The sequence below is a fragment of the Futiania mangrovi genome, from assembly GCF_024158125.1.
GTDB classification, from domain to species: Bacteria; Pseudomonadota; Alphaproteobacteria; order Futianiales; family Futianiaceae; genus Futiania; species Futiania mangrovi.
The window spans coordinates 222097-446506 of record NZ_JAMZFT010000002.1 but is presented as its reverse complement, the minus strand read 5'-3'; the positions used below and the strand labels follow the sequence as shown (position 1 = coordinate 446506).

Genomic DNA, 224410 nt, shown 5'->3' with positions numbered 1-224410 from the left:
CGCTGCGCCGCGTGGCGCGATCTGAACTGTTATAATAGATCATCTTTGGACGGCGCGCATGACTCGCGCGCACGGCTGTCAGGGCGAGGGAGACGACGGGGCATGACGGCACGCAAGCTGCTTCTGGTCGACGACGAAGCGAATTTGCGCGAACAACTGGCCGAGCAGCTCGACCTGCACGACGAGTTCTCCACCGCCCAGGCCGGCAGCGGGCACGACGCGCTGGCCTGGGTGAAGGCGAACCACGTCGACCTGATCCTGCTCGACGTAGGCCTTCCGGACATGGATGGCCGCGAGGTCTGCAAGCTGATGCGCAAGGCGGGCGTCCGCGCGCCCATCGTCATGCTGACCGGCGCCGATTCCGATGCGGACACGATCCTCGGCCTCGAATCCGGGGCGAACGACTATGTGACCAAGCCGTTTCGCTTCGCTGTCCTCCTCGCCCGCATCCGGGCGCAGTTGCGCCAGCACGAAACCTCCGAGGACGCTGTCTTCCCGATCGGGCCCTACACCTTCAAGCCGGCGCAGAAGCTGCTGGTGACCGAGGACGGCAAGCAGAAGATCCGCCTGACCGACAAGGAGACCTCCATCCTGCGCTATCTCTACCGCGCGGGCCGGCCGGTCAGCCGCGAGGTGCTGCTGGCGGAGGTGTGGGGCTACAACGCCGCGGTCACGACGCACACGCTGGAGACCCACGTCTACCGCCTGCGCCAGAAGATCGAGACGGACCCGTCGAACGCGCGCCTCCTCATCACGGAAGAAGGCGGCTACCGGCTCAGTCCCTGATCGCCCTGGCAGCCGCCACGGCGCGGCAGGGTCTGGCGCGGCGGCGAAAGCCTGCGCTATGCTTTCGCGCATGTCGTACGGGCTCTTCAGGGATCGCCTTCCGCGTGTGCGCGCCAAGCGTGTGCTGATGATCCTGTGCGCCCGCATCGGCTACAATCCCTGACGCCTGTCTCCGCCGCCTTGCCCGCGGGCCATGCGTGCCCGCCCCCACCCCGGCCAGGAGACACCGATGACCGTCATGCCACCCAACGACACCGTTCTGACACCGCAGGAAACCGCACGTCTGCGCGCACTCGACGCGCGCCACCACATGCATCCGTTCAGCGATCAGGCCGCGCTGGCCGCACAGGGCGCGCGGATCTTCACCCGCGCCAAGGGGTGCTACCTTTGGGATTCCGAGGGGCGGCGCTACCTCGACGGTATGGCCGGGCTGTGGTGCGTACAGGTCGGGTATGGCCGGGAGGAACTGGTCGAGGCCGCGGCCAGGACCATGCGCGACCTCAGCTACTACAACACCTTCTTCCAGTGCAGCCATCCTTACGCGACGGAACTTGCGGCCCGGATCGCCGAGAAGACGCCCAAAGGGCTCGACTATGTCATGTTCGCCGGATCGGGGTCGGAGGCGAACGACACCGCGCTGAAGATGGCCCGGTTCTACTGGACAGCGCGGGGCGAGCCGAACCGGCAATGGGTCGTCGCGCGGGTGCGGGCCTACCACGGCGTGACGCTTGCCGCTGCCAGCGTCTCCGGTCTTGAGCCCATGTACGCGCAGTTCGGCAACCCGGTAATACCGACGCTGCGGATGATGGCGCCCTACTGGTATGGCCCCGGAATCGAGGGCGGCATGTCGCCGGATGAGTTCGGACTGACGGCCGCCCGCCAGATCGAGAAGGCGATAGAGGCCGCGGGTCCGGGCAAGATCGGGACCATGATCGCCGAGCCGATCCAGGGCGCGGGCGGCCTGCTGATCCCGCCGGACACCTATTGGCCCGAGGTTCAGCGCCTCTGCGCCGAGCACGACATCCTGCTGATCGCGGACGAGGTCGTCTCCGGCTTCGGGCGCACCGGGCACTGGTTCGGGTCGCAATTGTTCGACATTCAGCCCGACATCATGACCATGGCCAAGGGGCTGACCTCGGGTTACGTGCCCATGTCGGCCACGGTCATGGGCCCGAAGGTCGCCGATGCGGTGCGCAACGCAGGCACGGAGGTCGCGCACGGCTATACCTATTCGGGGCACCCGGTGACGGCGGCGGTGGCGCTCGCCAATCTCGAGGTGATCGAACGGGAGGGCCTTGTCGAACGGGTGCGCGACGACATCGGCCCTTATTTCCAGGAACAGTTGCGCACGCTGTCCGGCCTGCCGCACGTCGGCGAGATCCGGGGTGTCGGCCTGCTCGGCGCCATCGAACTCGTGCGGGAGACGGAGCCGCGGCGCTTCTTCGATCCGCTGGGCCGCATGGGGCTGGCGGTGCGCAACCATGCGACAGCCAACGGGCTGATCATGCGCGCGGTCGGCGATACGCTGATCCTGTCGCCGCCGTTCGTCATCAGCCATGCCGAGGTGGACGAGCTGATCGCGCTGGCCCGCAAGGCCATCCTGGCGGGTGCCGACGATTACGCGGGCGGGCGAATCCAGGGACTGCCGCGGTAGGGCCAGCCCTCCCTGAGTAGTCATACGGGCTTTGTCCGCGCCGGACATGGGCGCAGGCTGGCGTGCATATCCGGCGACCGGCGCACCGGACCGCTTCCAGGTCTCGCGAATCCGTCCCTTCCCCCTGCCGGACGGAACTGCCCGACAGGCTGCGAAGGCCCCGGAAGCCAGCAGCGGCCGATGTCCCCCTGACGCCGTTCGCGGGCCGGATCACCCTCAACGCCCGGATCAAGTCTCCGGGCGTTTTTTTGACTTGGCGAAGGCCGCCGGCGCGTGGCAGGAGAAGCCTCATGCCGCTGACACTCGCCACGTGGAACATCAATTCCGTCCGGCTTCGGCTGCCGCAGATCGCGCGCCTGCTCCAGGAACGGCCGATCGACGTGCTGTGCCTTCAGGAAACCAAGGTGTCCGACGAGAAGTTTCCGCGCGCAGAGCTCGCGGCACTCGGCCTCCGGCACCAGGTCATCCACGGTGCGAAGGGGCACCACGGCGTCGCGATCTGCTCCCGGATCCCGCTCGAGGATGCGGGCCGCCGGCTGTTCCACGATCACGACGGGCCGCGCCACGTCGCGGCGCGGATCGACGGCATTACCCTGCACAATTATTACGTCCCCGCTGGCGGCGACGTGCCGGATCCGGCGGTAAACGACAAGTTCGCGCACAAGCTGGGATACCTCGACGGCATGACGGGCTGGTACGACCCGGCGTCGGGGGAGGCCCACGGCGACATGATCCTTGTGGGCGATCTCAACGTCGCCCCGGGCGAGCATGACGTCTGGTCGCACAAGGCGCTGCTCGACGTGGTCAGCCATACGCCCGTGGAGACCGGAAAGCTGGAAACACTGCGGACGACACTCGACTGGATCGACGTTGCGCGGCACTACCGGCCCGACCCGGAGAAGCTTTACACCTGGTGGTCGTACCGGGCGCGCGACTGGGCCGAGAGCGACCGCGGCCGCCGCCTCGACCACATCTGGACGACGCAGTCCCTCGGACCGGCGCTCAGGGGCTTCGAGATCCTTCGCCAGGTACGGGGATGGGAGCGGCCGTCAGACCATGTCCCGGTGCTGACGACCCTCTCCCTCTGACTGCCCGAAGCCTCAGTTCGTCTTCATCGGCATCTTCGCCGCACCGTGGCCCTGACCATGGCCGCCGTGGGCCGGCATGTTGTGCATCGAGTGGCCGGCACCATCCTGGCCCATCTCGACCTGCACCTCGACCGCGACGTCGCCGGCCTTCTCGAAGGTCAGCGTCATCGGGAAACTGTCGCCCACGGCATAGGGCGCCGGGATGTCGAACAGCATCAGGTGATCGCCACCCGGCTGCAGCATAGCCATGCCGCCCGCAGGAACGTCGATCCCCTCGATCCGCACCATGCGCATCACGTCGCCGTCCTTGATGTGCGTGTGAATCTCGACGGTTCCGGCAACCGGCGTGCTGGCCGCGATCAGGCGGTCTGCCGTCTCGCCGGTATTCTTGACGGTCAGGAACACCACGCCGGGGCGGTTCGGAATGGCCGGACGGGCCCAGGGATGGTCGATCATCAGCGTTCCGGCGGTGTAGTCGTGGGCAATGGCGGGCACCGCCATGCTTACCGGAACCGCGGCAAGCGCCCCGAAGATTGCAGCCGTCGCAATCAGATTGTGTGCAAGACGACGCATACGTTAATACTCCTCAACGGTACAAGAGCAGACGGCACGATCAGTTTGCCGTCAGCCGGTTCAACTCTCCACGCACGCGGGTAAGCTCGGAGGTCGTGCGCTCGAGCCGCTGGGCAAGTTCGCGCATGACCTCGACCGCGACACCCGGATATTCGCGCACCATCCTAAAGAAAAGATCCTTCTTGATCTGCAGTGCCACAAGCTCCGTATGCGCGCGGATTGTCGCAGTCCGGGGCACGTCGATCAGGATCGCTATCTCGCCGATGAAGCCGTGATCGCGGACGGTGGCCACCTGGATCGGCCCGTCGGGCCCGTCGACGAGGATGTCTGCCTCGCCCGAGATGATGACATAGGCAGCATCCCCCGGATCGCCCTGCCGGCAAACGGTCTGACCCGCCTCGAAATGTATGCGCTCGCTGGCAAATGCCAGCAGCTTGAGCTTGGCGGGCTCGAAATTCTGGAAGAGCGGGATCTTCTTGAGGATTTCAACCTCTTCATTGAGACTCATCGGCTGCCTCCTCACTCACTGGGTCACTCTCCTCCTGGCTCCCGCGGCCCCCAAGCAGCGTTGCAAGAGGCCCTTCCGCGGCAAGCGCGTCCACCGGCCCGCAGGCGGCCAGGTCGCATCCATCGAACACGAGCGCGAGGTCGAACAGCCGCACGCGATCGACACGCCCGAGCACGACGATGGTACCCCTGCCCTTTCGGGACTCGAGAACATTCCGCAGGATCTCCCGCTCGACACGCGCGTCGACCACCGCCAGCGCATCGTCCACGATCAGAAGATCGGGCTGGCGGAGCAGGGCGCGGGCCAGCGCGAGCCGCTGGCGCTGGTGGGCGGGCAGGCGGCGGCCGCCGTAGCCTGCCTCCGTCTCCAGCCCCGCCTCCACGATGATCCGGCGGACACCTTCCCGCTCCAGTATCTCGGAAACGAGTGCATCGATGCGCGGCCGCGCCTCGCTCTGCCCGTGCGTGACGCGCCCGAACAGGATGTTGTCCATCAGGCTCGCAGCCTGGGTATAGCGGTCGGGGTCGTAGACCTCGATCGCGCCGCGCAGGTCCTCGGGCAACTCGGCGTGCACTGCGTGGCGCGCCCTGACGATGCGGCCGCGCAGGTCGTCGTCGAGCAGGCCGAGGCGGTGGCGCGGCTCGATATAATCGAAAGACAGGAACAGCAGGCGCAGGCGCGATTCCTCGGGCAGGCTCGCCATGCCGTCGCGGCGCACGCGCACCAGGATCTGCTCGAATACCGGGAGATCCTCGGCGGCGATGAAGCTGAACTGCTCGAAGAAGGGATCGCCCGGCGGCAGGCCGGCAAAGATCTCGACCATGGTTTCGGCGATCCGCTCGCCCACGCGGACCAGATCGTCCTCCAGGCCTTGCGCGCGCAGGGCGGACAGGAGATAGCGGTTGCCGGGCAGCGCCGCCGCTTCCGGCACGTCGATGTCCTCGCCGCGTGCAAAGGCGGCGTCGCGTGTCACGCCGAACAGAAGGTTCTCCGCAATCGTGGCGTTGCGCGTGTAGCGCGCCGGATCGAATGGCTCGACCAGCCCGCGCAGCCGCTCGTCCGCATCGATGGCGGCCCGCACCTCGGCCCGCACGCGCAGGATCGCCTCGGCGGCATCCTCCTGCAGCCGGCCCTCCAGTCGCCCGCGAAGCCCGAGCTGGTACACCTCCGCCTCGATCTGGACGGTCTGCAGAACCTCGACGATCCGGTCGGTCAGCGCATCCATGCTGTCGACGCCGGCCTCGGCAAGGTCGATCCAGTCGCCCTCGACCGGCAGGGGCGCATTGCCGGCCCGGCGCGCCTCGGCCTTCTCCGCCTTCCATTCGTGACTCGGAGGCTCGGCGCCGAGGAACCGGTGACGCAGCGCGTAGAGCAGATTGTCGCGGAGCGTCCCCGGAAACAGGAAGGCGTCCTGCGCGACATACGCGACGCGGCGGCCGAGCACGGCTTCGGGCAGGCGGGCAAGCGGCTCGCCCGCGATCTCGATGTGGCCGGACAGCAGCGGCTGAAGCCGGACGACGGCCTGTGCGAACGCGCGGGGACCGGAGCCCGTCCCCACGACGGCCACGGCCGCATCGAGCGGCAGATCGACGGAGATGCCGTCGAGCACCTTGTCCATCGAATCGTCCGCCGCGGTCACGCGGGTCAGGGTGACATGACCTTCGAGCGGCGTGTCGCGCTGGCGCGACGGATCCTGAAGCTCTGCGTCGGCGATGGCGGCGTCGAACTGCTCGACCACCTGCTCGTACTTGACCTGGCTGTCGAGGCGCTGCTGGTCCCAGTCGATCAGCTCCTTGATCGGCGGCGGCAAGTCCTTGTAGGCGACGAGAACCGCGACGAGCTGGCCGACGTCGAGCTGACCGCGGATCGCGAAATAGCCGCCGATCGCGTAGAACAGGAAGGGCGTGACCTGCGCCAGGAAGTTGTTGAGGAACTTCACGAAGAACTTGCGCTGGTAGATCTCGTAGCGGATCCAGAAGATGCGCCCCAGCCGGTGCGTGATCTCCGCCCGCTCCCAGGCGGACGTATCGTTCGTGTGCACCTCGACGACACCGTCGACGATCTCCGCGATGCGGCCTGCGAGGTGGCGCGTCTCAAGCTGCCGCTGGCGGCCCAGCATGCGGATAGGGGCCCGCAGACGCGGAATGATGAAGGCCTGGATGCCGACGATGGCAGCCGCGACCAGGCCCAGCCAGAAGCTCTGAAGAAGGATGAAGGTCATTCCGGTCAGCGCCATGCCGCCCTGGAAGATGGGCTGGGCGAACGCCTCGCCGATGAAGCCGCCGAGCGGCTCCACCTCGTCCTTGATCATGGTGGCGAGCTCGGCCTGCTTCACCTTCCGGAAATGCGGGGTCGGAAAGCGCAGGATACGGTCGAACAGGTCGAAGCGCAGTCGGCGCAGCATCCGCTCGCCCATCCGGCCCTTGTGCGTGTTGATGCGGTACTTGAACCAGCCGTTGACGCAGACCATCAGCAGGAACATGCCGCTCAGCGCAAAGAGGTAGGGCATGCGCTCCAGCGGAACGCCCTCGAACAGCTGGATCGTCCCGCCCAGCGCCTCGGGCAGCGGCAATGACAGCGACAGGAAGGGTTGCGTCGGATCGTTCGGACCGAAACCCTGGCCCTGGATCGCTTCGTTGACGATGTTTCGGGGGAGGTCGAGGGAAATGAAATAAAAGGGCAGCGAAACGAGGACGAGGACGAGGACGGCGAGCTGGTCGAGCCGCGAATGGCGCCAGATATATCTGAAAAGGTTGGCGTCCATTGCCGTGCGCTGCCCTCGCCCCGGTCGCTCGGCCGAGAAAACCATGCTTCGCACACGCGGACCAGAGCGAACCTATGGAATCCGCAATGCCAAGCGTGCCATAGTACGATCAAAGAGAGCCAAGGCAATCCTTGGGGGAGAGATATGCCCTCGGCCGAAACCGGGTCGCGTGTACTGATCTACAGCCATGACACGTTCGGCCTCGGTCATCTGCGCCGGTGCCGTGCGATTGCGCACGACCTCGTCTCGCGGCACAAGAATCTCTCCGTCCTGATCCTGTCCGGTTCCCCCATCATCGGCAGCTTCGATTTCCGCGCGCGCGTCGACTTCGTGCGGATCCCCGGCGTCATCAAGCTCAGGAACGGCGAATACACCTCGCTGTCGCTGCATCTCGACATCGACGAGACGGTGGCACTGCGCCAGTCGATCATCGAGCACACGGCGGACGTGTTCGACCCAGACGTCTTCATCGTCGACAAGGAACCGCTCGGCCTGCGCGGCGAGGTCGAGCCGACGCTCAAGCTTCTGAAGGCGCGGGGCACCCATATCGTTCTCGGCGTGCGCGATGTGCTGGACGAGCCTGCGGTACTCGCACCGGAATGGGAGCGCAAGAAGTCGCTTCCCGCGCTCGAAGCCTTCTACGACGAGATCTGGGTCTATGGCCTGCCACAGATCCACGAGCCGCTGAAGGGCCTGAACCTTTCGCCGGCAATGCGCCAGCGGATCGTCTACACGGGCTACCTTCCGCGCCCCCTGCCCGAGCACATCTCGACCACGGCGCGCCCGGCGATCACCAACGAGCCCTTTCTGCTCGTCACCACGGGCGGCGGCGGCGACGGCGAGGGGCTGATCGACTGGGTCCTGTCTGCCTATGAATCGGGCGCGGCGATTCCGCATCCCGCGCTGCTGGTGCTGGGCCCCTTCATGGCGGCCGACCGGCAGGAGGAGTTCTTCGCCCGCGCCGAGGCGCTGGACAATGTCGAGGCGATCACCTTCGACAGCCGGATCGAACACCTGCTGGCCGATGCGGTGGGGATCGTGGCCATGGGCGGCTACAACACGTTCTGCGAGATCCTCACCCTCGACAAGCGTGCGCTCATCGTGCCGCGCACGACGCCACGGCTCGAACAGTTCATCCGCGCCGACCGGGCCCGGCAACTGGGTCTCGTCGACATGCTTGTCGATCCGCTGGAGGGCCGGATGGAGACACCGGGCGGACCGAAGCGCGACCCGGCGCGAATGGCGGAGGCCCTGGCCCGGCTGCCGCATCAGCCGCGGCCGTCGGAAACCGTCGTGCCCGGATTGCTCGATGGTTTCGAGAGCGTGAACCGCCTGATCGAACCCTGGCTCGACTGCCGGCGTCCGAAACCTGCACGCCTGCGCTCGGTCGCCGGCCATGGCGAGTAGGGCCGCGGTCAAACCTGAAGCCGCACCGGACGGGGCCGCGAGCGGGAACGCCGCGCCGATGCCCGCGCCCCGGCTCGACGGCTGCGGTGCCGTCGCCGTTGTGCTCAAGGGCTACCCGCGCCTGTCGGAGACCTTCATCGCGCAGGAAATCCTTGCGTTGCAGCGTCTCGGCCTGGACCAGCGGATCGTGTCGCTGCGCCATCCGACCGATCCCGCCATCCACCCTGTGCACGAGGCGATCCAGGCCCCGGTCCTTTACCTGCCCGAATACCTGCACGAGGAGCCGTTGCGCGTGCTGAGGGGCGTCGCCGCCGCGGGCTATCTGCCCGGATGGCGCAAGGCGCTCAGCGTATGGCGCCGCGATCTTGCACGCGACCGCACCCGCAACCGCATCCGGCGCTTCGGGCAGGCCTGCGTGCTCGCAGCGGAGCTTCCCGGCGACGTGCGGCACCTGCACGTCCATTTCCTGCATACGCCCGCCTCCGTCGCGCGCTATGCGGCCATGATGCGCGGTATGACCTGGTCCTACTCGGCCCATGCAAAGGACATCTGGACGACGCCCGACTGGGAGATCGCGGAGAAGCTTGCGGATGCCTCCTGGGGCACGACCTGCACGGCCTACGGGGCGGAGCGGCTACGCGCACTCGCACCCGGGCCGGATGCGGTCGACCTCGTCTATCACGGCCTGGACCTCACCCGGTTCGGCGTGCACCCGGACCGGCAGCCGGCAGCGCCGCCAACAATCGTCTGCGTCGGCCGCGCCGTCGCCAAGAAGGGCCTCGACACGGTACTGGATGCGCTGGCGCGCCTGCCCGAAGGGCTCGACTGGCGCTTCGTCCACATCGGCGGGGGGCCACTGCTGAAGCCGCTGAAGGCGCAGGTCCAGCGCCTCGGCATCGCGGAGCGCTGCACCTGGCGCGGAGCGCAGCCGCAGGCGCAAGTGCTGGCGAGCCTGCGGGAGGCCACCGTCTTCGTGCTTGCGAGCCGGATCGCGCCGGACGGCGACCGCGACGGCCTGCCCAATGTTCTGATGGAGGCCCAAAGCCAGGCGGTGCCCGTCGTCGCAACGGCGGTTGCGGCCATACCGGAACTGGTCCGCGACGGAGAGACGGGGCTTCTGGTCCCGCCGGACGACCCGGAGGCGCTTTCGGCGGCGCTTGCCCGCCTGCTGGGCGACCCGGCGTTTGCCCGGCGCCTCGGCGCGGCAGGCGAGGCGCGGGTGCGCACGGACTTCTCGATGCAGGGGGGGATCGACCGGCTGGCGAGGCGGTTCGCGGAAACGCTGCCCGCGCGGGCCGCGGCGGGACACTGATGCACGTCGCCTTCCATGCCCCGATGAAGTCCCCGGACCATCCGGTTCCCTCGGGCGACCGGACCATGGCGCGGCTGCTGCTCGCCGCCCTCGCACGCGCCGGCCATACCGCGACGGTGCCGAGCCATCTGCGCACCTGGCTGCGGCACGGCAACCCGCGCGATCAGGCCGCCATGGCCGCAGCAGGTGCGGCGGAGGCGGCGCGCGTGCTGGCCGACATCAGGGCCGGGCGCACGCCGCGGCCCGCGGTATGGCTGACCTACCACCTGTACTACCGCGCGCCGGACCTGGCCGGCCCCGCCATCGCCCGGGCGCTGGACATCCCCTACATCGTCGCGGAGGCGAGCCACGCGCCCAAGCGCCTCCGCGACCATTGGACCCCCTCCGAAACCGCCGTCATTGCCGCCCTGCGGCAGGCGGCGGCGGTGCTGGCGATGACCCCGCTCGACAGCGCGTGCCTCGGCCGCGTCGTGCCGGAGGACCGGCTGCACGTCTTTCCGGCCTTCGTCGACCCCGCGCCTTTCCTGGGGGACCGCCCCGCACGGCCGGAGGGAGAACCCGCCCGGCTTCTGGCCGTGGGCATGATGCGGGAGGGCGCGAAGCTCGCAAGCTACCGGCGGCTGGCCGGGGCGCTGCGGCTGCTCGGTGCGGAGGACTGGCACCTCACCATCGCCGGCGACGGACCGGCCCGCGCGCAGGTCGAGGCGCTGTTCGACGACCTCGGGGCCCGCGTGCGGTTCGCGCGCGCCGTGGAACCGGAAGCGCTACCGCGGTACTACCTGGAAGCGGACCTGCTGGCCTGGCCGGGTGTGGGCGAGGCCTATGGCATGGTCTACCTGGAAGCGCAGGCGGCGGGCGCCGTGCCGGTCGCACTGGCCGGACCCGGTCCTTCGGCGGTCATCGCCGACGGCCATACCGGCAGGCTGACAGAGGACACGGACGCCGGCTACGCCGCAGGCCTCGCCGGGTTGATCCGAAACCCCGGTCTGCGCCGGAAGCTTGCAGAAGCCGGACGGGCGGAGATCCTGGAGACCCGCAGCATCGCGCGCGCGGCGGAACGTCTCGACACATGCATCGCGGCCTGCCTCGCCGCGGCACGCGCCGAAGGGAGAGCTGCATGAGCGGCAGGGACGCCTGGATCGCGCTGATGCGACACTACCCGACCGCATGGAACGACCGCAACCTGATCCAGGGACGGCAGAACGTACCGCTGACGCCCGCGTCGACCGCCGCGCTGCGGTCTCTGCAACTGCCGGCACGCATCGCAGCCGCCGAGAGATGCCTTGCGAGCCCGCTGGCCCGCGCCGTCGAGACGGCAAGCCTGCTCTGGCCCGGCCATATCGAGACCGATCCCCGCCTGATCGAGACCGACTGGGGCGCGTGGGAGGGCAAGCGCCTTGCCGACCTGCGTGCTGCCGATCCCGAAGGGATGAAGGCTGCGGAGGCACGCGGCCTCGACCTCTCGCCGCCCGGCGGAGAACGCCCGCGCGCCGTGATGGGACGTCTCTCCGGACTTCTGGCTGAGCTGGGCGCAGCCCGCGCGACAGCCTTCGTCGTCACCCACAAGGGAGTCCTCCGCGCGGCGCTGGCCCTTGCGAGCGGCTGGGACATGACGCAAAAAGCCCCTGTCCGCCTGGAACGCGGGACGGTGCATCTCTTCCGCCTGGAAGCAGATGGCGCGATCTCCCTCGTCGAGGCCAATATCCCGCTGGAACCGAGGCAGCCTGCATGACCGGACGCGTACTCATCTATGTGCAGCACCTGCTCGGCACCGGGCATTACGTCCGCGCCGCGGCGCTGGCCGAAGCGATGACCGACATCGGCCTGTCGGTGACCTTCGTCGCCGGCGGCCTGCCGGTCGTCGGCCACGGCGTACGCTGCGCCCGCTTCGTCCAGCTTCCCCCGGCGCGCGCCACGGGCGCGGACTTCAAGGGGCTTGCCGACGAGGAAGGCCGCGACATCGACGACGCGTGGAAGCAGAGGCGCACCGCTGCGCTGCTCGACACGCTGGAAGAAACGCGGCCCGACATTGTCATCACCGAGCTTTTCCCTTTCGGCCGGCACAAGATGCGGTTCGAACTGGAACCCTTCGTGGAGCGGATCCACGCGATGCGGCCCCGGCCGCTGCTGGTTTCCTCGGTCCGCGACATCCTCATTCCCTCGCCCAAGCCGTTGCGGATCGAGCAGAGCATCGAGACAGCGCGCACCTTCTTCGACGCCGTGCTGGTGCATGGCGTCGAGAGCATCAGTCCGCTCGAGGCAAGCTACCCGGCCGCGGCCGAGGTGCGCGATCTGCTCACCTACACGGGCTATGTCGCACGCGAGGGCATGCCCGAGACGCAGGACGGCGCGGACGAGATCGTCGTGGCCGCTGGCGGGGGCGCCATGGGCCAGGCGCTGTTCGAGGCCGCACTCGGCGCCCACGCACTCGGCGCGGGCAGCAACCGCGTCTGGCGCTTCCTGACCGGAACGAACGCAGAGCCCGCCTGGCAGGCCGGCTTTGCAGCGCGCGCCGCACGCCAACCGGGAACCATCGTCGAGACCGCGCGGGCCGACTATCGCGGTCTGCTCGCGAATGCCGCGCTGTCGGTGAGCCAGGCAGGCTACAACACGATGATGGACCTGCTGGCGACGGGCGTGCGTGCGGTCATCGTGCCCTTCGCCGGCGGCAAGGAAAGCGAGCAGGCGGCGCGGGCCGAGATCTTCGAGCAGGCGGGCCTCGTGACCGTCGTGCACGAGAAGGGGATCGAGGCGGCTGACCTTGCGCGCGCCATCGACGGCGCGCTGGCCGGGCCACCGCCGCCGAAGGTCGACGCCCGCCTCGACGGCGCGGAGGTGACGGCGCGATGGGTGCGCGACCGCATCGGCTCGGCGCGGGACAGCTGAGGGCAGGCCCGACATGACCGACCCCCGGCTTGCCAGAGCCCTGCAGGATGCAGCCCGGTCGGGCGGCGTGGCGCTCTGGTGGCGGGACGACGATGCGGCACGGGGTAGCGGCGCGCTCGACCGCCTGCTCGCCCTCGCCCGGAGGTACGGCCTGCCGGTCGTGCTGGCGGTCATACCGGACCGCGTGGACGATTCTCTCGCGGAGGCCCTTGCCGAGGCGCAGGGCGTGGCGGTCGCGGTACACGGCATTGCGCACGCGAACCGGGCGGCGGCAGGGCAGAAGAAGCAGGAACTCGTGGCCGCCGACGACAGCGCGGCGCAACCGCTCCTCGCCGCGCTGAAGAACGCACGGCACGTTCTGGCCCGACGGTTTCCAGGCAGGGCGCTCCCGCTCCTCGTCCCGCCCTGGAACCGGATCGACGCACCCGTTGTGCAGGGTCTGCGGTGGGCGGGCTTCGCAGCCCTGTCGACCTTCGGCACGCGGGCCGAGGCGGCCGGCACAGGGCTGTATCAGCTCAATCCGGAGGTCGACCTGATGGATTGGCGCCGCCGGGAGGGCCGGCCCTACCCCGACGTGGCGGCCGCGCTGGCCGATGCGATCGACGCCCGCGTCACGGGCCGCCTGCCGGGACCGGTCGGTCTGCTGACACATCACCTGCAGCACGACGAGACCGCCTGGGCGACGCTGGAGGCGGTGCTGGCCGATACGGCGGCTGCCGCGGGCGTATCCTGGCCCGCCCCGGATGCCCTGTTCGCAAGGCTGGCAGCATGACCGAAGGCCGCGTCCTGCAGTTCTCGGTCTGGCGCGACCTGGCCATCGGGGCACTGGGTCTCGCAGCCATGGCCGCGCTGATCGCCGGGACGCAGCCGGCGCCGATCGTCGCCGCGATTCTCTTGCTGGTCGCCGCCTTGTTCGCCGTTCTGCTCGTGCGCGCGCTGCTGCGCTCCGGCCGGCGCATCCGCCTCGAGGGAGACATGCTGACGCTCGAGGACAGAACCGGCCGGCGGGTGCTCGACCTCGACATGCTGCAAACCGTGCGGCTCGACTACTACCCTGGAATGTTCGACCGCACCCGCGGCCTGTTCGTGCTCCGGATCGGCGACGCCCGCACACGGATCACGCTCGACAGCGAGCACGAGGGCTTCGCGGCCATCGCCTCTGCCGCCTGCCAGATGGCGCGCCGGACGGGGATAGAGATGTCGGAGCGCACGCGAGCCAATCTTCAGGCTTTGGAATCCGGCGCGGATCGGTCACCATGATCGTCAAAGCGGGACCGAACCCGCGGGGGGAGCCTCCAGCCATGAATGTCCTCGAGATCGAGGATCTGCAGGTCAGCTTCGATACGCCAGGCGGCGAGGTCCGCGCCGTCGACGGCGTGTCGTTCCGTATCCCCGCGGGCAGGACCGTGGCTCTCGTCGGCGAGTCCGGATCGGGCAAGACGGTCATCAGCCAGGCCGTCCTGGGCCTGATCCCGAAGCCCGGCCGGATCTCGGGCGGCCGAATCACCTTCCATGACCCGGCCACGGGAACCGCCGTGCGGCTCGATACGCTGCACCCGCGCGGAGCGGAGATGCGCGCCATACGCGGCGGGCGCATCTCCATCATCTTCCAGGAGCCGATGACGGCGCTCTCGCCGCTGCACACCATCGGCGACCAGATCGGCGAGGCGATCCGCCTGCACGTCGCGGACAGCAGCGAGGACGTGAGGGCGCGCGTCGTCGACCTGCTGACGCTGGTCGGCTTCCCCGATGCCGAGCACGCGCCGGACAGCTACACCTTCGAACTCTCCGGCGGCTTGCGGCAGCGCGCGGTCATCGCCATGGCGCTCGCCTGCAATCCGGCCCTGGTGATCGCGGACGAGCCGACCACGGCGCTCGACGTGACGATCCAGGCGCAGATCCTGCAACTGCTGCGCACGCTGCAGGAGCGGCTGGGCATGGCGATCCTGCTCATCACCCACGACCTCGGCGTGGTGGCGAACATGGCGGACGAGGTCGTCGTGGTCTATCGGGGGCGGGTCGTCGAGCACGGCACCGCCGACGACGTCTTCCGCAATGCAGGCCACCCCTACACCCGCGCGCTGCACGCAGCGGTGCCGCGCTTCGACATGGAGCCGGGCGAGCGGCTGGTGCCGATACGACCGATCGCCCCCCACCCGGAAGGTTTCCTGGCCGGGGGAGAGCAGCCTTCGCCCGACAGCGCGCACGATCCTGTGCTGGTGCGCATCGACGGCGTGACGAAGCATTTCACGAAACGCCGCGGCCGGGGCCTGTTCGCGGGCGGGCAGCAGAAGCCCTTTACCGCCGTGGACGAGATTTCGCTGGAGGTGCGCCGTGGGGAGTGCCTGGGCCTTGTCGGCGAATCCGGGTGCGGCAAGACCACGCTGTCGAAGATGGTGATGCGCGCGATCACGCCCGACGCCGGGCGGATCACCATCGCGCTGGACGGCCGCCACGAGGACGTGCATGCGCTCGACGGCCCGGGGCTCGCGGAGTTCCGCAAGAGGGTCCAGCTGATCTTCCAGGACCCGTTCTCCTCCCTCAACCCGCGCATGACGGTGCAGGAGATCCTGACCGAGCCCTATGCGATCCACGGGCTGCTGACCCCGGCGGAGCGGATCGCGCGGGCCGCGGAACTGATGCGGATCGTGGGCCTTCGGCCGGAGCACCTGCGGCGGTATCCGCATTCCTTTTCCGGCGGGCAGCGCCAGCGGATCGGTATCGCCCGCGCGCTCGCGCTCAAGCCCGAACTGATCCTGTGCGACGAGCCGGTTTCCGCGCTCGACGTCTCGGTGCAGGCGCAGGTCCTGAACCTGCTGAAGGATCTGAAGGACCAGCTGGGCCTGACCTATCTGTTCGTCAGCCACAACCTCGCGGTCGTCGACTACATGGCCGACCGCATCGCGGTGATGTGCGCAGGCCGGATCGTGGAGATCGCCCCCGCCGCAACGCTCGTCCAGGATCACCGCCATCCCTACACGCAGGCGCTGTTTGCCGCCGTGCCGGAGCCCGACCTCGACCGGCCGCTCGATCTGGGGGAGCTGATGGCGGGCAAATCTTCCGACCCGGCCGCCTGGCCCGAGCCCTACCGCCTCGCACCGGGCGGACCGCCGGCGGTTCTGGTCGAGGTGGCACCCGGCCACAAGGTGCTCCAGTCAGCCATGATGCAGGAGACGGCAGCATGAGGCGCGGTCTGACCGGTATGGCCGTGGCCCTTCTGCTGGCGCTGGCCCCGATGGCCGCACCGGCGGGCGCGCAGACGGATACCCGGACCGGCGCGAACGGCGTGCCGGAACTGGTCGAGACACCGACGCTCAGCCGCTCGCACCCGCAGACGATCCTGCCACGGGTCGCAGAACGGGTGCCGGCCGAACCGATGGTGACGGACATGGCTGCGATGGGCCGCGTGCCCGGCCGCCACGGGGGTGACCTGACGACGCTGATCGGGCGGACGAAGGACGTGCGCCTTGCCGTCGTCTGGGGCTATGCCCGACTGGTCGGCTGGACCGAAGACCTCGACCTCGAACCGGACATCCTGAAGGATGTCGAGGTCAGCCCGGACGGCAGGGCCGTCACCCTGGTCCTGCGCAAGGGACACCGCTGGTCGGACGGCCAACCCTTCACCGCCGACGACTTCCGGTATTACTGGGAAGACGTCGCGAACAATGCCGAGCTGATGCCCTCGGGCCCGCCGGCCTTCTTTCTCGTCGAGGGAAAGCTGCCCCGTTTCGAGGTCCTGTCGGAAACCGCCGTGCGCTTCACCTGGGAAGCGCCGAACCCGGCGTTCCTGCCGGAGCTGGCGAAGGCGCGGCCGCCCTTCATCTATCGCCCCGCGCACTATCTGAAGCGGTTCCACGCGCGCTACGGCGATCCGGCGGAACTTGAACGGATGATCGCGGAGGCGCGGGTGCGGAACTGGGCCGCGCTGCACAATCGCGCCGACGAGATGTACGACTTCTCCAATATCGCGATGCCGACCCTGCAGCCGTGGGTGAACACGACAGAATCGCCTGCCCAGCGCTATGTCCTTGTCCGAAATCCGTTTTTCCACCGCATCGACGCGCAGGGCCAGCAATTGCCCTACATCGACCGGCTGATCCTGATGGTTGCGGACGGGCGCCTGATCGCGGCGAAGACCGCTGCGGGCGAAAGCGACCTGCAAGCGCGCGGAATCGGTTTCTCCAACATCACGACGCTCAAGCGCGGGGAGCGCGGCGGGAACTACCGGACCTACCTGTGGCCGATCTCCAAGGGCTCTGCCATGGCGCTCTATCCCAACATGACCGTGACCGATCCGGTCTGGCGCGCGCTCCTGCGCGACCGCAGGTTCCGCCATGCGCTGTCACTGGGCATCGACCGGGAGATGCTGAACCGGGTGATGTACTTCGGCCTCGGCACGCCCGCGAACAACACGGCGCTGCCGCGCAGCCCGCTGTCGCAGGAGTCCTACCGGTCGGACTGGTGCCGGTACGACCCGGCGGAGGCCGGCCGCCTGCTGGACGAGATCGGCCTGACCGAACGCCGCGGCGACGGCATCCGCCTGCTGCCCGACGGGCGGCCGTTGCAGATCATCGTCGAGACCGCGGGCGAAAGCCAGGAGCAGGTCGACATGCTGGCCCTGATCGAGGAGACGTGGCGGGAGATCGGCGTCGGCCTGTTCGTGAAGGCCTCGCAACGCGACGTCATGCGCAACCGGGCGTTTGCCGGACAGCTCGTCATGTCCGTCTGGGACGGCTTCGACAACGGCATCCCGACGCCGGAGATGGCGCCGGACGAACTCGCCCCGGTCAGCCAGGCCATGCTTGCCTGGCCGGAGTGGGGCCAGTACCACGAAACGCGCGGCAAGAGCGGCGAGGAACCGGACACGGCATGGGCACGGCGCCTTCTGGAGCTGTACGACAGCTGGCGGACGGCCACGACGCGGCAGGAACAGGCGGAGGCCTGGGATGCCATGCTGGCGATCCATGCCGAGGAGACGCTGACCATCGGCACGGTGCAAGGGATCCCGCAGCCGGTCGCCGTGTCGAACGTCCTGCGCAACGTGCCCGAGACGGCATTCTACGGCTGGGATCCGGGCGCGCACTTCGGCCTGTTCCGCATGGACACCTTCTGGCGCACGGACGCGCCGGGCCGAGGGGAGGCGCCGGTCACGCAATGACGAGACCTATGGGCAGATCCCGGACGGCCGCGCAGCACCGGAGGGGTGGCTGATGGGGACTTATGTCATCCGCCGCCTGCTGACCATGATCCCGACGCTGATCGTGGTTTCCCTTCTGATGTTCCTGGTGATCGAACTGCCGCCAGGCGACTATCTGACGAACCAGATTGCGGAACTTCAGGCCCAGGGCGAGAGCGCATCGGTCGCCAAGCTAGAGTTCCTGCGCAACGAGTTCGCGCTCGACCGCCCTTTTCTCGAGCGGTACCTGATCTGGATCGGCGCCCTGCCGGGGCCAAACGGCTTCAGCGGTATCCTGCAGGGGAATTTCGGCTGGTCGTTCGAGTATGACCGGCCGGTGACCGAGGTCGTGGGGCAGACCGTCCTGCTGACGATCGTGCTCAACCTCGCGACCGTGCTGTTCGTCTATGTGGTGTCCTTCCCGATCGGGATCTATTCGGCGACACGGCAATATTCCTGGGGCGACTACGGGATCACGCTCGTCGGCTACCTCGGCCTCGCGACGCCGAACTTCCTGCTGGGGCTGATCCTGCTCTATTACGCGAACGTGTGGTTCGGTCTCTCCGTCGGCGGCCTGATGGCACCGGAATACATCGGCGAGCCATGGAGCCTCGCCAAGCTCGGCTCGGTGCTCGCGCACCTGATCGTGCCCACCATCGTGATCGGGACAGCGGGCACGGCCGCGATGATCCGCAGGCTGAGGGCCAATTTGCTCGACGAGTTGCGCAAGCCCTATGTCACCACGGCGCGCGCAAAGGGCCTCGGCGAGCGTACGCTGCTCGTGAAGTATCCGCTGCGCATGGCACTCAATCCCTTCATCGCGGACATCGGCAATCTGCTGCCGCAACTTGTCTCCGGTTCGGTCATCGTGTCGGTCGTGCTGAACCTGCCCACGGTAGGGCCGATCCTGCTCGGCGCACTGCAGTCGCAGGACCAGTATCTCGCCGGCTTCATCCTGCTGTTCGTGGCGGTCCTGACGCTCGTCGGCATGCTGATCTCCGACCTGCTGCTCGCGATGCTCGATCCGCGCATCCGGCTCGAGGGAGGGCGCAAGCGATGAACGGGGACAAGCTCGAGCACTACGTCGACCAGGCGCCCTTCCAACCCGGGCAGGACGACGTCCTGACGCCGGAGCAGGAGCGGTATTTCCGCGCCTCGCAATGGAAGCTGATGTGGTGGCGGTTCAAGCGGCACAAGGTCGCGCTGTGGTCCGGCGTGCTGCTGCTGCTGATCTACCTCACCGTACCGTTCGCAGAGGTGATCGCGCCCTACACGGCCAACGCGCGCGACAACGCACACCTCTATGCCCCGCCTCAGGGCGTGCATCTGTTTCACGAGGGCCGGTTCGTCGGGCCCTTCACCTATCCCATGATCGCCGAGCCGGACCTGGCGAACTTCCGCTGGGAGTACCGGATCGACCGGACCGCGCCGCAGCCCTTGCGCTTCTTCTGCGCCGGTGAGCCCTACCTGTTCTGGGGGCTGGTCGAGGCACGTTTCCGGCTCGTCTGCGCGCCGGAGGGAGGCACGCTTTTCCTTTTCGGCACCGACCGGCTGGGCCGGGACCTGTTCTCGGGGATCGTCTACGGGGCGCGGATCTCGCTGACCGTCGGCCTGATCGGCGTCGCGATCAGCCTGACGCTCGGCATCGTGCTGGGCGGTATGGCCGGGTATTTCGGCGGGCTGGTCGATGCCGCCATTCAGCGGGTGATCGAGATCCTGCGCTCACTGCCGGAACTGCCGATGTGGATGGCGCTGTCGGCAGCGCTGCCGGTGACGTGGAGCCCGGTGCTGATCTACATAGGTATTACCGTGATCCTGGGCCTGCTCGACTGGCCGGGGCTGGCGCGCGCTGTCCGCTCCAAGCTGCTGTCCCTGCGCGAGGAGGACTACGCAACCGCCGCCGTGCTGATGGGCGCCAGGCCCCGCCGCGTCATCGCGCGCCACCTGCTGCCGGGCTTCACGAGCCACCTGATTGCGTCGGCCACGCTTTCCATCCCGACCATGATCCTGGGCGAAACGGCGCTCTCCTTCCTGAACCTGGGTCTCAAGCGGCCCGCCGTTTCGTGGGGAGTGCTGCTGAACGAGGCGCAGAACCTGACCGTCGTCACGGTCTATCCCTGGCTGATGGCGCCGATGATCCCGGTCATCATCGTTGTGCTGGCCTTCAATTTCCTCGGCGACGGCCTGCGCGACGCGGCCGATCCCTATGCGTGAGGCCGTGCAACGCATCCGGTAGGGCCAGGCAGACCCGCCAAGTTCAGGCCAGGACCGCCAGGTCGGCTGGCCGGTCGAGGCCGTCGACACGCGTGCCCGTCACGCTCCGGAGAGGCTGTCCCGCCCATCCCTGCGCACGGGCCAACGCGACCGTCTCCGCATCGGTGAGCACGCGCGACCCGAGCACCTTGTTGTGCTTTTCGAGCTTGGCGGCGAGGTTCACCGCCGCACCGATCACCGTGTACTCCAACCGCTCGTCATGCCCGACAGCCCCGAAAACGACGGGGCCCGAGGCCACGCCCACACCGATCTCGAGCACCTGCTCGCCGGCCTCGCGCCGCTCCTGCGCCCAGAAGGCTGCGGCGTCCGCGACGGCCAGCGCAGCGGCGACGGCGTCGGCGGCCGCCGTTTCGCTGACCCGCGCCGCACCGAATGTCGCGAGGATGCCGTCACCCATGAACTTGTCCACGGTGCCATCGTGGCCGCGGATCAGCGGCACCATGCGGGCCTCGTATTCGGCGAGCACGCTCATGGTGCGCGCAGGCGGCCACTCGGCGGCAAGCGCCGAGAACCCCCGGATGTCGACGAGCAGGATCGCCGCTTCGCGCATCTCGCCCTCGCCCGCGGCGATACGGTCTTCCGCCCCGGTGATGCGGCTTACCACCTCCGGCGCGAAGAAGCGCGACAGGTCGCGGGCCGCATGGCCCTGCGCCGCCGCACGCACCAGCAGGCGGTTGGCCCGGACGATGGCGAGCGCCAGAACGCCGGTCACCATCAGGATCGCGAGGATCTTGTCGAACTCCGCGCCCAGCAGGACACGGTAGGACGTCATGTACTCCACGAAATCGCGCGTGATCGGGTCGCCGATCGACATTCCCGAGACGGCATACCAGACGAGCCACGCCCACCCCGCGGCGGCCACCAGCCCGGCGAGCAGCACATAGCCCGCCTCGAACCGCAAGCCGCGCAACGCGAGGATGCCGAACAGGTAAAGGATGGTCGGCGCCTTCAGGTAGAACCCCGGCGGCTGGCCATACTGGATGTGGAAGCTCCAGATCAGGCCGATGAGCAGGCCGACCTCCGCGATGACGCTGAACGCCAGCAGAACGCGGGGCAAGGCATGCAGGTAGGCGAGCAGGAGGCGAATCGCGGCGAGCGCGCCCAGGCACGCGATCACGACCGGGACAGGCTCGAACGGCGCCTTCTCGTCGAAGGCCTTGGGCGCGATGCCGTAGAGCGCGCCGAGGATGGCGACCAGGAGCAGAAGCACCCAGCCGATCAGGATCTCGCTGTCGTTTTGCTGGCGGGCAACATCGGCGCGCACGCGCGCGGGCAGCTCACCCTCGGGCGGCGCCCCGATCAGGAAGTCCCTGAACTTCCGCATCCCCTGCCCTCGCTCATGGCGGTGCGGGCTCTGGCGCCCGCTTGCCGCGTCACATCTTCCGCAGCCAGAGACCGGCAGGCTGCGCCCCCGGTACCGTGGGCAGGCGGCCGATCACGCTTGCGGACACCTCGTCCCTCATGCGGGTCACGGCGTAATGGCTCGCCCAGAGAATCTCCCATCCGCCGCCGGCGAGCAGGGCGGCAACCGCGTTCTGCTCATTGTATCCGCGCCAGGCCCAGCCCGCAGGATAACCGTCGGGCAGGAAAATGTCGTGGATGTGAACGGTCACACCGGCCGGTAGGGCCGGAAGAACCCGCGCGAACAGCCGGTCCACGTCCGTGCCGGGCATCAGGATATGGCTCGAATCGATGCTGAGAATGTCGCCGGGCCGAAGTGCGGCGAACGGCGCGTCGTCCACCTGCTGCACCGTCGTGCGCAGCAGGGTCAGCGGCAGGGCGGCGATGTCGGCGCGCGGGGCCGGGTCGATCGCGGTTATCCGGGTGGCAAGCGCCCCGTCGGCCACCGCCGCCATGGCAAAGCGGGTGGAATGGCCCGACCCCACCTCGACAAGGCGCAGGGGGGCGAGCGTCGCTACCATGTGATAGAGGACCGCGGCATCGGGGGTCGGGAACCAGTCCTGCGTCCAGCGCGGTGCGGGCGGGGGTGCGGAACCGATGCGGGCGAAGGCGTCCGCGTGAGCTTCGAGCGCGTTCAAGCAGTCGGCGAATCGGGGCCGCGCGGCGTCGAGCAGACCTCCGATCTCCGGATAGGCGTCGTGGCCCGGAACGTCCACGCCGGAGGCATACCGGTAGGGAATGAAGAACCCGCGCGGCCGCCCGGCGAGCGTGGCAAGCCCGAAGGCGAGGCGGCGAAGGCGGCGGGAGAGGGACATGTGCAGCCTCGTGCAGGCGGTGGGCATGAGGCATAAGAGAGGAACCGGCGCGCTGCCGCAACACTTGCCCATCCGGGCGCGCAGGGATTCGCACGCCGCCTCCCCGTGATCTGGACAGCTGACTGGCCGCGTATACCCGGGCGGTCAGACGTTGAGCAGCAGGTGCTCCCGCTCCCAGGCCGAAATCACCTGCTGGTAGGCGTGGTGCTCCTCCAGCTTGACCTCCAGGTAGACCTGGACGAAGTCGGGCCCGAGAATTTCCCGCAGTTCGGTCGCGGACTTCAGCTTCTGTAGCGCGTCGAGGATGTGGCGGGGAAGCGCGTACCGCTGGGAGAGATAGGCACTCTTCGTCATCTCGGGCGTCGGCTTCAGCCGCTTGCGCATGCCGAGGTAGCCGCAGGCAAGCGTCGCCGCGATGGCGAGATAGGGATTGGCGTCGGCACCGGGCACCCGGTTCTCGACGCGCCGGTTCGCGGGCCGGGAATCGGGCACGCGCAGGCCGACGGTTCGGTTCTCCCGCCCCCAATGAGTGTTGACGGGCGCCGAGAGGTCGCGAATCAGGCGGCGGTAGGAGTTCACGTTCGGGGCGATCAGCGGCATCGCACCGGGCAGGAACTTCTGAAGGCCCGCGATGTAGTTCTTGAAGAGCGCGGTGTCCTTGCCCGTTGGCGTGGCGAAGAGGTTTCGCCCCGTCTCCACATCGAGGATCGACTGGTGGATGTGCATGGCACTACCGGGTTCACCCTGGTAGGGCTTGGCCATGAAGGTCGCGTACACGTCGTGCCGCAGGGCCGCCTGGCGCACGGTCCGCTTGAACAGGAATGTCTGGTCCGCGAGGCTCAGCGGGTCGCCGTGGTTGAAGTTGATCTCGCACTGCGCCGCCCCCGCCTCGTGGATCAGCGTGTCGATGTCGATCGCCTGCTCCTCGCAATAGTCGTAGACGTCCTCGAACAGCGGATCGAACTCGTTGACCGCGTCGATGCCATAGGGCTGGCGGGCGTTCTCCTGCCGCCCGGACTTTCCGATCGGCGGAACCAGCGGGTAGTCGGGATCGACGTTCTTCTGGCAGAGGTAGAACTCGACCTCCGGCGCGACGACGGGCTTCCAGCCCCGCTGGTCGTAGAGGGCGAGGATGCGCTTCAGCACCTGGCGCGGCGCCACCGTCACGGGGCTGCCGTCCTTGTAGACGGCATCGCAGATGATCTGCGCGGTCGGCTCGTCATACCAGGGCACGAGGCGGACGGTGTCGGGGTCCGGCAGGAGAATCACATCCGGCTCGGTCTCCGACAGCACCTCGGAATCGATCATGTCGCCGGTCACCGTCTGCAGGAAGATCGATTCCGGAAGACGCAACGAACGCTCGTCGAAGGTATCGAGAAACTTCTTCGTCGGCAGGATCTTGCCGCGCGCGAGGCCGTTCATGTCGGCGACGATGCACTCGACCTCGCTGACCTGCCGTTCGGCAAGCCATGCGGCAAGGCGGTCGCGGGTATCCTGCGGACTGCGGGCCGCGTCTTTCATGTTCCGGTCAGCCGGGCACCCGTGCGCGGAGAATCATGCACGCGACCCGATCCTGCTCCCTGTTGAGCGCCTGGACAGATCGCTAGCACGCCGGCACGGGCCTCACAAGCGGGGACAGGCAGCGCCCCGGAACCCGCGTCAGCGCGGCCCCTGGGGCAGCGGATCGTTGGCCACGAAGAGCCTGGGATCGAGGCTCATTCCCGTGCGCACGTCCTTCAGCGCGACCGTGGTTCGCTGACCCTGCGTGTCGGTGATGATCCATTGCCGGAGCGCGAGCGGCTCCTCGTTGAAGACGATGACGATCCGGCCCTGGTCCGGGTTGTCGCGGTCGCGGGCCGTGACGCGGATCGTGCCGTCGGCGCGGGTCACGTCCTCGATCAGCGCGCTTTCCTTGAGGTCGACCTCGTCGTCGAGGAGGAGCGAAAGCGGCGTTGCCGAAAGCGGGTAGCGGTCCTGGGTGTCAAGCTCCATGTCCTCGAGCACGACCCAGGTTCCATCGGCAATCACGCGAATCGGCGTCGGCGGCCGGTATTCGAACCGCATCCGGCCCGGCCGCCACATGTAGACGGTCCCGTCGACGATCGTGCCGTCCGGATTGATCTGCACGAAGGCAGCCTGAAGGCGGGGATTGGCATTGAGCCAGCCGCTGATGCGGTCGAGCGCACGCACGTCTCCCGCATCGAGATCGGCAGAATGGGCCGGCGGCCCCGCCAGCAGCAGGGCAAGCATGGCAGCGGCGGCGGCGAGTGTGGCGGCAAGGCTGTGTCGAATACTCATGGCGCTGATCCCTAGACCCTGAATACGGCGGCATCGGGACAATGCCGCGCCCCCGCAAAACGTTCCGGCGAGGCGCGTTCCGTCGCCTGCGCGAGGCCACCGGCCCGCTCCCGTGCCCTGAGCCGGAGCGGACCTAATCCTCGTTCGGGTCGCGGACGAGGATCTCCCTGCGCCCCACATGGTTGGGCCGGCCGATGATGCCCTGCTCCTCCATCTCCTCCACGATCCGGGCGGCGCGGTTGTAGCCGATCTGGAGACGGCGCTGCAGATAGCTGGTCGAGGCCTTGCGCTCGGCCGCCACGATGGCGACGGCCTGGTCGAACAGCGGATCGTTGCCGCTGCTGCCCCCGTCGCCGTCGTCGAAGCCGCCCGCAGCACCGCCGCCGCCCATGTCTTCCTCGTCCTCGGTCACGGCGTCGAGATAGTCGGGCGAGCCCTGCGCCTTCAGCCAGGCCACCACCTCCTCGACCTCCGTGTCGGAGACAAAGGGCCCGTGGACGCGGCGGATCCGGCCCCCGCCCTCCATGTAGAGCATGTCGCCCTGGCCCAGAAGCTGTTCGGCCCCCTGCTCGCCGAGGATGGTGCGGCTGTCGATCTTCGATGTCACCTGGAAGGAAATGCGGGTCGGGAAGTTCGCCTTGATCGTGCCGGTGATGACGTCGACCGACGGGCGCTGCGTGGCCATGACGAGGTGGATGCCGGCCGCGCGCGCCATCTGGGCCAGCCGCTGGATCGATCCCTCGACATCCTTGCCCGCGACCATCATCAGGTCCGCCATCTCGTCCACGATGACGACGATGAAGGGCATCTTCTCGGGCGCGATCTCTTCCTCCTCGTAGGTCGGGCGGCCCGTGTCGGGATCGAAGCCGGTCTGGATCTCGCGGGTCAGCGTCTCGCCGCGCGCCTCCAGCTCCCCCATGCGCTGGTTGTAGCCGGCGATGTTGCGGACGCCGAGCTTCGACATCTTGCGGTAGCGGTCCTCCATCTCGCGGACGACCCACTTCAGCGCCACGACCGCCTTCTTGGGATCGGTCACCACCGGTGCCAGAAGATGGGGGATGCCGTCGTAGACCGACAGTTCCAGCATCTTCGGGTCGATCATGATCAGCTTCACCTGATCGGGCGGCAGCCGGTAGAGGAGCGACAGCACCATGGTGTTGATCGCGACCGACTTGCCCGAGCCCGTGGTGCCCGCGACGAGAAGATGCGGCATGCGGGCAAGGTCCGCGATGACCGACTCGCCGCCGATGGTCTTGCCGAGTGCCAGCGCAAGCTTGAAGGGTGCCTGTTCGTACTCCCGCGAGGCCAGAAGCTCCCGCAGGTAGACGGTCTGGCGGCGGCGGTTGGGAAGCTCCACGCCGATGGCGTTGCGCCCGGGAATGACCGCGACGCGGGCGGAGATGGCGCTCATCGAGCGGGCGATGTCGTCAGCGAGATTGATCACGCGGGAGGATTTCAACCCCGGCGCGGGCTCCAGCTCGTACAGGGTGACGACGGGCCCGGGCTTGGCACCGATGATGTCGCCCTTCACGCCGAAGTCGTCCAGCACGCCCTCGAGAAGACGCGAATTCTCCTGCAGGGCGGCGGGAGACAGGGCGGGATCCATCTCCACCGCCCCCGGCGCCGCCAGAAAATTGAGCGAGGGCAGCGCATAGGGCGAGCCGCCATCGAGCGCGAGCAGCCGCTGCTCTCCGCCGCCGACGGCCTTGCGCGCCTTGCGGGCGGGCTTTTCCTTCTCGCGGCCAGCATCGCGGCCGATATCGCGACCCGCTTCGCGGGGGGACCTGCCTTCCGTCCGCGCGAGAGGCGCAGCGGCATAGGCATCGTCGCCGTCCGCGCCGAAAGCGTCAGCTCCATGCGCCGGGCCGAGCACCGGCTCGCGCGGGCGGCGCGGGCGCGGGGCATCGTCGTCCTCCCGGCTGCGGCGCGGGAGGAACCGGCGCGCGGCACGTGCGGCCTCGCCCAGACGTGCGGAAGCGTCCGCGGCCAAATCTCCCGCGCCCCGAAGCGAGCGCCAGCCACCGCGTCCCACAGTCCAAAGGCGGCGGGCGATCGCGACCGGTTGCAGGCCGAGCGTCAGCAGAAGGACCGCAGCCGCAGCCAGGGCCACCCCCGCCCGGATCAGCGCCAGCGGCAGCGCCGCCACCCATCCGGACAGGCCCGTATCGAGCGCGTGGGCAATCAGCGCCCCGAGATGGCCGCCGAGCCCGGTGCGGATCGGCCATGCATCCGGTGCCGGCAGGAAGGCGAAGGCGGCTGCAAGCCCAAGCACACCCAGCGGCCAGGCGGCAACGCGCACTGCCTCGTACCTGGCGCGGACGTGGGTCAGGAGCCGGACGCCCCACACCACGAGGCTCAGGGCGACGGCCAGTGCCCCGAGACCGAGCGTCTGAAGGAGCAGGTCGGCCACATAGGCACCCGACGTCCCGGCAAGGTTCGAGACGGGGCCGGGTGCGGCGTGTGTCGGAGAGGGGTCGGCGGGGTCGTAGCTCGCAAGCGCCAGGGCGATGAAAACCGCGAGCAGGATCATCAGGAGGCCAGCCCCCTCCCCTGCCCGGCGGCGCAGGAAGGCGCGCAGTCCTTCGTCCGTGCGCGCGCCGCGCCGCCCGCTGTCGCTCATGCGCCGTGTCCGAGCCATGCTCCGTCCAAGCTCTCTTCAACCGATTCGGTGGGTGCGATGGTACCCGCGCGTGCGGCGAGGTTCCAAAACATATAACCCCGCGGCGGCGCGCGGGGATAAGTCCGGCCAAAGAAAAGGCCCGGGCAGCGTACTGCCCGGGCCAGGTGCGCGGGGCCCGCCCGCCTCCGGAACGCGATGGAGACGGACGGGACCGGCCGGGAACGATCAGGCGATCTGGGAGCCCTTGCCGAACTCCGGATAGGCCTCCATGCCCAGCTCGGCACGGTCGAGACCCATGCGCTCGGCCTCGTCGGAGGCGCGGATGCCCATGGTGGCCTTCAGGATCGCCCAGAGCACGAAGCTCACGACCAGGACAAAGACACCGATGGCGACGATGCCCGTGATCTGCGCGCCGAAGCTCGCGTCCGAGTTCGTCAGCGGAACCGCCAGCGTGCCCCAGATGCCGCAGATCAGGTGGACCGGGATAGCGCCGACCACGTCGTCGATCTTCAGCTTGTCGAGCATCGGAACCGTCACGACCACCAGGACGCCGCCGATGCCGCCGATGATCATCGACATGAACAGCGAGGGCGTGAGCGGTTCGGCCGTGATCGAGACGAGGCCCGCCAGCGCACCGTTCAGCACCATGGTGAGGTCGATCTTGCCGAACATGATCTGCGTCATGATCAGCGCCGCAACCGCACCCGCCGCGGCGGCGATGTTGGTGTTGGCGAAGATGCGGCTCACGTCCGACGCGTCGGCGAGCGAACCCATGGCGAGCTGCGAACCGCCGTTGAAGCCGAACCAGCCCAGCCAAAGGATGAACGTGCCGAGCGTGGCGAGCGGCAGCGAGGAGCCCGGCATCGGGTTGACGCGGCCTTCCTTGTCGTACTTGCCGTGACGCGCGCCGAGCAGGATCGCACCGGCCAGCGCGGCCCAGCCGCCGACCGAGTGCACGATGGTCGAGCCGGCGAAATCGGCGAAGCCCGCCTCGTCGAGCCAGCCCGCGCCCCACTTCCAGGAGCCCTGGATCGGGTAGATCAGGCCGGTCAGAACGATCGTGAAGATCAGGAACGGCCACAGCTTGATGCGCTCGGCCAGCGTGCCCGACACGATCGACGCAGTCGTCGCGCAGAACATCAGCTGGAAGAAGAAATCAGAACCGACGGAGGCGTAGGTGATGTCCTCCATGGTTGCGTCGGGAGCCGGCTGCGGCAGCGAGGTCAGCCCGAAGGCACCCAGCCAGCCCGCGATGCTCCAGCCATCGCCCGGATACATCAGGTTGTAGCCGATGAGGAAGTACATGAGACCGGCAATGGAGAAGAGCGCGATGTTCTTCGTGCACTGCATGGCCACGTTCTTGGAGCGGACGAGACCCGCCTCCAGCATGGCGAAGCCGGCGGCCATCCACATGACCAGGAAGCCGCCGATGAGGAACAGCAGCGTGTTGAAGATGTAGGCGGTCTCCTGCGAGACGCCCGCGTCCTGGGCGTAGGCCGCCGCGGGCGCAAGGACGCCGAGCGCGGTCAGACCGGCAAGTCGGGTGAACTTTTTCATGGGGTGAACTCCTGAAAACGTCAGAGCGCTTCGGCGTCGGTTTCGCCGGTGCGGATGCGCATGACCTGCTCGACCGGCAGGACGAAGATCTTTCCGTCGCCGATCTGCCCGGTCTTGGCGGTCTGGGCGATCGTCTCGATCACGCGGTCGACCATGTCGGAACCGCAGACGACCTCGATCTTCAGCTTGGGCAGGAAGCTGACCGCGTATTCCGCACCCCGGTAGATCTCGGTATGACCCTTCTGCCGGCCATACCCCTTCACTTCGGTCACCGTCAGACCCTGGATCCCGAGGGCGGTCAGCGCCTCGTGGATCTCGGAGAGCTTGAACGGCTTGATGATAGCCATCACGAGTTTCATCGGATTCCCTCTCGAGCCTCCTGGACGAAGCCGCCCTCATGGACGGCCTGGCAGGGCATCTGCCCCCGGTGATGCCCGCAGATTGCTGCGGATACCCGTCACCCGTCCTCAGAGAGTCAAGAAGCGTGCCACTTTTCAGAAACCTTCCACTCGATTGAATTATATAGAGTTTTTCGAGTCTCGATTCCGCGCTGGCCCGATGGAACACTCAATTTGCATAAAAAAGAGGCGGCACTCGATGGCCGCCCCGCTATCGCCTAAATTTTATGCAGACCGTATCATGCACCCAAGGCGCGCTCCACCCCTGCACCCAGACGCAGCAGCCGCGCCTCGGCGTGCGGCGCCCCGAGCAGCATCAGGCCCACCGGCACGCCCGCCTCGTCGGTGCCGCACGGCACGGTCAGGCCGGAGAGGCCCAGGTAGTTCCCATAGCGCGTATTGGACAGCGCCTTGAGATTGCGCTCGACATAAAAGGCCTCGTCCTTCAGCAGGCGCGCCACCGGCGGGGCGGAGATCGGCACCGTCGGCATGACCGCAGCGTCGAACCCTGCCGTCCGCGCAACATAGGTCGCCTGCAGGCGGCGCCCCTCCAGCACGAGCCTGGCGAGGTCGATGGGCGAGGCCTTCGCGCCCAACCGGAACCGCTCGACGATCTGGGAGAACACCCGCTCGGGCGCGGATTCCACCAGATCTCCCCAGACGGCATACCCCTCCGCACTCGGCAGGTAGGGCCCGCGCGCGATGATCCGGTCGGCCTCGGCAAACTCCGGGACGTCGGCCTCCACCAGCGTCGCCCCGGCTTTCGCAAGCCGGTCCAGCGCCTCGCGCACAACCCGGTCGATGCCCAGTTCGCAATCGTCCCAGACGAGGGTACGGGGGACGAGCAGGCGCACGCCTTTCATGGAGGCGCCCGTCAGGTCGGGGGCCGGCCTGCGGGCGAGCGTCGCCCAGGCGACCGCCGCGTCGGCCACGTCGCGGGCAAGCGGGCCCGCAGTGTCCAGCGACGGTGCAAGCGGCAGGACCCCCTCCATCGGCAGCGTGTTCCAGGTGGTCTTGAGGCCGGTCACGCCACACCACGCGGCCGGCACGCGCACCGAGCCACCGGTGTCCGATCCCATGGCGACCGCCGCGAGTCCCGCCGCCACCGAGACGGCGGCACCGGACGACGAGCCCCCCGGCGCCAGCGGCTCGGAGCCCGAGTACGGGTTCGCGGGCGTACCGAAGGTCGGGTTGAGGCCGAGGCCGGAAAAGGCGAATTCCGACTGGTTGGTCTTGCCGGGCATGACCCAGCCGGCGCGGACACCGCGGGCGACGAGCGGGCAGTCGTGCTCCGGCACCCGGTCGCGCAACAGCGCGGACCCGTGCGACGTGGGGATGCCCGCGGTGTCGTAGAGGTCCTTCCAGGACACCGGTACGCCGTCGAGCGGCGAGGCGGTCATGCCCCGACGGGCACGGTCGTGGGCGGCGGCGGCCTCGCGCATCGCGCGCTCCTCGGTCCGCACGAGATAGACGGCGCGGTCGCCATCGACGGCCGCGATATGGTCGAGCAGCGCCGCGGTCAGTTCGCGGGCATCGACCCGGCCTGCGGCGATCGCTGCGCCCAGTTCGCGCGCCGACCTCTCCCTCACCACCCCCTCCATGCGTCGCTCCGTCGCTTGTTCCCGTGTTCGTCTCACGCTATGCCAGCAAAGACAGTCAAGGCAATCCAACGGGCACACCATGCCGCGCAAGCCTGCTTCCACCGAAACGGACGTGCTGATCGCAGGCGGCGGTATGGCCGGTCTTTCCCTTGCTCTGGCGCTGGCGCAAGGGGGCCTCAGCAGCACGGTTGTCGACGCACTGGCGCCCGAGACGGTGACGGACGCGGGCTTCGACGGGCGGGTCTCGGCGCTGGCCTATGCCGTCTGCCGGATGTACCGGGCGCTCGGCGTGTGGCCGCACATGGCGCACCATGCCCAGCCGATCAACGACATCGTGGTGACGGACGGGACGGTGCGGGGCGGGGCTTCCCCCCTCTTCCTCCACTTCGACCATCGCGAGATCGGGGAGGAGCCGCTCGGCCACCTGGTCGAGAACCGGCATATCCGGCTTGCCCTTTTCGCCGCGGCGCGGGATGTGTCCGCGATCACCCTGATCGCGCCCGGCCGGGTGACCGGCTACAGCGCGACGCCCGACGGCGTGACGGGCACGCTGGCGGACGGCCGCCAGGTGCATGCCCGCCTGCTTGCGGTGTGCGAGGGGCGGCAGTCGGCCTTGCGCGCCATGGCGGGGATCCGCACCATCGGCTGGTCCTACCGCCAGACCGGCATCGTCACGACCGTTGCGCATGAGAAGCCGCATCACGGCGTCGCGCAGGAGTTCTTCCTGCCGTCGGGTCCCTTTGCCATCCTGCCGATGACCGGCAACCGGGCCTCGCTCGTCTGGACGGAGCGGACGGAGCTTGCAGACGCGCTGCTCGCGCTCGATGCGGAGGACTTCGCGGCGGAACTGCGGGCACGCTTCGGCGACTATCTTGGGGCGGTAGAACCGGTCGGACCGCGTTGGTCCTACCCGCTGTCGCTGCAGATCGCGACCGACATGATCGCGGAGCGGGTGGCCCTCGTCGGGGACGCGGCGCACGGCATCCACCCGATTGCCGGCCAGGGCCTCAACCTCGGTCTGCGCGACGTCGCGGCGCTGGCGGAGGTGATGGCGCAGGCGCGGGGCCTCGGCCTCGATCCGGGCGCCTTCGACACGCTGGAGCGGTATGCCCAGTGGCGGCGCTTCGACACGGTCAGCCTGGCGGCCGTGACGGATGTGCTCAACCGGCTCTTTTCCAACGACATCGGGCCGGTGCGCCTGGTGCGCGACGTGGGCCTGTGGGCGGCCGGCCAGGCCGCGCCCTTGCGCCGTTTCTTCATGCGTCATGCGGGCGGCGACGTGGGCGACCTGCCGAAACTGTTGCGCGGCGACAGCCTCGCGGCCTGACAGACCGCCGGGCCAAGGCCCTACCGGTAGGCCTCGCGCGCGCCGAACAGGGCGGTTCCGACGCGGACATGGGTCGCGCCCAGGCGAACCGCTACCTCGTAGTCCCCGCTCATCCCCATGCTGAGCACCTTCAGCCCATGATCGCGCGCGAGATTGGCAAGCAGGCCGAAATGCAGTGCGGGTTCCTCCTCGACGGGCGGAATGCACATCAGGCCGTCCACGGCGAGGCCCGCTTCCTCACGCACCGTCTTAAGGAACGCACCGAGATCGCCGGGCGCAATCCCGGCCTTCTGCGGCTCCTCGCCCGTGTTCACCTGCACGAACAAGCGCGGCTGCCGGATCCCGGCCCTCGTTATCGCGTCGGCCAGCGCGAAGGCGAGCTTCGGCCGGTCCAGCGTCTCGATCACGTCGAAGAGTGCAAGCGCGTCCTTGACCTTGTTCGTCTGAAGCGGTCCGATCAGGTGCAGTTCGATGTCCGGATGCGCGGCCTTGAGGTCCGGCCACTTCGCGGCGGCTTCCTGCACGCGGTTCTCGCCGAAGGTGCGCTGGCCCGCGGCGATCAGGGGAGCGATGCGGTCTGGCCCGTGGGTCTTGGAGACGGCGACGAGCGTCACCTCCGCAGGATCGCGCCCGGCCTCCCGCGCGGCGGCGGCGATGCGGCCGCGAATGTCGGCGAGGCGGGCTTCGGGCGTGTCGGCAGAGGGCGTGTCGGCAGAGGGCGTGTCGGGCGTTGTCATGTGCAGGGCTACCGGTATGACGGGTGACAGGGCAGGCACGCTAGCAAGCAGGTCCCGCCCCGGTAAAGGCGGTGCAGCGGCGGCGAGCGTCCGTGCGCTCATGACCGACCCGGTCCGCCTGCCCGATGCGCGGCCCTACCTCCCGGCCCTCCCGCCCGGTACGCTGGTGATCGAACGCTCCTACGGTATGCCCGGCCGCGAGCGCCGGGTGCGCGCACTCGTCGCCGAGGCGCACGGCCACGGCCTCCGGGTGCTGGTGGCGGGCGATCCGGCGCTTGCACGGGCCTGCGGGGCGGACGGTGTCCATCTTCCGGAGGGTATGGCCCGATCGCTCCCCCGTCATGCCCTTCGCGGGCTGAGGCTCGTCACGATGGCCGCCCACGGGCCTCGGGCAATGGCAGCGGCCCGCAGGATCGGCGCCGATGCCGTACTGCTCTCGCCGGTCTTTCCGACGCAGAGCCATCTGGGCGCGCCTGCACTCGGCCCCTTGCGTCTCGGCGCGCTCGCCCGCGTATATCCCTGCCCGGTTCTGGCACTCGGCGGTGTCACGCCGCGGAACTGGCGGCGTCTCGCGCATATGCCGGGCGTGATCGGCTGGGCGGGGATCGGTTTTGCCGCCCGCCCGGCCTCCGTCAGGCCGCACCCTGCTTCGGAATGACCTTCGGGACATAGCCGAAGCGCGCCATCTGCTCCCCGTGGTCCGCGACGATCCGCTCGATCTGCGCGGGCGTGAGCAGCTTTCGCCACTGGTCGCGGGTGCCTTCCCGGAAGAAGGCCTTGGCGGTTGCGCTTCGCTCCTTGAAGCCCTTGGCTTTCTCCTGCTCCTTCAGCACGCGGAAGGAGGAGTAGCGGATCGCCTTCTGCAGCCGCTCCTTCGGCGGGTCGAGGCCCAGGAAGCGGGCGAGCTTGCCGAACGTCTTGACCGGCTTCTCCAGCATGTCCTCGTAGCGCATGATGTGCAGGCCGGGCCGTTCCTCCCGCGCCCAGCTCGTGACATGCACCGACCAGGTGTTGAGCAGCTGGGGCACGTGCCGTTCCGTCAGGTCGGTATCGGCGAGCGGATTGTTCATCATGGCGATCGCATCGTCGACCGAGAGCCCGAAGTGATGGGTCATGGAGATCACGACATCGAGCGGATTGCGCACGATGTAGATGGCGCCCGCGGTCACTTCCATGTTGTGGATGGGGTGGCCGCCGCGCTCTCCCAGGAAATTGTGGGTCTTCACGAACACCGAATCGGGCGACACCCGCGTGAAATCGCGGTGCACCTGCGCGCGCAGCGCCACGATCTCGTCGAGTGTCATCGATTCGAGTGGTTTCGTCGCATGCCGCTCGTACCAGCTGCGCGCACTCTCGCCGAGCGTGAACTTGTCGAGTTCGTTGACGTCCACGGGCTGCGCCGGGTTCGTCAGAAGATTGTGCAGGAAGGCGCGCGTCCACGTGTTTCCGGACTTCGGATAGGACGCCAGCCAGATGATCCCGCCCATGTACCGCTCCCCTTGAACAAGGCGCTCAACCCGCATGGGCATTTGCGCCCTGTTGTCGGGTATCGGGACCGGCAGGCGCCGTCAAGTCCGCGCGCCGGCACCCGCTGCCGCCAGCAGGTCATCGGACACAAAAGGAAAGGAGCGGACCCGAAGGTCCGCTCCCCCAATGCTGTTCAAGCCGGTGTGGCTTAGAACGACAGGCCGAGAACCAGCGCACCCACGGTGGAGTCGCCGTCCACGCCAGCAGCCGTTTCCGACTTGTAGTGCTGGAGGGCGAAGCCCGCCGTCACGCCGGCGCCGAGCTTGTAGGACAGGCCCAGTTCGTAGGCATCGTACTCGTCGTCGCCCGCACCCGTGTCGTACTCGGACGTCAGGTAGGCCAGGCCGACGGCCCACGGACCCGTGCCGTACCAGAGGCTGGCCGACAGCGTCGTCTCGTCGTTGGTGGAGGTCCGCTCCAGGTCGCGGTAGGCAACGCCGGCCGTGAAGCCCGCAACGCCGACGCGCGCACCGGCCGACCAGCCGGACTCGCCCGCCGCCGTGCCGTTGTTGTCGCCCGACATGAAGCCGCCGGACAGCGCGACGTTGAAGCCGCCGAAGTCCTGCACGTAGTTCGCGCCGACCTCGAACACGTCTTCCAGGCCGTCGTCAGCCGTCAGGACCGTGTAGGAGTCAGACGTACCAGACGTGCCCGCTGCGTCCGGCGTGTAGGACACACCGAGCTGGAAGCCACCGAAGCGCGGCGTGAAGTACGTGATCTTGTTGGCGTCCGACGTCGACACGAGGTAGGTCGTCGACGAGTTGGCGCCGCGGATCGGGTGGTGACGGAAGTTCGGCGTGTCGACGCCGTGGCCCGGAACGACCGACTGCGCACCGTAGTGCATCAGGTACGGAGCCGAGTTCTCGGCGCCGATCAGCACGCGGCCCCAGCCGCCGTCGAGGTAGACGTAGTGCTCGTCGATCTGGTCGCCCGTGGTGTAGGCCTCGAGCTGCACCTGCATGCCGACCGTCAGGCCGTTGTCCAGCGTGGTCTTCGCATTGAAGTGAATTTCACCTTCCTGCTTGACCTGGGTCGTCCGGTACTCGGTACCGCCGGCCGCATCGTCGTGGTCACCGGCGACGAACACCGCCTGGTAGTAACCGCCGACCGACACGTCGAGCTTCGCAGCGGCAATGCCCGTTCCGGCCAGAGAGGCCGCGACGAGCGCCGTCGTTCCATAAAGAACCTTTTTCATCATTCCCTCGCACGTTCCGCAAGTTGACTTTTATGCCCATGGCGGGTGCGCACGACCCCCCTTATCGGCAGCGCAACCATAGCCAAATCAGTGGCCGCACGGTCAACACTGCCGCCCTGCTGTCGTTGCAGAAACCGCGCGCTGTTGCACAAGTGACACAGGGGGCGGCAAGACATCGTTAAGAGACCGGCCCCGCGCGCAGTTGTCGGGACGCTGCGGAGTCTCTATAAAAACGGCTTGTTGCGGCCATCTTTTCGGGGCATCCGGATGGCCTTCCCAGATCGACGGAGGCGATAGAGCCCGTGAGCGTGACCTTCCCATTGCAGAGGCCGGACCGTGGCAGCAAGAACCGGCCGTGCGGCACTTCCCGCATGATTCGCGGCGCCTTGCCGGTCGTCCTCCTGTCGCTCTCGCTCGCCGCGTGCGGAGAATCGGAGCGGGTGTACCCCTACAAGGATCCGCTGAAGGGCCCGGTCCCCTACAGCACGAACGACCGCGCGCGCGAGGACAAGGTGTTCGGCCGCGACGGCATCAACATCTTCGGCGGCGACGAGGAGCAGGCGCCGGCCGGCACGGGCATCGCGGTCAACGCCTATCTCTGGCGCGCCTCCCTCGACACGCTCAGCTTCATGCCGCTGGCGAGCGCCGACCCCTTCGGCGGCGTCATCATCACCGACTGGTACGCCGCGCCGGAGGCGCAGAACGAGCGGATGAAGGCCAATGTCTTCATCCTCGACCGGCGCCTGCGGGCGGACGGCCTGCGCGTCGCGCTGTTCCGCCAGGTGCGCAACGAAAGCGGCGAGTGGGTGAATGCGCCCGTCAGCGACGCCGCGACAAAGCGTCTGGAGGACACGATCTTGACGCGCGCGCGCCAGCTTCGGCTCGACGACGTGGGCTGACGGACCGGCGCCGGCGCTCCCGTTTCCGTATCCGGGCAGCGGCGTCTGCTGCCCCGTTCCCCGTATCGCTTGAAGGACCGACCTCACGTCATGACGACCCGCTACGACGCCAAGACAGCGGAACCCAGGTGGCAGCGCGCGTGGGAAGAGGCGGGCGTGTTCCGCGCTTCCGAAGACCGGTCGCGGCCGAAGTTCTATGCGCTGGAGATGTTCCCCTACCCGTCGGGCCGCATCCACATGGGGCATGTGCGCAACTACACGATGGGCGACGTGGTGGCGCGCTACAAGCGGGCGCGCGGGTTCAACGTCCTGCACCCGATGGGGTGGGACGCCTTCGGCCTGCCGGCGGAGAACGCGGCGCGGGAGCGGGGCGTGCATCCGGCCGACTGGACCTACAAGAACATCGAGACGATGCGGGAGCAGCTCAAGTCGATGGGCCTCTCGATCGATTGGGACCGGGAGTTCGCGACCTGCGACCCCTCCTATTACCGTCACCAGCAGGCGCTCTTCCTCGACATGCTGGCCGCGGGCCTCGTCGACCGCCGCGAATCGACGGTGAACTGGGATCCCGTCGACCAGACCGTGCTCGCCAACGAGCAGGTGATCGAAGGGCGCGGCTGGCGCTCGGGCGCGCTCGTGGAGAAGCGCAAGCTCGCGCAGTGGGTCTTCCGCATCACCGACAAGGTCGAGAGCCTGCTGGGTGCGCTAGACGGGCTCGACCGCTGGCCCGACAAGGTCCGCCTGATGCAGGAGAACTGGATCGGCCGGTCGTTCGGCCTGCGGATGAGCTTCGACCTGCTCGACGCGGGCGGGGCTTCCGCCGGCGCGCTGGAGGTGTACACCACCCGGCCCGACACGCTCTACGGCATGAGCTTTTGTGCCGTGTCGCCGGAGCATCCCCTCGCGCTCGCCCACGCGCAGACCGATCCGGGCCTCAAGGACTTCCTGGCGGAGTGCAACCGCATGGGCACGTCGGAAGAGGTGCTCGAGAAGGCTGAGAAGCGCGGCTGGCAACTACCGCTGCGCGCCAAGCATCCGTTCATCGAGGGCAAGACGGTGCCCGTCTATGTCGCCAACTTCATCCTCATGGAGTACGGCACGGGCGCGATCTTCGGCTGCCCGGGGCACGACCAGCGCGACTTCGACTTCGCGCTCAAGTATGGCCTCGACATCATTCCCGTGGTCGCGCCGACGGAAGCGCTGGACGGCGATCTCGACCGGTATGTCCGGGAGTATGACCGGCGGGCGGAGGTGTTCACCGGGCCCGGCCGCATGATCAACTCCGGCCCCTTCGACGGCATGACCGTGGAGGAGGCGAAGGACGCGGCCATGTCGCGGGTGGAGGAGATGGGACGCGGCCAGCGCACCACGAATTTCCGCCTGCGCGACTGGGGCGTCAGCCGGCAGCGCTACTGGGGCTGCCCGATCCCCATCGTTCACTGCGCATCCTGCGGCATCGTGCCTGTCCCGCGCGACCAGCTTCCCGTCGAGCTTCCGCGTGACGTCGCCTTCGACGTTGCGGGCAACCCGCTGGACCATCACCCGGCCTGGAAGTACGTCGATTGCCCGTCCTGCGGCAAGCCTGCGCGGCGCGAGACGGACACCTTCGATACCTTCGTCGATTCCTCGTGGTATTTCGCGCGCTTCTGCTCGCCCCACGCCGAAGCGCCCACGGATCGGGATGCGGTGGACTACTGGCTGCCCGTCGACCAGTACATCGGCGGGATCGAGCATGCGGTTCTCCACCTCCTCTATTCGCGCTTCTTCACCCGGGCGATGCGCGACACCGGCCATGTGAGCCTGGACGAGCCGTTCGCGGGTCTCTTCACGCAGGGCATGGTCTGTCACGAGACCTACCGTGCGGCGGATGGCAGCTGGCTGGAACCCGGCGAGGTCGAAGTCCGCGACGGACAGCCCGTGGCCAGGGCAACGGGTGCGCCGGTTGAGACCGGCCCCGCCATCAAGATGTCGAAGTCGAAGCGCAACACGGTCGATCCGGAGGCGATCATCGCCGCCTATGGCGCGGACACGGCCCGCTGGTTCATGCTGTCCGACACACCGCCGGAGCGCGATATCGAGTGGACCGCCGCGGGTGTCGAGGGAGCTTGGCGCTTCACCCAGCGGATCTGGCGCACGCTGGACGAGGCGCGCGACACCCTTCCGCCCGCCGGCGCCGATATCCCGGCAGATCTTCCTGCAGCCGCCGTGGACCTGCGTCGCGCGGCCCACAAGGCCATTCTCGCCGTCACGGAGGATATCGAGAGCTTCCGCTTCAACCGTGCGGTCGCGCGCATCTATGAACTCACGAACACGCTGTCTGCCTTCAAGGCGACGGACACCGCGTCCGGTGCGGCCCGGCGGGAGGCGTGCGAGATCCTGATCCGTCTCATGGCGCCGATGATGCCGCACCTGGCGGAGGAAGCCTGGCATGCCATCGGCCATGACACGCTCGCCGCGGAGATGCCCTGGCCCGAAGCAGACCCGATGCTGACACGCGACGATTCCGTCGTGATCGCGATCCAGGTGAACGGCAAGCGGCGCGGCGAGGTCTCGGTCCCGAAGGATGCAGACCGCGACACGGTCGAAAGCGCCGCCCGTCAGATCGACGCCGTCTCTCGCGTGCTGGCCGACGGGGAGATCCGGAAGGTCGTCCTGGTGCCCAATCGTATTCTCAATTTCGTGGTGGCGGCCTGAGATGGCCCTCCCACTGTCACGGCGCCAGGTTTGCCGGGCAGGCCTCGCCGTGGCGGCATCTGGCCTGCTCGGTGCGTGCGGCTTCCAGCCGCTCTACGGCGTGAGCCAGGCGACCGCGCCGGCACTCAAGGCGGTGCGCGTGGCGGAGATCGCTGGCCGCGTCGGTTTTACCCTGCGCAACGCGCTGATCCGGGAGTTGCGGATCGACGGGGCAGAGGCGCCGCGTCAGGAGCTTCGCATCGGCCTGCAGGAAAGCGCCGAGGGTCTGGCCATTCAGCGCGACGATACGATCACGCGCTACAATTACAGGCTTGTCGCCACCTATCAGCTCGTTTCTCTCGACGACGGCAAGACGCTGACCGAAGGGCGCACGGAAGGTATCGCCGCCTACAATGTGGTCGATTCGCAGTTCGCGACCCTGATCGCGCGGCGAGACGTGGAGGCGCGCGCCGCACGCGACGTTGCGACCGACATTCGCTTGCGGCTGTCCATGTTCTTCGCGACCGGCGAGGGCAGGCAGGGCTGAGACCTCCGGTCTTCCGGACGTCCGCAACCGTACGTCCAGCCACCGCTCCATGCGCAGCCCTACCTTGAGGTTCCGATGGACATACCGCCGCAGAAACGCACCGACTTCGTAAGGTCGCCGCCCGCCGCAGTGCGACTTGTCGTACTTTACGGGCAGGAATCGGGACTCGCGCGCGAACTGGCGCAGGGGCTCATCCGTGCCGTTTGCGGGACGGCCGCCGACGATTTCCAGCTTGTCAGCCTGACGCCCGAGGATCTCAAGGCCGATCCGGCCCGGCTGCTCGATGAGGCGCAGGCAATCCCGATGTTCGGGGGGCGGCGGGTGGTCCATGTGCGGGATGCCGGCGACGGGCTCGCCGGCGCCGCTGCCGGTCTCCTGGAGACGCCCGGCGCCGAGGCGCTGACGATCGTCGAGGCGATCGGACTCAACAAGACCTCGAAGCTGGTGAAACTCGCAAGTGGCTCAGGGTCCGCAGCGGCCATCGCCTGCTACCCCGATTCGGCCCGCGATCTGGCCGACGTGGTCCGCGAGATGCTCTCTGCGGCCGGGCTCGGTGCAAGTGCCGAGGCGCAGGCGCTTCTCCTGTCCAGCCTTGGGGACAACCGGGCGGACACCCGCTCGCGGCTGGAGACGCTCATCCTCTACAAGGGGGAAGACAGGACGCCGGTGTCTGCCGAGGACATTCGCGCGGTTCTGGCCGATGCGCCGGAGACGCGGATCGGCGATCTGGCGGACGCCGTGCTGGCGGGGCGGATCGAACGGGCGCTTGTCCTGCTCGACCGCTGTCTCGAGAACGCCATCGCCCCCGGCGGGATCCTGCGCTTCCTCGGGGGCCAGGTCCGCCAGGTCCGCAAGGCGCGTGCGCTCAAGGGCCCGCCCGACAAGATGGCGCTCATGCGGATGTTTCGTTTGCCGCTGGATCGTGCCGCCGCGATGGCAGAGACGGTGCGGACCTGGGACGAAACACGGCTGTCCCAGGCCGAGCGGGTGCTGTTCGCTGCCGAGCGGGCGAGCCGCATACAGGCCGCGAACGACGCCGCTATTGTCGGTCAGGCCGTGATTGCGCTCGCGCGGCTTGCCGGCCGCAGGTAGGGCCAGGCACTACTGTTCTAATTCTTTGTTTTTACGACCAATCTCGCAAGGAAGGTGGCTCGCACAAGCGGCGGCAGATCTCGTCCAGCTGATCCAGGGAATGATAGCCGAAGCGGATTTCACCCTGCTCCTCATTATCCTTGTGCAGGATCGTGACCTTGAGCCCCAGTGCGGCTGTCAGGTCGTTTTCCAGTGCGACCGTGTCCGGATTCTTTCCCGTGCGTCCCTTGGCGCCCTTGCCGCCGGATGGCCCCCTGCCGGAGGCTCGATCGGATTTCACGAGCTGCTCGGCCTCGCGGACACTGAGGCCCTTCTCCACGATCGCTGCCGCCAGGTCTTCGGCATCGGCACGCCCAACCAGCGTGCGGGCATGCCCTGCACTCAGGCGGCCTTCGCGCAGCATCGTCTGCACGCCCTCCGGCAGGCTCAGGAGACGCAGCGTGTTGGCAATATGGCTACGGCTCTTGCCCATGATGCGGGCAAGACCTTCCTGGGTGTAGCCGAACTGATCGATCAGGCGCTGGAAGCCGCCCGCCTCCTCGACCGCATTGAGGTCTGCCCGCTGGATATTCTCGATGATGGCGAGCTCGAGAACCTCTGCATCGGTAAGGTCGCGGACGACCACCGGCACCGCGTGGAGCTGCGCCATCTGTGCGGCGCGCCAGCGTCGCTCGCCGGCGACGATCTGGTAGCTCGACGGATCGTCGGGCAGGCGCCGCACGATCAGCGGCTGGATGATGCCCTTTTCGCGGATCGATGCCGCGAGGGCCTCCATTTCGTCGGCATCGAAGTCGCGGCGCGGCTGTTCCGGATTCGGCACGATGAACTCGACGGGTACCGTACGGACGTCGCTGTCGCTGCGTCCAGCCTCCTCCTGCGCAAGATCTTCGCCCAGAAGGGAGGACAAGCCCCGTCCGAGCCCCTTGCGCTTTGCCTCTTCCGTCATCGCCACTCCTGTCACCCTACCGTTTCGAGTCGCAACCCCGCGTCTCAGGCTGCCGCGAGTGCCGCCCGTTCCCGGCGTATCACCTCGGATGCCAGGCTCATGTATGCTCGGCTTCCGACACACCGGTGATCGTAGATAAGCGCAGGCTTCCCATGCGACGGCGCCTCGGAAATCCGCACGTTTCGCGGAATGATCGTTTCGTAGACCTTGTCGCCCAGGAAGCTCTTCACATCCGCCGCAACCTGGCCCGAGAGGTTGTTGCGCTGATCGAACATCGTCAGCACAACGCCCTGGATATCCAGGCTGGGATTGAGATTGGCACGAACCTTTCGCACCGTGGCGAGCAACTGGCTCAAGCCCTCGAGCGCGAAGAACTCGCATTGCAGCGGCACCAGAACGGCATCTGCCGCGGTCATGGCGTTGATCGTCAGCAGATTGAGCGATGGTGGGCAATCGATCAGCACATGATCGTAGTCGAGACGTTTGCGGGGGCCGCCCGGCCGTCCGCGAAGCGCATCGCGCAGGCGGAAGGCGCGCCGTTCGGCTTCGATCAGTTCAATTTCCGCGCCCGAAAGATCCTGTGTCGACGGGATCAGGCCGAGGTTAGGGATGATCGTGCCGACAACCGCCTCCGAAACGCCCGCCTCGCCAAGCAGGACATGATAGGAGGAGATCGCGCGGCCGTGACGCTCGACACCAAGGCCCGTCGAGGCGTTGCCTTGCGGGTCGAGGTCCACGATCAGGACACGCTCGCCAACCGCCGCCAATGCCGTCCCGAGATTGATGGCAGTCGTGGTCTTTCCGACGCCTCCCTTCTGATTGGCGACGGCAATGATGCGGCACCGGCGCGTGCCGGCGGATTCAGACAACATCTGGCCTGACACGGGCGACATCCTTCAGCTTGAGGATCACACCATCCGGGTCGGTCCTGGACGGGATCGCGTCGACCGAAAGTGTCCAACATTTAGCGGCTTCGGTCAATTCGACTTCCACATCTTGCCCTTTGGGAAAGAGATAAAGAGTTGCAGGGCCGCCATGCGGGACCGCAAGCGCCAGGAGTTTCGGCAGCGGAGCGAGTGCCCGCGCCGTGATGACGTCGGGCGGGGGCAGGTCGGCTGTCTCGATCCGCGTGGAATGAACGGTCGCAGGCAGATCGGCGCGTCTGACGACCTGACGCAGGAAGGCACATTTGCGCTGGTCGCTTTCCACAAGGTGGACATGACTGTCCGGTTTGCCCTTCAGCACAGCGGCGATCACGAGGCCGGGGAAACCACCGCCCGAACCGAGGTCGATGATTATACGGGCGCCGAGCGGCACAGCTTCGGCAACCTGCAGGGAGTCCGCGACATGCCGCGACCACACATGCGGAAGCGTCGAGGGGCTGACCAGATTGATCGCCCTCTGCCACTTCTGAAGGGCTGCGACGAGGATATCGAGCGCCTCGGCTGTTTCACGTGAAACACGATGGCCGCCCAGCACGCTTTCGCGTTCTGCAGTATCGGCTGCCTCGGGACCCCGCACCGTGCGACTCACCGGGCAAAGCTCATGCGGTTCGCGCTCGCCGGCCATTGCGCACATGCGCCAGCAGTGCTGTCAATGCTGCGGGTGTCACACCGTCGACCCGGGCCGCCTGCCCCAGGGTAACCGGTCTTGCAGCCGCCAGCTTGTGCCGAACCTCTGTCGACAGACCATGCACTCCGCCATAGTCGAGATCGGCTGGAATCTGAAGCTGTTCGTCCTTCCTGAAGGAGATGATGTCGGCCTCTTGCCGGTCCAGATAACCCTTGTAGAGCGCATCGATCTCGACCTGCTCCCGGGCATCCCTGGCGATTGCGGTCAGCTCGGGCCAGATGCCTTCCATCCGACTCCAGCTGATATCCGGATAGGCCAGAAGGTCAAAGAGGTTGCGCCGGACACCGTCCTGGTTCACTTCCAGTCCCCGGTTTCGGGCCTCGCTCGGCGTCAGCGTGAGTCCGGCTGCCAGCGATCGGGCATCTTCGAGGCGCTGCTGCTTCTGCGCGAACGAGTCTGCTCGCACGCTCCCCACAAGACCGCGCGCGATGCCGACGGGCGTCAGACGCTGGTCGGCGTTGTCCGCGCGCAGCGTCAGCCGGTACTCGGCCCGCGAGGTAAACATGCGATAGGGCTCGCTCACACCGCGCGTGACGAGGTCGTCGATCATGACACCGATATAGGCTTGCGCCCGGTCAAGAATCAGCGGTTCCGAACCCGAAACGGCCGCCGCGGCATTTGCGCCAGCAAGCAGTCCCTGCCCTGCCGCTTCCTCATAACCTGTTGTGCCATTGATCTGGCCCGCCAGGTAGAGCCCTGCGACCCGTTTGAGTTCCAGCGTTGGCAACAGCTCCCGCGGGTCAACGTAGTCGTATTCGATCGCATAGCCGTGCCGAACGATCCGAACATCCTCAAGACCAGGGATCGTCCGCAGAAACGCTTCCTGTACCCCGCGCGAAAGAGACGTCGATATGCCGTTTGGATAGACGGTGTGGTCCTCGAGCCCCTCCGGCTCAAGAAAGATCTGGTGCCCTTCCTTCTCCGCAAAACGGACGACCTTGTCTTCGATGGATGGGCAATAGCGCGGTCCGACGCCCTTGATCTGCCCGGAATAAAGCGGCGCGTCGGCCAGATTCTCGCGGATGATCCGGTGCGTTTCAGCCGTCGTCGTGGTTATCCCGCACGCGATCTGCGGTGTTTCGATCTTCTCGGTCAGGAAGGAGAACGGAACGGGCGGCTCGTCCCCGGGCTGCATCTCGAGGACATCCCAGCGAATCGTGCGTCCATCGAGCCGGGCCGGCGTGCCGGTCTTAAGCCGGCCCATCTGCAATCCCAGGGCATACAGCCGCTCGGACAACCCGATCGCGGGTGCATCCCCGACCCGGCCCGCGGGGGTACGCTCTGTGCCCAGGTGGATCAGGCCATTGAGAAACGTTCCCGTCGTGAGGACGATCGCCCCTGCCCCGTAGCGCCGGCCGTCGGCGAGGACGATTCCGGTCACCCGCGAATCCCGGACTTCGAGGTCCTCCACCGCGCCTTCGATCAGCGCCAGGCCCGGCATATCTGCCAGCGCCGCCTGCATGTGCATGCGGTAGAGGGCCCGGTCACTCTGCGCGCGCGGACCCCGGACTGCAGGTCCCTTCCGCCGGTTGAGCAGGCGAAACTGAATCCCCGCCTTGTCGGCGACCCGGCCCATAAGCCCGTCGAGCGCGTCGATTTCCCGGACGATGTGTCCCTTGCCAAGACCGCCGATCGCCGGGTTGCAGGACATCTCGCCGATGGTCGAGAGCTTGTGCGTGACGAGTGCCGTGCGCGCGCCACACCGCGCCGCGGCCGCCGCTGCCTCGCAGCCCGCGTGTCCACCGCCGATCACGATGACATCGAACGACCGCTTCATCTCGCTGTTCATTCCACTCGCTCCGAGTTACGCCACGCCGGTGTTTCACGTGAAACATCCGTCCGAACGCGCCGCCATTCGCTCGACCCGCGAACGGCCTGGCTCCTAGCATGTTTCACGTGAAACGTCATTTCCCAATGCAGAAGTCCCGGAACACCACGTCGAGCAGATCCTCAACATCGACCCGCCCGGTTATGCGCCCAAGGCTGCCAACCGCAAACCGGATCTCTTCCGCCGCCAGCTCAGGCGCGTCATCGGAGAGATCCCGGGCCAGGAACCTCTCCAGGGCGCTCACGCAATCCCCCAGCGCTCTGCGATGCCGGGCACGGGTCAGCACAGGGGCTTCCGTGAGACCGAAGCGCGCCCGCACCAAGGCCCCCAGCCGTTCCAGCAACGTGTCAACCCCGGCGCCAGTCCGGCAGGAAATTCTCACCGCCTCCTCGTGGAATGGCGTCGCTACCCCTTCCCGGTCGATCTTGTTGTAGACGACGAGGTCCGGCGAGGTTTCTTCCGCCATAGTCGCGAGGTCGGGGATCCCCGGGATGCTGGCATCCCGAACCAGAAGGCGGATATCCGCATCGGCTGCCCGGGCGCGCGTTCGCCGCACGCCCTCTGCCTCGATTCGATCTTCCGTTTCCCGCAGCCCCGCGGTGTCGACCAGCGTAACCGGATAGCCGCCGAGGTCCAGGTGCACCTCGATGACATCGCGCGTCGTGCCCGCAATCTCCGAGACGATTGCTGCCTCCCGCTGGGCGAGCAGGTTGAGCAAGCTCGATTTTCCAGCATTCGGCGCACCGAGAATGACTACGCTCACCCCGTGGCGCAGGCGCTCTCCGCGCCGCGAGTCGTCCAGATGCGCGCGTAACTCGTCCCGCAGCATCCGCACCTGACCCGCCACCAGGTCGCGGGTCTCCTGCGGCACATCCTCATCCGGAAAGTCGATCATGACCTCCAGGTGCGCCGCTACACGCACGAGGCGCTCCCGCCAACCGTCGTACAGCGTACCGAGGGCGCCATCGACCTGGCGCCGAGCCTGCCGGCGCTGGGCCTCGGTCGTCGCGTCGATCAGGTCCGCCAGACCTTCGACCTGGGTCAGGTCGAGCTTCCCGTTGTGGAAGGCACGCCGCGTGAACTCGCCCGGCTCTGCAGGCCGGCAGTCCTTCTCGCCTGACAGCACTTCGAGAAGAACAGCAACCACCGCCAGGCTTCCGTGAACCTGAAGTTCCAGCACATCTTCCCCGGTAAAGCTCCGCGGTGCGGGGAACAGCAGGACAAGACCGTCGTCGAGCGCCTCGCCCGTACCCGGATGCCGCAACACCGCACGCTCTGCGCGCCGCGCCTGGGGGCGGCGTCCGCAAAGCCGCTCGGCGACCAGGGGTGCCCGCCGACCCGAGACACGGATCACGGCAACCCCAGCCCGCCCCGCAGCGGTTGACAGGGCGAAAATCGTATCCCGATCGTTCATCAGGAGAACCTTGTCAGCCCGCCGGCGGCGGCTTGGGGCCGTCTTCAGGACTCAGCATCAGGCGTGCGACCCGGCCACCCTCGACAAGATGCGTCTGGATGATCTCGTCCAGATCCTCGGCGGTCCGATAAGTGTACCAGATGCCCTCCGGATAGATCACGAGCACGGGACCCAGTTCGCACCGATCGAGGCACCCGGATGCGTTTACCCGGACCCGCCCCACCTCGGCCTCTCCCACACGCGCCTTGAGATAGGCCCGCAGTGGCTCCGACTTCTTCTCGGCGCAACACCCGCGCGGATGTCCCTCCGCCCGCCGGTTGGTACAGACGAAAACGTGCCTGTCGAAATAGGGCTGCGGATCGCCAGCCGAACGCCCGCCCGTCATGACCCTTCCCCGCTCCTGGTGCCGCCTGTGCGGCCGGCGGCAGCCGCTCCGGCTGCGCCGAACAGAAAGCGTTGCAGCTGTTCCAGCCCCTGTTGTCCGAGCGGCATCCAGGCTTTCACGAGATCCTCTGGATCCAGCCTTGCTGCGGCCTGCTCCATGTTCTCCTGCATCCGTGCAACCATGGCGTCCTGCAAGGGCTGCAGATCGGGCAAGCCCAGCAGTTCGCGCGCTTCCTTTGGCGTCAGGTCCATTTCGACGGTGACCTTCATCGGCCGTCCTCTCCTCGGGAAAAACAGGCTGTCGCGGCGGTTTACGCCCGCCGCCCGACAGCCTACCCTGTCCATATGTGATCCCCAATAGCCCGAGTCCATCCCGCGGACACACGGAGACAGGCATGAGCGCTGCCCTGCCCCAGGCGAACCTGCTCGCCGACGAAACGAGCCCTTACCTGCTCCAGCACGCGGACAATCCGGTGCACTGGCGGGCATGGGGTCCGGAGGCGCTGGCCGAGGCGCGCCGCTACGACAAGCCCATTCTCCTGTCGGTCGGCTATGCCGCCTGCCATTGGTGCCACGTCATGGCGCACGAAAGCTTCGAGGACCCCGAAATCGCCGGCGTGATGAACGAGCTGTTCGTGAACATCAAGGTCGACCGCGAGGAGCGGCCCGACATCGACGCGATCTACCAGGCGGCGTTGCAGATGTTGGGCGAGCATGGCGGCTGGCCGCTGACCATGTTCCTGACCCCCGGCGGCGAGCCCTTCTTCGGGGGTACCTACTTCCCGCCCACAGCCCGTTACGGGCGGCCCGGATTCCCGACGATCCTGCGCGAAGTACACCGCGTCTTCCATGCGGAGCCTGAAAAGATTACCCACAATCGCAAGGCCCTTGCCCAGGCGCTCCAAGCCATGAACAAGATTGAGGGAGAGCCGCTGTCCCTCTCGCTGCCCCTGCTCGACGAGATCGCCGAACGGCTTGGCACCCATATCGACCGGGACAACGGCGGTATCGGCGGCGCGCCGAAGTTCCCGCAGGTGTCGCTCTTCGATTTCTTCTGGCGCACTGCATTGCGTACGGGAAACGCCACCTTGCGCGACGGCGTGCTCCTGACCCTCGACCAGATGGCGCTCGGCGGTATCCGCGACCACCTTGGCGGCGGCTTTGCGCGCTATACGGTCGATGCTCGTTGGCTCGTGCCGCACTTCGAGAAGATGCTCTATGACAACGCCCAGCTCCTGCGCCTCTACGCCCATGCCTGGGCCGAGACGGAGAGCCCCCTTTACCGCCGCATCTGCCGGGAGATCGTGGCCTGGACCCGGCGCGAGATGATGGCACCCGATGGCGGTTTCGCTTCGAGCCTGGATGCGGATTCCGAGGGAGAGGAAGGCCGTTTCTACGTCTGGACCGCCGAAGAGATCCGGCGCGTTCTGGGAGAGGAGGACTTTCTCCTCTTCGCCCGCGTCTTCGACGTCACGTCCGGCGGAAACTGGGAAGGAAAGACGATCCTCAACCGGCTTTCCTGCGACCAACTGCCCAGCACGGAAGAAGAAGCCCGCCTCGATGCCATGCGCGCAACCTTGCATGCCGTGCGTGAAGGGCGCATCCGGCCGGGGCGCGACGACAAGGTGCTTGCCGACTGGAACGGATTGATGATCGCCGCGCTCGCCGATGCGGGCCGGATGATGGATGAACCGGATTGGATCGCGCTTGCCGAGGAGACCTTTGCCTTCATCGTCGAGGCCATGACAAGGGACGGCCGCCTGCTTCACAGCTACCGGCAGGGACAGGCACGACATGCCGCGACCCTCGACGACCATGCGTTCATGATCGAGGCAGCCGTGACCCTCTACGAAGCAACCGCCGACAGCGCCTACCTCGACTGGGCGACCCATTGGGCGGATGTCCTCGACACCCATTATCGCGACGGCGATGGCGGCGCCTATTTCTTCACGGCTGACGACGCCGAGGCGCTGATCGTGCGCACCAAGTCCTGCTCGGATGCCTCGACACCGTCCGGAAACGGGATGCTTGCCGGAACGCTTGCCCGGCTTCACCTTCTGACGGGCGACAGCCTCTATCGCGAGCGGGCAGAGGAAATCGCCGCGACCTTCGCACCCCTCGTTCATCGCAATGTGTTTCCGCTGACCGCGCTCTTCTGCTCGTGGGAGACAATCGAACGGCCTGCCCAGGTAACCGTCATCGGCGACCCGGACGACCCGGACACAGAGAAGCTGCTCGCCGCCGCGCATCGTGCGGCACCGCCCTCGCGCGCCCTCCAGGCAATAAGCCCTGGCACAGCCCTGCCAGAGACGCATCCCGCAGCCGATAAGGTCGAAAAATCAGGTGTTTATATCTGTATCGGCCCCTCGTGCAGCCTACCCGTCTCGAAAGAGGAAGCGATCAGGCTAGACTTCGCACAACGCTGGAAAACCACGAACCCAGGGAGGGGATGACCATGAAGACCGGCACGCTCACGATCAATACACCCGACGGCAAGTTCTCGGCCTACGCCGCCTATCCGGATAACACGCCCGCACCGGCGATTGTCGTCATGCAGGAAATCTTCGGCGTGAACAAGGTGATGCGCGATATCTGCGACAGCCTCGCCCGCCAGGGCTTCGTCGCCGTCTGCCCCGACCTCTTCTGGCGCATCCAGCCGGGCATCGACATTACCGACCAGACGGAGGAGGAGTGGAAGCAGGCGTTCGGCTATTTCCAGGCCTTCGATGTCGACGCCGGCATCCGCGACGTGCAAGCGACCATCACACACGTCCGGAACATGGACGAGACGACGGGCAAGGTCGGCACGGTAGGTTACTGTCTCGGCGGAAAGCTCGCCTATCTCTCCGCGACCCGTACGGACACCGACGCGGCGGTCGGCTATTACGGCGTGGGTCTCGACGCCCTGCTGGACGAGGCGGGCAACATCGCGGTGCCGCTGATGCTGCACATTGCAACCGAGGACGGATTCGTTCCCAAGGACGCCCAGAAGAAGGTGCATGAGGCGCTCGACAAAAATACCCATGTGACGCTGCACGACTATGTCGGCAACGATCATGCGTTTGCCCGTGTCGGCGGGGCTCACTACGACGCGGAGGCCGCGAAGCTCGCCAACGGGCGGACGGCCACCTTCTTCAACAACCACCTCGGTTGAGCGGGGGTATCATGGTCAAGGCAATCCAGATCCAGCGGCCTGGCAGTCCGGAAGTCATCGAGGTTGTCGATCTCGACGTCCCGGCGCCAGGGAAGGGCGAGATCCGCGTCCGTCACACCGCGGTCGGCCTGAATTTCATCGACACCTACCATCGGTCCGGCCTCTACCCGCTTCAAATGCCCTCCGGCCTCGGCCTGGAAGCTGCCGGCGTTGTCGAGGCGGTTGGTAGCGGCGTGACCGGCCTCTCCGAGGGCGATCGTATCGCGTACGGGACAGGTCCCATCGGTTCCTACGCAGAGGCTCGCGTCATGCCAGCCGACAAGGTGGTGAAACTGCCGGGGAGCATCAGCGATGAAACCGGCGCCGCCATGATGCTGAAAGGGATGACGGCGCAGTACCTCATCCGACGCATCTACCCGGTCCAGGCGGGGGAGACGGTGCTTTTCCATGCCATCGCCGGCGGTGTCGGCCTGATCGCCTGCCAGTGGCTCAAGGCACTTGGCGCCACGGTCATCGGTACCGCCGGAAGCGAGGACAAGGCCGACCTCGCCAAAGCGCACGGTTGCGATCATGTCATCCTGTACCGCAAGGAAGACATCGCCGAACGGGTGAAGGAGATCACGGGCGGCAAGAAGGTGCCCGTCGTCTTCGACGGCGTGGGCAAGGACACATGGGTGCCTTCGCTCGATTCGCTCCAGCCGCGCGGCCTGCTCGTCAGTTACGGCAATGCCTCGGGTCCGGTCCGCGACGTGGACCTCGGCATCCTCTCGGCCAAGGGCTCGCTCTTCGTCACCAGGCCGACCCTGATGCACTACACGGCCACACCCGATGAAATGCGCGCCACCGCCCAGGATGTCATCGACGTGGTCGCATCTGGGAAGGTGAAGATCGACATCAACCAGCGCTATGCGCTGAGCGACGCGCGCCAGGCGCACGAGGATCTGGAAGCCCGCAAGACTACAGGTCAGACGATCCTCATTCCCTGATCGGGCCCTGATCAGGCCCTGAAACGCGCCAGAATGATTGAAGCCCGCGTACCGTATGCAGTACGCGGGCTCTTTCGTTTCGCGCCGGAAAAAGGCCGCGGGGGCGCTTGTCAGGTGTTCATGGAGTCGAAGAAATCGCTGTTCGACTTGGTCTGCTTGATCTTGCCGAGGAGGAATTCCATCGCATCCACGGTCCCCATCGGGTTCAGGATACGGCGCAGGACATACATCTTGGACAGCGTGTCCTTCGGCACCAGAAGTTCCTCTTTCCGCGTGCCCGAGCGCGTGATGTCGATGGCCGGGAAGATGCGCTTGTCGGCGATCTTGCGGTCGAGGATCAGCTCGGAGTTGCCGGTACCCTTGAACTCCTCGAAGATCACCTCGTCCATGCGGCTGCCGGTGTCGATCAGCGCGGTCGCGATGATGGTCAGAGATCCGCCTTCCTCGATGTTGCGGGCCGCACCGAAGAAGCGCTTCGGCCGCTGCAGGGCGTTGGCGTCGACACCGCCGGTCAGCACCTTGCCGGAGCTTGGGACAACGGTGTTGTAGGCCCGGCCGAGGCGCGTGATCGAGTCGAGAAGGATCACCACGTCGCGTCCATGCTCCACCAGGCGCTTGGCCTTCTCGATCACCATCTCGGCAACCTGGACGTGGCGTGCCGCGGGCTCGTCGAAGGTCGAGGAAACGACCTCGCCCTTCACGGTCCGCTGCATGTCGGTCACTTCCTCAGGGCGCTCGTCGATCAGGAGCACGATCAGGTAACACTCGGGATGGTTCGCCGCGAGCGAGCGGGCGATATTCTGCAGCACCACGGTTTTGCCGGTGCGCGGCGGCGCGGTGATCAGCGCGCGCTGGCCCTTGCCGATCGGCGCAACGAGATCCATGACCCGCGCGCTCATGTCCTTGATCGTGGGATCCTCGATCTCCATGCGCAGCCGCTCGTCCGGATAGAGCGGCGTCAGATTGTCGAAATGCACCTTGTGGCGCACCTTCTCGGGGTCGTCGAAATTGATCCGGTCCACACGGGTGAGTGCGAAATACCGCTCCCCGTCCTTCGGGCTGCGGATGGTCCCCTCGACCGTGTCGCCGGTGCGCAGGCCAAAGCGGCGGATCTGCGAAGGCGAGACGTAGATGTCGTCGGGACCGGCGAGATAATTCGATTCCGGGCTGCGCAGGAACCCGAAGCCATCCTGAAGAACCTCAAGCACGCCTTCGCCGGTGATCTCGCACTCCTGCTCCGCCAGCTCCTTGAGGATGGCGAACATCATGTCCTGCTTGCGCATCGAGGATGCGTTCTCGACGTTCAGCTGCTCGGCGAACGCCAGAAGATCGGTGGGCGACTTGACCTTGAGGTCCTGCAGCTTGAGTTCGCGAATGTCCATGTGGATGTCCTGGAAGGGAAGAAACCGAAGCGTACCCTGGCCTGTCGGAAGCTGATGTCCGTCCCGGCCGGCAGCGGGAATCGGGTGCAAATGCTGGAAAGGGCCCGACACGGCCGGCGTCAAACGATCATGAGGTGGCCGCTCCGGACGCTGTACGCGCACGCCTCACGGGCACTCGCGTCAACGGCGGCCTTTGGTAGGTGCCTCACACATAGTCGAATCCTCGCCCGTGTCAATCAGAACGGCTTCACCACCGCCAGCAGGACGATGGCGATCAGAAGCACCGTCGGCACCTCGTTCGCCACCCGGTAGAACCGCTCCGATCGGGTATTGCGCCCGGCCTCGAAATCCTTGCGCCACTTCGCACATGCACCGTGGAAGCCCGACAGCAGAAGGACAAGGACGACCTTGGCGTGCAGCCATCCCTCGGCCATACCGGCAACGCCGGAACCGAGCAACAGGAGCCCAAACACCCAGGTTGCCATCATCGCGGGCGTCATGATCGCCTTCAGAAGCCGCCGCTCCATGATCTTCAGCGTGTCGTCGAGTTCGCCGCCAGGCTCCGCACTCACATGATAGACGTAAAGCCGCGGCAGATAGAAAAGCGCAGCCATCCACGCGACCATCGAGACGATGTGGGCCGTCTTCAGCCACAGGTAATATTCGGCCATACCGCCTCCTCCTGCCGTTCGCGGATTTACACCTGCGTCGCCGGACAGCGTCCGTGGACTGCAGGACAGATCCGCCGGCCACCGTTCGGGCACACGGAACCCGCTGCGCGTCCCCGGACCTCCCCGACGACCCGCGCAAGACCCGCGACGAAGGAGGAGTGTGTTGCCACCGCCGGAACCCTGACGTAGGACGCCACACCTTTGTGCGCCGCCAGTTCCGCGTATTCGATGTCCAGCTCCACCAGCGTTTCCGAGTGCTCCGAGACGAACGCGATCGGCACCACCACAAGGCCGACACCATCGGCACCTGCCCGCGCGATCTCGTCCTCCGTCGAAGGCCCGATCCATTCCAGCGGCCCGACCCGGCTTTGGTAGCAAACGACCCACTCCGGCATGTCGGCCCCAACCGCCTCGGCCACGGCCGCCGAAGTCTGCTCCACCTGCCATTGATACGGATCGCCGGACGCGATCACCTTCTTCGGCAAACCATGTGCGGAGAACAGGACGCGCACCGGGCCCTCACCGCTCTTTCGGATCGCCTGCCGGAGCAGGTCTGCCTGCGCGGCAATCCAGCCCTCCTCCAGCGGATAGCAACAAACCGTGCGCGTCGGTACGTCCAGCCCCGCCACCTGCGCCGCCCTCTTCCAGTCCTTTACCGAAGACCCCGTCGTCGTCGTCGAGAACTGCGGATAAAGCGGCAACAGAACGATCTCGTCCGGCCCGTATGCCTTCACGAAACGTGCCGTCTCATCAGCCATCGGATGCCAATAACGCATGGCGATGAAAACCTTCGCCTCGCCCTCCCCGCTCTCGCCGATTGCCGCCGCGAGCGTCTCGGCCTGCTCCTCCGTCAGGGGAACGAGAGGAGACCGCCCTCCGATCTCGGCATAGATCTCGCGTGCGACAGGGGCCCGCCGCGACGAGATAAGCCGTGCCAGCAACGGCCGGACCGGCCAGGGGACCGAGATGATCGCCGGATCGTTGAACAGGTTGTACAGAAACGGCTTTACAGCCTCGGGGCTGTCCGGCCCTCCCAGGTTGAACAGCACCACCGCCAGTTTTCGAGCCATCTCGTCCTCACCCGTATCACCGGCCCTACCGGCCGCGCACAATCTCGAGCAGGGCACTCACATGTTCCGGCGGCGTCTCCGGAACGATCCCGTGACCCAGGTTGAAGACATGCGCCCGGCCGGCCATCCCGTCGAGAAGACGCCGCGTCTCGGCTGCCATCGCCTCTCCCCCCGCAACCAGGCAAAGCGGATCGAGATTGCCCTGCAGACATACACTTTCCGGCATGACCTGCCGTGCCCATGCCGGGTCGACACCGGTGTCGAGGCTGACCGCATCGACGCCCGTCGCCGCGACATAGTGCGGAATCTGCGCGCCGGCCAGCCTCGGGAAACCGATGATCGGCACACCCGGATGGCGGGCGCGGATCTCGTCAACGATGGCGCGCGTCGGGGCGATGACCCATCGCTCGAACATCGCGGGCGAGAACCCTTGCGCCCAACTGTCAAAGAGCTGCAGAACTTCAGCCCCGGCGGCAACCTGGCCTGAGAGATACTCCACGGTCGCGGCGACAAGCTTGTCGATCAGCACGCCGAAGACATCGGGCGCTGTCCATGCCATCAGCCGTGCCTGCTTCTGATCCGGACTGCCGCGCCCTTCCACCATGTAGGTCGCGACGGTCCACGGAGACCCTGCAAAACCGATAAGGGTAACCTGTCCGGGCAGTTCCCTCCGCAACCGGCGGACGGTCTCGTAGACAGGCTGCATGTGCTCTCCGACCCGCGCGGCGCTCAGCTTCCCGATCGCGGCAGCATCGCGAACAGGCTCGAGACGCGGGCCCTCCCCGGCGACGAAGCGAACCTGCTGGCCCAGCGCATCCGGGATCAGGAGAATGTCGGCAAACAGGATCGAGGCATCGAAGCCATAGCGCCGGATTGGCTGCAAGGTGACCTCGGTCGCCAGGTCCGGCGAATAGCACAGGTCCAGAAAGTCCCGCGCCTCCGCCCGTACCTTGCGGTATTCCGGCAGGTAGCGCCCAGCCTGCCGCATCAGCCATACCGGAGGCGTCGGCAACGCCTCGCCGCTGAGTGCACGCAGAAGCGGTTTCTCGGTCGAACGGCTCATCACCCTCTTGTCCATCCGGGAAGGCCGAGTTCCCTCGGCGACAGGGTGGCGACGATGCCCACCGGAACGACCCAACACAAGTCAGGAATCTAAAAAAGGGTTGAAGAAGCTTGTTGGGGCCTGAGTCCTGTGGATCATCGCGCGTCCCGCAGCTATCCACAGGTTCATGCACAGGCAGGCAGGGTCCGCTACGGCTCCGTTTCGCCGGGAGATAGCTGGAAGCTTCCGGTAGGGATTCTTCGTTGAACTGTCGCGCGCTGGCTCGCGGGGTTGAGTCGGAATCTCGGGAAAGCCGGGTGCTCCGGATGCAGGTCACGGAACCTCTCGGCCGGGTTGTGCCCATGATCAAGGTCCGTGCCAGCCATCGCGTTCACAATGGGGATGAATCCGCGCTTGCCCACACGCCCCCCCGTCGGGACCCCGTGTTCTCCCACTTATCCACGGGACTCGACGGTGCCGCTTGCCCTTCCCCGCCAATCGGGTAGAAGGATTCCATGTCCGCGCGCCGCAAAACGGTCACCTATTTCCATCTCCATCTCGTGTCGGACTCGACCGGCGAGACGATCAATGTCCTCGCCAAGGCTGCGGTTGCCCAGTTCGAGCGGGTGCAGCCCATAGAGCACTCCTATGCCCTTGTCCGGACCCCGCGGCAGCTCGAGAAGGTGTTCGCCGGGATCGCGGATGCCCCGGGTATCGTGCTCTTCACCCTGGTGAACGAGGATCTTCGCCACGCGCTCGTGCGCCGCTGTGCCGAACTTGGGATGCCTTGCCTGTCGGTCCTCGATGGCGTCCTCGCCGTCTTCGAAGCCTATTTGGGTACGAAGACCACACACCGTCCGGGTGGCCAGCACCAGCTGGACAGCGGGTACTTTGCCCGCATCGACGCCCTCAACTACACGATGGCGCACGATGACGGTCAGAACGTGCACGAGCTGGACCAGGCCGACGTGGTGCTTCTGGGTGTGAGCCGGACGTCGAAGACACCGACCTGCATCTATCTTGCAAACCGCGGTGTGAAGGCTGCAAACGTGCCGGTCGTACCGGGCATACCGCTGCCGCCGATCGTCGAGAACCTGCGTCGGCCACTGGTGGTAGGGCTGCTGGCATCACCGGAACGTCTGGTACAGATCCGGCGCAACCGTCTTCTGTCTCTGTCGGAGACTGAGGAGACCGATTACGTCAATCCCTCGATGGTGCGTGACGAAACGTCCGCCGCGCGGCGGCTCTACGAGAAGCTGGGCATACCGGTGATCGACGTTTCCCGCCGGTCGATCGAGGAAACCGCGGCGGCCATCTTCACCCTTTACCAGCAGCGCAAGGCGAACGGCGGATGACCGTATCCGATCCGCAGACGCTCGGACCGGAGCCGCCGTTGGTGCTGGCGAGTGGCAGCCCGACGCGCGCCCGCCTGCTGCGGGATGCAGGACTTTCCTTCGCAGCCGTCCGGGCCCCGGTCGACGAGGCCGAAGTCGCAGCATCGCTACTTGCCGAAGGCTTGGGCGGACGCGACCTAGCCGATGCGCTGGCCGAGATCAAGGCGGTTGCCGTGGCGCGACGTGCCCCCGGCTCCGTGGTCATCGGATGCGACCAGGTACTGGTGTGCGACGGGCAGGTTGTGCGCAAGGCCGGGACAGCCGAACAGGCTGCCGCGACCCTGCAGCTGCTCTCAGGCAAGACACATCACCTTTACAGTGCGGCAGTGGCTGTGATCGGCGGAAATCCGGCCTGGCGTCACGTGGGTCACGCACGCCTTACCGTCCGGCCGCTGTCCGACGCCTTCATCGCACGCTATCTGGAGATTGAGGGGGCATCTGCTCTCGGATCGGTTGGGTGCTACCGGATCGAGGGGCCGGGGGTTCATCTCTTTTCTCGCATCGAGGGCGATACCTTCACGATTCAGGGGCTTCCGCTTCTCGAACTTCTCGACTGGCTGCGTGCGCGCGGTGATGTGCCGTCGTGAGGGACATGGCGGGGCGTCAGGGGAGGGAGAGCATGGGTCTGACAGGTGCGGCGAGACTCGCAGGCGTCATGGGATGGCCGGTCGCACATTCCCTGTCGCCGCGGCTTCACGGCCTGTGGTTGGATCGCTACGGCATAGACGGTGCCTATGTGCCTCTTGCCGTGCATCCGGACCGCTTCGCCGAGGCATTCCGTGGCCTTGTAGCCCTTGGCTTTCGCGGAGCCAACGTGACCATTCCCCACAAGGAGCAGGCATTTGCGCTGTGTGACCGGCTGACCGGCCGCGCCCGCGCGATCGGTGCCGTAAATACCCTCGTGATCGGCGAGGACGGTCTCGTGACGGGCGATAACACCGATGCTTTCGGTTTCATCGAGAACCTGAGAACGGATGCGCAGGCCACCGGTGCGTTCGAGGGGCCGGCCCTTGTGCTGGGTGCGGGGGGTGCATCACGGGCCGTCGTTCACGGCCTGCTGGCGGAAGGGGTTCCGGAAGTTCGGCTGGCAAACCGTACGCGCGCTCGGTCGGAGACCCTCGCCGAGGTATTTGGCCAATGCGTTCGCGTCGTGGATTGGCCGGTCCCGCATGCGGCATGTGCCGATGTGCGCCTGGCCGTCAACACGACCAGCCTGGGGCTCGGCGGGGGCGATATGGCACCCCTGCTCGACGTCCTGCCGGCCCTACCCGCAGAAGCGCTCGTGACGGATATCGTCTACAAGCCGCGGATCACGCCTTTCCTCCTGGCCGCCCGCGCGCGTGGCCATCGGATCGTCGACGGGCTCGGCATGTTGCTGCATCAGGCCCGCCCGGGGTTCGAGGCATGGTTCGGAACCGCGCCCGAGGTCACGGCAGACATTCGTGCGGCGATCCTCTCGGACCTCGGGGAGACATCTGCATGAGGCTCGTCGGTCTGACCGGTTCGATCGGCATGGGAAAATCGACGACCGCTGCGCTTTTTCGCGCGGCCGGGGCAGTCCACTACGACGCTGACGCCGCGGTCCACGCGCTCTATGCGCCGGGGGGTGCCGCGGTAGGGCCGATCGGAGCTGTGTTTCCCCAGGCCATCGTCGAGAACGGTGTCGACCGTGCCCGGCTGTCGGAGGCCGTCAAGTCCGACCCGCAGGCGCTCGCCCGCCTGGAAGCCGTGGTCCACCCGCTTGTCGGACGTGCGCAGATCGACTTCCTGACCCTTGCCGAGCGGGACCGCGCCGAAATCGTGATCCTGGACGTCCCTCTGCTGTTCGAGACAGGCGGTCATACCCGTGTCGATGCAGTGGTTGTCGTGACGGCACCGAAGGCGGTACAGAGGGCCCGTGTGCTGGAGCGGCCCGGTATGACCGCAGAGATCCTGGACCGTTTGCTCGCACGCCAGACCCCGGATGCGGAGAAGCGTGCGCGCGCCGACTTCCTGATCGAGACGAGCCGCGGGATCCCCGCGGCTCAGGCGGACGTGGAAAGGGTGATGGAGGGCCTCCGGCACTACCGGGCACGGGCCTGGTCCGACCGCAGGAGAAGGTAAGAGAGATGCGCGAGATCGTTCTCGATACCGAAACCACGGGGCTCGATCCGGCCGAGGGTCACCGCGTCGTCGAGTTGGGGTGCGTGGAGCTGGAGCATCATGTGCCGACCGGCCGCACGCTGCATCTCTACTTCGATCCGCAGCGGGACATGCCGGAGGCGGCCTTTGCCGTGCACGGCCTTTCGATCGATTTCCTCTCGAAGCACAACCCGTTCGAGGCACATGTCGACGAGATCCAGGAATTCCTCGCGGACGCGCCGCTGGTGATTCACAACGCTGCCTTCGACATGCGCTTCCTGAACGCGGAATTCCGGCGCTTTGCCCGGCCCGTGCTGCCTTCTTCCCAGGCGATCGACACGCTTGCCATTGCGCGCCGGAAGTTTCCCGGTGCGCAGGTCTCGCTCGATGCACTCTGCAAGCGCTTCGGGATCGACAATTCCTCGCGCACCTATCACGGCGCGCTCCTGGACGCGCAACTGCTTGCCAACGTCTATCTGGAGCTGATCGGCGGTCGTGAGCCCGGGCTGATGCTGGGCCTTGAGGATGGGGCCGTGCTTGCCGGAAAGGACCGCAAGCGGCAGCCGCAACGCCCGGTGGCCCTGCCGCCCCGCCTGACCGCTGCGGAGGAGGAGGCCCACCGTGCCTTCATCGCGGAGATGGGCGAGAAAGCGCTCTGGCGCGGTCTTTAGGCGAAAGCACCTGCCGCGCCGACAGGCACGGCAAGACGCCCGTCAAGCCGGAAGAAGGCGTGGGATAGCTTCTCAGGCGCCCTGGGGTGCCGCGCCGCCCTGTTGCTGCTGCTGTTGGGCCGCGAGCACCTGGTTGCGGTAAAGCTGCAGAAAATCGATCGGGTCGAGAAGCAGGGCAGGATATCCGCCGTCGCGCACCGTGTCGGCGACGACACGCCGGGCAAAGGGGAAGAGCTGTCGGGCACATTCGACGAACAGAACCGGCTGGATCGCGTCCGCAGGCAGGTTCTTCAACTGGAACACACCGCCATAGGACAGTTCGCAAAGGAATGCGGTCTTGTCGTCGCGCTTGGCCTCCACACGGATCCGCAGGTCCACCTCGTAGAGATCCTCGCCCATCTTTCCGGCATGGACGTTCACCGACACCCCGATCTGCGGCTGGCCGGCGTTCGGATCCCCGGCCCGCGCCCCTTGCGGATTCTCGAAGGACAGGTCCTTCGTATACTGCGTCAGGATCCGGATCTGCGGGGCTGCCTGCTGCTGCCCGGGCTGCGGCTGGGCGCCGGCGCCGTTGGTCTCCGCCATGGGGCTACTCTCCTCGAACGACTAAGGGTCGGAACGGTGGCTAGCACGGCCTCGACCGTCCGGCAAGCGCGCGGCGGACTTCCGCTCACGTGCCGCGCCAGGGACTGTCCTCTCGTGGTGTTGCGGGTCCTGGCGGGGTACCCTCTCCGACCACCTCGTAGTCGCCCTCGATGGTGCCGCCGGAACCGGTCTTTGGACGATGGGGCGGCGCCGGTTGCGGACCGCTCACGACCACGTGCCGGGCGATCCGGTTACCTATGGCCTGGCGCACGGCAGGGACGAGCAACGCAAAGCCGATCGCGTCGGTGAAGAACCCCGGTGTCAGAAGCAGGGCCCCGGCGATGGCGAGGAGGATGCCCTCGAGCATTTCGCGCACCGGCATCTCGCCCCGGTCCATGCGTGCCTGGGCGCGGGTCAGGGTACTGAGCCCCTGCTGGCGCAGCAGGGCGACACCGATCACGGCGGTCAGCACGATGATTGCCAGCGTTGGCCACAAGCCGATCAGTCCGCCTACCTGGATGAACAGGGCGATCTCTATCAGGGGAACGGCGATGAAGGCGATAAGCGCTAGCCTTGCCATGTCGGGCGGGCCCTTTCCGTCGGGTTTTGTCGGCGGCCGTGGCGTGCCGCAGGCAGTCCGTGCCGCAATGGAGACCCCGCCGCGTCGCGCAGGCATTGCGGCAGGGTAGGGTTTCATGCACTAAGACCCTATATTGGGGATCAGGAGCGCAACCTGAAGACTGTGCGTCGGACAAGGGTACTCATGAGCGGCGGGTTCAACATTCTGGACATCATCATCCTCGCGGTCATCGCGGGGTTCATCTTTCTGCGCCTGCGCAGCGTTCTCGGCCGCCGCACGGGCGAGGAACGGCCGCCGTACGATCCCTACTCCGGCCCATCGGATCAGGGTGACGACAATGTCGTTTCGTTGCCGCAGCGGGACAAAGCCCCGCAGCCGGAGGAGAACGAGATCGACCGCTTCGTGCAGAAGGGTGGCGAGGCAGGGATGCAGATCGCGCGCCTCCAGCTTGCGGACCGCACTTTCATCCCCGGACGCTTCCTCGACGGTGCGAAAGCAGCCTACGAGATGATCGTGGAGGCCTTCGCGGCAGGCGACAAGGATACGCTGCGCATGCTGCTGACCGACGACGTGTTCGAGAGTTTCGCGGCCGTGATCGACGACCGGGCAGCGCGCGGGGTGTCGGCGACATCGTCGATCGTCGACCTGCGCGATGCGACGATCACGGGTGCCTCTGTGGAAGGCCGCATGGCCGAGGTCACGGTCCGCTTCACTGCCAACATGATTTCCTTCGTCGAGAATGCCGACGGCGAGATCGTCGAAGGCTCCCGGACGCAGATCCGCGAAGTGGTGGACGCCTGGACCTTCACCCGCGATATCCGTGCCTCGGATCCGAACTGGAGACTCTGCGCGACCGGAGAGCCGGATGCGGACTGACCCCTGATGCGGCGTGGCCGCGCCCGCATCGGATTTATTCTGGGCTGTCTCGTCGGCCTTGCGGCCGGGATCGCCTTCGTCCCCGCGCTCGACCTGATAGGACGTCTCGTGACCCCGCAGCCCGAACCGCCCGCGCCGCCGCCGGCCATGGTCCTGGCACCGGCAGGGTGGGCCGATCTGCCGGGATGGGCGGCGGACGATCACGCTGCCGCCCGGGTCGCGGTGCAGCGCACCTGCAGCCGGTTCTCCCGGCTCGCCGGTGACGCGGCGGCGGGACCCGATCCGCGCCTTGGCCGCGCGGGCGACTGGGCAGCGGCGTGCGCCGCGCTTGCTGCCGCGGACGATCCCCGTGCAGGCTTCGAGGATGCCTTTCTCCCGGTACATGTCTTTGCGGGAAGCGCTGCGGAAGGACTGTTTACCGGGTACTACGAGCCGCAGCTCACCGGATCGCGGACCCGCGGCGGGCCCTACCAGACGCCCCTGCTGACCCGTCCCGCCGACCTGGTGGATGTCGATCTGGGCGCATTTCGCGAAAGCCTCAAGGGCCAACGCATCGCCGGACGCGTCGAGGGCAACCGGCTGCGGCCCTACCCGGCGCGGGAGGCTATCGTGGATGGTGCCCTGCCGGCGGAGGATCTTGCGCTCGTCTGGGTCGACGACCCGGTCGCGGCCTTCTTCCTGCAGATCCAGGGCTCGGGCCGGGTCGCGCTGGAAGACGGATCCGTCATGCGGGTCGGTTATGCTGGTCAGAACGGGCATCCCTACACCGCCATCGGACGTGTTTTGGTCGCCGAGGGGCAGATCCCGCGGGAAGCGGTCTCCCTTCAATCGATCCGCGCCTGGCTGGCCGAACATCCCGATCGCGCCCAGGAGGTGATGAACGCGAATGCCTCCTACGTCTTTTTCCGCGAGATCGAGGAGCGCGATACCGATCTCGGCCCTCCCGGGGCTACCGGGGTTCCGCTGACCCCCGGACGCAGCCTGGCGGTGGACCGGACCCATCACGCCATGGGCGCACCCGTCTTTGTTGCAACCTTGCTGCCGCAACAGCCGGGTGCAGCGGAAGGCCCAACCGCCTGGCAGCGCCTCATGGTCGCGCAGGATACCGGCGGGGCCATCGTCGGCCCGGTGCGCGGCGACATCTTCTTCGGCTTCGGGGAGGAGGCGGAATGGCTGGCCGGTCACATGCAGTCGCAGGGACGGATGTGGCTTCTGCTTCCTCGCCCGGTGGCCGCCGGGCTCGCGACAGACGGCGAGGCCGCATCCGGATCCTGATCTGCACCTGCATGTGGCGCATGGATTCCGGCACCTGCCATGCTAGCTTCAGCACATGACCCAAAACGGAAAACAGGGGGTGCGTGGCGTGTCGGATAACGGTCCCGGAATCAGCGGTGCGCCGCGTGTGGCGCTGTTCGTGACCTGCCTGGTCGACATGATCCGGCCCAATGTAGGTTTTGCCGCGCTCAAACTGCTCGAGGAGGCCGGGTGCATCGTCGAGGTGCCGGAAGCCCAGACCTGCTGTGGCCAGCCGGCGTTCAATTCCGGCGCCCGCGCACAGGCCGCGGCCGTCGCCCGTGCCATGATCCCGCTGTTTGAGGGGTATGACTTCGTGGTCGTGCCCTCCGGGTCTTGTGGCGGCATGATCGTGAAACATTACCCGGAAGTCCTGGCCGACGACCCGCACTGGGGCCCGCGTGCGCTCGCGCTGGCGGCGAAAACCCACGAACTGGTCTCCTTCCTCACGGACGTGCGCGGTATGACCGGCGTGGCGGCCCGGTATGACGGCACGGTGACCTATCACGATTCCTGCTCGGGCCTGCGCGAACTGAAGGTGAAGGGCCAGCCGCGCGCACTGCTGGACGGTATGGCCGGCCTGACCCGGGTCGACCTGCCGGACGAGGAGACATGCTGCGGCTTCGGCGGCACCTTCTGCGTCAAGTACCCGGAGGTGTCGACAGCCATGGTCTCCAAGAAGGTCGCCAGGGTGGCGGAGACGGGGGCCGATACGCTGCTTGCGGGCGACATGGGGTGTCTCATGAACATGGCCGGCCGGCTCTCCCGCGAGGGCAAGCCTGTGAAGGTCTATCACGTGGCGGAGGTACTGGCCGGTATGGCCGGCGTTCCTCCGATCGCCGCACCGGACAAGGGGGGCCGCTCGTGACCCAGCTCGATCCGAAGTCCTTCAAGAAGAACGCCCACAACGCGCTGACCGATACCGAGTTGCAGCGCGCCATGGCGAAGGCGGAGCGCAACTTCCTCGCCAAGCGGCTCGGCGCGGTGAACAAGCTGCCGGAGTTCGAGGCCCTGCGCGACGAGGCGCGTGGCATCAAGAACCATGTGCTGGCCCATCTCGACCTATATCTGGAGGCGTTCGAGACGCGCGTGCAGGAAGCGGGCGGCCACGTCCACTGGTGCGCCACGCCCGAGGAAGCGCGGGCCGCCGTCCTCAAGATCTGCCAGGAGAAGGGCGCGAAGACCGTCACCAAGGGCAAGTCGATGATCGGCGAGGAGATCGAGATCAACGGCTTCCTGGAGCGTCACGGGATCGAGCCGGTCGAAACCGACCTCGGCGAATACATCATCCAGCTTGCGGGTGAGACGCCCTCCCACATCATCGGCCCCGCCGTCCACAAGACGAAGGAGCAGGTGGCCGACCTCTTTCTCAAGCATCACGAGAAGCTGGGATATACCCGCCGCCTGACCGAGGGAGAGGAGATGGTGGCGGAGGCGCGCGCCATCCTGCGCCAGCGCTACCTGGAGGCCGACGTCGGTATTACCGGTGCGAACTTCCTGATCGCCGAGACCGGCTCGACCGTCATCGTCACGAACGAGGGAAATGGCGACCTGACCCAATCCCTGCCGCGCACCCACATCGTGCTCGCCTCCATCGAGAAGATCGTGCCGACGCTCGAGGATGTCTCAACCATCCTGCGCGTGCTTGCGCGCTCCGCCACGGGGCAGGAGTTCTCGGTCTACACGACCTTCTCCACCGGGCCGAAGCGGCAGGGCGACGCGGACGGGCCCGACGACTTCCACGTCATCCTGCTCGACAACGGACGGACGCGGCTGCTGGGTACGGAGTTCGAGGAGGTGCTGCGCTGCATCCGCTGCGGGGCCTGCATGAACCATTGCCCGGTCTATGCAACCGTGGGCGGTCATGCCTATGGCTCGGTCTACATGGGGCCCATCGGGGCGGTGCTGACGCCCAACCTGGTAGGGCTTGCGGACGGGCGGCATCTGCCCAACGCCTCGACCTTCTGCGGACGGTGCGAGGAAGTCTGCCCCATGCGCATCCCGCTGCCGAAGCTGATGCGCAGCTGGCGGGAGAAATCGTTCGCGCAAGGCGAGAGCCCGGCGGCGGAACGCTTCGGGATTTCGCTCTGGTCCTGGGCGGCGGCACGGCCCTGGGCCTACCGGATCGGGGTCGATCTGGCGTCGCGGGTCCTGTCGGTTCTGGCGCGCGGTCGCGGGCGCTACCCGGCCCTACCGCTGGCGGAGGGCTGGACCGACGGGCGCGATCTGCCCGCCCCGCCGCCGGGGGGCACCTTCATGGCGCAATACAAGGCGAAAGGGGGCCGCCGATGAGCCGGGAGAGCATGCTTGGCGCCATCCGCCGCGCCACGGGTCGCAGCGGCAACGAGGCCGAGGCACGCCGCACCGTCGAGGCGCGGCTTGCAGCCCACGCCCGCAACCTCGTCCCGGCCCGTGGGGCGGAGGATGCAACCCGCGTCGACCGCTTCGCGGAGATGGCGGAATACCATGCGGCAAGCCTGGCCCGCGTCGCCTCCGATGGCGACATCCCCGCGGCGGTCGCTGCCTTCATCCGCCGGCACAATCTGCCCGCACGGGTGAAGATCGCACCCGATCCGGCGCTGGGCGGCCTCGACTGGTCGGGAACCGCGCTCGACACCGCGACCGGGGTCGCCGAGGCGACCGACGAGGTCGGGCTCGCCGCCGCCTTCGCCGGGGTGGCGGAAACGGGCACGCTGATGCTGCATTCAGGGCCTGAGCGGTCGACCACGCTCAATTTCCTGCCCGAGAACCATGTCGTCGTGATCCGCGCCTCGCAGATCGTCGGATCCTACGAGGACGGTTGGGCGCACTTGCGCGAGATGGGCGGGGGAAAGCCCGGTTTCATGCCACGCACGGTCAATTTCATCACCGGGCCGTCGCGCACGGCGGATATCGAACAGACGATCTTCATGGGCGCGCACGGGCCGAAGCGGCTGCACATCGTGCTGGTCGAGGATGCGTAAGGACCGGCAGCACTGGATTTTGCCGCGCGTATCGGCCATCTGGGCCGCATGACACGCCGCCGCCGCCATCTGACGCGCGATGAGATCGCCCTCTGGAGCCACGTCACGCAGGACGTGCGCCCGCGCGATCATGCGAGCCGGGCCGCTCTCGACAGCGGCAGCGATCATCCGGGCGTGACCGGGTCGCCGGAGACCGAGGGCGCACCGCCGAAAGCGGGCGCGGCGGGCGGTGAGATCGGGGGCCCTACCCGGCCCTCCCGGTCCGCCAAGGCTCGCAAGCCGCAGATCGCACAAGGTCCCGTCCATGTGCCGCCGGCCGAGCGCCGCTTGCCGAGCCCGGTGTCCGAGCGCGGTCATATCATCGGCCTCGACCGCAGGACGTCCGCGCGCCTGCGCCGGGGGGAGATCGCGCCCGACCGTCGCCTCGACCTGCATGGGCTGCGCCAGGAGGACGCCTACGCTGCCTTCGTCACCGCCGTCCGCACGGCGCACGCGCAGGGTCTCCGCTGTCTCCTCGTCATCACGGGCAAGGGGGAGCGGCACAAGGCCCCGGCCTTCGACCTGTTCGACCGTCCGGGCATCCTGCGCGAGAGCCTGCCGCTCTGGGCTGCGCGGCCGGAGCTTTCCGCGACGATCGCGGCCTGCGTCCCGGCGTCCCGCCGTCATGGCGGCGCGGGCGCGTTCTACCTTTATCTGCGGCGGAAGGGCTGAACGGCCCTACCGCGCTGTCTCACAAGATAAATCGGCTCAGGTCCGCGTTGCGGGCGATGTCGGCGACGCGGTCGTCGACGTAGGCGCGGTCGATCGTGACGGATTCGCCCGGCTTGTCCGTCGCGGTGAAGCTGATCTCGTCCAGCACGCGCTCCAGAACCGTGTGCAGGCGGCGCGCGCCGATGTTCTCGACCGTGCGGTTCGCTTCCGCGGCGATGTCGGCCAGCGCATCGATGCCGTCCTCGGTGAAGTCGAGGGTGACGCCCTCGGTCCCCAGCAGCGCCTTGTATTGCTTGACGAGGCTCGCCTCGGGCTCGGTCAGGATCCGGCGGAAGTCGTCGCGCGTCAGTGCCTCCAGCTCGACCCGGATCGGCAGGCGGCCCTGAAGCTCCGGCAGCAGGTCCGACGGTTTGGCCAAGTGGAACGCGCCCGACGCGATGAACAGGATGTGATCGGTCTTCACCGTCCCGTGCTTGGTGGGCACGCTGGTGCCCTCGATCAGGGGCAGGAGGTCGCGCTGTACCCCCTCGCGGCTGACGTCGCCGCCCTTCATCTCGCTGCGCGCGCAGATCTTGTCGATCTCGTCGAGGAAGACGATGCCGTTGTTCTCCACCGCGTGGATCGCCTCGCGCGTGATGCGGTCTGTATCGATCAGCTTGTCGGCCTCGTCCTGCACCAGCACCTTGTGGCTCTCCCGCACCGTCATCTTGCGCTTGCGGCGGCGGCCGCCGAACGCCTTGCCGAGCATCTCCGACAGGTCGATCATCCCCGCCCCGCCCGGCATGCCCGGGATGTCGAGCATGGGCGCCCCGCCCTGATCCGGCACCTCGACCTCGATCTCGCGGTCGTCGAGTTCCCCGGAGCGCAGCTTGCGGCGGAAGGTTTCGCGCGTGCCCTCCTGCGCCGACGGGCCGACGATCGCCTCGAGAACACGCTCCTCCGCCTTCAGCTGCGCCTGTGCCTCCACCGCCTTGCGCGCGGTTTCGCGCTGCTGGCTGATCGCGATCTCGACGAGGTCGCGGACGATCGATTCCACGTCGCGGCCGACATAGCCGACCTCTGTGAACTTGGTCGCCTCGACCTTCAGGAAGGGCGCTTCGGCAAGGCGGGCGAGACGGCGCGAGATCTCCGTCTTTCCGACGCCGGTCGGGCCGATCATCAGGATGTTCTTCGGTAGAACCTCGTCCTTGAGCGGGCTTTCGAGCTGCTGCCGGCGCCAGCGGTTGCGCAGGGCCTGGGCGACCGCGCGCTTCGCCGCTGTCTGGCCAACGATGTAGCGGTCGAGCTCGGAGACGATCTCGCGGGGGGAGAAGTGAGTCATACCGGTCTGCCTGTGGTTCTACCGGGGAAAACGGGCGAAGGGAAAGCGGTCCTGGCCGCCCTCATACCTCAGCGTCCAGCGTTTCGACGATCACCGCGTCGTTCGTGTAGACGCAGATTTCGCCGGCGATCTTCATGGCCTTGCGGGCGACCGCCTCTGCGTCGGCGTCCGTGTCCATCAGTGCGCGGGCCGCGGCAAGCGCGTAGGACCCGCCCGAGCCGATCCCGATGACGCCGTCGTCAGGCTCCAGCACGTCGCCCTGTCCGGTGAGGACGAGGCTGACGCGCGCGTCCGCGACCGCCATCATGGCCTCGAGCCGGCGCAGGTAGCGGTCGGTGCGCCAGTCCTTCGCAAGTTCCACGCAGGCACGGATCAGTTGGTCGGGATGCTGCTCCAGCTTCGCCTCCAGCCGCTCCAGCAGCGTGAAGGCGTCCGCCGTCGCGCCCGCGAAACCCGCGAGGATCTTGCCATTGCCGATGCGGCGCACCTTGCGCGCGCTCGATTTCATGACGGTGGGGCCGACGGACACCTGCCCGTCACCGGCCATCACCACCTTGCCGCCCTTGCGCACCGACAGGATGGTCGTGCCGTGCCAGGGAAGAGTACCGTGTTCGTTGCCCATGACGCGCTACATGAGACGGGCGGCGCGCCCGGTCAAGCCCTGGCCCGTCGCGCGCGCTTGGCCGCGGGCATCCGGTGCGTTACAAGTGCCCCGCGAAACATGCAGGAGTGGCGCAGGATGCGGATCGGACGCGCGGCACGCACGACCAAGGAAACGAGCGTCGAGGTGGAGGTGAACCTCGACGGTTCCGGCGTTTATGACGTCGAGACGGGGATCGGTTTCCTCGATCACATGCTCGAACAGCTTTCGCGCCATTCCCTCATCGATCTCAAGGTCCGGGCCAAGGGCGATCTGCACATCGACTTCCATCACACGACGGAGGATACCGGCATCGTGGTCGGTCTCGCGGTGGCGGATGCGCTCGGGGACTACCGGGGCATCCGGCGGTATGGCTCGGCGCTGATCCCGATGGACGAGACGCTGACGCGCGTCGCGCTGGACGTGTCCAAGCGGCCCTACCTCATCTGGAAGGTCGCCTTCACCCGGCCCAAGCTGGGCGACATGGATACCGAACTCTTCAAGGAGTGGTTCCAGGCCTTTGCGCAGGCAGCCGGTATTACCCTGCACGTGGAGAACCTCTACGGCGAGAACAACCACCACATCGTGGAGTCGTCCTACAAGGCGCTGGCGCGGGCGCTGCGCATGGCGGTCGAGATCGACCCGCGCGCGGCCGACGCCGTACCGTCGACCAAGGGCACCCTGGGGAACTGACGCGCGATGCGGGTCTACACCGTTCACGTCCGCGACACTCTCGAAGACGCGGTCTTCGTGCGCGACGGGTTTGCCTGGCTGGCTTTCCTGTTCCCCGCGGTATGGCTGCTCGTCCACCGGCTGTGGTGGGAGACGCTGGGTTATGTGGTGCTGGCGGGCTTGCTGTTCGCCGGTCTCGGTGCTGCCGGCGTTGCGGAGGTCGCGATGCAGGTAGCGTTCGCCGCGCTCAACCTGTTGGTGGGTTTCGAGGCCAACGAGTTGCTGCGCAGCGCGCTCGGCCGCCGCGGCTGGACCGAGATGGGGTCGGTGGTCGCGCGCAATACGGAGGAGGCGGAAGTGCGCTTCTATGCCGATCCGCCCATGCCGGTGCGCCGGACGGCGCCGGCGGAGCGTCCCTGGTCCGGGTCCGGCGAGCAGCGGCCCGTCGATTTGCGTCCCGCGGGCCCGGGCCGGCCGCGCGCCGTGCCGTCGACGCCGCTCGGCGTGTTTCCGGAGGCTTGAGGGTCCATGCAGATCGCGATTCTGGACTACGGATCCGGAAATCTCCGATCCGCCGCGAAGGCCGTGGAGCGTGCGGCGCGGGAGGCGGGGATTTCTGCGGCGGTGCATGTCACCGACGATCCGGCGCTTGTCCGGGCGGCTGACCGTGTCATCCTGCCGGGCGTGGGCGCCTTCGGCGACTGCGCGGCCGGTCTTGCCGCGGTCGAGGGTCTGCGCGATGCGCTGATCGCGCGGGTGATGGGCGACGGTGTCCCCTTCCTCGGCGTCTGCGTAGGCATGCAGCTCATGGCGACGCGGGGCCTGGAGCACGGATCGCACGACGGTCTCGACTGGATCGCGGGGGAGGTGCGGGCGCTGACGCCCGCCGACCCGGCGTTGAAAATCCCGCACATGGGCTGGAACACGCTGCGGCTGCGCAGTGCCCACCCCATTCTCGACGGGATCGCCGACGGCGACCATGCCTATTTCGTGCACTCCTACCACTTGGTGCCCGAGAGCCGCGCCTGTGTGCTGGCGGAGACGGACTATGGCGGACCCGTGACGGCCATCGTCGGGCGCGACAACCTGGTCGGTACGCAATTCCATCCCGAGAAGAGCCAGGTCACCGGCCTGCGCCTGATCGCCAATTTCCTGAGGTGGCGTCCATGATCCTCTACCCCGCGATCGACCTGAAGGACGGTGCCTGCGTCCGCCTCTTCAAGGGCGAGATGGACAAGGCGACCGTCTTCAACGACGACCCTGCGGCGCAGGCGGCCAAGTTCGAGAACGAGGGTTTTCGCTGGCTGCACCTGGTCGACCTCAATGGTGCATTCGCGGGCAGGCCGATCAATGCGGACGCAGTACGCGGCATTCTGAATGCGATCACGATCCCGGCGCAGCTCGGGGGCGGGATTCGCGACATGGCGACCATCGAGATGTGGCTCGATGCGGGCGTGCGGCGCGTCATCCTCGGCACCGTGGCCGTGCGCGACCCCGAGCTGGTGAAGACCGCGTGCAAGGCCCATCCCGGCCGCATCGTGCTCGGGATCGATGCAAAGGGTGGCAAGGTTGCGGTCGAAGGCTGGGCCGAAACGTCGGAACTGACCGTCATCGACCTTGCCCGGCGGTTCGAGGACGCGGGTGCGGCCGCGATTGTCTACACCGACGTGGACCGGGACGGCGCGCTGACAGGTGTGAATGTGGAGGCCACCCTTGCGCTGGCCGATGCCGTCTCGACACCCGTGATCGCAAGCGGCGGCGTCGCCGGCATGGACGATCTGAGGGCGCTCAAGGCCGCCAACCATCCCAACATCGACGGCGTGATCTCGGGCCGCGCAATCTATGACGGGCGCATCGACCCCGCGGCCGCGCTGGCCCTCCTGCAGGACTGACCGGTAGTTCCCATGCTGAAGACCCGCATCATCCCCTGTCTCGATGTGAAGGACGGCCGCGTCGTGAAGGGCGTGAACTTCGTAGACCTGCGCGACGCGGGCGACCCCGTTGAGCAAGCGCGCATCTATGACGCGGCGGGCGCGGACGAGTTGTGTTTCCTCGACATCACGGCCAGCCACGAGAACCGGGACACCATCTTCGACGTGGTTGCCCGCACGGCCGAGCAATGCTTCATGCCGCTGACCGTGGGTGGGGGCGTGCGCGCGGTCGAGGATATCCGCAAGCTCCTGGTCGCAGGCGCCGACAAGGTCTCGATCAACACGGCAGCGGTCAAGGACCGATCCTTCGTCGCACGCGCTGCGGAAAAGTTCGGCGCGCAATGCATCGTCGTCGCCATCGACGCCAAGGCGGTCGCTCCGGGCAAGTGGGAGATCTTCACCCACGGAGGGCGGACCCCAACCGGTATCGACGCAGTCGATTATGCGCGCGAGGTGGTTGCCCTGGGCGCGGGCGAGATCCTGCTCACCTCGATGGACCGGGACGGTACGAAGGCAGGCTTCGACATTCCGTTGACGCGGACGATCGCGGACGCGGTTACCGTTCCCGTGATCGCAAGCGGCGGGGTCGGCACGCTCGACCATCTCGTGGAGGGCGTGCTCGAGGGACATGCGAGCGCGGTGCTCGCGGCCTCCATCTTCCACTTCGGCACCTACACGATTGCCGAGGCGAAGGCCCACATGGCCGCCGCTGGGGTTCCGGTACGCCTTTTGTGACGGTTTTGCCGCTTGATTGTGACAGGCCGGCTCAGCACGCTGTGCCAGCCATGAGCAAGAGCGCGCCCCGTGAGATCGAGCTGAAACTCCGCCTGACGCCGGAAGAGATGGAGGCCGCTCTGGCAGGCTCCGCCCTCCTGGCGCTGCGTGAAGAACCGCGCCGCCGCCGCCTCCGCACGGTCTATTGGGACACGGCGGATGCAGCACTATCCCGCAACGGTATGGCGCTGCGAATCCGCGACCTGGGCGACGCCCGCGTCCAGACCCTGAAGGCCGCCAGAGACGCTGCAAGCGCGCTGCTCGACGTGCTGGAGGACGAGCAGCCCATCGCTGCCGACCGGCCGAACCTCGACCGGATCCGAGACAGGAACCTGCGCGCCGCGGCCGCCGGGGCTATCGGCCGCCGCCGCCTGCGTCCCGTGTTCGAGACCGACATCGACCGGCGTGAGTGGACGCTCTCGGGCGAAGGGGGGAGCACCCTTTTCCTCGCCGCCGACAAGGGAACGATTCGTTCCGGAGAGCGCATCTCCCCCATCTGCGAACTGGAGATCGAGATAAGGGAAGGCAGCCCCGCCGACGTGTTCGCGCTTGCACGTGACGTTCTCGGCGATCAGCCCCTGCGCCTCGAGACCCGGACGAAAGCGGAACGGGGCTTTCATCTCGCGGCGGGCAGGGACATCACGGCTCCGACGGCGCCGGAGACGGCCCGCCTCCCCGGTCTGACCGCGGGTATGACCGTGGAGGAGGGTCTGCGGGCCGCGCTGCGGTCCTGCCTGCGCCAGATCGCGGTGAACGCCCTGGCCTGCCGGGAAAACGGCGACGCGGAAGGACCCCACCAGCTTCGCGTCGGCTTGCGCAGGCTGCGGTCCGTCTTGCGGATTTTCCGGCCGGTATCGGATGGGGATGGCGCACGACACCTTGCGGCGGAGGCGGCCTGGCTCGCCGGCGAGGCAGGACCGGCACGCGACCTTCATGTCTTCGGAGCAGAGATCGTAGTGCCGGCACGGGCGCTGGACCCGGAGGCACCGGACGGTCAGACCGGGTATGACCGGCTCGAAGCCGCCCGCTCCATTGCCGCTGAGGCCGCCCATGCGCGGCTTGCCGCGGCACTGGACGATCCCCGGACACCCGCCCTGATTCTCGGCCTCGGCATCTATGCCGAGGGGGCAGGCTGGCGCGCCGAGCCCGATGCGCCCGAGGACCGGGCCGCCGCCTGCGAGGCCGATCTCGCGCACTTCGCGTCCGGCGCGCTCGACCGCCTCTGGCGCAAGGTCGACAAGCGTGCCCGGCATCTCGCCGACCTGGACGAGGCTGAGCGGCACGAGTTGCGCAAGTCCTTGAAGAAGCTGCGCTACGGGGCCGACCTGTTCGCCCCGCTGTTCCCCGCCAAGCGGGTCCGGACCTGGGTGAAGTCGCTCAAGACGCTACAGGATGTCTTCGGCTATCTGAACGACGTGGCGGTGGCGCGGGCGCTGCTCGCCGACCTCGCGCCGCCGGATTCTGCAGACGGAACGCTTTCCCGGACCCATGGGCTCGTGCTCGGCGTCCATGCGGGCCGCGCCGATGCGGCATGGTCGGAGGCGCAATCGCGCTGGCGGCGCCTCGCCCGGACGAAGCCGTTCTGGGATTGAGGACGGCACCGGCCCGTGCTAACTCGCTCAGAATGACCCGCTCATCATCCGAAGCTGCGCAGGCGCACGTTCTCGACCGTCTCTTTGCGACGATCGAGGCACGGCGTTCCGCCGATCCAGAGACCAGCCATACCGCGCGGCAGCTTGCCAGGGGCACGCTGAAGTGCGCGGAAAAGTTCGGCGAGGAAGCCGTGGAAACGGTCATCGCCGCCGCCGCCCAGGGCCGGGAGGCCCTCGTCGCGGAATCGGCAGATGCGCTCTATCATCTGCTCGTCCTTTGGGCGTCCGCCGGTGTCGCGCCGGAGGACGTCTGGACGGAACTTGCCCGGCGCGAAGGCATATCGGGCATCGCGGAAAAGGCGTCGCGGGGCAAGGCCTGAGCGGCGAGGGGAAGCCACGGGGAAACGGTATGGCCTACGACACGAACAACATTTTCGCCCGGATCGTCCGCGGCGAGATCCCCTGCAAGAAGGTTTGCGAAAGCGCGCACACGCTCGCGTTCGAGGACATCAACCCGCAGGCCCCGGTGCATGTGCTGGTCATACCGAAGGGGCCCTACCTCAACCATGAGGCGTTCGCGGCCAATGCCAGCGACGCGGAGATCGCGGATTTTCACCGCACCATCCTCGAAGCGGCGCGCAAGACTGGCGTTGCCGAGGGCGAAGGCGGAAACGGCTACCGCCTGATCACCAATTCCGGCCCGGACGCCCACCAGGAAGTCCCGCACTACCATGTGCACGTGGTAGGGGGCGCCCCAGTGGGCCGGATGCTCTCGCGCCGCCGCGAAGGCGCCTGACCGGAGCGGCCCTACCGCGTCAGCGCGCGATCAGCCCTTGTGCGCGCGCCAGGTCGGCGAGCGACGTTTCGGGCCGCGCGCCGATGTGCTGGATGACTTCGGCCGCAGCCACGCTGCCGAGCCGCCCGCAATCGGCAAGCCCCGCGCCATGGGTAAGCCCGTAGAGGAAGCCGGCCGCATAGAGGTCGCCCGCACCGGTCGTGTCCACGACCTGCCGGACGGGCGCGGCGTCGATCACGTGTACCTCGTCGCCGGACAGCACGACCGATCCCTTTTCCGAGCGGGTCAGCGCAACGATCTCGGCATGGCCGCGCACCTTCTGAAGGGCGGCGTCGAAGGTGTCGACCTGGTAGAGCGACTTGATCTCCGCCTCGTTGGCGAAGAGCACATCGACGTCCGAGGCGATGAGGTCCAGGAACTCCGCCCGGTGGCGGTCGACGCAGAAGGCATCCGAGAGGGTGAAAGCGACCCGGCGGCCTGCGGCCTTCGCCGCGGAAACCGCCTTGCGCATGGCGGCCTTGGCCTCCTGTGGATCCCAGAGATAGCCCTCCAGATAGGTGACCTGCGCCGCGGCCACGTCCTCCTCGCGGATGTCGCCGGGGCCGAGGTCGACACTGACACCGAGAAAGGTGCACATGGTGCGCTGCGCATCGGGCGTGACGAGGACAAGGCAACGCGCTGTCGCCGGCTCTCCGCCCGGTGCGGCCATGGGGGTTGCGAACTGCACGCCCAGCGCACCGATATCGTGGGCGAAGATACGGCCGAGCTGATCGTCCCGCACCTTGCCGACGAAAGACGCGGTGCCGCCGAAAGAGGCGAGGCCGGCGATGGTGTTAGCCGCCGAACCGCCCGACTTCTCCGTCCCGGGTCCCATGGCTGCATAGAGCGCATGGGCTTGCGCCGCGTCGATCAGGGTCATCGCCCCCTTGGCAAGCCCGTGCGCCGCGAGAAAGGCATCGTCCGCTCGGGCGAGCACATCGACGATGGCATTGCCGATGCCGATCACGTCGACGGGAACGGTGCGGTCGTTGGCAGGCATGCAAACCCCCTGGTGTCTTGCGGAGGTCCGGCCGCCGGAGCGGAGCCGGACGCAGGAAACGGCTTTTCGGGGCGGGAGTTAACCCCTATCTGGTGGCCATGGCCAGAGAGAACCGGCCCCCTCCTGCATCTTGCGAGGCCAGATCCCGATGCTCACCGCCTTCTCCCGCGCGTTCGCCCAGATGACCGATCCGGCGTTCCGGGGTGTCTTGTGGCGGGCGCTGGCACTGACGGCCGGATTGCTCGCCGCGCTGGGGCTTGCCGCGAAATGGGCGATCGGCCTGATCCCGGCCACGGGGTATGGCTGGCTGGACAGCATCATCGACATCCTGGCAGGTGCCGGTGCCGTGCTCGGCCTCGCGGTCCTGCTGCTGCCCGTGGCCTCGCTCTTCGCCGGGCTGTTTCTCGACGAGGTGGCCGACGCGGTGGAGCGCCGGCACTACCCGACGGGAATACCGGCACGTCCTCAAGGGATCGTCGAGGGGCTCCTCACCGGCCTAACCTTTCTCGGCGCGATGGTGCTGCTCAATCTCCTGGTATTACCGGTCTACGTGATCTTTGCACCGCTTGCGCCCGTGCTGTTCTACCTCGTGAACGGCTGGCTCGTCGGCCGGGAGTTCTTCGAGCTGGCGGCGTTGCGCCACGGCTCGCCCGCGGAAGCCAAGGCCTTGCGGCTCAGGCATCGCGGCCGCGTGCTGACCGCAGGCGTCGCACTGGCGTTCCTTTTGACAATTCCCGTTCTCAATCTGATCATTCCGCTGTTTGCGACGGCTGTCATGGTCCATGTCTACTGGTCGGTCGCCCCAGGTCAGGCGCACGCGTCCAACGCCAGGTAGGGCCGGTCTGCCTCGCCACGGTTCCGCAACGTGCTAAGTTGCTGCGCGCAGCGACGGAAACCGGCGCGCACCGGCGTTGAATGGCTGCAGGTCTTCGGGAGAGTGGAATGAGCGGGTTGAAGCCGTCTGCGACGGCGACGGGATGGCCGGCCAGTCTTGCGGCGCTGGTGCTGGGTGTGGGTCTCCTGCTTCCGTCATCCGTCCTCGCACAGGGCGGCGGGCGCATCGTGCCGGTCAATGTGGCCGATGCCGAGTTGCGTGCCGTCGATACCGTGGTCGACGTGGTGGGAAGCCTGCTCGCGAACGAAACGGTCATCGTCCGCCCCGAAATCGCCGGGCGGATTACCGCCATTTCCTTCGAAGAGGGGCAGCGCGTGGCCAAGGGCGACCTGCTGTTCACGCTCGACGACTCGATCTATGCGGCCGAACTGGAGCAGGACGAAGCCGCGCTCCTGCTCTCGCAGCGCACCTTCGACCGTGCGCGGGAGCTGCTTCAGCGCGGTGCAGGCACCGCCCGGTCGCGCGACGAGGCGGTGTCCCAGCTGGAGGTTGACCGTGCCGGGGTGGAACTGGCGCGGGCGCGTCTTGAAAAGACCCGGCTGCGCGCCCCGTTCGAGGGGATCGTGGGTCTGCGCCGCGTCAGCGTGGGCGCCTATGTGACGCCGGGACAGGACCTGGTGGACATCGCCGACATCGATCCGATCAAGGTCGAGTTCCGCGTGCCCGAGCGTTACTCGGCCCAATTGCGCGAAGGGCTGGAGGTGGAGATCATCGTCGACGCCCTGCAGGGCCGCACCTTCTCCGGATCGGTATACGCGCTCTCTCCGGTCGCCGATGTCGAGGGCCGCTCGATCGCCATGCGGGCGCGGATCCCGAACGCCGAGAGCCTTCTTCGCCCGGGGCTGTTCAGCCGTGTCCGCCTCGTGCTCGACACCCGCGAGAACGTGGTGAGCGTGCCCGAACAGGCCATCGTGACCCGCGCCGACGGGCGCTATGTGTATCGGGTCACGGCCGGGCAGACCGTCGAGTTCGTGAAGGTCCGGCTTGGGGTCCGGCAGCCTGGATGGGTCGAGATCGTCGAAGGGATCGCCCCCGGCGAAACCGTGGTGACGGCCGGGCAGCTGAAGCTTCGGCCGGGTGACAAGGTGCGCGCGGCGCGTCCCGGCGGCCAAGGTGCGCCCGATGGGACGGCACCGACGGTCATCGACGGCCAGAACCGCTCGGGCAGTGGCGGCGGCGGCCCCGTCTCCGGCGCGGGCAACGCCGGCCCTGCCGCTGCAGCGGCCACCGTGCGCCAGGGAAGCTGAGCCATGCAGATTTCCGAACTCAGCATCCGCCGCCCGGTGCTGGCCACCGTGATGAGCCTCGTGGTGGTGCTTCTTGGGCTGGTGTCCTACGAGCGTCTTTCGGTGCGCGAGTATCCGAACATCGACCCGCCCGTCGTGAACGTGCGCACGGGATATCCGGGCGCCTCGGCGGCGATCATCGAAAGCCAGGTAACCCAGGTTCTGGAAGAGTCGCTGGCGGGCATCGAGGGGATCGACTACCTGACCTCGACCAGTCGGCAGGAATCCTCGCAGATCACGGTCAGCTTCAACCTGGACCGGGATCCGGAGGCAGCCGCAGCGGATGTGCGCGACCGCGTCAGCCGGGTTCGGGGACGGCTTCCGGACGAGGTCAGCGAGCCGGTGATCCAGAAGTCGGAAGCCGATGCGCAGGCCATCATCTACATGGCGTTGTCGAGCGACCGTTCGACCCCGCTGGAGATCTCCGACTACGCCGACCGCTACATCACCGACCAGCTGCAGATCGTGCCGGGTGTCGCCGAGGTGCGCATCTTCGGCCAGCGCCGCTATGCCATGCGGCTCTGGCTCGATCCGGAGCGGCTGGCGGCCAACGGGCTGACCGTGCAGGAGGTCGAAACTGCATTGCGCCGGCAGAACGTCGAGATCCCCGCAGGGCGGATCGAGAGCCGCGAGCGGGAGTTCTCCGTCCTGTCCGAAACCGATCTTCGCACGGCGGAGGAGTTCAACGAACTCATCATCTCGGAGGCAAACGGCTATCTCGTGCGCCTGCGCGACGTCGGACGGGCGGAGCTGGGTCCCCAGGACGAGCGCCGCATCTCCAGGTTCAACGGCGCGACATCGGTCACGCTCGGCATCGTCAAGCAGGCGACGGCCAACCCGCTGGACGTCTCAAACGGCATCCGTTCACGTCTGCCCGGCATCCAGGACAGCCTGCCCGAAGGCTGGAAGCTCGACATCGGCTACGACAAGTCGGTCTTCATCTCGGAGTCGATCAAGAACGTCTACACCACCATCGCGGAGGCGGTGGTGCTGGTGGTCCTGATCATCTTCTTCTTCCTGCGATCGATGCGTGCAACGCTCATCCCGCTGGTGACGATCCCGGTGTCGCTGGTTGGTGCGTTCGCGCTGATGTATCTGTTCGGGTTCTCGATCAACACGCTGACGCTTCTGTCTCTCGTGCTGGCCATCGGTCTCGTGGTGGACGACGCGATCGTCATGCTGGAGAACATCTACCGGCACCTCGAAATGGGGAAATCCCCCTTCAAGGCGGCAATCGACGGCGCGCGCGAGATCACCTTCGCCGTCCTCGCGATGACGATCACGCTGGCGGCCGTCTACATCCCGATCGGCTTCATGGAGGGCAAGACGGGCCGCCTGTTCACCGAGTTCGCCTGGGCGCTCGCCGGTGCAGTGCTGATCTCCGGCTTCGTGGCGCTCACTCTTTCGCCGATGATGTGCTCGAAGCTGCTGAAGCAGGATCCCTCGAAGGTCCGGCACAATTGGCTCTACAACCTGATCGAGCGGTTCCTGCGCGGGCTCAACAACGGATACCGCGCGCTGCTGCGGGTTTCCCTGGCCGCACCGCTGCTCGTGATCCTGATCGGCCTCGCGGTGGCGGGCGCCGGCGGCTGGCTTTTCACGCTGCTGAAGTCCGAACTCGCGCCCTACGAGGACCAGGGGACCATCGTCGCCATCATTTCGGGTCCGGAAGGCGCGACGGTCGAGTACATGGACCGCTACGTGCAGCAGCTCGAGGACATCTACACCACGCCGCCGGAAGCCGACCGCTATGTGTCGATCATCGGCTTTCCGGTCCTGTCCCGCGGTATCGGCTTCCTGAATCTCCAGCCGTGGAGCGAGCGTGAGCGCACGGCGCAGGAGATCGCGGCCGAGCTGCGCGGCAAGATGTTCTCGGTCCCGGGCGTCAACGCCTTTCCCACGACGCCTCCACCCCTTGGCCAGAGCGCGCGGTCGAAGCCCGTCGAGATCGTGGTCCTGACCTCGCGGCCCTACGACGAACTGGCAGAGGCCGTCGACGCCATTCTCGGCGAGGCGCGCAAGCTCGGTTTCCTCGACAACCTCGACAGCGACCTGGCTCTCGATGCGCCGCAGATCAAGGTGGAACTCGATCGTTCCAAGGCCGCCGCCCTCGGTATTTCCGTGGAGACCGTCGGGCGCACCATGGAGACGATGCTGGCCGGGCGGCAGGTGACGCGGTTCAAGCGCGACGGGCGCCAGTACGATGTCATCGTGCAGATGGAGGACGTGGACCGCTCCAATCCGGACGATCTGCGGCGCCTCTACGTCCGCTCCAGCCTCGGCGAGATGGTGCCGCTGTCGAACCTCGTGCGGATCGAGGAGACCGTCGCACCGCGCGAACTCAATCACTTCAACAAGCTGCGCTCGGCAACGATCTCGGCGAACCTCGCTCCGGGCGTGAGCCTGGGCGAGGGGCTGGCCGCGCTGGAGAAGATCGCCAGCGATACGATCCCCGGCACGATGCAGGTCGACTATTCCGGCACGTCGCGCGACTTCCTTGCCTCCAGCGGCGCCATCTACCTGACCTTCGTGCTGGCGCTGATCTTCATCTACCTGGTGCTGTCGGCGCAGTTCGAGAGCTTCATCGACCCCTTCATCATCATGCTGACCGTGCCGCTCTCCATGACCGGAGGGCTGCTGGCGCTCTATCTGACGGGATCGACGCTCAACATCTACAGCCAGGTGGGTCTCGTCACGCTGATCGGCATCATCACCAAGCACGGCATCCTGATCGTGGAGTTCGCCAACCAGATCCGCGAGCAGGGCGCACGGGTGCGCGAGGCGGTGGTCGAGGCCTCGGTCCTTCGTCTGCGGCCGATCCTGATGACCACGGGCGCCATGGTCCTGGGGGCTGTGCCGCTCGCCATCTCCACGGGTGCGGGCGCCCAGTCGCGTCAGGACATCGGCCTAGTGATCGTGGGCGGCATGCTCGTCGGCACGCTGTTCACGCTCTTCGTCATCCCGGCGGTCTACACGCTCATCCGCCGGGACAGGCCGGAAACGGCAGCGCAGCAGCAGCGCGTGGCACCCGCCCCGGCCGAGTAGACCCCTGCATATGCAAAGCGGGCGGAACCTTCTGGTCCCGCCCGCTTGCGCCGGCCCGGCACGGGGGATGGGCCGGGCCTATTTGCTGATGCGCAGGCTGGCGAGGTCCGCCCCGATCTTCTTGAAGGCCGAGGACAGCGCGACGCTGCCCTGGGCGTCGAAGAAGTGAGCGGGGTCGGATGCGCACGGCTTGAAGAGGGTGTCCTTGACCGATCCGTTCATGTCGAACGCGACGACATAGAGCCGGATGCCCTCTCCGCCAACGTCCTTGCCGGCATTCTTGACGTTCTCGCACAGCTTGGCGAGACGCTTGTCCATGGCGCGCTTGATGTCGGACTCGTCCTCGGGACCGGTCAGGCGGTCCTCGTCAGCGAAGCCATAGGAATTGTAACGCTTGTCCTGGGTCCAGTTCTCGCCATCGGTGAGCAGGATGATGGCCTTCTCCCAGCGCACGCCATCGTCGTCGATGTGGCCATAGGGCAGGGCGGCGTCGAAGGGCGGTTTCGGATCCAGCATCCGCCAGCCCCACGCGAGACCTTCGGGAATATTGGTCGAGGTCGTGTAGGTGAGCGCATCGATGTCAGTCTCGAGCGCATCGCGGCTGCTGATCAGCGGCGTGACGGGGATGCCGCAGTTCAGGTTGGGCCCTTCGTCGGCGGCGACATTCTGAACCTTGGGGTCGTTCTGATAGTACTTGTTCAGATAGGCAAGGCGGTCGAGGCTGCCGGACGGCACCTTCGGTCCGTTGCCGGTCCCGAACTCGTTCTTGTCGGTCATCCAGCTCGGGTAGCCCCCGCTGCCGCCGTCGGCGTGAAACGACGGCACGAACAGCGTGTCGGGATCGTCGGGATCGGGCGCGGTAACGGTGATGTCGAGATCGCGGGTTTCGCCGTCGGCACCCTGGATCGGGCGGGACTCGACGCACCCCCGCCATTCCAGCCCGACCTGCTTGTAGAGCCAGAGGTGGTCGTTGCGAACAGCCTCATAGTCGCAGCCCTTTGCGTCCTTGTGAGAACAGGGCACGTATTTGCCGCCCTTCACCAGCCGGTCGCCGTTTTTCTTCGTTCCGAATTCGAAGGGATCGGGTGTGTATTCCGAATCGTACTCCCGTGCCGTGCGGTAGTTCACGCCGCCATTGCCATTCCGCTCGACATAGCGATGATCATCGATGTTCCAGCCATTGTAGCGGGCGCTGCCCGTCACATCGATCCAGGCCCAGTCCTCGCCGGTATAGTGGGTGAGGATGGTGGTGTCCTGCGCGGCACGATCCCATGGGTCGACGGCAAGCGGATCGACGCCTGCGTCGACGGTGAGATCGAGGCTCTGGCCGCGCCAGTCGGCACGCGTCGCCTTGATATTGACCATATCCGCGAAGGGTACGAGGGCGATCCTCAGGCGGTCGGATGTCCGGTCGCTGCCGTAGAGCGTTTGCAGCAGATCCTTTGCCGCCGCCTTCATCGCGGTCATGCGGGTGCCCTTCATCGAATAGGTCGTGTCGAGCACCATGGCGATCTCGAGACCCTGGACCTTGCGCGTGAATTCGGCCTCGGCATAAACCTCGACCTCGTTCACGTTGAACAGGCCCATGACCGCGGTGGAGACCTTGCCGCGCGCTGACAGCCGCAACACCTCGTCGGTCTTCTCGAGAATCTGAACAGTGGGGGTGCTGGAGAAGAGCCCGCTATCGGGCAGGTTCCGTTCCAGGAAGTTCTGCGCGATCGACTTCACAATCTGCTCTGGCTCGCTCAATTGCTGCGCCGCCGCAAGGCCTGCCGCGTCGAGCGCGTTCGAAAGGCCAGAGTGCCCTGTCGCAACCCGCGCATAGTCGAAGGTCGCGCCCACCGCTGCGACGATCGGAATGAAGGTCAGTCCCATCACGAGCGCGAGTGCGCCCCGCTCGGACCGTGCAAATTGGCTGATCTGCCCCCGCAGCCCCGTCCGGCGCGCGCCCCGGTCAGCCGTCTTCCTTGTCCCCGGAATGGTCATACGCTACCCCTCCACGCTACAGAACCCGGTTGGCGCAAGACACTGCGTTGACCGGCCGGACCCCGGAACAGACCTTTCGACGTCTTCTACGGAAAGGCTTCCGGTTCACGAAATTTGTTGCCAGAAAACTAAATGAAGCATAACCAAACCTGGTTAATATGCTTTATATTCGCTGTTTTCGCGGGTATTTTTGCGAGTGTGTTTAGGTAAACTGGTTAATGTTGCCGCGAATAGACTTAAAGGCAGAATTTTAGACAATTGAACGGCTTTTGCAGCGAAGCCGGGCTGCACTGGAAACGCCTGCGGGACTGAGGCAGTCTGTCGCCATGACAGACCACGCTCCCTTCTCGGAACCGGACCTGTCCGGCGCGGCCGCGATCGCGCGCGGTGTGGCACGCTATTACTGGCAAGCCGGGTGGTCGTGTCTGCGGGAGGTCTCGCTGCCCAACGGCCGGCGCGCCGACCTGGTCGCTCTCTCGCGGCGCGGAGAAATCGCCATTGTCGAGGTGAAGAGCGGTCTTGCCGACTTCCAGTCCGATGCGAAATGGGGCGACTACCTGGAATTCTGCGATGTCTTCGACTTTGCCGTCGATGCGGCCTTTCCGCTCGGCAGGCTGCCCCAGGATGTCGGGGTGCTTATCGCCGACGCCTATGGCGCCGCGCGGCATCTGACGGGGCCGCGGGTGGCGCTTTCACCCGCCCGCAGGAAAGCGATGGTCCAGCGTCTTGCGCGGACCGCCGCAGACAGGCTCATGGTGCTCGCCGATCCTGATTTCGTGCCCGAGCACGGCCTCTGAGGCCTACGGCCGGCGTCAGCGCGGGCTGCGCTTGGCAAGGATGCGTTGCAGCGTGCGCCGGTGCATGTTGAGGCGGCGTGCCGTCTCCGAGACGTTTCGGCCGCACAGTTCGTAGACGCGCTGGATGTGCTCCCAGCGCACGCGGTCGGCGGACATCGGGTTTTCCGGCGGCTCCGGCAGGTCGTCGGCGGCGGCGCGCAGGGCGGCATCTACCTCGTCGGCGTCCGCGGGCTTGGCGAGGTAGTCCACAGCGCCATGCTTCACGGCCCACACCGCGGTCGTGATGTTGCCATAGCCCGTGAGCATGACGATGCGCGCGTCGGGACGCTGTGCGCGCAGTTCGCTGACCAGGTCGAGGCCGTTGCCGTCCTCCAGCCGCATGTCCACGACCGCAAAGCGCGGCGGGCCGGCCGCGATGATGTCGCGTGCTTCGGCAATGCTCCCGGCCGTTTCGACCGCATATCCGCGCCGCTCCATGGCGCGGGCGAGGCGGTTGAGCAACGGCTGGTCGTCGTCGACCAGCAAGAGCCGCATGTCGCTGCCGGCGGCGCGCTGCCGCGTCTGCACCGGCGCAATGAGCTCCTTGGGGGATGTCGCGATCATGTCACCGTTCCGTCAGGGGCCACCAGTCGTGGCCGGATGAATGGGCAGACTTCAATTTAGACTTGCTCCAGAAAAGGGCAACCACAGCTCCCCCGCGGCCTGCTCCCCGGCGGGCATTGAAGAAGGTGACGCGGGCACCCGTCCGCTCCAGCAGGGTCTTCGCGATGAAGACGCCGAGACCCAGGCCCTCGCGGTTCTGGCCCTGGCGGCCCCGCGGGCGCGAAGTGAGATAGGGTTCGCCCAGCTTCTGCAGCACGTCGGGAGAGAAGCCCGGCCCGTCGTCGCGCACCTGAAGGGTCAGCCCGGCGCCGTCCCAACGGGCCTCGACCACGACGCGGGACCGGGCGAAGGCGACCGCGTTCTCAACGATGTTGCCGAGCGCATGGATGAGTTCGGGTCGGCAGTCGAGGACCGGCGTATCCGCGCGGTTCGGATCGACCCGTTCCCCGTCAGCGTAGAACCGCAGTTCGAGGTCGATGTCAGGTACCCGGTGTGCGGCCACGGCCTGCTCGAGCAGGACTGGCAGCGGCAGCCGCGCAAAGGGGCCTGCGCCTTCTCCCCCTCCCGGCTGACGGGCGAGCCGGGTGAGGATGTCACGGCATCGTGCGGCCTGCTCCGCGATCAGGTGCACGTCTTCGGCCAGCGGGTCGCCGGCGGGGATGTCGCGGGCCAGTTCCCTTGCCGCGATGGTGATGGTGGCGAGCGGCGTGCCCAGTTCGTGCGCCGCGGCTGCCGCGAGTCCGCCGAGTGCCGCCAGCCTCTGCTCCCGCGCCAGTGCCATCTGAAGCGTCGCCAGCGCCGCTGCCATGTGCCTCTGCTCGCGTGCAAGGCGCGCGGCATAGAGTGACGTGAAGGCCAGGCTGACGATCAGTGCGGCCCAGATGCCGCCAATGTAGACGGGCGGCAGATCGGGCGGCGGTCCGGTCCACGGCAAGGGACGGTAGACGGCTGCCAGCACGGTGATGAGCGCCCCCGCGACCAGACCCAGAAGGGCCGTCGCGCGCGGGCTGAGGATCGACGCGGAGACCGTCACGGGGGCGAGGAAGAGCAATGCGAACGGGTTGGTCAGGCCGCCGGTGAGATAGAGCAGGCAGGCGAGTTGCAGAAGGTCGAACGCAAAGGAGACCGTCGCCTCCCCGTCGGTCAGCCGTCGCGTCATCGGTGTCCACAGGCGGACGGTGAGGTTGATCCAGACCGCCGCGCCGATGACAGCGAGGCAGGCCTCCAGCGGGAGGTCGAAGCCGAGCAGGAAATGCACGCCGAGCACTGCGACGAGCTGTCCGCAGATGGCAATCCACCGCAGCAGGATCAGCGTGCGGTGGCGCACGCCCCCGTCGCCCGTGCGCAGCGCCGGCGCCGCGCCGGATGCGGTGACCGGAACCGGCTCCTCTGTCCTGGACCGCGCTGTCTCTGCGGTCATGTCTCGGCCCTCGCCTTTGCTGCGCTCATGGTCCATATGTGGCGCATGATGGGTCTCCAGTCATCCTCAGGCCCGGATGCATCCCCTGCAATCCGGGTCCGCGGCCTTGCGAAGCGGTTCGAGGCCGTCCGTGCCGTCGACGGCGTCAGCTTCGACCTGGCGCGTGGAGAGACGCTCGCCCTGCTCGGCGGCAACGGTGCCGGCAAGACGACGACCATCTCGATGCTGCTCGGCCTCATCATCCCCAGCGGCGGAACGATCGAGGTTCTGGGCCACGACATGGCGACGTCACGCCACCTCGCTCTCGCCCGCGTCAACTTCCAGAGTCCTTACGTCGATCTGCCGCGGCGCCTGACGGTACGCCAGAACCTCGCGGTTTATGCGCGGCTCTACGGCGTGCCCGACGTTGCCGGCCGCATTGCCGAGCTTGCCCGCGACCTCGACCTCGCCGGCTTTCTCGATCGGCCGGCAGGTCAGCTGTCCGCCGGGCAGAAGACGCGGGTCGGGCTGGCGAAGGCATTGATCAACACGCCCGAGATCCTGTTCCTGGACGAGCCTACGGCGTCGCTCGATCCCGACACGGCCGACTGGGTGCGGTCATACCTGGAGCGCTACCGGTCCGCGCACGGTGCCGCGATCCTGCTCGCCTCGCACAACATGCACGAGGTGGAACGGCTGGCCGACCGCGTGCTGATGATGAAGGGCGGCCGCGTTGTGGACGAAGGCCCGCCCGCTGCCCTGATCGAGCGGTATGGCCGGCGGACGATGGAGGAAGTCTTCCTGGCGATCGCGCGCGGCGAACCCATGCCGCCCTTGCCCGAAGGGGATGCCGCGGCGCAGGCCGGGGATGGCGCCCCGGGCGGTCAGGCCGGCAGGAGGGCCGCGGTATGACCGGTTCTCCCCTCCTCCCCCAGTCCGGTCCGGCAGCGAGTGCCCGGCGCATCGGTGCGATGGTGGCGCGCTATTGGTACCTGCTGCGCGGCTCGGGCCCGCGGATGCTCGAACTGGTCTATTGGCCGACCGTGATGATGCTGCTCTGGGGGTTCGTGCAGAGCTTCATGATGACGCAGTCGGGCTTCTTCGCGCAGGCGGCGGGCGTGCTGATCGCGGGCGTGATGCTGTGGGACGTGGTGTTCCGCGGACAGCTTGGCGTGTCGCTCTCGTTCTTCGAGGAACTGTGGTCGCGCAATGTCGGCCACTTGATGGTGTCGCCCCTGCGCTCCGGGGAATGGATCGCGTCCCTGCTGGTGATGAGCCTGCTGCGCACCGCGCTCGGCCTCGTTCCCGCAAGCTTTCTTGCCATCTGGTTCTTCGATTTCTCGATCTACGGCCTGGGGCCGGTGCTGGCGCTGTTCTTTGCGAACCTGATCGCGTTCGGCTGGGCGGTGGGGCTGTTCGTCTCGGGCCTCGTGCTGCGGTATGGCCAGGGCGCCGAAAGCCTGGCCTGGGCGCTGATCTTCGCGGTTGCGCCGTTCGCGGCGGTGTATTACCCGGTCGCGTCCCTTCCCGCCTGGCTGCAGCCGGTTGCAGCGATGCTGCCACCTGCCCATGTGTTCGAGGGCATGCGGGCCGTTCTGATCGACGGCGTCGTGCGCTGGGACCATTTGACCTATGCGGCGGGCCTCAATTTGCTGTATCTGGCGATCGGCGGGCTCGGCTTCATGGCGTTCTTCCGGCGTGCCCGCGAGCACGGCATGATCCTGCAACTGGGCGAGTAGGGCCGGTCATCCGGCGCCGGAAAGCGGAGTAGAGTATGCTGAGGACAGCTCTTTATGTGGTCGCGGCAGCCGTGCTGATCGTGGGAGCAGCGGTGGCGGTGCTACCGGGGCTCCGGACCCTCGTCCTTCCCGGCCAGGAGGGTGCGGGGCGCGGCGAGGCGGCGATCGGCGGACCTTTCGTTCTTACCGACCACACCGGCCAGCGCGTGACCGAGGCGACCTATGACGGCAAGCTGAAGCTGGTGTTCTTCGGCTTCACGTTCTGCCCGGACATCTGCCCGACCGAACTTATGCGGGTCGGTGCCGCACTGGATATGCTGGCGGAGGATGCCGCGGCCGAGGTGGTGGCGTTGTTCGTCAGCATCGATCCGGAGCGGGATACGCCGGAGGCGATGGCCACCTACCTGTCCTATTTCCATCCCGGCATCGTCGGCCTGACGGGCACGCCGGAAGAGGTGCAGGTGGCTGCGAAGGCCTATCGCGTCTACTACGCGAAGGCCGAGGACGCAGGTTCGGCCGGCGGCTACACGATGAACCACACGGCGCTCGTCTACCTGATGGACCGGGACGGCACATATCTGCGCCATTTCAGCCAGAACGCGACGGAAGAACAGATCGCCGAGGCGATTCGCGCTGCCCTCTAAGGGCGCAGCCCGCTTCCTTTCCGGATCGCGGAAAACGCATTGCAGCCTTGCGGAACGCCCGATCCGGCGGTTTCACAAGGCTTTTGCGGCCTTTCAGGCACGCCCCATGCAAGGCAGCATCTGAGACTTTTGTTGCAGTGCGAAGCCCGAGAGGCTTTGTTTAGCTGTTATGCGCGAGACTTGTCCGGATGTCTCATGGCGAAAAACGGGGCGTTTGGCCGGGGCGGACAATGCGAAAGGGCCAGGAACCATGCTGTACCATGCCTATGAGCTGACCCATGCGGCGGTGACCCCGCTGCGGGCGGCGTGTCATCTGGGCCAGCAGATGCTGCGTAATCCCTTCAACCCGGTCTCCTACACCTTGCCCGGAAAGGCCATCGCGGCGGCCTGCGACGTGATGGAGTCCACGACCCGGCGCTATGGCAAGCCCGAGTGGGGGCTCGACGAGACCCGCGTCGCCGGGCAGATCTGCCCGGTCGCCGAGCGCGTGGTCCTGCACAAGCCCTTCTGCGATCTGCTCCATTTCCAGCGCGAGCAAAGCATTGCCGGCCGGCGCCGCGACCCGAAGGTGCTGATCGTCGCGCCGATGTCGGGCCATTTTGCGACGCTCCTGCGCGGCACGGTCGAGGCCATGCTGCCCGAGCACGAGGTCTATGCGACCGACTGGATCGACGCGCGCACGGTCTCCCTGATGGAGGGTAGCTTCGATCTCGACGACTACATCGACTACATCGTCGAGTTCGTGCAGTTCCTCGGCCCCGATGTGCACGTGATGGGCGTTTGCCAGCCGGGCCCGGCCGTCGTTGCGGCGACGGCGCTCATGCATCAGCGCGGTGCGGAGCATGTGCCGGCCACCATCACCATCATGGGCGGCCCCATCGACCCGCGGCAGAGCCCCACGGTCCCCAACAAGCTGGCGACCGAGCGGCCGCTGTCCTGGTTCGAGAACAATGTGATCACGCGCGTGCCCTGGCCGCATCCTGGCTTCATGCGCCGGGTCTACCCTGGCTTCATGCAGCTGTCCGGCTTCATGTCGATGAACCTCGACCGGCACATCGACGCGCATCTGAAGATGTTCCATCACCTGGTCGAGAACGACGGTGACTCGGTGGAGAAGCACCGCGCCTTCTATGACGAGTATCTGGCGGTCATGGACCTGACGGCGGAATTCTATCTGCAGACCATCCGCGACGTCTTCCAGGAGTTCAAGCTGCCACGGGGACAGCTCGTACACCGGGGCGAACTGGTCCGGCCCGACGCCATCACCCGCACCGCGCTGATGACGGTCGAGGGAGAGAATGACGACATCTCCGGCATCGGCCAGACCACGGCTGCGCACGATATCTGCGTGAACATACCGGCAGACCGCCGCGTGGACTATCTGCAGCCCAAGGTCGGCCATTACGGCGTGTTCAACGGCGCGCGCTGGCGCGCGGAGATCCAGCCGCGCGTGCGCGACTTCATGCGGACGCACCGCACGGCGCTTCCCGCCTCCTGATCCCCCGCGGCCCGGCGGATGGAAGAGAAGGTCCTTGGCATTGCGTCCGGCACCGAGACGGACGTCCGCGTCCGCCGCGATCCAAGGGCGCGGCGCCTGACCCTTCGGCTTGATGCGCGGGGCGAGCCGGTGCTCACCGCGCCGCCAGGCGTGGGCGCCCGGCGCTTGCAGGCCTTTCTAGACACCCACCGCGATTGGCTCGCCGCGCAGATTGCCGCCCGACCCGCACCTGTGGCGTTCGTGCCGGGCGCCGAGATCCCGGTGCTGGGCGAGCCGCGTGTCATCCGCCATGACGGCCCGCGCGGCCGTCCCGCCGAACTGTCCGGCGGCGCGCTCCTCGTGCGCGGTCCTGCCGACGCGGTCCCGCGCCGGGTCGGCGCCTTCCTTCGGGCGCTGGCACGCGACCGGCTTGCAGCGGCGGCGAACGCCCATGCGGCCGCGCTGGAGGCGCCGCTCAACGCGATCCGCCTCTCCGATCCGAAAAGCCGCTGGGGCTCCTGCTCGTCGCGTGGCGTCCTGTCGTTCTCGTGGCGGCTGGTCTTCACGCCCTCTGCCGTGCTCGACTATGTGGCCGCCCACGAGGTCGCGCATTTGCACGAGATGAACCACGGACCGCGCTTCTGGGCGCTGGTCGAGCGGCGCGTGCCGGACTGGAAGCGGCACCGGGACTGGCTTAAGCGCGAGGGTGCCGGACTCCACCGGTATGGCCGGACCGCGGGCCGAAACGACGGGCGGTAGGGCCAGGACGGGTCAGGCGCCGCGCCGTCGGCCGGGCGCGCCTCAGGGCATGTCCTCGCGCTGGCCGGGCAACACCGGAGGAGGTACGCGCGAGCCCTCCCGAGGTGCTTGCTGGGGGCGCGCGTTGTGCGGCGGCGGGACCGCGCCGAAGCTTTCCAGCACCCTTTGAACGATCCCGGCAACGCCGCGTCCCGCTGCCTCGGCCAATGCCCCCAGGCCTTCGCCGTCATACTCGGGTACCCGCCCCGGGGGCGGCGGCGCGGCGGGGAAGCGCGAGGGCGGCAGGCCGTCGAGTGCCGCACGCATGAACCCCTGCCAGATACGTGCGGGCAGCGTCCCGCCGGTGACCTTCTTCATGGGGCTCGAATCGTCGTTGCCGAGCCAGACGCCGGCCACCAGTTCGGGCGTGAAGCCGACGAACCACGCATCCCGGAAATCGGAGCTTGTGCCGGTCTTGCCCGCCGCCTCACGCCCCGCAAGCTGTGCGGCGCGTCCGGTTCCGCGTTCGATCACGCCGCGCATCATGCCGGTCATGGCGGCAGCCTCCCACGGCCTCATCACCGGGCCGATGCCCGAACCCGCGCGCCGGTAGAGGACGCGGCCGTCGCGGGTGGCGATCTGGCGGATGGTGTGGGCGATCAGGCCCCGGCCGCCGTTGGCGAATTGCGCATAGGCCTGCGTCAGTTCGAGCAGCGAGACCTCGGACGCGCCGAGCGCCAGCGACAGGTCGTTGGTCAGTGGCGACGTGATCCCCAGGCTCTCAGCGACCCGGATGACCGCTGGCGGACCGACCTCGGCGGTGATCTGCACGGCGATCGTGTTGATTGACTGCGCCAGAGCCTCCGCCACCGTTACCGGCCCGACGAAACGGCCCGAGTAGTTCACCGGGGCATACCGGCCATACCGGACCGGCTGATCGATCATCGTGCTGTCCGGTGCCAAGCCTGCGCGCAGCCCCGCCAGATAAACGATCGGCTTGAAGGCCGAACCCGGCTGACGGCGGGCCTGGACCGCGCGGTTGTACTGGCTGTCGCGGTAGGACCGCCCGCCGACCATGGCCCGGACCGCGCCGTCGGGCGTCATGGCGACGAGTGCGCCCTGGCTCGCGGCGTTGCGCTGCCCATCGGCGGCGAGTACCCGCTCGACCGCCGCCTCGGCCTCCGCCTGCAGCCCGGGATCGAGCGTCGTCTCGACAACCAGGTCCTGACCGGTGTCGCCGACATGGTTGGTCAGTTCGTCGAGCACCCAGTCGACGAAGAAGCCCGTGCCTGCTCCCCGGCCCGGCGTACCCAGCCGGGCGGGCTGTTCCTGCGCCGCCGCCATGGTGGTGCGGTCGATGAAGCCCGCGTCGTGCATGGCGGAGAGAACGACAGCCGCCCTGGCGCGCGCGGCCTTGAGGTCGGCCGTGGGCGCAAGGCGCGACGGGGCCTTCAGGAGACCGGCAAGCATCGCCGCCTGCGGCAGTGTCGCGCGCCGCGCCGACACACCGAAATAGCGTTGTGCGGCAGCTTCGACGCCGTAGGCGCCGGCGCCGAAATAGGCCCGGTTGAGGTAGATCGTCAGGATTTCGTCCTTGGTGAAGCGCAACTCCAGCCAGACCGAGAGGATGAGTTCCTTGATCTTGCGTTCGAACGTCCGCTCCGGCGTGAGGAAGAGGTTCTTGGCAAGCTGCTGCGTGATGGTGGAGCCGCCCTGAACGACACCGTCCGAGCGCAGGTTGGTCCAGGCGGCACGCGCGATGCCGATGGGGTCGAAACCGGGATGCAGATAGAAGTTCCGGTCCTCGATCGCGAGGACGGCGTCGGTCAGGTGCCTGGGCAGTTCCGCGACCGTCACCGCGCCGCCGTAGAGTGCGCCCCGGTTCGCCACGACGGACCCGTCCACGGCGCGGACCTCGACGCTGGGGCTTTCGCGCGGGTCGAGCAGGCGGGCGCTGTCAGGCAGATCGGCCGCATGCCACGCGATGAAACCGGCGGCCGCGATCAGAAGCCACAGCCCTGCGACGACCGCCCAGTAGCCCAGACGCCACAGAAGCGACCTCCGGGCCCGTTCCCCACGCCCGGCGGGACGGCGGCGGGGACGCCGCGCGGACCGCTGGCCGGCGCTACGGTCTTCGCCCTTGCTGTCTCCCCTTCGTGCCATGACCGCCCGTGCTTCGAGTTCAGTGCCGCACTTATACTGATGATTCGGGTCCCAATGTGGCTTTCCCCTACGCAAAGCATCCGTATTGCCGGGAAGCGAGCCGACCGGTAAGCCGGGTTCATGGAAGCCGAGTTGAAAGTCCCCGTCATGAGCCGCCCGCGCACACCCCCCGAGGGGACGATTGCGACGCGCCGCATGTTGCGCGTATGCACGGCCGAGACCGCGCACCTTTTCGGCTATTGGGACCGTGTCCGCGATGGCCGGCAGATGCCGCGGCGGGCCGACATCAATCCCATGGACATCGCCGGTCATCTGCCGAGCGTCCTGTTGATCGACGTGACCGCGGGGCCGGGCGGGCTCGTCTACCGGCTGATCGGAACCAATGTGCAGGCGCTGCGGGGCGGCAATGACCCGTCGGGTCTTGCCGTCGCCGACGAAGGGTTCGGTCAGCCGCGGGAGAATGTGGTGGAGAACTACCGGTTCGTGTCAGAGACCGGCAGCTTTCTCTATGATCCCCGGCCCTACCACAGCGCACGCGGCCTCGTGTGCCTGGGCGAGACGCTGTTCCTGCCGCTCTCCGACGACGGTATGGAGGTCACGCAAATTCTTGCCTATGCGCATCGGGGGCCCTGGCGCACGCCCGCGAGGTAGGGCTGACGGGCGTCCACGGCCCTACCTCTGCCAGAACAGCGTCGACAGCAGAACGAGGACCGTGACGATCTCCAGCCGCCCGAGCAGCATGCCGAGCGAGAGCAGCCATTTGGCTGCGTCGGGTACTGTGGAGTAATTGCCGGCAGGGCCGATGATTTCGCCGACGCCCGGGCCGACGTTCGCCACCGCCGAGACCGCGCCGGACACCGCGGTGATGAAATCCAGGCCGCAAAAGGCCAGCAGCACCGCCAGCACCGCCATTGTCAGCGCGTACAGCATCGCGAACATGGCCACCGACTCGCGCACATCGCTGTCGACCGGGTGGCCGCCATATTCCACCCGGAAAACGCCATGCGGCATGATGGTCCGGCGCAGCGCCTGGGCAACCATGGCGACGGTGATCTGCAGCCGGTAGATCTTGAAGCCGCCCGTGGTGGACCCGGCGCAGCCTCCGAGAAACAGCAGCATGAAGAAGACGACCATTGCCACCGGACCCCAGGCCGTGAAATCGGTGGTGGCGTAGCCGGTCGTCGTGATGATCGAGGTCGTGTTGACCGCAACCTCGGTCAGCGCGTCGAACCAATGGATTTCGTGCGCAAGGATCCGCCACCCGGTGAGGCCGATCCAGATCGCGGCGACCATCAGCAGGAAACCGCGCACCTGCACGTCGCGCACCAGCAGCCGCGGGTCGCGGGTCACGGCCGCGATGTAGACGTTGAACGGCAGGCTGCCCAGCAGCATGAAGACCGTTGCGGTCCAGTAGATCGGCGCACTCTGGAATTGGCCGAGCGAGGCGTCATAGGTCGAGTAGCCCGCCGTGGCGACGGTCGTCATGGCGTGGTTGAGCGCGTCGAACCCGCTCATGCCCAGCACGAAATAGAGCAGGGCACATGTCAGCGACATCAAGACGTAGATCGCGCCGATGGTGGCCGCCAGCTGTGCCGGCCGCGGAAGGATCTTGTCCGATGTGCGGTCGGTGGATTCCAGCCGGAACAGCTGCATGCCGCCGATCCGCAGGAACGGCAGCATCACGATGCCCATGGCGACGATGCCGAGGCCGCCGATCCATTGCAGCATTGAGCGCCAGACGAGAATGCCGGGCGGCAGCGTCTCCAGCCCGGTCAGCACCGTGGCACCGGTCGTCGTCAGTCCGGAGATCGCCTCGAAAAAGGCATCGACGAAATGAATTCCGAGGTCCGAGAACAGGAACGGCAATGCGGCGAACACGCTGGCCGTCAGCCATGCCATCACGGTCAGCAGGAAGCCCTGCCGCAAGGTCATGCGCCGCGGCCCCCCGTGCGAGGCGAGGATCAGCGTCCCCGCAGCAAAGAGGGTGAGCAGCGCCGAGACCGCGAAGGACTGCCAGTCCGCGTGGTTCGACGCGAGATCGACCAGCGCGGGCACGATCATCGCCACGCCGAGCACGCTCAGCAGGTAACCGATCGCGAGCGTGACGATGCCGAAGGTCATTCGGGCCGTCCTTCCACACCATGGCCCGGCGCGGCCAGCATCGTTCTGCCCTCAGACGTCCAGGTTGGCGACGTTGAGGGCGTTCTCCTGGATGAACTCGCGGCGCGGTTCCACGACGTCGCCCATGAGGCGGGAGAACATCTCGTCGGCCGTGTCGATGTGGTCCACGCGGACCTGCAGAAGGGTGCGCGCGTCCGGGTCGAGCGTGGTTTCCCAGAGCTGCTCCGGGTTCATTTCGCCCAGACCCTTGTAGCGCTGGATCTGGATGCCCTTCTCGCCGGCTTCGAGCGTCGCCTCGAGCAGCGCGAGAGGCCCATAGACCGTCGCCGCCGCGGCGCTGCCGCGCACCAGGCTCGCAGGCCGCCCGAAAACGTCTGCGAGCCCTGTCCGGAGCGCGTTGAGGCGCCGCACCTCGACGGACTTCAGGAAGCCGGTGTCGAGCATGCGCACCTCCCCCACGCCACGCACGGTGCGCGCGAAGCGGTATCCCTCGCCTTCCGTGAAGGTGCCCACCCAGCCCCGTTCGGTATCGGGGGCCAGGGTGTCGAGACGCCGCGCCACTTCCTCCGCCGCCTGTTGCGCACGTTCTGGCTCGGCCACGATGGCGGGATCGATGGCGCCACCGATCGTCGCCTGCTCGATCACCGAGCGCGACCAGTGCGGCGGGATGTTGGCAAGCGTCGCTCGCAGCTGTTGCGCCAGCGAGAGGATTTCCCGCAGGTCGGCGCCCGACCGCTGCGCCCCGTCGGCGGTGGTGAGCACCGCCCCTTCGAGGCCCTGTGCGATCAGGTAGTCCTCCATCGCGCGCTCGTCCTTCAGATAGACCTCGGACTTGCCGCGCATGACCTTGTAGAGCGGAGGTTGCGCGATGTAGAGGTACCCGGCCTCGATCAGTTCCGGCATCTGCCGGTAGAAGAAGGTCAGGAGGAGCGTCCGGATGTGCGCCCCGTCCACGTCGGCGTCGGTCATGATGACGATCTTGTGGTAGCGCAGCTTGCCGAGGTCGAAATCCTGCCGTCCGACGCCCGTTCCGAGCGCGGTGATGAGCGTCCCGATCTCCTGGCTCGACAGCATGCGGTCGAAGCGCGCCCGCTCCACGTTCAGGATCTTGCCCCTGAGCGGGAGGATCGCCTGCGTGCGCCGGTCGCGGCCCATCTGGGCGGAACCGCCTGCCGAGTCGCCCTCGACGAGGAACAGCTCGCACTTGGCCGGATCGCGCTCCTGGCAGTCCTTCAGCTTGCCGGGCAGCGAGGCCACGTCGAGTGCCGACTTGCGCCGCGTGAGTTCGCGTGCGCGCCGCGCCGCCTCACGCGCCGTGGCGGCCTCGACCACCTTGGTGACGATGATCCTGGCGTCCTGCGGATGCTCCTCGAACCATTGGCCGAGCAGTTCGTTGACCAGCGACTCCACCACCGGGCGCACCTCGGAGGAAACGAGCTTGTCCTTGGTCTGGCTGGAAAATTTCGGGTCCGGGACCTTGACCGAGAGAACGCAGGTCAGCCCCTCGCGCGCGTCGTCGCCGGTGAGCGTCACCTTCTCCTTCTTGGCGATGCCGCTTTCGGTCGCATAGCCGTTCACCTGGCGGGTGAGTGCGCCGCGGAAGCCCGCGAGATGCGTGCCGCCATCGCGCTGCGGGATGTTGTTCGTGAAGCAGAGCACGGTTTCCGCATAGGCGTTCGACCAGGACAGCGCGCAGTCGACGGAAATCCCGTCACGCTCGCCCCTGATGACGATGGGCTTGGCGATGAGCGGGGACTTGGACCGGTCGAGGTAGCGCACGAACGCCTCCACCCCGCCCTCGTAGCGCATCTCGACCGTCTTGGGTTCCGCGTGCCGGTCGTCGGTCAGCCGGATGGTGATGCCGGAGTTGAGGAACGCAAGCTCCCGCAGCCGGTGTTCCAGCACCGGAAACTCGAAATCGGTCTTGGTGAAGATCTGAGACGAGGGCAGGAACGTGACCTGCGTACCGCGCTTGCCGTCGGCGGCGCCCACGACGGCGAGCGGGGCATCGGGCTCGCCCAGCGTGAAGCGCATCATGTGCTCGTTGCCGCCGCGCCAGATCCGCAGTTCCAGCATCTCCGACAGCGCGTTCACCACGGATACGCCCACGCCGTGCAGGCCGCCCGAAACCTTGTAGGAATTCTGGTCGAATTTCCCGCCCGCATGCAGCTGCGTCATGATGACCTGCGCGGCGGAGACCCCCTCTTCCTCGTGGATCTCCGTCGGGATGCCGCGGCCGTTGTCGCGCACGGTGACCGACCCCTCGGCGTTGAGCGTCACGTCGACCGTGTCGCACCAGCCCGCCAGCGCCTCGTCGATGGCGTTGTCGACCACCTCGTAGACCATGTGATGCAGGCCCGAGCCGTCGTCGGTGTCGCCAATGTACATGCCGGGACGTTTGCGTACGGCGTCGAGGCCGCGCAGCACCTTGATCGAGCCAGCGCCATAGTCCGCTTCGTTGCGGGTGTCGTCAGTCATGCTCGCGTGGTTCCCGGTTCGTTGTTCGGCGGCGTCCGGTCAGCCGGCGCACCCTTCCCCCGAGGGGAGGGACGGCGGAGGTCCGGCCCCTTTCGAGGCCGGCGAAAAGCGGCAGGAATCGCCCCGTAAGACACATGCTTCTGTTTAGCCTGCCGTGCTGCGAAACGCCAGTTTCATCGCCCCCTTTGGCGTCAGGAGCGGGCGAGCGTTCCGGCCTCGACCTGCCAGCGCTCGGCTCCCCCCGGCAGGCTCACGAACAGCTCCGGCCCGGTGCCCGTCATCCAGACCTGCAGGCCGAGCGCGTCGAGCGTGGCGAACAGTGCGGCGCGGCGCTGCTCGTCCAGGTGGGCGGCGATCTCGTCCAGCAGCAGGATGGGCGGGGATTGCCGCGCGACGAGGCGTGCATGGCCGAGGATCAGGCCGACGAGAAGCGCCTTCTGCTCCCCGGTCGAGCAGAGATGCGCCGGCTGGCCCTTGGGCCCGTGCACGACCTCGAGGTCGCTGCGGTGGGGCCCCGACAGGGTCCGTCCCGCGCCCTGGTCCTCCCGCCGCCCGGCGGCAAGGGTTTGGGCGAAGCGGTCCTCGACGTCGGCCGCGGGGCTGGCGGCGATCTCCTGCTCCAATGCTCCGGTGAGGCCAAGCGCCGCCCAGGGGAAGCCGCCTTGCGCCCCCCCCTCGCCCACCTCGGCCGCCAGCGCGTCGACCAGCGCCCGCCGAGCCGCGGCGATTGCCGTGCCCGTCTCCGCCATCTGGCGCTCGACGGCTTCGAGCCAGCGCGGATCGGGCCGCGGGGCGGCCAGCAGGCGATTGCGCTCCCGCATCGCCTTCTCGTAGGCCGCGACGCGCGTGCCGTGGCCCGGGTCGAAGGCCAGCACCATGCGGTCGAGGAAGCGGCGCCGCCCCCCCGCGCTCTCGGCGAACAGGCGGTCCATGGCGGGCGTGAGCCAGATGAGGCGGACAGTTTCGGCAAGCCGCGTCGCCGGCACGGTCTCCCCGTCGATGCGCACGGTCCGTCGCTCGGTTTCGCCGGGGGCCGTGGATTCGACGCCGGTCGCGATCCGCACCGGCCCGCCGGGCGTGGCGAGCGTCGCCGCGACGCCCCAGGACGGGGCTGCCTGCCCTCCCGCGACGCGGGCCATCTGGGCGAGCGGCGCGCCGCGCAGGCCACGGCCGGGCGCCAGCAGCGACAGCGCTTCCAGCAGATTGGTCTTGCCCGCGCCATTGGGGCCGATCAGCGCGATCATGCGGGCCTCCGTTTCCAGCGCTGCGCGCGCATAGGACCGGAAGCCCGTCACGACGAGACGGGTGACGCGCATGCCGGGGCCTCGGCCGGGTGCGTGGGGCGTGGCGGCGGGTCCGCTCACACCCGCATCGGCATCAGGACATAGAGCGCCGTGGAGGTGCCGTCATCGTGCACGACCGTTGGCGATCCTGCGTCCTGCAGCTCGAACACGGCGGTCTCGCTGCCGATCTGGCCGGCGATTTCCAGCAGGTAGCGGGCGTTGAATCCGATCTCCATGGCATCGCCCGCATAATCCACTTCCATCTCTTCCGTGGCGCTGCCCGAGTCGGGGCTGGTGACCGAGAGCGTGAGCCGTCCGTCCTCCAGTGCCATCTTCACCGCGCGCGACTTCTCCGACGAGACGGTCGAAACCCGGTCGACCGAAGCCGAGAAGGCGGCCGTATCGACGCCGAGACGCTTGTCGTTCCCGCTTGGGATCACGCGCTGGTAGTCCGGGAAGGTGCCGTCGATCAGCTTCGACGTGAAGACGACGGAGCCCATGGAGAAGCGGATCTTGGTATCGGAGACGGCGATCGCCACGTCGCCCTCGACATCGTCGATCAACTTGCGGATCTCGCCCACGGCCTTGCGCGGGAAGATGATGCCCGGCATGCCCGCCGCGCCGTCGGGTGCAGGCAGTTCCACGCGGGCAAGGCGGTGGCCGTCGGTCGCGACCGCGCGCAGCACCGGCGCCCCGTTCACCTCCATCGTGTGCAGGTAAATGCCGTTGAGATAATAGCGCGTCTCCTCGGTCGAGATCGCGAACCGTGTCTTGTCGATGAGGGTCTTGAGCGCCGTGCCGGCCATCTGGAAACGGTGCGTCATGTCGCCCGCGCTCATCGCCGGGTAGTCGTCCTTGGGCAGCGTCGCCAGCGAGAAGCGCGAGCGCCCGGCGCGGATCTCCAGCCGCTCCGACGCGCTGTCGTGGTCGAGCGAAACCTCCGCCCCTTCCGGTAGCTTGCGCACGATGTCGTAGAGCACGTGCGCGGGCGCCGTCGTCGAACCCCCCTGCCCCACGGTCGCGGCCACCGTCTCCACCACCTCGATGTCGAGATCCGTCGCGGTCAGCGCCAGCTTGCCGTCCGATGCCTGCAGCAGGACGTTCGACAGGATCGGGATGGTGTTGCGCCGTTCTACCACGCTCTGGACGTGGGCGAGGGCTTTCAGAAGCTGCGCGCGCTCGAGCGAGATCTTCATCGGTTGACCGTCAATTGGCCGCCGGCCATGCGCGGCACACTGAAGTGCCTGGCCGGGGTCTGGGTGAGCCTGACCGACCGGACCCGTGCGCGGGCGCGCACAGGCCGGGCGGGGCCGCACTATAGCAATGCTTCTCGCGCCCCGCGACCCCTGATGCGGCTTTTCCGGCCCGCCGGCGGCAGTACGGTACGGACTGGATTCCTGCAGCGGAAACGGGCCCCTAGCCTTCCAGCATCCGCTTCAGAAGATCGACGTCCTCGGCAATTGCGGGGTCGCTGCCCAGCAGCTCCTCCACCCGGCGTACGGCGTGGATCACGGTCGTATGATCGCGGCCGCCGAACTTGCGCCCGATCTCGGGCAGAGAGCGCGTGGTCAGCGCCTTGGCAAGGTACATGGCGACCTGGCGCGGGCGGGCCACCGCGCGGGCGCGCCGCGCCGAATGCATGTCCGCGAGGCGCAGATTGTAATGCTCCGCCACGCGGCGCTGGATCTCCTCGATCGTCACGCGCCGCTCGTTCGCGCGCAGCAGGTCGCGCAGCACATCCTCGGCCATGTCCAGCGTGATCGGCCGCCCCACGAGCGTGGCGAAGGCGACGATGCGGTTGAGCGCCCCCTCCAGCTCGCGCACGTTCGACGTGATGCGGTGGGCCAGGAATTCCAGCACCGCCGGCGCGATGGAGAGGTCAGGGAAATTGCGGCGCACGGCCTCCGCCTTTACCTGGAGGATGCCCAGCCGCAGCTCGTAATCGGTCTGGTCGATGTCGGCGACGAGCCCCCAGCCGAGGCGGGAGCGGATCCGCTCCTCCATCTCGCTGAGGTCGGACGGCGACCGGTCGGCGGAGATGATGACCTGCCGGTTATGGTCGATCAGAGTGTTGAAGGTATGGAAGAACTCCTCCTGCGTGGATTCCTTGCCCGCGATGTACTGCAGGTCGTCCACCATCAGGACGTCGACTGAGCGGAACTCCTGCTTGAAGGACATCGTGTCCTTGAAGCGCAGCGCCGTGATGAAGCGGTACATGAACTGCTCGGCCGAGAGATAGAGCACCTTCCGCTCCGGCGTGCGGCGGCGGATTTCCCACGCGATGGCGTGCATGAGGTGTGTCTTGCCGAGGCCGACGCCCCCGTAGAGAAACAGGGGGTTGAACTGCACGTTCGAGGATTCCGCGACCCGGCGCGCAGCCGCGTGCGCCAGTTCGTTCGACTTGCCGACCACGAATTCTTCGAAGGTAAAGCGCGGGTCCAGCGGCGCCGACAGCCGTTCCATCGCGGCGCCCGCCCCCCCTGCCCCGCCCGTCCGGGACTCGGTCTCCGGAAGGGACAATGGCAGCACCTTTTCCGCGTTGCGGGCTGCCGCGGCCGGGCGCACGGCCACGCTGCCGTCGGCACTGTTGGATGCAAGGATGTCGACGCCCCGCACACGCGGGTTCTCGGAGGCCCAGGCACGCAGGATGGCCTCGCGAAACCTCTCCCGAACCCCGTCCCGCATGAATGCGCTCGGCGCGCCAAGCACGATGGCGCCGTCCTTGAGGCAGATGAGCGACAGCGGTGCGATCCAGCTGGCGACCGCTGCTTCCCCGATCTCTGCCTTCAGACGCGCGAGCACGCCCTGCCATTGCGTGGACAGATCGGACGTGCGTGCCAGTGCGGACTCTTGAGCCATTCGGTCGAACCTCTCCCCCTTGCCGTACTCTTGGCTGCGCTGCGTTCCGGGAGACGTGTCCTGCGCGCGCGGCCAGCGAATGGATGTGGTGGAACTAGCCTTGCCGCCAGGGAAGGCCGGAGGCTTTCCAGCCCGCGACGGTGCCACGATGGCCCTCCGCGTCGGTCGGCCCCTCGAACCCGTCGGATATGTTGATGAGACGCCCGCCCCGATGTGCACTCATCGCCTGGGCTGCCGCCATCGACCGGCCGCCCGACCGGCAAAGGAACAGCAGCGGCGCGTCTGCCGGCACCTGCTTCTCGGCGAGGGCCTTGTCCAACGTGTCCGCAAACCCGGGCGTGACCTCCATTGACGGGAAGACCTGCCACTCGAGAAGGACCGGTTGGCGTCCGGCAGAAGAAAGGTCGGGAATCCCGACAAACGTCCATTCTGCGCGGGTCCGGACATCAATGATCTGGGCGTCCGGCTCAGAATTCAGCAGGTCCCACGCTGCTGCCGCAGGAAGGTTTTCGACAGTGCCCACAAACAAGTCCCCCCGGTTCCTTCGCGCTGACCGGTCCCCTCGATCAGCATGACGGATATGACACAATGCAGCCACAGAGAAAGATCAACTATACTTTCCCATTGGGCAGATTTTGCGCGATTTGCTGAGCCGCGGCCAGTAAAACCCAGTCGTCCGCGACGGGGAGGAGTATATCACGCACCCTTGCGCGTGCAACCGGACTCTTGTCACCCGGGGGGCATTTTTTCAGTGTTGTGACGGCCCGCCCTGGTCGATACCGAATATATTGTGTTATTGGCCAGATAATGACCTATATATTGAACACAATGGTTAATGGCCGCGCTTCGCCTGGCGTGGCGGCTTTGGCCCTTAAAATTTTGAAAAACATGGATTCAAATAGAAAAGGCCCGGCAAAGCCGGGCCTTTTTATCGAACAGGCTTCGAATAGAGTCAGGCGCTCGCTCCTGCGCCAACCGCCTTCACGCGAGCGGAAAGCCGTGAGATCTTGCGCGACGCCGTGTTCTTGTGCACCACGCCCTTCGTCACCGCCCGCATCAGCTCCGGCTGGGCAGCCTGCAGCGCGGCGCGGGCCGCGTTCGCGTCGCCGGAGGCGATCGCTTCCTCGACCTTGCGGATGAAGGTGCGCATGCGCGAGCGGCGCGCCTTGTTCCGCTCCGTCCGGCGGATGGTCTGGCGGATGCGCTTCTTCGCGGAAAGGGTGTTCGCCATGAGTGTTCTCGATCCTGCGCCACCGTGCCCGGCGGCCTGTCAGCGTGACTGTTTCCGATGGGGCCGCCCGGCCGATGCCGGCTTGCCCGAAAAGCCCGAGCGCCACCCGGACGAGGTCCGGCGTGCCGCGAGGCCGCTCCTATAGCGGCGCACGGCAGGCGCTGTCAACGCCTGCCGCACGTTTCGCGGCGTCATTTGTGCTTGAAGCTCGCCTTCCGCTTCTCGGCGAAGGCGGTCATGCCTTCCTTCTGGTCCTCGGTGCCGAACATGGCGTGGAACAGCCGCCGCTCGAACCGGATGCCTTCTGCGAGCGTCGTCTCGTAGGCGCGGTTGACGCTCTCCTTGGTCATCATGGCGATGGGAAGCGAGAAGGAGGCGACCTTCTCAGCCGCCTTCACCGCCTCGTCCAGCAGGTCGTCGGCGGCAACCACGCGGGAGACGAGGCCGCAGCGCTCCGCCTCCTCGGCGTCCATCATCCGGCCCGTGAGACACAGGTCCATCGCCTTGGACTTGCCCACGAAGCGGGTGAGGCGCTGCGTTCCCCCGGCGCCCGGCATGACGCCGAGCGTGATTTCGGGCTGGCCGAATTTCGCTGTATCGGCGGCAATGATGAAGTCGCACATCATGGCCATCTCGCAGCCGCCGCCAAGCGCATAGCCCGCGACCGCGGCGATGGTCGGCTTGCGCGCGCTGGCGAGCCGCTCCCAGTTACGGGTGATGAAATCCTCGCGGTAGGTGCCGGGCCAGGACTTGCCCTGCATCTCCTTGATGTCGGCGCCCGCGGCGAAGGCCTTCGCCGAGCCGGTGACGACGATCGCGCCGATCTCGTCGTCCGCCTCGAAGGCATCGACCGCCTGCGCCATCTCGTCGACCAGTGCGGAGTTCAGCGCGTTCAGCGCCTCCGGCCGGTCCAGCGTGATGATGCCAACGCGTCCCTTGGTGTCCACCTTGATGTTCTTGTAGGCCATGTGCGGGTGTCCTCCTCTGATCGCCGGTGTTCTCCAGCGTCTCGAAGAGGTGAGTACCGGAAACCGGGGCGCAAGATCAATGCCGGCTCAGCGTTGGCAGACCGGACAGAAGAAGGTCGAGCGTCCGCTCTGCACGATGCGCGCGACGGTGCCGGGGCAGGGGGAGCCGTCGTCGCCGGAGGCCGTGCAGGCTTCGCCCTCCCGGTCGTAGACGCGGAAGCTGTGCTGGAAATAACCAAGCTCCCCGTCGGTGTGGACATAGTCGCGCAATGAGGAACCGCCTGCCGCGATGGCCTCCGCGATGACGGCGCGGATCGCGGCGGCAAGACGCTCGGCGCGGGCGCCGGGCACCGTGGCGGCAAGGCGGCGCGGCGAGATGCGCGCGCGGAAGAGCGCCTCGCACACATAGATGTTGCCGAGCCCCGCCACGATCCGCTGGTCGAGCAGCGCGGCCTTGATCGGCGTGCGCTTGCCCGCAAGCACCGCGCCGAGGTGAGCTGCGGAAAAGGCGTTGCCTGTCGGCTCCGGCCCGAGGCCCGCGAGCAGGCGGTGGGCCTCGACAGCCGCCGTCGGGCACAGGTCCATCGAGCCGAAGCGGCGGGGGTCGTTGAAGACGATGCGCGTGCCGTCCTCCATCTCCAGCATGACATGGTCGTGGGGGGAGGGGGCGTGTCCCTCTGCGCCCGTGTCCTGGTGGAAGTCGCCGAGGATGGTCCGGCCCGCCGCCGCCTCGCCGCCCGAATGGATCAGCATGCGTCCCGACATGCCGAGGTGGACGATCAGCGTCTCGCCCGTGTCGAGATCGGCGAGCAGGTATTTCGCCCGCCGTCCGAGGCGCAGGACGCGCGCGCCCGACAGACGCTCGGCGAAGCGGGGCGGGAAGGGCCAGCGCAGGTCGGGACGGCGCTGCTCTGCGCGTGCGATCACGCGCCCCTCCATGACGGGGGCGAGACCCATGCGGACCGTTTCGACCTCTGGCAACTCCGGCATGGCTTTCCTGTAGCGGTTTGCCGCGCGCTCCGCCATAGCATCGCGCGCCCGGCTCGGCTAATGTCCCGCGCCATGACGACAGACCGCTCCAGACACGGGTCCGGCGAAGACCTTGCGAGCTTCGGCTTCCGCGAGGTGCCGATCGCGGAGAAGCCGCGCCTCGTGAAGGGCGTGTTCGAGACGGTGGCCAGCCGCTACGACGTGATGAACGACGTCATGTCGCTGGGCGTCCACCGGCTTTGGAAAGACGCGATGGTCAGCTGGCTTAACCCGCGCCCAGGCGTGCGCCTGCTGGACGTGGCGGGCGGCACCGGCGACATCGCGCGCCGGGTGCTGGCGCGCGTGAAGGGGCAGGGGAGCGCCATCGTCTGCGACATGACCGACGACATGCTGGTCGCCGGACGCGCGCGCGGCGAGGCGGAGGGGATTTCCTGGGTTTGCGGCGACGCGCAGGCGCTGCCGTTGCCCGATGCGTGCATGGACGCCTACACGATCGCCTTCGGGATCCGGAACGTGGCGCGCATCGACCTGGCGCTGGCCGAGGCGCGCCGCGTGCTGCGTCCCGGCGGGCGGTTCATGTGCCTGGAGTTCTCGCACGTCGTGGTGCCGGGGCTCGACGCGCTCTACGACGCCTGGTCCTTCCACATGATCCCGCGCATGGGCGGCTGGGTCGCGGGCGAGCGGGAGCCCTACCAGTATCTCGTGGAGTCGATCCGGCGCTTTCCCACGCAGGAGCGCTTTGCGGAGATGATCGCGGACGCGGGCTTTTCGCGCGTGAAGGTGCGCAACCTGTCGGGCGGTATCGCGGCCCTGCATTCCGCCTGGGCGCTCTAGGGGCGGCCGGAGGGACCGATGCGCACGCTTCTCAGCATCTTCCGGCTGATCCGGGCAGGCCTCGTGCTTGCGCGCGCGGGCGCGTTCGACCCCGCCGCGCGGACGGAGCAGGTGCCGGCGCCTGCTCGCCTCGGCCTGCGCATCCTCATCGCGCTCGTGGGCTTGCGCCGCCCTCGTCCGGGCCATGTGCCGCGCGGGCTGGCGGATGCGCTGGAACGGCTGGGGCCGTCGTGGATCAAGCTTGGCCAGTTCCTCGCCACGCGGGCCGATCTCGTGGGGGCGGAAACGCGCGCGGAGCTCGCGCGCCTGCAGGACGCCCTGCCGCCGTTCCCGCGCAAGGCCGCGGTCGCGACCGTCGAGGATCAGCTGGGCGCGCCGATCCGGGAGCTCTTCGCCGAGTTCGGGGAGCCGGTGGCGGCGGCCTCCATCGCGCAGGTTCACCGCGCTGTCACGACGGACGGGCGCACGGTCGCGGTCAAGGTGCTGCGCCCGGGGATCGAGGACCGGTTCGCCGATGACATCCACGCCTTCTTCCTGGCCGCGCGCGTGGCGGAGACCTTTTCGAGGGAGGCGCGGCGCCTGCGCCTCGTCACCGTGGTCGAGACGCTGAAAAGCTGGGTCCGGCACGAGATGGACCTGCGACTCGAAGCGGCGGCGGCATCGGAACTGGCGGAGACGTCGGCGGGCGATGCGTTCTTCCATGTGCCGCAACCGGACTGGGCGGGCACCGCGCGCCGGGTGCTGACGCTGGAATGGATCGACGGCATCCCGCTCACCGACACGGCCGGCGTGGCGGCGGCCGGTCATGACCTGAGCGAGCTTGCGGTGCGGATCATCCGGTTGTTCCTGACGCATGCGACCCGCGACGGCTATTTCCACGGGGACATGCACCAGGGGAACCTGTTCCTCGCGGAGGACGGGACGCTCTCGGTCGTCGATTTCGGCCTGATGGGCCGCCTCGACCGTCCGACGCGGCGGTTCCTGGCCGAGATTCTCTACGGCTTCCTGGAGCGCGACTACGCCCGCGTGGCCGAGGTGCACTTCGAGGCGGGCTATGTCCCCGCCGACCGGTCGCGCGCCGCCTTCGCGCAGGCGTTGCGGGCCGTGGGCGAACCGATCTTCGGGCGCGAGGCGCGCGACATCTCCATGGGCCGCGTGCTGACGCAGCTTTTCGAGACGACGGAAGCCTTCGGCATGGAGACGCAGCCGCAGCTTCTCCTGCTGCAGAAGACCATGGTGACGGTCGAGGGGGTGGCGCGCGAACTCGATGCGGACGTGAACATGTGGGAAGCGGCCCGGCCCGTCGTCGCCGCATGGATGGTCGAGAACATCGGTCCCGAAGGCCGCCTGCGGAGCGCGGCGCGCGATGCGGGCCTGCTGATGGACGCGCTGCCGGAGATCGTGGAGGGGGCCCGGCAACTGGCGCGGGCGTCTGGACCGGACGGGCTTCGGCTGGCGTCCCCGGTTCCCGCCCATCCGCCTCGGCGCACGGCGCGCGACCTCGCCTTGCTCGCCGCCGGTGCGGGAATTGCGCTGATCGCGGCATATTTCGCGTAAGATAGAAAATACTCCACACGGCTTGCGTAAAAGCATATGCTCCGCGCTTCGAGACCGGAGGAATGGGATCGCCATGTCCGACAGGGCTGACAGGCTCGCCGGGGCCCGCGTGCTGCTGATCGTCGGCGGCGGGATCGCGGCCTACAAGACGCTCGACCTCGTCCGCCGCCTGCGCGAGCGCGGCGCGGGCGTACGCGCGATCCTGACGCGGGCGGGGGCGGAGTTCGTGACGCCGCTGTCGCTGGCGGCGCTGACCGGAGACAAGGTCTACCAGGATCTCTTCAGCCTGACCGACGAGGCCGAGATGGGCCATATCGAGCTGTCGCGCAGCGCCGATGTCCTGTTGGTGGCGCCCGCGACCGCGGACCTGATGGCGAAGATGGCGGGCGGGCAGGCGAACGATCTTGCGACGACGGCGCTGCTCGCCACCGACAAGCCGGTACTGATCGCGCCCGCCATGAACGTGCGGATGTGGGAGCATCCAGCCACGCAGCGCAATCTTGCAACGCTCGCGGCCGACGGAGTGCGTGTCGTCGGGCCGAACGACGGCGACATGGCCTGCGGCGAGTTCGGGCCGGGACGCATGGCCGAGGTGCCGGAGATCCTCGCCGCCGTCGAGGACATGCTGCGCCAGCGCTCTGGTCCTCTTTCTGGCCGCCATGTGCTCGTGACCGCGGGGCCGACGCACGAGCCGATCGACCCCGTGCGCTATCTCGCGAATCGGTCGAGCGGGCGGCAGGGCTACGCCATCGCCGCGGCGCTGGCGGCGCTTGGCGCGCGCGTGACGCTCGTCTCCGGCCCGACCGCCCTGCCGAGCCCGCCGGGCCTAGCGACCGTCCGCGTGGAAACGGCGCGCCAGATGATGACCGCGGTCGAGCAGGCGCTGCCCGCGGATGCCGCCGTCTGCTGCGCCGCCGTTGCGGACTGGCGGCCGGAAACGGTCGCGGAGAACAAGACGAAGAAGGACGGCAAGGGGCCGCAGCCGCTGAAGCTGGTGGAAAACCCCGATATTCTGGCGAGCCTCTCGGCCGCGGGCGATCTGCGCCCGGCGCTGGTGGTGGGCTTCGCGGCGGAGACGGAGACCGTCGCCGCGCACGCGAAGGCCAAGCTCGCGCGCAAGGGCTGCGACTGGATCGTTGCCAACGACGTGAGCCCGGCCACAGGCATCATGGGCGGGACCGAGAACGCCGTGCAGATCATTACCGCGAACGGGATCGAATCCTGGGAGCGCATGGGCAAGGACGCCGTGGCCCGAAGGCTCGCCGACCGTATCGCCGCGGCGCTCGGCGGAGGGAGCGGTGCGGCATGAGGGGCGTGGAGGTTGCCGTCCAGCGCCTGCCGCACGGCGCCGACCTGCCGCTGCCCGCCTACGCGACCGATGGCGCTGCGGGTCTCGACCTCATGGCGGCCTTGGGGTCCGAACGGCTGAGCATCGCGCCGGGTGACCGGGCGCGGGTGCCGACGGGTCTGGCGATGGCGATCCCGTCCGGCTACGAGGGCCAGGTGCGCCCCCGCTCGGGCCTTGCCGCGCGGGAAGGTCTGACGGTGCTGAACGCGCCCGGAACCATCGATGCCGATTACCGCGGCGAGGTGCAGGTGCTGCTGGTTAACCTCGGCGACCGGCCGGTGACGATCGCGCACGGCGACCGGATCGCGCAGCTCGTGGTGGCGCCGGTCACGCGGGCGGTGCTCGCGGAGGTGGAGACGCTGGACGGAACGGTGCGCGGCGCGGGGGGGTTCGGCTCCACGGGCGTCAGCCAGCGTGCCGGGGCGCAGGGCGAAACAGAGAGGGAGGGCTAGGCATGCGCCTGTCGCGCAAGACGCTCCATGCCATCGAGGCGGTGGTCGACGTGGCCTACAATGCCCGGCCCGAGCCGGTGCAATCCAAGGAGATCACGCGGCGCCAGGGGATCCCGCAGCGCTATCTCGAGCAGGTGATGCAGCAACTGGTCCATGCGGGCATCCTCAAGGGTGTGCGCGGACCTCGCGGGGGGTATACGCTCGCGCGCGAGCGCCGGCGCATCACCGTCGGTGAGGTGGTCCGCGTCGTCCAGGCGGACGATGTCGAGGAGGGCGGCGGCGGGTCGGAGTCCGCGCTCGCCCGTGCCGTGATCGAGCCGCTGGTGGACGAGGTCGAGGCCGAGGTGATGGCCCGGCTCGACGCCATCACCATCGAGGACCTGGTGGCGCGTGCGGAAGCCGCCCGCGTGCCGAGCGACGCCCAGCGCCGCAGCGACTTCACGATCTGAGACAGGGCCCCGCGTTGGGGCTGCAAGGAAGGGAAACGCCGTCATGACCACGGAGAAGGCCGGCCGCGGCCGCGTTTACGACTCGATCACCGAAACCGTCGGCAATACGCCGCTCGTCCGCCTGCGCCGGATCACCGCGGAGGCGGGCGCCAAGGCGGAAGTGTTGGCGAAGCTGGAATTCTTCAACCCGATGGCGAGCGTCAAGGACCGCATCGGCGTCGCCATGATCGAGGCGCTGGAGGCCGCGGGCAAGATCGGACCCGGCGCCACCATCGTCGAGCCGACGTCGGGCAACACGGGCATCGCGCTTGCCTTCGTCTGCGCGGCGCGGGGCTACCGCCTCATTCTGTGCATGCCGGAATCCATGTCGATGGAGCGGCGCAAGATGCTGGCGCTGCTGGGCGCGGAGCTGGAGCTGACCCCCGCCGACAAGGGAATGCGCGGGGCGGTGGACCGGGCGAAGGCGCTGCTGGAGGAGATCCCCGGCGCCATCATGCCGCAGCAGTTCGACAATCCGGCAAACCCGGCCATCCACGAGAAGACGACCGCGGAAGAGATCTGGAACGACACCGCCGGCAAGGTCGACGCCGTCGTCGCGGGGATCGGCACGGGCGGGACGATCACCGGCGTCGCCCGCGTGCTGAAGGCGCGCAAGCCGGATGTCCGCATCGTGGCGGTCGAGCCGGAGGATTCCGCCGTGCTGTCGGGCCGCCAGCCCGGCCCGCACAAGATCCAGGGCATCGGCGCGGGCTTCATTCCCGGCAACGTCGACCGCGGCCTGATCGACGAGGTCATCACCATCGGCAACGAGACGGCCTTCGAAACGGCCCGCCGCCTGGCGCGGACGGAGGCGATCCCCGGCGGCATCTCCTCGGGCGCGAACGTCGCGGCGGCGCTGGAACTGGCCAGCCGGCCCGACATGGCGGGCAAGACCATCGTGGTGATCATCCCGAGTTTTGCCGAGCGTTACCTGTCGACTGCATTGTTCGAGGGGTTGTAAGACTCTCCATCGGACGGAGTGTAATTGTCACGGACTCTTGACAAGACTGTCAGAGACTTTGGCAAAAGGGCGTGCGTTCCCAGTGAACGTGCGCCCTTAACACTTTATAAACGTTGATATATTTCGAGAATCACCCTTAACGGGCGCCTTGGCATGGGCATTGCTCAACCGATGGATGAGCGGACCGTCATGTTGGAGGCATAAAATGACGTTCAAGGGGGCGCTTCGGCGCATCATGCTGGCACTGCCGTTCGCCATTGCGGCGGCAGCTCCGGCGCAGGCGGCTTCTATCTCGTCGGACATCGTGTTCATCGTCGACGAGTCTGGAAGCATGGGCAGCGTGCAGGCAAACCTGCGCAACAACATGAGCTTGTTTGCGTCGATCCTGTCGGGCGGTGGCGTGGATGCGCGCTATGCGCTGGTGGGTTACGGCGACAGAGGCGTTGCGCCGCGGCTCATCACCGACTTCACCAATCCGACGGACTTCGCCACGGCGGCGAACGGCCTGCGAACCAATGGCGGGACGGAGCCGGGCTACTCGGCAATCGCGTTCGCCCTCAATCAGCTCGACGGTCAGACCGACACGCTGAGCTATCGGTCGGCTGCAGTGAAGAACATCATCATCCTGACGGACGAACCTTCGAACGGCGACGGAGGATACAGCATCGGTGGCGCCACGGTGAACGAGGCGGGCATCGATGCGCTTCTGACCCAGTTCAACGCGCTGCTGAACGGCGTGCTCTCTGGCAGCCGGACGATCGCGTCCTATGAAGACCTGATCAAGGACCACAGTGGCAACATCTTCGACCTCAACCAGTTCGGATCGAGCGATCAGACCCAGGTGGAGCTGTTCGTGGAGACATTCGCCAAGGGCAAGCTGCAGGAGATCATCGACTTCTGCACCGTGAACCCGAGCGACCCGGCTTGCCAGACGGGCGGCGGCAGCAGCGGCGGCTCCCAGGTGTCGGAGCCGGGCGTGCTGGCGCTCCTGGGCCTCGGCCTCGTCGGTCTCGCGGTGGCGCGCCGCCGCGTCTGACCGGACGCATTGCACACGGGCAGGGAAGGGGCGGCCCCATGGGGTCGCCTCTTTCCGTTTGGGCAAAGCCGCGCTAGCGTCGCGTCCCATGAATCTGACAGACGACCAGCTCGACCGATATGCCCGGCATATCATCCTGCGCGAAGTGGGCGGGGCAGGGCAGGCGCGCCTCCTCGCCTCGCGCGTGCTGGTGATCGGTGCGGGCGGCCTCGGTGCGCCGCTGCTGCTCTATCTCGCGGCGGCGGGGGTCGGCACGCTGGGCATCGTCGACGACGACGCGGTAGCGCTGTCGAACCTGCAGCGGCAGGTGATCCACGACACCGCCGCCGTGGGGCATCCCAAGACCGAGAGCGCGGCAGCGAGCCTCGCCCGCGTCAACCCGGACGTGGCCGTCGTCGCGCACGCGACCCGCATCACGGCGGAGAACGCGCCGGACCTGATCGCCGGTTACGACCTCGTTGCCGACGGCTCGGACAATTTCGCGACCCGGCACGCGGTCGCCGATGCCTGCGCGCGGGCGGGCGTGCCGCTCGTCTCCGCCGCGATCGGCCAGTTCGACGGGCAATTGTCGGTCTGGATGCCCTATGCGGCGGGACCGGAGGGCGGGCGGCTGCCCTGCTATCGCTGCCTCGTGCCGGACGAGCCGCCGCCCGGCGCCGTGCTCAATTGCGCCGAGGCAGGCGTACTGGGCGCCGTCGCGGGCGTCATGGGGACGCTGCAGGCGGTGGAGGTCATCAAGGTTCTGCTGGATCTGGGCGAGCCGTTGGCGGGCCGGTTGCTGCTCTATGATGCGCTGTCGGCGAATTTCCGCACCCTGCGCCTGCCCGCCGATCCGGGTTGCCGGTTCTGCGGCGACGGCGGTGTGCTGCGGCGGACCGGATAGGGGACCGGATCAGGCGCTGCCGCCCGCCCAGTGCGGTCCGTCGCTGAGGCGCTGCCCGTTCCGGGCAGGGTCGAGCAGGTCGCGCAGGACCGCGGCGCGACGGTTCACCTCCGCAACATCGGCGGGATGGGCGAGGGCGATCCGCGCGCCATCGCGCAGGGCTTCTCCATGGCGCAGCAGGTGCCGGCGGGCGCCGACGTCGGGCGCCGCCATCATCAGGTCCGCCAGCACCGCCATCATGTGCAGGGCGGCATTGCGGTCGCGCTCGAAATAGGGGCGCAGGCGGCCGAAGACGCTGTCGGCGAGGCCCTCGAACGTGTCGGGCCGCGCAATCACCCGGAGCTGGCCCCGGCTGTCTGTCCGCCATGGAGAAGGGGGCGCCGCCCGCACCACGTGGGTCAGCGCCGCGGACAGCCAGTCGAGGGCGGCCATGGCCGAGAACGGATCGTTGATGCCGGGGGAAAGCGCCCGCGCCGCGATCTCGACAAGCTGGTCGGCAAGCAGCCCCGAATCCTGCTCCGGCGTCCGGGTATGCGCAGTCGCGAACGCCTCGCGCACGGCGCGTACGATGGATTCGGCCTCGTCGCCGCCGGAGGCCTCGGGATCGATCCGCCTGCCGGGCCAGACATAGGCAAGGGCGTGGCCGCGTGACACGAAGTCCCCCGGCCTGCGGACAAGGCGGATGACGAGGTCGTGCCGGTTGGCACACTCCATCAGCGCCTGTTCGCTCAGCGCCGCGACATAGCCGGGCTGGAGCGCACGGACAGGGCGGGCATCTTCGGCAAGCCGGCCAGGAATCACGCTTTCGTCCGGCCCTTCCTGCGCGCCTGTGCCGATCCGCGCGGGAAAGCGGTGCCTGAGCCCGTCCAGGAGATCCAGACCCAGTTCCGCCACGACATGCGAAACGTGGATCGACCGGGGCGCGTGGTGCAGGAAATGGATGAGCATGGCCAGGCTGCCGATACCGAGGCCGAGCCCTCCCAAGATCGCAAGCCGCGGCACGAACGCCGTCTCGCCCGCGCCCGCCCCCTGCACCGCTGCAAGAGTCACGAGCCCGTAGACGAAGGTCGCGATGAAGGTTCCGAGCGAGAGCTGGTTTGCCCGGTCGCGCATGAATGTCGTCAGGATGCGCGGGCCGAACTGACCGGCGGCGAAGGCGACCGCGGCAATCAGGATGGAAAAGGTCACGCCCGCGATCCCGATCATCGAGCTTGCGACGGTCGTGAGAAGGGCGCGCGCCCCCTCGGGGCCATGGGCCGCGAAGATGCCGAAGGCATGCGCCGCCACACCGGGCAAGCGCCGGTCGGCGGTAATCAGCGCCAGTGCAAGCGCCACGGCAACGAGCGACATCAGGCTCGGCACGAACCAGTAGCTGGACCGGATGGCCTGCCAGGTCGCGGAGAGCCAGGCACGCATCGCGCCGGCTCTAGAGCATTGCCGGAATGACCCGGTCCGGGGGCGTGTGGCCGTCGACGAAGGTCTTGATGTTGATGATGACCTTCTCGCCCATGTCCATCCGCCCCTCGATCGTGGCCGAGCCCATGTGCGGCAGCAGCACGACGTTCGGAAGGGCCAGCAGCTTCGGGTTGACGGCGGGTTCGTGCTCGAACACGTCGAGGCCGGCGCCCGCGATCTCCTCCTTCGCCAGCATCCGGGTCAGCGCGTTCTCGTCGATCACCTCGCCGCGCGCGGTGTTGACGATGTAGGCGTGCGGCTGCAGCAGCTTCAGCCGGCGCGCCGACAGCAGGTGGAAGGTCGCCGGCGTGTGCGGGCAGTTGACCGAGATGATGTCCATGCGGGCGAGCATCTGGTCGAGGCTCTCCCAATAGGTCGCTTCCAGTTCTTCCTCGACCTGTGCCGCGACCCTGTGCCGGTTGTGGTAGTGGATCTGCAGGCCGAACGCCTTGGCCCGGCGCGCCACGGCGGTGCCGATCCGGCCCATGCCGACGATGCCGAGCCGCTTGCCCCAGATGCGGTGGCCGAGCAGGTGGGTCGGCGACCAGCCGGTCCATTCGCCCTTCTCCACCATCGCGATGCCCTCGCGCAGGCGGCGCGGCACGGCGAGGATGAGGGCCATGGTCATGTCGGCCGTATCCTCGGTCAGGACACCCGGCGTGTTGGTGACGGTGATGGCACGCTGGCGGGCGGTCGCCACGTCGATGTGATCGACGCCCGTGCCGAAATTCGCGATCAGCCGCAGGTTCGGGCCCGCGTGGGCGAGCACCGCGCTGTCGATCCGGTCGGTGACGGTCGGCACGAGGACATCGGCGCGCTTCACGGCCTCGCCGAGCTGTTCGCGCGTCATGGGAGCGTCGTCGAGGTTGAGTTCGGTCTCGAACAGCTCCCGCATCCGGGTCTCGATCGCATCCGGCAGCTTGCGCGTCACGATCACCAGCGGCTTCTTCGGCATCCCAGCCCGTCCTCCCTTGGCCGACATCGCTGGTCCGGCGCGCGCGTGCGCCTGGACCCCTGCGTGTTTCATCGTCCTTCCTAGCAGAGCGGCGGCGCCCGTGGGAAGCCGGGTTGCGCCCGCATCGGCGCAGGCGCGGCTGCACGTTTGCGGGGATATTTGACTTTGGGGCGCCGTCGCGACATTGCTGTGACGCGGCGAGGTGGCGGGAAGGAGCCTGCGAGGATGCGCATGCTGGGTCGAACGCTCAGGCTGGCGGTCATGACGGCTGCGCTGGCCATCGCCATGACCGGCGCGCTGGCCCTGCCGATCGGCGCCCAGACGGCGACCTCGGATGGCCCGAAGATCGGGGCGAGCACGGGTCTGCCGCTCCCCCGCTTCGTCTCCGTCAAGTCGGGAGAGGTGAACGTCCGGCGCGGCCCTGGAACGAACTACCCGATCGACTGGGTCTTTGTCCGCGCCGGCGTCCCGGTGGAAATCATCGCGGAGTCGGACCATTGGCGGAAGATCCGCGACGTCGACGGCGCGACCGGCTGGGTGCACAAGCAATTGCTGCAGGGCGACCGCATGGCGCTGATCCTCGGCGCGGTCAACGACATGATCGATTCGCCCTATGGGAACTTCGAAGTGGTGGCGCGGGTGGAAGGCGGCGTGATCGCGCGGCTGGAAGCCTGCGACACGGGCTGGTGCCGCCTGCGCATCGGCGATGTCGAGGGATGGCTGCCGAAGTCGGTGATCTACGGCGTCTACCCGGAAGAAACCTTCAAGTAGACGGCCCGGCCGCACCGCACGACCTGCCAGGCGTGCGGCGGCCTCAGCCCTTGCGGACCCGGACGACCACGTCGACGCGCGCCAGAGCCGTGCCGGACGGCGCCGGCGGAAGCCCCTCGACGCGGATCGTGCCACCCTCGATATCTTGCAGGGTGCCTTCCGATTCGAAGAAGAAGTGGTGGTGGTCCGACACGTTCGTGTCGAAATAGGTCCGCGAAGGATCCACGACGACCTGGCGCAGCAGGCCCGCTTCGGTGAACTGGTTCAGCGTGTTGTAGACGGTTGCCAGCGACACCTTGACGCCGGCTTTCAGCGCCTCGGCATGCAGGGCTTCTGCCGTGACGTGACGGTGCGGGCCGTCAAGCAGCAGCTCCGCCAGCGCCATGCGCTGGCGCGTCGGGCGCAGACCTGCATCCCGCAGTTCGGCCTCGATCCGCGCGTCGCGGGCTGCGTTGCCCTGCTGTCCTTGCGTCCGCACCTGCATTCCTGTCTTCCCAGTCTCGCCCGCCGTTGCCAGGTCGGCAGCCACGGCAAAGGCCGGTCGCCCCCTACCTTCTGACTTGTGGGGCTCCCGACCGGCATGTTACGTCACCCGGACCAGAACGTTACACGAAGTCCTGGAACGATTCAAATATGCAGATCGGCGCCAAACGCAAGCGTTTCAGCGCGTTCGGGCCTTCTGCTGAGGGTGGAGCCAAGGAAGGGGGGTCCGGAGAGGGCGGGATGAGCGAGCGCAAGGCAAGCTTCGGCTATGACGAACTGATCGCCTGCGGGCACGGTGAGCTCTTCGGACCGGGCAATTGCCGGCTGCCGCTGCCGCCCATGCTGATGTTCGACCGGATCACCCGGATTTCGGAGACGGGCGGCGACCACGGCGCGGGCTATGTGGAGGCGGAGTACGACATCACGCCGGACCGCTGGTTCTTCGAGTGCCATTTCGAGGGAGACCCGGTGATGCCGGGCTGCCTGGGCCTCGATGCTCTCTGGCAGCTTCTGGGCTTCCACCTGGGCTGGCTCGGCGCGCCGGGCCTTGGCCGCGCGCTCGGCCTGGGCGAACTGAAGTTCAAGGGCATGGTGCTGCCGACGCACAAGCGCGTAACCTACAAGGTGCATGTGAAGCGCGTGATGATGCGCCGCCTTGTCCTCGGCACGGCCGACGGGGCAGTCGAGGTGGACGGCGAGGAGATCTACACGGCGAAGGACCTGCGCGTGGGCCTGTTCAAGGCGGGCGACGCGCCGGGCGGCTGAGGGCGCGGTATACGGGCCGATAGCGGGCAGGAGTCGGGCCGGATCGCTGGCCCGGGAACGGCTCAGAGAGCAGATCAGAGAACGGGACAGCGGACCATGAGACGTGTCGTCGTAACCGGCATGGGGATCGTCTCCTCGATCGGCAACAATGTGCAGGAAGTGGTGGCGAGCCTGCGCGAGGCGCGCTCCGGCATCGTCGCGGCGCCGAGCTATACGGAGCACGGGTTCCGCTGCCAGGTGCACGGGGCGCCGACACTCGACCTCGACGCCGCGGTCGACCGCCGCGTCCGGCGGTTCATGGGCGACGGGGCGGCATGGAACTATGTCGCCATGCAGCAGGCGATCGCCGATTCGGGCCTGGAGGAGGCCGAGATCAGCCATCCGCGCACCGGCCTGGTGATGGGATCGGGCGGGCCGTCCACCCGCACCATCGTGGCCGCCGCCGACACCACGCGGGAAAAGGGGCCCAAGCGGATCGGCCCGTTCGCCGTGCCGGCCGCGATGTCGTCCACCAATTCGGCGACGCTCGCCGTGCCGTTCCACATCAAGGGCGTGAACTATTCGATCAGTTCGGCGTGTGCGACCTCGACCCATTGCATCGGCAACGCGGCCGAGCTGATCCAGTGGGGCAAGCAGGACATCATGTTCGCCGGCGGCGGCGAGGAGCTGGACTGGACGCTGTCGGTCCTGTTCGACGCCATGGGGGCGATGTCCTCGCGCTACAACGACACGCCGGCGACCGCCTCGCGCGCCTATGACAAGACGCGCGACGGCTTCGTGATCGCGGGCGGTGCGGGCACGCTGGTGCTCGAGGAGCTGGAGCACGCCAGGGCCCGCGGCGCTAAGATCTATGCCGAGGTGGTAGGGTATGGCGCGACCTCGGACGGGCACGACATGGTGCAGCCGTCCGGTGAGGGGGCGATGCGCTGCATGCAGCAGGCGCTCTCGACCGTGAAGGAAAAGGTGGACTACATCAATCCGCACGCGACCTCCACGCCGATCGGCGACCTGAAGGAGATCGAGGCGATCCGCCAGGTCTTCGGCAAAGCCGTGCCGCCGATCTCCGCGACCAAGTCGCTCACCGGCCATTCGCTGGGCGCGGCCGGGGTGCAGGAAGCCATCTACACCCTGCTGATGATGCAGAACGGGTTCATCTGCGAAAGCGCGCACATCACCGAACTCGACCCGGAATTCGACGACATGCCGATCGTCCGCACCCGCCAGGACGGGGCGGAGATCAATGTGGCGCTGTCGAACAGCTTCGGGTTCGGCGGCACGAACGGCAGCCTTGTGTTCCAGCGTTTCATCGCCTGAGGGGAACCCTGCGAATGAACGACACCAACGAAGGTCCGCGCGCGCCTGCGCCGGGCGCACTCATGGCCGGCAAGCGCGGGCTGGTGATGGGCGTGGCAAACGACCATTCGATCGCATGGGGCATCGCGCGCGCGCTGGCCGCGCACGGGGCCGAGCTTGCCTTCACCTACCAGGGCGAAGCCTTCGGCCGCCGCGTCGCGCCGCTGGCCGAGACGGTGGGCGCGCGCCTGACGCTGCCGGCGGACGTCTCCGACCCGGAGAGCCTCGACGAGGTCTTCGCCGCGCTGAAGGCGGAATGGGGCAAGATCGACTTCCTGGTCCACGCCATCGCCTATTCGGACAAGAACGAGCTGAAGGGCCGCTATGTCGACACGACGCGCGAGAACTTCCTGCGCACGCTCGACATCTCGTGCTTTTCGTTCACCGACATCGCGCGGCGCGCGGCCGACCTGATGACGGACGGCGGCGCACTCATCACGCTCACCTACCTGGGGGCGGAGCGGGTGATGCCGAACTACAACGTCATGGGCGTGGCGAAGGCTGCGCTGGAGGCGTCGGTGCGCTATCTCGCCAACGACCTGGGACCGCAGGGGATCCGGGTCAATGCGATCTCGGCCGGGCCGATGCGCACACTCGCGGGCTCCGCCATCGGGGATGCGCGCGCGGTCTTCCGCTTCAACAAGCGGCACAGCCCGCTGCGCCGGACGGTCGAACTGGAGGACGTGGGCGGCGCGGGGCTCTATCTGCTGTCGGATCTCGCGGCGGGTGTCACGGGCGAGGTGCACTTCGTCGACTCCGGCTTCAACGTCATCGGCATGCCGCACCCGCGCGACCTCGTCGACCCGGACATGGGCGCACCCAACGGGGGGTGAGGGGGTGCCCTGGGGATTGACTCCCCCTTGACTTTGTGACTCAAGGGGATCAGATTCGCTGCTACATTCCGCTAGGCTCGTAGGCGAGCATTATGTAGAAAGGGCTGCAACCTGTGTTGCGGCCCTTTCAGCATGTAGCGTCATGAAAACGGCAGTTTTGATCGACGGTGGACATCTTCGCGTTGCTGCGCGAAAGGATGGACAGGGCTACGACCCTGAGTTCGTGCGTGGATTTTCCTACGGTTTGACCGCCGACCGGGAAGTGCTGTTCCGCGTACTCTATTACGACTGCGCTCCCTATCGCGGATCGGTGCCACTTCCAATTTCCGGAAACAGGCACGAATTCAATGCTTCGGATGCCTGGCTGAAGGAGATCGCTGGATTCGACCTCTTTGCGGTTCGGCGTGGCGACCTGAAGTTCCGTGGTTTCAAGCCGAAAAGACGGGCGCAACGGGGCAGTGAGGGGCGTCCTCTGACAGATCAGGACTTCAAGCCCGATTTCGAGCAGAAGGGCGTCGACATGCGCATCGGCCTCGACATGGCCTCCTTCGCCTACGAGCGCAGCGTCGAAAGAATTATCCTCGTAAGCGCTGATACCGACTGCATTCCCGCGATGAAGCTGGTGAGAAAGGCCGGGCTCCAGGTGGTGCTGATCCAGTTGCCGGGCGCGCATCTTGCCCCGGAGCTGACGTGGCACGCGGACTTCGTGCGGACGGCAGGCTGGCCGATGGGGGCGTCTCCGCCAGTCGGCCGCGCGCAGGTATGACACTACATTCGCACGATGCGAACCGATACATGCCGCGACCATCGACACACTGAAAAGGGGACCCGCGAGGGTCCCCTTTGGCGTTGTGGAGTGCGGCCACCGGCCCGAGGGCCGGTGGCCGGGTGCAGACGTCAGTCCGCGTCCTTCTCCGCCTTCTCCTCGACGATCTCCTCGCCGGTTTCCTGGTCCACGACCTTCATCGACAGGCGGACCTTGCCGCGGTCGTCGAAGCCCAGCAGCTTCACCTTCACGATGTCGCCCTCATTGACCACGTCGGTGGTCTTGGCGACCCGCTCCTTCGCGAGCTGGGAGATGTGCACGAGGCCATCGCGCGCGCCGAAGAAGTTCACGAAGGCGCCGAAGTCGACGACCTTCACGACGCGGCCCTCGTAGATCGCGCCCACTTCCGGCTCCGCCACGATCTCGTGGATGCGCTTGCGCGCCGCGTCGATCGCCGACTTGTTCGGCGAGGCGATCTTGATCGTCCCGTCGTCGGAGATGTCGACCTTGGCGCCCGAGGTTTCCACGATGTCGCGGATGACCTTGCCGCCCGTGCCGATCACTTCGCGGATCTTGTCGACGGGGATGTTCATCACCTCGATGCGCGGGGCGTAGTCGGACAGCTGCCCGGTCCCGGCCTGCGCCTTCGTCATCTCGCCCAGGATGTGCATGCGGCCGTCCTTGGCCTGGCCAAGCGCCTTCTGCATGATGTCCTTGGTGATGCCAGCGATCTTGATGTCCATCTGCAGCGACGTCACACCCGCTTCGGTGCCGGCGACCTTGAAGTCCATGTCGCCGAGGTGGTCCTCGTCGCCGAGGATGTCGGACAGAACGGCGAAGCGGTCCTCTTCCTTGATGAGGCCCATGGCGATGCCCGCAACCGGCCGCTTCAGCGGCACGCCCGCGTCGAGCATGGCGAGCGTTCCGCCGCACACCGTCGCCATCGAGGACGAGCCGTTCGACTCCGTGATCTCGGACACGAGGCGGAGCGTGTAGGGGAACTCCTCCGGGCTCGGAAGGGCGGCGCGCAGGGCCCGCCACGCGAGCTTGCCGTGGCCGATCTCGCGGCGGCCGGGCGAACCCATGCGGCCAACCTCGCCGACCGAATAGGGCGGGAAGTTGTAGTGCAGCAGGAAGCGCTGGCGGGAATTGCCCTCGAGCGCGTCGATGATCTGCTCGTCCTCGCCCGTGCCCAGCGTCATGACGCAGAGCGCCTGCGTCTCGCCGCGGGTGAACAGCGCAGAGCCGTGCGTGCGCGGAAGCACGCCCGTCTCGCACACGATCTGGCGGACCGTGACGAGGTCGCGGCCGTCGATGCGCTTGCCGGTGTCGAGAATCTGGCCGCGCACGACGTCCTGCTCGGCCTTCTTGAAGGCGGTCTTCACCTCGCCCTCGGAAAGGGTGCCCGCCTCGAACTCGGGCGCCAGGTCGGCCATCAGCGCGTCGCGGACCGCGTCCACGCGGGCGCGGCGTTCGGTCTTGTCGACGATGGAATAGGCCTCGGCGAGACCCGCACGCACGGCGTCCTTGACGCGCGCCTGCACGTCCTTGTCGGCTGGCTGCGGCAGCGGCCAGGGCTCTTTGCCCGCCTCCTCCGCGAGGTCGATGATCATGTCGATCACCGGCTGCATCTGCTCGTGCCCGAACATCACGGCGCCGAGCATCTCGTCCTCGGACAGCTCCTGCGCCTCGGATTCGACCATCATGACCGCCTCGGCGGTGCCGGCCACGACGAGGTCGAGCTTCGACTCCGGCAGTTCGGCATAGGTCGGGTTGAGCACGAAGGCGCCGTCCTTGAAGCCGACGCGCGCGCCGCCGATCGGGCCCATGAAGGGCACGCCCGAGACGGTCAGGGCGGCGGACACCGCGACCATGGCGACCACGTCGGGGTCGTTCTCCATGTCATGGCTCAGCACGGTTGCGACGACCTGCGTCTCGTTCTTGAAGCCTTCGAAGAAGAGCGGGCGGATCGGCCGGTCGATGAGGCGCGAGGTCAGCGTCTCCTTATCCGTCGGCCGTCCTTCGCGCTTGAAGAAGCCGCCGGGGATCTTGCCGGCTGCGTAGAACTTCTCCTGGTAGTTCACGGTCAGCGGAAAGAAGTCGAGCCCCGGCTTGGGCTGCCGCGCCGCGACGACCGTCGCGAGCACCGTCGTGTCGCCATAGGTGGCGAGCACCGCGCCGTCGGCCTGCCGCGCCATGCGGCCCGTTTCCAGGGTCAGCGTGCGGCCGCCCCATTCCATTTCCTTGCGAGTAATCTTGAACATGTCTGTCCTTCCCATGGCGCCCGCCGGATTGCAGGCACCCTCGTCAATCCGGCGGCCGAACAGGTTGGACGACCGCCATCGGTGAGGCCGGGCCGGACGCATCATTGCGCCCCTGTCGCCCGGAAAGCCGCCGCGTCACCTCATGCGGCGCGGCGGAAACGACGAAAGCCCCGGCAAGGACGGGACGACCCGTCCAGGGGGGCTAGCGTCCGGATCGGCCGCCCGGGAGTGCGAGGCACGGCGGGCGGCGGGACCGGCATCAGCGGCGCAGGCCGAGACGCTGGATGATATCGGTATAACGCTGCACGTCCTTGCGCTTGAGGTAATCAAGCAGACGGCGGCGCTGGCTGACCATCTTCAGAAGGCCGCGCCGGGAGTGATTGTCCTTGGCGTGGGTCTTGAAGTGGTCGGTGAGGTTGTTGATCCGCTCGGTCAGGATCGCGACCTGCACTTCGGGCGAGCCGGTGTCGCCGGTGCCCTTGGCGAATTCCTGGATGAGCGCGGTCTTGCGCTCCGCAGTGATCGACATCGGTACTGTCCTCTCGTTCGAAGGGCTGCCCGCGAGGGGTCAGCCCAGGTTCAGGATGCGACGCGGATGGAACCGGCCTCCCGCGATCACGCCCAGCGCGAGCGGACGACCGTCCGCCAATGCCAGCGCGTCGATCTCTTCGGCCGGATCGTAGCCCGCGACGCTGATGGCCTGCCCGTGTCCCACAAGCTCGGCCAGCCTGCCGGCCAAGGCCAGCGCCGGGATGTCGTCCAGCGCGGTCTCGAGCGGCAGCAATGCGCCGGAGAGGGACCCCCCCTCCGGACCGGCGCCCTTATGGCCCAGTTGTTCCAGCGAATCCAGCGAAATCGCGTCCTCCTCGCCGAACGGCGCGACGCGGGTGCGGCGCAAGGCGACGACATGGGCGCAGGTGCCGAGCGCCGCGCCCAGATCGCGGGCGAGCGCGCGGACATAGGTGCCCTTGCCGCAGGTGACCTCCAGAACCGCGTGATCGGGGTCGGGTCGGTCCACCAGGGTCAGGGCGTCGATCTCGACCGGCCGGGCTTCCAGCACCACCTCCTCGCCGTCGCGTGCGAGGTCGTAGGCGCGCTCGCCCTCGACCTTGATCGCGGAAAAGGCGGGCGGGCGCTGCAGGATCTCACCCGTGAAGGCGGGCAGGGCCGAGCGGATCTCCGCATCGGTGGGGCGTGCGTCCGAGGTGGCGACCGTCTTGCCCTCTGCGTCGTCGGTGTTCGTCGCGATACCGAAGCGGAGGGTGAAGCGGTAGGCCTTCTCGCCCTCCATCACATAGGGCACGGTCTTGGTCGCCTCGCCCAGTGCGATGGGAAGCAGGCCGGTCGCCAGCGGGTCGAGCGTGCCGGCATGACCCGCCTTGGCCGCGTCGAACAGGTTGCGGACCTTGGCCACGGCCTGCGTGGACGTCATGCCGAGCGGCTTGTCGAGCACGATCCAGCCATGAACCGGCCGGCCCCTGTTGCGCTTGCGGCCCATGGTTCAGACGTCCTCGTCCCGCGCGTCCCCCGTGCCCCGTGGGCCGCCGCGATCGCCGATGTCGCGGCGTACCTTTTCGGAGCGCAGGATCTGGTCGATGTGGGAGGCGGTTTCGAACGAGGTGTCGGGTTCGAAATGCAGTTCGATCGCGTACTTGAGGCGCATCTCGCGCGCGAGGCGCGTGCGGATCTGCCCCGCCGCGCGCTTCAGTGCCCGGCCCGCCGCCGCCATGCCCGCGGCATCGGCACCGAGCGGTGCGAAGAACACGGTCGCATGCTTGAGGTCCGGGCTGGTGCGCACCTCGGTGATTGTGAGCGTGAGGCCGGTGAGGTCGGGGTCGTGGATCTCGCCCCGCATCAGCAGGTCGGCGATCGTGCGGCGGACGAGTTCGCCCACGCGCAACTGCCGCTGCGACGGCCCTTCGGAGGACTTGCGGTGATGACGGCTCATGTCGGTCGGGTCCCGAAATGGAGACGGCCCCGCCCGCAGTGTGCGGTTCGCGGGACCGTCCCCGGTTCCATCGGCGGGCTTACAGCGTCCGCTTGATCTTCTGCACGTCGAAGATCTCGATGACGTCGCCCGGCTGGATGTCCTGGTAGTTCTGGAAGGCCATGCCGCACTCCTGCCCGGCGTGGACCTCCTTCACCTCGTCCTTGAACCGCTTCAGCGTGGACAGCGTGCCCTCGTGGATCACCACGTTGTCGCGGATCAGTCGGACCTTGGCGTCGCGGCGGGCGACGCCCTCGGTCATGCGGCAGCCCGCGACCTTGCCGACCTTGGTGATGTTGAAGACCTCGAGGATCTCCGCATTGCCAAGGAACGTCTCGCGCAGTTCCGGCTCCAGCAGGCCCTCGAGCGCGGCCTTGAGATCGTCCACCAGGTCGTAGATGACCGAGTAGTAGCGGATCTCGGTCTTGTTCCGTTCCGCCAGGTCGCGCGCCTGCTTGTTGGCACGGACGTTGAAGCCGATGACGACGGCGTTCGATGCCTCGGCAAGCGTGACGTCGCTTTCGGTGATGCCGCCGACGCCGCCGTGCAGGACGCGCACCGCAACCTCGTCGGTGGACATCTTCTCCAGCGCGCCCTGGATCGCCTCGACCGAGCCTTGCACGTCGGCTTTGAGGACGATCGGGACCTCCTTGCGTTCGCCTTCCTTGAGCTGCGACATCATCTGGTCGAGCGACCGAATGACCGGAGCCGCCTGCGTCTCGCGCAGCTTGCGCTGGCGGTAGTCGACGATCTCGCGGGCGCGGGATTCGTTCTCCACCACGGCGAACTCGTCACCGGCATCCGGCGCGCCCGAGAGGCCGAGGATCGCAACCGGCACGGACGGTCCGGCTTCGTCGACGCGCTCTCCCCGCTCGTTCTCCATGGCGCGGACCTTGCCCCAGTGGGCACCCGCCACGACGATGTCGCCGACGCGCAGCGTGCCGCGCTGAACAAGCATGGTGCCGACCGCGCCGCGGCCCTTGTCGAGCTGCGCCTCGATCACGACGCCCTCGGCATCGCGGTCGGGGTTCGCCTTCAGCTCCAGAACCTCGCTCTGCAGGATGATCGCGTCGATGAGCTTGTCGAGGTTCATCCGCTTGAGGGCCGAAACCTCGACCTCCAGCGTGTCGCCGCCCATGCTCTCCACGACGATCTCGTGGCTCAGCAGTTCGGTGCGCACGCGGTTCGGATCGGCGCCCGGCTTGTCGATCTTGTTGATCGCCACGATGATCGGAACATTCGCGGCCTTGGCGTGCGAGATCGCCTCGATCGTCTGGGGCATGACACCGTCGTCGGCCGCGACCACCAGGACGACGATGTCCGTGACCTTTGCACCGCGCGCCCGCATCGCGGTGAATGCGGCGTGGCCCGGCGTGTCGATGAAGGTGATGCGGTCGCCCGACTCCAGCCGGACCTGGTAGGCGCCGATATGCTGGGTGATCCCGCCGGCCTCGCCGGAGACGACGTCGGTGGAGCGCAGTGCGTCGAGCAGCGAGGTCTTGCCGTGGTCGACATGGCCCATCACGGTGACGATGGGCGGCCGCGGCTTCGTGTCCTCGGCCTTGTCATCCGGGCTCTTGAAGCCGATCTCGACGTCGGCTTCGGACACGCGCTTCACGGCGTGGCCGAACTGCCCGATCACGACCTCGGCGGTGTCGGCGTCGATCGTCTGGTTGATCGTCGCCATGATGCCGAGCTTCATCAGCTCCTTCACCACGTCCGCGCCGCGTTCGGCCATCCGGTTTGCAAGTTCCTGGACGGTGATGGCGTCCGGCAGCACGACCTCGCGCGTGATCTTCTGGCGGCTTTCCAGAAGCTCCCGGTGGGCACGCCTCTCCCGCTCCCGCTGGCGGCGGAAGGACGCAAGCGAGCGCACCCGCTCATCGTCGGACTCGAAGGCGTTGGCGAGCGTCAGCTTGCGCGGGCGGCCCTTGCCGTCGGCCTTGCGCACGGCAGGTGTCGCGGATTTCACGACGGCCTTCCCGCGTCCGCGGCGAAGCTCCTCCTCCTCCTCGGCGGCGGTGCGGGCACGCGGCGGCAGCGGCGCGCGGGCCACAGGCTTCGCCGCCGGGGCAGGGGCTTCCTGCGCCGGTTCGGGCGTGGACGGCTGGGCCGCCTGCTCGGTCCGGCGATCGGCGTCTTCGGCTGCCTTGCGCTTGCTCTCTTCCTCGGCCGCGCGGCGGGTTTCCTCGTCCCGGCGGCGGGCTTCGGCCTCCTCGCGCTCGCGGCGCTGGCGTTCTTCCTCGGCGGCGCGGCGCTTCGCCTCCTCGGCGGCACGGCGCCGGGCCTCCTCCTCGGCGGAGCGCGCGGATTGCAGCGCCTTCGCGCGCGCCTCGCGCTCCTGCTCGGTCAGGGTGGGCAGCACCATCCCGCCCGACGGCTTCGGGGCCGGACGGCTTGCCTCGCCGCGGGGGGCCGGCTTGGCCACCTTCGGTTCAGACACGCGGGGCTGCGGCTCGACCGTCTTGGCAGGCGCCTCGCCCGGCACGATCCGCTTGCGCTTCTTCTCGACCACGACCGCCTTGGTCCGGCCATGAGAGAAGCTCTGGCGCACCTGTCCGGTTTCCACGCCGCGCTTCAGGCTCAAGGTCTTGCGACCCTCAGCGCCCTGCGTCTTGTCGCCTGTGTTGTTCGTTTCGCTCATACCGCTCGTCTTGGCTTTCGTCCGGAACTTCTACCGACCTTCGGGCGCGGGGGCCGTAAAACCCGCATAACGCCGCGCTTCCGTCAGGAGCCTGTCAGTCAGGCCGCCCCGGATGAGCGCAGCATGTACCACACTTTCCCGCCCCAATGCCAAACCCAATTCCTCCGCGGTAAAAACGCGCAGCAGGGGCACCCCGCGCGCCTTCCCGGCAATCTTGCGCAATCCGTCCTCCGCGCCGTCGGCGGCATGGAAGACGAGCGCCACACGTCCGGCCTGCGGCCCGGACAGAAGCGCGGACACCAGTTCGGCGCCCGCCGTGACAAGACCTGCACCGCGCGCCTGGCCCAGCAGGGCGAGACAGCGCTCACGCAAGAGGCGGGCGCAGAGGTCCGCGAGATCTGGCTGCGCCAAAACCTGGGCCTTCGCAGCGCGGGCGAACGCCTTGCGCTTCACCGCCTGCCCGACCGCCTCGCGCGTGGCCGTCACCCAAAGGCCGCGGCCCGGAAGCTTGCCCGCCAGGTCGGGCACGACTGTTCCGTCGGGCCCCGCCACGAAGCGGATCATCTCCGCCTTCGGCCGGGTCTCGCCGGTTGCGATACACCGGCGGAAGGTACCGGCCTCCTCGCCGCCGCCGCCGAACATCGCTGCCCGGCGGGCTGCCCGGGTCGTGCTGCCTGCGGTCAAGCCGTGGTGTCCTCCGCAGCGTCTTCGGCCGCGTCGCCGTCGTCTTCGCCGTCCTCGCCGAGGTCTTCGTCCCCCGGCTCGCCGCGGGCGGCGGCAGCGTCCTGCTCGGTCATCCAGCCGATGCGCACGCGCGCCTCGATGATCAGGTTCTCGGCGTCGGTCGCGTCGAGGTCGAAGCTCTCCAGCAGGCCGTCGACGCGGGTGCGCTGGCCGCCGATCTCGTCCCAGCCGCCCACAAGCTCGTCGGCGGTCAGGCCGGCGAAGTCCTCTACCGTCTTGATGCCGTCCTCGCCCAGCGCCACCAGCATCCCGGCGGTCAGGCCGGGAAGCGAGGCCAGGTCGTCGCTGACGCCCAGCTCCTTGCGCCGCGCCTCCAGCTCGGCGTCGCGGCGGGCGAGATAGTCGCGCGCGCGCTCCTGCAGGGCCTCGGCGGTCTCCTCGTCGAAACCGTCGATGGCGGTCAGCTCGTCGAGGTCGACATAGGCAACCTCCTCGGCCGAGGTGAAGCCCTCCGCCGCGAGCAGCTGGCCGATGGTCTCGTCCACATCGAGCGCCTCGACGAAGAGATCGGTACGCTCGGCGAATTCCTTCTGGCGGCGCTCCGACTCCTCGGCCTCGGTCAGGATGTCGATTTCCCAGCCGGTCAGCTGCGAGGCGAGGCGGACGTTCTGGCCGCGCCGGCCGATGGCGAGGGAGAGCTGCTCGTCCGGCACCACGACCTCGATGCGGCCCGCGTCCTCGTCGAGCACCACCTTGGCAACCTCGGCGGGCGCCAGTGCGTTCACGACGAAGGTGGCGGCGTCGGGCGACCAGGGGATGATGTCGATGCGCTCGCCCTGAAGCTCCTGCACCACGGCCTGCACGCGGCTGCCGCGCATGCCGACGCAGGCGCCGACGGGATCGATCGAGCTGTCGCGCGAGACCACCGCGATCTTGGCGCGGCTGCCCGGGTCGCGCGCGACGCCCATGATCGTGATGATGCCGTCGTAGATCTCCGGCACCTCCATGGCGAACAGCTTGCCCATGAATTCCGGCCGCGTGCGCGACAGGAAGATCTGCGGCCCGCGCGCCTCGCGCCGCACGTCGTAGACATAGGCGCGGATCCGGTCGCCGGTCTTGTAAAGCTCGCGCGGGATCATCTCGTCCCGGCGCACGATGCCCTCGCCGCGGCCGAGGTCGACGATGACGTTGCCGTACTCGACCCGCTTGACCTGGCCGTTCACGATCTCGCCGATGCGGTCCTTGTACTCGTCGTACTGGCGCTCGCGCTCGGCGTCGCGGACCTTCTGGACGATGACCTGCTTGGCGGTCTGCGCCGCGATGCGGCCGAAGTCGATGGGGGGCAGCGGCTCCGCGATGAAGTCGCCGACGATGGCGGCCGGGTTGCGGCGCTGGGCCGAGACGAGGTCGATCTCGGTGGCGTCGTTCTCCACCTTCTCCACGACCTCGCGCAGGCGCGACAGCTCGATGTTGCCGTTGCGCCGGTCGATCGTCGCCTTGATCGTGTGCTCGGCACCATAGCGGGACCGGGCGGCGCGCTGGATGGCCTCTTCCATGGCCTCGAGCACGATTTCGCGGTCGATCGATTTCTCGCGCGCGACCGCGTCCGCGATCTGCAACAGCTCCAGCCTGTTTGCGCCAACTGCCGTGGGTGCCATGTCGCCTCTACTCCTTCTCGCCGCCGGCCGCCGCCGCGCGGGTTTTCGTCGCCTCGATCAGGGCGTCGGTCAGCACGAGCTTGGCGCCCGACACGAGGTCGAGCGGCAGCGCGGCGATTTCTCCGCCGTCCAGTTCCATGCGCAGCACCGTTCCCTCGGGCCCATCCTCGAGCCCCAGGATCGTGCCGCGCCAGCGCCGGCGCCCGTCGATGGGGGACGCCGTCTCGACCTTCGCCACGTGTCCGGCATAGGCCGCGAAATCCTTGTCCCGCGTGAGCGGGCGGTCGATGCCGGGCGAGGACACCTCCAGGGCATAGCGGCCCTGGATCGGGTCCTCCACGTCGAGGATCGCCGAAAGCTCGCGTGAGAGCGCGGCGCAATCGTCGATGTTCACCGTGCCGTCTGCCCGCTCCGTCATGATCTGAAGAACGGCGCGGTCGCCGCCGGTCATGCGCACGCGCACGATCTCCAGCCCCAGCGTTTCCGCGACCGGCGCGGCAAGCTCGGCAATCTGCTGTTCGATCGGCGATGCGGCGATCCTGCGCTCCATGCGCTCCCGTCCACGGTTCGTCGGACTTGGCGGACCGGCCCCCAAGAAGAAAGCGGGCCCCGAGGGGCCCGCTTCCACAGGAAGCCGAATTTGGATCGGAGATATAAACCCGCGCGCCCTGCTTTTCAAGCCTCGCGGCGGAAGGTGAGGTAGACGGGCACGCGGCCGGCCTTGAGCGCCTTCGCCTCGTACCGCGTGCCGGGCCAGCCGGGGAAGGGCGTGCGCCAGTCGGCGGCAGTGCGCGCCAGCCAGCGGAAGCGCCTGTCGGGAACGAGTTGCTGCAGCGTCCAGCGGGCGTAATCCGGGATGTCGGTCGCCACGCAGAGCAGTGCGCCGGGCTTCATGGTGCGGGCGAGCGCATCGCGCGTATCGGCCTGCACGAAGCGGCGCTTGTGGTGACGCAGCTTCGGCCAGGGATCGGGATAGAGCAGGTCCACCTGATCGATCGCGCCGTCGGGCAGCGCGTCGAGCACGTCGCGCGCGTCCCCGTCCCACACCCGGACATTGGCAAGGCCGCCCGCCTCGATCTGCGCCAGCATCTTGGCGGCGCCGTTGAGGAAGGGTTCGCAGCCGATGAAGCCCGTGTCCGGACACTCCGCCGCGCGGGCCGCGAGGTGCTCTCCGCCGCCGAAGCCGATCTCGAGCCGCAGGCCGGTCATGGGGCGGCCGAACAGCCCAGCCGGATCGAGCGGCAGGACACGGCCCCCGGCGTCGCGGGCGACGGGCACGCGGATGCGCGGGAGGAGGGTCTCGATCAGCGCCGCCTGGCGCGGTTTCAACGGCTTGCCGACGCGCCGGCCGTGCAGCTTGCGCCGGCGCCGGTCCGGTGTCTCGGTCATGGTGCTGAGCATCCCGGTCGGGAGCGGACGGGGGCGCGGCTGCGTGCGCCGCAGCCCCCGGCGCAGATCAGGCGAAGGCGGACTTCAGCTGGTCGACGAGGTCCAGCTTCTCCCACGAGAAGCCGCCGTCGTCTTCCGGGTTGCGGCCGAAGTGGCCATAGGCAGCGGTGCGCGCATAGATCGGGCGCGACAGGCCCAGATGCTCGCGGATGCCGCGCGGCGAGAGGTCCATCAGGTCGCGCAGGACCGTTTCCAGCTTCGCCTCGTCGACCCGGCCCGTGCCGGAGAAGTCGACGTAGACCGACAGGGGTTTCGACACGCCGATCGCGTAGGAGACCTGGATCGTGCACTTCGAGGCGAGGCCCGCGGCCACAACGTTCTTGGCGAGGTAGCGGCAGGCATAGGCGGCCGAGCGGTCGACCTTGGTCGGGTCCTTGCCGGAGAACGCGCCGCCGCCGTGCGGGGCAGCGCCGCCATAGGTGTCGACGATGATCTTGCGGCCCGTGAGACCCGCGTCGCCGTCCGGCCCGCCGATCACGAAGCGGCCGGTGGGGTTCACGTAGAATTCCGGCTCCGGGCACATCCAGCCGTCGGGCAGCACGCCGCTGACGTAGGGGCGCACGAACTCGCGCACCGCCTGCTGGTCGTACTTCTCAAGGTGCTGGGTCGAGACGACGATGGAGGTCGCCCCAACCGGGCGGCCGTCCTCGTATCGCAGGGTGACCTGGCTCTTGGAATCGGGACCGAAGGGGAACTCCTCCCCGTTCGCGCGGGCGCGGTGGCGGGCTTCCGCCATGCGGCGCAGGATCAGGTGCGAATAATAGATCGGTGCCGGCATGTAGGCCGGCGTCTCGTCGCAGGCGTAGCCGAACATGATGCCCTGGTCGCCCGCGCCCTCGTCCTTGTTGCCCGTGGCGTCGACGCCGACAGCGATGTCCTGGGACTGGGCATGGAGGTAGACGTGGATGTCCGCGTTCTGCCAGTGGAAACCCGCCTGTTCGTAGCCGATGTCGCGCACGGCCATGCGGGCGACATGGGCGATCTGGTCCTTGGTGATGGTTTCAGGCCCGCGCACCTCGCCGGCCAGCACGATCCGGTTCGTCGTCGTCAGGGTTTCGCAGGCGACACGCGCATAGGGGTCGGCTGCCAGGTAGAGGTCGACAACCGCGTCGGAAATGCGGTCGCAGACCTTGTCCGGATGCCCCTCGGACACGGATTCGCTGGTGAAGAGGTAGGATTTGCGCGCCATGAACGGATCCCCTTGCCTGTCGCGGGCGGGGCCACCCCGGCCGGTCCGGGGGGCAAACGGAAATGTCGGGTGCGTCCGCCTGAAAGCGGGCCGCGCCGAATGACGCGCCGTTTTGCAGATTCAGGAACGCAGCGTCAAGCGCGACCGCAAGCCTGGCGGCGTGCAGGTGCGCTCGGGGACAAGGTCAGGCAGGGGTAGCCAGCGCTTCCACGTGCTCGACGACGGACCGCTTGAGGGCCGGATTCTCGATCCGCTGGAAGGAACGGGCGAGCCGCATGCCATCGCCGGACCGCAGGAAGTCGATCAGCTCGTCGCTGGTCTCGTCCTCGGCGAAACCGGCGGCGATCGAGAAGCCCTCGTCCGCGCCGTCGAAGAAATAGCTGACCGGAACCTCCAGGATCTGCGCGATCTCGTAAAGACGGCTCGCGCTGACGCGGTTGGTCCCCTTCTCGTATTTCTGGACCTGCTGGAAGGTCACGCCCAGCTCCTCGCCCAGCCGCTCCTGGCTGATGCGCCTGAGCGTGCGGCGCATCCGCAGGCGCATGCCCACGTAGATGTCGATGGGGTGGGGGGACTTGTCCAGCATGGCAACGGGACCCTCTGACAGTCAGGCGATGCTGTCCGCACACCGCCTGCGTGCATACGGCGCCCGTCCCCGGTCTCTTGATGCAGAAAGCATGTCCTGGCCGAAAGTCGGGCTAGAGCCGGCCGTGACGGACACACTTCCCCAAGACCGTACCGAACTCGCACACATATGTATGGAAATATGCAACACACGTCAAGCGTGTTTTTGCATACGTCTGCTCGTCCGTCGCTGGTGGCCGCGCAGGACCGCGAGCCCGATGACCACCAGCGCCGCCGCCAGTGCGGCCGGTACCGCCACGGCAGGCCCCGCTGGCCGGGGGAGCGCCGGAGGTAGCGCCACGTCGCGCGCCCCGGCCGTGGCGAGCGGGATTGCCGCGCGCAGCCGGCCATGGGAGTCGATCAGGGCGGAGACGCCGGTATTGGCCGCGCGGACCACCGGCAGGCCTTCGATCACCGCGCGCAGGCGGGCGGCCGCCAGATGCTGGTACGGTCCGGTCGTTGTTCCGAACCAGGCGTCGTTGGTCACGTTCACGATGGCGCGAGGCCGGTCCTGTCCGCTGGCGATCCGGCCGCCGAACAGGATCTCGTAGCAGACGAGTGGCGCCACCAGCGTTTGCGAGGAGCCGGCGCGCAGGAGGCCCTGCCGGTCGCCGCCGGGCGTGAAGCCGCCCCGGATGCCGGTCAGCTGGGTGATGCCGATGGCTTCCATCAGCGGTTGCAGCGGCAGGTACTCCCCGAACGGCACCAGGTGTGCCTTGTCGTACACGGCGGCAATCCGGCCATCGGGTGCGATCGACATGACGCTGTTGAAGAAGGTGCGCACGTCGTCCGCGCCCTCTTCCATCCGCTGCTGTCCGGTGACGAGCCAGGCGCCGCCGAGGGTGGCAGCAATGGCCTCCAGCGCCTCGGGCGTCCGGTCGAGCAGGAAGGGCAGCGCGCTTTCCGGCCAGACGACCATATCCACGCCCTCGAACCCGGGTGCGCCGGCGCCGCGCGTGGCGTCCAGGTACTGCGCGAAGATCTGCCGACGCTGCTCCGGCGCCCATTTCATCTTCTGCGGGATGTTGGGCTGGACGATGCGGACGACCGGTGCGTCCGGATCGGCTGCGCCCGCGCCGCCTGCCGGCAGCCGCCAGTATCCGAAGCCTGCCTGGGCTCCCAGCAACAGCGCGGGCAGCAGGAGCGCGGCCGCCCGGCGCGCGGGCGACGCCTCAGCCACAAGCAGGAGTGCCGGCAGCAGTGCCAGCCCCAGCGTCCACGCGGTCAGCCCGTCGAGGCCCAGAAGGGCCGCCGTCTGCATCATCGGGTCCGAGCCCGCCCACACATGGGCGGGCAGGTTCCAGGGAAAGCCGGTGAGGATGCGCATGCGCAGCGCCTCGGCGAGAACCAGCGCGCCCCAGAGGGCGGCAAGGCGCATCGCCGGCGTCCGGCCCGCCCAGGCTGCAAGCCCCGCCGCGGCGCCCCAGAACAGCGCGAGCCCCGCGGGCAGGCCCGCGACGGCGACCGGCAGCAGGATGGCGAAGCGTTCCGCATCCACGAGGAATGCCTCGCCGATCCAGAAGAGGCCCGCAACGAAATAGCCGAAGCCGAACAGCCATCCCGCCAGGGCCGCCGCGCGTACAGGCCGCGGCCCTGCAGCGGAGGCCTCGATCGAGAGCGCGAGCAGGGGCCAGCAGAGGAAGATCAGCGGCCAGGCGAACGCGGGCGCCAGCGCCAGCGCCAGCAGCGCGCCCGCAAGGAGCGGGACAAGCGCACGTACGAAGCGCCCCTGTCCGGCGAGGATGCGGACAGGCGGCACCAGAGGCGCGGATCGGGTCGCGGTCAGAGACATGCGAGGCAACGGCGTGCGTATGGCGTGTGCACGTCAGGTGCGCACGGGCGGGCCGTCGCTCTCCGCACCCGGCCGGGCCTCCGGATCGGCGGGAGCGACAGATCCGCCGGATGCCCCCTCGGCAGGCGTGCGGCAGATGACCAGGCGCTTGATGCGGCGCGGATCGGCGTCGACGACCTCGAACTCCAGGCCGCCTTCGTGGCTGATGACCTCGCCGCGCTGCGGCACCCGGCCTGCCAGCGAGAAGACGAGGCCGCCCAGCGTGTCGACGTCCTCCTCCTTCTCGTGCGGCACGAGGTCGATGCCCACCAGTGGCTCGAACTCCTCGATCGGCGTGCGCGCGTCGGCCTCGAACGTGCCGTCGGGACGGGAGATCACCATCGGGTCCTCGTCCTCGTCATGCTCGTCCTCGATCTCGCCGACGATCTGCTCGACCAGGTCCTCGATGGTGACGAGGCCGTCGGTTCCGCCGTACTCGTCCACCACGATGGCAAGGTGGATGCGCGTGGTCTGCATCTTCAGAAGAAGGTCCACGACGGGCATGGAGGGCGGCACGAACAGAACTTCGCGGCGCAGCCGGTTGAGTGCGAAGGGCTTGCCGGACGATGTACCGCCGCCCCGCACATAGGGGATCAGGTCCTTGATGTGGACGATACCCACCGGGTGGTCGAGCGTGCGCCGGTAGATCGGCATGCGCGAGTGCGCCTCTTCCTCGAAGAGTGCGAGCACCTCGTCGAGGTTCGCGTCCTCCTCGACCGCGACGATGTCGGCGCGCGGTACCATGACGTCGTCGACCCGCATGCTGCGCAGCGCCAGCACGTTGAGGAGCATGGTCCGCTCCTCGGGCTTCAGAGAATGGTCGCCGGCTTCGCCCAGGGCGTCCTCGAGGCTTTCGCGCAAGCCTGCCTCGCCGCCGCGGCCGATGAGGCGGCCGAAGAAGCCTGCCATTCCGCTGCGTCCGTGGCCGTTGGTCCGGCCGCTACGCTCCGTGTCCGACGATGTCCAGCGATCCCCCTCGCGGGGACTTCGATCCGAGTTCGAGTCCGTCATGTCCGTGTCCGCGCGTGCGCGGACGTATCCTCCGGTTCCGTGTCGCCGCCATAGGGGTCGGGAAGCCCCAGGCCGGCGAGGATGTCTATTTCGAGGCCTTCCATCTCCCGCGCCTCGTCGTCCGTGATGTGATCATACCCCAGAAGATGAAGGGTTCCATGAACGCACAGATGGACGAAGTGGTGCGGCAGCGTCTTGCCCTGCGCCGCTGCCTCCCGCGCGATGGTCTCGCGCGCCAGAATCACGTCGCCGAGCGGAAAGCCCGTCTCTGCCTTCAGATCGTGCGGCAGGGCGCCCGCGTCAAGCGTGCCGCCCGATGACAGTGCGCGCGCCGCCGGGGCAGCGAGCGTCGGGAAGGAGAGCACGTTCGTCGGCCCGTCCTTGCCGCGCCATTCGGAATTGAGGCCTGCGATCTCCGCGTCGGAGGTGAGCAGCACCGACACCTCCACGTCCTGCGCGCCCGCGCCGAGCAGGCGGTCGAGCACGGCGCCCACCGCGGACCGCACCAGCGATTCGGCGTCGGCACAGGCGTCGTGCCCGGTCCAGGCGGGATCCTCGATCGCGATATCGACGGGCACTGTGCCTTTTCCTGCGTGCTTCAGGGCTTGCGGTCGAGCAGGCCACGCTCGGCCGCCGTGTAGGCCTGCACGATGCGCGTGACCAGCGGGTGACGGACCACGTCGCGCTCCCCGAACTCGACGATGCCGATGCCATCGACGCCGCCCAGCGTGGCCAGCGCATCCTTCAGCCCCGATTTCGAGCCGAGCGGCAGGTCCACCTGGCTAGGATCGCCGGTGATCGCCATGCGGCTGTTCTCCCCCATGCGGGTCAGGAACATCTTCATCTGGACGGGCGTGCAGTTCTGCGCCTCGTCGAGGATGACGAAGGCATTGGCGAGCGTGCGCCCGCGCATGAAGGCGAGGGGAGCCACCTCGATCTCGCCGCTTTCGAGGCGCTTCACCACCTCCTCGGCGGGCAGCATGTCGTAGAGCGCGTCGTAGAGCGGCCGCAGATAGGGGTCGATCTTCTCGCGCATGTCGCCGGGCAGGAAGCCCAGCCGCTCCCCCGCCTCGACGGCCGGGCGCGACAGGATGATCCGGTCGACCTTGCGCTCGAGATAGAAGGAGACCGCGAGCGCGACCGCCAGATAGGTCTTGCCCGTGCCCGCCGGCCCGATGCCGAACACGAGTTCGTTGGTCTTCAGCGCCTCGATATAGGCGCCCTGCGTGCCCGAGCGCGGCAGGATGCGGCGCTTCTTCGTGACGATGAGGTCGAGACCCCGGCCCGCGCCGTGCGCGCTGGCGCCGCCTTGCACGAGGCGGATCGCGCCGTCGACCTCGCCCGCGTCGATGCGCTGCCCGCCTGCGCGCCGGTCATAGAGCGCGTTGAGCGCGTCTGCCGCCTGCCCCCGGTCCGATGCCGCGCCCTGGATCGCGACGCGGTTGCCGCGGGTGGACACGGTCACGCCGAATGCCTTTTCCAGGCGGACGAGGTTCGCGTGATGCTCGCCCATCACATCGGCGAGCAGCCGGTTGTCCTCGAACTCCAGAAGCGTGGTATCGCCGGGCTCGTCGACGGGGGTGACCAAGGGGGCCTCAGGCGGCAAGGCCGGAGGGGCGCGCCGCGCGCCGTCCGGCAAGGCTGCGGGCGGTGACGCCGGTGATCTCGACGTCGACGATCTGGCCGGCCAGCTCTGCCGGCGCGTCCAGGTGCACGGGCTGGAGATAGGGGCTGCGGCCCGTCATCTGCCCGGCATGTCGCCCCGGCTTCTCGATCAGCACGGGCAGGGTGCGGCCGACCTGGGCGGCGTTGAAGGCGTCCTGCTGTTCCGCGAGCAGGGCCTGGAGGCGCTGCAACCGCTCCCCCTTCACGGCCTCCGGCACCTGGCCGGGCAGGGCCGCGGCGGGCGTTCCGGGGCGCGCGCTGTAGGCGAAGGAGAAGGCGCTGGCGTAGTTCACCTCGCGCACCAGCGCCATCGTCGCCTCGAAGTCGGCGTCCGTCTCTCCGGGGAAGCCCACGATGAAGTCGCCCGACAGCGCGATGTCGGGCCGCGCGGCGCGGATCTTTTCCACGAGGCGCAGGTAGTGCTCCGCGGTATGGCCGCGGTTCATGGCCTTCAGGATACGGTCCGAGCCCGATTGCACCGGCAAATGGAGATAGGGCATCAGCGCCGCCACATCCCCGTGCGCCGCGATCAGCGCGTCGTCCATGTCGCGCGGGTGCGAGGTCGTGTAGCGGATGCGCGCGAGGCCGGGGATCTCCGCCAGCCGGCGGGCGAGGTCGCCCAGCGGCACCGGGCGGCCGTCGGCATCGGCGCCGTGATAGGCGTTGACGTTCTGGCCGAGCAGCGTGATCTCCCGCGCGCCCTTGGCCACCAGCGCTTCCGCCTCCGCCACGATCTGCGCGACGGGGCGCGAATACTCCGCCCCGCGGGTATAGGGCACGACGCAGAAGGTGCAGAACTTGTCGCAGCCCTCCTGCACGGCGAGGAATGCTGTCACGCCGTCAACCGACACCTCGCGCGGCAGGGCGTCGAACTTCTCCTGTGCCGGAAACTCCGTCGCCAGCACCTCGCCGCGCGCCCGCGCGACGCGGGCCAGCAGTTCGGGCAGCTGATGATAGCTCTGCGGTCCGAAGACCATGTCGACCACGGGGGCGCGGCGGGTGATCTCCTCCCCCTCGGCCTGCGCGACGCAGCCCGCGACGGCCACGACCATGTCCTGGCCGGCGTCCTGGCGTGTCTGCTTCATCTGGCGGATGCGGCCAAGCTCCGAATAGACCTTTTCGGCCGCCTTCTCCCGGATGTGGCAGGTGTTGAGGATGACGAGGTCCGCGTCGTCCGGTCGGTCCGTCGCCGCATATCCGAGTGGCGCCAGGAGATCCGCCATGCGGGCGGAGTCGTAGACGTTCATCTGGCAGCCATAGGTCTTGATGAACAGGGACTTGGCCATGCGCAACGTCTGTTGTCCGGCAGGTTCGGGAGCGGTCATGTTTCGTTCGCGACCGTAGCAGCGCGCGGGCGGGAGTCAAGAAGCCCGTCGTCCGCGGCTTTCGGCAGTGTTTCCGCGCGACCGGAGAGCAGCGCCCGCAGGCCCCGGCGCACGTCCGTCTCGCACCGCCGGGCAAGTCGCTTGCGGTCGCCCGTTTCCGCTGGGTCGACCGGCGGATGCACGTGGATTTCCACGTCCATCGGCCCGGCCTTCAGCCAGTCCCAGAGGTGGGGCGCAAGGTCCATGTCGCCGTACCAGGCGACGATCGGCCTGTAGGTCCGGCCCATTGGCAGGCCGTGCAGGCGGGTGTATGCGACCGAGACCGGCTGGACGCAGGGCGCAGGCGTGCCCGACAGTTCCACCGCGCCGAACAGCGCCGTGCGGAAGGGCAGGACGCGGTTGCCGTCGTTCGAGGTGCCCTCGGCGAAGAGCACCAGCCGGTCGCCGGCGTCGAGCCGCGCGCGGATCTCGTCGCGCTGACGGCCCGTGTGGTTGCGCCGGGTGCGGTCGACAAAGACGGTGCGCTGCAGCCGGGCGAGCGTGCCGAAGAAGGGCCATGTCCCCACCTCGCCCTTGGCGATGAACGACAGCTCCGTCAGCGCCGAGAGGGTGACGATGTCGACCCAGCTCTGGTGGTTCGCGACGATCAGCACGGGCCCGGGCGCGACCGGCGCGCCCGTCACGCGCATCCGCAGTCCGAAAAGGCGCAACAGCGACCGGTGGTAGAGGTGCGGGATGCGCACCTTGGCGCGGCCCGGCAGGCGCAGCGCAGCCCATTGGACCGGCATCAGCGCCAGGGTCCAGGCGGCGAACAGGCTCAACAGCGTGATTGCCCGCAGACGTCCCAAGCGCGTGCTCCCCCTCCCGAACGGCCGGTCCGGCCGTCATCCGGGCGCGGCCCCCGCGTCGGGAAGCGCTGCGCCATCCAGATCCGGAAGAGAGAGGTGCCGCCCTGCGCGGGCGCGGTCAAGGGGGTAGCGGGCAGGTGGGGAGGGGGCCGCACCCGGTCCGGCCCGCCTCCAACCCAAGGCCGCGCCTACTTGCGGCCGAGGCCGATCTTCTTGGCCAGTTCCTGCCGCTTCTTGGCGTAGTTCGGCGCGACCATGGGGTAGTCCTTGGCCAGGCCCCACTTTTCCCGGTATTGCTCCGGCGACAGGTTGTAGGCGCTCTTGAGGTGACGCTTCAGCATCTTCAGCTTGCGCCCGTCTTCGAGGCAGATGATGTAGTCCGGCGTGATCGACTTCTTGATCGGGACCGCAGGCTCCAGCGGGGCGGCGGGCTCCTCGGCCGCCGCGGAACCGTTGGCCGACAGGCGGGCAAGCGCCTGGTGCACTTCCTGGATCATGATGGGCAGATCGCCCGTCGCGACAGAATTGTTCGCCACGTGAGAGGCGACGATTTCGACGGTCAGTTCCAGGATGGAGCTGTTCTGGGCAACGGTTGCGTCCATGAGGGAGCCTCGATTACGAAGAGGGAGCCGATTCGTTTTTGTTTTTATAGCGTCTGAACTCTCCTTCCAAGGGCAAACTTTCGAAAAAGAAAAACCGTGAGTTGTTCAAGCTTCTGCCGCCAGGGGCAGCGAGGCGGACAGGATATGCGCGTCGGCCGGATCGGGGCGGCCCTTGACATAGTAGTTCTTGCGCCGGCCCGTTAACGCCAGGCCAGCCGAAGAGTAGAGTGCCAGCGCCGAACCATTGTCTGCCGCGACCTCGAGAAAAAGCCGCCGCGCGCCGCGCGCATAGGCCGCGGTACAGGCCGCGCGAAGCAGAGTGGCCCCGCCGCCACGCCCGCGCCGGTCCGGTTGCACGCAGATGGTGAGCAGTTCCGCCTCGTCGAGGACGGTACGGACGAGCGCGAACCCGGCCAGAGTCTCCGCCTCCTGCAGAGCGACCGCCGCGCACCCCTCCCCGGCGGCAAGTCCTGCGATGGCGGTCGCGGTCCAGGGATCTTCGGGAAAGCTGAGGGCGTGAAGCCGTGCAAGCGCCGCAGCGGTCTCCGGCTCCGTCGCGTCGACCTCGACGGGGATGAGCCGCTCAGGCCGGGAGGGTGGCATCGGGCGCGCGCAGGTAGAGCGGGTCGGGCGCCCGGTGCGCCCCGGGGCGCAGGGCGGCGCAAAGGCCGACATGGCCTGCGTCATAGGAGACGTCGGCACGCCATGTGAAGCGGGCCGGATCTCCGCCCGTGGCCGCGAGCGCCGCGGCGATGAGCGGTGCGCCAGTGCCCGCAACGAATCCGCCCGGCTGGTGCACCGCGAGTGCGCGCGCCGCATCTTCGGGCGGTACGGCCCGGGGGTCTGAGAAGGGCGCCCCGCCGCCGTCGAAGGCCTGGACATAGACCTCGCCGCGCCGCGCGTCGAAGGCGACGGTCCCGGGCTCTCCCGGCGCTTGCACCCAGGCGGCGGCATGGAGTGCGTCGAGCGTACCGATCCCGATCACGGCCACGCCGTGCGGCAGGGCAAGACCGCGCGCGAAGGCAACCGCCGTCCGGATTCCGGAAAACCCACCCGGTCCGACTGTCACGGCGATGGCGGCGATGCCGGAGAGCGTGAGACCCGCAGCCGTCAGCGCTTCCGCGGCAAGGTCCGGCAGCCGTTCCGCCGCCGCGCGCGTGGCTTGCGCGCTGGCGAGCGCGCGGACCGCGCCCCCTGTCACGACCGCGGCGGAAACGTCGCCCTGCGCGCTGTCGAGTGCAAGGATGGGTCCCTGCGGTACCGCGTGCCCCATCGCCAGGATCACAGGATCTGGCAGGCGTCGGCGAAGCCGAGCCGCGGGTTGCGCGGATGCAGCTTCTCCGGCACGCCGTGGCCGATGTTGACGAGGAAGTTCGACCGGATCGCGGTTCCCGCAAAGAAAGCCTCGTCCACGCCCGCCTTGTCGAAGCCCGACATAGGTCCGCAATCGAGACCCAGCGCGCGCGCCGCGACGATCAGGTAGGCCCCCTGCAACGTCCCGTTCCGGAAGGCCGTCTCGGCGATGACGCCGTCGTTGCCGGTGAACCAGCTGCGTGCATCCTGGTGCGGAAACAGCTCCGGCAAACGGTCGTAGAAGGCCATGTCGTGCGCGACGATGGCCGTGACCGGCGCCGCCATCGTCTTCGCGCGGTTTCCGGACGACAGGTGCGGGCTCAGCCTCTCCTTCGCTTCCGCGCTCTTCACGAAGACGAAGCGTGCGGGCGAGCAATTGGCGCTGGTCGGCCCCTGCTTCAGAAGCTCGTAGAGCGCGTGCAGCGTCGCGTCGCTGACATCGCGCTCCTGCCAGTGGCTGTGCGTGCGCGCGGTGCGGAAGATCGCGTCCAGCGCCGCGTCGGGGATCGGTCGGGTCATGCGGGTCACGCTAGCTTCGTGCCTTTCGTCCGGCGGGGATCAGACCTGCTCGACCGCGACGACCTCGGGCACATAGTGGCGCAGCATGTTCTCGATGCCGTTCTTCAGCGTGATGGTCGAGGACGGGCAGCCCGCGCATGCGCCCTGCATGTGCAGGTAGACCACGCCGTTCTTGAAGCCGTGGAACACGATGTCGCCGCCGTCGGCCGCCACCGCCGGCCGCACGCGGCTGTCCAGAAGCTCGGTGATCTGCTCGACGATCTCGGCGTCCTCGCCCTCGTGCTGGGCGTGGCCGCTCATCGCCGCGCCGCCCGCAGCTTCCATGACCGGGCGTCCGGACGTGAAATGGTCCATGATCGCGCCGAGGATCGCGGGCTTGATGTGATGCCATTCCGCATCGCCCTTCGTCACCGTGATGAAGTCCCCGCCGAGCATCACGCCGGTCACGCCGTCGACCTCGAACAGGCGCTGGGCGAGCGGGGAGGGGGCCGCGGCATCCGCCGTCGGGAAGTTCGCGGTGCCCTGGCCCAGCACCTCGCGGCCGGGCAGGAACTTCAGCGTGGCCGGGTTCGGCGTCGTTTCGGTCTGGATGAACATGGGGTCTGCCTCGTCTTCAGGGCCGCAGGGCGCGCGCAGATATCACGCTCTGCCGCCCGGTTGAATGGGTCGTCGCCGGTAACATGGCGCGCACGGCCCCCCGCTTCAAGCGATGGCGGCCGCAAGGTCGCGCACCCCCGTCAGGCGATGGCGTCGATTTCCTCGCGGCTGAGCGTGCCCGGCACGACGGTCACCGGCACCGGCAGCGTGCCCGACATCTGGCCCGCGAGCGCGCTGACCAGCGGCCCCGGCCCCTCCTTGCTGTCGCCCGCGCCCAGCACGAGGACGGCGATCGCGGGGTCCTCGGCGATCTGGGCCAGCAGTTCCTCGCGGGTCTTGCCTTCCCGGATCACGAATTCCGGCATCATGCCCGTCAGCGCCTGAACTTCGGAAGCGAGCGTGCGCAGCAGGCTCTCCGCCTCCTCCCGCGCCTCCTCGCGCATCAGGTCCTCGACCGACATCCAGTGCTGGAAGTCGCCCGGCTCCAGGACGCGCAGCATGACGAGGCCGCCCTGCGTATGCTCCGCCCGGCGCGCGGCGAACCGCAGCGCCACGCGGCATTCCGGCGTGTCGTCGACGACGACCATGAACTTGCGGACATGACCCGCGCGCGGGGGGCGGTTCTCGGACATGGGCGCGATGGTGGCAGGGGCGGGCGCGTGCGTCCAGCCTGTCGTGAGGCCGGGTGCGCGCGCCCTTGTCCCTCAGCTCCGGCGCGAACGCACGAAGCCGATCACGTCGTAGACCTCGTCGAGGATCGGCTGGGCGATGGCGTCTGCGCGGTCCGCGCCGCGTGCCAGCACGGCGTCGATCTCTGCCGGGTCGGCGGCGAGGCGGCGTGCCTCCGCCGCGATGGGGGCCAGGTGATCGACCGCGACCTCGGCGAGCTTCGGCTTGAACTCCGCAAAGCCCTTGCCCGCGAACTCCCTCAGCACGTCGGCGCGGGAGGTGCCCGCAAGCGCGGCGTAGATGCCGACGAGGTTGGCCGCTTCCGGCCGCTCCTTCAGCTCGTCCAGCGTCTCCGGCAGGGGGGCCGGATCGGTGCGCGCCTTGCGGAACTTCTGCGCGATGGTGTCGGCGTCGTCGGTCAGGTTGATGCGGGAATAGTCGGAAGGGTCGGACTTCGACATCTTCTTCGACCCGTCGCGCAGCGACATGACGCGCGCCGCCTCGCCAAGGATCAGCGGTTCGGGCAGCGGGAAGAAGTCCGGCACGTTCCAGTCGTTGTTGAACTTGGCCGCAATGTCGCGCGACAGCTCCAGATGCTGCTTCTGGTCCTCGCCCACGGGCACGTGGGTCGCGCGGTAGGCGAGGATGTCGGCGGCCATCAGGTTCGGATAGGCATAGAGGCCGACGCTGGCGTTCTCGCGGTTCTTGCCCGCCTTCTCCTTGAACTGGGTCATGCGGTTCAGCCAGCCGAGCCGCGCCACGCAGTTGAAGATCCACGCAAGCTCGGCGTGCGCGGGCACCTGGCTCTGGTTGAAGAGGATGTTCTTCTCCGGATCGAGGCCGCACGCCATGAACGCCGCTGCGACCGAGCGGATCGCGTCCTTAAGCTCCTTCGGATCCTGCCAGACCGTGATCGCGTGCAGGTCCACGACGCAATAGAGACATTCGTGCTGGTGCTGCAGGGCGACGAACTGCCGGATCGCGCCGAGGTAGTTGCCGAGGTGCAAATTGCCCGTGGGCTGGACACCGGAAAACACGCGGGGGGTATGGCTGGTCATGCTCGGTCCCGGAGATGCGGGGTGCGCGGATGGCCGGTCGACGGCTGCCGCGCGCGCCGGTTGCGAAAGGCCCGCGCCTTATGCCTTGGCGGCTGCGCCGCGGTCAAGCGGAGGGGGAGGCGGGCGGGCGCGGGCGGCGCTTCAGGCTGGCCTTGAGCTCGCCGACGTCCGCGGCCCTGAGCAGGAGCGCCAGCCCGGCATAGAGCCCGACGCCCGCGGCGACGAGAGCCGCCAGCGCGCCCGCACGCCCCGCGCCGCCCAGCCCGCCCCAGTCGCCCGGCCACAGCGCGGCGAGCCCCACGGCCCCGGCCATCAGCACGCTCGCCAGCAGCAGGCGCGGCAGGCGACGCTTCAGGCGTTCATCCGGCGAGAACCCGCCCCGCCGCGTGAGCGTCAGCAGCAGCAGCCCTGCGTTCAGCGCGGAGGCCACCACCGTCGCCGCCGCGATGCCGACATGGCCCAGCACGGGGAAGAGCGCGAGCGAGACGGCGATGTTCACCGCCACGCTCCAGCCCGCGTAGCGCATCGGCGTGCGCGTGTCCTCGCGCGCGAAATAGGCAGGCTGGAACACCTTGATGAGGACGAAGGCCGGCAAGCCCACCGCGTAGACCGCGAGCGCGGCGGCGGTCGCGGCGGCGTCGGCGGCGTCGAAATTCCCCCGCTCGAACAGCGTGCGCACCACGGGCAGGGAAAGCGTCGCAAGCGCGAAGGCCGCTGGCAGCGTCAGCAACATGGCGAATTCGCACGCACGGTTCTGGATGCGTACCGCGCCCGTCTCGTCGCCCTGGCCGAGGCGGCGGGCGATGTCCGGCAGCAGCACGATGCCGATGGCGACCCCGATCAGCCCCAGCGGGAACTGGTAGACCCGGTCGGCGTAATAGAGGAACGCCCGCGCCCCGTCCTGGAAGGACGCGATGGCGCCCCCCACCACGATGTTGATCTGCGTGATCCCGCCCGCGATCACGCCGGGCACCATCAGCTTCAGGAACCGCCGCGCGTCGGGTGTCAGGCGTGGCGCGCGCAGGCGCAGCGCATATCCTGCCTTGCCCGCCGCGCGCACCACCAGCAGCAATTGCGCGAGCCCCGAGACAAGCACGCCCCACACAAGCGCGTCGCCGGCTGCAACCTCGCTCCACGCAGCGAAGCTGAGTGCCGCGATGGCGAAGACATTCAGCAGGATCGGCGCTGCCGCCGCCACCGCGAACCGGCCGGTGGCGTTCAGGATGCCGGAGTAGAGCGCGACCAGCGACACGAAGGCGAGATAGGGGAACAGCACGCGGGCATAGGCGACGGTCAGCGCGAACTTGCCGTCCTCCGCCGCGGGCGTGCCCACGACCGTGTCGAAGCTGGCAGGCAGGCCCGCCCCGGTCAGCCAGCCCACCACGCGCGTCGCAATCTCGGCGGAAAAGCCCGGCGCCAGCACATAGACGACCCACGGCATCGCGGCGAGCGCCAGCGCGGTCAGCCCGACGAGCCAGGCGAGCAGCAGGCTCAGCGCTTCCTCCGCGAAGCTGCGGGCGTGGTCCGCGTCGCCCGCGCCAAGCCTGCGGGAGAACATGGGCACGAAGGCCGCGTTGAACGCGCCCTCCGCGAACAGGCGGCGAAACAGGTTGGGGAACTGGAAAGCGGTGACGAAGGCATCCGCCACCGGCCCCGCGCCCAGCGCAGCTGCCACCATGATGTCGCGCACGAAGCCCAGCACGCGCGAGACGAGCGTCATGCCGCTGACGGCGGCGGCGGAGCGCAACAGGGCCATGGGGCGTCGGAACCTCGGCGAAGCGGGTGTGGCGGGTCCGCACCATAGCGCGCGGGCGCGTCCGCGGAAACCGTCGCGGCGGGGCGCCCGCTGGCACCGCTGGCTGCGCTCAGGCGGCTTTCTTCGGCTTGGGCTTCTCGGTTATCGCGCCCAGCATCTCCGTCTCGATGGCGCGGATCTTCGCCTCGCTCGTCACTTTCAGGCCGAACATGTCCTTCACGTAGAAGACGTCGACTGCCCGTTCCCCATAGGTCGCGATGTGCGCCGAGGAAACCGAAAGGTTGAGCCGGACGAGCGCCCGCGTCAGGTCGTAGAGGAGGCCGACCCGGTCTCGCGCGTTTACCTCCAGCACCGTGTGGGTGTCGGAGGCGTTGTTGTCGACCAGGACCTGTGGGGCCACCGTGAACGCCTGCTCGCGAGTGCGCCGCTTGCGCTTCTGCTGCAGCACCTCGGGCACCACGGTGCCGCCCGCCAGCACCTTGCGGATCGTCTGTTCGATCCGGTCGAGCCGCAGGTCTTCCAGCACCGCCTCGCCGCCCTGGTCCTGCACCCAGAAGGTGTCGACCGCCATGCCGTCGTGCGAGGTGAAGATCTTCGCGTCCACGATGGTGGTGGAGGCGAGCGAGAGCGCGCCCGCGATGCGCGCGAAGATGCCCGGATGGTCCGGCATGACCACGCTGATGCGGGTGACGTCGCGGAAGGTGTCGGGCTCGGCGGCGAAGCCGAACGCCTCCGGTCCCGATCCGGCTTCCCGCATCAGCCGCGCGTGGCTCTCCTGCGTGTCCGTGTCGAGGATCAGCCAGTAGGCGTCGTAGTGGCGGCCGAGATAGGCCTCGCGGTCCTGCGCCGGCCAGTCGGAGAGCCGCTCGGCCAGCGCTGCCTTTGCCTGAGCCACGCGCGCGGTGCGGCTTTCCTTCGTATGGCCGCCCTGGATGACCGCCTCCGCCTCGTAATAGAGCTGGCGCAGAAGCTCCCCCTTCCAGCCGTTCCACACGCCGGGCCCGACCGCGCGGATGTCGGCGACCGTGAGGCACAGCAGCAGGCGCAGACGCTCCGGCGATTGCACGATCTCGGCGAAGTCGCGTGCGGTCTTGGGGTCGGTCACGTCGCGCTTCTGGGCATAATCCGACATGACGAGATGGTTCTCGACCAGCCAGGCGACCGTCTCGGTCTCCGCGTCCGACATGCCGAGCCGCGGGCACAGCTTGCGCGCGATCTTCGCGCCCACGGTGGAGTGGTCCTGCGGCCGCCCCTTGGCGATGTCGTGCAGGAACAGCGAGACATAGAGAACCGCCCGCGACAGCACGCCCTGGATGATCTTGCTGGCGAGCGGGTGGTCCTCCACCAGTTCCTGCTTCTCGATGCGCGAGAGGATGCCGATGGTGCGGATCAGGTGCTCGTCCACCGTGTAGTGGTGGTACATGTTGAACTGCATCAGCGCGACGATGCGCCCGAAGTCGAGCACGAAGCGGCCGAGCACGCCCGCCTCGTTCATCCGCCTGAGCGCCGTCTCCGGATCCTTCCGCGAGGTCATGATCTCGAGGAACAGCCGGTTCGCCTCGGGGTTTTCCCGCAAGTCGGCGTTGACCAGCTTCAGCGACCGGCGCACCAGTTGCAGCGCGTTCGGATGGATGTCGAGGCCGGCCTCGTCGGCCACGTGGAAGAGGCGGATCAGGTTGACCGGGTCGGCCTCGAACGTGTCGTGCCCCGCCGCGTCGAGGCGGCCGCCGCGCACCACGAAGTTCTCGATCCGGCGTTCGGCGGGCTTGCGGAAGATCGCGGGCAGCAATCGGCCCAGGCGGGGTTCGGGCTTCGTCTGCTGCTCCTCCAGCGCGGCGCAGAAGATGCGGGTCAGGTCGCCCACGTCCTTCGCCACGGTGAAATAGTGCTTCATGAAGCGTTCCACCGCGCGCGTGCCGCCATGGTCTCGGTAGCCCAGCCGGTGCGCCATCTCCGTCTGCACGTCGAAGGTCAGCCGCTCCTCCGCGCGCCCGGTGAGCAGGTGGAGGTGGCAGCGCACCGTCCACAGGAACCGGATCGCCTTGATGAACAGGCGGTATTCCTCGCGCCGGAACACGCCATGCTCGATCAGCGCCTCCGCATCGCGGGTGTTGTAGAGATACTTGCCGATCCAGAAGAGCGTCTGCAGGTCGCGCAAGCCTCCCTTGCCGTCCTTGATGTTGGGCTCCACGACATAGCGCGCGTCGCCCATCGCCCGGTGGCGGGCGTCGCGTTCGGCCAGCTTGGCGGTCACGAACTCCGGCCCGGTCTTCGAGAACAGCTCCTTCCACAGCCGCTCCTTGAGCGTGGCGGACAGGTCCGCGTCGCCGGTGATGTGGCGGGCTTCCAGCACGGCGGTGCGGATCGTGATGTCCTCGCGTGCGAGCCGGATGCATTCGTCGGTCGAGCGCACGGCCTGCCCGACCTTCAGCTTCAGGTCCCACAGCAGGTAGAGCAGGTATTCCACCACGCTCTCGCCCCAGGAGGTCTGCTTGTAGGGGAAGAGGAACAAGAGGTCGATGTCGGACCCCGGCGCCAGCGTCCCGCGCCCGTAGCCGCCCGTCGCCAGCACGGCGATGCGTTCGGCGTCCGTCGGGTTGTGCGGCGGGAAGACGCGCGTGGTGATGACGCGGAACCCTTCCGCCACCATGGCGTCCATGGCCTCCGCAAGATCGCGCGCCACGGCAAGGCCTGCGCTGCGCTCGTTGGTCAAGCGCAGGGCGGCGTCGGCAAGCGCCTGCTCGCGTGTGGCCGCAAGCTCCGCCAGCAGGCGTGCGCGGACCGCGCTCGCGTCCGCGATGTCGGCCAGGGCGGCGTCGATCCGGGCGCCGAGCGTCTGCGGTGTCGCGGGCGGGGCGGCCATGGCGGGGTCGGTGTGGGTGTCCATCGGGCTCGGCTCGTCACTCGCAAGGGCTTGGACAGGGACGTTGGTTGCGAAACTCCGCTCCAGATACCTAGCACGGATGCGCCGTGCGTCGCGTCCCCGAAATCGGCGATATGGGGTCTCGGGGCGCGCGTGTCAGCAGTCCTCGTTCAGTCCGGCAGCAGGTCGCGCAGGCGGTAGAGCAGGTCGATCGCCTCGCGCGGGGTCAGGTCGTCGACTGCGGCCTCGCGCAGCGCGGCCTCGACGGCGGACGGTCTGGAGGCGGCCTGCGCCGGGCGCGGCGGGGCGGCGGAGAAGAGCGGCAGGTCGTCGAGAAGCGCCTCGGTCGCCCCCCCGCTGCCGGCGCTTGCAGTATGGCCGGCGGTAGGGCCGCCCTGTTCGAGGCGCGCCAGCACTTCTCGCGCGCGGGCAAGCACGCTTTCCGGCAGGCCCGCGAGGCGTGCGACCGCAAGGCCATAGGACCGGTCGGCAGCTCCCTCCGCCACCTCGTGCAGGAAGACGACCTGGCCCTCCCACTCCTTCACGCGGACGGTGAGCGTGCCGAGCGAGGCGAGCCGCCTGGCGAGCGAGACAAGCTCGTGGTAGTGCGTGGCGAAGAGCGCCCGGCAGCGGTTGACCTCGTGCAGGTGCTCGATGGACGCCCAGGCGAGCGACAGCCCGTCCCATGTCGCCGTGCCCCGGCCCAGCTCGTCGAGGATCACGAAGGACCGCGGGCCCGCCTGGTTCAGGATCGCCGCCGCCTCGACCATCTCCACCATGAAGGTGGAGCGCCCGCGGGCAAGGTCGTCGGCCGCGCCCACCCGGCTGAACAGCCGGTCGACGACGCCGATCCGGGCGCGGGCCGCGGGCACGTGCATGCCCGCCTGCGCCATCAGCGCGACGATGGCGTTCTGCCGCAGATAGGTCGACTTGCCCGCCATGTTCGGGCCGGTCAGCAGCCACAGGCGGGGCGCCTCGCCGTCCCGTTCGCCGCCCGCCATGTGGCAGTCGTTGGCGACGAAGGGGCCTGCGCCCTGCGCCTCGAGCGCGGCCTCGACGACCGGGTGGCGTCCGCCCTTCACCTCGAAGGCGAGGCTCGTGTCGACCGTGGGGCGCACGTGGCCGCGTTCCGCCGAGAGGGCAGCAGCCGCCGCCGCCACATCGATGCGGGCGAGCGCGTCGGCAGCCTCCGCGATGGTACGGGCGTGGCCTCCGACCTCCGCCACCAGCGCATCGAACAGTTCGCGTTCCAGCGCCAGCGCCTGGTCGCCCGCGCGCACGATCTTCTGCTCGAGTTCGGCAAGCTCGACTGTGGAAAACCGCACCGCGTTCGCCATGGTCTGCCGGTGGCGGAACGTCTCGGCATGGCCGCCCTGCATCAGCTTGTCGCCGTGCGCCGCCGTGACCTCGATATGATAGCCCAGCACATTGTTGTGCTTGACCTTCAGGCCCGCGATGCCGGTTTCGGCGCGGTAGCGGCCTTCCAGCGCCGCGATTACCCGGCGGCTCTCGCTCGCCAGCGTGCGCAACTCGTCGAGGCCCGCGTGGACGCCCCGCGCGATGAAACCGCCGTCGCGCGCCGTGGGCGGCAGATCGACGGCCAGCATCTCCCGCAGCCTGTCGACGAGCGCCCCGTGCCCGTCGAGCGCGCGGACCGCATGGCCAAGTTCGTCGGGCAGGCCGCGGCCCCCCTCCCGCAGGCGCAGGGCCAACGCGCCGCCCGCCGCCAGCGCATCGCGCACCGCCGCGAGGTCGCGCGGGCCGCCCCGGCCGAGCGAAAGCCGCGTCATGGCGCGCTCCACGTCCGGCGCGCCCTTCAGGATCGCGCGCACGTCGGCGCGCAGCGTGGGCTCGTCCAGGAAGGGGGCGATGGCGTCGTGGCGCGCGGCGATCGCTACCGGATCGGTCAACGGCGCGGCGAGCCTGCTTGCGAAGAGCCGCGCGCCCGCGCCCGTCACGGTGCGGTCGAGCGTGGCGACGAGGCTGCCGGCCTTCGCGCCCGTGAGTGTCCGGTCGATCTCGAGGTTCCGGCGCGTGGCGGCGTCGATGGCCATGGTCGCGCCGCCCGTCTCCCGCACCGGCGGGCGCAGCACCGGCATCCGGCCGCGTTGGGTCAGCAGCACATAGTCGAGCAGTGCGCCCAGCGCGCCCGTCTCGGCCTGCGTGAACGCGCCGAAGCCGTCGAGCGCGGCCACGCCATATTGCTCCCGCGCCGTGCGCGCGCCGGTCTCCGCCTCGAAGCGCTGCGGCGGCAGCAATGTCAGCGCCGCCTCGCACGCGGTCACGGCCTCGGCCACGGCGTCCTCGTCGGCTATCCGCTCCGACGCCAGAAGCTCCCGCGGCGCGATCCGGGCGAGCGCGGTAGCAAGTCCCGCCGCTGCGACGGGTGCGGTGCGCACCTCGCCCGTGGACAGGTCGAGCCAGGCGAGCGCCGCTTCGTCCGCGCCGCGCCGCCAGTTGAAGGCCGCGAGGTAATTGTGCGCGCGCGCGTCGAGCAGCGTGTCCTCGGTCAGCGTTCCGGGGGTTACCACGCGGACGATCTCGCGCCGCACGACCGCCTTGGAGCCGCGCTTCCTCGCCTCCGCCGGGTCCTCGGTCTGCTCGGCGATGGCGACGCGGAAGCCCTGCCGGATCAGCCGTTCGAGATAGGATTCCGCGGCATGGACCGGAACGCCGCACATGGGGATGTCCTCGCCGAGGTGCTTGCCGCGTTTCGTCAGCGCGATGTCCAGCGCAGCGGCCGCCTTCTCCGCGTCCTCGAAGAACAACTCGTAGAAGTCGCCCATGCGGTAGAACAGCAGGCAATCCGGCGCCTGGGCCCGGATTTCCAGGTACTGCGCCATCATGGGCGTCGCCTCGGGCGGGCTGGCGGACATCGGGCTCGCGGACACTCCGGCTGGACGGGGCGGAAAGCAGGCTCTTTCGCTTGCCAGAACCGCCGCCTGCGTTCAAGCGCCATCGCGTGCGCCCGGGCCGCCGCAACACGGGGTCGACAGGTCAGCATTACTGATCTATGCAAGACATGGCAGAACTTCCGGGGTTCAAGTCATGCAGCAAGCAGAACCTCTCCTGAGCTATCCCAATATTGTCGCGATCGGCGCGGGCTGGGCGCAGCTGGCCGTAGCGGCGCTGGCCGTTCTCGCCGCCTTCATCGCGTGGCGCGAGCTGCGCGAGATCCGCCATGCGCGCGAGCAGTCCCTCAACATCGCCCGCGCGGACTTCCTGCTGGAACTCGATGGCCGGTGGGAGGCGCCGGACATGCGCGAGGCGCGCGAGCTGTTCGCGCAGATCAACGAGGAGATCCGTGGCGAGGTGGCCGCGCAGGCGCTACACGGTAACGACAGCGCCCGCCAGGCGCGCATGTGCACGGCCTGGCTGGAGCGGTTGCGCAAGCTCCGCACCAGCGACGCGAAGAGCTACAACACACTGATGCGGCTGTGCAATTTCTTCGAGACGGTGGGCGTGATGGTCGCGCGCGGCTATGTCAGCGAGCGCGATCTGGACGCCCTGCTGCGCGGGCCCATCCTGCATGTGGGCGCGACGTTCCGGGGGCACATTCAGGAGCGCGAAAAGGAAACGGGCGTGGTCGCAGGTCTCTACGAACACGCCCTCAAGCTCAGCGACAGGATTTCCCGGCTGAACGCCTAGACCATCGGGATATAGAACATCGCGTGCTCCCTCGCCGATGGCCGGCACGCGCGGCGCGTGCCCATGTTCATCGGCATCTTCTGCAGAGAAGATATAGCCTTATGCTTGGAAATATCAAGCTGAAGGCGAAAGGCCGGCGTCTCGGGCGCCCCCGTCGCATCACGCATGGCGCAGGCGCGCGCCATGCGCTATCACCGCAAGGATACACTCAAGTTCCGTCCAGAGTCAGAGGATCCGATCAGATGGCCGAACAGCGGCAACGCTTCACCGACGAAGAGGCGCTGCGTTTCCACGCGCGGGGCAAGCCCGGCAAGCTGGAGATCAACCCCACCAAGCCGATGGCGACCCAGCGCGACCTGTCGCTGGCCTACAGCCCCGGCGTGGCCGTGCCGGTCCGCGCCATCGCGGAAAACCCCGATGCGGCCTTCGACTACACCGCGCGCGGCAACATGGTGGCGGTCATCTCGAACGGTACGGCGATCCTCGGCCTCGGCAACCTGGGGGCGCTCGCCTCCAAGCCGGTGATGGAGGGCAAGGCGGTCCTCTTCAAGCGGTTCGCCGACGTCGATTCCATCGACCTCGAAGTCGACACGGAGGACGCCGACGAGTTCATCAATTGCGTGCGCTATCTCGGCCCGTCGTTCGGCGGCATCAACCTCGAGGACATCAAGGCGCCGGAGTGCTTCATCATCGAGGAGCGCCTGCGCGAACTGATGAACATTCCGGTCTTCCACGACGACCAGCACGGCACGGCGATCATCTGCGCCGCCGGCCTCATCAACGCCCTGCGGCTGACGGGCCGCGCGATCTCGGAAACGCGCATGGTCATGAACGGCGCGGGCGCCGCGGGCATCGCGTGTCTCGAGCTCATCAAGGCAATGGGCGCCGACCCCGCGAAGATCCTGCTCTGCGACACCAAGGGCGTCGTGTACCGCGGCCGGACCGAGGGCATGAACCAGTGGAAGTCCGCCCATGCCGTCGAGACGGCGGCGCGCACGCTGGAGGAGGCGCTGGAGGGCGCCGACGTGTTCCTCGGCCTGTCGGCCAAGGGGGCCGTCACCCAGGAGATGGTCGCCAGCATGGCCGAGCGGCCGATCCTCTTCGCCATGGCGAACCCGGACCCCGAGATCACGCCGGAGGACGTGTTCGAGGTGCGCCCCGACGCGATCGTTGCCACCGGGCGGTCCGACTATCCCAACCAGGTCAACAACGTCCTGGGCTTTCCCTACATCTTCCGCGGCGCGCTGGACGTCCGCGCCACCACGATCAACGAGGCGATGAAGATCGCTGCGGCACGCGCGCTGGCCGAGCTTGCGCGCGAGGACGTGCCGGACGAGGTGGCGCTCGCCTACTCCGGCCCGCGGCCGAAGTTCGGGCCGGGCTACATCATCCCGGTCCCGTTCGATCCCCGCCTTATCCAGAAGGTGCCGCTCGCGGTTGCGCGGGCGGCGATGGACACCGGCGTGGCGCGCAAGCCCATCGTCGACATGGAAGCCTACGAGGCGTCGCTCGCCGCGCGCCTCGATCCCACCGCGGCCTCGCTGCAGGGCATCATCGCCAAGGTCCAGCGCAATCCGAAGCGCATCGTCTTCGCCGAGGGCGAGGAGGAAACGGTGATCCGTGCCGCGGTGTCGTTCCGCAACGCAGGGCTGGGCACGCCCGTGCTTGTCGGGCGCGAGGAAACGGTGCGCGCGGTCATGGAGCAGATCGGCGTCGACCGGCCGGAGGAATTCGAGATCCACAACGCCCGGCTGTCGGCCGACAATGCCCGCTACACCGACTTCCTCTACGAGCGGCTGCGCCGGCGCGGCCATCTCTACCGGGACTGTCAGCGTCTGGTGAACCAGGACCGCAACGTGTTCGGCGCGCTGATGGTCGCCTGCGGCGATGCGGACGGCATGGTGACCGGCGTCACCCGGAACACGTCGGTGGCGCTGGAGGACGTGCGCAAGGTGATGGACCCGATGCGCGGGCGCCGGCTGATGGGTGTGACGCTCGCCATCGCGCGCGGGCGCACGGTACTTGTCGCGGACACGCTGGTGAACGAGATGCCGGACTCGCGCACCCTCTCGACCATCGCGATCCAGGCCGCCGAGGTTGCCCGCCGCCTGGGGTTCGAGCCGCGCGTGGCCTTCCTCAGCTACTCGACCTTCGGCCATCCCTCCGGCGAGCGTGCGGAGAAGATGCGCGAGGCCGTGCAATGGCTGGAGGACCAGGGCGTCGATTTCGAGTTCGACGGCGAGATGTCTGCCGAGGTGGCGCTCGACGCCGACCTGATGCGCAAGCTCTACCCGTTCTCGCGCCTGACCGATTCGGCGAACGTGCTGATCATGCCGGCGATCCATTCCGCGGCGATCTCGACCAAGCTCCTCCAGAAGCTTGGCGGGGCCACGCTGATCGGACCTCTGCTGATCGGCCTCGAGCGGCCGGTCCAGGTGGCCCGGATGGGTGCCACCGTGTCCGATCTCGTGAACCTTGCGGCGCTGACGGCCTACGACATGTCCTGAGGAGCCGTGGGCGGTAGGGCCGCTGCGGCCCTACCGCCTGATGCTGCCCGTTTCGAGGTTCAGCCGCGGCTGCGCGCAGCTACGCCTTCCCGGTCGAAATGGCTGTAGTATCGTTCGGGGATGCGGTCGACCGGCAGGATGATGAACACGTCGGTCGTGCCGAACTGGTAGTCGACGACGGCGCCGTCGCCGATATGGGCGCCGAGCCGCAGATACCCCTTGATCAGGGGCGGGAGGGCATTGAGCGCCGTCTTCAGGTCGACCTCTTCTTTCGGCATCCGGTCCATCGGTACGTAGCGCGCATCCAGTGCGCGCACGCGCCAGTCGGCAGGCGCCAGGAACTCGTGATGCAGGAACGACAGCGGCAAGGCCAGATTGTCCGGATCGGTTCCGGCGAGCGAGGCGCAGCCGAACATCACGTCGACGCCATGCTCGAACATGTAGCCGGTGATGCCGCGCCAGAGCAGCTGGATCGTCGCGTTCGTTCGGTAGGGCCGCGCGACGCAGGAGCGGCCAAGCTCCATCAGCGAAAGGCCCTCGGCCGCCTTCTTCAGCAGCGGCGCCAGGTCATACTCGTCGGCGGAGTAGAACCCGCCATGCTGCTTTGCCACGGCATGCCGCAGCAGCCGGTAGGTGCCCACGACGCGGGCGTCCCGCGTCTCGGCCGCCTCGTCGATCACGAGCAGGTGGTCGCAGAATTCGTCGTAGCGGTCGAAATCGCGCCGCGCCGTCGCCATCTCGGCCGAGGGCGTGGCGGCCATTTCCTCGTAGAAGACGGTGTAGCGCAGGCGCTGCGCCGCATGCACCTCCTCCTCGCTTACGGCAAGGCGAACCACGAGGGGGCCGGATGTCGCAAGGACACGCACCGGGGCCTGCCGTCTCTCAAGCTTGGTCTGCGCCGCAGCCGTTACCCGGCGCAGCAGTTGGCTCGCGTTGCGCACTCATTCCTCGCAGGCTGACCCTCTCGGCTCATATTCCGCGACGACTATGACACTTTTGTAGGGCGATTGGCTAGGCGGCGTCCCTTGCCGCGCGTGCGAGCGCGGCCTTGAAGGTTTCGCGGTCCATCGGCTTCGACAGATGGTCGGTCATGCCTGCGGCAAGGCATCTTGCCCGGTCCGACTGGTCGCCGTTCGCAGTGAGCGCGATGATCGGCACACGGCCTCGCGGGCCCGGGAGCCGCCGGATCTGGCGGGTCGCCTCGAACCCGTCGAGGCGCGGCATCTGCAGGTCCATCAGGATCAGGTCGAAATCGTCCGCGCCGGCACGCGCCACCGCTTCCAGACCGTTCTCGACGTGGGCCACGACATGGCCCTCGCGCTCCAGAAGCGTGCGCGAGAGCAGCGCGTTGATCTGGTTGTCCTCGGCAAGCAGGATGTTCAGGGGGCGCGGCGTTTCCGGCTCGGTGCCCGTGCCCGGCGCAGCCGCCGGGCCAGCCGCCTCGGCGCCGAGCCTGCGGGCGAGCGCCTGCTGACGGACGGGCTTCACGAGATAGCCGTCGAAGCCTGCGCGTGCGATCCAGGACAGGTCGTCACGCTCCTCCGGCGAGAGCAGCGCATGGATGACGAGCTCTGCATCGCGCCGTGCTGCACCACGCGCGCGCTCGACCATGTGGCCGGCGTCTGCACGGCTGCGCCCGGCAACGTCCAGCAGCAGCACGTCGTAGCCTCCGTGATGGGCATAGGCCTCGGCGATGGCGCGGTCCATCTCGGCTGTCGCCACGCCGTCTGCGCGCCCGGCGTCGAGCGCGGCCAGCTGACCGCGCAGACCGGCGCGCAGCACCGCCGAATCGCTGGCGACCAGAACGTGCGTCCGGGCCAGCGGGCTGCGGCCGCGGCGTTCGGCCGGCGTGCCGCCCAGGATCGCGGTCGCACGGAACCGGCTGCCACCGGTCTTGCGCGGCTCGACCGTGATGGCGCCGCCCATGGCCTCGAGGATCCGGCGGCTGATCGACAGTCCGAGGCCCAGCCCGTCGAAGCTGCGGTCATACCCGGCGTCGGCCTGGAAGAAGTCGTCGAATATCCGGGCGCGGACATCTTCGGCGAGGCCGATGCCCGTGTCCTCGACGCGAATGGCAAGCCGCATCTGCCCGGGCAGAAGGGGCGTGGTTGCAAGTTCGGGCGGCCCGTCCTCGCGGGCGATGGCCACATGTACGACGACGCCGCCGCGCTCGGTGAACTTGATCCCGTTCTCGATCAGGTTGAGCAGCACCTGCCGCAGCCGTGCACAGTCGCCGATGGCCGTGCGGGGCACGTCCGGCTCGATCACGGAGACAAGCTCGAGACCGCGGGAGTAGGCGCGCGGCTCGAGCATCTCGACCGCGCTTTCGACGGTGCGAACGAGGTCGAAGCTGTCGCGGGCAAGCGTGAACCGCTGCCCGTCCGCAAGGCCGGAGAAGGCCAGGAGGTCCTCGAGCAGGGTTGACAGTGCCTCCGCCGATTCCCTGGCCGCGTCGGCGTATGTCCTCTGTTCCGGCGTGAGATCGGTGTCGAGCAGGAGGCCGGTCATACCGGTCATACCGTTGAGCGGGGTGCGCACCTCGTGCCCCAGGGTCGCGAGGAACATGCGTGCCGACCGCTCGGCCCGTGCTGCCGCGGTGCGGTTGCGCGGGTGCAGGGCCAGTCCCGCGGCCGCTGCTGCCGCCGCCGCCGCGATCCACAAGGCAGGGCCGGTCCCGATCAGTCCGGCAGCGCCCGCCAGTGCCACAGCCGAGGCGCCTGCCGCAAACGCCGGCACGCCGGCGTTTCCGGTACGCCGCAGCCAGTCCCCGGCCCGCACGGCACCAGCCGCGTGCGTTGCGGCTGCATTGTCCTCGCTCATCCTGCCGTCCCCGAATGATCCATATGGCTGCGCGCGCGTGGCGCACCTTTCCCATCGGAACACTAGGCGCAGGATGGTTTACGAACTCTCAAACGCTCAGGCGAGGGCCGTCACCCGGTAGCCCAGCGCCTCCGCCACGTGCAGGCGCGTCGGCGGGCGGTCCGGGTCGTGAGCTGGGTCGAGATCGGCGAGCGTCCGCGCGACGCGCAGCACCCGCATGTAGCCGCGGGCGGTCAGGCGGAATTGCACCGCAGCCTCCTCCAGCAGCTTCACCCCTGCCGGATCGGGTTTCGCGGCGGCGTCGAGAACCTGCCCCTCGGCTTCCGCATTGGTTCGGATGCGCACCGGTCCGGCCGCATTGCGGTAGCGCCTGCGCTGGATGTCGCGGGCCCGCGCGATTCGCGCAGCAGCCTCCGCGCTACCCTCCGCCGCCGGCGGCAGCGCCAGGTCCGCCGCGCTCACGGGCGGCACCTCGATGCGCAGGTCGAAGCGGTCCAGCAGCGGTCCCGACAACCGTGCCTGGTAGTCGCGCGCGCACTTCGGCGCCCGGCCGCAGGCGAGCGCCGGGTCGCCAAGGTGGCCGCAGCGGCAGGGGTTCATGGCCGCGACCAGCTGCACCCGCGAGGGATAGGTCACGTGCGCATTGGCGCGGGCGACCTCGGTCCGCCCGGTTTCCAGCGGCTGGCGCAGGCTGTCGAGCACGACCCGGTTGAACTCCGGCAGCTCGTCGAGGAACAGCACGCCCAGATGTGCGAGCGAGACCTCCCCCGGCAGGGCGCGCCGTCCGCCGCCGACCATCGCCGCCTGGCTCGCCGAATGGTGCGGCGCGCGGTAGGGCCGGGTGCGCGAGATACGCCCGCCCTCCAGCAGGCCCGCGACCGAGGCGATCATGCTCACCTCCAGCGCCTCGGACGGGTCGAGCGGCGGCAGCAGGCCGGGGAGGCGCGCCGCCAGCATCGACTTGCCCGACCCGGGCGGACCGAGCATCAGCAGGTTGTGCCCGCCGGCCGCGGCGACCTCCAACGCGCGCCTGGCACTTTCCTGGCCCTTGATGTCGCGCAGGTCGAGCTGCGCGCGCCCGTCCGTGACCGCGCCGGGCGCCGGTCGCGACAGCACCTGCGTGCCGCGCAGGTGGTTCAGCAGGGCAAGGAGCGAGGGCGCGGCCACGATGTCGAGGTCCCCGGCCCACGCCGCCTCCGGCCCGCAGGCGGCGGGACAGACGATGCCGCGGTCCTGCTGCAGGGCGCTGACGGCGGCAGGCAGCACGCCCGCCACCGGCGCGATGCGGCCGTCGAGGCCCAGTTCGCCCAGGACCAGGTGCGACTGTCCGGCTTCCGAGGGCGCCGCGCCCGCCGCGATCATCACGCCGAGCGCGATAGGCAGGTCGTAGTGGCTCCCCTCCTTGGGCAGGTCGGCGGGGGCGAGGTTCACCGTGATGCGCTTCGGCGGCAGCGCGAGGCCGATGGCGCCGAGTGCCGCGCGCACCCGCTCGCGCGCTTCCGACACGGCCTTGTCTGCAAGGCCCACGATGGCGAAGGCGGGCAGGCCGCTGGTGATCTGCACCTGCACCTCGACCGGCACCGCCTCGATCCCCTGGAACGCAACCGTGTGGACGTGCGCCGTCATGATGCCCCGCTGTCATCCCGCAACTCGCGTAAAGCGCGAGCACGAGTGTATTCATGCACGCTTCGGGTGCCAGAGAAAAGGCAGAGAGCGTGGCCCTACCGCGCAGTATGGCGGCGGATGAAGCGGCCAGCCTCGGCGAGTGCGGTCCGCGCCTCCGGCAGGACGTGCCGGAAGTAGGGCCAGGCATGCGGCATGTTCGGCCACAGGTCGAGGGTCACGTCGACGCCCGCCTCGCGCAGCCGGTCCGCCAGCCTGCGGGAATCGTCCAGCAGGATCTCCGTCGTCCCGGCCTGTACGAGGACGGGCGGCAGACCCTCCATCGCGCCGAACAAGGGCGAACAGGGGGCGGCGTCGAGACGGCCGCGCGGTACGTAGAGGCGGGCGGCCTCTGCCGCGAAATGCGGGCTCAGCATCGGGTCGGCGGCGGCGTTCTTCCGCATGCTCTCGCCGCTGCCGGTGAGATCGGTCCAGGGCGAGAAGAGGACGGCGCATGCCGGTCCGGGAAGCCCGGCGTCCCGGATCGCCTGCATCGCCGCAAGCGCAAGGCCGCCGCCCGCACTGTCGCCGGCAATGGCTACGCCCTGCGGCGGCAGTCCCGCCTCCAGCAGGCCTTTCCATGCGGCCACCACGTCCTCGACCGCGGCGGGGCAGGGATGCTCCGGCGCAAGCCGGTAGTCGGCGGCAAACAGCCGCGCGCCCGCGGCCTTCGCCAGCCGCCATGTGAGCGGCCGGTGTGTGCGTGGCGAGCCGCAGACATAGCCGCCGCCATGCAGGTAAAGGATGGCCGGCGTCTCGAGCGCCGGACCCGTCTCGACCCACTCGCCGGGCACGCCGCCGATCCGGGCGGGCAGGATGCGCACCTCCGGTGGCGGCGGCGGCAGGATACGGACGTCGCGGTCCATCTTGGCCCGGACCCAGCCGACGCCACGGTCGGGTTTCAGTCCGCGCTTGATGGTCCAGCGCAGATAGGCGCGCAGAAGGGGTGCCTGCCAGCTCACGCCGCCGACTTCGCCGCCACCCGGCCTTCCACTGCATCCCAGATCAGGGCCGCGATATTGGTGCCGTCGAACCGCTCGATCTCCTGGATGCCGGTGGGCGACGTCACGTTGATCTCGGTCAGCCAGTCGCCGATCACGTCGATGCCGACGAAGACAAGGCCGCGCGTCTTCAGTTCCGGCCCGATGCGGGCGCAGATCTCCCGGTCGCGGGCGCTCATCTCCACGGGCTCGGCCCTGCCGCCGACGTGCATGTTGGAGCGTGCGTCGCCTGCCGCGGGCACGCGGTTGATCGCGCCCGCCGCCACGCCGTCGACGAGCACGATGCGCTTGTCGCCCTTGCGCACCTCCGGCAGGAAGCGCTGCACGATCACGGGCTCGCGGCTCATGCCCATGAACAGCTCCAGCAGCGCGTTCAGGTTCGCATCGGATTCCGGCAGGTGGAAGACACCCGCGCCGCCATTGCCGTAAAGCGGCTTCACGATGATGTCGCCATGCTCCTCGCGGAACGACCTTATGGTCATGGGATCGCGTGAGATGAGCGTCGGCGGCATCAGGTCCGGGAAGCGCGTCACGAACAGCTTCTCCGGGGCGTTGCGCACTTCGGCCGGGTCGTTGACCACCAGCGTTTCGCCATGGACCTGCTCCAGCAGGTGGGTCGCCGTGATGTAGGCCATGTCGAAGGGCGGATCCTGGCGCATCAGCACGACATCGGTGTCGCGGCCGAGGTCGAGCAGCGCGTCCTCCCCGAAGCTCACATGGTTGCCGATCTCGCGGCGGACCTCGATCCGGCGGGCTTGCGCGATGACGCGGCCGGCCCGGTAGCTCAGCGCATCCGGCAGGTAGTACCAGAGGGTATGACTGCGCTCCTGCGCCTCCAGCGCGAGGCGAAAGGTGGAATCGCCGCGGATGTCGATCCCCTCGATCGGGTCCATCTGGATGGCGACGCGCAGTCCGGCCCTACCGGCTGCGCGCGATTGGTCCTGGCTCATCTCTGCGTGGTTCCTCTTCGGGCGGGCCGCGCCATATCCGCCGGGCCCGCGTGATCCCGGACATGGGCCAAGTCATACGCCCGCGCAAGCCTTCGCATCAATCGGGAAGAGGGTCTGCCACCCCGCTGGGAGGCCGGGATCAGCCCTGCGGCCGCGCCACCGGTTGCGGCTGGCGCGACGGGTCGTCGACCGGCACCACGTAGGAGACGACCTTCTGTACGCCTGCGATGCGGCTTGCATGGCCGGTGACGCGCGCCTCCTCCTCCGGACTGCGCGAGATGCCGATCAGGTAGACCGTGCCGTTCACCGTCTCGACCGTGTAGTTGATGCTGCGGACGTTCTCGTCGAACAGCAGCTTGGTGCGCAACTGCGCCGTGATCCAGGCGTCCTTGGCGAAATCCACGATGCCGGAGCTGTCGCCCACCTGGATCTCGTTGATGACGTTCTTCACGCCGGGGGTCGTCCACGCCATGCGGGCGACCTCGATCCGGTCCTCCGGCAGGGGGACGGAGCCTGCCAGCAACACGCGGCCCTCCACCACCTCGATCTCGACGCCCGAGAACACGCCCTCGCGCGGCGATTCGAGCAGCTTGCCGTTGAGTTCGAGCTTGATGCGCGTGTCGTCGAAGGCATCGCCGACGGTGCGCTCCTGCGCGACGGCGACGCCGCCGGCCGCTGCGCCTCCGAAAACGACCGGCGCGCAGCCGCCGAGCAGGGACGTCCCCGCAAGCAGGAGCGGCAGGGCCAGGAGGGCCAGGGTGTGTCTGATGCGCCGCGCGCGCCCGGTCTCGGTCATCTCGATCTCCCGCAGGCAGCCTGATTCGTCATTCGCGCCAAGCGTCGGAAAGGTGGCGCACGCGCATCCACTTGTCCACGCTCACGACGTCGAAGCGCATGTCTGCCCCGGCGAGCCGGGCATCGCGCGCGATGAGCGACGCCGCCGCCCGGGCCAGCCGATGGCGCTGCCGCGGCGTGACGGCGGCCAGCGCCTCCGCATGGGTCGGACGCCGCTTGACCTCGACGACGAGGACGAGGTTGCCGCGCATGGCGACGAGGTCGATCTCGCCCACGGATGTGCGCACGCGGCGCGCCAGCACGCGGAAACCCTTGAGCCGCAGAAGCCACGCGGCCAGCATCTCGGCCAGCCGCCCGGCCCGTTCGGCCCGGACTTTCGCCCGCGGCGCTTCAGCGGGGGAGGGCGAGGGCGCGGGCATAGAGGTCGCGCATGGGCATGCCCGTCTCGGCGGCGATCTGGCGCGCCGCGCCCTTCACGCCCAGGTTCGGGACCAGTTCGGCGAGCCGGGCATCGAGGCTCTCTGCATCGGGGGCTTCCGTCTCCCCGGGCGGGCCGACGACGACGACGATCTCGCCCTTGGGCGGCCCCGCCTCGGCATAGTGCGCCGCGAGATCCGCGAGCGTGCCGCGGCGCACCTCCTCGTGCAGCTTGGTCAACTCGCGCGCGACCGCGGCCTCCCGGTCGCCCAGTACCCCGGCCATGGCGGCAAGGGAGGCGGCAAGGCGCGGCCCGCTCTCGTAGAAGACGAGGGTCGCCTGGTGGCCGGCAAGATCGCGAAGCGCACGTTCCCGCGCTCCCGCCTTCGCCGGCAGGAAGCCCGCGAAGGTCACCCGGTCGGTGGGCAGGCCCGCGCTGACGAGACCTGCAAGCAACGCCGAGGCCCCCGGCACCGGGATCACGCGATGGCCCGCCTCGAGCACGGCGCGCACCAGCTTGTAGCCGGGATCGGAGACGAGCGGCGTGCCCGCGTCGCTGACCAGCGCGACCGCCTCCCCCGCAGCAAGGCGGGCCAGCAGTTTCGGCCGCGCGGCTGCCGCATTGTGGTCGTGATAGGGCGTGAGCGTCGTGCGGATGCCGTAAGCGGCGAGCAGGCGGCCGGTCATGCGCGTGTCCTCGCATGCGATGACGGCGGCCGAGGCCAGCGTGTCGAGCGCACGCAAGCTCACGTCGCGCAGGTTGCCGATGGGGGTCGCCACCACGTGCAGCCCTGCGTCGAGTGGGGTTCTGCGCCACACCGGGGCGCCTGGGGCGCGCGCGGCTTCCGCCTCCGGTTGTGTCTCGGGGGCCTCGGGCTTAGTCTGTCGCACGCCAAGGGGTTCCATGTTACGCGGGTTACGTACGAAGGGGAGTATAGACCGATGGCTCAGACGAACGGCCAGCGCAATTTCGCGCCGCTGCTTGCGCGGGCGGCGAAACTCGGCGCCGTCCTGGCCGCGGCTGCGGTCCTGACAGCGGGATGCGCGCAGCGCACGGCACCCCCGGCCCCCGTTCAGTCCGGTTCGACCGGGGTCATCCTTCAGGATACCCGGCCCGCCAGCGAGCTACCGGCGCAGCTACCCGCGGCAGACGCCGCCACCCGCGATACGCCGGTGCAGGTTGCCGTCCTGTTGCCGACCGGCGCGCCGCAGCCGGGTGTGCAGCGGGTGGCCCGGGCGTTGGCCAATGCGGCGCAACTTGCGGCGAACGACCTGAACGAGCCGCGCCTGCAGCTCGCCTTCTACGACACGGGCGGGACCGCCGATGGCGCCAGCGCCGCGGCCCGTACGGCCCTCGACCGAGGGGCGGAGCTGATTCTCGGGCCGCTTTTCTCCCACTCCGTGCAGGCCGCCGGCCCGCTCGCAGCCAGCTATGGCGTGAACGTGATCGCCTTCTCGACCGACAGCACGGTCGCCGGCAACAACGTCTTCCTGCTGAGCTTCCTGCCGGAGGACGAGGTGGCGCGCGTCGTCTCGTACGCGGTGTCGCAGGGCTTCCGGCAGATCGGCAGCCTGACACCGGAAACTGCTTACGGCGCGCGCGTGGCGCAGGCGCTGACCGGCATCGCGCCGCGCGCCGGCGCGCTCGTGACCGCGTCGGCGACGTATCCGCCGGACCCGCAGGAGATGGCTGCGCCCGTGGAAGGGTTCGCGGCCCAGACCTGGCAGGCCGCCCTGATCCCCGAGAATGCGCTTGCCGTGCGCTCCGTCGTGGCGTTGCTGCCCTATTACGACGTCGATCTCGACGCGGTGCGGCTGCTCGGCACGGGGCTCTGGTCCGATCCGAACGTCCTGCAGGACCCGCTGATGCACGGCGGCTGGTTCGCGACGCCGCAGCCGGAGTACCGCGACGTGTTCGAGCGGCGCTACCGGGCCGCCTATGGCGAGGCGCCGCCGCGGATCGGTTCGCTCGCCTATGACGCGGTGTCTCTGGCGGGTGCGCTGATCCGTACCGGGATGGCGCAGCCCTTCGCCTACGAGGTGCTGGCCGACCAGGAAGGCTTCGCCGGCGTCGACGGCATCTTCCGCTTCAATGCGCAGGGTCTTGCCGAACGCGGGCTGGCGGTCATGGAGATCACGGCCGACGGCTTCAAGGTGGTCAGCCCCGCGCCCGACACTTTCGCGCCGCCTTCCTTCTGAACGGAAACGGTCAGACGAGCAGGTCGCGCAGGATCGCGTTGAGCAACGGGCGGCCTTTCCCCGTCACCGAGAGCGTGTCGCCCGCAACCCTGACGAGGCCGTCGGCCAGCAAGGGCTCCAGCCGCCGCGGGCTCATGGGCGCCCCGGCCAGCGCGGCATAGCGCCGGAGCGAGATGCCCTCCATCAGGCGCAAGCCCATGATCGCCACCTCCTCGGCCTGTTCGGCGGGCGGGATTGTGGCTTCGGCGCAGATGCCGTGGCCCAGCCGCTCGACCGCGTCGAGCCAGGCTTCGGGCGCGGTGTGCGCCTCGGTCGCGTGCAGCGCGCCGCCCACGTCGATGCGCCCGTGCGCACCCGGCCCCACGCCCAGGTAGCGACCGTGCCGCCAGTAGACGAGGTTGTGCCGCCCCTCAGCGCCGGGTGCGGCATGGTTCGACACCTCGTAGGCCGGAAGCCCGGCCGCGGCCGTAACCTCCTGCGTGATCTCGTAGAGCGCGGCGGCCGCCGCGTCGTCCGGCACCTGCAGCTTGCCGCGCCGGTACAGTTCGGCAAAGCGCGTGCCGGGCTCGATCGTCAGCTGGTAGAGCGACAGGTGGTCGGCGGCCATGGCGAGCGCTTGCGCAAGTTCGCGCCGCCAGTCGTCCGGCGTCTGGCCGGGCCTGGCGTAGATCAGGTCGAAGGAGATGCGCGGGAAGGTCGCGCGGGCGAGGTCGAAGGCTGCGCGCGCCTCCGCTGAGGTGTGCAGACGGCCGAGCCGCTTCAGGCTCTCGTCGTCGAGCGCCTGGATGCCCATGGAGAGCCGGTTCACGCCCGCCTCGCGATAGCCGCGGAAGCGTTCGGCCTCGACGCTCGTCGGATTGGCCTCGAGCGTGATCTCTGCGCCATCCTCCAGCCCGAAAAGGCTGCGGGCGCAGTCGATGACGCCGCCCACCACCTCCGGCGCCATCAGCGAAGGCGTGCCGCCCCCGAAGAAGATAGAGGCAAGCGGCCGGCGCGGGGTGCGGTCGGCCTGCACCTCCAGGTCGCGTATCAGCGCGCGCGCCCAGCGAACCTGGTCGACGCTCTCGCGCACATGACTGTTGAAATCGCAATAGGGACACTTGGCCGCGCAGAACGGCCAGTGGACGTAGAGCGCGAGCCCCGCTTCCCCGGCGTTGCGCGGCGGGCGCTCAGCCGCGCCGGAAGCAGGCGTCGACGAGTTGGGCAAAGGCGCGTGCGCGGTGGCTGCGGGCATGTTTCTCCTGCGGCTCCATCTCGCCGAAGGTGCGGGTGTCGTCCTCCGGCTGGAACATCGGGTCGTATCCGAAGCCGCGGTCGCCGCGCGGCGGCCACACTGCGCGCCCGTCGACCGTGCCCCGGAAGCTCTCGATATGGCCATCGGGCCAGGCGAGCGCCAGTACGCAGACGAATTGCGCGCCGTCGGGCGCATCCGCGCCCTTCTCCGCCATAGCCGCGTGGACCTTCTCCATGGCCACGCGGAAGTCCTTGGACGGCCCCGCCCAGCGTGCCGAATAGATGCCCGGATCGCCGCCCAGCGCATCGACGCAGAAGCCCGAATCGTCGGCGAGCGCGGGCAGGTTCGCGGCCTGTGCCGCCGCCAGCGCCTTCAGCTCCGCGTTCGCCTCGAACGTGGTGCCGGTCTCCTCCGGCTCCGGCAGGCCTAGGTCGCCCGCCGAGATCACCTCCGCGCCCAGGGGCTCCAGAAGCTCCGCGATCTCGCGCACCTTGCCCGGGTTGTGGCTGGCGATGACCAGCCGGCCGCCCTCGAACTGCCGCCGCGCCATGTCCGCCTCCCTCAGCCGAGGCCGAGTGCGTCGCGCTGCAGCGCCACGAGCCGGCCGATCCCGTCGCGCGCCAGTGCCAGCATGGAAAGGAACTCCGCCTCGCTGAATGGCGCGCCCTCCGCGGTGCCCTGGATCTCGACGATGCCGCCGGCGCCCGTGAGCACGAAATTGGCGTCCGTTTCCGCGCTCGAATCCTCCGGATAGTCGAGGTCGAGCACGGGCGTGCCCTCGTAGATGCCGCAGGACACCGCCGCCACGTGATCGGTCAGCGGCATACGCGCCAGCACGCCGCCCTGGACGAGTGGCGCAAGCGCCTGGTGCAGCGCGACGAACGCGCCGGTGATGGAGGCCGTGCGCGTGCCGCCGTCGGCCTGCAGCACATCGCAGTCGAGCGTGATCTGCCGCTCCCCCAGCCCCTTGAGGTCGGTGACCGCGCGCAGCGACCGGCCGATCAGGCGCTGGATCTCCTGCGTGCGGCCCGACTGCTTGCCGGTGGCGGCCTCGCGCCGCATCCGAGTGTTGGTGGCGCGCGGCAGCATGCCGTACTCCGCCGTCACCCATCCCTGGCCGGTGTTCTTGAGGAAGGGGGGCACGCGCTCTTCCACCGTGGCGGTGCACAGCACGTGCGTGTCGCCGAACGCGACGAGGCAGGAGCCTTCCGCATGGCGGGCGTAGCCGGGCGTCAGGCTGATCTCGCGAAGCTGGTCGGGCGCGCGGCCGGAGGGGCGCATGGCGGGTCTCCTCGATGAACGGGTGCGGGAACGCTTGGCGACGGTCTAGCGGGCGCAGACGCCGGCGTCAAAGGGCATGGGCCGCGCCGCCGAACCGGTCGCCGGGTCCGCGCCGAAGGATTGACCGCACGCGCGGCCATGCCTAACTGACGGATGTCCGCATGTCTCAGCGGGCGAGGAGCGTTTCGAGGGACAGGGTCACCGGCACCGCCATGAGGCTCAGGACACCGGCCAGCATCGAGGAATTGCGCGACCGCCCGCGCGAGATCTTCCGGCATATCGTCGAGTCCTACCTCGATACCGGCGCGCCCGTGGGCTCGCGTACCCTTTCCCACGCGCTCTCGATGCCCTTGTCGGCCGCCTCGATCCGCAATGTCATGCAGGATCTCGAGGCGATGGGCCTGCTCTACTCACCGCATACCAGCGCGGGCCGGATGCCGACGGAGATCGGGCTGCGGCTCTTCGTCGACGGGCTGCTGGAAGTGGGCGACCTGACGGACGAGGAGCGCACCTCCATCGACGCCAAGGTGGCCGCGCGCGGGCACACCTACGAGGACTTGCTGACAGAGGCGATCTCCATGCTCTCGGGCCTGTCGCGCTGCGCCGGCCTCGTGATGTCGCCGAAGGTCGACTCCGCGCTCCGGCATATCGAGTTCGTGCCGCTCAACGCCCGTTCCGCGCTCGTCGTGCTGGTGACGGCCGAGGGCATGGTGGAAAACCGTGTCGTCGATCTGCCGCCCGGCCTGCCGCCCTCTGCGCTGATCGAGGCGGGTAACTACCTCAACGCGCGGATCGCGGGCCGCACGCTGGAGGATGCGCGCCGCGTCCTCGACGGCGAGATCGAGGAGGCCAAGAAGGCGCTCGACGCGCTGACCGCAGCCGTGGTGGAAACGGGCCTTGCGACCTGGGTCGGCAGCAGCAGCGGAGAAGCGGCGGAAACGGCGAAGCTCCTGGTGCGCGGGCAGTCGAACCTGCTCGAGGACATCCAGATGGCGGACGATCTCGACCGCATCCGGCTGCTGTTCGAGGAGCTGGAAACCAAGACCGAGCTTGTGCGCCTCCTGGAACTCGCCCGCGACGCCGACGGCGTGAAGATCTACATCGGGTCGGAGACCAAGCTCTTTTCGCTCTCCGGCTCCTCGCTCGTCGTCGCGCCCTACCGCAACGCGCAGCAGCGTGTCATCGGGGCGATCGGCGTCATCGGGCCGACGCGCATCAATTATGCCCGCATCGTGCCCATGGTGGATTATACCGCGCGTGTGGTAAGCCGCCTTCTCGCGCGCGACTGATCAGCAGAAGAGAGTGACCGCATGACCGATCCCCGCAGCAAGTCGACCGAAACCCATGCCGCCGAAGCTCAGGAAGGCATGACGGGCGCGGATGCGCCTGCGGCCGACGCGGCCGCGCTGGCCGAGCGGGTGGCCGCGGCGGAGGCCGAGGCGGCGGAGCTGAAGGACCGGCTCCTGCGCACCATGGCGGACGCGGAGAACGTGCGCCGCCGGGCCGAGCGGGAGAAGGCCGACGCCCTGAAATACGGCGGCGCGAAACTCGCCCGCGACCTGCTGACCGTGGCCGACAACCTGCGCCGCGCTCTCGACGCTGCGCCGCAGGACCTGCCCGCGGAGGTCGAGGGTCTCTTCTCCGGCATCGAGGCGACCGAGCGCGAGCTGATGGCGGTGTTCGAGCGGCACGGCATCACCCGGCTCGACCCGACGGGGGAGAAGTTCGACCCGAACCTGCACCAGGCGATGGTGGAGATCCCCAGCGCCGACCACGCCCCCGGCACCGTCGTGCAGACCATGCAGGCGGGCTTCCTGATGGAGGGACGCCTCCTGCGTCCCGCCATGGTCGGCATCGCCAAGGCCCCGCCCGCGCCACAGGGGGCGTGAGGGCGGAACGTTCGTTTACGGTCGCGTCACGCGCCTGAGCGTCAGGTTCACCCGGCCGAGGTCCGGGCAGAGGGTGGAGCTGTCCGGCACCACCCGGTCGATGCCGTGGAAGGCGAGGCGGGCCGCACCCTCCAGCACCAGAACGTCGCCGCTGTCGAGCCAGAAGCTCGCCGTCGGGTCCTTGCGCTCCGTACCGCCCAACCGGAAGCGCGCACGGTCGCCCAGCGAGATGGACACGACGGGTGCATCGAACGTCTCCTCGTCGCGGTCCTGGTGCAGGCCCATGCGCGCGCCCGGGCCGTAGAGGTTGACGAGGCACGCCTCGGGATCGTGGCGGTAGCGCGCCACCTCCCGCCAGACGGCGAGGATCGCCTCCGGGATCGGCGGCCAGGGTTCGCCCGTCACTGGATGCGCCGGCTGGTAGCGGTAGCCGCCCGTGCGGTCCGACACCCAGCCGAGCGGGCCGAAATTCGTCATCCACACGCTGAACGGCTTTCCCGTGCGCGGCATCTCCGGCCGGAAGGGCGGGGCGGCAGCCATTCCCGCACGCACCTCCGCCAGCATGCGGCCCTGCTCCTTACGGCTGAGAAAGCCGTCAAGTTTCCTGACGCCCGTCAGCATGGCTTACGCTTTCCGATTCGTGCGGCTAGGGCAAACGCGCCAGTCTGTGTGGAAAACTGCGCTCTGCACGCATGCGGCGAATCTGGCCCGAGAGTTGCATCCAAGTGGGTCGGTTTCGTAACCGCGTCAACAATTTTAAGATTTGGGAACCAGTCAAAATGACCCTGAAAACTCTCACCGCCGCGGCGGCCCTGTCCTTGGCGTTTGCCATTCCGACGATCGCGTCGGCCGCGCCCGTTCTCGACGGCGGCTGGTCGTTCGACGAGATCCCCGCCGCGTTCACGGACTCGACCGAGTCGCCGATCTCCCTGTCGCTGGCCGGCCCCGCGGTGTTCCGCATCACGGACTCCTTCATCACCGGTGACACTTACTACGTCTACGACTTCGGTACGCTGATCCTGACGACGACGTTCCAGGCCTTCGCCAGCGGTTTCGGCGACGATGCCTCCGCCGACAGCGCGTGGACCAGCGCCTCCTGGTCGTCGGGCGAGGTGGCGCTGTCCGCCGGCAGCCACGAGATCACGATCCAGGGCGACGGTGTCGCCGGCACGCCGGCCGGCTTCTACACCCGCCTCGACAGCGCGCAGGTGTCGGAGCCTGCGGTGCTCGGCCTGCTCGGCCTCGGCCTCGTCGGTGTCTGGGCCGCGCGCCGCCGCGCCGCCTGATCCGGCAACATTCACGATTTGCGCGACGGCGCCCCTCGGGGCGCCGTTTGCCGTTTCCGCAGCAGCATGGCAGCACTGTGGCGCACTTGCCACGGCTCGCCGGTTGCGGCTCCACGGGCCCCCGCCTATATACCCCGCATCATTGGAGTCCACGACCCGCGAACGGGCGGGGGCGTGCCGGGTGCCGAGCGGGTCCGGTACGCTCGCTGAGCATCAAAAGGGTATGAGCACATGGCCAAAGTCATCGGCATCGACCTCGGGACCACGAACTCCTGCATCGCCATCATGGACGGCAAGTCGCCGAAAGTGATCGAGAATGCGGAAGGCGCGCGCACGACGCCGTCGATGGTCGCCTTCACGGAGGACGGCGAGACGCTGGTCGGCCAGCCGGCCAAGCGGCAGGGGGTCACCAATCCGGAGCACACCTTCTTCGCGGTCAAGCGCCTGATCGGACGGCGCTACGACGACCCGATGGTGGAGAAGGACAAGAAGCTCGTCCCCTACAAGATCGTGAAGGGCGGCAACGGCGACGCCTGGGTCGAGACGCGCGGCAAGGAAATGGCGCCTTCGCAGGTTTCCGCGCTCGTGCTGCAGAAGATGAAGGAGACGGCGGAAGCCTATCTCGGCGAGACGGTCGACAAGGCCGTCATCACGGTTCCCGCCTATTTCAACGACGCCCAGCGCCAGGCGACCAAGGACGCGGGCAAGATCGCGGGCCTCGAGGTTCTGCGCATCATCAACGAGCCGACGGCGGCAGCGCTCGCCTACGGTCTCGACAAGAACGACGGCAAGACCATCGCGGTCTACGACCTCGGCGGCGGCACGTTCGACATCTCGATCCTCGAGATCGGCGACGGCGTGTTCGAGGTGAAGGCGACGAACGGCGACACCTTCCTCGGCGGCGAGGACTTCGACATGCGCCTCGTCGACTATCTCGCCGACGAGTTCAGGAAGGAGAACGGCATCGACCTGCGCGGCGACAAGCTCGCCCTCCAGCGCCTCAAGGAGGCCGCGGAGAAGGCGAAGATCGAGCTGTCGTCGGCCCAGCAGACCGAGATCAACCTGCCCTTCATCACCGCCGACCAGTCCGGGCCGAAGCATCTCACGATGAAGCTCACCCGCGCCAAGCTCGAGGCGCTGGTCGACGACTTCATCCAGCGCACGCTGGAGCCCTGCAAGAAAGCGCTGGCCGACGCCGGCATCAGCGCGGGCGAGATCGACGAGGTCGTGCTCGTCGGCGGCATGACGCGGATGCCCAAGGTGCAGGCCGCGGTGAAGACCTTCTTCGGGCGCGAGCCGCACAAGGGCGTGAACCCGGACGAGGTCGTGGCCATCGGCGCGGCGATCCAGGCCGGCGTTCTGCAGGGCGACGTGAAGGACGTCCTCCTGCTCGACGTGACGCCCCTGTCGCTCGGCATCGAGACGCTGGGCGGCGTGTTCACGCGCCTCATCGACCGCAACACGACGATCCCGACCAAGAAGAGCCAGGTCTTCTCCACCGCCGAGGACAACCAGAACGCGGTCACCATCCGCGTGTTCCAGGGCGAGCGCGAGATGGCCGCGGACAACAAGATGCTCGGCCAGTTCGACCTGATGGGTATTCCGCCCGCACCGCGCGGCGTTCCGCAGATCGAGGTGACGTTCGACATCGACGCCAACGGCATCGTCAACGTCTCGGCCAAGGACAAGGGCACGGGCAAGGAGCAGCAGATCCGCATCCAGGCCTCTGGCGGCCTCTCCGACGCCGACATCGAGAAGATGGTCAAGGAGGCCGAGGAGAACCGCGACACCGACCGCAAGAAGCGCGAACTGGTCGAGGCGAAGAACCAGGCCGAGGGGCTCGTCCACCAGACCGAGAAGCAACTCGAGGAATATGGCGGGCGTCTCGGCGAGGCGGACCGCACCGCGATCCAGGACGCCGTGACGGCGCTCAAGGAGGCCGCGGGCGGCGACGACCTCGACGACATCCAGGCCAAGACGCAGGCGCTTGCCCAGGCGGCGATGAAGCTCGGCGAGGTGCTCTACGCCAACAAGGACGAGGACGCCTCTTCCGGCGGCGGAGAGCAGCAAGACGATGCCTCCGCCAGCGACGAGGGCGTCGTCGATGCGGAGTTCGAGGAAGTGAAGGACGACAAGTCCGACAAGAACGCCTGACCCGGCGGAGACGCCGGTTCCGGGACAGGCCCCGCCGGTGATCGCATGGATCTGGCGGGGCCTCTTGGAACCACGAGCGAACGAGCGTCGACTGAACCATGGAAAAACGGGACTACTACAAGGTCCTCGGCGTCTCGCGCGATGCCTCCGCGGAGGAGCTGAAGAAGGCCTACCGCGGGCGTGCGAAGGAGTTGCACCCCGACCGCAACCGCGACGACCCCGAGGCGGAACGCAAGTTCAAGGAACTCAACGAGGCCTATGACGTCCTGAAGGACGCCCAGAAGCGCGCGGCCTACGACCAGTTCGGCCACGCGGCGTTCGAGGGCGGCATGGGCGCTGGCCCCGGCGGCTTCGGTGCGGGTGCGGCGGGTGCGCGCGGCGGCGCGGACTTCTCCTCCGCCTTCGCAGACGTGTTCGACGACCTGTTCGGGGAGTTCATGGGGCGCGGCCGTGCGCGCGGCGACGGCCGGGCGCGCGGGTCGGACCTGCGCTACAACCTCCGCATCACGCTGGAGGAGGCCTACAACGGCAAGTCCGCGCAGATCCGCGTGCCGGGCTCGGTCTCCTGCGAGGTGTGCAGCGGCTCCGGCGCCGAGGCGGGCTCCCAGCCCGTCACCTGCCCGACCTGCTCCGGCATGGGCAAGGTGCGCGCCCAGCAGGGCTTCTTCACGATCGAACGGACCTGCCCGACCTGCAACGGCCTCGGCCGCATCATCAAGAACCCGTGCAAGGCGTGCTCGGGGTCGGGCCGCGTGGAGCGGGAGCGCACGCTCAACGTCACGATTCCGAAGGGGGTGGAGGAGGGCACGCGCATCCGGCTCTCCGGCGAGGGCGAGGCCGGCGTGCGCGGCGGGCCTGCCGGCGATCTCTACATCTTCCTCGAGATCGCGCCGCACGACCTCTTCCGGCGGGAGGGTGCGGACCTGCACTGCCGCGTTCCCGTGCCGATGACGACAGCGGCGCTTGGCGGCAAGATCGAGGTGCCGAGCATCGACGGTGGGCGCGTGCGCGTGGAAATCCCTGCGGGCACCCAGTCGGGCCGCCAGTTCCGGCTGCGCGGCAAGGGCATGCCGCATCTGCGCGGCGGGCGCCATGGCGACCAGTACATCGAATGCGTGGTCGAAACCCCGGTCAACCTGACCCGCCGCCAGCGTGAGCTGCTGGAGGAGTTCGACAAGGAAGGGCGCGACAACAGCCCGCAGTCCACGGGCTTCTTCGCCAGGGTGAAGGAGTTCTGGGACGGCATGAAGGACTGAGGCCTGCGCGTTTTTCCGCTTCCGGGCGCTCGGCTTAGAAGCTATGCCTGCGGCGTGATCCGTCATTCGAGGACGAATGTATGCGTGAGATAATCCGGGAACGGCGCAGGGCCCTGAAACGCGACGTGCAGTTCGTCGGCGCGATGATCAAGTCTCCGGTCAAGACCGGAGGCGTCGCGCCGTCGGGCCGCCGCCTGGCGCGCGCCATGGCTGCCGCCGCGTCCGCGGACCGTGCCGGCGTGATCGTGGAGCTTGGCCCCGGAACCGGCCCGGTCACGGCGGCCCTGCTCGCCAGCGGCATCGCGCCGGAGCGCCTCGTCCTCGTCGAGTTCAACCCGGAGTTCTGCCGCCTCCTGCGCCAGCGCTTTCCCGGCGTCCGCGTGATCGAGGGCGACGCCTATGGCATCAAGAAGACGCTTGAGGGCGTGGTGGAGGGGCCGGTCGCGTCCGTCGTCTCCAGCCTGCCGCTGATGACCCGTCCGCGTCAGGTGCGCCGCGCGCTGGTCGAGGATTGTGCCGAGCTGATGGGACCGGGCGGCATCTTCGTCCAGTTCACCTACTCCCGCGGCTCGCCGGTGCGCGACTTGCCGGACGGCTTCGACATCCATGGCGGGCGGCGCGTCTGGCTCAATGTCTGGCCTGCGCGCGTCTGGACCTACGCGCGGCGTGCGGACGCCTGACCGCTTTACCCCACGCTCTGCCGGTGCTACCTCCCCCGCGGGATGACCGTTTGCGCGGGTGAGGAGGGCTTGTCATGGCAGACGTACGAATCGCGGTGGCCGGGGCGAGCGGCCGCATGGGCCGCACGTTTCTCGAAACCGTTCTCGATACGGACGGGGCCGTGCTCTCCGGCGCGATCGAGCGGCCGGGGCACGATCTTCTCGGCACCGACGCCGGCCGCCTGATCGGCCGGCCGGACACGGGCGTCCCGCTGACCGACGATGCGCTCGACGTGCTGGTGCAGAGTGATGCGCTGCTCGACTTCACCGCGCCTGCAGCGACCGTCGAGTTCGCGGGCCTTGCCGCGCAGGCGCGCATCGTCCATGTGATCGGCACGACCGGCTTTTCCGCCGACGACGAGAAGAAGATCGCCGCAGCCGCCCGTCACGCGACCATCGTCAAGTCGGGCAACATGAGCCTCGGCGTGAACCTCCTGCAGGCGCTGATCCGCAAGGTTGCGGCCACGCTCGATGCCGACTGGGACGTGGAGGTCGTTGAGATGCACCACCGGCACAAGGTCGACGCGCCGTCGGGCACCGCCCTGATGTTCGCAGAGGCTGCTGCCGAGGGCCGCGGCGTACGCCTGGGCGAGGTCGCCGACCGCGGCCGCGACGGGCACACGGGCGCGCGCGTGCGCGGTCACATCGGCCTTGCGGCCTTGCGCGGCGGCAATGTCGTGGGCGAGCACACGACGATCTTCGCGGCGGACGACGAGCGGATCGAGCTGCGCCACATCGCGGCCGACCGCCGCATCTTCGCGCGCGGCGCGGTCAAGGCGGCGCTGTGGGGGCAGGGCCGGCCGCCCGGCATCTACACCATGGCGGACGTGCTCGGCATCGACTTCTGAACGCAAGGGGCGCGTCACGCCGCGCCCGCTTCCGTCCGTTCGTCGGCGCGTGCAGCTTCCATGGCGAGCAGCGCCCGCTTGGTCTTCAGGCCCCAGTGATATCCTGCGAGCGCGCCGGTCCCCCGTAGCACCCTGTGACAGGGGATGAGGTAGGAGACCGGGTTGCGCCCGACGGCGGTGCCGACCGCGCGGACGGCTTTCGCGTCGCCAAGGTGTTGCGCGATCCGCGCATAGGTCGTGACCGCGCCCGGCGGGATACGCAACAGCGCCTCCCACACCCGGACCTGGAAGTTCGTGCCCATGACGTGCAGGCGCAGGGGCGCGCCTGCCGTGTCGCTGAAGATCTCCGCGATGCGCGCCGCCGCCCCCTCGTCGTCGCGCGCCATGCGCGCATGCGGCCAGCGGGCCCCCATGTCGTCGAGCGCCACCTCCCGCCCCATCTCCAGCGTGAAGCCCATGCCGCATATGCCGCGCTCGGTCCAGCAGACGATCGCCTCGCCGAAGGGCGTGGACGCATAGCCGAAGCGGATGACGAGCCCCTCTCCGCCGCGCTTGAACTCGCCCGGGGTCATGGCGTCGAGCGTGACGAACAGGTCGTGCAGCCGCGACGGACCCGAAAGGCCGGCGTCGAAGGCCGCGTCCATGACGCTCGCCGACCGGTCGAGGCGCTGCTTGGCGTGGTCGAGCGTGAGATAGGCCACGAACCTCCTCGGACTGACGCCGGTCCAGCGCGTGAACAGCCGCTGGAAGTGCCAGGGCGACAGGCCCGCCGCCTCTGCCGCCTCATCCAGCATCGGCTGTTCCGTGTAGTGTTCCTCAAGCCAGGCGATCGCCCGGCCGATGCGGGCGAAGGCCTCGGCGCTGTCGGCCAGATCGTCGGCCAGGTTGTCGGACAGCCTATCCGGCTGCGTGTCGGGTGCAGTCATGGCGGGTCTCTCCATCCTTGCCCGCCAGTCTAGGGCGCAGGCGTGCCGCCGCGACACCCGGTTCTTGCGGTCAGATCGGGTTTCCAGCCGCGCGGGCCCGGCCCAGCGCATCCTCGAGCGCGGCGAAGAAGTCGCGCCGTTCCTCGGCGTTCATGAAGCGCCCGAGCTCCACCGCCACCGTGCCCTGTGTCAGCCGGATGCGCGGATCGTCCTTGCGCACCTCCTCCAGTGCGAGGCGGACCCAGTAGGGCTGGAAGTCCCACCGCTCCACCCGCCCGCCGGGGTGCACCCGGTGCACACGCAGGCGCGCGGGGCGCAGTTCCACCGTCTCGTGCAGGCGGCCGTTGCGGAAGCTCGTCCGGAACGCCCACCAGATTGCCAGCACATCGAGGCCGTAGAAGCCGAGGATCGGCCACGCGCCCAGCACCGTGTAGAAAAGCCCTGCGCCGAAGCTGATCGCCGAGATGAAGACCATCAGCACGATGAAGCCCTTGGGGCCCAGGGAGCGGTGCGGTCGCAACGTCGCGTCGAACACGATCTCGCCCGCGCTCTCGGTCCAGTCCTCATCCCGGTCGGGGATCATTGCCGCCGTTTCCGTCATGGGGCGTAAATGTAGCTTTCCGTGTCCCGCCCGGCAAAGGGACTTCGCGTCGCGGGGGCCGTGGGCTAGTCTCGCGGCCCATGAGCAAGACGCCCGCACCCTCCCGCCCGAGGTCCCCGAAAGCGCCGAAGACCGCCGCTGCGAAGCGCAAGGCGGGCAAGCGCGTCAAGGCGCCGCCCCGCATGTCGCCCGAGGCGGTGGAGGAGATGTTCCGCCGCTTCTCCGACGCGATGCCAGAGCCGAAGACGGAGCTTGAGTACCACAATCCCTACACGCTGCTGGTCGCCGTGGTGCTCTCGGCCCAGGCGACCGACAAGGGCGTGAACAAGGCGACGCGCGGCCTTTTCGCCATGGCCGACACGCCGCAGGCCATGCTCGACCTCGGCGAGGACCGGGTGCGCGACGCGATCAAGACCATCGGCCTCTTCCGCAACAAGGCGAAGAACGTGATCGCGCTGTCGCGCACGCTGGTCGATGAGCATGACGGCCAGGTGCCGCGCGACCGTGCCCAGCTCGAGGCGTTGCCGGGCGTCGGACGAAAGACGGCGAACGTGGTGCTGAACGTCGCCTTCGGGGAGCCGACGATGGCGGTCGACACGCACATCTTCCGGGTCGGCAACCGCACGGGGCTGGCGCCGGGCAAGACGCCGCTCGACGTGGAAATGGGGCTGCTCGCGGCCATACCGCAGCCCTACCTGCAGCACGCCCACCACTGGCTGATCCTGCACGGGCGCTACACCTGCCTCGCGCGCAGCCCGAAGTGCGGGGTCTGCCCGGTCGCCGACCTTTGCCTCTACCCGGACAAGACGGCGACCTGACCGGGGTCGTGTCAGAGGTTCGTGCGGACGAAGATACGCTCCGGCACGTTGCGGATAATCGCCATGATCGGCCACCAGAACCAGGGCAGGTAGGCCTCGGCCTTGCCCTTGGCGACCGCGCGGTCGATCCCGGCGGCGATGGTTGTGGGGCTCGCCCAAAGGGCACCCTTGTTCTCGAACGCCGCCGTCATCGGCGTGTCCACGAAGCCGGGCTTGATCGTGACCACGCGCACACCCTTCGAGGCCATGCGGTGGCGCAGGCCCTGCAGGAAGATCGCGACCGCACCCTTCGCCGCACCATAGACATAGTTGGACTTCCGCCCCCGGTCGCCCGCGACCGAGCCGATGACGGCGATTGCGCCCATGGCCTGCGCCTCGAACACCGGTGCAAGGCGCGTCAGCAGGTCGATGACGCTCAGCGCGTTCGTCTCGAGCTCCGCCCGCGCCGCATCCGCGCTCGCCTCGCAGGCTTGCTGGTCGGGCAGGCTGCCGTGGGCGATCAGCGCCACGTCGATATGGCCGAGCGCCGCCACCGCCCCCTCCACGAGTGCGGCGAGGCTTGCCGGATCGCCCGCGTCGAAGGCGGCGGTATCCACGCCTGCGGCCCCGCGTGCGGCGAGGTCCGCGGCGACGCGCGCGAGTTTGTCCTCGTCACGGCCCGCCACGAACAGCCGGTCGCCACGCTCGGCATGGATGCGGGCGTAGGCTTCCGCGATGGCGGAAGTTGCGCCGACGATCAGGATGTTGCTCATGCTACTACCCGTTTTCCCTCAAAGACCCAGCCGGTCCGATTGCAGCGAGCGGAAGACGCCCAGCGCACCGTAGCGCGCGCGCACTTCCTGAAAGGTTTCCCAGCGCGGATAGGAGGCGCGGAAGGTGGCCGCGCTCATCCGCGCGTCCTTTGCGAGGTAGAGCCGCCCGCCATGCGCCACGACCATGTCGTCCAGCCGGTCGAGCAGCGCGAAGTCGTCGTCGCGCACGGGGAAGTCGAGCGCGAGCGTGTAGCCCTCCATGGGGAAGGACAGCGGGTTGGCGTTGCCCGGTCCGAACGCCTTCAGGACCGCGAGGAAGGAGCCGCGGCCGCTGTCCGCGATCCGCAAGAGGATGGCGGCCAGCGCGTCGCGCCCCGCGGCCTTCGGCAGCACGAACTGGTATTGCAGGAAGCCTCTCGACCCATAGGCCCGGTTCCAGCCGCCGATCCCGTCGAGCGGGTAGAAATAGGGCTCAAAGGGGACGATGGCCGTGCGGTCCGGCGTGCGGACGCGGCGGTAGTAGAGCGCGTTGAACGCCTTCATGGTCATGCGGTTCAGCAGCACGCCAGGCAGGTCGAAGGGCAGGGACAGACGCGCCCGCGCCAGGCGCGGCACGCCGCCGCCGCCGGCATGTTCGCCAAGCATCACGAGGGAGCGGCCGAGCGCGTCGCCGGTCGCGAGGCAGTCGATCCACGCGACGGAGTAGGTGGCGTCGGCGTGGGTCTCGAACAGGCCGAGGCAGGCATCGAGGTTCTCGGCCTTCAGCGTCCGGGCGCGGATCATGCCGCTCGCCACCGGCATCAGGCGCAGCGTCGCGGCGAGGATCACGCCCGTCAGGCCCATGCCGCCGCAGGTCGCGGCGAACAGGTCGGCGTGCCTCTCCCGCGACGCGACGACGACCGAGCCGTCGGCCAGCAGGATCTCGACGGCCTGCACATGGTCGCTGAAGCTGCCCGCGCCGTGATGGTTCTTGCCGTGCACGTCGCTGGCGATGGCGCCGCCGATGCTGACGTGTTTCGTGCCCGGCGTGACCGGCGGGAACCAGCCGCGCGGCAGGAACACCCGCAGCAGGTCGGCAATGCTGACGCCCGCCTCGCACGTGACGGTGCCGGTCGCGGGGTCGAAGGCGCGGAACCGGTCGAGCGCGCCGGTCTCCAGAACCCGCCCTCCCAGCGCGCTGTCGCCATAGCTGCGCCCCAGGCCGCGGGCGATCATCCCGCCGTCGCTCCGTGCGGCGGCCAGCGCCGTGCGCGCGGCGTCCGTGTCGGCGGCCCTTGTCGGGCGGCCTTGCGCGCGCGGATAACGCCCCCAGCCGCTGAGCAGCATCGGCTCAGCCCCCCTCTGGCGCACGAAAGACGAAACGCCTGTCGAGCCGGTACTTGATCGCGTAGCCGATGGCGAGGCCCACCGCCGCGCCCAGATAGCGCATGGTCTTGTCGCCGTCCCAGAGCATGTGAAACGCCGCCTCCGTGCCCCAGAAGATCAGCGTCGTGACGACGCCCGTGCCCGTGTAGAGCAGGAAGGTCGCCCCGTCATGGGCACGCGAGCGGGGCCGGAAACCGAATATATAGGTCTTGTCGAGAAGGTACTTGGTGACGAGGCCGACCGCCGTTCCGGCGAGCACGGAGGCGACGAGGCCCACGGTATCTGTGCGCAGGCGGATCACGATATCCTGCGTCACGATGTTGGCGAGCGTGGCAATCGCGGCGAACGCCGTGTAAAGGACAAGGATGCGCCATCGATTCCCGGCGGGGTTGTGCCGCCGCGAGTCGCCCTGCGTCCCAGATCTGGTTCCGGTCGGGTTCAAGATGACGTCAGACCTCACGACTGTACTCGGTGGACTTGCGCGGCTGATCCGGCCGCGGCAGTGGGTGAAGAACACCTTTGTCCTGACCCCGCTGGTGTTCTCCGGCCAGTTCAACGTGCCGGAGCAGATCGAGCATGCGCTGCTCGCGTTCGTGCTGTTCTGCGTGGCGTCCTCGGCAACCTACATCCTCAACGACATTCTCGATATCGAGCGGGACCGTGCGCACCCGAAGAAGCGCTACACCCGCCCCCTTGCGGCCGGCGAGGTGACCATCCCGCAGGCGCTCGTCGCGATGGGCGTGCTCTACGCGATCCTGCTCGCAGGCTTTCTCGTTCAGCCCCTCGTCACTCTGGTCATTCTTGGTTATCTGGCCGTTAACGTCGGGTACACGATCGCGCTGAAGCACGAGCCGGTTATCGATATCTTCGTCATCTCCAGCGGCTTCGTCCTGCGCGTCTATGCGGGCGCGGTCGCGCTCAGCGTGCCCGTGTCGCCGTGGATGTTCGTCACCACGCTGTGCCTCGCGCTCTATCTCGCCTCGATCAAGCGGCGCCAGGAGCTGATCCAGAGCGGGGCGGAGGGCCGCCAGGTGCTCGGCCGCTATTCCGTGCCGCTGATCGACCGGTTCGCAGAGATGGCGGCCACCGGTGCGCTCGTGTTCTACAGCCTGTTCGTGGTCACGGCGCGGCCCGAACTGGTGGTGAGCATTCCCTTCGTGCTCTACGGCATCTACCGCTACTGGTACGTGGTCGAGATTCTCGAAAGCGGGGAGAGCCCGACCGACGCCCTGCTCGCCGACAAGCAGTTGATCGTGACCGTGCTGCTGTGGATCGGCACCTGCGCCTGGATCATCCTGAAGGGCGACCTGAGCCTCTGACCGGTCAGGCCGCGGCGGCTGCGGGGTGGGCGGCCTCGCGCGTGCGCGCCTCGGCCAGCGCGCGGTGCACGGTGACGGCGAAGAGCGCCAGCAGCGCGAAGAAGCCGAGCTGCAGGTTCGCAGCCTTGACCCCGAAGATCATCAGGAATGGTGCGAAATAGGCGAACAGCAGGACGGCCTTCTCCGCCCGGCTCGCCCCCGCCCGCGCCATGTGCGTCGCGGCGATGACGAGGGGCACGGAAACGATCGCGAATTCGTAGTCGAAGAGGTAGGGCGTCATCAGCAGCGTCGCGAGCACCAGCACAGCGACGCTCAGCGGTCCCGGTCCGGCCTTGCGCCACACCGCGATGGCGGTCAGGGCGGCCGCCGCGGCCAGCGTCCAGTGCGCCGCGTAGGCAAGCCCCTCCGGCACGCCCAGGAGGCGCAGCGTCACGAACAGGCTGGGGATCTTCTCCCACGGCAGGAAACCCGACTCCAGCAACGTGCCCACGAGCGGCATGTTGTCGAGGAAGGCCCGCCACAGGTCGAGCCCGAAGGCGAGTGTCGCCCCGCCCGCAAAGACAAGTGTCGTCGCCGCCGCGGCGGCGAAGGTCCGCCATTGCCCGGTGACGATCAGCGCGAAGGGGATGAGCAGCCCCAGTTGCGGCTTGTAGGCGAGCAGGCCGATCAGCACGCCTGCAAGCACCGGCCGGCGTCCGATCGTCAGCGCGATGCCGGCGAACAGCGCCGCCGACAGCATCGAGTTCTGGCCGTGGAAGACGCACATCCACGTGCCGCCCGCGGCCAGCACCAGCATGACCGCGCCCTTCTGGTCGAGCAGGCGGGAGACCGTCAGCAGGTAAGCCGCGAGCGTCAGCCCCGTGAACAGGAGGTAGGACGCGAAATAGGGTACCAGCGCCAGCGGCGCGACCAGAAGCTGGTAGGTCGGCGGATAATGCCAGAGGAAGATCGAGGTGTTCTGCGGTACCGCCACCTGCTGCGCCGCCAGGATCTCATAGGCATCGAACGCCGCCTCCGGGCGTCCTTCGAGCGTCAGGTGCCCCGCGCTCCAGAAGGTGATGAAGTCATACCCCAGCGGCTTTCCCCACGGGTCGATGCCGCCCGAGGACGCCATCACCAGCGCGATCGCGCTCACCAGGTAGGCGGCGGCGAAGATCCAGGGATAGACGCGCATGCGGTCGGCGTCGAACAGGGGCGCAGGAATCGGGGCCATCCGGGAGACTCGCAGGGTTGTTGCACCGGTTCCCGGCATCCTGCACGCACAGGGTTGCCAAACGATTGAAGGGCCAGACCTAAAGAACAAACGACATATGTATATAGAAAGATTCTACTTGAACTTGGAGGAAAGAAGGTCCATTTACGCCTCCGAACACAGGAGTTTGGAGGAGACGACCCCATGCGACCGATCTTTACCTCGCTGATCGCCGGCGCGGCCCTGGCCGCGACGACGCTGACCGGCGCGCTCGCCGAGACGCGCTTCGGCCCGCTGCTGACGCCGGCGGAGCTTGCCGCCGCGCAGGACACGCTGAACCCGCTGGTGCTCGACATCCGTGCGGGCGAGGGCGGCTATGACGCCGGCCATATCCCGGGTGCGGTTTCGGCGCCTTACGGCAAGTTCCGTGGGCCCGCGGAAAACCCGGGCCAGCTTCTGTCGGAGGAGGCGCTGACCGGTCTGCTGCGCAGCCTCGGCGTGACCGCTGACCGCCCGGTCGTGGTCGTGCACCAGGGCAAGGACGAGACGGACTTCGGTGCCGCCGCCCGCGTCTACTGGACGCTCAAGTCGTCGGGCGTGAGCCAACTCGCGATCCTGAACGGCGGCGTCAACGCCTGGACCGCCGATGGCCGCGGCCTGAGCACCGAGGCGACCCAGCCGGTGCCGAGCGACATCACGGTCAGCTTCAGCACCGAATGGCTCGCCACGCGCGACGAAGTCAAGGCCGTGGTCGACGGCAAGACGCAAGCGACCCTGATCGACGCGCGGCCCGAGGCGTTCTACAAGGGCGAGACGCAGCACAAGGCCGCGAAGCAGCCCGGCACCCTGCCGCACGCCCAGATCTTCACCCATTCCAACTGGTTCGCGTCGGGGCCGGCCATCGTCGATCCGGCAGCAGCCGGGGCGCTCGCCGCCAACGCCGGGCTCAAGGGTGACGAGACGCTCGTGTCCTTCTGCAACACCGGCCACTGGGCCGCGACCAACTGGTTCGCGCTGAGCGAGCTGGCGGGCATCGAGGGCGTGAAGCTCTACCCGGAATCGCTCGTCGGCTGGTCGAACGCCGGTCTGCCGATGGACAATGTCCCGGGCCGCTTCACGCACCTGTGGTCCACGGTGAAGAGCTGGTTCTGATCCGATGACGGCCGTACCGGGCACTGTTGTCCGACCGACGATCGCTCCCCGCCTGCTGCTTGCGGCGGGGGGCGTCGCCCTTGTTGTGGCGGTCGCCGCGATGGCCGGGGCCCGGTACGGTCTGCTGCTTGCCGTGGGCCTCGGCTTCGGCATCGCGCTCGAGGGCCTGCGGTTCGGCTTCGCGGGGCCGTGGCGGGCGTTCATCCTTCGGCGGGAGCCTGCCGGGCTTATCGCCCAGCTCATCGCCATCGGGCTCACGGCCGCCGTCGCCATGCCGCTGATCGCGGCCAATCCGGGCGAACTGGTGGGCGCACATGCGCCCGTCGGAGTCGCCATGATCGGCGGGGCCTTCGTCTTCGGCCTCGCCATGCAGATCGTGCTCGGCTGCGGTTCGGGTACGCTCGTGAACGCGGGCAGCGGCAACCCGGTCGGCGCGCTGGCGCTGCCCTTCTTCGCCATCGGAAGCTTCGCGGGTGCGTGGAACCTCGACTGGTGGATCGGCCTCGGCACGGCGCCGGTCGTCACGGCGAGCAGCCTCTTCGGCCCGATGGGCGGATTGGCCGCGACGCTCGCCGCGTTGGCGGCCGTCGGGGCCTTCGCTGTCTGGCGGGCCGCACCGGGCACGGCGCGCCTGCCCCGGCGTCTGTGGATCGCGGCGCTCGCGGTTGCGGGGCTTGCACTGCTGAACCTCGTGATCTCCGGCCAGCCCTGGGGCGTGGTCTACGGCCTCGGCCTCTGGGTTGCGAAGGGGGCGCACGCCGCCGGGGCGGACCTTGCCGCTTCTGCGTTCTGGGCCGCGCCCGCGAACGCGGAGCGTGTGGCGGAGAGCCTGCTGACCGACGTCACTTCGCTCACCAATATCGGGATTCTCGGAGGCGCGTTCCTGGTGGCCGCGTGGCGAGGCGGCCTTGCGCAGCCGATCCCGGCCCTGCCCGCGCGGGCGTGGATCGCGACGGTCGTCGCGGGGCTGCTGCTGGGCTATTCCTCGCGTCTGGCCTTCGGGTGCAATGTCGGGGCCTTCTTCAGCGGCATCTCGACGGGCAGCCTGCACGGCTGGGCCTGGTTCGCCGCCGCGTTCCTCGGCTCCATCGCGGGTGTGCAGCTGCGGCCCTGGCTCGGCTTCGAGGGGAGGGCGCGGCCATGACCCGGCGCCTTGTCGTATTGCTGCTGGCGGCGGCGGGGATCGGGCTTCTGGCCCTCGACCTCGCGGGCAGCCGTCCGCTCAATCCCTTCACGGCTCCGCCGGCGCTGGCGCTCGGCTCGGGCCAGGCGGCGGGCGGTGCGCACTGCTCGGCCGCACCGGGGCGCTAGTAAGGGATCCGCTCCCCCGACCAGTCGAAGAGGCCGCCCGTGTCCTCCGGCCGCGCGGCCTCGATTACCTTCAGCAGCTTTTCTGCCGAGAAATCGGGCGTGAACAGCTTGTCGTCCGCCACAAAGGTCTGGAACGGCTTCGACAGCGCGGTATCGACCGTGCCCGGTTGCAGGCCGAGGACGATGCCGCCGGGCCGCTTGCGCGCAAGTTCGATGGAGAGCGTCTTCAGAAGCATGTTCAGCGCCGCCTTGGACGCGCGATAGGCGTACCATCCGCCTCGCCGGTTGTCGGAGATCGAGCCGACGCGCGCCGACAGTGCCGCGAAGACCGACCGTCCCTCGCGCGGCAGAAGAGGCAGGAAGTGCTTGGCGACGAGTGCCGGTCCCGTCGCATTGACGGCGAAGGCCCGCGCAAGACGTTCCGCGTCGAGCGCGCGCCAATCCTTCTCCGGCTGCATGTCCGGCCCGTCGTGCAGCAGACCCGTCGCCACGAAGACGAGGTCGAGCGGCCCATCCGCGCCCGCCGCCCGTGCCGCCGCCGCGATGCTTGCCTCGTCGGCGAGGTCGAGCGTGCCGGCCACGACCTTCGGATGGGGCGCGATGGCGCCCGTGCGCGCGAAGGCGTGGATGCGGCCGTAGCGTGGATCTTCGGCCAGCAGCGCCAGAATTGCCGCCCCGATGCCGCCGCCTGCCCCGATCACCGCCGCGCTCCGTGTTTCCGTCTGCCCTGTCACCGCCGCCTCCGGACATGAAGAACCCGGGCCGCGAGCGGCCCGGGTCGGTCATGTGGAGCGCGGCTCCGCGCCGGCAAGCGGCAGGCTGTCACGCCACCCGCAGCATGGTTGCCGCTTCCGCCGGCTTTGCGTGCTCTCCCGCGGCGGGGGCGATCTTTTCCGGCGCCTTGCCCTCGATAAGGCCGCGGTGGAGGGCGACGACCGCTCCGTCGAAGTCCGGCTCGTCGACGATGACCTGCATGTCGACCTTGCGCATGTGGTCGTGCAGGCCGAGCGGCTTGATGCCCGCGGCCTTGAGGCAGGCAAGACCCGTCAGCGCCACGTCGAGGCCCGTCAGGTCGCGGCCGATGGCCGAGATGATCGCCACCTTGCGCGAGGTGATCGAGGCCGAGGGGTAGACCTGCGACAGGTCCGCCTCGACCCGCTTCACGGCCTTCATGGAGCCTTCGAGGAAGTGCGTGATCGTGTTCGCGTTCGAGCTTTTCGACACGATGCGCACCTTGTGGCGCTTCAGCGCCTCCAGGATCGCCGCGTCATAGCCCTTCACGCCGACCATGTCCTGTTCGAAGAACTCGAAGGCGAAGACGCCCTTGAGGCCCGTGACGATCTCCACGCCCGGCTCCGTCGCCTCGAGGTCGGCGCGGATCACCGTACCCATGTGGTCGGCCTCGAAGATGTTGCGGACGCGCAGCGGGATGTTCGCCTGGCGCAGGCCCTTCGCCGCGCGGGGGTGGATCGCCTCCATCCCCATGTTCGACAGCTGGTCGGCCACGTCGTAGTTCGTCTCGCCGATGGGCCGCACCGCGTCCTCGCCGACCAGGTTGGGGTCGGCGGAGGAGAGGTGGAACTCCTTGTGGATGATCGCTTCGGATGCACCCGTGATGACGGCGATGCGCGACAGTGTGACCTCGGTGTAGCCGCGGTCGAAGCTGCGCATCAACTGCTCGCGGCACTGCGCATAACCCGTGACGATGGGCAATTCGCTGCCGAGGTCCACTTCGGCGAAGGCGCTGCGGATGCGCTCGTCGAAGTCCGGCTGGTCGTCCTCGCGCCAGCCCGTAAGGTCGATGAAGCGCGCGTTGACGCCGTGCTGTTGCAGGAGCAGCGTGGTGTTGTAAGCCGATTGCGCCTCGCCCAGGGCGGACAGCATCTCGCGCACCGTGAACAGGTGCTCGTCGAGCCGGAAATGGCCGTAGGAGCACAGCCGGTTCAGGTCGATCAGGCAGCTGCGCACGCCCTCGATCCGCTCCTTGATGAAGGTGTCGGCGCTGCGGCGCGCGGCCTTGTCCTCGAAGATCTCGGCGTTGATCTCCAGCATGCGGTCGGCCACCCGCGACAGCGCGTCGCCCCAGGACCAGTCCCGCTCGGAACTCGCAAAGAGCGCATAGACGCCCGGCTCGCCGGTCTTCTTGTGCTCCAGCAGCGCATTGGTCATGCCCGCATAGGCCGAGACGACGAAGATCCGGTTGTAGATCTCCTCGGTCCGGCGGTTTCCGATCAGGATGTTGTTCAGCAGCGTCTCGGTCTCCACCATGGAGGTGCCGCCGATCTTTTCGACAGTATGTGCCATGTACTCCGGTCCCGGCCTTGCGGCCTCGGTGATTGGGTTACGCAATGGGGTGCGGCTCGTCGTCCGCGAAGGCCGGCCCGTCAGAGCGGGGCGTCCTCCAGCGCGTAGGAGCCGTCTTCCTTGTGCACTTCCTTGCCTGTCACCGGCGGGTTGAAGCAGCACGCCATCACCATCTCGGTCTTGCCGCGCAGGATGTGCTTGTCGTGCTTGTCGAGCGCGTACATCACACCGGGCTTGATCGGATGCACCTCGCCGGTCGCGCAGTCCTCGATCGAACCCTCGCCGGAGATGCAATAGACCGACTCGAAATGGTTCTTGTAGTGGAAGTTCAGCTCCGTGCCCGCGTAGATCGTGGTGATGTGGAAGCTGAAGCCCATATTGTCGTCCTTCAGCAGGAGGCGGACACTGTCCCACCCGTCCGAGAAGATGTGACGATTGGTGTCTTTGGCTTTGTTGAAGTCGCGAACGATCATCGATTTACTTGTCCTTAAGTCTTGCTATTCCTGCGCCGGTGTGCGGGGGTGTCGCCTCACTCGGCGGCGTCGCGCGCCTCGCCCTTGCCGCAAACGGCGGCGAAGGCCCGTTCCACGATGTCGAGGCCGGCGTCGAGCTGCGCGCGCGGGATAGTCAGCGGGCAGAGCACCTTGACCACCTCGTCATGGGCGCCCGACGTCTCGATGATGAGGCCCTCCTCGAAGCAGGCGCGGCACACCTTGCCCGCGGTCTCGCCGTCGCCCGCGTCAATGCCGCGCATCATGCCGCGGCCCTTGGTCGAGAAGCCGTGCGCGTCGGCGATCGTCTCAAGCCGCGCAGCCAGGTGGTCGCCCTTGGCCTGCACCTCCTTCTGGAAGGCGTCGTCGCTCCAGAACTTCTCGATGGCAACGCGCGCGGTCACGAAGGCGTGGTTGTTGCCGCGGAAGGTGCCATTGTGCTCCGCCGGGCCGAAGATGTCGTGCTCCGGCTTGATCATCACCATGGCGAAGGGCAGGCCCATGCCCGACAGCGACTTCGCCAGCGTCACGATATCGGGCGAGATGCCCATCTCCTCGAAGGAGAAGAAGGTGCCCGTGCGGCCGCAACCTGCCTGGATGTCGTCGACGATCAAGAGCGCGCCATGCTTGCGGGCGATCGCCTCCAGCTTGCGCATCCATTCCGCGGACGCGACGTTGAGGCCGCCTTCGCCCTGCACCGGCTCGACCAGGATGGCCGCCGGCTTGTCGAAGCCGCTCGACGGGTCGTCCAGCATCTGCGCCAGCATGTCGGCGGCGTCGATGCCGTCGCCGAAATAGCCGTCGTAGGGCGCCCGGTCGACGCCGGCCAGCTCCGAGGACGCGCCTCCGCGGTGGTAGCTGTTGGCGGTCGAGGCGAGCGCCCCCATGGTCACGCCGTGGAAGCCGTGGGTGAAGGCCACGGTCTTGTGGCGGCCGGTGACCTTGCGGGCGAGTTTCAGTGCCGCCTCGACGGCGTTCGCGCCCGTGGGGCCGGTGAACATCAGCCGATAGTCCATGCCGCGCGGCTTCAGGATCTTTTCCTCGAACGTGGCGAGGAAGCGCTCCTTGGCGTCGGTGTGCATGTCGAGGCCGTGCGCGATGCCGCCCTCGGTGATGTAGTCGACGAGCGCGGCGCGCATGTCGGGGTCGTTGTGGCCGTAGTTCAGCGAGGAGCAGCCGGCCAGGAAGTCGATGTGGGCGCGGCCGTCCACGTCGAAGATCGTCGCGTTCTCGGCGCGGCCGAACTTGCGGGGAAAGCTGCGGCAATAGCTGCGCACCTGCGATTCGACGCGGTCGAACGTTGCGGTGTCGGCAGCCTTGGACGGATGGAGCGGGGTCGTGGACATGGGATGCCTCGATTCGGTGTCGGGTGAAACGTCGGGGTGAAGCCGCCCGTTCCACGCCGCCCGGTGACGGCGCGTGGAGGGCGGGCGATGCGCGGCGTGCCTTCAGGCCGCGCGGACGACTTCCAGCGGCTTGGGCTGCTCGAACGGGCCGATGGTGACCAGGTGTTCGGTCGCATGCGCCCCGTCGAAGTGGTTGTCGCGGGTGAAGTGCGGGCGGCGGGTCAGCACCGTTCCGAGTTTTTCCGCGACCGAGCCGAACAGCGCCCAGGACGCCTGGTTGTCGGCCGTGATCGTGCTTCGGATGCGCCGCACCTCTGCACACGCGGGCCGGTGCAGCAGCGACAGGATCAGCTTCTTCGCAAGGCCGCGGCCGCGCGCCTTCTCCGACACGCAGACCTGCCAGATGAACAGCACGTCTGGTTCCTGCGGAGGAATGTAGCCTGAGACCCAGCCGACGATCTCACCGTCCATCTCCGCCACCGCGCAGGTGTCGGCGAAGTGCGTGCACTGCAAGAGGTTGCAGTACATGGAGTTGTCGTCGAGCGTGCTTTCCTTCACGAGGGCCCAGATCTGCGCGCCGTCTCCCTCTTCCGGCATGCGGAAGCGGATCTCGTCCTTCGGCGGTGTCGTCGTGCTCGTCTGGATCTGTGCAAGGTGCATGAGAGGGGTCCCGGCGTTGTTTTTGATGGCTCGTTATTTAGCAACGACAAACTAAATGTCAACCCATGGAAGAGGGCAGTTCGCCCGGCTGCCAGCTTGGGAAAATATCTAAAAAACATGAATTAAAGCAAGGAGTTCGTGTGATTTGCGCGCGGAAGGAAGGTTTTGAAAGACGCGATAAAGACTGGAAATTCGCCGTAATGGCTCTTATTTAGTTTGCATGACAAAAATGTTGCAACCCTTGCGGCTCCCGACCGGATCGCTAGGATCGGCGGCGCTTGCCACTGCCGGAACAGGCGAGGAGACGACGGGCGTGGAGGACAGGACACGGGCCGCCCTGACGGCCATGCGGCGCATCCTGCGCATGACGGAATCCAATGCGAAGGCGGTGCAGCAGCAGACCGGTCTCAGCACGTCCCAGCTCGTCCTCCTGCAGCTTCTCGAGGAGCGCGGCGAGCAGACCGCGGGCGAGCTTGCCTCCGGCATGGGCATCACACAGGCAACCCTGACCGCGCTCATCCACAAGCTGGAGGGCCGCGCCCTCATCGTGCGCAAGAAGGGCGAGACGGACCGCCGCCAGGTCTGGATCTCGTTGACGGGTGCCGGCCGTGCGATCCTGCAGGCCGCGCCCGACGGCGCGCACGAGAAGTTCATCGCGCGGTTCGAGGACCTGCCCGATTGGGAAAAGGCGTTCCTCGTCGCAGCGCTCGAGCGCTCGGCAGCGCTTCTCGGCGCGGAAGGGATGGACGCTGCCCCGGTCCTCGATGCTGGCGCGCTCGACCGCGACCGCACACCGCTGCACGACGCCTGAGGCGTGCTGCTCAGGCCGGGACGGGCAGCGTGTTCGCGTCCTTCACGGCTTCCATCACCACATAGGTGTGGGTCTGCTGGACGTGCGGCAGGCGCGAGATGACATCGCCCAGCAGCCGTCGGTATTCCGCGATGTCGCGGGTGCGCACCTTCAGCAGATAGTCGAAGTCGCCCGCGATCATGTGGCAGGACTGCACCTGCGGCACGCGGCGCACGGCGGCGTTGAAGGCTTCCAGCTCGTCCGCCGTTGTCCCCGCGAGCACCACCTGCACGATCACGACATGATCGGCGTCCAGCGCAGCGGGATCGAGGTCCGCCCGGTAGCCGCGGATGATCCCCGCGGCCTCCAGCTTGCGGACCCGGTCGGCGCAAGGCGTCTTGGTCAGGTTCACGCGGCGGGCCAGTTCAACCATCGGGATGCGGGCGTCTTCCTGGAGGACGCGAAGGATGGCGCGGTCGATACGGTCCATGTGTTCACCGGAACTTCGTCTGCATATGTGCTCTGAAAAGGCATTTTGCCTGTTTTGTCTCGAAAATTGGAGACATTTCCTGACCAGTTTTCGGCAATATCCAGTCACAAGGACATATCCGCTCCGGGGGTGCAATCGATGGATCTGAATTCTGCCCGCCGCGCCGTCGACGAGGCCTTTTTCGCCGACGAAACCGATGCCGTCCGGGACCGGCTGGCCCGGCATGGGCTCGATGCCGCCGCGCGCGCCCGGATTTCCGCGCGTGCCGCCGGGCTCGTCCGCACGATCCGCGCCGATCCCGACCCGAACCTGCTGGAAAGCTTCCTTGCCGAGTACGGTCTCTCGACCGACGAGGGCGTGGCCCTCATGTGCCTTGCCGAGGCCTATCTGCGCGTGCCGGACGCACCCACGCTCGACGCGCTGATCCGCGACAAGATCGGCGGCGCCGACTGGTCGAAACATTCCGGCGAGACGGATTCCCTGCTCGTGAACGCATCGACCTGGGCGCTGATGCTGACGGGCCGCATCTATGGCGGCGGCGAGGAGGGCGGACGGCCGGAGCAACAGGTCGCGGGCACGCTGCGCCGCCTCGTGCAGCGGCTGGGCGAACCGGTCGTGCGGACCGCCGTCGGCCAGGCGATGAAGGCCATGGGCCAGCAGTTCGTGCTCGGCCGCAGCATCGGCGAGGCCCTGAAGCGCGGCCAGCCGATGCGCGAGAAGGGCTATGCCTACTCATACGACATGTTGGGGGAGGCGGCGCGCACCGACCGCGATGCGCGGCGTTATTTCCGTGCCTATGCCGACGCGATCAGCGCGATCTCGAAGGCCGCCGACGCCCGCGCCCCGGCGCAGGCCAATCCCGGCATCTCGGTGAAGCTCTCCGCCCTGCATCCGCGCTACGAATATGTGCAGCGTGCGCGCGTCATGGCCGAGCTTGTGCCGCGCCTGTCCGCCCTCATCGAGATGGCGCGCAACGCCAACATCGGCTTCAACGTCGACGCCGAGGAGGCCGACCGCCTGTCGCTCTCGCTCGAGGTGATAGAGGCCGCGCTGGACAATGCCGACCTCAAGGGCTGGGACGGCTTCGGCATCGTCGTGCAGTCCTACTCCAAGCAGGCGATGGCCGTGCTCGACTGGGTCGTGGCGCTCGCCCGGACCCATGACCGGCGCATCGCGGTGCGCCTCGTGAAGGGCGCCTATTGGGACATGGAGGTGAAGAACGCCCAGGTTCAGGGCATGCCCTGCTATCCGACCTGGACGCGCAAGACCTCGACCGACGTCTCCTACCTTGCGTGCACGCGCAAGCTCTTCGACCACGCGGACAAGCTCTATCCGCAGTTCGCGACCCACAACGCCCACACCGCCGCCGCGATCCTCGAGATGGCCGGCAAGGATGCCGCGCCCGATCTCTTCGAGTTCCAGCGTCTACATGGCATGGGCGAGGCGCTGCACGACCTGCTGATGGCCGAAACGGGGAGACGCTGCCGGATCTATGCGCCGGTCGGCGTGCACGAGGACCTGCTCGCCTATCTCGTCCGCCGCCTGCTGGAGAACGGCGCCAACTCCTCCTTCGTCAACCAGCTGCTCGACGAGGACGTGGACCCAGAGGACCTGACCCGCGATCCGGTGGGCGAGACCGAGCGGCTCAACAGCATTCCCCATCCGCATATCCCGCTGCCGCCCGACCTCTACGGGCCGGAGCGGTGCAACGCGAAGGGCTGGAACCTCAACCAGCCGCTGATGGCCGAGGCACTGGACCGCGACATGGCCGCCTTCCGTGCCCATGCCTGGGAGGCGTTCCCGCTCATCGCGGGCGAGGCGGTCGAGACGGCACCCCAGCCCGTGCGCAATCCCGCAAACCTCGAGGAGGTCGTGGGCACGGTGCACGAGGCCGATGCCGAACTTGCCGCCCGCGCGGTCGAAGCCACGGCGGCCGCCTTCCCGGCCTGGCGCGACCGGCCGGCGGAGGAACGTGCCGCCATCCTCGACCGCATCGCCGGCCTCTACGAGGACCACGCGCCGGAACTGATCGCGCTCGCGACGCGGGAGGCGGGCAAGACCCGGCTCGACGGCGTGCTGGAGGTGCGGGAGGCCGTGGACTTCTGCCGCTACTATGCGATGCGGGCGCGCCAGACCATGGCGCGAGGCGAGCGGACGGGCCGCGGCGTGTTCGTCTGCATCTCGCCGTGGAACTTCCCGCTCGCGATCTACACGGGCCAGATCGCGGCGGCGCTCGTTTCCGGCAATGCTGTCGTGGCCAAGCCCGCGGAGCAGACGCCGCTCATCGCCGCGCGCGCGGCCCAGTTGATGTATGCCGCGGGCGTGCCGCGCGAGGTGCTGGCGTTCCTGCCGGGGCAGGGGGCGGAGGTGGGCGCGGCGCTCACCGCCGATCCGCGCATCGCGGGCGTGTGCTTCACGGGGTCCACCGAGACCGCCGTGCGCATCGATCGGGCGATGGCCGCGTCAGCCCACCCGCGGGTGCCTCTGATCGCGGAGACGGGCGGCCTCAACGCGATGATCGTCGATTCTACCGCGCTGCCCGAGGCAGCGGTCCGCGACATCGTCAACGGCGCGTTCCAGAGCGCGGGCCAGCGCTGTTCGGCCTGCCGGGCGCTCTTCGTGCAGAAGGACATCGCGGACAAGCTGCTGGAGATGCTCGAGGGCGCGACGCAGGAGCTTGGCGTGGGGGACCCGTGGTCGCCCGCGACCGACGTCGGCCCCGTCATCGACGAGGAGGCGCGCAGCACCATCGAGGACCACGTAAAGGCGTTCGGCGGCAAGGGACGGCTGCTCTTCCGCCACCGCATGGAGGGGGCGCCCCGCCAGGGCCGCTTCGTCGCCCCGGCGGCCATCCGCCTCGACCGGTTCGAGGAGCTCGAGCGCGAGATCTTCGGACCCGTCCTGCACGTGCTGGAGTTCGAGGCGGGCGACCTGCCCGGCGTGATCGATGCGATCAACGCGCGCGGCTATGGGCTGACCTTCGGCATCCACTCACGCCTCGACGACCGCGTGGAATGGGTCGCCCGGCGCATCCGGGCCGGCAACATCTACGTCAACCGCAACCAGATCGGCGCGGTCGTCGGCGTGCAGCCGTTCGGCGGCGAGGGGCTGTCAGGCACTGGCCCCAAGGCTGGCGGCCCGCACTATCTGGACCGCTTCACCGTGCCCGCATCGTCCTTGATGCCACCGCATGTTCCCGCCGCGCCGGAGGATGCGACCCGGGTGGACACGCTCGACCCTGCTGCGTTCGCCGATATGGCGGCCGATGCGGCGCCGGTCTGGGATGCGCGCGCGGATCGGCTGGTCGTGCTCGACCGGGCCGTGGCGGCTTTGCCGGAGGACTGGCAGGCTGCGGCGCTCGGCGTGCTGGACGGCGTGCGCCCGGCGCTCGGACCCGCAGAGCCGCTGCCGGGGCCCACGGGCGAGAGCAATCACCTGACGCTGCACGGGCGCGGGCTTGCGCTCTGCCTCGGCGGCGGGGCGGAGCCGGTGGGCGCGCTGCTCACCCAGGCGCTGATGGCACTGGCGGCGGGCAATGCGGTGGCGGTTCCGGCGGGCGAAGGCGGTGCGCGCCTTGCCGCAGCCCTGCGGAAGGGCGGCGTGCCAGCGGGCGTCATCGCGGCTGTCGCGATTGACGATCCGGCGGAGACTGCCGGGACGATGCCGCGCCTGGGCCTCGTTGCGCTCGAAGGCGAGGGCGGGGAGGTTGGTGGGGTGCGCGCCGCGCTCGCCGCCCGCGAGGGGGTGCGCGTGGCTTTCGTCAGCCTCTCCGAGGGTGTGGAGCGGTTTGCGACCGAGCGCGTCGTCAGCATCGACACGACGGCGTCGGGAGGAAACGCGACACTTCTGACCCTGCCAGATGCGTGAGTATTGGTTAAGAAATGGCAGGGTTTTTAACCCATTAATTTAATGAGGAATTAATTCGGCATCGCTGGAGTCTCTCCTACGAAGCACAATTCGGGAAGGAGAAATACCATGCGCAATGGAACTGGACTGCTGAAGGTCTCGGCTACGGCCCTCTCCCTGCTGCTCGCGCCGGCCGTCGTCACGATTGGCGGCCTCGGGGACATCGCAGCTGCCAAGGGCGGCGGCGGTGGCGGTGGCGGAGGTGGCGGAGCCGGGGGGCCTGGCGGCGGTGGCGGTCCCGGTGGCCCCGGCGGGGATTCCGGCGGCCCGGGCAACGGCAATGGGAACGGTCCGGGGGGTGCAGGCGCCGCCGGCAGCGCCGATTCCGCCGACGCCGGAACGGGACCGGGCAACTCCGGCAATGCGCCGGGCCACAGTGGAACGGGACCGGGCCATGGCGCGGCAACCTCGGCAGCCGCAACCAATCCCGAGACGACTGGCATCGACAAGGCCATGGACGTGGTCGGAACGACGCCCGCCAGCGCCCAGGCGACCGCCAGCCTCTCGGCCGTGGCCGCGGCCCGCAGCGAGGCGGAGGACGAGGACACCGAGGAGGACGTCGCCGAGGACGAGACGGACGAGGAAACCGACGTCACCGACGAGGAAACCACCGAGGAAACGGACGAGGAGACCGACGTTTCCGACGAAACCGACACCGAGGACGACAGCATGAGCCTGTCGGAAGCGGTCGACAACATGGCAGCCGATCTCGAGACCGCGGCCAGCACCGTGTTCGGCGACTGATCGCGGCGCGCTCGCACGGCCGCGTGAGGGCCCGCCCCGCAAAGGGCGGGCCCTTCTTCTGTCCGGGACCCATGCGGCGCGATGGACGACGGGGCCTGCCCTTGTATGCGGCGCGAAAAGGGAGTACCAAGCCGCCAAAGCTGACGTAAGCGTCAACCAAGGGTCTCCCCATGAAGCGCGCCCTCGCCCTCATCATCGTGGGCCTCCTGATCGTGGCCGCGATCGGTGGGGCTGCATATTTCCACTATGTGAAGAAGCCGGAGATCATCCAGGGCTTCGTCTCCTCCATGCAGCCGCCCGCGCCCGCGGTGACGGCGGCGGAGGCCCGCACGGTGACGTGGACGCCGCGCATCCCCGCGATCGGGACCTTCCGCGCCAACCAGGGAATCGAGGTCGCGCCGCAGGTCGGCGGCGTGATCCGGGAGATCAATTTCAACTCCGGCCAACCGGTCCAGGCGGGCGAGGTGATCGTGCGCCTCGACGATTCGACCGAGCAGGCGGACCTGAAGTCGGCGGAGGCGGAGCTGAAGCGCGCGAGCCTCGACCTCGAGCGCCAGCGCGAGCTGCTGCAGCGGGGCAACACCGCGCGCACCACCTATGACTCGGCATTGGCTGCCCGCGACGTGGCCGCCGCCGCGGTCGAGCGCACGCGCGCGCTCATCGCGCAGAAGACCATCGTGGCGCCGTTTTCGGGCCGGCTCGGCCTGCGCAAGGTGGACCTCGGCGCCTATGTGTCGCCGGGCACGGCGCTCGTGACGCTGCAGCAGTCCGATCCCATCCTCGTCGATTTCCCGGTGCCGGAGCAGTACGTGGGCGACGTTTCCGTGGGCCAGGCGGTCGAGATCAGCGTCGATGCCTTCGGCGCGCGCACCTTCGCGGGCAAGGTCGCCTCGCTCGATGCGCGCGTGTCGCAGGAGACGCGCTCGATCACCGTCCGCGCCGAAGTCCCGAACCGGGAGCGGCTGCTGCTCCCCGGCATGTTCGCCAACATCCGCATCCTCTCTGGCGATCCCGTGGCCCAGGTCGTGGTGCCGCGCACGGCGGTCAGCTACTCGCTCTATGGCGACGAGGTCTATGTCGTCGTTCCCGACAGCGACGCGCCGCGCGCCGGGGGCGAGCCGCAGCCGGTCAAGGTGGAGCGGCGTTTCGTCCGGCTGGGCGACACGCGCGAGTCCGAAGTCGCGGTCATGGAGGGCGTCAGCGCGGGCGAGCGGGTGGTGACCTCCGGCCAGACGCGGCTTCAGCCCGGCATGCGCGTGCGGGTCGACAACGAGAACGCACTCGAGCGGCCCGCAGAGCGGCCGCGGCAATAGGCGGCGGACATGAGCTTCACCGACATCTTCATCCGCCGTCCCGTCCTCGCGACGGTGGTGAGCCTTCTGATCCTGCTGTTGGGCCTGCAGGCGCTGTCGAAGCTGCAGATCCGGCAGTACCCGGAACTGTCGAACACGACCATCACCATAACCACGACCTATCCGGGCGCGAACGCGGACGTCATCAAGGGCTTCATCACGACGCCCATCGAGCAGGCGGTGTCCAATACCGAGGGGCTGGACACGCTGGTTTCGACCTCGCAGCAGAACGTCTCGACGGTCACGCTCAACCTGCGCCTCAACGCCGACCCGGACCGGGCGGTCGCCGACGTGCTGTCGAAGGTGAACCAGGTCGCGGGCGTGCTGCCGGACGAGGCGAACGATCCCGTCGTCGTGAAGCAGACGGGGGAGGGCTTCGCGCTCCTCTACATGTCGTTCACGTCGGCGCAGATGTCCGCGCCGCAGATCACGGATTACCTCACCCGCGTGGTTCAGCCGGCGCTGCAGACGCTCGACGGGGTGGCCAATGCGGAAATCCTCGGCGGCCAGACCTTCGCCATGCGCATCTGGCTCGACCCGCAGCGCATGTCGGCGCTCGGCGTCACGCCGAACGACATCCGCCAGGCGCTGCTCGCCAACAACTTCACGACGGCGGCGGGCCAGATCAAGGGCGACTTCGTCCAGACGAGCATCAATGCGGAAACCTCGCTGGCGAGCGCGGATGCGTTCTCGCGCCTCGTGGTCGCGACGCGGGGCGACGCACTCATCCGCCTCGGCAATGTCGCGCGCATCGAGCTTGGGCCACAGGCTGTCGATTCCTCCTCCGTGTTCGACGGGCTGAAGGCGGTGTTCATCGGCATCTATGCGACGCCGACGGCCAATCCGCTGACCGTGATCGAGAACGTGCGCGCCGAGTTTCCCCGGATCCAGGCGAACCTGCCCGAGGCGATGGAGTCGGCCATTGCCTACGACTCGACCGAGTTCATCCGCGCGTCCATCGACGAGGTGGTCAAGACGCTGGCCGAAGCCGCGCTGATCGTGATCGTGGTGATCTTCCTGTTCCTCGGCAATCTGCGCTCGACCGTCATCCCGATCGTGACGATCCCGCTGTCGCTGGTCGGCGTGATGATCATGCTTCTGGCGCTCGGCTATTCGATCAACCTGCTGACGTTGCTGGCTCTGGTGCTGGCCATCGGCCTCGTCGTCGACGACGCCATCGTGGTGGTGGAGAACATCCATCGGCACATCGAGGAGGGCAAGACGCCCATCGACGCTGCCCTCATCGGCGCGCGCGAGATCGCCGGGCCGGTGATCGCCATGACGATCACGCTCGCCGCGGTCTATGCCCCCATCGGCTTCGTGTCGGGCCTGACCGGCGCGCTGTTCCGGGAGTTCGCCTTCACGCTGGCCGGTTCGGTGATCGTCTCCGGCGTGATCGCGCTGACGCTGTCGCCCATGATGTGCTCGCGCCTGCTGACCTCGAAGACCAGCGACGGGCGCTTCGTGCGCTTCCTGGACCGGATGTTCGAGGCCTTGCGCCGCGCTTACGAGCGCCGCCTGCACCGGACACTGAATTTCCGCGCCATGACGATGCTCGTCCTTGCGGGCGTCCTCGCGCTGACCGGGCTGCTCTACGTCACGACGCCGTCGGAACTGGCACCGGAGGAGGACCAGGGCATCCTCTTCACGCTGGTAGAGACGCCGCAATACGCCAACCTCGACTATCTGGAGCAGCAGACGGACGCGCTCTACAAGGTGTTCCGGGAGATACCGGAGACGTCGAACGTGTTCGTGCTCAATGGCTCGGCGGGCGTGCACCAGGCCTTCGCAGGCATGTTGCTCAAGCCCTGGGGGGAGCGGGAGCGCAGCCAGAAGGAGGTTCTGTCGGAGCTTCAGCCCAAGCTCGCGACGGTGCCGGGCGCCTCGGTGCTGGCCTTCTCGCCGCCGGCGCTGCCGGGCTCGTCCGGCGGCCCGCCGGTGCAGTTCGTCATCACCACGACGGCGGGCTACGACCAGCTTGCCCGCGTGCTCGACGACCTGAAGCAGGCGGCGCAGGAGAGCGGCCTGTTCATCTTCTTCGACGGCGACCTGCAGTTCGACACGCCGCAGATCCGGGTCGAGATCGACAGCGACAAGGCCAACAGCCTCGGCGTCAGCATGCGCGACGTGGGCGGCTCGCTCGCGACCCTGCTTGGCGGCAACTACGTCAACCGCTTCAATCTCTACGGCCGGTCCTACGAGGTGATCCCGCAGGTGCCGCGCGACTACCGGCTGACGGAGGACTGGATCGGCCGCTACGAGGTGCGCACGCAGAGCGGCGAACTCGTCCCGCTGTCGACGGTCGCAACCATCTCGCGCACGGTCGAGCCCAATGCCCTGCGCACCTTCCAGCAGCTCAATTCCGCGACGCTGCAGGGTGTGCCCTTCCCGGGCCGCACCATGGGCGAGGTGCTGGACTTCCTCGACAACCACGCAGAGACGAATTTTCCAGAAGGGTTCACCTGGGACTATGCCGGCGAGGCGCGCCAATACGTGCAGGAAGGCAGCACGCTGGTCATCACCTTCGCCTTCGCGCTGATTGTGATCTACCTCGTGCTCGCGGCGCAGTTCGAGAGCTTCCGCGATCCCTTCATCATCCTGATCGCGTTGCCGACCTCGATCTTCGGGGCGTTGCTGCCGCTCAACCTCGGCGGCGTGATGGGGATGCTCAGCGTCAACATCTACACGCAGATCGGGCTCGTGACCCTGATCGGGCTGATCTCGAAACACGGCATCCTGATGGTGGAATTCGCCAACCGCCTGCAGGCCGAACAGGGGATGGACCGGCGTGCCGCCATCGAACATGCGGCGGGCGTGCGCCTGCGCCCGATCCTGATGACGACGGCGGCGATGGTGGTCGCCATGGTGCCCCTGCTGATCGCGTCGGGGGCGGGGGCGCGCTCGCGCTTCGACATCGGCATCGTGATCGCGGCGGGCATGACCATCGGGACGCTGTTCACGCTGTTCGTGACGCCGGCTGTCTACACGCTGATCGCGCGCGACCATGCAAAGGCGGTTGCACGCGCCGCGGCGGCGGACCGGGGGGATTCCGCCCGCTGACCGTCCGCCGGAGAGGGCGGGCGCGTCAGTGACGCGCCTCCCATTCCTGGATCTGCTCCAAGGCGTCCTCGCGGGCGACTCCGTAGCGTTCCTGGATGCGCCCGGCGAGCTTCTCGCGGCTGCCCCGGGCGAACTCGAGGTCGTCCTCGGTCAGCTTGGCCCACTCCTGCCGCAGGGCACCCTTGATCTGCGTCCATTTGCCTTCGATCTGGTCGAGGTTCATCATGTTGCCTCCTTCATGCTGCGGACTGCCCGGGCAACGCGGGGCTGGCGCGGAAGGTTCCCTGAACGCGTTGCCGGGTGCGGTGCGGCTGACGGAATCCGGACCTGCCTTCCTTTGAGCGGAGCGATGGCGCGTGACGCAAGACCGACACATCCTGGCCCCGGCTCCCCGCCGTCCGGAACGCCGGCCGGATATGCCCGTCCAGACCGAGGGGGCGGAACACGATGACGCTCTGCCGGGCGCCGTGGCGGAGGTGGCGCACCTGCGCACGCTGATGGCCGAGATGGACCACCGCATGAAGAACCTGCTCGCCCGGGTGCAGGCGATCGTCAGCCATTCGGCGCGCGGTGCGGAGAATGTGCAGGAGCTGGCTGCCACGGTGAACGGACGCATTGCGGCACTGGCCCGCGTGCAGGGTGCGTTGACGGCGGATGGTGCGCAAGGCGTCGCGCTGCGCGCACTGGCAGAGGCGGAGGCACAGCCTTTCGGGCGCGAGCGCGTGTGTATCTCCGGTCCGGCCGTGTCCCTGCCGGCGCGGGCCGGGCAGGCGGTCGCGCTCCTGCTCCACGAGCTGATGACCAATGCGGCGAAATATGGCGCGCTCAGTGTCCCCGGCGGCCAGGTCGATATCGGATGGACGCTGGCAGACGGCCGCCTCACGCTCGATTGGCGGGAGACGGGCGGCCCTGCGGTCACGCCACCCGCCCGCACTGGCTTCGGCTCGGACCTCGTTCGCCGTGTCGTTCCCTCGGAAACAGGCGGGCACGTTTCGCTCGAGTACCGGCCCGAGGGCTTGACCGCACGCCTGGACATCCCTGACAGCGGCGCCGTCGCGGACGCGGGGGAGCGGTGGCAAGCCCCGGCAGCGGGGCCGGGTCCGGAAGGGGTGCCGGAGGCGCGCCCGCTGCGTGTTTTGCTGCTCGAGGACGAGGTGCTGATCGCGATGGATCTTCAGGCAATGCTCGAAGAGGGCGGGCACACCGTTATCGGCCCCGTCGAGACGGTGCGGGACGCGCTGGCGCGTCTCGACGCGGATCGCGTGGACGCCGCGGTGCTGGATCTTCACCTGGGCGACGCCTCCTCTGTCGAGGTGGCGCAGGCACTGGCCGCGCGGGGCATCCCGTTTCTCTTCGCCACCGGCGCTGCGGGACGCGCCAACCTTCCCGCGGGCTTCGCGGATCGCCCGGTGCTCGTGAAGCCGTTCGACGGGCCCGCGCTGCGCGATGCGCTGGCGAAGGTCGCTGCCGCCTCCTAGGGCGCCGGCGCCTCGGCGGGGGCTTCGGCCGTGGTATCGGGAAGGCGGAACGTCAGGATGGCGCGCCATTCCTGCGGTGTCACCTCGGCGCTATTGCGTCCGCCGACCTGCCGGGCGAATCCTTCCATCAGCCTCCGGCCGAGCCCCGGTAGCGGGACGTCGCTGCGGGTCTCGCCGCTGCGGGTGTTTGCGACGGTCAGCGTGATTTCGCCGTCCGGAGCGCGCTTCAGGGTGACGCGCAGCACCCCGCTCTCGCCGTTCTGCCAGTTGTAGGCAAAGGCATTGGTCAGCGCTTCGGCCACGAACAACGAGACGGGCACGGCCCGGTCGGGGTCGATCATCACGGGGTCGATGTCCGTCTCGACCCGGACGTTCGCGCCGTCCGGCGCGTGCGTGCGATGGAAATGCGCGACCAGGTCGGGCAGGACCCGCGCGAGGTCGAGACGGTGCAGCCCCTCCGCCTCGTAGAGGCTCCGATGCACCAGGGCCAGCGCGTTGAGCCGTCCCTGCATGGTCGACAGGGCATCGCGCGCCTCCTCGGAGTCGACATGGCGTATCTGCAGGTTCACGAGGCTCGCCACGATCTGGAGGTTGTTCTTGACCCGGTGATAGACCTCGCGCAGCAGCGCCTTCTGCTCATCGAGCGCAGCGCGCAAGTGCTCCTCGCGCTCGTCCAGCGCTTCCGCCATGGCATTCATCGTGCCGCCGAGCAGCCTGAACTCCTGCGGCGCCTCGTCCATGGGGCCGGTGCGCAATGCCAGCTTGCCCTTGGAATAGGCCCGCGTGATGCGTTGCAGATAGACCACCCAGCGCACGACGAACCGGTCGATTGCGTACCAGGCGACAGCCAGCGCGATCGTCCACATCAGGAACGGCATGGCGAGCGTCGCGGCGAAGCGCATGTTGAAGCCGACCCGCGCCACCGGGTTCGTGGCGCGGATCAGAAGGAAGAGATCGCGCTCGAACAGCGGCGCGATCCCGTAGAGATAGCCTGCCTCGCCCGTCCGCATCTCGTCGACGACGCGCGCGCCGCGCGCGAAGGGGTTCTGTTCCTCGACGACGTCTGCCAGCCAGGACAACTCGCGGCCCACGTCCCCGTCCCCGGCGATCACGCGCCCCGCCCGGTCGACGATGGCGGTGACCACCGGATCGCCGCTTTCCGGGCGGCGCAGCAGCAGGCGCAGGAACTCCGCCCGGATCGCGGCGGATGCAGCGCCTGCAAATTCCTGGGCCTCGTCGATCACCGGATGAATCGCGAGGACGATGCCGTCGTCCTCTTCGGCCCCTGCCAGCCGGCTCGACAGGACGAAGCGCCGCTCGCTGCGGACCGTTTGCAGTTCCGGACCGCCCGCCAGTGCGACAGGGAGGGACGTTTCGGGATAGTGGCAGCGGACATCGCCTGCCGGGCCGATGGCGGCCAGTGCCGCATAGCGGTCCCGGTGAGGGGTCTGCGCCAGCCGGCCGGCGCACGCCGCGTCAGGCAGCGCCGCCAGGTTCTGCGCCGCCAGCGCTGCGAGCAGGACCTGGGTCTGGGAGAAGAAGTCCCGCGCGCCGGTCGCTGACAGCAGTGCCTCCTGCAGGATCTCGCGCTTGGCGGTTTCGGCCGCGAGGTGGAGATTGGAGACCGACTGCGCGACCGAGAGCACCGCGGCCGGAAACATCGAGAGCGCGAGCAGCACCACGACGCGGACGCGGATGCTGGCGAGGACGCCCCTGCCCATGCGTCAGACGGACGCGGCGGCGACCGCGGCCTCCATCGTCCCGTCGTCGCCGAGATCGCTCTCCGGGTCCAGGCCGAGGCTCTCGACCAGCCGCTGGCGCGCGCGGTTGACGCGGCTTTTCACGGTGCCCACGGCGCAACCGCAGATCTCGGCCGCCTCCTCGTAGGAAAATCCCGAGGCAGCGACGAGGATCAGGGCCTCGCGCTGCTCGTCGCCGATTTCCGCCAATGCCTGCGAGAAATCGCTGAGATCCATCGCATCGAGCTGTGCCGGCCGCGAGGCCAGCTTGCGTGCATGTTCGCCGTCGCTGTCGGCCACTTCGCGCCAACGCCGCCGCCCGTCGGAATAGAAGGTGTTCCGCAGGATCGTGAAGAGCCAGGCCTTCAGGTTCGTCCCGTCACGGAACTTGTCGAGGTTGGACAGCGCCTTGACGAGAGTGTCCTGCACGAGGTCGTCGGCGCGCGCGGGATCGTGCGCCAGCGAGCGGGCGAAGGCGCGCAGGTTGGGCAGCAGCGCAATGATCTCGTCCCGGACCGTGATGTCTGTCATCGGCCGGCCCTGCCTTCCTGCTCTTCGATCTGCTTCAGAAGATCGAGGAAGCGCTCGGGAATCGGTTCGTCGGCGACCTGCCCGTAGACCTGCCGAAGCTGGCGGGCGATCAGCTCTTCCTTGCCGGAGCGCTCGGCGCGGTGCGGCGTGCGCTCTCCCGATGCTCCATGCCGTTCGTTTTGCGTCATGCCGTCCTGCCTGCCCAATCTGTCCGCCGGTGACATCGGCGGGTCGCGGTGAACCGATAGCCTAACGCATCCCGGGGGAAATGGTTCCCGGCCGGGAACGGAATCGCGCAGGCGCGCGTTGACAGGTCAGGATCGAACCCGAACAGCAACCCTCGAGGGGGGATACCCGATGTCTCTCGCACAGAAGATCGCGCCGCACCTGCCCTATCTGCGGCGCTATGCCCGGGCGCTGACCGGCCGGCAGGACAGCGGTGACGCTTATGTGGCCGCGGTCCTCGAGGCGATCGTTGCAAGTCCCGACGTCTTCCCGGCCGTTACGGATGCACGCCTCGGCCTCTACCGGCTTTTGCACGCGATCTGGGATACGGCCCGTGTGGAGGTGCCGGAGCCGGCCGCCACGGCGCCGGCGGCACGCGAGGCGCGCGCAAACAGGCGATTGTCCGCATTGACCCCGCGCTCGCGGCAGGCGTTGCTGCTCACGGCGCTGGAAGGATTCGGTCATGCCGACGCGGCCTTCGTCCTCGACGTGGACGAAGACGTGGTGGGCGCACTCCTGCGAGACGCCATCGCAGAGATCGACCGCCAGGTCGCGACCCGCGTCCTCATCATCGAGGACGAGCCGATCATCGCCATGGACATCGAGTCGATCGTGCGCGGGCTCGGCCATGACATCGTGGGCGTTGCCGCGACCCGCCGCGACGCGGTGACGATGGCGCGCTCGGAGCGTCCGGGCCTCGTCCTGGCCGACATCCAGCTTGCCGACGGTTCCTCGGGCATCGACGCGGTGCACGATATCCTTGGCGAGTTCGAAGTGCCGGTGATCTTCATCACGGCCTATCCGGACCGGCTGCTGACAGGTGAGCGTCCGGAACCGACGTTCCTCATCACCAAACCGTTTCACACGGACACGGTGCGCGCGGCGGTCAGCCAGGCCCTTTTCTTCGAATCGACGGCCCAGCCTGCCTGAGCGGGGCCCCTGGACCGCGGAACCGCTCCCCGCCCGGTGCGTTGTCGGAGGGTATCTGAACGAAACGGAAGGGAGGGCAATGTGATCTGGATCCTGATGTGCCTCGCCGCCGTCCTCGTCGCGGCAATCCTCGGTATGGGGGGGCTTGCGGACCAGCCCGTCGCGCTGGCCCAGATCGCGGTCTATGCGCTGCTTGTCGGTCTTGTCATGGCGCTCGTCTCCAACATGGTGCGCAACGATCCCCGCGACCGCGAGGAACGTCAGTGACTGCGGCACCGGGCGCGCCCGCGGCATGAAAAAGGCGGTGCCGTACCGGCACCGCCGCCCTGGTCCGCCGAAGGCAGACGCCGCGGTTCAGCCCGCGCCGCCCTCCAGTTCGCGCCGCGCAAGGCGCACGTCGCGCAGCATGTCTGCCTCGCCCCCGGCCATGTTCTCGCCCGCGGCAACCTGCAGCTGGTAGGCCTCGCGCTCCCATTGGCTGAGGATGTCGGCGCGGTCCTGAAGGCTCAGGTCGTCCCTGGCGAGAACCTCTCGCGGGTGGTCGAAATGTCCGGTCGGATCGAGCTTGGCATCGGCAAGATCGAATGGCTTGCGGGGCATGTCCTGCGACATGGGGGCCTCCTCTCGTCTGCATGAAGGGTTGATGAAGAACAACGACTGCAGCGGGGATGCGGTTCCCCCCTTGCCCCCTCCGCATGGCGGGGTTGCATGGCGCCTCGGGGCGTCCGAGGATTGATGCCTCGCCGGGAGCGGTCCATAAGCGCATGCAGGGTGAGAGTGGCCGCCGTGGGAAAGGGCGCATGATCGAACATCTGCTCAAGCGGAACGCCGACTGGGCCGCGGAACGGATCGCGGAGCAGCCGGATTACTTTGCCGCCCTGTCCAAGCTGCAGACGCCGGAATACTTCTGGATCGGCTGTTCCGACAGCCGTGTGCCGGCGAACGTGATCACCGGCCTGGCGCCGGGCGAGGTGTTCGTGCACCGCAACGTGGCCAATGTCGTGCACCGGGCGGACATCAACGTGCTGTCCACGCTTCAGTTCGCGGTCGAGGTGCTGAAGGTCCGGCACGTCATCGTCTGCGGGCACTACGGGTGCGGCGGCGTTCATGCCGCGGTCGACGGGCGGCGTCATGGGCTCATCGACTACTGGTTGCGTCCCATCCAGGAAATTGCCACGCGGAACGAGGCCGAGCTGTCCCCCCTCGATGCGGCAGCGCGTCACAACCGGCTGTGCGAACTGAACGTGATCGACCAGGTGCGCTCGGTCTGCGAGACGCCGATCGTGCTCGACGCCTGGGCGCGCGGCCAGGACCTGAATGTCCACGGATGGTGCTACGGCCTCGACGACGGCAGGATCCGCGACCTGCACTGCACCCGGTCGGGGGTCTGAGACGACCGCGGCCCTGCCCTGCCTTCGCCCAGCTACTTGACCTGCAACCTTGGCGGGCTCCAAGCTGTTGCAGTGCGAAAAGCCGGTCAGAAGCGGAGAAGCAGGGTGGCACACGTCTTCGACGAGATGGGGGGGTGGGGCGACGCCTGCCGTCCGCAGTATGAGATGGTGCGGCGCTGGCTGGAGGCGATGCCTCCCGATGTCGTTCGCCTGAAGCGGGCGGAGGCGGAGCATCTCTTTCGCCGCATCGGCATCACCTTCGCCGTCTACACCGAGGGCGGCGACCCGGAGCGGCTGATCCCCTTCGACATCATCCCGCGGGTGCTGGATGCGTCCGAATGGGCCCTGCTGCAGCGCGGCCTCGAACAGCGCGTGAAGGCGCTCAACGCGTTCCTCCACGACGTCTACCACGACCGCGAGATCGTGCGCGCGGGCCACGTGCCGGAGGCGCTCGTCTACGGAAACCCGAGCTTCCTGCCTGTCATGAAGGGGCTGGAGGTGCCCCGCCGCGTCTACACGCACATCGCGGGTATCGACATGGTGCGCACGGGGGCCGACGAGTTCTACGTGCTCGAAGACAATTGCCGCACCCCCTCCGGCGTCTCCTACATGATCGAGAACCGGGAGGTGATGATGCGCCTGTTCCCGGAACTGTTCGCCCGCAACCTGATCGAGCCGGTTTCGCATTATCCCGAGCAATTGCTGGAGACACTGCGTACGGTCGCGCCGCGCAACTGCGACCACGAGCCGACGGTCGCGCTGCTGACGCCCGGTTCCTACAACTCGGCCTATTACGAGCACTCCTTTCTCGCCGACGAGATGGGCGTGGAACTGGTCGAGGGGCCCGACCTCTTCGTCGAGGGCGACATCGTCTACATGCGCACGACGTCGGGTCCGAAGCGCGTGGACGTGATCTACCGCCGGATCGACGACGATTACCTCGATCCGCGCGTCTTCAAGCCGGAGTCGGTGCTGGGCGTGCCGGGCCTCGTCGACGCCTATGCGAAGGGCAACGTCACGGTCGCCAACGCCGTGGGCGCGGGCATCGCCGACGACAAGGCCGTCTACATGTACGTGCCGGAGATGGTGCGCTTCTATCTCGGCGAGGAGCCGATCCTGAAGAACGTGCCGACCTGGAACTGCGCCAAGCCGGACGAACTGTCCCATGTCCTCGACAATCTGGACCAGCTGGTGGTGAAGATGGTGCATGGTTCGGGCGGCTACGGGATGCTTGTCGGTCCGACCGCCTCCAAGGCGGAGCGGGAGGCGTTCGCCGCCCAGCTCAAGGCGCGCCCGCACGACTACATCGCGCAGCCGACGCTCGCGCTGTCGACATGCCCGACGTTCGTCGACAGCGGGGTCGCGCCCCGCCACGTCGACCTGCGCCCCTTCGTGCTGGTGGGCGAGGAGGTGAACATCGTGCCGGGCGGCCTTACGCGCGTCGCGCTGCGCGAAGGTTCGCTCGTCGTCAATTCCAGCCAGGGCGGCGGCACAAAGGACACCTGGGTCCTGAGCCCGCGGAGCCTGTCCGCCGGGGAGGGTGCGTGATGCTGAGCCGGACCGCAAACAGCCTCTACTGGCTCGCCCGCTATGTCGAGCGGATGGATTTCGTGGCGCGGATGCTCGAGGTCGGCCTGCGCATGGGCAGCATGAGCGGGACCTCGCGCGATTCGGAGTGGACATCGACCCTGATCGCAACCGGCTGCGAGCCCGGGTTCCGCGCGACCGGCCGCCCGCTCAGCGCCGACGGCGTCATCCCCTATCTCGCGCGCGACCCGGACAACCCCTCGAGCATCCTGTCCTGCATCTCGACCGCGCGGGCAAACGCGCGCGCGGTGCGCACCGCGCTGACCAAGGACATGTGGGACGCCGTCAACGAGACCTGGCTCGAGGCGCAGGCGCTCGGCGACGCCGACTTCACCCAGACCGGCATTGCCCGCGTGCTCGACTGGGCCAAGCGGCGCGCGCTGCAGTTCAACGGCGCCTACAAGAACACGATGCTGCGCTCGGACGCCTATTACTTCACGCAGCTCGGGACCTATGTGGAGCGGGCCGACGACACCGCGCGGATCCTCGACGTGAAATACCATGTGCTGCTGCCGAGCCACGAGCCCGTGGGCGGCGCGCTGGACTATCACCACTGGACGGCGCTTCTGCGGGCGGTTTCGGCGCTCAGGGCCTATCACTGGGTCTACAAGGACCGCATCAAGCCGTGGAACGTGGCGGAACTTCTGGTGCTGCGGCCGGAGATGCCGCGTTCCATGCGGGCCTCCTTCGACCAGATCGTGGTCAACCTGGACCTTCTGACCGGCGAGATGAACACACGCGGCGGGGAGCCGCACCGGCTGGCGTCGGAGCTGCACGCGCGGCTGAAGTACGCCCGGATCGACGACATCTTCACGGCCGGCCTGCACGAGGTGCTGACCGACTACATCAACCGGACGGCGCGGCTCGACAGCGAGATCCGACGGTTCTTCCTGATGTAGGTGCCGGCGTGGGGGTGGGTTGCGCAAGGCCCCGCTGGCGCGGCGTTCGCGTTTGCGCTATTGGCCTTGTCCGATAAGTGTTTTCGGTCGCGCAGGGCCAGTCCCGTGATCTCGTCTCTTCCCAGCGGCCGCGTACCGGCCGCCCCTGCCCGTGCAGGAGCTTCCGCCATGACCTATTGCGTTGCGCTGCATCTTCGCGACGGCCTTGTCCTGCTGTCAGACACGCGAACGAATGCAGGCGTCGACCACATCTCGACCTTCGGCAAGATGCACCTGTTCGAGAAGCCGGGCGAGCGGGTGATGGCCATGCTGACGGCGGGCAATCTCGCCCTCAGCCAGGCGATCGTGAACATGCTGGCCGAGGGGCTGGAGGACGAGGCGACCGGCAAGGTGGAAACGCTGATGAGCGTGCCGACCATGTTCCGCGCCGCCCAGCTTGTCGGGCGCGCGGTGCGCGAGGCCTTCCGGATCGACGGCGAGGCGCTGAAGGAACAGGGCGTGCCCTTCGACGTGTCCCTGCTGCTCGGCGGGCAGATCGCGGGGCGGACCATGCGCCTCTTCCAGATCTACGCGGCCGGCAATTTCATCGAGGCGACGGCGGACACGCCCTTCCTGCAGATCGGCGAGCACAAGTACGGCAAGCCGATTCTCGACCGCGCCGTGACCTTCGACACCGACATCTACGACGGGGTGAAGCTCGCGCTCATTTCCATGGATTCGACGCTGCGTTCGAACCTGACCGTCGGCATGCCGATCGACCTTCTGGTAATCCGGCGCGACGCGGCGCAGGTGGAACTGCGCCGGCGGATCATGGAGGACGACGCCTATTTCCGCATGATCAGCGACAGCTGGTCGGAGGCGCTCAGGGCTGCGCACCGCGCGATCCCGCGGCCCGACTGGAGCTGACCGGCCTGCGCGGGCGGTAAGCCGCCGTCCGCGGGTATCCTGAAGAGGCGGCCAGACCGCCCGAACCGGCCCGCCAATGGGCCAGCACAAGGGGGATGAAATGACGAAACCCGCGCGCACCGGCGCCGAGATCCTTGTCGACGCGCTGATCGGCCACGGCGCCGACCACGCCTTCTGCGTGCCGGGCGAGAGCTTCCTCGCCGTGCTCGACGCCTTCGTGGGCCGCGACATCGGCGTGACCGTCTGCCGCCACGAAAGCGGCGCGGCCATCATGGCCGAGGCGGCGGGCAAGATGACCGGCAAGCCCGGCATCGCGTTCGTCACCCGCGGTCCGGGCGCGACCAATGCGAGCGCGGGCGTGCACATCGCCTTCCAGGACTCCACGCCGATGATCCTGTTCATCGGTCAGGTCGGCCGCGATCAGCGCGACCGGGAAGCATTCCAGGAGGTCGACTACCGCGCCATGTTCGGCCCGCTGGCCAAGTGGGCGGCCGAGATCGACGACCCTGCCCGCGTGCCCGAATATGTGAGCCGCGCCTTCCACATCGCCGTCTCGGGCCGGCCGGGCCCGGTCGTGCTGGCGCTGCCGGAGGACATGCTGCGCGAGCATGCGGAGGTGAGCGACGTGCGCCCGGCCCGCCCGGTCGCGGCGCACCCGGCGAGCGCGGACATGGACACGCTGGCCGACCTGCTCTCGCGCGCCGAACGGCCCTTCGTGATCGCGGGAGGCGGCGGCTGGGACGGCAATGCCGCCCGCGACCTGCGCGCCTTCGCCGAAGCGTGGGAACTGCCCGTCGGCCTGTCGCTGCGCTGCCAGGACTACATGTCCGGCGACAGCGCGTCCTATGCCGGCCACGTCGGCATCGGCATCGACCCGCAGCTCGCCGCCCGGGTGCGGGATGCCGACGTCCTGCTCGTCCTCGGCGCGCGGCTGGGGGAGATGACGACCTCGGGCTACACGCTCGTCACCCCGCCCGATCCCCAGCAGGTGCTGATACACGCCCACGCCTCGGCCGACGAGATCGGCCATGTCTACCGCCCCGCGCTCGGGCTCGCGGCGGGCGCGAAGGCGATGACGGCGGCGCTGGCGAACCTCGCTCCGCCGCGCGCGCGTCTCTGGGCGGAGCGGACGAAGGCGGCACGCGCGGGCTTCCTCGCCTGGTCGCAGCCGGTGCCGAACGCAGGTCCCGTGCAGATGGCCGAGGTCGTGCGCACCGTGGGCGAGATGGTGCCGGAGGATGCCATCGTCTCCAACGGGGCCGGCAACTACACCGCCTGGGTCCACCGCTTCCACCGCTTCCGGCACTGGCGCACGCAGCTTGCGCCGACCAGTGGGTCGATGGGCTACGGCCTGCCTGCCGCGGTCGGCGCAAAGCGCATCGCGCCGGAGCGGACCGTGGTCAATTTCGCGGGCGACGGCTGCTTCCTGATGACCGGGCAGGAAATGGCGACCGCGGCGCGGTACGGGCTGGGCCTCGTCACCGTGGTCGTCAACAATTCCATGTACGGCACGATCCGCATGCACCAGGAGAAGGCCTATCCCGGCCGGGTCAGCGCGACGGAGCTGACGAATCCGGATTTTGCCGCGCTCGCCCGTGCCTATGGCGGCCATGGCGAGACGGTGGTGCGGACGGAGGAGTTCGCCCCCGCCTTCCGGCGCGCGCTCGACAGCGGCGGACCGGCGATCGTGGAGATCAGGCTGGACCCGGAGGCGATCCTGCCCGCGAAGACGCTGGCCGACATCCGGGGCACCCAGGCGCGCTGACGGTCCGTTGCAGGAGGGCCTGCGCAAAGGGGCGGGCCGCGGCGTCCTGACACTACCCTTCGCGGGCGCGCGCGGGTAGGGTGCGCGCGTTTGGCGTCGTGGAGTGCCCCGATGAGCGTTTCGACCCTGCTGTTCGTACTGCTTGCCGCCCTGATGACACTGGGCGCGGTGGCGGCTCTCCTGGTGCCGTTGCGGCGGCGCGAGGCCCATGTGCGTGCGCACGATGCAAGCAGCGCCGAGGTCTATCGCGATCAGATCGCCCAGGTGGAGCGTGACAGGGCGGCGGGTCTTGTCTCCGAGCGCGAGGCTGCCGAGGCGCGTGCCGAGATCGGCCGCCGCCTGCTGGCCGCGTCGGAGGCCGGCGGGGGCGAGGGGCGTGCGCCCGCCGGCCATGGGCGCATGCATCGTGCCGTGGCTGGCGCCGTGATGGCGCTTGTGCCTGTTGTCGCCGTGGGCGGCTATCTGTGGCTTGGCGCCCCCGGCTTGCCTGCGCAGCCCTTTGCCACCCGCGTCGCCGAAGACCCGGGCGCTGCCAGCCGCGAGGAGGTTGTGCAACTGGCGGAACGGATCGAGGCGCGGCTTGCCGAGCATCCGGGCGAGCAAACCGGCTGGCTGCTGCTCGCCCGGACCCGCCTCGCGCTGCAAGAGCCGGACGCCGCGGTCGAAGCCTACCGGCGCGCGCTCGCACTGCAGCAGGGGCCCGCGCCCGACCTGCTCGCCGAATATGGCGAGACGCTCGTGACGGTCGCCCAGGGCGAGGTGACGGACGAGGCCGCGGCGGCCTTCCGTTCCGCGCTCGACGCCGATCCGGAAAGCCGGCCTGCCTTGTGGCATCTCGGCCGCCGTGCCGCGGCTGCCGAGGACTTCGATGCCGTCCGCGGCTATTGGGGCCGCCTGCTCGACACGCTGGAGGAGGGGGCGCCCGGCCGGGCGCAGCTTGCAGAGGCGCTGTCGCGCCTGCCGGGCGGCGACGGGCGTTCCGGGTCCGCGCAGTGAATTACCGCCACGCCTTCCACGCGGGCAATTTCGCCGATGTGCTGAAGCATGCGGGACTGCTCTCCGCGCTCGACCGCATGGGCGCGAAGGACAAGCCGCTCTGCGTGCTCGACACCCACGCCGGGCGCGGCCGCTACGAACTCGATAGCGCCGAAGCCGCGCGCAGCCCCGAATGGAAAGACGGCATCGCGCGCGTGATGGCCGCCGCGCGCGAGGGGGCGGACCTGCCCGCAGCCGTGCGCCGTCTGGCCGATGCGGTCGCAGCGTTGAACGCCGATGGGCTGACGGTCTATCCGGGCTCGCCACTGCTCGTGGCGGACCGGCTGCGGCCGCAGGATCGCGCGGTCTTCGTGGAGCGGCAGGAGGGGGAGGCGGCGGCGCTCTCCGCCCTGATGCGTGGGCGCCGCGGGGTGGAGGTGCGCGCCGAGGACGGCTGGGCGGCGCTCCTCAGCCTCGTGCCGCCGCCGGAGCGGCGGGGGCTGGTGCTGATCGACCCGCCCTTCGAGGACCGGCGAGAGTTCCAGACGCTTTCGAGGCGCCTGGCGCAGGCGGTGCGGCGCTGGCCGACGGGTGTCTTTCTCGTCTGGTATCCGGTCAAGGACCGCGACGCCGCGCGCGCCTTCGAGGCGGCGGCCGCCGACGCCGCGCAGCGCGAGATCGCCATCGCAGAACTGGTGCGCGACACGGACCCGCGTGCGGCGGGGCTTGCATCTGCGGCCCTGCTGGCCGTCAATCCTCCCTGGGGGTGGGCGGAAGAGACCGCCGCCGCGCTCGCCTGGCTTGCCGCGCATCTTGGCGCGGGTGCGGGCGGCGGGTGGCGCTTCGACCATCGCAGGGAGGATGGAACATGGGATACGCGGGCGACGATCTGATCCGGCTGAGTGCCGTCACCGTGCGCGACCTGCTGATCGCGCGCGAAGTGAGCCCCCTCGACCTCGTCGAGGCGGTGGCGGCCCGCATCGCGGCGGTGGAGCCCGCGATCAACGCGCTGCCGACCCTGTGCCTCGACCGGGCGCGCGACCATGCCCGCCGCATCATGGCCGGGACCGCGCGGGAGGGGCTGCTGTGCGGCCTGCCGATCGCGGTCAAGGACCTGAACCCGGTCGCGGGCGTGCGCACCACCTGGGGCTCGCCGATCTTCAGGGATCACGTTCCGGCAAAGAGCGACGCGCTCGTCTCCACGCTCGAAGACCAGGGCGGCATCGTCGTCGCCAAGTCGAACACGCCAGAGTTTGGGGCGGGCGCCAGCACCTTCAACGAGGTGTTCGGGCGCACCCGCAACCCATGGAACACCGCCATGTCGGTCGCCGGTTCCTCTGGCGGGTCGGCGGCGGCGCTGGCGGCGGGCGAGGTGTGGGGCGCGACCGGCTCCGACCTCGGCGGTTCGCTCAGGACGCCGGCGAGCTTCAACGGCATCGTCGGCCTGCGCACGACACCGGGCCGGGTGCCGCGCGCACCCGTGCCGCAGCCGTTCAGCCCGCTGTTCGTCGAGGGGCCGATGGGCAGGTCGGTGGAGGACGTGGCGCTTCTGCTCGACGCCATGAGCCATCCGCACGCCGACGATCCGCTGTCCCTGCCCGCACCGGGCCGCACCGTGCTGGAGGCCGTGCGCACCGGCGCGCCGCCGAAGCGCGTGGCGTTCAGCCCGGACCTCGGCCTCGGTCCCGTATCGTCGGAGGTGCGCGAGATCTGCGCCGCCGCCGCCCGGCGGTTCCAGGAGATGGGCGCGGTCGTGGAAGAGGTCTCGCCCGATCTGACCGGCGCGAAGGATGCGTTCCAGACGCTGCGCGCGCTGTGGTTCGCCGCCGAGATGGCGGAGCATTACCGCGACCGGCGCGACATGCTGAAACCCGATATCGTCTGGAACATCGAGCGCGGCCTGAAGCTCACGGCGGAGGAGATCGGCCAGGCGGAACTCGCCCGCGGCCGGGTGTGGCACGAGATGGCGCGCTTCTTCGAGACCTATGACGTGCTGCTCGCGCCTGCCGCCGTCGTGCCGCCCTTCGCGGTCGAGACGCGCTACGTGGAGGAGGTCGAAGGACACCGCTTCGACAATTATGTGGACTGGCTGGCGATCACCTTCGCGATCTCGGTGACGAGTTGCCCGGCCGCCTCGGTGCCAGCGGGACTGACGAAGGACGGCTTGCCCGTGGGCCTGCAGATCGTCGGCCCGCGCATGGGAGAGGCCGGGATCCTGACCGCGGCCCGCCATCTCGAGGGGGCGATGGGCCTCAACCGGATGCTGCCGCGCGACCCCGCCGCCTGACGCTGGATGCACGGCCCGTTTCCGGCTATCCAGTGAGTTGAGCGAGCGGAGGGAACGGCAAGGCATGGGCGACGGCACGATCTATCTGGGGCGCGGCGAGAAGGTTCAGGCGCTGGCGCTGAAATACGCCAACCGGCACGGGCTGATCGCAGGCGCCACGGGCACCGGCAAGACCGTCAGCCTGCAGATCATGGCGGAAGGGTTCTCGGCGGCGGGCGTGCCGGTCTTCATGGCGGACGTGAAGGGCGACCTCGCCGGCCTGTCGCGCGCCGGAAAGCCCGAGGACAAGGTGGCGCCCAAGCTTGTCGAGCGGGCGAAGACGATCGGCCTCGACGACTATGGCTTCGACGCCTTCCCGGTCGTCTTCTGGGACCTGTTCGGGGAGCAGGGGCACCCGATCCGCACGACGATCAGCGAGATGGGCCCGCTGCTGCTGTCGCGCCTGCTCGACCTCAACGACACGCAGGAAGGCGTGCTGAACATCGCCTTCCGCGTCGCCGACGAGCAGGGTCTCCTGCTGCTCGACCTGAAGGACCTGCGCGCGCTTCTGCAGCACGTGGCGGAGAACGCGGCCAGCCTGACCACGACCTATGGCAATGTCTCGGCGGCGAGCGTGGGCGCGATCCAGCGCCGCCTGCTGGTGCTCGAGAACCAGGGCGCGGCGCACTTCTTCGGGGAGCCGGCGCTCGAACTCGCCGATCTCATGCGCACGACGCAGGACGGGCGCGGCGTCGTCTCGATCCTCGCCGCCGACCGCCTGATGCAGAGCCCCCGCCTCTACGCGACCTTCCTGCTGTGGCTCCTGTCGGAACTGTTCGAGGACCTGCCGGAGGTGGGCGACCCGGACAAGCCGAAGCTCGTCTTCTTCTTCGACGAGGCGCACCTGCTGTTCGACGATGCGCCCGCCGCGCTCGTTGACAAGGTGGAGCAAGTGGTGCGCCTCATACGGTCGAAGGGGGTAGGCGTCTATTTCGTGACGCAGAATCCCATCGACGTGCCGGACACGGTGCTGGGCCAGCTCGGCAACCGGGTGCAGCACGCGCTGCGCGCCTTCACCCCGCGCGACCAGAAGGCGGTGCGCGCGGCGGCCGAGACGTTCCGCCCGAACCCGGCCTTCAAGGTCGCGGATGTCATCACCGAACTGGGCGTGGGCGAGGCGCTCGTCTCCACGCTCGAGGCCAAGGGTATCCCCGGCATCGTCGACCGCACGCTGATCCGGCCGCCATCGTCGCGCCTCGGCCCCGTCAGCGCGGCGGAGCGGACGGAAACGATTGGCCATTCCCCCGTCGCCGGGCGCTACGACACCACGATCGACCGCGTGTCGGCCTCGGAAATGCTCGAGGCGCGGGCAAAGCAGGTGGCGGAGACGGAGGCCCGGGCGCAGGAGGTGGAGCGCAGTACCGCCGAACGCCGCCGCTACGACGTCGACCTGCCGCCGAAGCGCACGACGGCGCGTACCTCCTCCTCCCGGAGGCAGAGCACCGGCGAGGCCATGATGAAATCGGTCGCCCGAAGCATCGGTACCCAGCTCGGCCGGCAGATCGTGCGCGGCATCCTGGGCGGCCTGTTCCGCGGGCGCTAGGCCGTCACGGCGTCTTCGGGCCGAGGTAGGGCGCGACCGCTTTCCCCTCCGGCCCGACAGGAGACGGGACCTGGTTGCTGACCGGCGCGAGCGTCCGCAGATAGGCGACGAGAGCCGCCGCATCGTCCGGCGTCAGCGCGGAATAGGCGTGATAGGGCATGATCGGGGCAAGGATGCGCCCGTCGGGCCGCACGCCCGTCGTGATCGCCGTCACCATCTGCTCCGCCGTCCAGGACCCGAGGCCGGTGGCCGCGTCCGGGGTCAGGTTCGGCGGGTAGAAGATACCGAGGCCCGGAATCTCGAAGCCGATTTCCGATCCGGCGAGCGCGCGCGTCATGTCCGGCGTTCCTGCCAGCACACCCGGCGTGTGGCAGCCGCCGCAATCCATGATCTGCGCCAGATACGCGCCGCGGTCGAGGTCCGCCGCAGACGCGCCCATGTTTGCGCCCACCGTCCCGCCAAGGACCGCGAGCGACATGACCGCGCCTGCGGTCATGCGTCCTGCTGTCATGAGTCCGCCCCTCCCCGAGCAGAAAAGGCCGCCCTCTTCCGGGGCGGCCTTTTCACATTATGACGGGGGCGTCAGTGACGCCAGAGGTCCGCTCAGTAGGTCATGGTCGGCGGCAGTTCCTTCGCCTGGGCAACCCACGATTCGACCTGCTTCAGGGAGGGAAGCTGGCGCACGAGCTTCCTGGCCGCGTTCACCTCCGCCATCTTGGCGTGCAGGTTGTCGGCCTTGCGGTTGCGCAGTTCCTTGACCGTGTCGACGCCGGCCTTCTCGAGCAGTTCCGAATACTCCTCGCCCACGCCCTTGATGCGCATGAGGTCGGCCATGTTGCACCAGTCGCGGATCTTCGCCTCGTCGATGCCGGTCTTCTCCGCGAGTGCCTTGCGGCCCTTCGGGTCTGCACCGGCCTTGAGCAGCGCTCCGGTCGTTGTGATGCCCGCGGTCTTCAGCTTGGCTCCGAAGGCCGGGCCGATACCCTCGATCGTCTCGATGCTGTAGCTGCTCATGAGGTGCGTTCCCCCTGGTCGAAATGTGAGCTGACGTCCCGGACAGAATCTCCTGCCGGACACACGCGGGGAATGAGACGCCATCGCAACGACTATTGCAAGAGTTGCAGGCCGTTCCCGCCGGCTGCAAAGCGCCTTGCCGTGCCCGGGGGCGCCGGATACTTCAGGATGCAGTCATCCGCCCCCGTCACCGCCGAGGACAGCCACGCATCATGCGCGATCTTCATCTCCCGGGCCGATCAACCGTCCATGCGCGCAACGGCATGTGCGCGACGTCTCATCCCCTTGCGGCGCTGGCCGCCGTCGACGTGCTGCGCCGCGGCGGAAATGCATACGATGCGGCTGTCGCGGCGAGCGCCGTGCTGTGCGTGGTCGAGCCCATGTCGACGGGTGTGGGCGGCGACTGCTTCGTGCTCGCCGCGCCCGGCGGCGGGAACCGGCTGATCGGCCTCAACGGGTCGGGCCGCGCGCCCAGGGCAGCCGACGCCGCGGCGCTGCGCGCAGAGGGGATGGAGACCATCTCCATCGACTCCATCCACTCGGTGACCGTCCCCGGCGCGGTGGACGCCTGGGAGCGGCTGATCGCGGCGCACGGCACGATGGCGCTCGGTGACCTGCTGGCACCCGCGATCGCCCATGCCGAGGAGGGCTTCCCGGTCTCGCCGCGCGTGGCGCGCGACTGGAAGCTGGGCGAGGCGCGGCTCAGGCGCCAGGCGGGCGGGGCGGACGTGCTGCTGCCGGGCGGCGCCGCGCCCGCGTGCGGCGACATCGTGCGCTTCCCGCGGCTTGCCCGGACGCTGCGCGCGATCGCGGAGAAGGGGCGTGCAGGCTTCTACGAGGGCGAGGTGGCGCAAAGCATGGTCGCCTTCCTGCGTGCCCATGGCGGGGTGCACACGCTCGACGATTTCGCGGCGACCGAGGCGACCTGGGTCGAGCCGGTCCGTACCTCCTACCGTGGCTACCAGCTTGCGGAACTGCCGCCGAACGGACATGGCGTGACGGCGCTGATGATGCTGAAGACGCTGGAGGGCTTCGACCTCGCCGCGCTCGACCCGTCGGGCGCCGACCGCATCCATCTGGAGGCGGAGGCCGCCCGTCTCGCCTTCGACGTGCGCGACGGCCACGTGGCCGACCCGGACTTCGCCGCGGTGCCGATGGATCACCTGCTGAGCGACCGGCTGGCCGACGAGATGCGCGCCCGCATCGACATGGAGCGGGCGATGACCGGTATCGCGCCCTTTACCGGGCCGATCTACCGCGACACGGTCTATGTCTCGGTGGTCGACCGCGACCTGAACGCCGTGTCCTTCATCAACTCGATCTATTTCCAGTTCGGGTCGGGCTTCGCCGATCCGGGAACGGGCGTGAACTTCCAGAACCGCGGCGCGGGTTTCCGGCTTGAGGAAGGGCACCCCAACGTGCTGCAGGGCGGCAAACGGCCGTTGCACACCATCATTCCCGCCATGCTGATGCAGGATGGCCGCGCGGTCATGTGCTACGGCGTCATGGGCGGGGCCTATCAGCCCGTGGGCCACGTCCACGTCGCCACCAACATCGTCGATTACGGCATGGACGTGCAGGAGGCGATCGACCACGCCCGCAGCTTCCATGTCGCAGGCCGGCTGGAACTGGAACGCGGCATCGACGATCACGTGGCCGACCAGCTGGCGGCGAAGGGCCATCCCATCGGACGCCCCGACAATCCGTGGGGAGGCGGCCAGGCGATCTGGATCGACCATGCCCGCGGCGCGCTGATCGGCGGTTCCGACCCGCGCAAGGACGGTGCCGCGCTCGGTTGGTAGGGCCCGTCGCCGCGTCCTGCTGAATGGCAAACACGCATTAACCGTCCCTTTAGCGGTCCCCGCGTATGAGTGGAGCCCGGACAGGGTGCGCGTCTGCGGCGCGCGCCTTCCGGTCCCGGTACGGAGAGAAGGGGTCCAAGGCGCGTGTCGGACAAGGCAGAAAGCCCGGTTGCATCGGCTGATCCCGCGCAGGCCGGGGGCGAATGGCTCGCCGCCACCATGCCGCGCCTGGGTGAGGCGGCCTATTGCTGGAACCTCGATACGGACGAAATCGCCTGGACGCCTGGCGTGCGGGAGTTGCTGGCGCTGGACGACGCGGACCTGATCGCAACGGGCGAAGGCTTCCTTGGGCGTGTCGAGGATGCGGCCCGTCTGGCCCGCCCGGCACAGATCGCCGAGATGCAGGCGAGCGGTGCGTCGCTCGAACTCGAATACCGGTTCCAATCCACCTCCCGCCAGCCGCTGTGGCTGGAGGAGCGGCTGATCTGGACGGCCGGACCCGGCGAGAAGGGGTCGCTGCGCGGCGTCCTGCGCAACGTCAGCGACCGCAAGCGGCGCGAGGCGCGGCTCGACTATCTCGCGTCCAACGACGATCTGACGGGCCTTCTGAACCGTACGCGGCTGCGCGAACGGCTGGCGCACGTGCTGGCCTACGCGCTGCGGTTCAAGGCGCCGTGCGCCTTCTTCATCATTGCCATCGACAATCTGACGCGCGTCAACGAGGCCTATGGGTTCGACGTGGCCGACGAGATGATCGTCGCCATCTGCCGCCGCCTCGAAGGCGTGCTGCGCGCCGGCGACATCCTCGGGCGCGTCGGCAGCGCGAAGTTCGGCGTGATCCTGCCGGACTGCGGCGAAGCCGACATGCCGCGGGCGGCCGAACGCCTGCTGGCGGTGATCCGCGACGAGGTGTTCGAGACGCGCGCCGGCCCGGTTTCCGCCACCGTCTCGATCGGCGGCGTGTCCCTGCCCGGCTTCGCGCGGACGACGCACGACGCCATCTCCTTCGCCGAGGAAGCCCTCGACCAGGCCAAGCACGCGGGCCGCGACACCTTCGTTCCCTACCAGGCGAACTTCCAGGTCCAGTCGGGCCGCAAGCGCAACATCTCCGTCGCGAACCAGATCCTTTCGGCGCTCAAGGAAGGCCGGATGCAGCTTGCCTTCCAGCCCATCGTGGATGCCCGGACCGGCGAGCGGCGTTTCTACGAGTGCCTCGCGCGCCTGATGAAGTCCGACGGCACGCCGATCCCGGCGGCGGAGTTCATTCCGGTGGCGGAGAAACTGGGGCTCGTCCGGCTGATCGATCGCCGGGTGGCGGAACTGGCCATCGAGACCTTGCATGAACTGCCGACGCTGACCACGACGATCAACGTATCCGGCATGACCGCTATGGACGTGAACTGGCTGCGCCGCTTCATCGACCTCGTGCGTGCGCACCGCGAGGTCGCGCCCCGGCTGACGGTGGAGATCACCGAGACGATCGCGATCCACGACATCGAGGATTCCGTGCGGTTCGTCGCAGCGCTGCGCGAACTGGGCTGTGGCGTGGCGATCGACGATTTCGGGGCGGGCTACACCTCGTTCCGCAACCTCAAGGCCGTTCCGGTCGACCTCGTGAAGATCGACGGCACCTTCATCCGCGGCATCCACCAGCAGCCCGACAACCGCGTCTTCGTGCGCGCGCTGATGGACCTTGCACGGAACTTCAACGTGAAGGTCGTGGGCGAGATGGTGGGCGAGCCGGAAGAAGCGCAGGTCCTGGCCGGCATGGGCGTCGACTATCTGCAGGGCTTCCTATACGGCAAGCCCGAACTCGGACGCCCGGCCACGCCGGAAACGCTGATCAGCACGCCGCGCAACGTGGCGCGCTGACCACGGCTGCGGCCAGCACCGTCAGTCCGGCTTCTTCGCCAGCGACTTCAGCTGCTCCTGCATCTCGGCGATCTGGGCGCGCAGTTCCCGCAGGTCGTCCGAGCGGGGCGGCTCCGCCTCCCCGGCCGGTTCGTCCGCCTTCGGCGCCTGTGTCTGTCCCTTGGCAGCAAAGGGTGAGAACATCGCCATGGCGCGCTCCACCATCGCCATGTTCTGCCGCGTCATCTCTTCCATCTGCTTGAAGGGCAATCCCGCGCCGCCGAATGCGCTGCTGAGCTGCTGGCGCATCTGCTCCTGGTGGCGGGCGAAGGTGTCGATGCTGGCCTCGAGGTAGCCGGGTACGACGGCCTGCAGATTGTCGCCGTAGAACTGGATGAGCTGGCGCAGGAAGCGGATGGGCAGAAGGTTCTCCCCCTTCGCCTCTTCCTCGAAGATGATCTGGGTCAGCACCGAGCGGGTGATGTCTTCCGACGTCTTCGCGTCATAGACGACGAAATCGACACCGTCCTTCACCATCTGGCAAAGATGATCCAGTGTCACGTAGCTCGACGTGGCGGTGTTGTAGAGGCGCCGGTTCGCATACTTCTTGATGATGACCGGCTCGCCGTCTTTCGTCTTCTGTGCGCTCACAACCGAATTCCACCCTCGATACGGATGCCGATGCCCCGACGGGCATGGTCCTTCTTGTTGCGTTGCCGCAGACCGCGTTGCGGGAAGCTTATGCGCATTGCGGCGGCTCTCGCAAGCGCAGCATCGCTGTACGCCGGGCACGGGGGAAATACGGGGATGAAGCGCGCGGCCCGAACGTCTAGTCTTCCGCGGCAGAGACATCCTGCTGCGCCAGCGAACGGACCCCATGCCCCAACGCCGCACTCCGCCCGACGGCGACGCCGAGAGCACCGCGCGCACCGCGCGCGGCAGCGGCGCCGTCCCCGACCCCCAGGAGGTTGCCCGCCGGTACCACGATCTCTTTGCGGAGAATGTCGAGCGCATCGCCGCCCGGCGGACACGAGGGGCAGACGAGGCGCGCGATGACTGACGCGCCCGAAGTGCCGGCCCAGCTTCTCCCGGCGGCAGCAATGCTGGCGGGGGTCTGGCCGATGCTTGCGGCCATGGCGGCGCCCATGGCGGCGGGGCCGGGCTTTCCCTGGCAGGAAGGTCTCGACGAGGACGCGCGCCGCCTTGCCGCCGATATCGGCGGCGTGGGGCACGATGCGTTCCGGGCGGCCGTCATCGGCGAGGCTGCATCGCGGACGCTGACCCATGTCGCGGGCATGTCCCGGCTTGCCGAGCTTGGCAGCCTGCCTCCAACGCCACCCCGTCCCGTGCTCTGGCAGCGGGGACCTGCGCGTCTCCTCGATCATGGCGGCGAGGGCGTGCCGGTCCTGATCGTGCCGTCGCTCATAAACAGCGCCCGCATCCTGGATCTCGCACCCGGCGACAGCCTGATCGAGGCGATCCGGGCTGCGGGCCTGCGTCCGCTCCTGCTCGACTGGGGGCGGCCCGGTATCGGCGAGGCTGGGCTCGACCTCGCGGCGCACGTGGAGACCTGCATCCTGCCCGCACTCGCAAGGGCGCGGGATCTCGGAGGCGGGCGCGCAGGGCTGCTCGGCTATTGCCTCGGGGGTACGCTGGCGGCCGCTGCCGCAGCGCACCCCAGGGGCAGGCCGGATGCGCTTGCCCTGCTCGCGCCCTTGTGGACCGCGACGGCGGACCGGCCGGACTGGCTGGCGGCCTTGGCGGATGTCGCCTGCGCCATGTGGCCGGAGGGGCGGCCCGTGCCGCCGGGATTGCTGCCGGGGGAGGTTGTGGCGTGGCTGATGGCGGCGTTCCAGCCGACGCGCGCGCTCGACCGCTACCGCCTGCTGGCCGAGGCTGCACCGGGCGACGCCCAGGCGCGCCGCGTTGCCCGGCTGGAGGTATGGGCGGGTACGCCGGTGCCGCTTGCCATGCCGGCCGCGGCGGATGTCCTCGCAGGCTTCTTCGGGCGCGACATGGCGGCGCGCGGACGCTGGCGCGTCGGGAGCCGCACCGTGGAGCCGTCGGAGATCGGCGCGCCCACGCTGATCGCCCTCGCCGGGCGGGACGTGATCGTGCCGCCCGCGGCGGCCGCGGGGCTCGCTGCAACCATTCCCGGGGCGGTGACGTTCACCGTCGAAACGGGTCACGTCGGGCTGGTGGCGGGCCGTCGCGCGGCGACGGATGTACACGGCCGGGTCGCGGCCCATCTCGCGCGGTACCTGGGCAGCGGCTGAGCGGTCCTCGCGGCCCTGCGACTTTCGGCGACTACGTAGAATGCTGCATTGCACATGTCACGGTTCGGCGTCTAAGTGAGCGGCAGAGGGGCAGCGACGGCAAACCTGCGCGCGTGTTAGAGTCCGCCCGACACACACAAACCATCCGCGGCCCATCCCGGTGGGCGCGCAATCCGCACCTGAGGGAGGAAACGCCATGTCCGACATCGTCATCGTCAGCGCCGCGCGCACGCCGGTCGGCAGCTTCAACGGCGCGTTCGCGTCGGTGCCTGCCCACGACCTCGGCACCGTCGCCATCGGCGCGGTGCTGGAGCGTGCCGGCGTTGCCGCGGAAGAGGTGAACGAGGTCATCCTCGGGCAGGTGCTGACCGCGGGCCAGGGCCAGAACCCGGCACGCCAGGCCGCGATCAATGCTGGCGTGCCGAAGGAGGCGGCGGCATGGGGCATCAACCAGGTGTGCGGCTCCGGCCTCCGCGCGGTTGCCATCGGCATGCAGCAGATCGCCTGCGGCGACGCAAATGTGGTGATCGCGGGCGGCCAGGAGAGCATGTCGCTGTCGACGCACTGCGCCTATCTGCGTGCCGGTCAGAAGATGGGCGACCTGAAACTGGTCGACACCATGATCAAGGACGGCCTGTGGGACGCCTTCAACGGCTACCACATGGGCTCGACCGCGGAGAATGTCGCCCGCCAGTGGCAGATCACGCGCGAACAGCAGGACACGTTCGCGGTCGCCTCGCAGAACAAGGCCGAAGCCGCTCAGAAGGCAGGCAGGTTCCAGGACGAGATCGCGCCGGTGACGGTCAAGGGCCGCAAGGGCGACACGGTCGTGGACGCCGACGAATACATCCGCCACGGGGCGACGCTCGACGCAATGACCAAGCTGCGCCCGGCGTTCGAGAAGGACGGAACGGTGACGGCGGCCAACGCCTCGGGCATCAACGACGGGGCCGCTGCGGTTCTGCTGATGCGCGCCGACGAGGCGGCGCGGCGCGGGCTCACGCCGCTTGCGCGCATCGCGTCGTGGGCAACCGCCGGCGTCGACCCGGCGATCATGGGCACCGGCCCGATCCCGGCGTCGCGCAAGGCGCTGGAAAAGGCCGGCTGGTCGGTCGACGACCTCGACCTGGTCGAGGCGAACGAGGCCTTCGCCGCCCAGGCCTGCGCGGTCAACAAGGACATGGGCTGGGATCCGGAGAAGGTGAACGTCAACGGCGGCGCCATCGCCATCGGCCACCCGATCGGCGCCTCCGGCTGCCGCGTGCTGGTCACGCTGCTGCACGAGATGGCGCGCCGCGACGCGAAGAAGGGCCTCGCCACGCTGTGCATCGGCGGCGGCATGGGGGTCGCGCTGACGGTGGAGCGCGGCTGACGCAGTTGGAATGAGGGTCACGCGGACGGCGCCCGGGTGCCCGTCCGCGGCCCGTTCGCACGAAGATCGGAATGAAGGCCGGACCAACCGGCCCCGGTAAACGGTTCAGGGATCGGCACGCAAACACGGCAAAGGGGTCGAGGCATGGCACGGACGGCATTGGTGACGGGCGGCACGCGGGGCATCGGCGCGGCGATCTCGCGCGGGCTGAAGGCAGCGGGCTTCCAGGTGGCGGCGAACTACGCCGGCAACGACGAGAAGGCGGCCGCGTTCAAGGCGGAGACCGGGATCGAGGTCTTCAAGTTCGACGTGGGCGACCACGACGCCTGCGCCGCCGGCATCAAGGCGGTGGAGGAGGCGCTGGGCCCGGTCGACGTGCTCGTCAACAACGCCGGGATCACGCGCGACGGCTGGTTCCACAAGATGGACGCCGCGCAATGGTCGGCGGTGATCCGCACGAACCTCGATTCCATGTTCTTCGTGACGCGCCCGGTGATCGACGGCATGCGCGCGCGCGGCTTCGGGCGCATCGTCAACATCTCCTCGATCAACGGGCAGAAGGGCCAGATCGGGCAGGTGAACTATTCCGCGGCGAAGGCGGGCGTCATCGGCTTCACCAAGGCGCTTGCGCTGGAGAACGCGCGCAAGGGCATCACGGTCAACTGTATCTGCCCGGGCTACATCGACACCGACATGGTGGCGGCGGTTCCGGAAAAGGTGCTCGAGGGCATCAT

Annotated in this window: 208 protein-coding genes and 1 pseudogene (1 of these 209 cut by a window edge); 104 read left to right on the top strand and 105 right to left on the bottom strand. The window is 68.4% G+C overall.

From position 1 onward, the window contains the following. The first annotated feature begins 102 nt into the window (after positions 1-102). The 3 genes from NJQ99_RS09015 (at position 103) to NJQ99_RS09005 (ending at position 3528) form a co-directional block, all read left to right on the top strand. Entirely contained in the window at positions 103-786 is a 684-nt protein-coding gene (locus NJQ99_RS09015; RefSeq protein ID WP_269332499.1) for a response regulator transcription factor, read from the top strand. Positions 787-1015: 229 nt separating this feature from the next. Beyond that, positions 1016-2440, top strand: coding sequence for an aminotransferase (locus NJQ99_RS09010; protein ID WP_269332498.1), 1425 nt, complete (start codon positions 1016-1018; stop codon positions 2438-2440). A 290-nt stretch (positions 2441-2730) separates the two neighbouring features. Further along, positions 2731-3528, top strand: a complete 798-nt coding sequence (locus tag NJQ99_RS09005) for an exodeoxyribonuclease III (RefSeq protein ID WP_269332497.1) — start codon at positions 2731-2733, stop codon at positions 3526-3528. Positions 3529-3540: 12 nt separating this feature from the next. On the opposite strand, the gene NJQ99_RS09000 is transcribed toward NJQ99_RS09005, so the two are convergent. The 3 genes from NJQ99_RS09000 to NJQ99_RS08990 are packed head-to-tail and all read right to left on the bottom strand — an operon-like array spanning position 3541 to position 7373. Beyond that, a complete protein-coding gene (locus NJQ99_RS09000) occupies positions 3541-4101 on the bottom strand; it encodes a copper chaperone PCu(A)C (RefSeq protein ID WP_269332496.1) in 561 nt (186 codons plus the stop codon). A 40-nt stretch (positions 4102-4141) separates the two neighbouring features. Next, on the bottom strand, positions 4142-4609 hold the full coding sequence (locus NJQ99_RS08995) for a cyclic nucleotide-binding domain-containing protein (protein WP_269332495.1): 468 nt from the start codon (positions 4607-4609) through the stop codon (positions 4142-4144). Then, the gene (locus tag NJQ99_RS08990) at positions 4596-7373 is read right to left on the bottom strand and encodes an ABC transporter transmembrane domain-containing protein (RefSeq protein ID WP_269332494.1); all 2778 of its coding nucleotides are present in this window, start codon (positions 7371-7373) and stop codon (positions 4596-4598) included. The genes NJQ99_RS08995 and NJQ99_RS08990 overlap by 14 nt, the downstream gene beginning before the upstream one ends. Before the next feature lie 144 nt (positions 7374-7517). Between NJQ99_RS08990 and NJQ99_RS08985 the strand changes: the two genes are divergently transcribed. From NJQ99_RS08985 to NJQ99_RS08935, 11 genes are read left to right on the top strand one after another with little or no spacing between them, the layout of a single operon-like run. After that, the gene (locus NJQ99_RS08985) at positions 7518-8780 is read left to right on the top strand and encodes a glycosyltransferase family protein (protein ID WP_269332493.1); all 1263 of its coding nucleotides are present in this window, start codon (positions 7518-7520) and stop codon (positions 8778-8780) included. 58 nt (positions 8781-8838) lie between these two features. Beyond that, positions 8839-10092, top strand: a complete 1254-nt coding sequence (locus NJQ99_RS08980; protein WP_269332492.1) for a glycosyltransferase — start codon at positions 8839-8841, stop codon at positions 10090-10092. Continuing rightward, the gene (locus NJQ99_RS08975; protein ID WP_269332491.1) at positions 10092-11213 is read left to right on the top strand and encodes a glycosyltransferase family 4 protein; all 1122 of its coding nucleotides are present in this window, start codon (positions 10092-10094) and stop codon (positions 11211-11213) included. The genes NJQ99_RS08980 and NJQ99_RS08975 overlap by 1 nt, the downstream gene beginning before the upstream one ends. Further along, positions 11210-11824 carry a histidine phosphatase family protein gene (locus tag NJQ99_RS08970; RefSeq protein ID WP_269332490.1) on the top strand — a complete coding sequence of 205 codons (615 nt, stop codon included), beginning with the start codon at positions 11210-11212 and terminating at the stop codon, positions 11822-11824. The genes NJQ99_RS08975 and NJQ99_RS08970 overlap by 4 nt, the downstream gene beginning before the upstream one ends. Then, positions 11821-12978 carry a glycosyltransferase family protein gene (locus NJQ99_RS08965; protein WP_269332489.1) on the top strand — a complete coding sequence of 386 codons (1158 nt, stop codon included), beginning with the start codon at positions 11821-11823 and terminating at the stop codon, positions 12976-12978. Before NJQ99_RS08970 ends, NJQ99_RS08965 begins: the two co-directional genes overlap by 4 nt. 13 nt (positions 12979-12991) lie before the next feature. Beyond that, positions 12992-13750, top strand: a complete 759-nt coding sequence (locus NJQ99_RS08960) for a polysaccharide deacetylase family protein (protein WP_269332488.1) — start codon at positions 12992-12994, stop codon at positions 13748-13750. Then, positions 13747-14238, top strand: coding sequence for a hypothetical protein (locus NJQ99_RS08955; RefSeq protein WP_269332487.1), 492 nt, complete (start codon positions 13747-13749; stop codon positions 14236-14238). Before NJQ99_RS08960 ends, NJQ99_RS08955 begins: the two co-directional genes overlap by 4 nt. Positions 14239-14279: 41 nt before the next feature. Then, a complete protein-coding gene (locus NJQ99_RS08950; RefSeq protein ID WP_269332486.1) occupies positions 14280-16163 on the top strand; it encodes a dipeptide ABC transporter ATP-binding protein in 1884 nt (627 codons plus the stop codon). Next, the gene (locus tag NJQ99_RS08945) at positions 16160-18136 is read left to right on the top strand and encodes an ABC transporter substrate-binding protein (RefSeq protein ID WP_269332485.1); all 1977 of its coding nucleotides are present in this window, start codon (positions 16160-16162) and stop codon (positions 18134-18136) included. The genes NJQ99_RS08950 and NJQ99_RS08945 overlap by 4 nt, the downstream gene beginning before the upstream one ends. 52 nt (positions 18137-18188) lie before the next feature. Further along, positions 18189-19214, top strand: a complete 1026-nt coding sequence (locus NJQ99_RS08940) for an ABC transporter permease (protein WP_269332484.1) — start codon at positions 18189-18191, stop codon at positions 19212-19214. Next, positions 19211-20368, top strand: coding sequence for an ABC transporter permease (locus tag NJQ99_RS08935; RefSeq protein ID WP_269332483.1), 1158 nt, complete (start codon positions 19211-19213; stop codon positions 20366-20368). Before NJQ99_RS08940 ends, NJQ99_RS08935 begins: the two co-directional genes overlap by 4 nt. 43 nt (positions 20369-20411) lie before the next feature. Here the strand turns inward: NJQ99_RS08935 and NJQ99_RS08930 are convergent, their stop codons facing one another. From NJQ99_RS08930 to NJQ99_RS08895, 8 genes are all read right to left on the bottom strand, one after another. After that, positions 20412-21752 (bottom strand): adenylate/guanylate cyclase domain-containing protein, encoded by a 1341-nt coding sequence (locus NJQ99_RS08930; RefSeq protein WP_269332482.1) that lies wholly within the window; start codon positions 21750-21752, stop codon positions 20412-20414. Positions 21753-21801: 49 nt separating this feature from the next. Next, positions 21802-22644, bottom strand: a complete 843-nt coding sequence (locus NJQ99_RS08925) for a class I SAM-dependent methyltransferase (RefSeq protein WP_269332481.1) — start codon at positions 22642-22644, stop codon at positions 21802-21804. A gap of 144 nt (positions 22645-22788) precedes the next feature. Continuing rightward, complete coding sequence (locus NJQ99_RS08920; protein WP_269332480.1) at positions 22789-24165, bottom strand: glutamine synthetase family protein; 1377 nt, start codon at positions 24163-24165, stop codon at positions 22789-22791. A 138-nt stretch (positions 24166-24303) separates the two neighbouring features. After that, positions 24304-24942: a LolA family protein gene (locus NJQ99_RS08915; protein ID WP_269332479.1), complete on the bottom strand. Its 639-nt coding sequence runs from the start codon at positions 24940-24942 to the stop codon at positions 24304-24306. A gap of 133 nt (positions 24943-25075) precedes the next feature. Then, positions 25076-27580 (bottom strand): DNA translocase FtsK, encoded by a 2505-nt coding sequence (locus NJQ99_RS08910; protein WP_269332478.1) that lies wholly within the window; start codon positions 27578-27580, stop codon positions 25076-25078. A gap of 207 nt (positions 27581-27787) precedes the next feature. Next, positions 27788-29119: an ammonium transporter gene (locus NJQ99_RS08905; RefSeq protein WP_269332477.1), complete on the bottom strand. Its 1332-nt coding sequence runs from the start codon at positions 29117-29119 to the stop codon at positions 27788-27790. A 20-nt stretch (positions 29120-29139) separates the two neighbouring features. After that, a complete protein-coding gene (locus tag NJQ99_RS08900) occupies positions 29140-29478 on the bottom strand; it encodes a P-II family nitrogen regulator (protein WP_269332476.1) in 339 nt (112 codons plus the stop codon). 278 nt (positions 29479-29756) lie between these two features. Further along, positions 29757-31106: an amidase gene (locus tag NJQ99_RS08895; protein ID WP_269332475.1), complete on the bottom strand. Its 1350-nt coding sequence runs from the start codon at positions 31104-31106 to the stop codon at positions 29757-29759. Between the two features lie 91 nt (positions 31107-31197). On the opposite strand from NJQ99_RS08895, the gene NJQ99_RS08890 reads away from it, so the two are divergent. Next, positions 31198-32445, top strand: coding sequence for an FAD-dependent monooxygenase (locus tag NJQ99_RS08890; RefSeq protein WP_269332474.1), 1248 nt, complete (start codon positions 31198-31200; stop codon positions 32443-32445). Between the two features lie 20 nt (positions 32446-32465). On the opposite strand, the gene NJQ99_RS08885 is transcribed toward NJQ99_RS08890, so the two are convergent. Further along, positions 32466-33182, bottom strand: a complete 717-nt coding sequence (locus tag NJQ99_RS08885) for a YggS family pyridoxal phosphate-dependent enzyme (protein WP_269332473.1) — start codon at positions 33180-33182, stop codon at positions 32466-32468. Between the two features lie 100 nt (positions 33183-33282). On the opposite strand from NJQ99_RS08885, the gene NJQ99_RS08880 reads away from it, so the two are divergent. Beyond that, a complete protein-coding gene (locus NJQ99_RS08880) occupies positions 33283-33840 on the top strand; it encodes a thiamine phosphate synthase (protein WP_269332472.1) in 558 nt (185 codons plus the stop codon). Here the strand turns inward: NJQ99_RS08880 and NJQ99_RS08875 are convergent. Further along, positions 33815-34669 (bottom strand): sulfotransferase domain-containing protein, encoded by an 855-nt coding sequence (locus tag NJQ99_RS08875; protein WP_269332471.1) that lies wholly within the window; start codon positions 34667-34669, stop codon positions 33815-33817. The genes NJQ99_RS08880 and NJQ99_RS08875 overlap by 26 nt on opposite strands. Positions 34670-34857: 188 nt before the next feature. Further along, positions 34858-35907: a porin gene (locus tag NJQ99_RS08870; protein WP_269332470.1), complete on the bottom strand. Its 1050-nt coding sequence runs from the start codon at positions 35905-35907 to the stop codon at positions 34858-34860. A 368-nt stretch (positions 35908-36275) separates the two neighbouring features. Between NJQ99_RS08870 and NJQ99_RS08865 the strand changes: the two genes are divergently transcribed. From NJQ99_RS08865 to holA, 4 genes are all read left to right on the top strand, one after another. Continuing rightward, the gene (locus tag NJQ99_RS08865) at positions 36276-36803 is read left to right on the top strand and encodes a DUF3576 domain-containing protein (RefSeq protein ID WP_269332469.1); all 528 of its coding nucleotides are present in this window, start codon (positions 36276-36278) and stop codon (positions 36801-36803) included. Positions 36804-36893: 90 nt separating this feature from the next. Then, the gene (gene leuS / locus NJQ99_RS08860) at positions 36894-39497 is read left to right on the top strand and encodes a leucine--tRNA ligase (protein WP_269332468.1); all 2604 of its coding nucleotides are present in this window, start codon (positions 36894-36896) and stop codon (positions 39495-39497) included. Between the two features lie 49 nt (positions 39498-39546). Further along, positions 39547-40023: an LPS assembly lipoprotein LptE gene (gene lptE / locus NJQ99_RS08855; protein WP_269332467.1), complete on the top strand. Its 477-nt coding sequence runs from the start codon at positions 39547-39549 to the stop codon at positions 40021-40023. A 129-nt stretch (positions 40024-40152) separates the two neighbouring features. Continuing rightward, the gene (gene holA / locus NJQ99_RS08850; RefSeq protein WP_269332466.1) at positions 40153-41115 is read left to right on the top strand and encodes a DNA polymerase III subunit delta; all 963 of its coding nucleotides are present in this window, start codon (positions 40153-40155) and stop codon (positions 41113-41115) included. A gap of 31 nt (positions 41116-41146) precedes the next feature. On the opposite strand, the gene NJQ99_RS08845 is transcribed toward holA, so the two are convergent. The 7 genes from NJQ99_RS08845 to NJQ99_RS08815 form a co-directional block, all read right to left on the bottom strand. Next, complete coding sequence (locus NJQ99_RS08845; protein ID WP_269332465.1) at positions 41147-42061, bottom strand: ParB/RepB/Spo0J family partition protein; 915 nt, start codon at positions 42059-42061, stop codon at positions 41147-41149. 44 nt (positions 42062-42105) lie between these two features. After that, entirely contained in the window at positions 42106-42933 is an 828-nt protein-coding gene (locus tag NJQ99_RS08840) for a ParA family protein (protein WP_269333207.1), read from the bottom strand. Then, complete coding sequence (gene rsmG, locus NJQ99_RS08835) at positions 42923-43630, bottom strand: 16S rRNA (guanine(527)-N(7))-methyltransferase RsmG (protein ID WP_269332464.1); 708 nt, start codon at positions 43628-43630, stop codon at positions 42923-42925. Before rsmG ends, NJQ99_RS08840 begins: the two co-directional genes overlap by 11 nt. Continuing rightward, positions 43605-45470, bottom strand: a complete 1866-nt coding sequence (mnmG, locus tag NJQ99_RS08830) for a tRNA uridine-5-carboxymethylaminomethyl(34) synthesis enzyme MnmG (RefSeq protein ID WP_269333206.1) — start codon at positions 45468-45470, stop codon at positions 43605-43607. The genes rsmG and mnmG overlap by 26 nt, the downstream gene beginning before the upstream one ends. 127 nt (positions 45471-45597) lie before the next feature. After that, positions 45598-46935 (bottom strand): tRNA uridine-5-carboxymethylaminomethyl(34) synthesis GTPase MnmE, encoded by a 1338-nt coding sequence (mnmE, locus tag NJQ99_RS08825; protein ID WP_269332463.1) that lies wholly within the window; start codon positions 46933-46935, stop codon positions 45598-45600. 13 nt (positions 46936-46948) lie between these two features. Continuing rightward, positions 46949-47320: a (2Fe-2S) ferredoxin domain-containing protein gene (locus NJQ99_RS08820; protein ID WP_269332462.1), complete on the bottom strand. Its 372-nt coding sequence runs from the start codon at positions 47318-47320 to the stop codon at positions 46949-46951. Further along, on the bottom strand, positions 47317-47589 hold the full coding sequence (locus NJQ99_RS08815; protein WP_269332461.1) for a DUF6489 family protein: 273 nt from the start codon (positions 47587-47589) through the stop codon (positions 47317-47319). Before NJQ99_RS08815 ends, NJQ99_RS08820 begins: the two co-directional genes overlap by 4 nt. 125 nt (positions 47590-47714) lie before the next feature. Here NJQ99_RS08815 and NJQ99_RS16385 point away from each other — a divergent pair. The 4 genes and pseudogenes from NJQ99_RS16385 to NJQ99_RS08800 all read left to right on the top strand — a co-directional run. Beyond that, positions 47715-48212, top strand: a pseudogene (locus NJQ99_RS16385) (thioredoxin domain-containing protein); the annotation flags it as partial. A 228-nt stretch (positions 48213-48440) separates the two neighbouring features. Beyond that, complete coding sequence (locus tag NJQ99_RS16380) at positions 48441-49772, top strand: thioredoxin domain-containing protein (protein WP_407933367.1); 1332 nt, start codon at positions 48441-48443, stop codon at positions 49770-49772. Then, entirely contained in the window at positions 49769-50473 is a 705-nt protein-coding gene (locus NJQ99_RS08805; protein WP_269332459.1) for a dienelactone hydrolase family protein, read from the top strand. The genes NJQ99_RS16380 and NJQ99_RS08805 overlap by 4 nt, the downstream gene beginning before the upstream one ends. Positions 50474-50484: 11 nt before the next feature. Continuing rightward, on the top strand, positions 50485-51459 hold the full coding sequence (locus NJQ99_RS08800; RefSeq protein ID WP_269332458.1) for a quinone oxidoreductase family protein: 975 nt from the start codon (positions 50485-50487) through the stop codon (positions 51457-51459). A 110-nt stretch (positions 51460-51569) separates the two neighbouring features. Here NJQ99_RS08800 and rho read toward each other — a convergent pair whose 3' ends face one another. From rho to hemE, 4 genes are all read right to left on the bottom strand, one after another. After that, positions 51570-52835, bottom strand: coding sequence for a transcription termination factor Rho (gene rho / locus NJQ99_RS08795; RefSeq protein ID WP_269333205.1), 1266 nt, complete (start codon positions 52833-52835; stop codon positions 51570-51572). A 242-nt stretch (positions 52836-53077) separates the two neighbouring features. After that, positions 53078-53512: a protoporphyrinogen oxidase HemJ gene (hemJ, locus tag NJQ99_RS08790; RefSeq protein WP_269332457.1), complete on the bottom strand. Its 435-nt coding sequence runs from the start codon at positions 53510-53512 to the stop codon at positions 53078-53080. Positions 53513-53538: 26 nt separating this feature from the next. After that, on the bottom strand, positions 53539-54582 hold the full coding sequence (gene hemH, locus NJQ99_RS08785) for a ferrochelatase (RefSeq protein WP_269332456.1): 1044 nt from the start codon (positions 54580-54582) through the stop codon (positions 53539-53541). A gap of 25 nt (positions 54583-54607) precedes the next feature. Next, positions 54608-55645, bottom strand: a complete 1038-nt coding sequence (gene hemE / locus NJQ99_RS08780; RefSeq protein ID WP_269332455.1) for a uroporphyrinogen decarboxylase — start codon at positions 55643-55645, stop codon at positions 54608-54610. A gap of 494 nt (positions 55646-56139) precedes the next feature. Here hemE and NJQ99_RS08775 point away from each other — a divergent pair, with 494 nt between their 5' ends. Genes NJQ99_RS08775 through dnaQ form a run of 5 tightly spaced genes read left to right on the top strand, consistent with a single transcriptional unit; the run spans position 56140 to position 59810 of the window. Further along, on the top strand, positions 56140-56979 hold the full coding sequence (locus tag NJQ99_RS08775) for a pyruvate, water dikinase regulatory protein (RefSeq protein WP_269332454.1): 840 nt from the start codon (positions 56140-56142) through the stop codon (positions 56977-56979). Further along, positions 56976-57605 (top strand): Maf family protein, encoded by a 630-nt coding sequence (locus tag NJQ99_RS08770; RefSeq protein WP_269332453.1) that lies wholly within the window; start codon positions 56976-56978, stop codon positions 57603-57605. The genes NJQ99_RS08775 and NJQ99_RS08770 overlap by 4 nt, the downstream gene beginning before the upstream one ends. A gap of 32 nt (positions 57606-57637) precedes the next feature. Next, positions 57638-58501, top strand: a complete 864-nt coding sequence (locus tag NJQ99_RS08765; RefSeq protein ID WP_269332452.1) for a shikimate dehydrogenase — start codon at positions 57638-57640, stop codon at positions 58499-58501. After that, positions 58498-59121, top strand: a complete 624-nt coding sequence (gene coaE / locus NJQ99_RS08760) for a dephospho-CoA kinase (protein ID WP_269332451.1) — start codon at positions 58498-58500, stop codon at positions 59119-59121. The genes NJQ99_RS08765 and coaE overlap by 4 nt, the downstream gene beginning before the upstream one ends. Before the next feature lie 5 nt (positions 59122-59126). Continuing rightward, positions 59127-59810 (top strand): DNA polymerase III subunit epsilon, encoded by a 684-nt coding sequence (gene dnaQ / locus NJQ99_RS08755; RefSeq protein WP_269332450.1) that lies wholly within the window; start codon positions 59127-59129, stop codon positions 59808-59810. A 72-nt stretch (positions 59811-59882) separates the two neighbouring features. Here the strand turns inward: dnaQ and secB are convergent, their stop codons facing one another. Together secB and NJQ99_RS08745 are read right to left on the bottom strand one after the other, a co-directional pair. Then, on the bottom strand, positions 59883-60395 hold the full coding sequence (gene secB / locus NJQ99_RS08750) for a protein-export chaperone SecB (RefSeq protein ID WP_269332449.1): 513 nt from the start codon (positions 60393-60395) through the stop codon (positions 59883-59885). An 85-nt stretch (positions 60396-60480) separates the two neighbouring features. Continuing rightward, positions 60481-60975 carry an FxsA family protein gene (locus tag NJQ99_RS08745; protein WP_269332448.1) on the bottom strand — a complete coding sequence of 165 codons (495 nt, stop codon included), beginning with the start codon at positions 60973-60975 and terminating at the stop codon, positions 60481-60483. 183 nt (positions 60976-61158) lie between these two features. Between NJQ99_RS08745 and NJQ99_RS08740 the strand changes: the two genes are divergently transcribed. The 6 genes from NJQ99_RS08740 to NJQ99_RS08715 all read left to right on the top strand — a co-directional run bounded on the left by NJQ99_RS08740 (position 61159) and on the right by NJQ99_RS08715 (position 66818). Beyond that, positions 61159-61851: a Tim44/TimA family putative adaptor protein gene (locus tag NJQ99_RS08740; RefSeq protein WP_269332447.1), complete on the top strand. Its 693-nt coding sequence runs from the start codon at positions 61159-61161 to the stop codon at positions 61849-61851. A 6-nt stretch (positions 61852-61857) separates the two neighbouring features. Continuing rightward, positions 61858-63126 (top strand): murein transglycosylase A, encoded by a 1269-nt coding sequence (gene mltA, locus NJQ99_RS08735; RefSeq protein WP_269332446.1) that lies wholly within the window; start codon positions 61858-61860, stop codon positions 63124-63126. An 88-nt stretch (positions 63127-63214) separates the two neighbouring features. Further along, positions 63215-64012 (top strand): (Fe-S)-binding protein, encoded by a 798-nt coding sequence (locus NJQ99_RS08730; RefSeq protein WP_269332445.1) that lies wholly within the window; start codon positions 63215-63217, stop codon positions 64010-64012. After that, complete coding sequence (locus NJQ99_RS08725) at positions 64009-65436, top strand: LutB/LldF family L-lactate oxidation iron-sulfur protein (RefSeq protein ID WP_269332444.1); 1428 nt, start codon at positions 64009-64011, stop codon at positions 65434-65436. Before NJQ99_RS08730 ends, NJQ99_RS08725 begins: the two co-directional genes overlap by 4 nt. After that, positions 65433-66107: a LutC/YkgG family protein gene (locus NJQ99_RS08720; RefSeq protein WP_269332443.1), complete on the top strand. Its 675-nt coding sequence runs from the start codon at positions 65433-65435 to the stop codon at positions 66105-66107. The genes NJQ99_RS08725 and NJQ99_RS08720 overlap by 4 nt, the downstream gene beginning before the upstream one ends. A gap of 48 nt (positions 66108-66155) precedes the next feature. Beyond that, positions 66156-66818, top strand: coding sequence for a Smr/MutS family protein (locus NJQ99_RS08715; RefSeq protein WP_269332442.1), 663 nt, complete (start codon positions 66156-66158; stop codon positions 66816-66818). 19 nt (positions 66819-66837) lie between these two features. Here NJQ99_RS08715 and hslU read toward each other — a convergent pair whose 3' ends face one another. Both hslU and hslV read right to left on the bottom strand, forming a co-directional pair. Continuing rightward, positions 66838-68139 (bottom strand): ATP-dependent protease ATPase subunit HslU, encoded by a 1302-nt coding sequence (hslU, locus tag NJQ99_RS08710; protein WP_269332441.1) that lies wholly within the window; start codon positions 68137-68139, stop codon positions 66838-66840. A 61-nt stretch (positions 68140-68200) separates the two neighbouring features. Next, on the bottom strand, positions 68201-68761 hold the full coding sequence (hslV, locus tag NJQ99_RS08705; protein ID WP_269332440.1) for an ATP-dependent protease subunit HslV: 561 nt from the start codon (positions 68759-68761) through the stop codon (positions 68201-68203). Positions 68762-68878: 117 nt separating this feature from the next. On the opposite strand from hslV, the gene hisB reads away from it, so the two are divergent. Genes hisB through NJQ99_RS08665 form a run of 8 tightly spaced genes read left to right on the top strand, consistent with a single transcriptional unit; the run spans position 68879 to position 74544 of the window. Beyond that, on the top strand, positions 68879-69472 hold the full coding sequence (hisB, locus tag NJQ99_RS08700; RefSeq protein WP_269332439.1) for an imidazoleglycerol-phosphate dehydratase HisB: 594 nt from the start codon (positions 68879-68881) through the stop codon (positions 69470-69472). 6 nt (positions 69473-69478) lie between these two features. Further along, positions 69479-69973 (top strand): DUF2628 domain-containing protein, encoded by a 495-nt coding sequence (locus tag NJQ99_RS08695; RefSeq protein WP_269332438.1) that lies wholly within the window; start codon positions 69479-69481, stop codon positions 69971-69973. A 6-nt stretch (positions 69974-69979) separates the two neighbouring features. Beyond that, positions 69980-70621: an imidazole glycerol phosphate synthase subunit HisH gene (gene hisH / locus NJQ99_RS08690; protein ID WP_269332437.1), complete on the top strand. Its 642-nt coding sequence runs from the start codon at positions 69980-69982 to the stop codon at positions 70619-70621. Next, on the top strand, positions 70618-71343 hold the full coding sequence (hisA, locus tag NJQ99_RS08685) for a 1-(5-phosphoribosyl)-5-[(5-phosphoribosylamino)methylideneamino]imidazole-4-carboxamide isomerase (protein WP_269332436.1): 726 nt from the start codon (positions 70618-70620) through the stop codon (positions 71341-71343). Before hisH ends, hisA begins: the two co-directional genes overlap by 4 nt. 12 nt (positions 71344-71355) lie before the next feature. Then, positions 71356-72117, top strand: coding sequence for an imidazole glycerol phosphate synthase subunit HisF (gene hisF / locus NJQ99_RS08680; protein ID WP_269332435.1), 762 nt, complete (start codon positions 71356-71358; stop codon positions 72115-72117). 50 nt (positions 72118-72167) lie between these two features. Then, the gene (locus tag NJQ99_RS08675) at positions 72168-73748 is read left to right on the top strand and encodes a CYTH and CHAD domain-containing protein (RefSeq protein ID WP_269332434.1); all 1581 of its coding nucleotides are present in this window, start codon (positions 72168-72170) and stop codon (positions 73746-73748) included. Between the two features lie 32 nt (positions 73749-73780). Continuing rightward, positions 73781-74128 carry a phosphoribosyl-ATP diphosphatase gene (locus tag NJQ99_RS08670; protein WP_269332433.1) on the top strand — a complete coding sequence of 116 codons (348 nt, stop codon included), beginning with the start codon at positions 73781-73783 and terminating at the stop codon, positions 74126-74128. A 29-nt stretch (positions 74129-74157) separates the two neighbouring features. Beyond that, positions 74158-74544: an HIT domain-containing protein gene (locus NJQ99_RS08665; RefSeq protein WP_269332432.1), complete on the top strand. Its 387-nt coding sequence runs from the start codon at positions 74158-74160 to the stop codon at positions 74542-74544. 19 nt (positions 74545-74563) lie between these two features. Here the strand turns inward: NJQ99_RS08665 and NJQ99_RS08660 are convergent, their stop codons facing one another. Continuing rightward, positions 74564-75583 (bottom strand): adenosine kinase, encoded by a 1020-nt coding sequence (locus NJQ99_RS08660; RefSeq protein ID WP_269332431.1) that lies wholly within the window; start codon positions 75581-75583, stop codon positions 74564-74566. A 148-nt stretch (positions 75584-75731) separates the two neighbouring features. Between NJQ99_RS08660 and NJQ99_RS08655 the strand changes: the two genes are divergently transcribed. From NJQ99_RS08655 to NJQ99_RS08645, 3 genes are all read left to right on the top strand, one after another. Beyond that, the gene (locus NJQ99_RS08655; protein WP_269332430.1) at positions 75732-76418 is read left to right on the top strand and encodes an EI24 domain-containing protein; all 687 of its coding nucleotides are present in this window, start codon (positions 75732-75734) and stop codon (positions 76416-76418) included. A 107-nt stretch (positions 76419-76525) separates the two neighbouring features. After that, a complete protein-coding gene (locus tag NJQ99_RS08650; protein WP_269332429.1) occupies positions 76526-77725 on the top strand; it encodes an efflux RND transporter periplasmic adaptor subunit in 1200 nt (399 codons plus the stop codon). A gap of 3 nt (positions 77726-77728) precedes the next feature. Further along, positions 77729-80809 carry an efflux RND transporter permease subunit gene (locus NJQ99_RS08645; RefSeq protein ID WP_269332428.1) on the top strand — a complete coding sequence of 1027 codons (3081 nt, stop codon included), beginning with the start codon at positions 77729-77731 and terminating at the stop codon, positions 80807-80809. Between the two features lie 78 nt (positions 80810-80887). On the opposite strand, the gene NJQ99_RS08640 is transcribed toward NJQ99_RS08645, so the two are convergent. Further along, complete coding sequence (locus NJQ99_RS08640; RefSeq protein WP_269332427.1) at positions 80888-82795, bottom strand: pilus assembly protein; 1908 nt, start codon at positions 82793-82795, stop codon at positions 80888-80890. A gap of 326 nt (positions 82796-83121) precedes the next feature. Between NJQ99_RS08640 and NJQ99_RS08635 the strand changes: the two genes are divergently transcribed. Beyond that, positions 83122-83592: an MmcB family DNA repair protein gene (locus NJQ99_RS08635; protein WP_269332426.1), complete on the top strand. Its 471-nt coding sequence runs from the start codon at positions 83122-83124 to the stop codon at positions 83590-83592. A 15-nt stretch (positions 83593-83607) separates the two neighbouring features. Here NJQ99_RS08635 and NJQ99_RS08630 read toward each other — a convergent pair whose 3' ends face one another. After that, positions 83608-84195, bottom strand: a complete 588-nt coding sequence (locus tag NJQ99_RS08630; RefSeq protein ID WP_331283298.1) for an ActR/PrrA/RegA family redox response regulator transcription factor — start codon at positions 84193-84195, stop codon at positions 83608-83610. Position 84196: 1 nt separating this feature from the next. Next, positions 84197-85615 carry an ActS/PrrB/RegB family redox-sensitive histidine kinase gene (locus tag NJQ99_RS08625; RefSeq protein WP_269332425.1) on the bottom strand — a complete coding sequence of 473 codons (1419 nt, stop codon included), beginning with the start codon at positions 85613-85615 and terminating at the stop codon, positions 84197-84199. Positions 85616-85660: 45 nt separating this feature from the next. On the opposite strand from NJQ99_RS08625, the gene NJQ99_RS08620 reads away from it, so the two are divergent. The 5 genes from NJQ99_RS08620 (at position 85661) to NJQ99_RS08600 (ending at position 90213) form a co-directional block, all read left to right on the top strand. Next, positions 85661-86506, top strand: coding sequence for an ABC transporter ATP-binding protein (locus NJQ99_RS08620; protein WP_269332424.1), 846 nt, complete (start codon positions 85661-85663; stop codon positions 86504-86506). Beyond that, the gene (locus tag NJQ99_RS08615) at positions 86503-87333 is read left to right on the top strand and encodes an ABC transporter permease (RefSeq protein ID WP_269332423.1); all 831 of its coding nucleotides are present in this window, start codon (positions 86503-86505) and stop codon (positions 87331-87333) included. Before NJQ99_RS08620 ends, NJQ99_RS08615 begins: the two co-directional genes overlap by 4 nt. A 35-nt stretch (positions 87334-87368) precedes the next feature. Then, entirely contained in the window at positions 87369-87977 is a 609-nt protein-coding gene (locus NJQ99_RS08610) for an SCO family protein (protein WP_269332422.1), read from the top strand. Between the two features lie 250 nt (positions 87978-88227). Then, positions 88228-89475, top strand: coding sequence for a polyhydroxyalkanoate depolymerase (locus tag NJQ99_RS08605; RefSeq protein ID WP_269332421.1), 1248 nt, complete (start codon positions 88228-88230; stop codon positions 89473-89475). Positions 89476-89493: 18 nt separating this feature from the next. Further along, positions 89494-90213: a M48 family metallopeptidase gene (locus NJQ99_RS08600; RefSeq protein WP_269332420.1), complete on the top strand. Its 720-nt coding sequence runs from the start codon at positions 89494-89496 to the stop codon at positions 90211-90213. Between the two features lie 42 nt (positions 90214-90255). On the opposite strand, the gene NJQ99_RS08595 is transcribed toward NJQ99_RS08600, so the two are convergent. Then, positions 90256-92355, bottom strand: a complete 2100-nt coding sequence (locus NJQ99_RS08595; RefSeq protein ID WP_269332419.1) for a transglycosylase domain-containing protein — start codon at positions 92353-92355, stop codon at positions 90256-90258. A 147-nt stretch (positions 92356-92502) separates the two neighbouring features. On the opposite strand from NJQ99_RS08595, the gene NJQ99_RS08590 reads away from it, so the two are divergent. Then, positions 92503-93006 (top strand): PAS domain-containing protein, encoded by a 504-nt coding sequence (locus NJQ99_RS08590; protein ID WP_269332418.1) that lies wholly within the window; start codon positions 92503-92505, stop codon positions 93004-93006. Positions 93007-93027: 21 nt separating this feature from the next. Here NJQ99_RS08590 and NJQ99_RS08585 read toward each other — a convergent pair whose 3' ends face one another. The 9 genes from NJQ99_RS08585 to mutM form a co-directional block, all read right to left on the bottom strand. After that, entirely contained in the window at positions 93028-94476 is a 1449-nt protein-coding gene (locus tag NJQ99_RS08585; RefSeq protein ID WP_269332417.1) for a TrkH family potassium uptake protein, read from the bottom strand. A 51-nt stretch (positions 94477-94527) separates the two neighbouring features. Further along, positions 94528-96954, bottom strand: coding sequence for a DNA topoisomerase (ATP-hydrolyzing) subunit B (gene gyrB / locus NJQ99_RS08580; protein WP_269332416.1), 2427 nt, complete (start codon positions 96952-96954; stop codon positions 94528-94530). 191 nt (positions 96955-97145) lie between these two features. Next, positions 97146-98270, bottom strand: coding sequence for a DNA replication/repair protein RecF (gene recF / locus NJQ99_RS08575; protein WP_269332415.1), 1125 nt, complete (start codon positions 98268-98270; stop codon positions 97146-97148). A 44-nt stretch (positions 98271-98314) separates the two neighbouring features. Next, positions 98315-99433, bottom strand: coding sequence for a DNA polymerase III subunit beta (gene dnaN, locus NJQ99_RS08570; RefSeq protein ID WP_269332414.1), 1119 nt, complete (start codon positions 99431-99433; stop codon positions 98315-98317). A gap of 220 nt (positions 99434-99653) precedes the next feature. Beyond that, complete coding sequence (gene dnaA / locus NJQ99_RS08565) at positions 99654-101096, bottom strand: chromosomal replication initiator protein DnaA (RefSeq protein ID WP_269332413.1); 1443 nt, start codon at positions 101094-101096, stop codon at positions 99654-99656. Between the two features lie 94 nt (positions 101097-101190). Next, complete coding sequence (locus tag NJQ99_RS08560) at positions 101191-101619, bottom strand: rhodanese-like domain-containing protein (protein WP_269332412.1); 429 nt, start codon at positions 101617-101619, stop codon at positions 101191-101193. A 429-nt stretch (positions 101620-102048) separates the two neighbouring features. Then, positions 102049-102327 (bottom strand): 30S ribosomal protein S20, encoded by a 279-nt coding sequence (gene rpsT / locus NJQ99_RS08555; protein WP_269332411.1) that lies wholly within the window; start codon positions 102325-102327, stop codon positions 102049-102051. A gap of 191 nt (positions 102328-102518) precedes the next feature. Then, entirely contained in the window at positions 102519-103295 is a 777-nt protein-coding gene (locus NJQ99_RS08550; RefSeq protein ID WP_269332410.1) for an enoyl-CoA hydratase, read from the bottom strand. An 87-nt stretch (positions 103296-103382) separates the two neighbouring features. Then, a complete protein-coding gene (mutM, locus tag NJQ99_RS08545) occupies positions 103383-104285 on the bottom strand; it encodes a bifunctional DNA-formamidopyrimidine glycosylase/DNA-(apurinic or apyrimidinic site) lyase (RefSeq protein WP_269332409.1) in 903 nt (300 codons plus the stop codon). 72 nt (positions 104286-104357) lie between these two features. Here mutM and NJQ99_RS08540 point away from each other — a divergent pair, with 72 nt between their 5' ends. From NJQ99_RS08540 to NJQ99_RS08505, 8 genes are all read left to right on the top strand, one after another. Then, positions 104358-105119, top strand: a complete 762-nt coding sequence (locus NJQ99_RS08540) for a class I SAM-dependent methyltransferase (RefSeq protein ID WP_269332408.1) — start codon at positions 104358-104360, stop codon at positions 105117-105119. A gap of 18 nt (positions 105120-105137) precedes the next feature. Further along, complete coding sequence (gene ubiB, locus NJQ99_RS08535) at positions 105138-106676, top strand: 2-polyprenylphenol 6-hydroxylase (RefSeq protein ID WP_269332407.1); 1539 nt, start codon at positions 105138-105140, stop codon at positions 106674-106676. A gap of 73 nt (positions 106677-106749) precedes the next feature. Then, positions 106750-107985, top strand: a complete 1236-nt coding sequence (gene coaBC / locus NJQ99_RS08530; protein WP_269332406.1) for a bifunctional phosphopantothenoylcysteine decarboxylase/phosphopantothenate--cysteine ligase CoaBC — start codon at positions 106750-106752, stop codon at positions 107983-107985. Then, positions 107982-108476 carry a dUTP diphosphatase gene (dut, locus tag NJQ99_RS08525; protein WP_269332405.1) on the top strand — a complete coding sequence of 165 codons (495 nt, stop codon included), beginning with the start codon at positions 107982-107984 and terminating at the stop codon, positions 108474-108476. Before coaBC ends, dut begins: the two co-directional genes overlap by 4 nt. A 2-nt stretch (positions 108477-108478) precedes the next feature. Beyond that, positions 108479-108925 carry an RrF2 family transcriptional regulator gene (locus NJQ99_RS08520; protein ID WP_269332404.1) on the top strand — a complete coding sequence of 149 codons (447 nt, stop codon included), beginning with the start codon at positions 108479-108481 and terminating at the stop codon, positions 108923-108925. Between the two features lie 43 nt (positions 108926-108968). Continuing rightward, positions 108969-109925 (top strand): cysteine synthase A, encoded by a 957-nt coding sequence (gene cysK, locus NJQ99_RS08515; RefSeq protein WP_269332403.1) that lies wholly within the window; start codon positions 108969-108971, stop codon positions 109923-109925. A 205-nt stretch (positions 109926-110130) separates the two neighbouring features. Then, positions 110131-110961 carry a vWA domain-containing protein gene (locus tag NJQ99_RS08510; RefSeq protein ID WP_269332402.1) on the top strand — a complete coding sequence of 277 codons (831 nt, stop codon included), beginning with the start codon at positions 110131-110133 and terminating at the stop codon, positions 110959-110961. An 88-nt stretch (positions 110962-111049) separates the two neighbouring features. After that, positions 111050-111844 (top strand): HesA/MoeB/ThiF family protein, encoded by a 795-nt coding sequence (locus NJQ99_RS08505; RefSeq protein WP_269332401.1) that lies wholly within the window; start codon positions 111050-111052, stop codon positions 111842-111844. A gap of 9 nt (positions 111845-111853) precedes the next feature. Here NJQ99_RS08505 and NJQ99_RS08500 read toward each other — a convergent pair whose 3' ends face one another. Beyond that, positions 111854-113260, bottom strand: a complete 1407-nt coding sequence (locus NJQ99_RS08500) for a DUF2254 domain-containing protein (RefSeq protein WP_269332400.1) — start codon at positions 113258-113260, stop codon at positions 111854-111856. A gap of 10 nt (positions 113261-113270) precedes the next feature. Next, positions 113271-114254: a 2-hydroxyacid dehydrogenase gene (locus NJQ99_RS08495; protein WP_269332399.1), complete on the bottom strand. Its 984-nt coding sequence runs from the start codon at positions 114252-114254 to the stop codon at positions 113271-113273. Positions 114255-114479: 225 nt separating this feature from the next. Between NJQ99_RS08495 and NJQ99_RS08490 the strand changes: the two genes are divergently transcribed. Continuing rightward, positions 114480-115025: an SH3 domain-containing protein gene (locus NJQ99_RS08490; protein ID WP_269332398.1), complete on the top strand. Its 546-nt coding sequence runs from the start codon at positions 114480-114482 to the stop codon at positions 115023-115025. Between the two features lie 43 nt (positions 115026-115068). On the opposite strand, the gene irrA is transcribed toward NJQ99_RS08490, so the two are convergent. After that, positions 115069-115509, bottom strand: a complete 441-nt coding sequence (irrA, locus tag NJQ99_RS08485; RefSeq protein WP_269332397.1) for an iron response transcriptional regulator IrrA — start codon at positions 115507-115509, stop codon at positions 115069-115071. 239 nt (positions 115510-115748) lie between these two features. Here irrA and fabA point away from each other — a divergent pair, with 239 nt between their 5' ends. From fabA to NJQ99_RS08465, 4 genes are all read left to right on the top strand, one after another. Further along, on the top strand, positions 115749-116273 hold the full coding sequence (fabA, locus tag NJQ99_RS08480) for a 3-hydroxyacyl-[acyl-carrier-protein] dehydratase FabA (protein ID WP_269332396.1): 525 nt from the start codon (positions 115749-115751) through the stop codon (positions 116271-116273). Positions 116274-116369: 96 nt separating this feature from the next. Next, a complete protein-coding gene (gene fabB, locus NJQ99_RS08475; protein ID WP_269332395.1) occupies positions 116370-117587 on the top strand; it encodes a beta-ketoacyl-ACP synthase I in 1218 nt (405 codons plus the stop codon). Positions 117588-117601: 14 nt separating this feature from the next. Continuing rightward, positions 117602-118459 (top strand): enoyl-ACP reductase FabI, encoded by an 858-nt coding sequence (gene fabI / locus NJQ99_RS08470; RefSeq protein WP_269332394.1) that lies wholly within the window; start codon positions 117602-117604, stop codon positions 118457-118459. Positions 118460-118601: 142 nt separating this feature from the next. After that, complete coding sequence (locus NJQ99_RS08465) at positions 118602-119225, top strand: NYN domain-containing protein (protein WP_269332393.1); 624 nt, start codon at positions 118602-118604, stop codon at positions 119223-119225. A 131-nt stretch (positions 119226-119356) separates the two neighbouring features. Here the strand turns inward: NJQ99_RS08465 and pnp are convergent, their stop codons facing one another. The 27 genes from pnp to mutS all read right to left on the bottom strand — a co-directional run bounded on the left by pnp (position 119357) and on the right by mutS (position 150697). Beyond that, the gene (gene pnp, locus NJQ99_RS08460) at positions 119357-121489 is read right to left on the bottom strand and encodes a polyribonucleotide nucleotidyltransferase (RefSeq protein ID WP_269332392.1); all 2133 of its coding nucleotides are present in this window, start codon (positions 121487-121489) and stop codon (positions 119357-119359) included. Positions 121490-121748: 259 nt separating this feature from the next. Further along, a complete protein-coding gene (gene rpsO, locus NJQ99_RS08455; RefSeq protein WP_269332391.1) occupies positions 121749-122018 on the bottom strand; it encodes a 30S ribosomal protein S15 in 270 nt (89 codons plus the stop codon). 39 nt (positions 122019-122057) lie between these two features. Further along, positions 122058-122987 (bottom strand): tRNA pseudouridine(55) synthase TruB, encoded by a 930-nt coding sequence (truB, locus tag NJQ99_RS08450; protein WP_269332390.1) that lies wholly within the window; start codon positions 122985-122987, stop codon positions 122058-122060. 3 nt (positions 122988-122990) lie between these two features. After that, positions 122991-123437, bottom strand: a complete 447-nt coding sequence (rbfA, locus tag NJQ99_RS08445; protein WP_269332389.1) for a 30S ribosome-binding factor RbfA — start codon at positions 123435-123437, stop codon at positions 122991-122993. Between the two features lie 79 nt (positions 123438-123516). Then, the gene (infB, locus tag NJQ99_RS08440; protein WP_269332388.1) at positions 123517-126120 is read right to left on the bottom strand and encodes a translation initiation factor IF-2; all 2604 of its coding nucleotides are present in this window, start codon (positions 126118-126120) and stop codon (positions 123517-123519) included. Positions 126121-126150: 30 nt separating this feature from the next. Further along, on the bottom strand, positions 126151-126804 hold the full coding sequence (locus NJQ99_RS08435; RefSeq protein WP_269332387.1) for an RNA-binding protein: 654 nt from the start codon (positions 126802-126804) through the stop codon (positions 126151-126153). Next, on the bottom strand, positions 126801-128462 hold the full coding sequence (gene nusA, locus NJQ99_RS08430) for a transcription termination factor NusA (RefSeq protein ID WP_269332386.1): 1662 nt from the start codon (positions 128460-128462) through the stop codon (positions 126801-126803). Before nusA ends, NJQ99_RS08435 begins: the two co-directional genes overlap by 4 nt. Before the next feature lie 7 nt (positions 128463-128469). Beyond that, positions 128470-129012: a ribosome maturation factor RimP gene (rimP, locus tag NJQ99_RS08425; RefSeq protein WP_269332385.1), complete on the bottom strand. Its 543-nt coding sequence runs from the start codon at positions 129010-129012 to the stop codon at positions 128470-128472. 125 nt (positions 129013-129137) lie between these two features. Next, complete coding sequence (gene trmB, locus NJQ99_RS08420) at positions 129138-129851, bottom strand: tRNA (guanine(46)-N(7))-methyltransferase TrmB (protein WP_269332384.1); 714 nt, start codon at positions 129849-129851, stop codon at positions 129138-129140. A gap of 67 nt (positions 129852-129918) precedes the next feature. After that, complete coding sequence (gene metK, locus NJQ99_RS08415) at positions 129919-131100, bottom strand: methionine adenosyltransferase (protein WP_269332383.1); 1182 nt, start codon at positions 131098-131100, stop codon at positions 129919-129921. A gap of 184 nt (positions 131101-131284) precedes the next feature. After that, complete coding sequence (locus tag NJQ99_RS08410; protein WP_269332382.1) at positions 131285-131686, bottom strand: helix-turn-helix domain-containing protein; 402 nt, start codon at positions 131684-131686, stop codon at positions 131285-131287. Between the two features lie 192 nt (positions 131687-131878). Then, entirely contained in the window at positions 131879-133516 is a 1638-nt protein-coding gene (gene lnt, locus NJQ99_RS08405) for an apolipoprotein N-acyltransferase (RefSeq protein WP_269332381.1), read from the bottom strand. A 33-nt stretch (positions 133517-133549) separates the two neighbouring features. Beyond that, a complete protein-coding gene (locus NJQ99_RS08400) occupies positions 133550-134464 on the bottom strand; it encodes a hemolysin family protein (RefSeq protein WP_269332380.1) in 915 nt (304 codons plus the stop codon). A 98-nt stretch (positions 134465-134562) separates the two neighbouring features. Continuing rightward, positions 134563-135144, bottom strand: a complete 582-nt coding sequence (gene ybeY, locus NJQ99_RS08395) for an rRNA maturation RNase YbeY (protein ID WP_331283297.1) — start codon at positions 135142-135144, stop codon at positions 134563-134565. A 20-nt stretch (positions 135145-135164) separates the two neighbouring features. After that, positions 135165-136154 carry a PhoH family protein gene (locus NJQ99_RS08390; RefSeq protein WP_269332379.1) on the bottom strand — a complete coding sequence of 330 codons (990 nt, stop codon included), beginning with the start codon at positions 136152-136154 and terminating at the stop codon, positions 135165-135167. 7 nt (positions 136155-136161) lie between these two features. Then, on the bottom strand, positions 136162-137517 hold the full coding sequence (gene miaB, locus NJQ99_RS08385; protein ID WP_269332378.1) for a tRNA (N6-isopentenyl adenosine(37)-C2)-methylthiotransferase MiaB: 1356 nt from the start codon (positions 137515-137517) through the stop codon (positions 136162-136164). Positions 137518-137552: 35 nt separating this feature from the next. Further along, the gene (locus NJQ99_RS08380) at positions 137553-138404 is read right to left on the bottom strand and encodes a lysophospholipid acyltransferase family protein (protein ID WP_269332377.1); all 852 of its coding nucleotides are present in this window, start codon (positions 138402-138404) and stop codon (positions 137553-137555) included. Between the two features lie 188 nt (positions 138405-138592). Next, positions 138593-139006 carry a MucR family transcriptional regulator gene (locus NJQ99_RS08375; protein ID WP_269332376.1) on the bottom strand — a complete coding sequence of 138 codons (414 nt, stop codon included), beginning with the start codon at positions 139004-139006 and terminating at the stop codon, positions 138593-138595. A 105-nt stretch (positions 139007-139111) separates the two neighbouring features. Continuing rightward, complete coding sequence (gene rimI, locus NJQ99_RS08370) at positions 139112-139609, bottom strand: ribosomal protein S18-alanine N-acetyltransferase (protein WP_269332375.1); 498 nt, start codon at positions 139607-139609, stop codon at positions 139112-139114. After that, complete coding sequence (gene tsaB / locus NJQ99_RS08365) at positions 139590-140279, bottom strand: tRNA (adenosine(37)-N6)-threonylcarbamoyltransferase complex dimerization subunit type 1 TsaB (RefSeq protein ID WP_269332374.1); 690 nt, start codon at positions 140277-140279, stop codon at positions 139590-139592. Before tsaB ends, rimI begins: the two co-directional genes overlap by 20 nt. An 8-nt stretch (positions 140280-140287) precedes the next feature. Then, a complete protein-coding gene (locus NJQ99_RS08360; RefSeq protein ID WP_269332373.1) occupies positions 140288-140878 on the bottom strand; it encodes a malonic semialdehyde reductase in 591 nt (196 codons plus the stop codon). 39 nt (positions 140879-140917) lie between these two features. After that, positions 140918-141475, bottom strand: a complete 558-nt coding sequence (locus NJQ99_RS08355; RefSeq protein ID WP_269332372.1) for a NifU family protein — start codon at positions 141473-141475, stop codon at positions 140918-140920. A gap of 140 nt (positions 141476-141615) precedes the next feature. Next, positions 141616-142107: a universal stress protein gene (locus NJQ99_RS08350; RefSeq protein WP_269332371.1), complete on the bottom strand. Its 492-nt coding sequence runs from the start codon at positions 142105-142107 to the stop codon at positions 141616-141618. Between the two features lie 72 nt (positions 142108-142179). Further along, entirely contained in the window at positions 142180-143202 is a 1023-nt protein-coding gene (trpS, locus tag NJQ99_RS08345) for a tryptophan--tRNA ligase (protein WP_269332370.1), read from the bottom strand. A gap of 103 nt (positions 143203-143305) precedes the next feature. Beyond that, positions 143306-144958, bottom strand: a complete 1653-nt coding sequence (gene murJ, locus NJQ99_RS08340) for a murein biosynthesis integral membrane protein MurJ (RefSeq protein ID WP_269332369.1) — start codon at positions 144956-144958, stop codon at positions 143306-143308. A gap of 109 nt (positions 144959-145067) precedes the next feature. Continuing rightward, positions 145068-147845, bottom strand: coding sequence for a [protein-PII] uridylyltransferase (locus NJQ99_RS08335; RefSeq protein ID WP_407933360.1), 2778 nt, complete (start codon positions 147843-147845; stop codon positions 145068-145070). A gap of 146 nt (positions 147846-147991) precedes the next feature. After that, entirely contained in the window at positions 147992-150697 is a 2706-nt protein-coding gene (gene mutS, locus NJQ99_RS08330; RefSeq protein WP_269332368.1) for a DNA mismatch repair protein MutS, read from the bottom strand. Positions 150698-150869: 172 nt separating this feature from the next. Here mutS and NJQ99_RS08325 point away from each other — a divergent pair, with 172 nt between their 5' ends. Both NJQ99_RS08325 and NJQ99_RS08320 read left to right on the top strand, forming a co-directional pair. Further along, on the top strand, positions 150870-151469 hold the full coding sequence (locus tag NJQ99_RS08325) for a DUF4760 domain-containing protein (RefSeq protein ID WP_269332367.1): 600 nt from the start codon (positions 150870-150872) through the stop codon (positions 151467-151469). 242 nt (positions 151470-151711) lie between these two features. Beyond that, positions 151712-153976 (top strand): NADP-dependent malic enzyme, encoded by a 2265-nt coding sequence (locus NJQ99_RS08320; RefSeq protein ID WP_269332366.1) that lies wholly within the window; start codon positions 151712-151714, stop codon positions 153974-153976. Positions 153977-154035: 59 nt separating this feature from the next. On the opposite strand, the gene NJQ99_RS08315 is transcribed toward NJQ99_RS08320, so the two are convergent. The 8 genes from NJQ99_RS08315 to rsmI all read right to left on the bottom strand — a co-directional run bounded on the left by NJQ99_RS08315 (position 154036) and on the right by rsmI (position 162527). Continuing rightward, positions 154036-154842, bottom strand: coding sequence for a GNAT family N-acetyltransferase (locus NJQ99_RS08315; protein ID WP_407933366.1), 807 nt, complete (start codon positions 154840-154842; stop codon positions 154036-154038). A gap of 145 nt (positions 154843-154987) precedes the next feature. Then, positions 154988-156796 carry a response regulator gene (locus NJQ99_RS08310; RefSeq protein WP_269332364.1) on the bottom strand — a complete coding sequence of 603 codons (1809 nt, stop codon included), beginning with the start codon at positions 156794-156796 and terminating at the stop codon, positions 154988-154990. A 96-nt stretch (positions 156797-156892) separates the two neighbouring features. Further along, a complete protein-coding gene (locus NJQ99_RS08305; RefSeq protein ID WP_269332363.1) occupies positions 156893-158422 on the bottom strand; it encodes a YifB family Mg chelatase-like AAA ATPase in 1530 nt (509 codons plus the stop codon). A 95-nt stretch (positions 158423-158517) separates the two neighbouring features. Further along, positions 158518-159420, bottom strand: a complete 903-nt coding sequence (locus NJQ99_RS08300; RefSeq protein ID WP_269332362.1) for an alpha/beta hydrolase — start codon at positions 159418-159420, stop codon at positions 158518-158520. Further along, entirely contained in the window at positions 159417-160409 is a 993-nt protein-coding gene (gshB, locus tag NJQ99_RS08295) for a glutathione synthase (protein ID WP_269332361.1), read from the bottom strand. The genes NJQ99_RS08300 and gshB overlap by 4 nt, the downstream gene beginning before the upstream one ends. 139 nt (positions 160410-160548) lie before the next feature. Then, positions 160549-161205, bottom strand: a complete 657-nt coding sequence (locus tag NJQ99_RS08290; RefSeq protein ID WP_269332360.1) for a BON domain-containing protein — start codon at positions 161203-161205, stop codon at positions 160549-160551. Between the two features lie 28 nt (positions 161206-161233). Beyond that, a complete protein-coding gene (locus NJQ99_RS08285) occupies positions 161234-161623 on the bottom strand; it encodes a YraN family protein (RefSeq protein WP_269332359.1) in 390 nt (129 codons plus the stop codon). Beyond that, complete coding sequence (gene rsmI, locus NJQ99_RS08280; protein ID WP_407933359.1) at positions 161595-162527, bottom strand: 16S rRNA (cytidine(1402)-2'-O)-methyltransferase; 933 nt, start codon at positions 162525-162527, stop codon at positions 161595-161597. The genes NJQ99_RS08285 and rsmI overlap by 29 nt, the downstream gene beginning before the upstream one ends. 36 nt (positions 162528-162563) lie before the next feature. On the opposite strand from rsmI, the gene NJQ99_RS08275 reads away from it, so the two are divergent. Further along, complete coding sequence (locus tag NJQ99_RS08275; protein ID WP_269332357.1) at positions 162564-163820, top strand: penicillin-binding protein activator; 1257 nt, start codon at positions 162564-162566, stop codon at positions 163818-163820. A gap of 10 nt (positions 163821-163830) precedes the next feature. Here the strand turns inward: NJQ99_RS08275 and hemW are convergent, their stop codons facing one another. The 3 genes from hemW to rph are packed head-to-tail and all read right to left on the bottom strand — an operon-like array spanning position 163831 to position 166335. Beyond that, positions 163831-165054 carry a radical SAM family heme chaperone HemW gene (gene hemW / locus NJQ99_RS08270; RefSeq protein ID WP_269332356.1) on the bottom strand — a complete coding sequence of 408 codons (1224 nt, stop codon included), beginning with the start codon at positions 165052-165054 and terminating at the stop codon, positions 163831-163833. Continuing rightward, positions 164990-165604, bottom strand: a complete 615-nt coding sequence (gene rdgB, locus NJQ99_RS08265; protein ID WP_269332355.1) for an RdgB/HAM1 family non-canonical purine NTP pyrophosphatase — start codon at positions 165602-165604, stop codon at positions 164990-164992. The genes hemW and rdgB overlap by 65 nt, the downstream gene beginning before the upstream one ends. 11 nt (positions 165605-165615) lie before the next feature. Further along, positions 165616-166335, bottom strand: coding sequence for a ribonuclease PH (gene rph, locus NJQ99_RS08260; RefSeq protein WP_269332354.1), 720 nt, complete (start codon positions 166333-166335; stop codon positions 165616-165618). A 212-nt stretch (positions 166336-166547) separates the two neighbouring features. On the opposite strand from rph, the gene hrcA reads away from it, so the two are divergent. Continuing rightward, the gene (gene hrcA / locus NJQ99_RS08255) at positions 166548-167624 is read left to right on the top strand and encodes a heat-inducible transcriptional repressor HrcA (RefSeq protein ID WP_269332353.1); all 1077 of its coding nucleotides are present in this window, start codon (positions 166548-166550) and stop codon (positions 167622-167624) included. Between the two features lie 21 nt (positions 167625-167645). After that, a complete protein-coding gene (gene grpE, locus NJQ99_RS08250) occupies positions 167646-168224 on the top strand; it encodes a nucleotide exchange factor GrpE (protein ID WP_269332352.1) in 579 nt (192 codons plus the stop codon). A gap of 15 nt (positions 168225-168239) precedes the next feature. Here the strand turns inward: grpE and NJQ99_RS08245 are convergent, their stop codons facing one another. Beyond that, positions 168240-168845 (bottom strand): alpha-ketoglutarate-dependent dioxygenase AlkB, encoded by a 606-nt coding sequence (locus NJQ99_RS08245; RefSeq protein WP_269332351.1) that lies wholly within the window; start codon positions 168843-168845, stop codon positions 168240-168242. A 158-nt stretch (positions 168846-169003) separates the two neighbouring features. On the opposite strand from NJQ99_RS08245, the gene NJQ99_RS08240 reads away from it, so the two are divergent. The 5 genes from NJQ99_RS08240 (at position 169004) to dapB (ending at position 174487) form a co-directional block, all read left to right on the top strand. Further along, positions 169004-169510, top strand: coding sequence for a PEP-CTERM sorting domain-containing protein (locus NJQ99_RS08240; protein ID WP_269332350.1), 507 nt, complete (start codon positions 169004-169006; stop codon positions 169508-169510). Positions 169511-169741: 231 nt separating this feature from the next. Beyond that, positions 169742-171664 carry a molecular chaperone DnaK gene (gene dnaK, locus NJQ99_RS08235; protein ID WP_269332349.1) on the top strand — a complete coding sequence of 641 codons (1923 nt, stop codon included), beginning with the start codon at positions 169742-169744 and terminating at the stop codon, positions 171662-171664. Positions 171665-171762: 98 nt separating this feature from the next. Then, the gene (dnaJ, locus tag NJQ99_RS08230) at positions 171763-172920 is read left to right on the top strand and encodes a molecular chaperone DnaJ (protein WP_269332348.1); all 1158 of its coding nucleotides are present in this window, start codon (positions 171763-171765) and stop codon (positions 172918-172920) included. A gap of 80 nt (positions 172921-173000) precedes the next feature. Further along, complete coding sequence (locus tag NJQ99_RS08225; protein ID WP_269332347.1) at positions 173001-173600, top strand: class I SAM-dependent methyltransferase; 600 nt, start codon at positions 173001-173003, stop codon at positions 173598-173600. A gap of 74 nt (positions 173601-173674) precedes the next feature. Further along, the gene (gene dapB / locus NJQ99_RS08220; RefSeq protein WP_269332346.1) at positions 173675-174487 is read left to right on the top strand and encodes a 4-hydroxy-tetrahydrodipicolinate reductase; all 813 of its coding nucleotides are present in this window, start codon (positions 173675-173677) and stop codon (positions 174485-174487) included. Positions 174488-174501: 14 nt separating this feature from the next. On the opposite strand, the gene NJQ99_RS08215 is transcribed toward dapB, so the two are convergent. Together NJQ99_RS08215 and NJQ99_RS08210 are read right to left on the bottom strand one after the other, a co-directional pair. Continuing rightward, positions 174502-175413 (bottom strand): bifunctional transcriptional activator/DNA repair enzyme AdaA, encoded by a 912-nt coding sequence (locus NJQ99_RS08215; RefSeq protein ID WP_269332345.1) that lies wholly within the window; start codon positions 175411-175413, stop codon positions 174502-174504. Between the two features lie 70 nt (positions 175414-175483). Beyond that, a complete protein-coding gene (locus NJQ99_RS08210; protein ID WP_269332344.1) occupies positions 175484-175996 on the bottom strand; it encodes a DUF2244 domain-containing protein in 513 nt (170 codons plus the stop codon). Between the two features lie 98 nt (positions 175997-176094). Here NJQ99_RS08210 and nth point away from each other — a divergent pair, with 98 nt between their 5' ends. After that, positions 176095-176832, top strand: coding sequence for an endonuclease III (gene nth, locus NJQ99_RS08205; RefSeq protein WP_269332343.1), 738 nt, complete (start codon positions 176095-176097; stop codon positions 176830-176832). An 11-nt stretch (positions 176833-176843) separates the two neighbouring features. Here nth and NJQ99_RS08200 read toward each other — a convergent pair whose 3' ends face one another. From NJQ99_RS08200 to NJQ99_RS08190, 3 genes are read right to left on the bottom strand one after another with little or no spacing between them, the layout of a single operon-like run. Continuing rightward, a complete protein-coding gene (locus NJQ99_RS08200) occupies positions 176844-177584 on the bottom strand; it encodes an SDR family oxidoreductase (RefSeq protein ID WP_269332342.1) in 741 nt (246 codons plus the stop codon). A gap of 18 nt (positions 177585-177602) precedes the next feature. Beyond that, positions 177603-178910 (bottom strand): FAD-binding oxidoreductase, encoded by a 1308-nt coding sequence (locus NJQ99_RS08195; RefSeq protein ID WP_269332341.1) that lies wholly within the window; start codon positions 178908-178910, stop codon positions 177603-177605. A gap of 4 nt (positions 178911-178914) precedes the next feature. Further along, entirely contained in the window at positions 178915-179391 is a 477-nt protein-coding gene (locus NJQ99_RS08190) for a GtrA family protein (protein WP_269332340.1), read from the bottom strand. Between the two features lies 1 nt (position 179392). On the opposite strand from NJQ99_RS08190, the gene NJQ99_RS08185 reads away from it, so the two are divergent. Then, on the top strand, positions 179393-180268 hold the full coding sequence (locus tag NJQ99_RS08185) for a decaprenyl-phosphate phosphoribosyltransferase (protein WP_269332339.1): 876 nt from the start codon (positions 179393-179395) through the stop codon (positions 180266-180268). 4 nt (positions 180269-180272) lie between these two features. On the opposite strand, the gene NJQ99_RS08180 is transcribed toward NJQ99_RS08185, so the two are convergent. Continuing rightward, entirely contained in the window at positions 180273-181481 is a 1209-nt protein-coding gene (locus NJQ99_RS08180) for a glycosyltransferase family 87 protein (RefSeq protein WP_269332338.1), read from the bottom strand. 183 nt (positions 181482-181664) lie between these two features. Between NJQ99_RS08180 and NJQ99_RS08175 the strand changes: the two genes are divergently transcribed. Genes NJQ99_RS08175 through NJQ99_RS08165 form a run of 3 tightly spaced genes read left to right on the top strand, consistent with a single transcriptional unit; the run spans position 181665 to position 183923 of the window. Then, a complete protein-coding gene (locus NJQ99_RS08175; protein WP_269332337.1) occupies positions 181665-182612 on the top strand; it encodes a sulfurtransferase in 948 nt (315 codons plus the stop codon). Between the two features lie 4 nt (positions 182613-182616). Then, positions 182617-183756: a YeeE/YedE family protein gene (locus NJQ99_RS08170; protein WP_331283295.1), complete on the top strand. Its 1140-nt coding sequence runs from the start codon at positions 182617-182619 to the stop codon at positions 183754-183756. Continuing rightward, positions 183753-183923 (top strand): hypothetical protein, encoded by a 171-nt coding sequence (locus tag NJQ99_RS08165; protein ID WP_269332336.1) that lies wholly within the window; start codon positions 183753-183755, stop codon positions 183921-183923. Before NJQ99_RS08170 ends, NJQ99_RS08165 begins: the two co-directional genes overlap by 4 nt. Here NJQ99_RS08165 and NJQ99_RS08160 read toward each other — a convergent pair. The 5 genes from NJQ99_RS08160 to ectA all read right to left on the bottom strand — a co-directional run bounded on the left by NJQ99_RS08160 (position 183920) and on the right by ectA (position 188724). After that, the gene (locus tag NJQ99_RS08160) at positions 183920-184657 is read right to left on the bottom strand and encodes an SDR family NAD(P)-dependent oxidoreductase (RefSeq protein ID WP_269332335.1); all 738 of its coding nucleotides are present in this window, start codon (positions 184655-184657) and stop codon (positions 183920-183922) included. The genes NJQ99_RS08165 and NJQ99_RS08160 overlap by 4 nt on opposite strands. Positions 184658-184745: 88 nt before the next feature. Continuing rightward, positions 184746-186227 (bottom strand): aspartate kinase, encoded by a 1482-nt coding sequence (locus NJQ99_RS08155; RefSeq protein ID WP_269332334.1) that lies wholly within the window; start codon positions 186225-186227, stop codon positions 184746-184748. An 80-nt stretch (positions 186228-186307) separates the two neighbouring features. Beyond that, entirely contained in the window at positions 186308-186700 is a 393-nt protein-coding gene (locus NJQ99_RS08150) for an ectoine synthase (RefSeq protein WP_269332333.1), read from the bottom strand. Positions 186701-186756: 56 nt separating this feature from the next. Beyond that, positions 186757-188064: a diaminobutyrate--2-oxoglutarate transaminase gene (ectB, locus tag NJQ99_RS08145; RefSeq protein ID WP_269332332.1), complete on the bottom strand. Its 1308-nt coding sequence runs from the start codon at positions 188062-188064 to the stop codon at positions 186757-186759. 102 nt (positions 188065-188166) lie between these two features. Beyond that, positions 188167-188724, bottom strand: coding sequence for a diaminobutyrate acetyltransferase (ectA, locus tag NJQ99_RS08140; RefSeq protein WP_269332331.1), 558 nt, complete (start codon positions 188722-188724; stop codon positions 188167-188169). A gap of 313 nt (positions 188725-189037) precedes the next feature. On the opposite strand from ectA, the gene NJQ99_RS08135 reads away from it, so the two are divergent. Continuing rightward, complete coding sequence (locus tag NJQ99_RS08135; protein WP_269332330.1) at positions 189038-189535, top strand: MarR family winged helix-turn-helix transcriptional regulator; 498 nt, start codon at positions 189038-189040, stop codon at positions 189533-189535. 10 nt (positions 189536-189545) lie between these two features. Here the strand turns inward: NJQ99_RS08135 and NJQ99_RS08130 are convergent, their stop codons facing one another. Continuing rightward, on the bottom strand, positions 189546-190004 hold the full coding sequence (locus NJQ99_RS08130) for an Lrp/AsnC ligand binding domain-containing protein (protein WP_269332329.1): 459 nt from the start codon (positions 190002-190004) through the stop codon (positions 189546-189548). Positions 190005-190142: 138 nt separating this feature from the next. Here NJQ99_RS08130 and putA point away from each other — a divergent pair, with 138 nt between their 5' ends. The 4 genes from putA (at position 190143) to NJQ99_RS08110 (ending at position 199066) form a co-directional block, all read left to right on the top strand. Continuing rightward, a complete protein-coding gene (gene putA, locus NJQ99_RS08125) occupies positions 190143-193871 on the top strand; it encodes a bifunctional proline dehydrogenase/L-glutamate gamma-semialdehyde dehydrogenase PutA (protein ID WP_269332328.1) in 3729 nt (1242 codons plus the stop codon). A 108-nt stretch (positions 193872-193979) separates the two neighbouring features. Then, positions 193980-194654, top strand: coding sequence for a hypothetical protein (locus NJQ99_RS08120; RefSeq protein ID WP_269332327.1), 675 nt, complete (start codon positions 193980-193982; stop codon positions 194652-194654). Between the two features lie 170 nt (positions 194655-194824). After that, entirely contained in the window at positions 194825-195967 is a 1143-nt protein-coding gene (locus NJQ99_RS08115; RefSeq protein ID WP_269332326.1) for an efflux RND transporter periplasmic adaptor subunit, read from the top strand. Positions 195968-195976: 9 nt separating this feature from the next. After that, the gene (locus NJQ99_RS08110) at positions 195977-199066 is read left to right on the top strand and encodes a MexW/MexI family multidrug efflux RND transporter permease subunit (RefSeq protein WP_269332325.1); all 3090 of its coding nucleotides are present in this window, start codon (positions 195977-195979) and stop codon (positions 199064-199066) included. A gap of 25 nt (positions 199067-199091) precedes the next feature. Here NJQ99_RS08110 and NJQ99_RS08105 read toward each other — a convergent pair whose 3' ends face one another. Then, complete coding sequence (locus tag NJQ99_RS08105) at positions 199092-199292, bottom strand: CsbD family protein (RefSeq protein WP_331283294.1); 201 nt, start codon at positions 199290-199292, stop codon at positions 199092-199094. Between the two features lie 190 nt (positions 199293-199482). On the opposite strand from NJQ99_RS08105, the gene NJQ99_RS08100 reads away from it, so the two are divergent. Continuing rightward, the gene (locus tag NJQ99_RS08100) at positions 199483-200544 is read left to right on the top strand and encodes an HWE histidine kinase domain-containing protein (RefSeq protein WP_269332324.1); all 1062 of its coding nucleotides are present in this window, start codon (positions 199483-199485) and stop codon (positions 200542-200544) included. On the opposite strand, the gene NJQ99_RS08095 is transcribed toward NJQ99_RS08100, so the two are convergent. From NJQ99_RS08095 to NJQ99_RS08085, 3 genes are read right to left on the bottom strand one after another with little or no spacing between them, the layout of a single operon-like run. Beyond that, complete coding sequence (locus tag NJQ99_RS08095; RefSeq protein ID WP_269332323.1) at positions 200541-202265, bottom strand: sensor histidine kinase; 1725 nt, start codon at positions 202263-202265, stop codon at positions 200541-200543. The genes NJQ99_RS08100 and NJQ99_RS08095 overlap by 4 nt on opposite strands. Positions 202266-202268: 3 nt before the next feature. Next, positions 202269-202814: a sigma-70 family RNA polymerase sigma factor gene (locus NJQ99_RS08090; protein ID WP_269332322.1), complete on the bottom strand. Its 546-nt coding sequence runs from the start codon at positions 202812-202814 to the stop codon at positions 202269-202271. Further along, the gene (locus tag NJQ99_RS08085; RefSeq protein ID WP_269332321.1) at positions 202811-203002 is read right to left on the bottom strand and encodes a NepR family anti-sigma factor; all 192 of its coding nucleotides are present in this window, start codon (positions 203000-203002) and stop codon (positions 202811-202813) included. The genes NJQ99_RS08090 and NJQ99_RS08085 overlap by 4 nt, the downstream gene beginning before the upstream one ends. A 169-nt stretch (positions 203003-203171) precedes the next feature. Between NJQ99_RS08085 and NJQ99_RS08080 the strand changes: the two genes are divergently transcribed. Both NJQ99_RS08080 and NJQ99_RS08075 read left to right on the top strand, forming a co-directional pair. Then, a complete protein-coding gene (locus tag NJQ99_RS08080; protein WP_269332320.1) occupies positions 203172-203969 on the top strand; it encodes a response regulator in 798 nt (265 codons plus the stop codon). Between the two features lie 81 nt (positions 203970-204050). Next, positions 204051-204236, top strand: coding sequence for a DUF1328 domain-containing protein (locus NJQ99_RS08075; RefSeq protein WP_269332319.1), 186 nt, complete (start codon positions 204051-204053; stop codon positions 204234-204236). Between the two features lie 87 nt (positions 204237-204323). Here NJQ99_RS08075 and NJQ99_RS08070 read toward each other — a convergent pair whose 3' ends face one another. Next, positions 204324-204581, bottom strand: a complete 258-nt coding sequence (locus tag NJQ99_RS08070) for a hypothetical protein (protein ID WP_269332318.1) — start codon at positions 204579-204581, stop codon at positions 204324-204326. Positions 204582-204769: 188 nt separating this feature from the next. On the opposite strand from NJQ99_RS08070, the gene NJQ99_RS08065 reads away from it, so the two are divergent. The 9 genes from NJQ99_RS08065 to NJQ99_RS08025 all read left to right on the top strand — a co-directional run bounded on the left by NJQ99_RS08065 (position 204770) and on the right by NJQ99_RS08025 (position 215361). Beyond that, the gene (locus NJQ99_RS08065) at positions 204770-205360 is read left to right on the top strand and encodes a carbonic anhydrase (protein WP_269332317.1); all 591 of its coding nucleotides are present in this window, start codon (positions 204770-204772) and stop codon (positions 205358-205360) included. A 105-nt stretch (positions 205361-205465) separates the two neighbouring features. Further along, on the top strand, positions 205466-206908 hold the full coding sequence (locus NJQ99_RS08060) for a circularly permuted type 2 ATP-grasp protein (protein ID WP_331283293.1): 1443 nt from the start codon (positions 205466-205468) through the stop codon (positions 206906-206908). Continuing rightward, a complete protein-coding gene (locus tag NJQ99_RS08055) occupies positions 206908-207846 on the top strand; it encodes an alpha-E domain-containing protein (protein ID WP_269332316.1) in 939 nt (312 codons plus the stop codon). The genes NJQ99_RS08060 and NJQ99_RS08055 overlap by 1 nt, the downstream gene beginning before the upstream one ends. A gap of 168 nt (positions 207847-208014) precedes the next feature. Continuing rightward, complete coding sequence (locus NJQ99_RS08050) at positions 208015-208752, top strand: proteasome-type protease (RefSeq protein ID WP_269332315.1); 738 nt, start codon at positions 208015-208017, stop codon at positions 208750-208752. Between the two features lie 100 nt (positions 208753-208852). Continuing rightward, complete coding sequence (locus tag NJQ99_RS08045) at positions 208853-210517, top strand: thiamine pyrophosphate-binding protein (RefSeq protein WP_269332314.1); 1665 nt, start codon at positions 208853-208855, stop codon at positions 210515-210517. Positions 210518-210628: 111 nt separating this feature from the next. Then, the gene (gene ccmI / locus NJQ99_RS08040; protein WP_269332313.1) at positions 210629-211513 is read left to right on the top strand and encodes a c-type cytochrome biogenesis protein CcmI; all 885 of its coding nucleotides are present in this window, start codon (positions 210629-210631) and stop codon (positions 211511-211513) included. Next, a complete protein-coding gene (locus NJQ99_RS08035) occupies positions 211510-212385 on the top strand; it encodes a 23S rRNA (adenine(2030)-N(6))-methyltransferase RlmJ (protein WP_269332312.1) in 876 nt (291 codons plus the stop codon). Before ccmI ends, NJQ99_RS08035 begins: the two co-directional genes overlap by 4 nt. Continuing rightward, positions 212361-213779 carry an amidase gene (locus NJQ99_RS08030; RefSeq protein ID WP_269332311.1) on the top strand — a complete coding sequence of 473 codons (1419 nt, stop codon included), beginning with the start codon at positions 212361-212363 and terminating at the stop codon, positions 213777-213779. The genes NJQ99_RS08035 and NJQ99_RS08030 overlap by 25 nt, the downstream gene beginning before the upstream one ends. A 64-nt stretch (positions 213780-213843) precedes the next feature. Continuing rightward, the gene (locus NJQ99_RS08025; RefSeq protein ID WP_269332310.1) at positions 213844-215361 is read left to right on the top strand and encodes a helicase HerA-like C-terminal domain-containing protein; all 1518 of its coding nucleotides are present in this window, start codon (positions 213844-213846) and stop codon (positions 215359-215361) included. Positions 215362-215365: 4 nt separating this feature from the next. Here the strand turns inward: NJQ99_RS08025 and NJQ99_RS08020 are convergent, their stop codons facing one another. Both NJQ99_RS08020 and NJQ99_RS08015 read right to left on the bottom strand, forming a co-directional pair. Then, positions 215366-215872 carry a c-type cytochrome gene (locus NJQ99_RS08020; protein ID WP_331283292.1) on the bottom strand — a complete coding sequence of 169 codons (507 nt, stop codon included), beginning with the start codon at positions 215870-215872 and terminating at the stop codon, positions 215366-215368. A 92-nt stretch (positions 215873-215964) separates the two neighbouring features. Beyond that, entirely contained in the window at positions 215965-216375 is a 411-nt protein-coding gene (locus tag NJQ99_RS08015) for a DUF4332 domain-containing protein (RefSeq protein WP_269332309.1), read from the bottom strand. 212 nt (positions 216376-216587) lie between these two features. On the opposite strand from NJQ99_RS08015, the gene ggt reads away from it, so the two are divergent. Continuing rightward, positions 216588-218177: a gamma-glutamyltransferase gene (ggt, locus tag NJQ99_RS08010; protein ID WP_269332308.1), complete on the top strand. Its 1590-nt coding sequence runs from the start codon at positions 216588-216590 to the stop codon at positions 218175-218177. A gap of 144 nt (positions 218178-218321) precedes the next feature. Then, positions 218322-220049 (top strand): putative bifunctional diguanylate cyclase/phosphodiesterase, encoded by a 1728-nt coding sequence (locus NJQ99_RS08005; RefSeq protein WP_269332307.1) that lies wholly within the window; start codon positions 218322-218324, stop codon positions 220047-220049. A gap of 21 nt (positions 220050-220070) precedes the next feature. On the opposite strand, the gene phaR is transcribed toward NJQ99_RS08005, so the two are convergent. Further along, positions 220071-220679: a polyhydroxyalkanoate synthesis repressor PhaR gene (phaR, locus tag NJQ99_RS08000; RefSeq protein ID WP_269332306.1), complete on the bottom strand. Its 609-nt coding sequence runs from the start codon at positions 220677-220679 to the stop codon at positions 220071-220073. 226 nt (positions 220680-220905) lie between these two features. Between phaR and NJQ99_RS07995 the strand changes: the two genes are divergently transcribed. The 4 genes from NJQ99_RS07995 to phbB form a co-directional block, all read left to right on the top strand. Then, complete coding sequence (locus NJQ99_RS07995; RefSeq protein WP_269332305.1) at positions 220906-221088, top strand: hypothetical protein; 183 nt, start codon at positions 220906-220908, stop codon at positions 221086-221088. Further along, on the top strand, positions 221081-222304 hold the full coding sequence (locus NJQ99_RS07990; protein WP_269332304.1) for an alpha/beta fold hydrolase: 1224 nt from the start codon (positions 221081-221083) through the stop codon (positions 222302-222304). Before NJQ99_RS07995 ends, NJQ99_RS07990 begins: the two co-directional genes overlap by 8 nt. A gap of 196 nt (positions 222305-222500) precedes the next feature. Then, positions 222501-223676, top strand: coding sequence for an acetyl-CoA C-acetyltransferase (locus tag NJQ99_RS07985; RefSeq protein WP_269332303.1), 1176 nt, complete (start codon positions 222501-222503; stop codon positions 223674-223676). Between the two features lie 144 nt (positions 223677-223820). Next, positions 223821-224410: the 5' portion of an acetoacetyl-CoA reductase gene (gene phbB, locus NJQ99_RS07980; protein WP_269332302.1), read on the top strand. It continues 139 nt past the right edge of the window; 590 of the gene's 729 nt are visible here — the first part of the coding sequence; the start codon lies at positions 223821-223823; its stop codon lies beyond the right edge, outside the window.

Bases quoted from the DNA above. Each gene is read 5' to 3' on its own strand.
- NJQ99_RS09015 (WP_269332499.1), top strand. From the start codon at position 103: ATGACGGCACGCAAGCTGCTTCTGGTCGACGACGAAGCGAATTTGCGC.
- NJQ99_RS09010 (WP_269332498.1), top strand. From the start codon at position 1,016: ATGACCGTCATGCCACCCAACGACACCGTTCTGACACCGCAGGAAACC.
- NJQ99_RS09005 (WP_269332497.1), top strand. From the start codon at position 2,731: ATGCCGCTGACACTCGCCACGTGGAACATCAATTCCGTCCGGCTTCGG.
- NJQ99_RS09000 (WP_269332496.1), bottom strand. From the start codon at position 4,101: ATGCGTCGTCTTGCACACAATCTGATTGCGACGGCTGCAATCTTCGGG.
- NJQ99_RS08995 (WP_269332495.1), bottom strand. From the start codon at position 4,609: ATGAGTCTCAATGAAGAGGTTGAAATCCTCAAGAAGATCCCGCTCTTC.
- NJQ99_RS08990 (WP_269332494.1), bottom strand. From the start codon at position 7,373: ATGGACGCCAACCTTTTCAGATATATCTGGCGCCATTCGCGGCTCGAC.
- NJQ99_RS08985 (WP_269332493.1), top strand. From the start codon at position 7,518: ATGCCCTCGGCCGAAACCGGGTCGCGTGTACTGATCTACAGCCATGAC.
- NJQ99_RS08980 (WP_269332492.1), top strand. From the start codon at position 8,839: ATGCCCGCGCCCCGGCTCGACGGCTGCGGTGCCGTCGCCGTTGTGCTC.
- NJQ99_RS08975 (WP_269332491.1), top strand. From the start codon at position 10,092: ATGCACGTCGCCTTCCATGCCCCGATGAAGTCCCCGGACCATCCGGTT.
- NJQ99_RS08970 (WP_269332490.1), top strand. From the start codon at position 11,210: ATGAGCGGCAGGGACGCCTGGATCGCGCTGATGCGACACTACCCGACC.
- NJQ99_RS08965 (WP_269332489.1), top strand. From the start codon at position 11,821: ATGACCGGACGCGTACTCATCTATGTGCAGCACCTGCTCGGCACCGGG.
- NJQ99_RS08960 (WP_269332488.1), top strand. From the start codon at position 12,992: ATGACCGACCCCCGGCTTGCCAGAGCCCTGCAGGATGCAGCCCGGTCG.
- NJQ99_RS08955 (WP_269332487.1), top strand. From the start codon at position 13,747: ATGACCGAAGGCCGCGTCCTGCAGTTCTCGGTCTGGCGCGACCTGGCC.
- NJQ99_RS08950 (WP_269332486.1), top strand. From the start codon at position 14,280: ATGAATGTCCTCGAGATCGAGGATCTGCAGGTCAGCTTCGATACGCCA.
- NJQ99_RS08945 (WP_269332485.1), top strand. From the start codon at position 16,160: ATGAGGCGCGGTCTGACCGGTATGGCCGTGGCCCTTCTGCTGGCGCTG.
- NJQ99_RS08940 (WP_269332484.1), top strand. From the start codon at position 18,189: ATGGGGACTTATGTCATCCGCCGCCTGCTGACCATGATCCCGACGCTG.
- NJQ99_RS08935 (WP_269332483.1), top strand. From the start codon at position 19,211: ATGAACGGGGACAAGCTCGAGCACTACGTCGACCAGGCGCCCTTCCAA.
- NJQ99_RS08930 (WP_269332482.1), bottom strand. From the start codon at position 21,752: ATGCGGAAGTTCAGGGACTTCCTGATCGGGGCGCCGCCCGAGGGTGAG.
- NJQ99_RS08925 (WP_269332481.1), bottom strand. From the start codon at position 22,644: ATGTCCCTCTCCCGCCGCCTTCGCCGCCTCGCCTTCGGGCTTGCCACG.
- NJQ99_RS08920 (WP_269332480.1), bottom strand. From the start codon at position 24,165: ATGAAAGACGCGGCCCGCAGTCCGCAGGATACCCGCGACCGCCTTGCC.
- NJQ99_RS08915 (WP_269332479.1), bottom strand. From the start codon at position 24,942: ATGAGTATTCGACACAGCCTTGCCGCCACACTCGCCGCCGCCGCTGCC.
- NJQ99_RS08910 (WP_269332478.1), bottom strand. From the start codon at position 27,580: ATGGCTCGGACACGGCGCATGAGCGACAGCGGGCGGCGCGGCGCGCGC.
- NJQ99_RS08905 (WP_269332477.1), bottom strand. From the start codon at position 29,119: ATGAAAAAGTTCACCCGACTTGCCGGTCTGACCGCGCTCGGCGTCCTT.
- NJQ99_RS08900 (WP_269332476.1), bottom strand. From the start codon at position 29,478: ATGAAACTCGTGATGGCTATCATCAAGCCGTTCAAGCTCTCCGAGATC.
- NJQ99_RS08890 (WP_269332474.1), top strand. From the start codon at position 31,198: ATGCCGCGCAAGCCTGCTTCCACCGAAACGGACGTGCTGATCGCAGGC.
- NJQ99_RS08885 (WP_269332473.1), bottom strand. From the start codon at position 33,182: ATGACAACGCCCGACACGCCCTCTGCCGACACGCCCTCTGCCGACACG.
- NJQ99_RS08880 (WP_269332472.1), top strand. From the start codon at position 33,283: ATGACCGACCCGGTCCGCCTGCCCGATGCGCGGCCCTACCTCCCGGCC.
- NJQ99_RS08875 (WP_269332471.1), bottom strand. From the start codon at position 34,669: ATGGGCGGGATCATCTGGCTGGCGTCCTATCCGAAGTCCGGAAACACG.
- NJQ99_RS08870 (WP_269332470.1), bottom strand. From the start codon at position 35,907: ATGATGAAAAAGGTTCTTTATGGAACGACGGCGCTCGTCGCGGCCTCT.
- NJQ99_RS08865 (WP_269332469.1), top strand. From the start codon at position 36,276: ATGATTCGCGGCGCCTTGCCGGTCGTCCTCCTGTCGCTCTCGCTCGCC.
- leuS (WP_269332468.1), top strand. From the start codon at position 36,894: ATGACGACCCGCTACGACGCCAAGACAGCGGAACCCAGGTGGCAGCGC.
- NJQ99_RS08845 (WP_269332465.1), bottom strand. From the start codon at position 42,061: ATGACGGAAGAGGCAAAGCGCAAGGGGCTCGGACGGGGCTTGTCCTCC.
- NJQ99_RS08840 (WP_269333207.1), bottom strand. From the start codon at position 42,933: ATGTTGTCTGAATCCGCCGGCACGCGCCGGTGCCGCATCATTGCCGTC.
- rsmG (WP_269332464.1), bottom strand. From the start codon at position 43,630: ATGGCCGGCGAGCGCGAACCGCATGAGCTTTGCCCGGTGAGTCGCACG.
- mnmG (WP_269333206.1), bottom strand. From the start codon at position 45,470: ATGAAGCGGTCGTTCGATGTCATCGTGATCGGCGGTGGACACGCGGGC.
- mnmE (WP_269332463.1), bottom strand. From the start codon at position 46,935: ATGAACGATCGGGATACGATTTTCGCCCTGTCAACCGCTGCGGGGCGG.
- NJQ99_RS08820 (WP_269332462.1), bottom strand. From the start codon at position 47,320: ATGACGGGCGGGCGTTCGGCTGGCGATCCGCAGCCCTATTTCGACAGG.
- NJQ99_RS08815 (WP_269332461.1), bottom strand. From the start codon at position 47,589: ATGAAGGTCACCGTCGAAATGGACCTGACGCCAAAGGAAGCGCGCGAA.
- NJQ99_RS16380 (WP_407933367.1), top strand. From the start codon at position 48,441: ATGGCGCTCGGCGGTATCCGCGACCACCTTGGCGGCGGCTTTGCGCGC.
- NJQ99_RS08805 (WP_269332459.1), top strand. From the start codon at position 49,769: ATGACCATGAAGACCGGCACGCTCACGATCAATACACCCGACGGCAAG.
- NJQ99_RS08800 (WP_269332458.1), top strand. From the start codon at position 50,485: ATGGTCAAGGCAATCCAGATCCAGCGGCCTGGCAGTCCGGAAGTCATC.
- hemJ (WP_269332457.1), bottom strand. From the start codon at position 53,512: ATGGCCGAATATTACCTGTGGCTGAAGACGGCCCACATCGTCTCGATG.
- hemH (WP_269332456.1), bottom strand. From the start codon at position 54,582: ATGGCTCGAAAACTGGCGGTGGTGCTGTTCAACCTGGGAGGGCCGGAC.
- hemE (WP_269332455.1), bottom strand. From the start codon at position 55,645: ATGAGCCGTTCGACCGAGAAACCGCTTCTGCGTGCACTCAGCGGCGAG.
- NJQ99_RS08775 (WP_269332454.1), top strand. From the start codon at position 56,140: ATGTCCGCGCGCCGCAAAACGGTCACCTATTTCCATCTCCATCTCGTG.
- NJQ99_RS08770 (WP_269332453.1), top strand. From the start codon at position 56,976: ATGACCGTATCCGATCCGCAGACGCTCGGACCGGAGCCGCCGTTGGTG.
- NJQ99_RS08765 (WP_269332452.1), top strand. From the start codon at position 57,638: ATGGGTCTGACAGGTGCGGCGAGACTCGCAGGCGTCATGGGATGGCCG.
- coaE (WP_269332451.1), top strand. From the start codon at position 58,498: ATGAGGCTCGTCGGTCTGACCGGTTCGATCGGCATGGGAAAATCGACG.
- dnaQ (WP_269332450.1), top strand. From the start codon at position 59,127: ATGCGCGAGATCGTTCTCGATACCGAAACCACGGGGCTCGATCCGGCC.
- secB (WP_269332449.1), bottom strand. From the start codon at position 60,395: ATGGCGGAGACCAACGGCGCCGGCGCCCAGCCGCAGCCCGGGCAGCAG.
- NJQ99_RS08745 (WP_269332448.1), bottom strand. From the start codon at position 60,975: ATGGCAAGGCTAGCGCTTATCGCCTTCATCGCCGTTCCCCTGATAGAG.
- NJQ99_RS08740 (WP_269332447.1), top strand. From the start codon at position 61,159: ATGAGCGGCGGGTTCAACATTCTGGACATCATCATCCTCGCGGTCATC.
- mltA (WP_269332446.1), top strand. From the start codon at position 61,858: ATGCGGCGTGGCCGCGCCCGCATCGGATTTATTCTGGGCTGTCTCGTC.
- NJQ99_RS08720 (WP_269332443.1), top strand. From the start codon at position 65,433: ATGAGCCGGGAGAGCATGCTTGGCGCCATCCGCCGCGCCACGGGTCGC.
- NJQ99_RS08715 (WP_269332442.1), top strand. From the start codon at position 66,156: ATGACACGCCGCCGCCGCCATCTGACGCGCGATGAGATCGCCCTCTGG.
- hslU (WP_269332441.1), bottom strand. From the start codon at position 68,139: ATGACTCACTTCTCCCCCCGCGAGATCGTCTCCGAGCTCGACCGCTAC.
- hslV (WP_269332440.1), bottom strand. From the start codon at position 68,761: ATGGGCAACGAACACGGTACTCTTCCCTGGCACGGCACGACCATCCTG.
- hisB (WP_269332439.1), top strand. From the start codon at position 68,879: ATGCGGATCGGACGCGCGGCACGCACGACCAAGGAAACGAGCGTCGAG.
- NJQ99_RS08695 (WP_269332438.1), top strand. From the start codon at position 69,479: ATGCGGGTCTACACCGTTCACGTCCGCGACACTCTCGAAGACGCGGTC.
- hisH (WP_269332437.1), top strand. From the start codon at position 69,980: ATGCAGATCGCGATTCTGGACTACGGATCCGGAAATCTCCGATCCGCC.
- hisA (WP_269332436.1), top strand. From the start codon at position 70,618: ATGATCCTCTACCCCGCGATCGACCTGAAGGACGGTGCCTGCGTCCGC.
- hisF (WP_269332435.1), top strand. From the start codon at position 71,356: ATGCTGAAGACCCGCATCATCCCCTGTCTCGATGTGAAGGACGGCCGC.
- NJQ99_RS08675 (WP_269332434.1), top strand. From the start codon at position 72,168: ATGAGCAAGAGCGCGCCCCGTGAGATCGAGCTGAAACTCCGCCTGACG.
- NJQ99_RS08670 (WP_269332433.1), top strand. From the start codon at position 73,781: ATGACCCGCTCATCATCCGAAGCTGCGCAGGCGCACGTTCTCGACCGT.
- NJQ99_RS08665 (WP_269332432.1), top strand. From the start codon at position 74,158: ATGGCCTACGACACGAACAACATTTTCGCCCGGATCGTCCGCGGCGAG.
- NJQ99_RS08660 (WP_269332431.1), bottom strand. From the start codon at position 75,583: ATGCCTGCCAACGACCGCACCGTTCCCGTCGACGTGATCGGCATCGGC.
- NJQ99_RS08655 (WP_269332430.1), top strand. From the start codon at position 75,732: ATGCTCACCGCCTTCTCCCGCGCGTTCGCCCAGATGACCGATCCGGCG.
- NJQ99_RS08650 (WP_269332429.1), top strand. From the start codon at position 76,526: ATGAGCGGGTTGAAGCCGTCTGCGACGGCGACGGGATGGCCGGCCAGT.
- NJQ99_RS08645 (WP_269332428.1), top strand. From the start codon at position 77,729: ATGCAGATTTCCGAACTCAGCATCCGCCGCCCGGTGCTGGCCACCGTG.
- NJQ99_RS08640 (WP_269332427.1), bottom strand. From the start codon at position 82,795: ATGACCATTCCGGGGACAAGGAAGACGGCTGACCGGGGCGCGCGCCGG.
- NJQ99_RS08635 (WP_269332426.1), top strand. From the start codon at position 83,122: ATGACAGACCACGCTCCCTTCTCGGAACCGGACCTGTCCGGCGCGGCC.
- NJQ99_RS08630 (WP_331283298.1), bottom strand. From the start codon at position 84,195: ATGATCGCGACATCCCCCAAGGAGCTCATTGCGCCGGTGCAGACGCGG.
- NJQ99_RS08625 (WP_269332425.1), bottom strand. From the start codon at position 85,615: ATGACCGCAGAGACAGCGCGGTCCAGGACAGAGGAGCCGGTTCCGGTC.
- NJQ99_RS08620 (WP_269332424.1), top strand. From the start codon at position 85,661: ATGATGGGTCTCCAGTCATCCTCAGGCCCGGATGCATCCCCTGCAATC.
- NJQ99_RS08615 (WP_269332423.1), top strand. From the start codon at position 86,503: ATGACCGGTTCTCCCCTCCTCCCCCAGTCCGGTCCGGCAGCGAGTGCC.
- NJQ99_RS08610 (WP_269332422.1), top strand. From the start codon at position 87,369: ATGCTGAGGACAGCTCTTTATGTGGTCGCGGCAGCCGTGCTGATCGTG.
- NJQ99_RS08605 (WP_269332421.1), top strand. From the start codon at position 88,228: ATGCTGTACCATGCCTATGAGCTGACCCATGCGGCGGTGACCCCGCTG.
- NJQ99_RS08600 (WP_269332420.1), top strand. From the start codon at position 89,494: ATGGAAGAGAAGGTCCTTGGCATTGCGTCCGGCACCGAGACGGACGTC.
- NJQ99_RS08595 (WP_269332419.1), bottom strand. From the start codon at position 92,355: ATGGCACGAAGGGGAGACAGCAAGGGCGAAGACCGTAGCGCCGGCCAG.
- NJQ99_RS08590 (WP_269332418.1), top strand. From the start codon at position 92,503: ATGAGCCGCCCGCGCACACCCCCCGAGGGGACGATTGCGACGCGCCGC.
- NJQ99_RS08585 (WP_269332417.1), bottom strand. From the start codon at position 94,476: ATGACCTTCGGCATCGTCACGCTCGCGATCGGTTACCTGCTGAGCGTG.
- gyrB (WP_269332416.1), bottom strand. From the start codon at position 96,954: ATGACTGACGACACCCGCAACGAAGCGGACTATGGCGCTGGCTCGATC.
- recF (WP_269332415.1), bottom strand. From the start codon at position 98,270: ATGCGCGTCACCCGTCTCGTCGTGACGGGCTTCCGGTCCTATGCGCGC.
- dnaN (WP_269332414.1), bottom strand. From the start codon at position 99,433: ATGAAGATCTCGCTCGAGCGCGCGCAGCTTCTGAAAGCCCTCGCCCAC.
- dnaA (WP_269332413.1), bottom strand. From the start codon at position 101,096: ATGGCTCAAGAGTCCGCACTGGCACGCACGTCCGATCTGTCCACGCAA.
- rpsT (WP_269332411.1), bottom strand. From the start codon at position 102,327: ATGGCGAACACCCTTTCCGCGAAGAAGCGCATCCGCCAGACCATCCGC.
- NJQ99_RS08550 (WP_269332410.1), bottom strand. From the start codon at position 103,295: ATGGCCTACAAGAACATCAAGGTGGACACCAAGGGACGCGTTGGCATC.
- mutM (WP_269332409.1), bottom strand. From the start codon at position 104,285: ATGCCGGAGTTGCCAGAGGTCGAAACGGTCCGCATGGGTCTCGCCCCC.
- NJQ99_RS08540 (WP_269332408.1), top strand. From the start codon at position 104,358: ATGACGACAGACCGCTCCAGACACGGGTCCGGCGAAGACCTTGCGAGC.
- ubiB (WP_269332407.1), top strand. From the start codon at position 105,138: ATGCGCACGCTTCTCAGCATCTTCCGGCTGATCCGGGCAGGCCTCGTG.
- coaBC (WP_269332406.1), top strand. From the start codon at position 106,750: ATGTCCGACAGGGCTGACAGGCTCGCCGGGGCCCGCGTGCTGCTGATC.
- dut (WP_269332405.1), top strand. From the start codon at position 107,982: ATGAGGGGCGTGGAGGTTGCCGTCCAGCGCCTGCCGCACGGCGCCGAC.
- NJQ99_RS08520 (WP_269332404.1), top strand. From the start codon at position 108,479: ATGCGCCTGTCGCGCAAGACGCTCCATGCCATCGAGGCGGTGGTCGAC.
- cysK (WP_269332403.1), top strand. From the start codon at position 108,969: ATGACCACGGAGAAGGCCGGCCGCGGCCGCGTTTACGACTCGATCACC.
- NJQ99_RS08510 (WP_269332402.1), top strand. From the start codon at position 110,131: ATGACGTTCAAGGGGGCGCTTCGGCGCATCATGCTGGCACTGCCGTTC.
- NJQ99_RS08505 (WP_269332401.1), top strand. From the start codon at position 111,050: ATGAATCTGACAGACGACCAGCTCGACCGATATGCCCGGCATATCATC.
- NJQ99_RS08500 (WP_269332400.1), bottom strand. From the start codon at position 113,260: ATGCGTGCCTGGCTCTCCGCGACCTGGCAGGCCATCCGGTCCAGCTAC.
- NJQ99_RS08495 (WP_269332399.1), bottom strand. From the start codon at position 114,254: ATGCCGAAGAAGCCGCTGGTGATCGTGACGCGCAAGCTGCCGGATGCG.
- NJQ99_RS08490 (WP_269332398.1), top strand. From the start codon at position 114,480: ATGCGCATGCTGGGTCGAACGCTCAGGCTGGCGGTCATGACGGCTGCG.
- irrA (WP_269332397.1), bottom strand. From the start codon at position 115,509: ATGCAGGTGCGGACGCAAGGACAGCAGGGCAACGCAGCCCGCGACGCG.
- fabA (WP_269332396.1), top strand. From the start codon at position 115,749: ATGAGCGAGCGCAAGGCAAGCTTCGGCTATGACGAACTGATCGCCTGC.
- fabB (WP_269332395.1), top strand. From the start codon at position 116,370: ATGAGACGTGTCGTCGTAACCGGCATGGGGATCGTCTCCTCGATCGGC.
- fabI (WP_269332394.1), top strand. From the start codon at position 117,602: ATGAACGACACCAACGAAGGTCCGCGCGCGCCTGCGCCGGGCGCACTC.
- NJQ99_RS08465 (WP_269332393.1), top strand. From the start codon at position 118,602: ATGAAAACGGCAGTTTTGATCGACGGTGGACATCTTCGCGTTGCTGCG.
- pnp (WP_269332392.1), bottom strand. From the start codon at position 121,489: ATGTTCAAGATTACTCGCAAGGAAATGGAATGGGGCGGCCGCACGCTG.
- rpsO (WP_269332391.1), bottom strand. From the start codon at position 122,018: ATGTCGATCACTGCGGAGCGCAAGACCGCGCTCATCCAGGAATTCGCC.
- truB (WP_269332390.1), bottom strand. From the start codon at position 122,987: ATGGGCCGCAAGCGCAACAGGGGCCGGCCGGTTCATGGCTGGATCGTG.
- rbfA (WP_269332389.1), bottom strand. From the start codon at position 123,437: ATGAGCCGTCATCACCGCAAGTCCTCCGAAGGGCCGTCGCAGCGGCAG.
- infB (WP_269332388.1), bottom strand. From the start codon at position 126,120: ATGAGCGAAACGAACAACACAGGCGACAAGACGCAGGGCGCTGAGGGT.
- nusA (WP_269332386.1), bottom strand. From the start codon at position 128,462: ATGGCACCCACGGCAGTTGGCGCAAACAGGCTGGAGCTGTTGCAGATC.
- rimP (WP_269332385.1), bottom strand. From the start codon at position 129,012: ATGGAGCGCAGGATCGCCGCATCGCCGATCGAACAGCAGATTGCCGAG.
- trmB (WP_269332384.1), bottom strand. From the start codon at position 129,851: ATGACCGAGACACCGGACCGGCGCCGGCGCAAGCTGCACGGCCGGCGC.
- metK (WP_269332383.1), bottom strand. From the start codon at position 131,100: ATGGCGCGCAAATCCTACCTCTTCACCAGCGAATCCGTGTCCGAGGGG.
- NJQ99_RS08410 (WP_269332382.1), bottom strand. From the start codon at position 131,686: ATGCTGGACAAGTCCCCCCACCCCATCGACATCTACGTGGGCATGCGC.
- lnt (WP_269332381.1), bottom strand. From the start codon at position 133,516: ATGTCTCTGACCGCGACCCGATCCGCGCCTCTGGTGCCGCCTGTCCGC.
- NJQ99_RS08400 (WP_269332380.1), bottom strand. From the start codon at position 134,464: ATGGCAGGCTTCTTCGGCCGCCTCATCGGCCGCGGCGGCGAGGCAGGC.
- miaB (WP_269332378.1), bottom strand. From the start codon at position 137,517: ATGGCCAAGTCCCTGTTCATCAAGACCTATGGCTGCCAGATGAACGTC.
- NJQ99_RS08375 (WP_269332376.1), bottom strand. From the start codon at position 139,006: ATGGACGCAACCGTTGCCCAGAACAGCTCCATCCTGGAACTGACCGTC.
- rimI (WP_269332375.1), bottom strand. From the start codon at position 139,609: ATGCCACCCTCCCGGCCTGAGCGGCTCATCCCCGTCGAGGTCGACGCG.
- tsaB (WP_269332374.1), bottom strand. From the start codon at position 140,279: ATGGGGCACGCGGTACCGCAGGGACCCATCCTTGCACTCGACAGCGCG.
- NJQ99_RS08360 (WP_269332373.1), bottom strand. From the start codon at position 140,878: ATGACCCGACCGATCCCCGACGCGGCGCTGGACGCGATCTTCCGCACC.
- NJQ99_RS08355 (WP_269332372.1), bottom strand. From the start codon at position 141,475: ATGTTCATCCAGACCGAAACGACGCCGAACCCGGCCACGCTGAAGTTC.
- NJQ99_RS08350 (WP_269332371.1), bottom strand. From the start codon at position 142,107: ATGTCCGAGAACCGCCCCCCGCGCGCGGGTCATGTCCGCAAGTTCATG.
- trpS (WP_269332370.1), bottom strand. From the start codon at position 143,202: ATGACCAGCCATACCCCCCGCGTGTTTTCCGGTGTCCAGCCCACGGGC.
- murJ (WP_269332369.1), bottom strand. From the start codon at position 144,958: ATGGCCCTGTTGCGCTCCGCCGCCGCCGTCAGCGGCATGACGCTCGTC.
- NJQ99_RS08335 (WP_407933360.1), bottom strand. From the start codon at position 147,845: ATGGACACCCACACCGACCCCGCCATGGCCGCCCCGCCCGCGACACCG.
- mutS (WP_269332368.1), bottom strand. From the start codon at position 150,697: ATGTCCGCCAGCCCGCCCGAGGCGACGCCCATGATGGCGCAGTACCTG.
- NJQ99_RS08325 (WP_269332367.1), top strand. From the start codon at position 150,870: ATGCAGCAAGCAGAACCTCTCCTGAGCTATCCCAATATTGTCGCGATC.
- NJQ99_RS08320 (WP_269332366.1), top strand. From the start codon at position 151,712: ATGGCCGAACAGCGGCAACGCTTCACCGACGAAGAGGCGCTGCGTTTC.
- NJQ99_RS08310 (WP_269332364.1), bottom strand. From the start codon at position 156,796: ATGAGCGAGGACAATGCAGCCGCAACGCACGCGGCTGGTGCCGTGCGG.
- NJQ99_RS08305 (WP_269332363.1), bottom strand. From the start codon at position 158,422: ATGACGGCGCACGTCCACACGGTTGCGTTCCAGGGGATCGAGGCGGTG.
- gshB (WP_269332361.1), bottom strand. From the start codon at position 160,409: ATGAGCCAGGACCAATCGCGCGCAGCCGGTAGGGCCGGACTGCGCGTC.
- NJQ99_RS08290 (WP_269332360.1), bottom strand. From the start codon at position 161,205: ATGACCGAGACCGGGCGCGCGCGGCGCATCAGACACACCCTGGCCCTC.
- NJQ99_RS08285 (WP_269332359.1), bottom strand. From the start codon at position 161,623: ATGCCCGCGCCCTCGCCCTCCCCCGCTGAAGCGCCGCGGGCGAAAGTC.
- rsmI (WP_407933359.1), bottom strand. From the start codon at position 162,527: ATGGAACCCCTTGGCGTGCGACAGACTAAGCCCGAGGCCCCCGAGACA.
- NJQ99_RS08275 (WP_269332357.1), top strand. From the start codon at position 162,564: ATGGCTCAGACGAACGGCCAGCGCAATTTCGCGCCGCTGCTTGCGCGG.
- hemW (WP_269332356.1), bottom strand. From the start codon at position 165,054: ATGCCCGCAGCCACCGCGCACGCGCCTTTGCCCAACTCGTCGACGCCT.
- rdgB (WP_269332355.1), bottom strand. From the start codon at position 165,604: ATGGCGCGGCGGCAGTTCGAGGGCGGCCGGCTGGTCATCGCCAGCCAC.
- rph (WP_269332354.1), bottom strand. From the start codon at position 166,335: ATGCGCCCCTCCGGCCGCGCGCCCGACCAGCTTCGCGAGATCAGCCTG.
- hrcA (WP_269332353.1), top strand. From the start codon at position 166,548: ATGAGGCTCAGGACACCGGCCAGCATCGAGGAATTGCGCGACCGCCCG.
- grpE (WP_269332352.1), top strand. From the start codon at position 167,646: ATGACCGATCCCCGCAGCAAGTCGACCGAAACCCATGCCGCCGAAGCT.
- NJQ99_RS08245 (WP_269332351.1), bottom strand. From the start codon at position 168,845: ATGCTGACGGGCGTCAGGAAACTTGACGGCTTTCTCAGCCGTAAGGAG.
- NJQ99_RS08240 (WP_269332350.1), top strand. From the start codon at position 169,004: ATGACCCTGAAAACTCTCACCGCCGCGGCGGCCCTGTCCTTGGCGTTT.
- dnaK (WP_269332349.1), top strand. From the start codon at position 169,742: ATGGCCAAAGTCATCGGCATCGACCTCGGGACCACGAACTCCTGCATC.
- dnaJ (WP_269332348.1), top strand. From the start codon at position 171,763: ATGGAAAAACGGGACTACTACAAGGTCCTCGGCGTCTCGCGCGATGCC.
- NJQ99_RS08225 (WP_269332347.1), top strand. From the start codon at position 173,001: ATGCGTGAGATAATCCGGGAACGGCGCAGGGCCCTGAAACGCGACGTG.
- dapB (WP_269332346.1), top strand. From the start codon at position 173,675: ATGGCAGACGTACGAATCGCGGTGGCCGGGGCGAGCGGCCGCATGGGC.
- NJQ99_RS08215 (WP_269332345.1), bottom strand. From the start codon at position 175,413: ATGACTGCACCCGACACGCAGCCGGATAGGCTGTCCGACAACCTGGCC.
- NJQ99_RS08210 (WP_269332344.1), bottom strand. From the start codon at position 175,996: ATGATCCCCGACCGGGATGAGGACTGGACCGAGAGCGCGGGCGAGATC.
- nth (WP_269332343.1), top strand. From the start codon at position 176,095: ATGAGCAAGACGCCCGCACCCTCCCGCCCGAGGTCCCCGAAAGCGCCG.
- NJQ99_RS08200 (WP_269332342.1), bottom strand. From the start codon at position 177,584: ATGAGCAACATCCTGATCGTCGGCGCAACTTCCGCCATCGCGGAAGCC.
- NJQ99_RS08195 (WP_269332341.1), bottom strand. From the start codon at position 178,910: ATGCTGCTCAGCGGCTGGGGGCGTTATCCGCGCGCGCAAGGCCGCCCG.
- NJQ99_RS08185 (WP_269332339.1), top strand. From the start codon at position 179,393: ATGACGTCAGACCTCACGACTGTACTCGGTGGACTTGCGCGGCTGATC.
- NJQ99_RS08180 (WP_269332338.1), bottom strand. From the start codon at position 181,481: ATGGCCCCGATTCCTGCGCCCCTGTTCGACGCCGACCGCATGCGCGTC.
- NJQ99_RS08175 (WP_269332337.1), top strand. From the start codon at position 181,665: ATGCGACCGATCTTTACCTCGCTGATCGCCGGCGCGGCCCTGGCCGCG.
- NJQ99_RS08170 (WP_331283295.1), top strand. From the start codon at position 182,617: ATGACGGCCGTACCGGGCACTGTTGTCCGACCGACGATCGCTCCCCGC.
- NJQ99_RS08165 (WP_269332336.1), top strand. From the start codon at position 183,753: ATGACCCGGCGCCTTGTCGTATTGCTGCTGGCGGCGGCGGGGATCGGG.
- NJQ99_RS08155 (WP_269332334.1), bottom strand. From the start codon at position 186,227: ATGGCACATACTGTCGAAAAGATCGGCGGCACCTCCATGGTGGAGACC.
- NJQ99_RS08150 (WP_269332333.1), bottom strand. From the start codon at position 186,700: ATGATCGTTCGCGACTTCAACAAAGCCAAAGACACCAATCGTCACATC.
- ectB (WP_269332332.1), bottom strand. From the start codon at position 188,064: ATGTCCACGACCCCGCTCCATCCGTCCAAGGCTGCCGACACCGCAACG.
- ectA (WP_269332331.1), bottom strand. From the start codon at position 188,724: ATGCACCTTGCACAGATCCAGACGAGCACGACGACACCGCCGAAGGAC.
- NJQ99_RS08130 (WP_269332329.1), bottom strand. From the start codon at position 190,004: ATGGACCGTATCGACCGCGCCATCCTTCGCGTCCTCCAGGAAGACGCC.
- putA (WP_269332328.1), top strand. From the start codon at position 190,143: ATGGATCTGAATTCTGCCCGCCGCGCCGTCGACGAGGCCTTTTTCGCC.
- NJQ99_RS08120 (WP_269332327.1), top strand. From the start codon at position 193,980: ATGCGCAATGGAACTGGACTGCTGAAGGTCTCGGCTACGGCCCTCTCC.
- NJQ99_RS08115 (WP_269332326.1), top strand. From the start codon at position 194,825: ATGAAGCGCGCCCTCGCCCTCATCATCGTGGGCCTCCTGATCGTGGCC.
- NJQ99_RS08110 (WP_269332325.1), top strand. From the start codon at position 195,977: ATGAGCTTCACCGACATCTTCATCCGCCGTCCCGTCCTCGCGACGGTG.
- NJQ99_RS08105 (WP_331283294.1), bottom strand. From the start codon at position 199,292: ATGATGAACCTCGACCAGATCGAAGGCAAATGGACGCAGATCAAGGGT.
- NJQ99_RS08100 (WP_269332324.1), top strand. From the start codon at position 199,483: ATGCCCGTCCAGACCGAGGGGGCGGAACACGATGACGCTCTGCCGGGC.
- NJQ99_RS08095 (WP_269332323.1), bottom strand. From the start codon at position 202,265: ATGGGCAGGGGCGTCCTCGCCAGCATCCGCGTCCGCGTCGTGGTGCTG.
- NJQ99_RS08090 (WP_269332322.1), bottom strand. From the start codon at position 202,814: ATGACAGACATCACGGTCCGGGACGAGATCATTGCGCTGCTGCCCAAC.
- NJQ99_RS08085 (WP_269332321.1), bottom strand. From the start codon at position 203,002: ATGACGCAAAACGAACGGCATGGAGCATCGGGAGAGCGCACGCCGCAC.
- NJQ99_RS08080 (WP_269332320.1), top strand. From the start codon at position 203,172: ATGTCTCTCGCACAGAAGATCGCGCCGCACCTGCCCTATCTGCGGCGC.
- NJQ99_RS08070 (WP_269332318.1), bottom strand. From the start codon at position 204,581: ATGTCGCAGGACATGCCCCGCAAGCCATTCGATCTTGCCGATGCCAAG.
- NJQ99_RS08065 (WP_269332317.1), top strand. From the start codon at position 204,770: ATGATCGAACATCTGCTCAAGCGGAACGCCGACTGGGCCGCGGAACGG.
- NJQ99_RS08055 (WP_269332316.1), top strand. From the start codon at position 206,908: ATGCTGAGCCGGACCGCAAACAGCCTCTACTGGCTCGCCCGCTATGTC.
- NJQ99_RS08050 (WP_269332315.1), top strand. From the start codon at position 208,015: ATGACCTATTGCGTTGCGCTGCATCTTCGCGACGGCCTTGTCCTGCTG.
- NJQ99_RS08045 (WP_269332314.1), top strand. From the start codon at position 208,853: ATGACGAAACCCGCGCGCACCGGCGCCGAGATCCTTGTCGACGCGCTG.
- ccmI (WP_269332313.1), top strand. From the start codon at position 210,629: ATGAGCGTTTCGACCCTGCTGTTCGTACTGCTTGCCGCCCTGATGACA.
- NJQ99_RS08030 (WP_269332311.1), top strand. From the start codon at position 212,361: ATGGGATACGCGGGCGACGATCTGATCCGGCTGAGTGCCGTCACCGTG.
- NJQ99_RS08025 (WP_269332310.1), top strand. From the start codon at position 213,844: ATGGGCGACGGCACGATCTATCTGGGGCGCGGCGAGAAGGTTCAGGCG.
- NJQ99_RS08020 (WP_331283292.1), bottom strand. From the start codon at position 215,872: ATGACAGCAGGACGCATGACCGCAGGCGCGGTCATGTCGCTCGCGGTC.
- NJQ99_RS08015 (WP_269332309.1), bottom strand. From the start codon at position 216,375: ATGAGCAGCTACAGCATCGAGACGATCGAGGGTATCGGCCCGGCCTTC.
- ggt (WP_269332308.1), top strand. From the start codon at position 216,588: ATGCGCGATCTTCATCTCCCGGGCCGATCAACCGTCCATGCGCGCAAC.
- NJQ99_RS07995 (WP_269332305.1), top strand. From the start codon at position 220,906: ATGCCCCAACGCCGCACTCCGCCCGACGGCGACGCCGAGAGCACCGCG.
- NJQ99_RS07990 (WP_269332304.1), top strand. From the start codon at position 221,081: ATGACTGACGCGCCCGAAGTGCCGGCCCAGCTTCTCCCGGCGGCAGCA.
- NJQ99_RS07985 (WP_269332303.1), top strand. From the start codon at position 222,501: ATGTCCGACATCGTCATCGTCAGCGCCGCGCGCACGCCGGTCGGCAGC.